This window comes from Flectobacillus major DSM 103, from assembly GCF_000427405.1.
GTDB lineage: Bacteria > Bacteroidota > Bacteroidia > Cytophagales > Spirosomataceae > Flectobacillus > Flectobacillus major.
In genome coordinates, this window is record NZ_KE386491.1 from 5,115,047 (window position 1) to 5,345,732 (window position 230,686).

Annotated in this window: 168 protein-coding genes, 2 tRNA genes and 3 pseudogenes (1 of these 173 only partly in view); 80 read left to right on the plus strand and 93 right to left on the minus strand. The window is 37.2% G+C overall.

Translation table 11 applies throughout. The annotated features are described in order from the left end of the window. The 3 genes and pseudogenes from FLEMA_RS75030 to FLEMA_RS0160405 form a co-directional block, all read right to left on the minus strand. A pseudogene (locus FLEMA_RS75030) lies at positions 1 to 508 on the minus strand (nucleotide sugar dehydrogenase); the annotation flags it as partial. A gap of 211 nt (positions 509 to 719) precedes the next feature. Next, positions 720 to 2,387 carry an alkaline phosphatase PafA gene (gene pafA, locus FLEMA_RS0160400; RefSeq protein WP_026997474.1) on the minus strand — a complete coding sequence of 556 codons (1,668 nt, stop codon included), beginning with the start codon at positions 2,385 to 2,387 and terminating at the stop codon, positions 720 to 722. A 78-nt stretch (positions 2,388 to 2,465) separates the two neighbouring features. Beyond that, a complete protein-coding gene (locus FLEMA_RS0160405; RefSeq protein WP_026997475.1) occupies positions 2,466 to 2,909 on the minus strand; it encodes a type I restriction enzyme HsdR N-terminal domain-containing protein in 444 nt (147 codons plus the stop codon). Between the two features lie 145 nt (positions 2,910 to 3,054). Here FLEMA_RS0160405 and FLEMA_RS75035 point away from each other — a divergent pair, with 145 nt between their 5' ends. Next, positions 3,055 to 3,828: an AMP nucleosidase gene (locus FLEMA_RS75035; protein ID WP_044173937.1), complete on the plus strand. Its 774-nt coding sequence runs from the start codon at positions 3,055 to 3,057 to the stop codon at positions 3,826 to 3,828. Positions 3,829 to 3,897: 69 nt separating this feature from the next. Here FLEMA_RS75035 and FLEMA_RS0160430 read toward each other — a convergent pair whose 3' ends face one another. After that, positions 3,898 to 5,241: a tetratricopeptide repeat protein gene (locus FLEMA_RS0160430; RefSeq protein ID WP_026997477.1), complete on the minus strand. Its 1,344-nt coding sequence runs from the start codon at positions 5,239 to 5,241 to the stop codon at positions 3,898 to 3,900. A gap of 167 nt (positions 5,242 to 5,408) precedes the next feature. Between FLEMA_RS0160430 and FLEMA_RS75040 the strand changes: the two genes are divergently transcribed. Further along, entirely contained in the window at positions 5,409 to 6,089 is a 681-nt protein-coding gene (locus FLEMA_RS75040; RefSeq protein ID WP_081681399.1) for an OmpA family protein, read from the plus strand. A 41-nt stretch (positions 6,090 to 6,130) separates the two neighbouring features. Here FLEMA_RS75040 and FLEMA_RS0160460 read toward each other — a convergent pair whose 3' ends face one another. From FLEMA_RS0160460 to argS, 3 genes are all read right to left on the minus strand, one after another. After that, on the minus strand, positions 6,131 to 7,030 hold the full coding sequence (locus tag FLEMA_RS0160460; RefSeq protein WP_026998023.1) for a 1,4-dihydroxy-2-naphthoate polyprenyltransferase: 900 nt from the start codon (positions 7,028 to 7,030) through the stop codon (positions 6,131 to 6,133). 146 nt (positions 7,031 to 7,176) lie between these two features. Then, positions 7,177 to 7,758, minus strand: coding sequence for a glutathione peroxidase (locus FLEMA_RS0160465; protein WP_229359530.1), 582 nt, complete (start codon positions 7,756 to 7,758; stop codon positions 7,177 to 7,179). A 71-nt stretch (positions 7,759 to 7,829) separates the two neighbouring features. Further along, positions 7,830 to 9,608 (minus strand): arginine--tRNA ligase, encoded by a 1,779-nt coding sequence (gene argS / locus FLEMA_RS0160470; RefSeq protein ID WP_026997478.1) that lies wholly within the window; start codon positions 9,606 to 9,608, stop codon positions 7,830 to 7,832. A gap of 242 nt (positions 9,609 to 9,850) precedes the next feature. On the opposite strand from argS, the gene FLEMA_RS75045 reads away from it, so the two are divergent. The 4 genes from FLEMA_RS75045 (at position 9,851) to FLEMA_RS75060 (ending at position 16,208) form a co-directional block, all read left to right on the plus strand. After that, positions 9,851 to 11,473, plus strand: coding sequence for a hypothetical protein (locus tag FLEMA_RS75045; protein ID WP_144080170.1), 1,623 nt, complete (start codon positions 9,851 to 9,853; stop codon positions 11,471 to 11,473). Positions 11,474 to 11,570: 97 nt separating this feature from the next. Continuing rightward, on the plus strand, positions 11,571 to 12,134 hold the full coding sequence (locus FLEMA_RS75050) for an L-threonylcarbamoyladenylate synthase (protein ID WP_044173945.1): 564 nt from the start codon (positions 11,571 to 11,573) through the stop codon (positions 12,132 to 12,134). Positions 12,135 to 12,290: 156 nt separating this feature from the next. Beyond that, complete coding sequence (locus tag FLEMA_RS75055) at positions 12,291 to 13,712, plus strand: CCA tRNA nucleotidyltransferase (RefSeq protein WP_044173947.1); 1,422 nt, start codon at positions 12,291 to 12,293, stop codon at positions 13,710 to 13,712. A 534-nt stretch (positions 13,713 to 14,246) separates the two neighbouring features. After that, on the plus strand, positions 14,247 to 16,208 hold the full coding sequence (locus tag FLEMA_RS75060; protein WP_159102739.1) for a sialate O-acetylesterase: 1,962 nt from the start codon (positions 14,247 to 14,249) through the stop codon (positions 16,206 to 16,208). A gap of 42 nt (positions 16,209 to 16,250) precedes the next feature. Here the strand turns inward: FLEMA_RS75060 and FLEMA_RS0160625 are convergent, their stop codons facing one another. The 5 genes from FLEMA_RS0160625 to FLEMA_RS0160650 all read right to left on the minus strand — a co-directional run bounded on the left by FLEMA_RS0160625 (position 16,251) and on the right by FLEMA_RS0160650 (position 21,158). Then, positions 16,251 to 17,123, minus strand: coding sequence for an SDR family oxidoreductase (locus FLEMA_RS0160625; RefSeq protein ID WP_218918552.1), 873 nt, complete (start codon positions 17,121 to 17,123; stop codon positions 16,251 to 16,253). A gap of 189 nt (positions 17,124 to 17,312) precedes the next feature. Beyond that, the gene (locus FLEMA_RS0160635) at positions 17,313 to 17,912 is read right to left on the minus strand and encodes a YceI family protein (protein ID WP_026997488.1); all 600 of its coding nucleotides are present in this window, start codon (positions 17,910 to 17,912) and stop codon (positions 17,313 to 17,315) included. Between the two features lie 68 nt (positions 17,913 to 17,980). Further along, positions 17,981 to 18,436: a MarR family winged helix-turn-helix transcriptional regulator gene (locus FLEMA_RS0160640; RefSeq protein ID WP_026997489.1), complete on the minus strand. Its 456-nt coding sequence runs from the start codon at positions 18,434 to 18,436 to the stop codon at positions 17,981 to 17,983. A 109-nt stretch (positions 18,437 to 18,545) separates the two neighbouring features. Continuing rightward, positions 18,546 to 18,995 (minus strand): MarR family winged helix-turn-helix transcriptional regulator, encoded by a 450-nt coding sequence (locus FLEMA_RS0160645; protein ID WP_026997490.1) that lies wholly within the window; start codon positions 18,993 to 18,995, stop codon positions 18,546 to 18,548. Between the two features lie 174 nt (positions 18,996 to 19,169). Then, positions 19,170 to 21,158, minus strand: coding sequence for a BamA/TamA family outer membrane protein (locus FLEMA_RS0160650; RefSeq protein ID WP_052354321.1), 1,989 nt, complete (start codon positions 21,156 to 21,158; stop codon positions 19,170 to 19,172). Between the two features lie 24 nt (positions 21,159 to 21,182). On the opposite strand from FLEMA_RS0160650, the gene FLEMA_RS75065 reads away from it, so the two are divergent. The 4 genes from FLEMA_RS75065 (at position 21,183) to FLEMA_RS75080 (ending at position 26,324) form a co-directional block, all read left to right on the plus strand. Next, positions 21,183 to 21,764: a Maf family nucleotide pyrophosphatase gene (locus FLEMA_RS75065; protein WP_044175312.1), complete on the plus strand. Its 582-nt coding sequence runs from the start codon at positions 21,183 to 21,185 to the stop codon at positions 21,762 to 21,764. A gap of 174 nt (positions 21,765 to 21,938) precedes the next feature. Then, positions 21,939 to 22,913, plus strand: a complete 975-nt coding sequence (rlmF, locus tag FLEMA_RS75070; protein ID WP_044173952.1) for a 23S rRNA (adenine(1618)-N(6))-methyltransferase RlmF — start codon at positions 21,939 to 21,941, stop codon at positions 22,911 to 22,913. Between the two features lie 270 nt (positions 22,914 to 23,183). After that, positions 23,184 to 26,030, plus strand: coding sequence for an alpha-amylase family glycosyl hydrolase (locus tag FLEMA_RS75075; protein WP_044173954.1), 2,847 nt, complete (start codon positions 23,184 to 23,186; stop codon positions 26,028 to 26,030). Then, the gene (locus FLEMA_RS75080) at positions 26,031 to 26,324 is read left to right on the plus strand and encodes a hypothetical protein (RefSeq protein WP_044173956.1); all 294 of its coding nucleotides are present in this window, start codon (positions 26,031 to 26,033) and stop codon (positions 26,322 to 26,324) included. 257 nt (positions 26,325 to 26,581) lie between these two features. Here the strand turns inward: FLEMA_RS75080 and FLEMA_RS0160805 are convergent, their stop codons facing one another. The 4 genes from FLEMA_RS0160805 to FLEMA_RS0160835 all read right to left on the minus strand — a co-directional run bounded on the left by FLEMA_RS0160805 (position 26,582) and on the right by FLEMA_RS0160835 (position 33,970). After that, on the minus strand, positions 26,582 to 26,908 hold the full coding sequence (locus tag FLEMA_RS0160805) for a HesB/IscA family protein (protein WP_026998025.1): 327 nt from the start codon (positions 26,906 to 26,908) through the stop codon (positions 26,582 to 26,584). A 224-nt stretch (positions 26,909 to 27,132) separates the two neighbouring features. Beyond that, positions 27,133 to 28,071, minus strand: coding sequence for a citrulline utilization hydrolase CtlX (gene ctlX, locus FLEMA_RS0160820; protein ID WP_026997493.1), 939 nt, complete (start codon positions 28,069 to 28,071; stop codon positions 27,133 to 27,135). Between the two features lie 58 nt (positions 28,072 to 28,129). After that, on the minus strand, positions 28,130 to 29,563 hold the full coding sequence (locus FLEMA_RS0160825; RefSeq protein ID WP_026997494.1) for an arginine deiminase family protein: 1,434 nt from the start codon (positions 29,561 to 29,563) through the stop codon (positions 28,130 to 28,132). Between the two features lie 843 nt (positions 29,564 to 30,406). Continuing rightward, entirely contained in the window at positions 30,407 to 33,970 is a 3,564-nt protein-coding gene (locus FLEMA_RS0160835; protein ID WP_159102740.1) for a DUF11 domain-containing protein, read from the minus strand. Positions 33,971 to 34,977: 1,007 nt separating this feature from the next. On the opposite strand from FLEMA_RS0160835, the gene sufC reads away from it, so the two are divergent. From sufC to FLEMA_RS75110, 7 genes are all read left to right on the plus strand, one after another. Next, positions 34,978 to 35,742 carry a Fe-S cluster assembly ATPase SufC gene (sufC, locus tag FLEMA_RS75085; protein WP_044173962.1) on the plus strand — a complete coding sequence of 255 codons (765 nt, stop codon included), beginning with the start codon at positions 34,978 to 34,980 and terminating at the stop codon, positions 35,740 to 35,742. Positions 35,743 to 35,782: 40 nt separating this feature from the next. After that, positions 35,783 to 37,102, plus strand: a complete 1,320-nt coding sequence (sufD, locus tag FLEMA_RS75090) for a Fe-S cluster assembly protein SufD (RefSeq protein WP_044173965.1) — start codon at positions 35,783 to 35,785, stop codon at positions 37,100 to 37,102. Positions 37,103 to 37,204: 102 nt separating this feature from the next. Continuing rightward, positions 37,205 to 37,648, plus strand: a complete 444-nt coding sequence (locus FLEMA_RS75095) for a GNAT family N-acetyltransferase (protein WP_044173966.1) — start codon at positions 37,205 to 37,207, stop codon at positions 37,646 to 37,648. Beyond that, the gene (locus FLEMA_RS75100) at positions 37,645 to 38,877 is read left to right on the plus strand and encodes a cysteine desulfurase (RefSeq protein ID WP_044173968.1); all 1,233 of its coding nucleotides are present in this window, start codon (positions 37,645 to 37,647) and stop codon (positions 38,875 to 38,877) included. The genes FLEMA_RS75095 and FLEMA_RS75100 overlap by 4 nt, the downstream gene beginning before the upstream one ends. A gap of 143 nt (positions 38,878 to 39,020) precedes the next feature. Then, positions 39,021 to 39,437 carry a SufE family protein gene (locus tag FLEMA_RS75105; protein WP_044173970.1) on the plus strand — a complete coding sequence of 139 codons (417 nt, stop codon included), beginning with the start codon at positions 39,021 to 39,023 and terminating at the stop codon, positions 39,435 to 39,437. Between the two features lie 61 nt (positions 39,438 to 39,498). Beyond that, a complete protein-coding gene (locus tag FLEMA_RS0160995) occupies positions 39,499 to 39,810 on the plus strand; it encodes an SUF system Fe-S cluster assembly protein (RefSeq protein WP_026997501.1) in 312 nt (103 codons plus the stop codon). A gap of 75 nt (positions 39,811 to 39,885) precedes the next feature. After that, positions 39,886 to 40,299: a BrxA/BrxB family bacilliredoxin gene (locus FLEMA_RS75110; protein ID WP_044173973.1), complete on the plus strand. Its 414-nt coding sequence runs from the start codon at positions 39,886 to 39,888 to the stop codon at positions 40,297 to 40,299. Between the two features lie 79 nt (positions 40,300 to 40,378). Here FLEMA_RS75110 and FLEMA_RS0161010 read toward each other — a convergent pair whose 3' ends face one another. Further along, positions 40,379 to 41,782 (minus strand): tetratricopeptide repeat protein, encoded by a 1,404-nt coding sequence (locus FLEMA_RS0161010; protein WP_026997503.1) that lies wholly within the window; start codon positions 41,780 to 41,782, stop codon positions 40,379 to 40,381. 560 nt (positions 41,783 to 42,342) lie between these two features. Beyond that, positions 42,343 to 43,173, minus strand: a complete 831-nt coding sequence (kduI, locus tag FLEMA_RS0161030; protein ID WP_026997504.1) for a 5-dehydro-4-deoxy-D-glucuronate isomerase — start codon at positions 43,171 to 43,173, stop codon at positions 42,343 to 42,345. A gap of 433 nt (positions 43,174 to 43,606) precedes the next feature. On the opposite strand from kduI, the gene FLEMA_RS75115 reads away from it, so the two are divergent. Further along, positions 43,607 to 44,632: a LacI family DNA-binding transcriptional regulator gene (locus FLEMA_RS75115; RefSeq protein ID WP_044173975.1), complete on the plus strand. Its 1,026-nt coding sequence runs from the start codon at positions 43,607 to 43,609 to the stop codon at positions 44,630 to 44,632. A gap of 285 nt (positions 44,633 to 44,917) precedes the next feature. On the opposite strand, the gene metG is transcribed toward FLEMA_RS75115, so the two are convergent. Beyond that, positions 44,918 to 46,951, minus strand: coding sequence for a methionine--tRNA ligase (gene metG, locus FLEMA_RS0161070; protein ID WP_026997505.1), 2,034 nt, complete (start codon positions 46,949 to 46,951; stop codon positions 44,918 to 44,920). A 218-nt stretch (positions 46,952 to 47,169) separates the two neighbouring features. Further along, the gene (locus FLEMA_RS0161080; RefSeq protein WP_026998026.1) at positions 47,170 to 48,810 is read right to left on the minus strand and encodes an ABC-F family ATP-binding cassette domain-containing protein; all 1,641 of its coding nucleotides are present in this window, start codon (positions 48,808 to 48,810) and stop codon (positions 47,170 to 47,172) included. Between the two features lie 221 nt (positions 48,811 to 49,031). On the opposite strand from FLEMA_RS0161080, the gene FLEMA_RS75120 reads away from it, so the two are divergent. From FLEMA_RS75120 to FLEMA_RS75125, 3 genes are all read left to right on the plus strand, one after another. After that, positions 49,032 to 49,490 carry a DUF3291 domain-containing protein gene (locus FLEMA_RS75120; protein WP_044173977.1) on the plus strand — a complete coding sequence of 153 codons (459 nt, stop codon included), beginning with the start codon at positions 49,032 to 49,034 and terminating at the stop codon, positions 49,488 to 49,490. 88 nt (positions 49,491 to 49,578) lie between these two features. Next, positions 49,579 to 49,773: a 30S ribosomal protein S21 gene (rpsU, locus tag FLEMA_RS0161110; protein WP_026997506.1), complete on the plus strand. Its 195-nt coding sequence runs from the start codon at positions 49,579 to 49,581 to the stop codon at positions 49,771 to 49,773. A gap of 92 nt (positions 49,774 to 49,865) precedes the next feature. Then, positions 49,866 to 50,753 (plus strand): tyrosine-type recombinase/integrase, encoded by an 888-nt coding sequence (locus tag FLEMA_RS75125; protein ID WP_044173980.1) that lies wholly within the window; start codon positions 49,866 to 49,868, stop codon positions 50,751 to 50,753. Between the two features lie 301 nt (positions 50,754 to 51,054). On the opposite strand, the gene FLEMA_RS0161140 is transcribed toward FLEMA_RS75125, so the two are convergent. Both FLEMA_RS0161140 and FLEMA_RS0161155 read right to left on the minus strand, forming a co-directional pair. Continuing rightward, positions 51,055 to 52,575, minus strand: a complete 1,521-nt coding sequence (locus FLEMA_RS0161140) for a P-loop NTPase family protein (protein ID WP_026998027.1) — start codon at positions 52,573 to 52,575, stop codon at positions 51,055 to 51,057. 337 nt (positions 52,576 to 52,912) lie between these two features. Continuing rightward, positions 52,913 to 54,031: a vWA domain-containing protein gene (locus tag FLEMA_RS0161155; protein WP_026997509.1), complete on the minus strand. Its 1,119-nt coding sequence runs from the start codon at positions 54,029 to 54,031 to the stop codon at positions 52,913 to 52,915. A gap of 605 nt (positions 54,032 to 54,636) precedes the next feature. Here FLEMA_RS0161155 and thrA point away from each other — a divergent pair. Continuing rightward, positions 54,637 to 57,093 (plus strand): bifunctional aspartate kinase/homoserine dehydrogenase I, encoded by a 2,457-nt coding sequence (gene thrA / locus FLEMA_RS75130; RefSeq protein ID WP_044173982.1) that lies wholly within the window; start codon positions 54,637 to 54,639, stop codon positions 57,091 to 57,093. A 49-nt stretch (positions 57,094 to 57,142) separates the two neighbouring features. Then, positions 57,143 to 58,078, plus strand: coding sequence for a homoserine kinase (locus FLEMA_RS75135; protein ID WP_044173983.1), 936 nt, complete (start codon positions 57,143 to 57,145; stop codon positions 58,076 to 58,078). 259 nt (positions 58,079 to 58,337) lie between these two features. Here the strand turns inward: FLEMA_RS75135 and FLEMA_RS0161265 are convergent, their stop codons facing one another. After that, a complete protein-coding gene (locus FLEMA_RS0161265; RefSeq protein ID WP_026997516.1) occupies positions 58,338 to 58,706 on the minus strand; it encodes a VanZ family protein in 369 nt (122 codons plus the stop codon). Positions 58,707 to 58,861: 155 nt separating this feature from the next. Here FLEMA_RS0161265 and FLEMA_RS75140 point away from each other — a divergent pair, with 155 nt between their 5' ends. Next, positions 58,862 to 60,475 (plus strand): beta-N-acetylhexosaminidase, encoded by a 1,614-nt coding sequence (locus FLEMA_RS75140; RefSeq protein ID WP_044173985.1) that lies wholly within the window; start codon positions 58,862 to 58,864, stop codon positions 60,473 to 60,475. Between the two features lie 69 nt (positions 60,476 to 60,544). Here FLEMA_RS75140 and FLEMA_RS75145 read toward each other — a convergent pair whose 3' ends face one another. The 6 genes from FLEMA_RS75145 to FLEMA_RS0161385 all read right to left on the minus strand — a co-directional run bounded on the left by FLEMA_RS75145 (position 60,545) and on the right by FLEMA_RS0161385 (position 66,342). Beyond that, positions 60,545 to 62,239 carry a GAF domain-containing hybrid sensor histidine kinase/response regulator gene (locus FLEMA_RS75145; protein ID WP_052354323.1) on the minus strand — a complete coding sequence of 565 codons (1,695 nt, stop codon included), beginning with the start codon at positions 62,237 to 62,239 and terminating at the stop codon, positions 60,545 to 60,547. A gap of 231 nt (positions 62,240 to 62,470) precedes the next feature. Further along, positions 62,471 to 62,845, minus strand: coding sequence for a hypothetical protein (locus FLEMA_RS75150; RefSeq protein WP_044173986.1), 375 nt, complete (start codon positions 62,843 to 62,845; stop codon positions 62,471 to 62,473). A 317-nt stretch (positions 62,846 to 63,162) separates the two neighbouring features. After that, positions 63,163 to 63,825 (minus strand): MgtC/SapB family protein, encoded by a 663-nt coding sequence (locus FLEMA_RS0161350; protein WP_044173988.1) that lies wholly within the window; start codon positions 63,823 to 63,825, stop codon positions 63,163 to 63,165. 149 nt (positions 63,826 to 63,974) lie between these two features. Continuing rightward, a complete protein-coding gene (locus FLEMA_RS0161365) occupies positions 63,975 to 64,373 on the minus strand; it encodes an ExbD/TolR family protein (protein ID WP_026998028.1) in 399 nt (132 codons plus the stop codon). A 41-nt stretch (positions 64,374 to 64,414) separates the two neighbouring features. Further along, positions 64,415 to 65,125, minus strand: a complete 711-nt coding sequence (locus tag FLEMA_RS0161370; RefSeq protein ID WP_026998029.1) for a MotA/TolQ/ExbB proton channel family protein — start codon at positions 65,123 to 65,125, stop codon at positions 64,415 to 64,417. 284 nt (positions 65,126 to 65,409) lie between these two features. Next, positions 65,410 to 66,342: a Ppx/GppA phosphatase family protein gene (locus tag FLEMA_RS0161385; protein ID WP_026997521.1), complete on the minus strand. Its 933-nt coding sequence runs from the start codon at positions 66,340 to 66,342 to the stop codon at positions 65,410 to 65,412. Positions 66,343 to 66,451: 109 nt separating this feature from the next. On the opposite strand from FLEMA_RS0161385, the gene FLEMA_RS75155 reads away from it, so the two are divergent. From FLEMA_RS75155 to FLEMA_RS75165, 3 genes are all read left to right on the plus strand, one after another. Next, the gene (locus FLEMA_RS75155; RefSeq protein WP_052354325.1) at positions 66,452 to 67,456 is read left to right on the plus strand and encodes an NAD-dependent epimerase/dehydratase family protein; all 1,005 of its coding nucleotides are present in this window, start codon (positions 66,452 to 66,454) and stop codon (positions 67,454 to 67,456) included. 12 nt (positions 67,457 to 67,468) lie between these two features. Then, positions 67,469 to 67,918 carry a DUF1572 family protein gene (locus FLEMA_RS75160; protein ID WP_044173990.1) on the plus strand — a complete coding sequence of 150 codons (450 nt, stop codon included), beginning with the start codon at positions 67,469 to 67,471 and terminating at the stop codon, positions 67,916 to 67,918. Positions 67,919 to 68,220: 302 nt separating this feature from the next. Further along, complete coding sequence (locus FLEMA_RS75165) at positions 68,221 to 71,169, plus strand: protein O-mannosyl-transferase family (protein ID WP_044173993.1); 2,949 nt, start codon at positions 68,221 to 68,223, stop codon at positions 71,167 to 71,169. A gap of 1,350 nt (positions 71,170 to 72,519) precedes the next feature. Here the strand turns inward: FLEMA_RS75165 and pth are convergent. Continuing rightward, positions 72,520 to 73,080 carry an aminoacyl-tRNA hydrolase gene (pth, locus tag FLEMA_RS0161530; protein WP_026997525.1) on the minus strand — a complete coding sequence of 187 codons (561 nt, stop codon included), beginning with the start codon at positions 73,078 to 73,080 and terminating at the stop codon, positions 72,520 to 72,522. Between the two features lie 378 nt (positions 73,081 to 73,458). Between pth and FLEMA_RS77240 the strand changes: the two genes are divergently transcribed. The 5 genes from FLEMA_RS77240 to FLEMA_RS75190 all read left to right on the plus strand — a co-directional run bounded on the left by FLEMA_RS77240 (position 73,459) and on the right by FLEMA_RS75190 (position 83,882). Continuing rightward, positions 73,459 to 77,700: an OmpA family protein gene (locus tag FLEMA_RS77240; protein WP_081681402.1), complete on the plus strand. Its 4,242-nt coding sequence runs from the start codon at positions 73,459 to 73,461 to the stop codon at positions 77,698 to 77,700. A gap of 213 nt (positions 77,701 to 77,913) precedes the next feature. After that, a complete protein-coding gene (locus FLEMA_RS75175; RefSeq protein ID WP_044173995.1) occupies positions 77,914 to 78,675 on the plus strand; it encodes an NIPSNAP family protein in 762 nt (253 codons plus the stop codon). Positions 78,676 to 79,012: 337 nt separating this feature from the next. Next, the gene (locus tag FLEMA_RS75180; RefSeq protein ID WP_044173996.1) at positions 79,013 to 81,655 is read left to right on the plus strand and encodes a TonB-dependent receptor; all 2,643 of its coding nucleotides are present in this window, start codon (positions 79,013 to 79,015) and stop codon (positions 81,653 to 81,655) included. Positions 81,656 to 81,708: 53 nt separating this feature from the next. After that, positions 81,709 to 82,992 carry an APC family permease gene (locus tag FLEMA_RS75185; RefSeq protein WP_044173999.1) on the plus strand — a complete coding sequence of 428 codons (1,284 nt, stop codon included), beginning with the start codon at positions 81,709 to 81,711 and terminating at the stop codon, positions 82,990 to 82,992. A 137-nt stretch (positions 82,993 to 83,129) separates the two neighbouring features. Beyond that, complete coding sequence (locus FLEMA_RS75190; RefSeq protein WP_044174002.1) at positions 83,130 to 83,882, plus strand: SDR family NAD(P)-dependent oxidoreductase; 753 nt, start codon at positions 83,130 to 83,132, stop codon at positions 83,880 to 83,882. A gap of 582 nt (positions 83,883 to 84,464) precedes the next feature. Here FLEMA_RS75190 and rlmB read toward each other — a convergent pair. Beyond that, a complete protein-coding gene (gene rlmB / locus FLEMA_RS0161805; protein ID WP_026997534.1) occupies positions 84,465 to 85,262 on the minus strand; it encodes a 23S rRNA (guanosine(2251)-2'-O)-methyltransferase RlmB in 798 nt (265 codons plus the stop codon). Between the two features lie 102 nt (positions 85,263 to 85,364). Then, on the minus strand, positions 85,365 to 86,615 hold the full coding sequence (locus FLEMA_RS0161810; protein ID WP_026997535.1) for a GWxTD domain-containing protein: 1,251 nt from the start codon (positions 86,613 to 86,615) through the stop codon (positions 85,365 to 85,367). A 262-nt stretch (positions 86,616 to 86,877) separates the two neighbouring features. On the opposite strand from FLEMA_RS0161810, the gene FLEMA_RS75195 reads away from it, so the two are divergent. Both FLEMA_RS75195 and FLEMA_RS75200 read left to right on the plus strand, forming a co-directional pair. After that, entirely contained in the window at positions 86,878 to 87,648 is a 771-nt protein-coding gene (locus FLEMA_RS75195) for a class I SAM-dependent methyltransferase (protein WP_044175322.1), read from the plus strand. Between the two features lie 23 nt (positions 87,649 to 87,671). Then, positions 87,672 to 88,319: an O-methyltransferase gene (locus FLEMA_RS75200; protein WP_044174005.1), complete on the plus strand. Its 648-nt coding sequence runs from the start codon at positions 87,672 to 87,674 to the stop codon at positions 88,317 to 88,319. 81 nt (positions 88,320 to 88,400) lie between these two features. Here FLEMA_RS75200 and FLEMA_RS0161860 read toward each other — a convergent pair whose 3' ends face one another. Further along, positions 88,401 to 90,755, minus strand: coding sequence for a LysM peptidoglycan-binding domain-containing protein (locus FLEMA_RS0161860; protein WP_026997540.1), 2,355 nt, complete (start codon positions 90,753 to 90,755; stop codon positions 88,401 to 88,403). Positions 90,756 to 91,014: 259 nt separating this feature from the next. On the opposite strand from FLEMA_RS0161860, the gene FLEMA_RS75205 reads away from it, so the two are divergent. Beyond that, positions 91,015 to 91,593: a DUF3109 family protein gene (locus tag FLEMA_RS75205; RefSeq protein WP_044174007.1), complete on the plus strand. Its 579-nt coding sequence runs from the start codon at positions 91,015 to 91,017 to the stop codon at positions 91,591 to 91,593. A 64-nt stretch (positions 91,594 to 91,657) separates the two neighbouring features. After that, positions 91,658 to 91,981, plus strand: coding sequence for an MGMT family protein (locus FLEMA_RS75210; RefSeq protein ID WP_044174008.1), 324 nt, complete (start codon positions 91,658 to 91,660; stop codon positions 91,979 to 91,981). Between the two features lie 94 nt (positions 91,982 to 92,075). Here the strand turns inward: FLEMA_RS75210 and FLEMA_RS0161895 are convergent, their stop codons facing one another. The 3 genes from FLEMA_RS0161895 to hemW all read right to left on the minus strand — a co-directional run bounded on the left by FLEMA_RS0161895 (position 92,076) and on the right by hemW (position 95,372). After that, positions 92,076 to 92,666, minus strand: a complete 591-nt coding sequence (locus FLEMA_RS0161895; RefSeq protein WP_159102742.1) for a lipocalin family protein — start codon at positions 92,664 to 92,666, stop codon at positions 92,076 to 92,078. A gap of 474 nt (positions 92,667 to 93,140) precedes the next feature. Further along, complete coding sequence (gene mtgA / locus FLEMA_RS0161915; protein ID WP_229359534.1) at positions 93,141 to 93,947, minus strand: monofunctional biosynthetic peptidoglycan transglycosylase; 807 nt, start codon at positions 93,945 to 93,947, stop codon at positions 93,141 to 93,143. 300 nt (positions 93,948 to 94,247) lie between these two features. After that, on the minus strand, positions 94,248 to 95,372 hold the full coding sequence (gene hemW / locus FLEMA_RS75215; RefSeq protein WP_044174012.1) for a radical SAM family heme chaperone HemW: 1,125 nt from the start codon (positions 95,370 to 95,372) through the stop codon (positions 94,248 to 94,250). Positions 95,373 to 95,628: 256 nt separating this feature from the next. Here hemW and rfbC point away from each other — a divergent pair, with 256 nt between their 5' ends. Further along, positions 95,629 to 96,159, plus strand: coding sequence for a dTDP-4-dehydrorhamnose 3,5-epimerase (gene rfbC, locus FLEMA_RS75220; RefSeq protein WP_044174013.1), 531 nt, complete (start codon positions 95,629 to 95,631; stop codon positions 96,157 to 96,159). Between the two features lie 57 nt (positions 96,160 to 96,216). Here rfbC and FLEMA_RS75225 read toward each other — a convergent pair. Both FLEMA_RS75225 and FLEMA_RS75230 read right to left on the minus strand, forming a co-directional pair. Beyond that, positions 96,217 to 97,266, minus strand: a pseudogene (locus tag FLEMA_RS75225) (4Fe-4S binding protein); the annotation flags it as partial. Positions 97,267 to 97,295: 29 nt separating this feature from the next. Next, on the minus strand, positions 97,296 to 98,639 hold the full coding sequence (locus FLEMA_RS75230) for an NAD(P)/FAD-dependent oxidoreductase (RefSeq protein WP_044174015.1): 1,344 nt from the start codon (positions 98,637 to 98,639) through the stop codon (positions 97,296 to 97,298). 576 nt (positions 98,640 to 99,215) lie between these two features. Here FLEMA_RS75230 and pyrR point away from each other — a divergent pair. Further along, positions 99,216 to 99,752, plus strand: a complete 537-nt coding sequence (pyrR, locus tag FLEMA_RS75235; protein WP_044174016.1) for a bifunctional pyr operon transcriptional regulator/uracil phosphoribosyltransferase PyrR — start codon at positions 99,216 to 99,218, stop codon at positions 99,750 to 99,752. Positions 99,753 to 99,832: 80 nt separating this feature from the next. After that, a complete protein-coding gene (locus tag FLEMA_RS75240) occupies positions 99,833 to 100,756 on the plus strand; it encodes an aspartate carbamoyltransferase catalytic subunit (protein ID WP_044174018.1) in 924 nt (307 codons plus the stop codon). A 140-nt stretch (positions 100,757 to 100,896) separates the two neighbouring features. Here FLEMA_RS75240 and FLEMA_RS0162065 read toward each other — a convergent pair whose 3' ends face one another. Further along, a complete protein-coding gene (locus tag FLEMA_RS0162065) occupies positions 100,897 to 102,060 on the minus strand; it encodes a glucosaminidase domain-containing protein (RefSeq protein ID WP_026997548.1) in 1,164 nt (387 codons plus the stop codon). A gap of 222 nt (positions 102,061 to 102,282) precedes the next feature. Then, a complete protein-coding gene (locus tag FLEMA_RS0162075) occupies positions 102,283 to 103,389 on the minus strand; it encodes a glycosyltransferase family 4 protein (RefSeq protein WP_026998030.1) in 1,107 nt (368 codons plus the stop codon). Between the two features lie 262 nt (positions 103,390 to 103,651). On the opposite strand from FLEMA_RS0162075, the gene FLEMA_RS75245 reads away from it, so the two are divergent. The 4 genes from FLEMA_RS75245 to pyrF all read left to right on the plus strand — a co-directional run bounded on the left by FLEMA_RS75245 (position 103,652) and on the right by pyrF (position 107,845). After that, positions 103,652 to 104,884, plus strand: coding sequence for a M16 family metallopeptidase (locus FLEMA_RS75245; protein ID WP_044174020.1), 1,233 nt, complete (start codon positions 103,652 to 103,654; stop codon positions 104,882 to 104,884). 107 nt (positions 104,885 to 104,991) lie between these two features. Further along, complete coding sequence (locus tag FLEMA_RS75250) at positions 104,992 to 105,927, plus strand: type II restriction endonuclease (protein ID WP_044174024.1); 936 nt, start codon at positions 104,992 to 104,994, stop codon at positions 105,925 to 105,927. Then, positions 105,924 to 106,847, plus strand: coding sequence for a DNA adenine methylase (locus FLEMA_RS75255; RefSeq protein WP_044174026.1), 924 nt, complete (start codon positions 105,924 to 105,926; stop codon positions 106,845 to 106,847). Before FLEMA_RS75250 ends, FLEMA_RS75255 begins: the two co-directional genes overlap by 4 nt. Positions 106,848 to 107,020: 173 nt before the next feature. Then, positions 107,021 to 107,845: an orotidine-5'-phosphate decarboxylase gene (gene pyrF / locus FLEMA_RS75260; protein ID WP_044174028.1), complete on the plus strand. Its 825-nt coding sequence runs from the start codon at positions 107,021 to 107,023 to the stop codon at positions 107,843 to 107,845. Between the two features lie 121 nt (positions 107,846 to 107,966). On the opposite strand, the gene FLEMA_RS0162195 is transcribed toward pyrF, so the two are convergent. Then, on the minus strand, positions 107,967 to 109,049 hold the full coding sequence (locus FLEMA_RS0162195; RefSeq protein WP_026998031.1) for a Gfo/Idh/MocA family protein: 1,083 nt from the start codon (positions 109,047 to 109,049) through the stop codon (positions 107,967 to 107,969). A gap of 816 nt (positions 109,050 to 109,865) precedes the next feature. Here FLEMA_RS0162195 and FLEMA_RS75265 point away from each other — a divergent pair. Together FLEMA_RS75265 and FLEMA_RS75270 are read left to right on the plus strand one after the other, a co-directional pair. Continuing rightward, the gene (locus FLEMA_RS75265; protein WP_144080207.1) at positions 109,866 to 112,778 is read left to right on the plus strand and encodes a SusC/RagA family TonB-linked outer membrane protein; all 2,913 of its coding nucleotides are present in this window, start codon (positions 109,866 to 109,868) and stop codon (positions 112,776 to 112,778) included. Positions 112,779 to 112,791: 13 nt separating this feature from the next. Continuing rightward, positions 112,792 to 114,477 (plus strand): RagB/SusD family nutrient uptake outer membrane protein, encoded by a 1,686-nt coding sequence (locus FLEMA_RS75270; protein ID WP_044174030.1) that lies wholly within the window; start codon positions 112,792 to 112,794, stop codon positions 114,475 to 114,477. A 161-nt stretch (positions 114,478 to 114,638) separates the two neighbouring features. Here the strand turns inward: FLEMA_RS75270 and FLEMA_RS76395 are convergent, their stop codons facing one another. Beyond that, positions 114,639 to 118,250 carry a T9SS type A sorting domain-containing protein gene (locus FLEMA_RS76395; protein WP_052354333.1) on the minus strand — a complete coding sequence of 1,204 codons (3,612 nt, stop codon included), beginning with the start codon at positions 118,248 to 118,250 and terminating at the stop codon, positions 114,639 to 114,641. Between the two features lie 271 nt (positions 118,251 to 118,521). On the opposite strand from FLEMA_RS76395, the gene FLEMA_RS75280 reads away from it, so the two are divergent. The 3 genes from FLEMA_RS75280 (at position 118,522) to FLEMA_RS76400 (ending at position 123,652) form a co-directional block, all read left to right on the plus strand. Further along, positions 118,522 to 118,866, plus strand: coding sequence for a HopJ type III effector protein (locus tag FLEMA_RS75280; protein WP_044174032.1), 345 nt, complete (start codon positions 118,522 to 118,524; stop codon positions 118,864 to 118,866). Between the two features lie 133 nt (positions 118,867 to 118,999). Then, complete coding sequence (locus tag FLEMA_RS75285; protein ID WP_044174034.1) at positions 119,000 to 120,055, plus strand: hypothetical protein; 1,056 nt, start codon at positions 119,000 to 119,002, stop codon at positions 120,053 to 120,055. A 498-nt stretch (positions 120,056 to 120,553) separates the two neighbouring features. Next, a complete protein-coding gene (locus FLEMA_RS76400) occupies positions 120,554 to 123,652 on the plus strand; it encodes a response regulator (RefSeq protein ID WP_159102743.1) in 3,099 nt (1,032 codons plus the stop codon). Between the two features lie 124 nt (positions 123,653 to 123,776). Here the strand turns inward: FLEMA_RS76400 and FLEMA_RS0162485 are convergent, their stop codons facing one another. Continuing rightward, positions 123,777 to 125,972 (minus strand): penicillin acylase family protein, encoded by a 2,196-nt coding sequence (locus tag FLEMA_RS0162485; RefSeq protein ID WP_044174035.1) that lies wholly within the window; start codon positions 125,970 to 125,972, stop codon positions 123,777 to 123,779. A 540-nt stretch (positions 125,973 to 126,512) separates the two neighbouring features. Between FLEMA_RS0162485 and FLEMA_RS75295 the strand changes: the two genes are divergently transcribed. The 8 genes from FLEMA_RS75295 to FLEMA_RS75330 all read left to right on the plus strand — a co-directional run bounded on the left by FLEMA_RS75295 (position 126,513) and on the right by FLEMA_RS75330 (position 137,219). Then, positions 126,513 to 127,808 (plus strand): alpha/beta hydrolase family protein, encoded by a 1,296-nt coding sequence (locus FLEMA_RS75295; protein WP_044175336.1) that lies wholly within the window; start codon positions 126,513 to 126,515, stop codon positions 127,806 to 127,808. A gap of 155 nt (positions 127,809 to 127,963) precedes the next feature. Then, positions 127,964 to 129,103 carry a DUF4249 domain-containing protein gene (locus tag FLEMA_RS75300; protein ID WP_081681405.1) on the plus strand — a complete coding sequence of 380 codons (1,140 nt, stop codon included), beginning with the start codon at positions 127,964 to 127,966 and terminating at the stop codon, positions 129,101 to 129,103. Positions 129,104 to 129,140: 37 nt separating this feature from the next. Beyond that, entirely contained in the window at positions 129,141 to 131,543 is a 2,403-nt protein-coding gene (locus FLEMA_RS75305) for a TonB-dependent receptor (protein ID WP_044174040.1), read from the plus strand. A 247-nt stretch (positions 131,544 to 131,790) separates the two neighbouring features. Then, on the plus strand, positions 131,791 to 132,843 hold the full coding sequence (rhaT, locus tag FLEMA_RS75310; protein ID WP_044174041.1) for an L-rhamnose/proton symporter RhaT: 1,053 nt from the start codon (positions 131,791 to 131,793) through the stop codon (positions 132,841 to 132,843). Next, positions 132,840 to 133,871 (plus strand): GntR family transcriptional regulator, encoded by a 1,032-nt coding sequence (locus FLEMA_RS75315; RefSeq protein ID WP_044174044.1) that lies wholly within the window; start codon positions 132,840 to 132,842, stop codon positions 133,869 to 133,871. The genes rhaT and FLEMA_RS75315 overlap by 4 nt, the downstream gene beginning before the upstream one ends. A gap of 158 nt (positions 133,872 to 134,029) precedes the next feature. Further along, complete coding sequence (locus FLEMA_RS75320) at positions 134,030 to 134,884, plus strand: LysR family transcriptional regulator (RefSeq protein ID WP_044174046.1); 855 nt, start codon at positions 134,030 to 134,032, stop codon at positions 134,882 to 134,884. Positions 134,885 to 135,070: 186 nt separating this feature from the next. Next, entirely contained in the window at positions 135,071 to 135,922 is an 852-nt protein-coding gene (locus tag FLEMA_RS75325; RefSeq protein WP_044174048.1) for a shikimate dehydrogenase family protein, read from the plus strand. Positions 135,923 to 135,965: 43 nt separating this feature from the next. Beyond that, positions 135,966 to 137,219: an MFS transporter gene (locus tag FLEMA_RS75330; RefSeq protein ID WP_044174050.1), complete on the plus strand. Its 1,254-nt coding sequence runs from the start codon at positions 135,966 to 135,968 to the stop codon at positions 137,217 to 137,219. A 447-nt stretch (positions 137,220 to 137,666) separates the two neighbouring features. Here FLEMA_RS75330 and FLEMA_RS0162795 read toward each other — a convergent pair whose 3' ends face one another. Both FLEMA_RS0162795 and FLEMA_RS0162800 read right to left on the minus strand, forming a co-directional pair. Next, positions 137,667 to 139,550 (minus strand): sensor histidine kinase, encoded by a 1,884-nt coding sequence (locus FLEMA_RS0162795; protein ID WP_044174052.1) that lies wholly within the window; start codon positions 139,548 to 139,550, stop codon positions 137,667 to 137,669. Positions 139,551 to 139,602: 52 nt separating this feature from the next. After that, positions 139,603 to 140,304: a LytR/AlgR family response regulator transcription factor gene (locus FLEMA_RS0162800; RefSeq protein ID WP_026997569.1), complete on the minus strand. Its 702-nt coding sequence runs from the start codon at positions 140,302 to 140,304 to the stop codon at positions 139,603 to 139,605. Positions 140,305 to 141,177: 873 nt separating this feature from the next. Here FLEMA_RS0162800 and FLEMA_RS75335 point away from each other — a divergent pair. Next, complete coding sequence (locus FLEMA_RS75335; protein ID WP_044174054.1) at positions 141,178 to 141,885, plus strand: LytR/AlgR family response regulator transcription factor; 708 nt, start codon at positions 141,178 to 141,180, stop codon at positions 141,883 to 141,885. 170 nt (positions 141,886 to 142,055) lie between these two features. Here the strand turns inward: FLEMA_RS75335 and FLEMA_RS75340 are convergent, their stop codons facing one another. Further along, positions 142,056 to 142,769 carry a LytR/AlgR family response regulator transcription factor gene (locus tag FLEMA_RS75340; RefSeq protein WP_044174057.1) on the minus strand — a complete coding sequence of 238 codons (714 nt, stop codon included), beginning with the start codon at positions 142,767 to 142,769 and terminating at the stop codon, positions 142,056 to 142,058. 2,467 nt (positions 142,770 to 145,236) lie between these two features. Between FLEMA_RS75340 and FLEMA_RS75345 the strand changes: the two genes are divergently transcribed. The 14 genes from FLEMA_RS75345 to FLEMA_RS75410 all read left to right on the plus strand — a co-directional run bounded on the left by FLEMA_RS75345 (position 145,237) and on the right by FLEMA_RS75410 (position 172,880). After that, positions 145,237 to 151,527 carry a DUF8202 domain-containing protein gene (locus FLEMA_RS75345; protein ID WP_144080172.1) on the plus strand — a complete coding sequence of 2,097 codons (6,291 nt, stop codon included), beginning with the start codon at positions 145,237 to 145,239 and terminating at the stop codon, positions 151,525 to 151,527. Between the two features lie 1,942 nt (positions 151,528 to 153,469). Further along, a complete protein-coding gene (locus FLEMA_RS76405; RefSeq protein ID WP_144080173.1) occupies positions 153,470 to 154,216 on the plus strand; it encodes a phage tail-like protein in 747 nt (248 codons plus the stop codon). Positions 154,217 to 154,649: 433 nt separating this feature from the next. Continuing rightward, positions 154,650 to 155,333, plus strand: coding sequence for a phage tail-like protein (locus tag FLEMA_RS76410; RefSeq protein WP_144080174.1), 684 nt, complete (start codon positions 154,650 to 154,652; stop codon positions 155,331 to 155,333). A 153-nt stretch (positions 155,334 to 155,486) separates the two neighbouring features. Continuing rightward, positions 155,487 to 156,902, plus strand: a complete 1,416-nt coding sequence (locus tag FLEMA_RS75365) for a hypothetical protein (RefSeq protein ID WP_044174062.1) — start codon at positions 155,487 to 155,489, stop codon at positions 156,900 to 156,902. Between the two features lie 28 nt (positions 156,903 to 156,930). Next, the gene (locus FLEMA_RS75370; RefSeq protein ID WP_044174064.1) at positions 156,931 to 158,178 is read left to right on the plus strand and encodes a hypothetical protein; all 1,248 of its coding nucleotides are present in this window, start codon (positions 156,931 to 156,933) and stop codon (positions 158,176 to 158,178) included. Positions 158,179 to 158,295: 117 nt separating this feature from the next. Next, positions 158,296 to 159,132 carry a hypothetical protein gene (locus FLEMA_RS75375; protein WP_044174066.1) on the plus strand — a complete coding sequence of 279 codons (837 nt, stop codon included), beginning with the start codon at positions 158,296 to 158,298 and terminating at the stop codon, positions 159,130 to 159,132. Between the two features lie 164 nt (positions 159,133 to 159,296). After that, the gene (locus tag FLEMA_RS76415; protein ID WP_052354343.1) at positions 159,297 to 161,345 is read left to right on the plus strand and encodes a thrombospondin type 3 repeat-containing protein; all 2,049 of its coding nucleotides are present in this window, start codon (positions 159,297 to 159,299) and stop codon (positions 161,343 to 161,345) included. Continuing rightward, a complete protein-coding gene (locus tag FLEMA_RS77245; RefSeq protein WP_052354345.1) occupies positions 161,276 to 165,655 on the plus strand; it encodes a thrombospondin type 3 repeat-containing protein in 4,380 nt (1,459 codons plus the stop codon). The genes FLEMA_RS76415 and FLEMA_RS77245 overlap by 70 nt, the downstream gene beginning before the upstream one ends. A 58-nt stretch (positions 165,656 to 165,713) precedes the next feature. Then, positions 165,714 to 166,541, plus strand: a complete 828-nt coding sequence (locus tag FLEMA_RS75385; RefSeq protein ID WP_081681406.1) for a T9SS type A sorting domain-containing protein — start codon at positions 165,714 to 165,716, stop codon at positions 166,539 to 166,541. Between the two features lie 30 nt (positions 166,542 to 166,571). Beyond that, positions 166,572 to 167,600 carry a hypothetical protein gene (locus tag FLEMA_RS75390; protein WP_144080176.1) on the plus strand — a complete coding sequence of 343 codons (1,029 nt, stop codon included), beginning with the start codon at positions 166,572 to 166,574 and terminating at the stop codon, positions 167,598 to 167,600. A gap of 31 nt (positions 167,601 to 167,631) precedes the next feature. Further along, the gene (locus tag FLEMA_RS75395; protein WP_081681407.1) at positions 167,632 to 170,604 is read left to right on the plus strand and encodes a beta strand repeat-containing protein; all 2,973 of its coding nucleotides are present in this window, start codon (positions 167,632 to 167,634) and stop codon (positions 170,602 to 170,604) included. A 90-nt stretch (positions 170,605 to 170,694) separates the two neighbouring features. Then, positions 170,695 to 171,378: a hypothetical protein gene (locus tag FLEMA_RS75400; RefSeq protein WP_044174074.1), complete on the plus strand. Its 684-nt coding sequence runs from the start codon at positions 170,695 to 170,697 to the stop codon at positions 171,376 to 171,378. Between the two features lie 4 nt (positions 171,379 to 171,382). After that, complete coding sequence (locus FLEMA_RS75405) at positions 171,383 to 171,898, plus strand: thioredoxin family protein (RefSeq protein ID WP_044174076.1); 516 nt, start codon at positions 171,383 to 171,385, stop codon at positions 171,896 to 171,898. 16 nt (positions 171,899 to 171,914) lie between these two features. Continuing rightward, positions 171,915 to 172,880 carry a DUF6089 family protein gene (locus FLEMA_RS75410; RefSeq protein WP_044174078.1) on the plus strand — a complete coding sequence of 322 codons (966 nt, stop codon included), beginning with the start codon at positions 171,915 to 171,917 and terminating at the stop codon, positions 172,878 to 172,880. A 385-nt stretch (positions 172,881 to 173,265) separates the two neighbouring features. On the opposite strand, the gene FLEMA_RS0163535 is transcribed toward FLEMA_RS75410, so the two are convergent. Then, positions 173,266 to 174,438, minus strand: coding sequence for a metallophosphoesterase (locus FLEMA_RS0163535; RefSeq protein ID WP_026998032.1), 1,173 nt, complete (start codon positions 174,436 to 174,438; stop codon positions 173,266 to 173,268). 404 nt (positions 174,439 to 174,842) lie between these two features. Between FLEMA_RS0163535 and FLEMA_RS75415 the strand changes: the two genes are divergently transcribed. Together FLEMA_RS75415 and FLEMA_RS75420 are read left to right on the plus strand one after the other, a co-directional pair. Continuing rightward, positions 174,843 to 175,457 (plus strand): sensor histidine kinase, encoded by a 615-nt coding sequence (locus FLEMA_RS75415; protein ID WP_218918553.1) that lies wholly within the window; start codon positions 174,843 to 174,845, stop codon positions 175,455 to 175,457. Next, positions 175,454 to 176,149, plus strand: a complete 696-nt coding sequence (locus tag FLEMA_RS75420) for a LytR/AlgR family response regulator transcription factor (protein WP_044174083.1) — start codon at positions 175,454 to 175,456, stop codon at positions 176,147 to 176,149. Before FLEMA_RS75415 ends, FLEMA_RS75420 begins: the two co-directional genes overlap by 4 nt. 88 nt (positions 176,150 to 176,237) lie before the next feature. Here the strand turns inward: FLEMA_RS75420 and FLEMA_RS0163595 are convergent, their stop codons facing one another. From FLEMA_RS0163595 to FLEMA_RS0163715, 13 genes are all read right to left on the minus strand, one after another. After that, positions 176,238 to 178,196 (minus strand): alpha-L-fucosidase, encoded by a 1,959-nt coding sequence (locus tag FLEMA_RS0163595; protein ID WP_218918580.1) that lies wholly within the window; start codon positions 178,194 to 178,196, stop codon positions 176,238 to 176,240. A gap of 449 nt (positions 178,197 to 178,645) precedes the next feature. Then, positions 178,646 to 179,404, minus strand: coding sequence for a GLPGLI family protein (locus FLEMA_RS0163610; RefSeq protein ID WP_026997598.1), 759 nt, complete (start codon positions 179,402 to 179,404; stop codon positions 178,646 to 178,648). Between the two features lie 12 nt (positions 179,405 to 179,416). Further along, positions 179,417 to 182,023: a peptidase associated/transthyretin-like domain-containing protein gene (locus FLEMA_RS0163615; RefSeq protein ID WP_044174087.1), complete on the minus strand. Its 2,607-nt coding sequence runs from the start codon at positions 182,021 to 182,023 to the stop codon at positions 179,417 to 179,419. Continuing rightward, on the minus strand, positions 182,007 to 182,876 hold the full coding sequence (locus tag FLEMA_RS75425) for an HTTM domain-containing protein (RefSeq protein WP_044174090.1): 870 nt from the start codon (positions 182,874 to 182,876) through the stop codon (positions 182,007 to 182,009). The genes FLEMA_RS0163615 and FLEMA_RS75425 overlap by 17 nt, the downstream gene beginning before the upstream one ends. After that, positions 182,863 to 183,462 (minus strand): hypothetical protein, encoded by a 600-nt coding sequence (locus tag FLEMA_RS0163640; RefSeq protein ID WP_144080177.1) that lies wholly within the window; start codon positions 183,460 to 183,462, stop codon positions 182,863 to 182,865. Before FLEMA_RS0163640 ends, FLEMA_RS75425 begins: the two co-directional genes overlap by 14 nt. A 54-nt stretch (positions 183,463 to 183,516) precedes the next feature. After that, positions 183,517 to 183,780 (minus strand): hypothetical protein, encoded by a 264-nt coding sequence (locus FLEMA_RS0163650; RefSeq protein ID WP_026997602.1) that lies wholly within the window; start codon positions 183,778 to 183,780, stop codon positions 183,517 to 183,519. A 43-nt stretch (positions 183,781 to 183,823) separates the two neighbouring features. Further along, positions 183,824 to 184,087 (minus strand): hypothetical protein, encoded by a 264-nt coding sequence (locus FLEMA_RS0163655; protein ID WP_026997603.1) that lies wholly within the window; start codon positions 184,085 to 184,087, stop codon positions 183,824 to 183,826. 280 nt (positions 184,088 to 184,367) lie between these two features. Beyond that, positions 184,368 to 184,997, minus strand: a complete 630-nt coding sequence (locus FLEMA_RS76425; protein WP_052354347.1) for a response regulator transcription factor — start codon at positions 184,995 to 184,997, stop codon at positions 184,368 to 184,370. A 280-nt stretch (positions 184,998 to 185,277) separates the two neighbouring features. Next, positions 185,278 to 185,427, minus strand: a complete 150-nt coding sequence (locus tag FLEMA_RS77015; RefSeq protein ID WP_159102745.1) for a hypothetical protein — start codon at positions 185,425 to 185,427, stop codon at positions 185,278 to 185,280. Between the two features lie 186 nt (positions 185,428 to 185,613). Then, complete coding sequence (locus FLEMA_RS0163695) at positions 185,614 to 186,189, minus strand: NAD(P)H-dependent oxidoreductase (RefSeq protein ID WP_026997605.1); 576 nt, start codon at positions 186,187 to 186,189, stop codon at positions 185,614 to 185,616. Positions 186,190 to 186,266: 77 nt separating this feature from the next. Next, complete coding sequence (locus tag FLEMA_RS0163700) at positions 186,267 to 187,091, minus strand: helix-turn-helix domain-containing protein (RefSeq protein WP_026997606.1); 825 nt, start codon at positions 187,089 to 187,091, stop codon at positions 186,267 to 186,269. A 72-nt stretch (positions 187,092 to 187,163) separates the two neighbouring features. Then, a complete protein-coding gene (locus FLEMA_RS0163705; RefSeq protein WP_218918554.1) occupies positions 187,164 to 187,943 on the minus strand; it encodes a type 1 glutamine amidotransferase domain-containing protein in 780 nt (259 codons plus the stop codon). 95 nt (positions 187,944 to 188,038) lie between these two features. Continuing rightward, entirely contained in the window at positions 188,039 to 188,602 is a 564-nt protein-coding gene (locus FLEMA_RS0163715; protein ID WP_026997608.1) for a Crp/Fnr family transcriptional regulator, read from the minus strand. Positions 188,603 to 188,904: 302 nt separating this feature from the next. Between FLEMA_RS0163715 and FLEMA_RS75435 the strand changes: the two genes are divergently transcribed. Then, entirely contained in the window at positions 188,905 to 189,165 is a 261-nt protein-coding gene (locus tag FLEMA_RS75435; protein ID WP_044174095.1) for a hypothetical protein, read from the plus strand. A gap of 518 nt (positions 189,166 to 189,683) precedes the next feature. Here FLEMA_RS75435 and FLEMA_RS0163755 read toward each other — a convergent pair. Both FLEMA_RS0163755 and FLEMA_RS0163760 read right to left on the minus strand, forming a co-directional pair. Then, positions 189,684 to 189,758: transfer RNA gene (locus FLEMA_RS0163755), tRNA-Glu, on the minus strand. An 81-nt stretch (positions 189,759 to 189,839) separates the two neighbouring features. Next, positions 189,840 to 189,911: transfer RNA gene (locus FLEMA_RS0163760), tRNA-Glu, on the minus strand. Between the two features lie 278 nt (positions 189,912 to 190,189). On the opposite strand from FLEMA_RS0163760, the gene FLEMA_RS75440 reads away from it, so the two are divergent. Continuing rightward, positions 190,190 to 191,773, plus strand: coding sequence for a putative maltokinase (locus FLEMA_RS75440; RefSeq protein WP_044174097.1), 1,584 nt, complete (start codon positions 190,190 to 190,192; stop codon positions 191,771 to 191,773). 248 nt (positions 191,774 to 192,021) lie between these two features. Here the strand turns inward: FLEMA_RS75440 and kbl are convergent, their stop codons facing one another. Together kbl and FLEMA_RS0163825 are read right to left on the minus strand one after the other, a co-directional pair. Further along, positions 192,022 to 193,209, minus strand: a complete 1,188-nt coding sequence (gene kbl, locus FLEMA_RS0163820) for a glycine C-acetyltransferase (protein WP_026998033.1) — start codon at positions 193,207 to 193,209, stop codon at positions 192,022 to 192,024. Between the two features lie 13 nt (positions 193,210 to 193,222). Continuing rightward, positions 193,223 to 194,188: an NAD-dependent epimerase/dehydratase family protein gene (locus FLEMA_RS0163825; RefSeq protein ID WP_026997611.1), complete on the minus strand. Its 966-nt coding sequence runs from the start codon at positions 194,186 to 194,188 to the stop codon at positions 193,223 to 193,225. Positions 194,189 to 194,391: 203 nt separating this feature from the next. On the opposite strand from FLEMA_RS0163825, the gene FLEMA_RS75450 reads away from it, so the two are divergent. From FLEMA_RS75450 to glgB, 3 genes are all read left to right on the plus strand, one after another. Then, positions 194,392 to 194,853, plus strand: coding sequence for an Lrp/AsnC family transcriptional regulator (locus FLEMA_RS75450; protein WP_044174101.1), 462 nt, complete (start codon positions 194,392 to 194,394; stop codon positions 194,851 to 194,853). A gap of 97 nt (positions 194,854 to 194,950) precedes the next feature. Then, positions 194,951 to 195,559, plus strand: coding sequence for a trimeric intracellular cation channel family protein (locus tag FLEMA_RS75455; protein WP_044174103.1), 609 nt, complete (start codon positions 194,951 to 194,953; stop codon positions 195,557 to 195,559). Positions 195,560 to 195,756: 197 nt separating this feature from the next. Then, complete coding sequence (gene glgB / locus FLEMA_RS75460; protein ID WP_044174105.1) at positions 195,757 to 197,802, plus strand: 1,4-alpha-glucan branching protein GlgB; 2,046 nt, start codon at positions 195,757 to 195,759, stop codon at positions 197,800 to 197,802. Between the two features lie 625 nt (positions 197,803 to 198,427). Here the strand turns inward: glgB and FLEMA_RS0163960 are convergent. From FLEMA_RS0163960 to FLEMA_RS75465, 3 genes are all read right to left on the minus strand, one after another. Further along, positions 198,428 to 200,053: an amidohydrolase gene (locus tag FLEMA_RS0163960; protein WP_026998034.1), complete on the minus strand. Its 1,626-nt coding sequence runs from the start codon at positions 200,051 to 200,053 to the stop codon at positions 198,428 to 198,430. 924 nt (positions 200,054 to 200,977) lie between these two features. Continuing rightward, on the minus strand, positions 200,978 to 201,733 hold the full coding sequence (locus FLEMA_RS0163985; RefSeq protein WP_026997615.1) for an SDR family NAD(P)-dependent oxidoreductase: 756 nt from the start codon (positions 201,731 to 201,733) through the stop codon (positions 200,978 to 200,980). Positions 201,734 to 201,753: 20 nt separating this feature from the next. Further along, complete coding sequence (locus FLEMA_RS75465) at positions 201,754 to 202,428, minus strand: acetoacetate decarboxylase family protein (protein ID WP_052354349.1); 675 nt, start codon at positions 202,426 to 202,428, stop codon at positions 201,754 to 201,756. Positions 202,429 to 202,841: 413 nt separating this feature from the next. On the opposite strand from FLEMA_RS75465, the gene FLEMA_RS75475 reads away from it, so the two are divergent. Then, positions 202,842 to 203,072, plus strand: coding sequence for a hypothetical protein (locus tag FLEMA_RS75475; RefSeq protein ID WP_144080178.1), 231 nt, complete (start codon positions 202,842 to 202,844; stop codon positions 203,070 to 203,072). Between the two features lie 93 nt (positions 203,073 to 203,165). On the opposite strand, the gene FLEMA_RS0164030 is transcribed toward FLEMA_RS75475, so the two are convergent. The 16 genes and pseudogenes from FLEMA_RS0164030 to FLEMA_RS0164190 all read right to left on the minus strand — a co-directional run bounded on the left by FLEMA_RS0164030 (position 203,166) and on the right by FLEMA_RS0164190 (position 221,202). Continuing rightward, entirely contained in the window at positions 203,166 to 204,566 is a 1,401-nt protein-coding gene (locus tag FLEMA_RS0164030; RefSeq protein WP_026998035.1) for an MBL fold metallo-hydrolase, read from the minus strand. A 32-nt stretch (positions 204,567 to 204,598) separates the two neighbouring features. Next, positions 204,599 to 205,228 (minus strand): DUF1275 family protein, encoded by a 630-nt coding sequence (locus FLEMA_RS0164040; protein ID WP_044174111.1) that lies wholly within the window; start codon positions 205,226 to 205,228, stop codon positions 204,599 to 204,601. A 545-nt stretch (positions 205,229 to 205,773) separates the two neighbouring features. Continuing rightward, complete coding sequence (locus tag FLEMA_RS0164070) at positions 205,774 to 207,750, minus strand: alpha-1,4-glucan--maltose-1-phosphate maltosyltransferase (RefSeq protein WP_026997619.1); 1,977 nt, start codon at positions 207,748 to 207,750, stop codon at positions 205,774 to 205,776. Between the two features lie 222 nt (positions 207,751 to 207,972). Then, positions 207,973 to 208,230 (minus strand): DUF7660 family protein, encoded by a 258-nt coding sequence (locus FLEMA_RS0164075; protein ID WP_026998036.1) that lies wholly within the window; start codon positions 208,228 to 208,230, stop codon positions 207,973 to 207,975. Between the two features lie 164 nt (positions 208,231 to 208,394). Beyond that, the gene (locus tag FLEMA_RS77180) at positions 208,395 to 209,018 is read right to left on the minus strand and encodes a hypothetical protein (protein WP_044174112.1); all 624 of its coding nucleotides are present in this window, start codon (positions 209,016 to 209,018) and stop codon (positions 208,395 to 208,397) included. A 272-nt stretch (positions 209,019 to 209,290) separates the two neighbouring features. Next, positions 209,291 to 209,737, minus strand: coding sequence for an SMI1/KNR4 family protein (locus tag FLEMA_RS76430; RefSeq protein ID WP_052354351.1), 447 nt, complete (start codon positions 209,735 to 209,737; stop codon positions 209,291 to 209,293). 1 nt (position 209,738) lies between these two features. Beyond that, positions 209,739 to 210,437, minus strand: coding sequence for an HNH/ENDO VII family nuclease (locus FLEMA_RS76435; protein ID WP_052354353.1), 699 nt, complete (start codon positions 210,435 to 210,437; stop codon positions 209,739 to 209,741). Between the two features lie 44 nt (positions 210,438 to 210,481). Next, complete coding sequence (locus tag FLEMA_RS0164140; RefSeq protein ID WP_026997621.1) at positions 210,482 to 211,111, minus strand: hypothetical protein; 630 nt, start codon at positions 211,109 to 211,111, stop codon at positions 210,482 to 210,484. 11 nt (positions 211,112 to 211,122) lie between these two features. Then, positions 211,123 to 211,611, minus strand: coding sequence for a hypothetical protein (locus FLEMA_RS75495; RefSeq protein ID WP_044174113.1), 489 nt, complete (start codon positions 211,609 to 211,611; stop codon positions 211,123 to 211,125). 107 nt (positions 211,612 to 211,718) lie between these two features. Beyond that, a complete protein-coding gene (locus tag FLEMA_RS75500; protein WP_044174115.1) occupies positions 211,719 to 211,919 on the minus strand; it encodes a hypothetical protein in 201 nt (66 codons plus the stop codon). A gap of 112 nt (positions 211,920 to 212,031) precedes the next feature. Next, positions 212,032 to 212,277, minus strand: coding sequence for a hypothetical protein (locus FLEMA_RS0164170; protein ID WP_026997622.1), 246 nt, complete (start codon positions 212,275 to 212,277; stop codon positions 212,032 to 212,034). Positions 212,278 to 212,285: 8 nt separating this feature from the next. After that, the gene (locus FLEMA_RS77250) at positions 212,286 to 212,870 is read right to left on the minus strand and encodes a type II toxin-antitoxin system death-on-curing family toxin (RefSeq protein ID WP_229359563.1); all 585 of its coding nucleotides are present in this window, start codon (positions 212,868 to 212,870) and stop codon (positions 212,286 to 212,288) included. A gap of 279 nt (positions 212,871 to 213,149) precedes the next feature. Beyond that, positions 213,150 to 213,293, minus strand: a pseudogene (locus FLEMA_RS77305) (RHS repeat-associated core domain-containing protein); the annotation flags it as partial. An 11-nt stretch (positions 213,294 to 213,304) separates the two neighbouring features. Then, positions 213,305 to 213,490 carry a hypothetical protein gene (locus FLEMA_RS76850; protein WP_026997623.1) on the minus strand — a complete coding sequence of 62 codons (186 nt, stop codon included), beginning with the start codon at positions 213,488 to 213,490 and terminating at the stop codon, positions 213,305 to 213,307. A 138-nt stretch (positions 213,491 to 213,628) separates the two neighbouring features. Further along, the gene (locus FLEMA_RS0164185; RefSeq protein WP_026997624.1) at positions 213,629 to 214,195 is read right to left on the minus strand and encodes a hypothetical protein; all 567 of its coding nucleotides are present in this window, start codon (positions 214,193 to 214,195) and stop codon (positions 213,629 to 213,631) included. 5 nt (positions 214,196 to 214,200) lie between these two features. After that, a complete protein-coding gene (locus FLEMA_RS0164190) occupies positions 214,201 to 221,202 on the minus strand; it encodes a DUF6443 domain-containing protein (protein ID WP_026997625.1) in 7,002 nt (2,333 codons plus the stop codon). A gap of 852 nt (positions 221,203 to 222,054) precedes the next feature. Between FLEMA_RS0164190 and FLEMA_RS76440 the strand changes: the two genes are divergently transcribed. Then, positions 222,055 to 222,858, plus strand: a complete 804-nt coding sequence (locus tag FLEMA_RS76440) for a septal ring lytic transglycosylase RlpA family protein (protein WP_052354355.1) — start codon at positions 222,055 to 222,057, stop codon at positions 222,856 to 222,858. Between the two features lie 30 nt (positions 222,859 to 222,888). Here the strand turns inward: FLEMA_RS76440 and FLEMA_RS0164235 are convergent, their stop codons facing one another. The 10 genes from FLEMA_RS0164235 to FLEMA_RS0164340 form a co-directional block, all read right to left on the minus strand. Further along, positions 222,889 to 223,674, minus strand: coding sequence for a sterol desaturase family protein (locus FLEMA_RS0164235; protein WP_081681409.1), 786 nt, complete (start codon positions 223,672 to 223,674; stop codon positions 222,889 to 222,891). A gap of 35 nt (positions 223,675 to 223,709) precedes the next feature. Continuing rightward, positions 223,710 to 224,651 carry an NAD(P)-dependent oxidoreductase gene (locus FLEMA_RS0164245; RefSeq protein WP_026998038.1) on the minus strand — a complete coding sequence of 314 codons (942 nt, stop codon included), beginning with the start codon at positions 224,649 to 224,651 and terminating at the stop codon, positions 223,710 to 223,712. A gap of 146 nt (positions 224,652 to 224,797) precedes the next feature. Next, positions 224,798 to 225,004 (minus strand): hypothetical protein, encoded by a 207-nt coding sequence (locus FLEMA_RS0164260; protein ID WP_026997627.1) that lies wholly within the window; start codon positions 225,002 to 225,004, stop codon positions 224,798 to 224,800. Between the two features lie 56 nt (positions 225,005 to 225,060). Beyond that, the gene (locus tag FLEMA_RS0164265) at positions 225,061 to 225,942 is read right to left on the minus strand and encodes a TIM barrel protein (protein ID WP_044174120.1); all 882 of its coding nucleotides are present in this window, start codon (positions 225,940 to 225,942) and stop codon (positions 225,061 to 225,063) included. 195 nt (positions 225,943 to 226,137) lie between these two features. Next, positions 226,138 to 227,166 carry a 4-hydroxythreonine-4-phosphate dehydrogenase PdxA gene (gene pdxA, locus FLEMA_RS75515; protein WP_044174122.1) on the minus strand — a complete coding sequence of 343 codons (1,029 nt, stop codon included), beginning with the start codon at positions 227,164 to 227,166 and terminating at the stop codon, positions 226,138 to 226,140. Between the two features lie 150 nt (positions 227,167 to 227,316). Then, positions 227,317 to 227,673 carry a LytR/AlgR family response regulator transcription factor gene (locus FLEMA_RS0164310; protein WP_052354357.1) on the minus strand — a complete coding sequence of 119 codons (357 nt, stop codon included), beginning with the start codon at positions 227,671 to 227,673 and terminating at the stop codon, positions 227,317 to 227,319. A 120-nt stretch (positions 227,674 to 227,793) separates the two neighbouring features. Further along, complete coding sequence (locus tag FLEMA_RS0164320) at positions 227,794 to 228,435, minus strand: response regulator (protein WP_026997630.1); 642 nt, start codon at positions 228,433 to 228,435, stop codon at positions 227,794 to 227,796. A gap of 6 nt (positions 228,436 to 228,441) precedes the next feature. After that, positions 228,442 to 229,575 (minus strand): sensor histidine kinase, encoded by a 1,134-nt coding sequence (locus FLEMA_RS75520; RefSeq protein ID WP_044174123.1) that lies wholly within the window; start codon positions 229,573 to 229,575, stop codon positions 228,442 to 228,444. A gap of 7 nt (positions 229,576 to 229,582) precedes the next feature. Next, positions 229,583 to 230,227 carry a hypothetical protein gene (locus FLEMA_RS0164335; RefSeq protein ID WP_026997632.1) on the minus strand — a complete coding sequence of 215 codons (645 nt, stop codon included), beginning with the start codon at positions 230,225 to 230,227 and terminating at the stop codon, positions 229,583 to 229,585. Between the two features lie 12 nt (positions 230,228 to 230,239). Then, positions 230,240 to 230,686, minus strand: the 3' portion of a protein-coding gene (locus FLEMA_RS0164340) for a hypothetical protein (RefSeq protein ID WP_044174125.1). It continues 369 nt past the right edge of the window; 447 of the gene's 816 nt are visible here — the last part of the coding sequence; the start codon falls outside the window, past its right edge; its stop codon occupies positions 230,240 to 230,242.

A 230,686-nucleotide genomic window follows, 5' to 3' on the forward strand; every position in this document is an offset into this window, starting at 1 on the left:
AATCACCACACGGTCGGGCTTCATAAAGTCCTCTACGGCTACACCCTCACGCAAAAACTCGGGGGTTCGATACCACATCAAACAACTCCACTGAAGCATTTTTGGCAATAGCAGCATGTACTTTTTCGGCTGTACCCACAGGTACGGTACTCTTGTCGATAACCACCACGTATTGGTCCAAAATAGGCCCCAAGTCATTAGCAACCTTCAATATATATTTTAAGTCTGCTGAGCCATCTTCACCTGGAGGTGTTGGCAATGCCAAGAAAATCACCTTGGCATCTTGGATTCCCTCAGCTAAATTGGTCGTAAATTTTAATCTTCCTTCGGCGGTATTTCGGTTAAATAATACATCAAGACCTGGCTCATAAATTGGAATGATACCATTCTTCATCTTTTCGACCTTCTTTTCGTCGATGTCAACACAGGTGACTTGATTTCCTGTCTCGGCAAAACATGTCCCTGTTACAAGGCCCACATAGCCAGTTCCGATTACAGCAATTTTCATAAATACAGACGATATGTTCTATTAAACGTTGAGAAAATATAATAGTTGAGCTTAAAAGTATTAATAAAAAGAATGTATTTCTACTTTTATCTAACTAAAAATATATCAAACTAGATATTCTTCAAAAATAAGCTTTTTTATTAAGAAAAGTAAAAAGAGACCTAAAATGATTAGGTCTCTTTTATTGAACGGGCTAGGAGGCTAATAATCTTTATTTTACCACGTCTGTTATGACATTCCCTACTGTTCCGTTAGGTTCTAAAATACTCAATAAATCGGCTACTGTAGGGGCAATATCCGAAATATTGGTTCGCTGTGATGTTTCGCCATGTTTTACTTTCCAGCCGTAAAAAAGTAATGGAATGTGAGTATCATAACGATATACCGAACCATGAGTAGTACCTGTTTTTCTACCTGTAAACCAACCTGGGTTTAGGAAATAAAGAATATCTCCGCTACGTCGTGGATTGTAGCCGTTTCTGATATAACCCAACTGGTAAGTTGGTACGGTAGCATTAGCGATATTTTGTAAATCTATCACATCGGCAATGTCATCTCTTTTCAAAAGAGCTTCTCTAACTACTTGATAAACCTGCGACTGTGAAATATTACGAGCTTTTAGGGTTGTGTGGTTGAGATACAGCTGGTTATTTTCGTCGGCACGAATAAAATCACCTTCTCCAAAGGCTGCTTTAAGGGCTTCTTTGACATTGTTGGTAATATTTACGCCTTCAACAGTACCAGCAGGGAGTTTCTTTGAACGCCAGTAGCCTGGTACATCAGCTACACCGTGGTCGGCACTCAAAAACACCAATACATTTTCTTTTCCTAAATAGCCATCCAGAAAAGTCAATAAACTAGCAATATCTTTGTCTAAACGCAAATAAGTATCTTCTGCTTCGATAGAGTTAGGACCAAAAGCATGGCCTACATAATCGGTAGACGAAAAGCTAACAGTTAAGAAATCTGTTAGATTGCCTTTACCTAGTTGCTCATTTTGAATAGCCGACACGGCAAAATCCTTGGTTAGCGAGTTGCCATAAGGCGTTGAGCGAATTACCTCTAACAAATTAACACCTGCCTGTGCAGCTAATTCATGAGGAAATACAGGTTTTGATTCGCCACTCAATTTGCCTTCAAACGGTTGGTCATCGGCAGTACTTTCTGTATATTGGTCGATAGGCAAAAGGGTATTCCAGCCTTGAGCAATATATTTTTGGGCATTTTTCTGACCATTAAAATCTTTTACCCATTGTGGCAAATCATTCATGTAAAACGAAGAGGTGATCCAATGTCCATCTTTTGAATCAAACCAGTAAGCAGCGTTGGCTGTATGACCAGCAGGCAAAATAGCACCACGGTCTTTGAGGGCAATACCAATGGTTTTGGATTGATGATTATTGGCGATTTTTAATTGGTCGGTAATAGTAGATACCAAGAGGTTTTTAGGTGACATCAAGCCAGCCGAAGTACCCGAACCTACCGTTTTTACGGTTGAATCTTCAACACAATAAACAGTTCTGCCTGTTTTGGCATCAAACCATTCATTGCCAACAATACCGTCAACAGCAGGTACAGAACCCGTAAAGATAGCCGCATGACCTGCCGCAGTTACGGTTGGTACATAATCATAATGGTTGTTTCTACAATTGAAGCCTTCACCCATTAGTCGTTTAAAGCCACCTGCCGAGTATTTGTTGGCATAACGGTATAGGTAATCGTACCGCATTTGGTCAACAACAATACCTATTACTAGCTTGGGTTTGGCAGGAGTTATTTTGGAGGCTGATGCTACAGTTTTTTTGGTAGTAGTTTGTGCTTGCAAATCTGTTAGAACTGGGCAAAGGCCAAGTAACAGAACTAATATTTTTTTATGCATAATAAAGGTAGTTTTTTCACAAAGATAAGTAAACCCCAAGTTAAGTAGTTGAGGGTCTATGATTATCCTTTTGTGAAATTAGGGTAAAATAGGAATGTTTTCTAAAAAATGAATACTCTGGGTTTCCCAGTTAGTTTGGCAACAAAACTGTGTCATACCATTGGTGATGGTCAAGTATGGGCTTCTCAGAACCTGATTATATTGAGCTATTTGTTCAAAAACGCCCTGATTGAGTGCTACAAATGGAGCTTTACATTCTACAATCATAAATAGGCTACCGTTGCGGTCAAATACCTGAATGTCGGTTCGCTTTTGGAGCTGGTTGTATTGTAAACCACTTTCCAACTTGATTAAACTTTTGGGGTATTGGTGCTGTTTAATCAGGTAATGTACAAAATGCTGACGCACCCATTCTTCGGGAGTTAGAATCAGATACTTTTTGCGAAGCTCGTCGAAAATGTATAATTTTCCATCATTTTTTTTTAATTTGTAGTCAAATGTAGGAAGATTGAGTAACTCCATAACAAATCAATTCAGTAATTAAGAAGGCAAATATACGGCTAATAGACCGAAAAATAGCCCAGAAAGTATGAATTTAGACGATTCTGTATCAACCTCATCTTAATTTTTCAAATCAAATTCTAACTAAACAACCACTTCATCAGGTATGAAAACAAAAGAGGAAATAGTAAACAATTGGTTGCCAAGATATACTGGCACAGCTATCGAAGATTTTGGACAATATATTTTATTGACCAACTTCAGAAATTATGTAGATATGTTTGCTGATCAGTTTGGTGTTGCTATCAACGGTATCGACCGTCCAATGCAAACTGCTACAGCTAATAATATTACCATTATTAATTTTGGGATGGGTTCGCCAATGGCCGCTACTGTAATGGACATTCTGACAGCCATAGAACCTAAAGCTGTTTTATTTTTAGGAAAATGTGGCGGCTTAAAAAAGAATCTTGCTCTTGGTGATTTGATTTTGCCTATTGCTGCCGTAAGGGGAGAGGGTACTTCCGACGAATACATGCCTAAAGAAGTGCCAGCCTTGCCTTCTTTCCGATTGCAAAGGTCTGTTTCTTCTATGATTAAAAAACACGAACTTGATTATTGGACAGGGTTGATATACACTACCAATCGCCGTGTTTGGGAGCACGACGAGCAGTTTAAGCAGTACTTGACAGATATTCGTGCAATGGGAATAGACATGGAAACGGCTACTATTTTTACAGTAGGTTTTGCCAACAAAATTCCACACGGAGCTTTATTATTGGTATCAGACAACCCAATGACTCCCGATGGTGTAAAAACAGAGGAAAGTGATAAAAAAGTAACGGTCAATTTTGTAGAAAAACACCTGCAAATTGGTATTGATTCTCTTGAAGAATTGGCAATGTCTGGCGAATCAGTGAAACACCTTCGTTTTGAATAGCCCTTTATATTCACAAAAAAAGCCTGTTTAAGTGATTAAACAGGCTTTTTTGTGAATATCACTATTAGATTAATTACAAAAGTCTCTAATAACGGCATAAGCTGCTGTGTATCCTAGTTCACCTGCTTTACTCAAGTCGTTGCAACCTTCCATATCGCCCAAGGCATGACGAATAATACCTCGTACATAGAATGCTTCGGCATATTTAGGGTTCAATTTGAGGGCATTGGTACAATCTTGAATAGCCGAACGCTGGTCGCCCAATTGCGATTTTACCATACCTCTGGTAAAATACGCTTCTGCAAAAGTAGGGTTTAATGCAATAGCTTTGTTATAATCTTCAATAGCCGACTTCGTATCACCGATTTTTGCTTTAGAAAGCCCACGGTTAAAATATACTTCCGAACGCTCAGACGACATTTCTGCCATTTTCAATCTTTCAGACACACCACTACGCAAATCGTCTAGGATTTGCTTAGTAATAGGGCCAGCAAAAATCACTTTTTTAGATTCGATATTGCCAATAGAAACAGCTTTGTTGAAATCATCAATAGCTTCTTTTGTTTTACCTAATTTATTTTTAGCAAAACCACGGCCATAGTAAGCAGGAGCATTTTCGGGGTCTTGGCCCAAAGCTCTGTCAAAATCAATTTGAGCTCCAGCATAGTCTTCCATCTGGCTTTTACAGAAACCACGATAATATAGCGATTCTGCATCTTCAGGGCTAATTTCAAGAGCTTTTCCGTAGTCAGCGATAGCACCTTTATAATCGGTCATTTTCATTTTGCTGTAAGCACGGCCAGAATATGAAGACGGTCGTTTGGGGCTAAGTTCAATTGCTTTTGAAAAATCTTCTAAACTCCCTTTGTAATCTTCTAATTTTTGCTTAACTACACCTCTGGCAGAATACCCTAGGGCATTGTCGGGGGTCAAATCCAAAGATTTGTTGTAATCAGAAAGTGCACCTTTATAATTTTCTAATTTAGACTTACTATAACCACGACTAAAATAAGCATTGGCATCTACAGGGTTGAGGTCGATACCACGGTTATAATCTTGTAATGCACCTTTGTGGTCATCTTGGCGAGCTTTGCTTGTACCACGCCCCACATACGCATCGGCATAACGAGGGTTGATTTCAATAGCTTTGTCAAAATCGTTGATTGCACCTCGGTTATCTTTGAGGTTTGATTTTGTTACACCTCTACTATAGAAAGCCACAGCGTTGTCGGGCTGAAGCTGAAGAGCTTGTGTGAAATAATTTTGTGCTGCTGGATAATTGCCTTGACGACTTTGCATGACTCCCAAATCCATCAACTCCTGAAAAGTCTGGGTAGGTAGTGTTTGTTGTGAATATCCGTTGAAACTAATCAGCAAAATGGATAATAAAGAAGAATAAAAACTCTTTTTCATAGGGTCAAAATTGAAAAAATAAGTTTTAGTGATTAGTTAGTTATCTGAAAAATGAAGTAATGGGATAGACTAACCTTACGAATTGTTTTATAACTTTGTGAATATCAAAGATTCAGCCAAATTACTGAAAAATTAGCTTACAGCCAAAAATTAAAAGATAAACTGTCATGAAATTTGACTACCGATACAACATAAAAAAGATTGCATTAGGACTTTTCCTTGGTTTGGGTTTATTTATGGAGGGATGCCAAATTTTCAATAGAAACACTATTGTAGAGGATACCCGATGGAACAGAACCAATAGTAGTTACTCTTCTGGACAAACGTACTCGCCACCCCAAGCACGGGTGCTGTCGGCTGAAGAACGAATGAACCAATACTTTGACGCTCAGACGGCTGAGCTTAAAAAGCAAATTAAAATTAGCCCTGTCAATAAAGTAAACCCCAAGCTAATCCATATACGCTTTGACACCGATTCTTATTTTATTGGCAATAGCGAAGTACCATCTGAATTTGCAAAAATGAATATCGGAAATTTAGGAAGAGTTTTGCAAATGTACCCTTATACTTCGGTGATTATTGAAAGCTATACCGACGACAACGGAACAGATGATTATAACGATAGATTATCCTTGAGAAGGGTTTCGCAAGTGGCCAATTACTTGGTATTAATGGGTGTTGCACCCCAAAGACTCAAAGCCGCATGGTATGGAAAACGCAATTCAATTGCTACAAATGCCACTCCTGAAGGCCAAAGAATGAACAGAAGAATGGAAATTTTTGTGATGCCGCACAAAAGTTTATATGATAAAATTAGTAGCGATATGCGATTGGCAACAAACAACTAGCTAATAGTTCTATCGGCAAGAACTACTAGCTAGCCGTAAGGCTATAAAATTTGGCTTAGTCCAAAAGTAATTACAAAAAGAAGGGTTGTTAAAGCCATTCTTTTTAAAAAAGGGTCAATTTGTGCAGGCGTTTGGCCCTCTGCGACACCTCTACCTATTTTGATAAGCAATGGTAAGGTAATCAAGAATATCCAGTGAATCCAATGGCTACCTTCGGGCATAATGCTGGTATAAACCACAGCACATAAAAAACCTGTTATTAACAAAATCCAGTGGTATATTACGGCTTTGTCTTTTCCCAAACGCACAGGAATAGAGTTTTTTCCCGTTTTTGTATCCGATTCAATATCTCTGATATTATTGATATTGAGAACCCCCACCGCAAAAAGCCCACAAGAGGTAGCTGGTAAAAAGTTGTACCAATCAAACTGATGAGTGTGCAAAAAGTACGTACCCATTACACCAACCCAGCCAAAAAATATAAGTACCGATATATCGCCAAGACCCATATAGCCGTAAGGTTTTTTTCCAACGGTATAAGTAATAGACGCAATAATGGCCAAAATCCCTAAGCCAAAAAAGCTAAGAATAGTTTTGAAACTTGTATTGCTCAAGCCTTCTACAATGAGCCAAGAACCTGCAATAAATGACAACACCGACATCAAAATAATAGCATTACGCATTTGTTCACGGGTAATAGCTCCTGTTTGTACGGCACGAGTAGCCACTTTGCGGTCGGCATTGTCTACGCCACTTACGGTATCGCCATAATCATTGGCAAAGTTAGATAGTACTTGTAAGAAAGTGGTGGTGAGTACAGCGAGCCAAAAAATCTTCCAAGAGAAAGCATCGTGCCCAGCCGCCAAAAAGCTTCCCATTAGAATACTGGCTAATGCCAAAGGTAAGGTTCGTGGACGAGCAGCAGATATCCAATTTTTCATTTGTTAGGATCCGTTAATGTATTTACAAAAAATATCTTTAAAATAGCTTCATGGGTTATTCACTCAACTGCTTAAATACAAATGGTGAATAAAAACATTCTCAAAAATACGAATGCTTTTATTCACCATTGGCTAAAATCACAAAATTACTTATTGATAGCCGCTAAAAATTCTTCACTATCAGGTTTTACCTTCGAGGCAAAGAAATTAACAAGCTCTCCTTTTTCATTAATCAAGTATTTGCAGAAGTTCCAAGATGGTTCTTTGTCGTTCCATCCGTTTAGTTCTTTGGTAGTAAGCCATTTGTAAAGGTCACATTTGCCATCACCTTTCACAACTACCTTCGAGAACATAGGAAAGCTAACTCCGTAGTTTTTTTGGCAAAAAGAAGAAATTTCACTGTCAGAACCAGGCTCTTGTCCACCAAATTCGTTAGACGGAAAGCCCAATACTACGACTTTGTCTTTATGGCTTTTATAAAACGCTTCCCAGTCTGCATATTGAGGCGTAAAGCCACATTTGGATGCAGTATTCAAGATAACCACTTTCTTACCTTTGTAGATAGAAAGGTCTACGACTTTTCCCTCCAATGATTTTACTTTAAAATCATACAACGATTTACTAGCAACTACCTCTATTCCAGCGGGTTTGCTTTCGATGTCGTTTTGAGTAAAAGGAATGGCCAATGCACTCAATAAACTTCCGATTTTCATTAGTTTCAGAATCATAATTGTGATGATAGTTAAAATGATTATTAACAAGGGCTTTTTCATGTGAATGCACTAATTAGAAAAGGTTGTTACATTCTATTAGGAACATTTATACCTAATAACGCCATTCCTTTCTTAATTGTTTCGCCAACACATTTTGATAACTGTACTCTGAACTGCATCGCCTCTGGGCTTTCGGCATTAAATATGCTCAAATCTGCAAAAAGTCGGTTGTATGATTTAGCTAAATCGTACACATATTGGGCAATCAAGGCTGGCGAATATTCGCGTCCTGCATCTGCTACTTTTTGTGGATATTCGCTTAGTATAAAGATAATTTCACGTTCAACTTCGTGTAGTTGGGCATATTGGCTTGGCGTTGCAATATCAATACCTAAATCTACTGCTTTTTTCAAGATAGAACAAATACGAGCGTGAGTATATTGTACAAATGGCCCTGTATTGCCTTGGAAGTCAATAGATTCGGCAGGGTTAAACAGCATTCTTTTCTTGGGGTCTACTTTTAGTAAGAAATATTTCAAAGCACCCATTGCCAAGGTTTGGTAAAGTTCTTCTGCTTCTTCTTTTGAGAAACCATCAATTTTGCCTAATTCATCGGTACGTTCACGGGCAGTATCTTTCATTTCTTGCATTAGGTCGTCGGCATCTACCACTGTTCCCTCGCGTGACTTCATTTTACCCGATGGCAGGTCGACCATACCATAGCTCAAATGATAACAACCTTCTGCATACGGACGGCCTAATTTCTTCAAAATTTTGAATAATACTTCAAAGTGATAGTCCTGCTCGTTGCCTACTACATACAGTGATTTTGACATACCAAAATCTTTGTATTTCAAATCGGCTGTTCCCATATCTTGGGTAATATATACCGATGTACCATCTTTACGCAAAACTAGTTTTTGGTCAAGTCCTTCGTCGGTGAGGTCAATCCATACTGAACCGTCTTCTTTTTTGAAGAAAACACCTGCTGCCAAACCTTCTTCTACGGTTTCTTTACCCAACAAATAAGTGGCCGATTCTTTGTACATTTTATCGAAACTAACCCCCATTGTTTTGTACGTTTGGGCAAAACCTTCAAATACCCAATCGTTCATTTTTTGCCAAAGTGCCACCACTTCTTCGTCTCCTTGTTCCCATTTCAATAGCATATTTTGGGCTTCGAGCAACAATGGAGCTTGTTTTTTGGCATCATCTTCCGACAGCCCCTGTGCTTTTAGGGCATCTATTTCTACTTTGTAGTGTTTGTCGAACTCTACATAGTATTTTCCTACCAAATGGTCACCTTTCAGGTTGGCCGATTGGGGCGTTTCGTTATGGCCAAATTTTTGATAAGCCAACATCGACTTACAAATATGAATACCACGGTCGTTGACAAGGTTTGCTTTGATTACATTGTAGCCATTGGCTGCCAAAATTTGTGCTACCGAAAAGCCTAAAAAGTTATTGCGCAGGTGCCCTAAGTGCAAAGGCTTATTGGTATTTGGCGAAGAATACTCCACCATAACGGTTTCGTCCTTGGGGGTAAGTTGGCCAAAGCTAGTATCTGCGGCAATGGTATGAAATACCGATGTCCATGCCGAATCTGCAATTGAGATATTCAAAAAACCTTGTACAACATTGAATGCACTTACAATAGAAGTATTAGCAATAAGGTAATTGCCAATAGCATTCCCGATTTCGGCAGGCGATTTGCGAAGGGCTTTTACATAAGGAAATACTACGAATGTATAAAACCCTTCAAAATCCTTACGAGTAGGCTGAAGGGCAATATGGGCTTCGGTTACCTCAAATTCATTTTTGAGGGCTGTTTGGATACTGTCTTGTAATATTTTTTCGATGTTCATTGCGAGGAAATGTTTCCAGTAATAAAGCTGATAGGGCTACAGTTGGTTTTATGACAAAATCGACCAGTATTTTATTGAAAAATGCCTGTTGAATTGTGTATTTCAGACGAGCCCACCAATTAAGTTTGCAAAATTAGCCAAAATCCCCGCTTTAACCATACCACAAGATGAAAACCTCGTAGGTTTTTCTTTTGACTAAACATTGATTTGTGTAACTTGTTGTAGTAATAAACGCTCTAACTATGAATCGGTTTTTTTCTGCTAACACAAGATTATATGCTCGTTTTCAGCGGGTTGTTATTGTCCTATTACATAATATGCCTTTACGGCTCAGGAAGGTATATAATCGGCTATCACTATGGGTGTTTTGCCTTTTATTGATTTCTTTTTCGGGAATGGCACAGCTTCAGCAAATTGCTCAATTAGAATATATTAAAGACCCCAAACAAAGCCAAGAAATGGATTTGTTACCCTTGCAAGATGCAGGGGCATTGCTGACTTTTGAAAAAAATGAGGTTTTTGGCAAAAGTATTACTTGGGATTTTGTGAGAATAGACTCGTCGCTGAAGGAACTTTGGAAAACCAAATTTGAAATTCCCAACAACTTTGAGCCAAGTTTATCTTTTCAAAACAAAGAGTATTTGTTTTGGCTGTTTATCGAACCCGAAACAGTTAATATCCAGATAATGAGGCTCGATCTTGCCATAGGTGAGCTCGACGAGTTTAAAGGAAAACTCTTGGGTGTGGTCGATATTTCACATTTTAAGGTATTAGGTAATACCGCATTTATTGGAGGTGTTTATTTTGATAAGCCCGTAGTACTTTCTTTTTCTTTCTTCAATCAGGCTTCCAAAGTGCTGCATGGTATTTATGACAAACACCTTGAAGTAAATGCGTTGGAAATTGATGAAAAAAGAAACGAACTCAATGTTATTATCAAAGAACGCCGCAATGGGCGCTGTGGCTTGGGTATTCAGAGTTATTCGTATGAAGGCAAATTGCTAAGAAGTATTCATGTTCCAACTATCGATAACAACAGTTTGAGCTTTATTAGTGGCAAAATGCTGCCGATTTCTGAGCATGAAAGTATGCTTGTGGGGAATTATTCAACCAATTGTAGCGAATATTCAAAAGGACTCTATCTGACCCGACTCGAAGATGGCGAAGAGAAAGGGACAAGTACCATCACTTTTGCGGATTTGCAGAGCTTTTTCAGCTATATGTCGCCCAAAAGGCAGGAGCGAGTTCGTGAAAAAATTGAGAAAAAGAAAAAAGAAGGTAAAGAACCACATTTTACCTACAAATTATTGGTGCATAACCTCGAAAAAACACCTAGAGGATTTTTATTGGTAGCCGAAGTGTACTACCCTAGTGCTACAAGCTATAGTTCGTCTAATTATATGATGGTGGGTGCTAGTTTAAGAAACAAAGTAGCCAAAGACAAAGCTCTTAGCTACAGGTTTACACATGCGGTTGTTTGTGAGTTTGACCTCAAAGGAAAAATTTTGTGGGACAACGCCATGATAATGGATAACCTAGAAAGCAAAGATTTGGTAGAACAGATTCAAGTAAGCCATTTGGGCAACGAGCTAGTGATGGCTTATTTTGAAAAAGGAAAGGTCTATTCTCAACGGATTCATGAAAATAAGTTGGTGGGCGAAAAGGCAATTTTTGAAATAAAATCCGATGAAACCACCAATCGAATAGATGAAGAGGCCACCGTAGCGGCTTGGTATAAGCAGTTTTTTATAGCATGGGGAACACGCAAAGTAGAAGGGAAAAGGGCAGATACGCCTGATACCGAATTATTTTACCTTCGTAAATTAACCTATTCTAACTCCTCTGGTGTGGTTAATGGTCAGTAAAAACAGAGAACATATCTTGTTTTATCAAGAAAGTGGTATTTGACAAAAAACATATCAAATCCATTATTGTTGTATCTTTGTGAAAAAATAAAATAGTATGATTGAGTTATATAAAGAAGCTGTTGGTCATTTAAAAAAAGGCGATGCCATTTTGTATCCTTCCGATACTATTTGGGGTTTGGGTTGTGATGCTCGCAACGAAAAAGCAGTAGATAAATTATTGTCTATTAAGAAACGTCCTGAAAATAAGGCGTTTATCGTGTTGATTTCTAAAGTAGAACAATTGTCGGAGTATGTAGTTGAAATACCCGAACTAGCTTGGAATTTGGTAGAGTTTGCCGAAAAGCCGTTGACCGTTATATATCCTAAAGGCAAAAACCTGGCTCCTAATTTGATGGGGCCCGATGGTAGTATTGCTATTCGTTTGGTAAAAGATGAATTTTGCAAAGGGTTAGTTTACCGAATGGAGCGAGCCATTGTATCCACTTCTGCCAACTTTTCGGGGCAGCCTAGTCCACAAAGTTTTGCCGATATTCATCCCGACTTAATTGCTCAGGTTGATTATGTTTTAAAGAACCCCAAAGGTGAAAACCCTAATCCTCAACCTTCGCAAATTGTCAAATTAGGGCTTTATGGTGAATTTGAGTTTATCAGAAAATAAGCTAAGTATATCAACTAGAAACGATAACTACTAAATAGCTAATGGATAGGCGTTTATTTAGTAGAAAGCTTGTCTTTTTGATTACTTACAACAAATAATTAAAACTTTTGCAGAGCCAAAAGTTAATGAATAGCCATTTGTATTGGGCTAGAAAATATGAATTTTACAGAAACATTACATAGTAATCCAATATTTCAGTTGGTGGCCGATTCGGCACAGCAGCTCAACGTTCGTACTTATGTCGTAGGAGGTTTTGTACGTGACTTGATTTTAAAAAGACCCTCCAAAGATATTGATATTGTATGCGTTGGTTCAGGTATTGAATTGGCAGAATTAGTAGCCAAAAAATCGGGAAGAGACGACACCTATTTGTCTGTATTCAAAAACTTTGGAACGGCAATGATACGTATTGATGACTGGGAGGTAGAGTTTGTTGGAGCCAGGAAAGAGTCGTATCGAAGCGATTCTCGAAAGCCAATCGTAGAAGATGGAACACTCGAAGATGACCAAAATAGACGTGATTTTACTATTAATGCAATGGCTATTTCACTCAATAAGGCTGATTTTGGCGAGCTTATAGATCCATTCGATGGTATTTCTGACCTGCGTCGTAGAATTGTCAAAACTCCATTAGCACCCGATATTACTTTTTCAGACGACCCACTGCGTATGATGCGTGCTGTTCGATTTGCTACACAGCTCAATTTCGATATTCATCCCGATACTTTCGATGCCCTTATTGCTATGAAAGACCGCATCGAGATTATCTCAAAAGAGCGTATCACCGAAGAGCTCAATAAAATTATTTTGGCGAGTGTGCCTTCTTATGGCTTCAAATTACTCGATACGTGTGGTTTGTTGGATTTGATATTCCCTGAGTTTTGTAAACTAAAAGGAGTAGAAACAGAAGAAGGGAAAGGTCATAAAGATAACTTTTACCATACATTACAGGTACTTGACAATGTAGCCAAAAAAAGTGATGATTTGTGGACTCGCTGGGCGGCAATTTTACACGATATTGCCAAACCTGCAACCAAACGATTTGATAAGAAAAAAGGATGGACTTTTCATGGACACGAGGAGGCCGGAGCAAAAATGGTAAAGCCTATTTTTACCAATATGCGTTTGCCCCTGAATGAAAAAATGCGATATGTAAAACGCTTGGTTCGCTTGCATTTACGCCCAATAGCTTTGTCGAAAGAAACTATCACAGATTCGGCACTCAGACGATTACTTTTTGAGGCTGGCGAAGATTTGGAAGGTTTGATGACCCTTTGTCGTGCCGATATTACGTCTAAGAATGGGGAAAAAGTAAAGCGATATTTGCGTAATTTTGATATTGTTGAACAAAAGCTCAAAGAGGTAGAAGAAAATGATAAACTCCGTAAATTTCAGCCTGTAATTACTGGTGAAATGATTATGGAAACCTTTGGAATTAGCCCTTCAAAGGAAGTAGGACTTATCAAAGTGGCTGTCAGGGAAGCTATTTTAGAAGGACAAATCGAAAATACCATAGAATCGGGTATGCCTTTTGTACTAGAAGAAGGGCGAAAATTGGGATTAACGCCTGCTCTATAAATACGAGCTGATAGTACGAGATTTTTGCAACAAGTTATTTTTTCCTACTAGCTGGCGAATTTATTTGCCAGTTACTAAAAATGTTGATAGCCGATGCTATACCTCTGGCGAAATATAGTATCGGCTTACTTTTGGTTTAAAAGATTTGAATACGCTCATTTATTTGACTAGATAAGCTTTCAAAATTATGTCTCTATCAATTGCCTTATGGGCTAAAAGTTAAAACCGTTTTCAACAAAACAGCCTAAGTTAATATTAACAAATCACTTTGTACCTTCTATTCTTTCCTCTCAATCTCCAATTGCTGCGATACCATTTTATAAAAAGGATACCATATTTTACAGAGAACAATAGCAATAAAATATCTTATACAAGATTGGATTTATGCTAAAAAATAGTAATGTTTTGTTATTCAGTGATTTGTGCTTTATTTTGTTTTGCAAAGTTAACATCTGATATAAATTATATTTCTTAGTTCTCAATTATATTATGCAACTGATTTGGCGGTTATTTCTTGTTTTATTACTGTATTGTTTGTCCTGCAAAGCAAGCGGTCAAATACATATTTTGCACCCTTTTTCTCGATTGGTATTACAAAGGGGGTTAGACAACAAAGCTCAATTAGTTATTGCAGGATATACCAGTGGTTCAGTTACTAAAATAGAATATCAATTAGCTCCGCAAGGAGGCAAATTGATAGCTTGGAAAATATTGACAGAGTCATTGGGAGATGCCGAGTTTGCAGAAACTATAGCTGTAACTTCTGGCTGGTATGATCTGTATCTGCGAGCATGGAATAACACAACGCTTGTCGAAGAAAAACTTATTGATAGAATAGGAGTGGGGGAGGTATTTTTGATAGCAGGGCAGTCAAATGCCATGGGGGTACAAGGTTTAGGTTCAAAAGATGTCTCTGACCGTGTAAATGTGATAGACCGACTCAATAAACGCTTGGATAACGATATTACAGTAGCCCCCAACGAGCCTATGACACTCAGAAATGTAAGCCGAGGGCGAGCTACCACCAGTGTTTATCCTTCTGGCGACTCATCGTGGCTTTGGGGTGAACTGGCCGATTTGATAGTACAAAAACATAATGTTCCTGTTTTTTTTCTCAATTGTGGTTGGGCTGCGGCTACTTCCGAAAACTGGAGCCAATCGGCTAAAGGAAATCTTGCCTATAACCAGTATGTTGGTAAATATTGGCCTAATTATCAGCCTTATGCCAATGTACGAAATAGCCTGAAATATATTACGGCTCAAACAGGTATTCGAGCTATTCTTTGGCAACAAGGCGAATCAGATGCGGCTCATAATGAGGCTTCAGCTAGAAATTATCGTGATAATCTTCAATATGTTATTAATAAAACTAGGGCCGATTTTGGCTATAATTTACCTTGGGCGGTAGCTCGTTCAAGTGTTTCGGTGCGTTCGGAATGGTCAAAGTTTGTAATCATGGGGCAAGATTCGGTGATACAAGTACCTTATAATATTGTATTTAAAGGCCCCAATACCGATACCATTCAAATTCCTAGACCCGAACATGGGCATTTTGAAAATACCAAAACAGGTATTCAAGGGCTAACACTAGCTGCCAAAGCATGGATGAATGCCTTGGATAGTACTTTTTTTAAAAAAGCTCAGCCTTATCAGCCTGTTACTACATTAGTACCAAGAATACTGCCTAGTGTTGTGCCATTCGATAAAGATTTTAGGGTCTACTTTACGGGGGCAACTACCGAAAATAAAATATATAAAGTTGAACTATTAGATACCAATGGCGAATATTTGTTGGAGGTTGGGCAAGGTACAGGCAGTCCTGTTGTTGTTAAAATTCCTTCTGGGTTAGCTTTAGAAAAGTATCGCTTACGGGTAGTTTCCGATGCCCCTTTTGCGGCAAGTACGCTTTCAAATACGTTTGGGTTAGCTGCTAGCTGGACACCATTAGTTAGCTTTACGATGGAGGAAAAGGAGGATGAAATATTTTTGAAATGGACTTTTATTACAGGGTATTCAGCCAAAAATTATGTTTTACAAGTAAGTTATGATGGCAAAACATATCAAGATATATATTCACTAAATGCCGAAAGTGGTAATTTTAATTCGGGTGAATGGAAAGGAAAAAAGCCTTTTGAAGTATTTACTTTTTATCGCTTAAAAATGTTGATGCCCGATGGCTCAACGCTATATTCCTCCAATAAAGAAATTATAGACTATTCAAAAGTTTTGGCTAATGAGCCGCAGGTTGCTGAAAATAATATTTTGTATCCAAATCCAACTAGCGACGAGCTTTTTAGTAAGCCACAACAGATTATCCGACAACTGCACATTGTGGATATAAATGGTAAAGAACAACAGGGATGGGAATTGGAGAAGCAAGATAATTGCTCAAAAATAAAATTACCTAAAAACTGGGCTAATGGTATTTATTTTGCTACAATTATATACACCGATGGAACAACGGCACAAAGTAAGATTTTGTTGATAAAAAATTAAAATACCTTGTGGCGTTATAAGTAAACTCCACAAGGTGAAAAACTATTTTTTGCCACGTACAGCACGAGCAATAATATCCCATTTTTCTTCTGGAATTTCGTTTAAATCCGAAAACTCCCCCGCACCCATAAGCCATTCACCGCCATCAATCGTAATTACTTCGCCATTGATATAAGCCGAAAACTCAGACATTAAAAATGCAGCCAAATTGGCAAGTTCTTGGTGGTCGCCAACCCGCTTTAAAGGAATTCTATTAACAGGACTTAGCTTATGAGCCAGCTCTTGGCCCATTGCTTCAGCTGGAAAAAGCCGTTCCCAAGCCCCTTCTGTTGGAAATGGCCCAGGAGCAATAGCATTGAACCTAATACCATATTTTGTACCCCATTCTACTGCTAACGAACGAGTCAAAGCCAATACGCCAGCCTTGGCCGTTGCCGAAGGTACAACATAAGCCGACCCTGTCCAAGCATAAGTAGTCACAATACTCATGACTGTTCCTTTGATATTGTTGGCTATCCAATATTTACCAAAAGCCAGGCTGAAATTGTAAGTACCTTTTAGCACAATATCCACAACTACATCAAAAGCCTTGTGAGAAAGGCGTTCGGTAGGGCTAATAAAATTGCCAGCGGCGTTATTGACAAGCCCTTCTACCGAACCAAAATGCTCAATAGCCACTTTAAGTACATTTTCAACCTCATCATAATTTCTAGCATCGCATGCTACAGGAATAATTTTTCCACCTGTCAAAGCTGATAATTCTGTGGCTGTTTGTTCTAAAATAGGTAGTTTTCGAGAGGCTATTACTACATTAGCACCTAGTTCGAGGAAGTACTTCGACATCGACCTTCCCAAGCCTGTGCCGCCACCTGTAACAACGATAGTCTTGCCTTGCAAGGCTCCATCTCTTAGCATCGGTTGGTTATACATATTCTTTTATAATGGTTGTATTGGTTTGCAAGGTCAATATCGCTTAAAATAAAATATTATGCAAGCATACTAATTAAGAATGTACAAAAAATCCCCTCAATCATTATAATCTTGGAAAAGACATAATATTGAGGGGATTTTTTAAGATACTAAGCTGTGATACTGTGTTTTGGATTATTTACCAGCCACCAAAGTAACATCTAAGTTGAATACGTCGTCGATAGCTTTGTCACCGATAGAGTCAAAGAATTTTTTAGAACCGTATTTTACACCAAAATCAGTACGGTCAACTGGGATAGAAGCCGTTGCAGTTACTTTACCACCTGCTGTAGTGATTTTTGCAGGAAAAGTAATAGATTTAGTAACACCGTGCAAAGTTAAGTCACCAGTAATATTTGAACCAGCTACTTTAGTGATTTTGAAAGTAGAAGTTGGGAATTTTTCTACTTCAAAGAAGTCACCAGTTGTGATGTGGCCAATGAATTTTTTGTTATATCCTTCGTCTGTAATATCTGTACAAACAATAGATTTCATGTCGATAGTGAAATTACCACCAGCTACTTTACCGTTGTTTACAACCAAAGAACCGTTGCTGATGCTAATAAATCCTTCGTGCTGACCAGTTACTTTTTTAGCTAACCAGTGGATTTTTGATTCTTTTGTATCAACAGCCAAAGAAGCTGCTTTTTTAGATGTTCCTCCGTTACCAGCGATTGCTGAACCTACGAATGCTACTGCTACGAAAATTCCTGCGATTAATTTAATTGCTTTCATTTTTAGAAATTATTAATTTTTAAATTGATATATAAATGTGAATAAGTAAATACGTGTCGTGAATCAAATTAAACTGAACCTCTGAGCTTGTCGAGCAAAAAACTTAATTGAAGAGCTTCTTCTTCAGTAAGTTTGTGCAATGCCTTTTCCCATTGTTGTTGTTGGTTGTCTAGTTCCAAAAGTAAGTCAAGCCCTTGTTGCGTAATAATAACATCTACCTGACGGCGGTCGCTAGGGCATTCTTTACGAACTACCAGGTTTTTGATAATCAGCTTATCTACCAGCCTTGAGGCATTCGACATTTTGTCTAACATTCGCTCAATAATACCACAAACTGTAATGGGGTTGGGGTATTGTCCTCTCAAAATCCTCAATACATTATATTGCTGAAGCGTTATATCATAACGCTTTAATAAGTCATTTTGTAAAGAACATAGCCAATTGTTGGTATACATGATATTGACTACGGCTTTGGTATATGGTGACTTAAATGCTTTTTGCTGTATGTCGTGTTCGATACTCATAATTTGATGAAACAAAATTAATGTAAAAACATTAAATGTCAATACATTTATTTGTTAATTTTTGTTAACAATTATTTATTGGTCTAATAATCAATCAGTTGTGTTTTTTTTATTCTCTTATTTTTGCTAATAATAAATCAAGTTCATTAGCTTCTTGCTCGTTTAATCCTATTGTATTGGCTTCCCACGCCGAAATGAGCTGACTAATATTGTGTACCATATCAAGCCCCGATTCGGTAATCATAATATCTACGGCTCTTTTATCCTGCAAAGATTGTTGGCGAATCACCAAACCTTTGGCTACAAGTTTGTCGACCAGCCTCGATACATTCGACATATTATCTCGCATATTTTCAATAATATAATTGACTGTTGATGGCTCTGGCGATTTTTCTTGTAAGATTTTTAATACATGGTACTGTTGCTCGCTCAGATTATAGGGTTTTAGCAATTGACAACAGCCCGATACCAGCCAGTTATTGGTAAACATCAAATTGACCGCTAACTTTTGGTAAGGATTAATAAAGGCTTTTTGCCGAATATCTTGTTCAATAGACATAATACATCAAGATAAGTTAGTAGTGTATCCTGCTCGAAGTAAGTGGCTCACTGCTAAAGTGTATACAATGAAATGATGTAGCAAATATATTAATTATATGTCAGTGTAAATAATGTAGCTACACACTATATGATGAACGGTTATGGACTGATAATAATTCAAGAAAAAACAAGATTATCTGAATGGAACGATTTCGGGTGCAGAAATATCAAAGTCTTTTAATCGTAAATTATAAGTATCACTAAATGCTACATTGAGCATACCTATATCGGGTAAGTTGGGGAAATACGTAAACTTGAGCTGGAAAGTATTGAAGGTAAGATTTTCGTTTCTGAGCCTAATACCAAGCCCCACACCTGTATAAGGGGCTTTGGTAAATAAAAACTGATTGCGTGGTGTAACAAAAGCAAAATCTAATTGGAAAAAAGGAGCAAGGCGAAAACCCACAAAGTTGATACGTGAAAATAGTACGCTTTGATACCCCAACGTAAGCTTTTTACTACCCCAAAGTTTGTCACTATTGATCCCCTGAATACCATTTTCGCCATTGATATTGAGGTATTCGCCTGTATAGCGTTGAGTGCCAAAGGCGTATCGGAAGTTGACAAAATGCCTTAATTGAGCTTTTTTCATAGACATAAGCCTTGAAAAATAGTTAGATTCTATGCTAAAACCCGTAGTCCCATTTGAATACGCTCCAATATTGACAAGGGCATATAAATACCCCGATTTGGGCAAATAATGTCCTCGTGCCAGTTTGATACCCGAGTACCAACGCCTGCCATAAGCATCAGAATTTTCGGCTCCTGCCACAAAAGTGGCCAAATATCCATAAGGTACGTCTTCGGTGATACCAAAACCATAAATCAAAAAATCTCTTTTATATCTTCTGTTTGAAAAACCAATGCCAAACAAATACTCGCTTCTATCTCTGAAGAGCTGATTGGTGTCGGCCGTAACTTGGGGGCGTTGGGTATAATGAATACCTGTATAACGAATCCCTACAACTAGACGGGTACGAGCTTGGTTAGCAGCACTCAAAAAAGGGAGTTTATAAGAACGAGCCAGCCATAGGTCTATATAATTGCGGGCACTCGGAAAATAAAGTAGGGTTGTGTCATTGATTTTGAGGGTTGTGGCATCATATCCACGGGTTGTTACACGCAAATCACGGTCATGACTTACTTCAAAGCCACCTGCCATTTTCATTTCAGGAGTAAGAAATGGGCGAAAAAAACGCAAGGCATATCGACTGGTTTGCCTACGAAAGGATAACTCGGCCTGTCCTGTAATGAAGCTCCGACCAATATAAGGAATGGTATAACTAGTAGCGTATTCTAAGGCAGGCTTTTCGTTATAATTCATGAAAAAAGTATTTCGCCATGAATGCCCTAGCCCTCTGAAATTGACTTGGTTGATACTTATGTCAAATCGGTTGAGGCCTCCAAAATTGACATCAGGAATCAACGACCACACATCTTGAGTTACCACAATCAAGTCGACCAAATTAGGGTATTGGTCGTCGGGTTCAACAAAGATTCGGGCATCGTGCAAAATACTGCTATTCCGCATCAAACGCTCGTTGTCACGAAGCCTATTGGCATCAATAATATCGCCTACATTGAACATCAAGAAGGATTTTCGGATTACACCTTCTTGCGTATTGGTATGTACCGCACTAAGCAATTTTTCAAATCCCTTGGCTTTTCTATTGGTATCAATCACACTTTCGCCAAATACCCGTAAGCCTTTTACATAAATATGCCGAATTACTCGCCCCTCATATTCCTGAAAAGGGTTTTGTTCTACTTTTACGATTTCTTGTCCAGCAACATTCTGGTTATAAACATCTTTGAATAAAGCTCCGTAGATTTCGTTGAGGATTTTATTTTTTGAAAACCTATTTTTGATTTTGGTATAAATAATACTGTCTTCAACCGATTTTTTGATTTTATAATCTTCAGGAACAATCGTTGTTCCGACGCTATCTCTGGACAGGCTATCTTTTATCTGAGCGTATCCACTATATGTACCCAAAATACCCCACAGCATACACCCTAGCTGAATTACCAAAGCGGAGGTAAATACTCGGGATATTTGTGTATTCCAAGATATACCATGCTTTATTGGGTTATTTTCTCGAAATTTGTATCTTCTAATCATAACAAAAATATCAAAACAGTCAGAATGCTTACATTGAAATATCCACTTGTTTTAGCCTCGGGCTCTCCAAGAAGGCAACAATTACTGAAAGATGCGGGTTTTGAGTTTACAGTTCAGGTAAAACCTACCGACGAGGATTTTCCTGATACGATGCCCGCCCATGAAGTTCCTGCATTTTTGGCACGAAAAAAGGCAGAAGCTTTTCAGAACGAAGTCCAAAACCAAATAATACTTACGGCTGATACAATTGTTGTGGTTGATGATGAGATTCTAAATAAGCCAAAAGATGCGGAGGAAGCAAGTTTGATGCTCAGAAAATTATCAGGCCGTAGGCATCAAGTGATTACTGGCGTTTGTATTATGACCCAGCACGAAACAGAATGTTTCATTGACACTACCGATGTTTTCTTCCGTAACTTAACGCAGAATGAGATAGATTATTATATCCAAAAACATCAACCTTTCGACAAAGCTGGAAGCTATGGTGTACAAGATTTTATTGGAATGGTGGGGATTCCCCGAATGGAAGGCTCTTATTTTACGGTAATGGGGCTTCCTGTTCACAAGGTGTATGATGCTTTGAGCAAATGGATAACTAATTTATAGGTTTTTAAGGCAATAGATTGATAAACAGTAGGCTCTGGCTATTCAACTCGACATTCAGTATGATGGTGTATCTAGGTGTTATAATACCTTTCAATTACTATTTGTCTCATAGATTCTTTTATTATTATTCAATAATCTACCTAAATTCTTATTATTCATTTTTCAAAAAATACCATGAACAACACTAAAAAAAGCCCTAATAATACCTCCAAAACGAATTTACATCCTCGAAACAAACATCGAGATAGATATGATTTTCCAGCATTGATTGCAAGTTGTCCAGCATTAGCAGCATATATTCAGCCAAATCCTTACAACAACAGTGATACCATTGATTTTGCCGATCCTAATGCCGTAAAAACCTTAAATAAAGCTATATTATCGCATTTTTATGGTATCAAAAATTGGGATATTCCACCGCAATATTTATGTCCACCTATTCCTGGGCGTGCCGATTATTTGCACTACATGGCCGATTTGTTGGCCGAGAGCAACAATGGCGTTGTGCCGACAGGCAAAGCGGTACGATGCTTAGACATTGGTGTGGGAGCCAACTGTGTATACCCAATGATTGGCCATCAAGAATACGGCTGGAGCTTTGTGGGTACTGATATTGACCCTATTGCAATTAAATCGGCCAAAAATATTGTAGAATTTAATCCTACATTAAAAGATTCGGTAGACTGCCGTTTGCAAAAATCATCTGAGTTGTTTTTTGAGGGTGTTGTAAAAAACAAAGAGCTATTTGATTTAACCGTTTGTAATCCGCCGTTTCATGCCTCTATGGAAGAAGCTAATGCAGGTACAATTCGTAAACAAAGCAATTTGACAGGACAAAAAGTAACTAATTCTATCCTCAACTTTGGGGGTAAAAATGGAGAACTTTGGTGCGATGGTGGCGAGAATAAGTTTATTTGGCTCATGATTAAAGAAAGTGTGGAAATGGCCGATAGCTGTTTTTGGTTTTCAACATTGGTCTCTAAAAAGGAAAATCTTGTTAGTATTTATAAATCATTGCAAAAAGTAGGAGCAACCGATGTGAAAACCATCGAAATGTCGCAAGGCCAAAAGGTAAGTCGTGTAGTTGCATGGACATTCCTGACCCCTGAGCAGCAAATTCAATGGGCTAAAAAGCGTTGGCAAAAATAAAGATGTGCTATAATTGCCCACTTTAGAATAGGGCTGGCAGTTGAATGTTAAATATATTATACGTTTGATTTTTAATGGCCAGAGTCTTGTTTTTTTGATTATACAAAGGCTCAAATACATACCTCAGAAGGATTAATAAAGACCATTTATTAATCCTTTTTGTTTTTTAGAGATAGCTATCCCCGATTAGCTTCTTTCTGTACACTGCCACTATTTTCTTGTATTTTATCCCTATATTCGTAGCTCCATTAACCAGTATATAAACATTTTATGAAAAAATTATCTTTTGTGCTTACCCTTATTTGGGCAAGTTACCTATCTGTGTACGGGCAGGCCGTCACTACTGAGCCATTGTTGCCCAATGGCGATAAAGAAATTACCCTTATTTTTGACCTAAAGCTAGCCAAAGATGCTCGTGCAAAAGGATTATTAGGCAAAACATCCGATGTTTACCTTTGGTCGGGAGCTGGTACTACCGCCACAGGCGATGCCTTTGAATATCAGCCTACAGGACAAACAGATTTTTCAAAACCTTTTGAAAAAGGAAAAATGACCGCATTGGGCAATGATGTTTGGAGTATTAAAATGATTCCTAGAAATTATTTTGCTGTACCAACGGGCAAATCACTAAAACGTTTGGGTGTTTTATTGAAAAGTGGTAGCGGCTCGGCTCAAACCGAAGATTTTATCGTAACCCTTTACGATGCCGTATTGAGTGTAGCATTTTTGACCCCAGTCCAAGAATCTACGGTGCTTCAACAAGGGCAAGATTTGCCTATTAGTATCCGAATTTCAGAAAAAGCTATTTTAACAGCCGAAACGAGGGTAGGAGACACCCTCGTGCCGTCCGACTTCCTAAAACTCCCTAAAGATAGTATCGATACATTTACTACCACTATTCCGTTTACTAGCCTAGAACAGTTGGTAATGACAAACGGAAAATCATCGATGATTACCATGAAAGTTCAAGCAAAGAATAAATCTGCCTTAGCTGCCGCCCAAATTACGGTAATGGTTCCTCCTAAAAACATAGTAGAAAATGTACCAGCGGCTTGGAAAGATGGTATCAATTATTTGTCCGACACCCAAGTTGGACTGGTGCTGTTTGCTCCGTCAAAAGACTTTGTGTATGTGATTGGTGACTTCAACGATTGGAAACCCACTGGTGCTTCTTTGATGAAACGCTCGGTAGATGGCACACGTTATTGGATCGAAATAGATGGTCTTGAAAAAGCCAAAGAATATGCTTTTCAGTATTTGGTCAATGGTGTATTGGCGGTAGCCGACCCTTTTAGCGAGAAGATTCTCGACCCCAATAATGACAAATATATTCCTGCTAGTACTTATCCTAACCTAAAAACATTGCCCCAAACCGTAAAAACAATTGCTTCTGTGCTTCAAACAGGTCAAGAAAACCATGTTTGGAAGATTAACGATTTTAAGCGACCCGCCAAAGAAGATTTAGTGATTTATGAATTACATGTGCGTGATTTTGTAGGAGACAAAAGCTATAAGTCCGTTATGGATACATTATCGTATCTAAAAAATTTGGGAATAAATGCTATAGAACTTATGCCCGTACAGGAGTTTACCGGGAATGACTCGTGGGGGTATAATCCTATATTTTATTTTGCTCCAGATAAAGCTTATGGGAGCAAAAACGATTTGAAGGCTTTTATCGACAAATGTCATGAAATGGGTATTGCTGTACTGATGGATATGGTATTTAATCAGGCCGACTATGAGTTTCCGTATGTGAAAATGTATTGGGATGGTTCAAAGCCTTCGGTAGATTCCCCTTTTTTTAATCAGCAAGCCAATCATCCGTTTAGTGTATTTTTTGATTTTAACCACGAGAGCCAAGCTACCAGAAATTATGTAAACCGTGCCAATGAATTTTGGCTAAAAGAATACAAAATAGATGGTTATCGATTTGATTTGGCCAAAGGGTTTACTCAAAAAAGCTCATCAAACGACAGTCAGTTTCGTCTTTACGACCAAAGTAGGGTAGATATTTGGAAGCAATACTATGACAATATCCGAAAAAAAGACCCCTCGGCGTATGTTATTTTAGAGTTATTTTCAGAAGATTTTGAGGAACGAACTTTTATTGATTATGGAATGATGGTTTGGGGAAATCATAATTATGATTTTAGGAATATGGCAAAAGGCGAAAATGCCGATTTGTCCAGATTGTCCTATAAGGCTCGTGGTATGTCGAGTGCAGGGGTGGTAAGCTATATGGAAAGCCACGACGAAGAGCGAGTTGTATTTGATGCTCTACAAAATGGCAAATCGGTAAGTGGTTATTCAACCAAAGAACTCAGTACTGTATTAGAAAGAGTCAAGGCCAATACAGCAATATTTATGGCTGTTCCTGGCCCCAAAATGATTTGGCAGTTTGGCGAAATCGGATATGACATTAGTATCGACCAAAATGGTAGAACTGGACAAAAACCCCTGAAATGGGATTACCTCCAAGATACCCGCCGCCGCAATTTGTACAAAACTTTTGCTGCTATTGCCAAGCTAAAAACAAGTCAGTCGGTATTTAAAACCTCCGATTTTGATACAGATTTAACAGGTTTACAAAAAAAAGTACTATTACGCTCGGCCGAGAATACAGTACTCGTTATTGGAAATTTTGATATTTCGAGTAAGGCCATTACTAAGGTTTTTCCCAAAGTGGGCAAGTGGTATGATTATTTTACGGGCGATAGTTTTGAAGTAACAGATACCTCATTGCCTTTATTTCTACAAGCAGGCGAATTTCATATTTTTTCAATAATACCATTGCCTAAGCCCGAAGTTGGTTTAGTACCTTGGAAAGCCCCCGCTTCGTTGATTATTACAGCCACCGAAAACGAACCGCCAACCGAAGTAAAACTGTATCCTAATCCAGCTCAAAATATTTTGACGATCGAAATACCAACATTGGGGAAATCGGCCGTCAATTTTACGCTTTATGATTTTTATGGACGAGCCTTGATCAATACGCTTATCAAAGACAAAAAAACGGATTTTGACATACAGTCATTGAAAGATGGTTTTTATCTGGTGTATCTACAAGAGCAAGACCGCAAAACGATATTAAAATTCACTAAAGTGAACAAATAGATGAATTCAAAGCTTGTATATCAACTTTTGTTGGTGATTTCGGTCATGTATTTTTTGGCTGTTTTGGCTTCTGTATTTCCCATAATGATGTCGCCAATGCTATTTGATGCGGGCGAAAATGCTGCCGTTTGGCTTATCTTTATTTCGTTGCTGTTTTTTCCGGTGGCGTGTATTGTGGCATTAGTTTTGGCATGGTATTACTACCGAAAACAACAATTGGCTCTTTCGCTCAAAGTTATATTATTGCCTTGGCTTAGTATTGTAGGTATTATTATAGGGTTTGTTTTGGCCTAAGCACCAACTTTTAAGTAATATTAAAAGACACCTCCTATTGGTGTTTGCTGTGATTCATAAGGTAGTCAAGTGAACATTGAAGAGGCTCATCAATTGCTCAAATAATAGAAAATTAGGAGCTATTCATGCAAAAGGCGTTCGAAATTAGTTTTTCGAACGCCTTTTTCGTGTTAAATAACACATCTTTAGCCGTAAAGCATATTCAAAAATAATCACCATTCACTAAATTTAAGATGACTCATGTTATAATCGAATTTTTATACGGCAAAACTCTCTCCACATCCACAAGTACGCGAAGCGTTAGGATTTTTGAATTGAAAACCTTTTCCATTAAGGCCATCCGAAAAGTCTAGCTCTGTACCAGCAAGGTAAAGAATAGATTTTTTGTCGACCATGATTTTTACACCTTTATCTTCAAAAACCATATCGTTGGCTTGAGGAGTTGACGCAAAGTCAAGGTTATACATCAAGCCCGAACAACCGCCACCTTCTACGGCTACACGTACATTGTATTCGTTCGATAAACCTTCTTTATCACGAAGTTCCTTAATTTTATTGGCTGCTATATCAGTTACTGTTACCATGTTGCTTTGTCAATTTTGAGAAGAAAATGAAATAAAACTTTCTTGCTAGTGAACCACAAAAATACAAGAAAAGTTCATATAAATACTTATACAAAACCACAACGAAACACAAAAGTAAATGAATATGGTGTATAAGAAAGGGTGAAGTATTTTTACAAAAGGGGTATTTATTCTGTTCTATAATATTGGATTCGGAGCAGAATAAATACCTAATAAAACTTTTTCTAATTGATATATTTATTTGGTAAATGAACTTCGGCCATCATACAACGTGCCGAACCGCCTCCATTGCCTTCTATCATAGACAAGTTAAAATGGTGAATGCTACAATATTCGTTTAGGCTTTGTAGCTGTTTGGGCGTTAGCGATTGAAAAGCAGCGTCGGACATTACAAGCATTTTTTCACCCTTTTCGCTTTTGATTTCTAGCATATTACCTGCAAACTGATTCATTTGTTCAATAGATATTTCGATAATCTGTTTACCACTGCTTTCTAGCGAGTTTCGTACCATTAATCTTTCATCCAAATCAGGAATAGCATCTAGGCAAATTACAGCAAACATATCGCCAATACACATCAGTACATTGGTATGATACACCTGCTTGCCCGAAGCATCAACAGCCGTAAACTTAACGATTTCGTAATTCATTTGTACTGAAAACTCCTGCAAAACAGCCTCGTGTGTACGTGGCGAAAGGCAGGCATAGGCAATTTTGTGTTTTCTGTCCAATACCATCGAGCCAGTGCCTTCCAAAAATTGATTTTTATCTTCAAAACCCGACAAATCAATACGGCGATTAATATAGAACGACTGCCCCAACAGCTCAATAATATCTTCACGGCGTTCTTGTCGACGGTTGTGAGCTTGCATAGGGTAGGTGATTACTGTACCATTGTTATGAAACGAAATCCAGTTGTTCGGAAAAATCGAATCGGGAGTGTAGGGTTCTGTGGTATCTTCAACCACAATAACATTTACGCCAAACTTTTGTAATTGATCTACCATTTCATCAAACTCCGCAAGGGCTTGTTGTTGAGCCTGCTGCTGGGTTTGTTGTCCAAACAAAGCATTTTGAAATGCGTTTGATTCGGCTGTTTGTTCATTAAACCCAAAACGAACAGGGCGAATCATTAAGATATTGGAGGTTGTTTGTGAACGCATAATCTAAAGAAAGTTAGCAATGAAGTTATGATATTTTTTAAACAGGAAAATAGGTTTTCTAAAAATCCTCTCTCAAAATTGGCATCGACATACAGTGCGAGCCTCCCCGAGCCCTCGATAATTCGGCCGAAGGCAATAATATAAAGGTATTTTGGAGCATAACAGGCGAGCTTTTTCCACTTTCAAAATCTTGTAGTAAATCGGCTACTTTGATGGCTTCAAATCCAATTTGTTTGAAAGCGTCCAATGTTTTGTCATTGCGGTCATAACCTATTACTACCCCTTCTTTTAGTGCCAATAAATTACAAGAATCAGTCCATTGTTCTCGGTCGCCATAAGGAAACTCGTTGTTGCCCGAATATACAAACTGTACTTCGAGTGGCATACAACCCAGGTCATTGACAGAAATTTCTGTTAGCAAGTCTTCAAGATATTCAATGGTTCTAGGTTCTTTAGACTCTCGTCTAAACTGAATAATTTTTAACTCTTCAGATGCTTTAGGCTTGATAAGGCCAGCCTTAATAAATACTTCATCTTCTTGTTTGGCTCTTTTGCCCAACGAACCCAACAATACCCAAATGTTTCGTTTTACCTGCGTAAAAACGGTATCGATGTGCATGTAGTCTCGCTTTTTAGGAATTTTGACAAGCGTAACTTTGTCGACAAGCTTTTTCTCGAAAAGGATTTTAATTACTTGTTTGGCTGCAAACACTGTAGTTCGTTCCGAAATACCTATCAATAAGTGGTTGGGGGCTACCATCATTACATCGCCACCTTCAAGTGTTGCTTGCGAGTTAGATTGTTGCTCGTCGGGCATCAAAAAATGATGCTCATTATCTGGAATTTCAATGATTTTGTTTTTAAGTTCACTAAATATTTCGTGGTGAAAAAATACATACTGCATCAACAAGGCTTCTCTAGTACGAGCTAGTTTAGCTGGTTTGTTCAATAAAAGGTGGTCGTTGATAGTAATACCAATATCTCGGGTAAAAATAAAATTCGGAATAGGAGCAAAGAGCATTTGTTTGTCGGGTGTCATTCCCGAAATAAGTGTTTTGGCCAATTCAGACGATGGATATGCCAATAGCTCAGACTGTACCGTAAAAGAACAATGCTCGACAGCACACACGGCTGCCACGAGTCGGGTACGATTAATGGTATTTTCGAGTACTTCGGCCAAAAGGCGTTGTACTTCTATCACTTTATCGGATTTGAAATAGTCAGGACTTTCGGGTTTGAAAAAATCTCTGCTTTCATCTTGGTCTATTTCGGCCAATCTACCTTTGATTTTATCAGGGTCAAGGAAGTATAACAACGTTTTCAGATAATAATCATATTCATGCTTACGCATCGTATCAAGGTGTATAATATCTTCAAAAAGCCAATCTTGAGCTTTTGATGGGACTACTTTCCCCAAACCACTGTCGGGGCTATGAATTAGTAACCTTTTGAGTGTACCTACTTCCGAAGAGACTTTGATTGTATTTTCCATGATTGATGATTGTCTTTGAAGCTTATTGAGATATTTTCCTAAAAAATAGTAAAAAAGTGATTTTTCGCAATAAACAATTTTTTTAGAACAATGTCAAGTTGAAACAAGAAAGTACCATGGCAATATACCCTCTATAGTAGTTTCAGAGGGGATTTAGATACGTAACTTTTTGGAGAAAATAAGAAGAACTAATAATCTCTTTACAAAATAACCCAAAAGCTATTTTAGCTACTTAAAAGGGAAAGTTTGCTATTTTGTAAGAAAAATATCGTAGAAGGTGCAATATTACACAGTAGATAAAATATTTATAAATTATGATGAATAATTTATTTAATCGTAGAAAAAATGAAAAATAAGGTCATTTTGAGGTAAAAAAAAATAAGCAAAAGCAAACTAAAAAATAATTCTTTTCGTAAGTTTATTATCTATATATAGGCACGGGAAGAAAGTTTCTCAAATAGATAGTTTCAATGGTAACTTGTCATATGCTCATGACGCATTCGTATCAATGCAATAATTAGGCGGTTTAAATGCAAAAAATATAGAATGTTTTTTTTATTCCTTACTACTTTTTGAGACTTTCTTTCCTTTTCCTTTCTTACAGATCCTCCCCAACTTCATTGCTGTTCATTCGTATTTTTACTCATATTTCTTTTTTCAAAGTGCTTCGGTTCTAGCTATCGCTGATTGGCTATGCCATAGGATATTTTGCAGGAAAGAACGAGCAAAATATAGTATATATCCTATCTCTTTAAGATTTTATACCAGCTTCTGTATTATTATGCAAAAAAAAACAGGAGCCCATTTGAGCCCCTGTTTTCATTGCTTCTTCGCAAATGTATATTATCTCACTTTTGTTACTGTGATTGGTACACAAATGTTTGGCAAACAGCTTGAACAAGCTGAAGGAGGAGTAATTGTCACACCTGTCAATGAACAACCATTTGCATCTGTTATCGTTACTGTTTTATTACCGCCTGTGATTAAGAACGGACCGTAAGGGCCAGAAGCTGTACCGTAAGCAACGTTAGTAGCTGTAGCACCACCCGACACAGAGTAAGTAGTAGAGCCGCCCGAAGGATTCAATGTGAATGTAAATGTGTCATCGGCAGGGTTGCTTGGAGTACCATTATCGTTACAGATTGATACAATACCTGTCGCTGTAAGCATTGGAGTAGCTTTTACAGTTACATTAAATACGTCTGTTACACTACAACCAGCACCTGAGGTTTTCACAACACTATAGCTTCTGCTCAAAGTAGGAGATACGCTAAGTGAAGCTGTTGTTTCGCCAGTTTCCCACAAATAAGAAGTACCGCCTGTTGCAGTTAATACTACTGAAGAACCCGCACAAACTTCGGCTGTAGATGTAGCACCTGCTGGTGTTGCATTTACTGTTACTGATACTGTTGCAGTACTTGTACAACCATTGGTACCTGTTACGGTTACTGTATAAACACCTTGGTTAGCCGAGGTAGCTGTTGCAGTGATAGAAGGACTTGCCTCAGTTGACGTGAAGCTACTAGGACCACTCCATGCGTAAGTTTCGCCTGCTGTAGTACCCGATAAAGCTAATGCTAATGGCGTACCCGAACAAACTGCATACGTAGGGCCTGCCGTGATTGTTACACTTGGAGCAGGGTTTACAGTTACTGAAGTAGTACCTGTACTTACACAACCTTTAGCATCTGTTACCGATACTGTGTAGTTGCCACTCATTGCTGTTGTAGCTGAAGTAGATACCGTTGGATTAGCAGATGTTGAGTTAAAACCATTTGGCCCTGTCCATGCAAAAGAAACACCCGCAGGGTTACTTGTTACATTGAGTGTTAATGGAGAACCAGAACAGTTCAATGGGCCAGTTGTATTAGTAATAGTCAAAGCTGGATTAGGGTTAACAATTACGTTGACAGTAGCTGTTGCACTACAATTGTTGCCACTCAAACCTGTTACTGTATAAACACCAGGGTGTGTAACTAGTGAAGCAAGAGATGTTACTGTAGGGTTAGCTACTGTAGAAGTAAAGCCACCTGGACCAGACCACGAATAAGTACTAGCTCCTGATGCGGTAAATGTAATAGGGCTATTTTCACAAACTTCAACCGATGTTGGTGTAATAGCTACCAATGGAGCAGCGTAGATACCAACACTTGTCGTGGCTGTTGCAATACATCCATTTACATCTGTTAATGTTACAGTATATGTACCTACAATAGCGTTGGTTGCTGATGCTGATACTCTAGGACTTTGTAAAGTTGATGCAAAGCTATTTGGACCACTCCAAGAGTAAGATGCTCCTGCAGGAGTACTAGCTACTGTAAGGTCTACAGTGCTACCAAGACATACTTGCAATGGAGCTGTAGCTGTTAATACAGGAAGTACGTTAACATTTACGTTGACTGTAGCAGTTGCAGTACAACCCAAAGATGAAGTACCTGTAATGGTATAAACACCGTTGTGAGTAGCGGCGTTAGCCAATGCCGATACAGTTGGGTTTTGTACTGTAGAGGTAAATCCACCAGGGCCCGACCATGCAAATGTAGCGGTGTTCGAGGCTGTTACTGCCAAAGCAAGTGGCGTGTCTTTACAAACATTAACTGTAGGGGTTGCAATGGTCAATACAGGAACTGGAATGATTTCAACAATTACGGGACAACATGTACCTGTCGGACAGCTACCTACTGTACCTTGAGTTGTATATGAGCCTGCCTCAGTAACTGTCAATGTAGCATTTGTTGCACCAGGAATAGCAGTTCCATTTTTGTACCACTGAATACTTGTAAAGCCAGCTGCTGCTGTTAATGTAAGTGATTCTCCTTGACATAATTTTACAGGAACACTCACACAAGTGGTAGCAGTAATCGTACTACTCAAGTTTGTTCCATTACCTGCCGTAATGGCCGCAGTATTATAAAGTACACCGTCCTGAATAGCTTTTGCTGTAATTTTTAAATCAAGACTGTTGGTTGTACCACCGATAGCACTACCAATATTCCAAATACCAGTAGTTTCGTCATAGGAAGTACCTGTAGGAACTACTTTGCTTACAAACGTGAAGCCTGCTGGCAATAAATCTGTAATTTTCAAGCCTGTTACATTTGGCGTACCAGCAAGACGAGCTGCTGTAATTGTGAAAACAACATTTTCGTTCAGTTGTACAGTACTTTTATCTGAAGTTTTTGATACCGAAACATTGTATTGGTCAGTATCACAACCGTTAGGATAACCGTCGCCATCTGTATCTAATAAGTCGTTCCCTCCATCACATTTATCTAAACAGTCAGCTACGCCGTCATTATCAGTATCAGTTTTTGAATAAGCGTAATAAACTCTTAAAGAACCCAACACAGATACTAAACCACTCGTTGAGATAATTCTGATTTTGTTGAATGGTTTGGTTGTTTTAAAGCCTAATTCATACGCTCCAGAACCACCCAATAAACCTAATTTAATAAGGCTGCTATTGGCTGCAATACTTTCTTGTTTGGTTGTACCATTATAAGTCTCAATGGTAATTGCATTCAATAAATCTAAGTTTAACAAAGCGTTTCCATCAGCAACAACAAAACCGGCCTCAGTACCAGCAGTTTTTGTTGCTGATGAAGCTACCTCTATGTAGCTATTACAAGTGCCTAATGCTATGGCTAATGTAGTTGCGATTGTTGCATAATCAGTAGTACTAGCGTTTACAACATTATTTTCATTAGCAACACCCGATATACAGACAGCTAAACCTGTGTTATATTTACCTTCAGACACACTATACGTTGTGCCTCCAGTGCCACCGCTTACCCATTTGTCAGCACAGTCAACATTAGTAGTTGCAGCAGGGCCTTCAAAAGCATAATAAACTTTTACGCTGCTTAGTGCACCAAGGATACCCCCTGAATAATAAAGTTGAACTTCGTCAAAATCTTTGGTTGTTGTAAAACTAACAATTTGCTTACCGATTGTACCACCCAAAACAGAGGCACTCAATAATGGCCCACCACTTGTTGTGGAAGTTTCTTGCAAAACCCCGTTTCTGTAAGTACGAATTTGGAAATTAGCCAAAGCTGAAGCAGAAAGAAAACCACTACCTGCTCCAATCACAAAACCTGCCACATTTCCTGCTGGGTAATATTGGTTAGGGTCTTTCACCGAAATACCACTACCACCACCTAAAACTGAAATGCCAAGGGTTAAATTAGAAAAGTCTGATAAGTTGCCATTGACTGTATTGGCTCCATCGGCAGCAGAACACGCTAGACAAAGTCCTGTGTTTGTACCATTAATAAATACGCCACTCCCAACAATTGGATCCATCGCAATCTGATTGTTCTCCAGTGTTTGGTTTTGTGAAAAGGCATGGGTAATACTATACATACTTAGACATAGTATTGTAACTACTTGGATAAGTTTTTTCATGAGCATGAATTGATTTTTATAATACCTACTTACAGCCCAATAGAAGATCTTTCAAAGTTGTCAACTAACTTCGGGAATGATGTTTCTACTTAGGTTTTTTTTATAGTAAATGATAACTGTAAATCAAATGCTCGTATACAAACAAAACAATAATTATGCCATGCAGTATAGCATAGAGAGATAAAAAGAGTTTTTTTGAATGAGTGTGGATTTTTGAGGATAAGATTAGGTAAAAAAATGATAAGGATGAAAATGTGTCTACAACAAACTTTTCATCATAAATCATGCCAAATTTGTTGCTTTTAAGTAAAAATAGAAAAGATGTTTGTTTTTTTACTTAAAAGTAACATAAGGCTCTTTTTAGGGGCTAGAAGCCGTTTTTTTGAGGCAATACCCTTTGGCTTATGCCAAAAATAGAAGCCATACAAGATGATTGATAGTTTTATGAAACCTTACGTACGTATACAAGTCTGTATCTTTCAAACGGAGTGTCTACACGTATCATATTATGTAATGTTTAAGTATTGAATATTTATTCTATAGAGTAAAAATGCTATTACGAGTCAAACAATCTAAACCTTTGCCAAGCGATAAATTAAAGCTTGACGTATAAATTTCCATTAAAATTTTATAAATAATACAAACTTTTTTCAATTGTTTAGAGTTGTTCTAAATAAAGTATAGTATTTGAAAAATCCAATAAGTAATTTTGTGCCATAATTTATAGGATGTGACTATCTTGTTGATTTTAAATTAACTAAAAGTCATTTCTTGTATACATATCGCAATTGAAGTATTAGGAATAGGTTGATTGAATAGTACGCCTCAATAAAGTTTACTATTGTTCAAGTCCTTTTATCCTTTGAATAGAGAAACACAATCCCAAACAAGGGTAGGTTTTGGCTGTTTACCTACTTCCCAATTTTTAGGTTGCGTATGATACCTCGTTACAAATCGTAAGGAGTTTGATAATTCTTAAATTAAGGTCAAATATCACTACCAAGACAATGTTAAAGATAAATAATTTGCAAGCCAAGATTGGTGAAAAAGAGATTCTAAAAGGAATTAATTTAGAAGTAAAAGCAGGTGAAGTACATGCTATTATGGGACCAAACGGTTCGGGTAAGAGTACGTTAGCCTCCGTTTTGGCAGGACGCGAAGATTATGAAGTAACAGGTGGTTCTGTTGAATTCTTCGGTAAAGATTTGTTGGAGCTAGCTCCAGAAGAGCGTGCCGCTGAAGGAATTTTCTTGGCTTTCCAATATCCAGTAGAAATACCGGGGGTATCTACTACCAATTTCTTGAAAACTGCGGTAAACGAAATTAGAAAATACCGTGGCGAAGAGCCAATGGATGCTGTACAGTTTTTGAAAATGTTCAAACAAAAGATGACTTATGTAAATATCGACCAGTCGCTTTTGAATCGTGCTTTGAATGAAGGCTTCTCGGGTGGCGAGAAAAAAAGAAACGAAATCTTTCAAATGGCAGTTTTAGAACCTAAACTAGCGATTTTGGATGAAACCGATTCTGGACTAGACATTGATGCCCTTCGTATTGTAGCTGAAGGTGTAAATAAGTTGAAATCGCCAGACAACGCTACTATTGTTGTAACTCACTACCAACGTTTGTTAGATTATATAGTACCTGATTTTGTTCACGTATTATATAAAGGACGTATCGTAAAATCAGGAACTAAAGAATTGGCTCTTGAATTGGAAGAAAGAGGTTATGATTGGATTAAAGCTGAAGCTGATGCTGAAATCGACGCTTAATTTACGATACCTCATAACAATCATCTAACAATCGAACAAAATGAATATCGATAATAACGATTTGAAGGCTCAGTTAATTGCCAATTTTAAGGCTGCTGAAGGAAAAATGAATGGTGAAGCCAAAAGTCCTATTCATTTGGTACGCCAGCAAGCTTTACAAACCTTCAATCAATTGGGTTTTCCAACTATTAAACATGAAGAGTGGAAATATTCAAATGTCAAAAATCTGATTAAACAGTCATTTGAATTTAACGCTGTTTCAACCTTAAATGCTCAGGATTTGGCCCAAATGGCGATTCCAAATCTTGATGGTAATATTTTGTATTTTATTAACGGAGTTTATAATCCAAGTTTATCAACTATCGTTAGCCCTGCGTCTGATTTAATCATCTTACCTTTTGCCGATGCTGTAAAGCAGTACCCAGATTTGGTAGAAAAATATTTTAACCAATATTCAGACATTGCAGATAATGCTTTTACGGCCTTAAATACAGCTTTTGCTCACAACGGTGTATTTGTATATGTGCCTGAGAAAAAGGTAGTTGAAAAACCTGTTATTTTGCGTTTTATTGCCGATGCTCGTAGCCTGAATGTAGCTTCTCAGCCTCGCAATTTGGTGGTGGTAGGTAAGCGTGCTGAAGTAAAAATTGCGGAAGCATATCGTTCATTGGGCGAAAATGTAGCATTTACCAATACTGTTACCGAAATTGCTGTAGCCGAAGAGGCCAATGTACATTATTATAAAGTACAAAACGAAACAGATAATTCATACCATATTGGTACTACGGCGGTGTATCAAGAAAGCCGCTCGGTATTTACTGCAAATACCGTAACTGCCAATGGCGGTTTTGTTCGTAACAATCTGAATATCAAAATAGACGGGGAGTTTGCTGAGGCTAATATGTTTGGGTTGTATATTCCAAATGCCAAACAGCATATCGACAACCATACGGCCGTTGACCATGCCAAGCCAAATTCTAATTCAAACGAATTATACAAAGGGATTTTGAAGGATAAATCTACGGGGGTATTCAACGGTAAAATCTATGTAAGAGAGGATGCTCAAAAAACAAATGCGTTTCAGTCTTGTAAAAACGTATTGATGTCAAATGAAGCATCGATGAATACAAAGCCACAGTTAGAAATTTGGGCTGATGATGTAAAATGTTCACACGGAACAACCACTGGTCAACTGAACGACGATGCTTTGTTTTATATGCAAGCTCGTGGTATTTCAAAAGACTCGGCAAGAGCCTTATTGATGTTGGCATTTGCCCAAGAAGTAATTGATAAAATGGAAATTCCAGCTATTAAAGAGTATTTGGAAGGACTTATTGTTGAGAAAATTTATCAATCTTAATTCATACCAGTGTGTCGAGTAGGAGTGTAGTGTTCAAATTGTATACTTGTTATAGCTATTGTACCAATTACTACTCGACACATTCTATTTTACCAATACAACATGCAAGTTAAATTGGTTGAAAATGAGCAGGATTTACAACGATGCTTTGAAGTATTGAAGGCCCTGCGTCCACATTTGGACTTAGCACAGTTCATCACACTGTATACTCAAATGCAACAAGAAAGTTATCAAATTGCATTTGTTGAAGAAGACGATAATACGGTTTTATCGGCCATAGGCTTTCGTTTTATGACGATGCTTTATACGGGTAAAATTATTTATATAGACGACTTATCGACGCTTCCAGCCTCAAGAGGCCAAGGGCGTGCAAGTCTGTTACTTGATTATGTGATAGATTTAGCCGAGAACAATGGCTGTAATGCTGTTCATCTCGACTCGGGTCATCACCGCCACGACGCACATCGTTTGTATTTGCAAAAACGCTTTAAAATTGCAAGTCATCATTTTAGCTTAGACATACCGAGAAAGGAGCCACAACTATGACACTCACCGACATTCTAGATATTCAGAAAATTAGAGCTGATTTCCCTATTCTTGATCAAGAAATCAATGGGAAAAAATTGGTGTATTTTGATAACGCAGCTACTACGCAAAAGCCTACTGCTGTAATTAATGCTATTTCTCACTATTACAATTTCGATAACGCCAATATCCACCGCGGAATCCATACTTTGGCCGAACGTGCCACTCGCGATTTTGAAGCATCGCGTGAGGCAATTCGCCAGTTTTTAGGAGCATCTTCTACCGAAGAAATTATCTTTACTTCTGGTACTACGCAGGGTATCAATTTGGTGGCAAGTACCTTTGGTCGCAAGTTTATCAATCAAGGTGACGAAATTATTATTTCGGGTCTCGAACACCATTCCAATATTGTACCTTGGCAAATGCTTTGCGAAGAAAAAGGTATTATTTTGAAGGTTATTGCTGTTAATGACCTTGGCGAGCTGGATATGGAAGCATACACAAGCCTTTTGACCGAAAAAGTTAAATTGGTGGCTGTAAACCATGTTTCTAATTCTTTGGGAACTATCAACCCTGTGAAAGAGATTATAGAATTAGCTCATAGTGTAGGAGCTAAGGTGCTGGTCGACGGGGCACAAGCTACATCGCATATCAATATCGACGTACAAGATTTGGATGTTGACTTTTATGCGTTTTCGGCTCATAAATTGTATGGCCCAACGGGTATAGGGGTATTGTATGGCAAAAAAGAAATTCTCAATGCTATGCCTCCTTATATGGGCGGTGGCGAAATGATTAAAGAAGTAACTTTTGCCAAAACTACGTATAACGAGTTGCCTTACAAATTTGAAGCGGGGACACCTAATATTGCCGATGTTGTAGCCCTCAAAACTGCTTTAGAATACTTAAATACCATTGGCCGTGAAAATATTGCAGCTTATGAAGATATGCTTTTGCAATATGCTACCGAACAGTTGTCGGCAATTGATGGACTCAGAATTATTGGTCAGGCCAAAAACAAAGTTTCTGTTGTTAGTTTTGTTATTGATGGTATTCATCACCAAGATATTGGGGTATTGCTCGACAACCAAGGCATTGCCGTGCGTACGGGTCACCACTGTACACAACCACTGATGCAACGTTTTAATCTTTTGGGGACATCAAGAGCTTCTTTTGCTATTTATAATACTACCGAAGAGATTGATAGATTGGTAGCAGGTTTGATAAAGGTGAAAAAAATGTTGTCATAACAAAAGATTCTAAAGGTATTTGTTGGGTATTTTATAGATGCTTTTGCAATTATATTTAGATTAAAAATATAAAATCATTCACAAAATTGGTCTATTATGTGTCATGAATGGCCTAGGACAATATAGTGAACAAAAATAATTAAATGACTATCAACGAAATACAGGAAGAAATAATAGAAGAGTTTGCTTTGTTCGACGACTGGGCAGATAAGTACGAATATATTATTGATTTAGGTAAAAAACTAAGAGGCTTGCCCGAAGACCAAAAAACCGAAGACAATATTATCAAGGGATGCCAAAGTCGTGTATGGTTAAATGCCAGAAAAGAAGGAGATAAACTGATATTCGATGCCGACTCCGAAGCTATTATTGTAAAAGGATTGGTCAATATGTTGATTCGGGTATTGTCGGGGCATACACCCAAAGAAATCGCTGAAGCCGATTTGTTTTTTATTGATAGAATTGGCATGAGCCAACACTTGGCTCAAACTCGTTCAAATGGTTTGGCTTCGATGGTTAAGCAAATGAAAAATTATGCAATAGCCTATCAGCTCAAATAGTTGATATTTCTCATATTCAATAGGTCGCTTGCTAACGACTCAAAACCCATAGCAAACAATCATGACTGAAGCAGATTTAAAAGAAGAAGTAATAAAAGCCCTTAAAAGAGTATATGACCCCGAAATTCCTGTGGATGTATACGAATTGGGCTTGATTTATGATATCAAGGTATTTCCTATCAACAATGTTTACGTTTTAATGACGCTGACTTCGCCGTCTTGCCCTTCGGCAGAACAGATTCCTGGCGAGGTAGAACAAAAAATTCGTGAAATTGAGGGTGTTACCGATGTTAGTGTAGAATTGACCTTCGACCCACCATATTCGCAAGATATGATGTCGGAAGTAGCTAAATTGGAACTTGGTTTTATGTAATCATGTTCATTAGAAAGTACAAAAGGTGTAAACCAGTGTTATCATCAATATTAATTCAATAATTACAAAAATATTATGTATCCAGAACATTTAGTAGCTCCAATGAGAGCGGATATTGTGGAAGGCGGTTTCAAGGAGTTGAAATCTGCTGCCGAAGTGGAATCAGTAATGACTGAAAAAGGAACAACGTTGGTATTCATCAATTCAGTTTGTGGTTGTTCTGCTCGTACTGCTCGTCCAGGGGTAAAAGAAGCCGTTTGGAACTCAGCTAAAAAACCAGAACATTTAGTAACTGTATTTGCGGGTGTAGACCAAGAGGCTACTCAAAAGGCTCGTGAATACACCCTTCCTTATCCTCCATCGTCACCTTCTATTGCATTGTTCAAAGACGGAGAATTAGTACACTTTGTAGAGCGTCATCATATCGAGGGCCGTTCGGCCGATATGATTGCTTCGCACTTAGAAATGGTATTTGAAGAATATTGCTAAGAGTAGCAAGTGCTATCCATAAAAAAGGTTGAATCTGTACAGATTCAACCTTTTTTATGGACTCAAATGTCAAAAACTCTTATTTCTTTTTATACTGCTCAATAATTCTATAGATAGCTTTTTGAGTTTCTAAATTTTTGAAATATTCAAACATGATTTCATGTCCATCAAAGTTTAGAATTAAGCCTGTTTCTAAATAATTAAAGGCTTCACGGTATTTGCCAGCTTTTATCAAATAAATTGAAGCACGATAATAGAGTTCAGACTCTTCAGGAAGCTGGTCAATTGCCGAAAGCATTAGTTCAGCAGCAGTATCAAACTCGCCTTGTTCATGGCTCAATACCGACCATTTTACCCAAGCTTCTGTATTTTGGGGGTCTAGTTCGGCGGCCTTTTGATAAGCCTCTAGGGCTGTTACCAAATTACCTAGATTAGCTTCGGCATCGGCCAATGCTAGCCAATAATAAGTATTGTGTTTGTTGAGTGTAATAGCTTTATTGAGGAAATGGATGGCCTCAAACCAACGTTTCTTTTCACATAAACAAATCCCAACGCCAAAATAGCCATCATCCCAAAGTTGGTCTAGTTTGATAGCATCTTGGTAATAGTGAATAGCCTCATCAAAGCGTTCTTGACGCTCGATACTCGCCCCAAGGCAGCAATATACCTCTGGGCTTTGGTCTTCATGTTCGAGGCAATAGCGGTAACATTCTTCAGCTTTGGCCCAATTGCTTAGGTTCATGTAGGCATTGCCCAAATTGAAATAAGCCGACGAAAAATCGTCCTGAATCGCTACAGCAAATTCATAGGCTTCGGCAGCTTTATCAAAACGCCCCAATTTAGAATAAGCAATACCAATATTATACCAAGCATTTTGTGAGAAAGGATCATTATCGATGAATTTTTCATAATAGGGCAAACTCTCCTCTAATTTCCCGATTTCATCAAGGCTATTGGCAAGTTCGTACAAGGCATTTTCGTTATTCATATTTTCCTCGATAGCCTGCTTAAAAGCAGCAACAGCATTGTGATGCTTGCTCCAGCTTTGGTAGGCAAGTCCAATATGATAATATACCTCGTCTTTTTCCTCAACCATTTCCAGAATCTCAGTAAGTAATTCGATGGCGGCCTGATAATCGCCCTTGAGGTTATAGATAGTACTACGCAGATAAATAATATCGTTGTCGGATGGGTTGAAAAGTTCTGCCCGAGCCAGTACTTCTAATGCTTCATCGTATTGACTCAGATTAGAGTATAATTCAGCCTTGCAGAGCATCAATTCAACCGAATAAGGGTATTGTTCAAGAGCAATATCGCAAGCCTGAGCGGCTTCTTCGATTTTGCCCTCATCCATATAGTGTTCTACGATTTGTTCGTATGTATCTAGGTCGAAAAAAGAGCTCTCTGAACGTTTCAGCATTGATTCAAAACGCTTAACAGAATGGAGAACATCTTCATGACGGTCTTCAAAGTCTTGTTCCATGATAATTAAAATTGGATAAGATGCACGTGATAAGAGGTGATATAACGTTTTCTATAGCTTGTCGTCTATATATTTTGCTGTGAGTAGCAAATTGGAGAACGTAATTCCTCAAATACCATAAACCAAAACGACTTATTGCTAAGATAGAAAAAAACTTTCAAATAAACAAACCCAATTATGTTGCTCAAACCAAATAGATTTTTTGAATAAAAATAGAATTATTTTAAGAACCCGTTTGGGGGTCTTATCCATTCCTTGGTTTGTTTTTAAGCGAAAAGTATAGGGTTAAGGATATTTGTTTTGGTGAGTGCTTATAAATCAATGGAATAGATTAAAGTTGTTCTATTCCCTTATCAGAACATTCCGACTGTCAATTAAGTTTGGATTTGGGTAAAGTTGTGTTAAAATAAGGGAGATAGTGGTGGGTGGAGTAGGCAAAATAAAACATTTTTGCTTTTAGAACAAAAGCCATTGACTCAAAGCATTTGTTGAATAACTTATGTAAGTCTTACAAAATTACTTTGTGCCAATGGCCATGGTGTTTTATTTACAAAAGCAGACTATCTTAAATCGGCAATAGCCGAGAAATCCATATCAGTAAAATCTAGGTTTTCACCTGCCATTCCCCAAATAAACGAATAGTTGGTAGTACCACAACCTGAATGAATCGACCACGGCGGCGACACAATTGCTTGGTGATTGGCTACCAAGAGGTGGCGTGTTTGCTGAGGTTGTCCCATATAGTGAAATACACGGTGTGCTTCGGGTACATCAAAGTACAAATAAGCCTCCATACGGCGGTCGTGTACGTGCGAAGGCATGGTATTCCAAACACTTCCTTTGTTCAAAACAGTTAGCCCCATCACTACCTGACAGCTCTGAATACCATCGCGATGGATGTATTTATAAATTGTACGCTCGTTAGAGGTTTCTAGGCTACCCAGTGCTACTGGTGAAGCTTCTTCTTTAGGCATTTTACGCACAGGATAGGCATGATGTGCTGGTGCCGATAAGATAAAAAACTGTGCCGGGTTTGTTGCTTCAATACTTTTGAAAACCACTTTCTGCGAGCCTTTTCCGATATATAGGCAGTCCAATTTCGACAAATCGTGCGTTGTGCCATCGACTTCTATTTGACCATCGCCTCCAACATTAATAATACCAGCTTCTCTTCTTTCAAAAAAATAATCAGCCTTCAAATTGTCGTAAGTTGGCAATGTAAGTGCTTCCTCTACAGGCATAGCTCCCCCAATAATTACCCTGTCATAATGCGTATAAACCAAATGGATGGTATTCGCTACAAAATTTTGTTCTACTAAAAAATTGTTTCTTAATTCTTGAGTATCGAAGCCCTTTGCTTCATTGGGGCTTACTGCGTGAAGAATTTGCATAAGTTGTGTCGTTTAAAAACTAATATAATTATCAATAAAAGAATCAAGAATGATGATTCTACTACTATTGGTATTCAACCCATTTATGACGGTGTTCCTCTGACAAAGCCTTTCATCAAAAAAATCCAATTCATGGTATTCTTATTTTGCTAAAATATCTTTTAGCTAAAAAGAATAATATCTTGAAATAAGTAGTAAATGTTCTTGAATCTAGTTTCTTTTATATTGAAAAGAAAAAGAAATAACGTTTTTTAGGTGATATTTTTATGCAACCGTTACCGCAAGCGTTTTCATAAACAAAGCCTACCAATATGATATTCTTAGAAAAGTGAATATTTAGAGTTGTGCGGTTTAGCCAAATCGTAGCTGGTTGATATTAAATGCTTAGCGATAAAGAGGGTTATTATTGTAAAAGTTATATTTTGAAATTTATATGAAAAGTACACAAGTAACCATAAAAGATATTGCCAAGGCCCTCAATATTTCGATTTCAACGGTGTCGAGGGCATTGAGAGGCTTGCCCGAAATCCACCCAGATACCCGTAAGGCTGTGCTGAAGCTTGCCGAAGAGTTGGATTATCAGCCTAATCAGTTGGCCAAAAATCTAGCAAAAAGTCGTACTAAGACAATCGGGGTAATTGTACCTAACCTTAGTTATTATTTCTTTTCGGCGGCACTCAATAGTATCGAAGAGGCCGCTATGCAGGCAGGTTATAGTGTGTTGGTGTGCCAGTCGCACGAGTCGTATCTGAGAGAGGTTACCAACATCCAAAACCTTTTACGGGGGCAGGTAGAGGGGCTGATTATATCGCTGGCTCGTGATACCAACGAGTACGAGCATATCAATCGCCTTGTACGAAAAAATATACCACTGGTATTGTTCGACCGTTATTCTGATGGATTGTCGGTTTCAAAAGTTATCGTCAATAATCGGGAGTCGGCATTTGTAGCCACAGAACATTTGATTAATAATGGTTGTAAAAATATTGGCTTTTTGGCGGGGCCTCCTAATATGCTTTTGAGCAAAGAGCGGATGTTGGGGTATCAAGATGCCCTGAAGCAACACAACTTGCCTTTCTTGCTACAAAATATAGCTCATTCCGATTTTACTCAAGATAATACTGTTGTACAAACCCTTGAGTTGTTAAATCGTAGTAAAATAGATGGTATTGTGGCGGTAAGCGACCGTATTGCTTACTCGGCTATGTATGCTCTAAAACAAAAGGGCATTCAAGTACCTGAAGATATTGCTATTGTAAGCTTTAATAATGAGCCAATTTGCACGCTTTTATCGCCAACACTTTCGAGTATTAGCCAACCTATTCAAGACATGGGCAATGAGGCTGTAAGAATATTAATTAATCAGATTGAAGCGGAGGAGGATGTGATTATTCCTGTAGAAACCAAAATATTACCAACTCAATTAATTATCAGAGAATCTTCGGGGTTTTTTAGCTAGTGATAAAGGGCTTTAGCATAAGTAAAACATAAGTTAGTCCAAATTTTAGGTAATATAAAAGAACCCTCTTATTTGTGTTGGTTGGAATTTGTGAGGTAAACCATCGTACCCTATTGGGAAAAGTACACCAATAGTAGGTATTTATTGACTTAATCAAAAAAGGCGAGAAGACTCATCTTTAGACATAATGCTTTGCATCTTTATTGCCAAAATACAGGTTTAATCACTTATTCATTCAATTGTTTAGTAGCTCAATAACTGCTTATTGAGCTACTAAAGGCTTTCTTAGTTTACTGTGCCTCCGTTCCAAACTTCTTTTGATGGTTGGACAAATGCCAGTGAGCCATCTTTATCTTCTGCCATGAGAATCATTCCTTCTGAAATCATTCCCATCATTGGACGGGGAGCTAGGTTTGCCAAAAACGTAACTTGCTTACCTATTACTTCTTCAGCAGAAAAATGTTCGGCAATACCGCTCAAAATGGTACGTTGTTGCAAGCCATCGTTTACGGTAAGTTTCAATAATTTTTTTGATTTGGCTACTTTTTCGGCGGCCTCAATAGTGCCAATTCGTAAGTCCATTTTCGCAAAATCGTCGTACTGGATAGTGTCTTTAATGGCCGAAACCTCTTTTCCTGCTAATTCATTCATTTTCTTGGCATCTTGTAATTTTTGGATTTGAGTTTGCACGGTTGCATCTTCGATTTTCTCGAAAAGCAAACCTAGTGCTTGAATTTCGTTACCTTCTGGCAACAAGTTGGCACGACCAGCTTCGCCCCAAGCTAGTTTATCTAAATTCAATCCTATTCTTAATTTTTCGGCAGTAAATGGCAAGAAAGGTTCACAAACGATCGAAAGTGAAGCTGCAATTTGTAAGCCAATATTCAAGATAGTGCCTGTTCGTTCTACATCGGTTTTGATCACTTTCCAAGGCTCGGTATCGGCCAAGTATTTATTACCCAAACGAGCTACATCCATTACATAAGTTAGGGCTTCTCTGAATTTATAGTTTTCGATAGCCTCACCAATTTTGGCTGGTAGTTCGGCCAAAGTAGCCAGTGTTTGGCGGTCAAAATCAGTTAATTCACCTTGTTTTGGTACTTTTGAGTCGAAGTTCTTTTGTGTTAGAACGACAGCACGGTTGACAAAATTACCAAAGATCCCTACCAACTCCGAGTTGTTGCGGGTTTGGAAATCGCCCCAAGTAAAGTCTGAATCCTTGGTTTCAGGAGCAGAAGCTGCCAAAGCATAACGCAAGACATCTTGTTTGCCCTCAAATTCTCGTAGATATTCATGCAGCCATACTGCCCAGTTTCTTGAAGTTGAAATTTTGTCGCCTTCCAAATTCATAAATTCGTTGGCAGGAACATTATCGGCAACAATAAAGCGGCCATCGGCCATACACATAGCAGGAAAAATCAAGCAGTGAAATACGATATTGTCTTTACCAATAAAGTTGACCAAACGAGCTTCTGGGTCTTGCCAGTATTTTTGCCATTGGTCGGTCAATTCCTTGGTCATAGAAATATAGCCAATAGGAGCGTCAAACCATACATACAACACTTTGCCGTCGGTATCTGGCAAAGGTACTTTTACACCCCAATCCAAATCGCGTGTCATGGCACGAGGGCGTAGGCCGTCGTTGAGCCATGATTTTACCTGCCCCAATACATTGGTTTTCCATTCAGGGTGGCTAGCTATGTATTCCTCCAATTGTGGCTGCATTTTATCTAAAGGCAAGTACCAGTTTTTGGTAGGTTTCATCACAGGTTTTTCACCACTCAAAGCCGAACGAGGGTTAATCAATTCGGTTGGAGAAAGGGTTGTTCCACATTTTTCGCATTGGTCGCCATAAGCATTTTCATTGCCACATTTTGGGCAAGTCCCTACGATATAGCGGTCGGCTAGGAAAGTTTGAGCTTTTTCGTCAAAATACTGTTCGGTAGTTTCTTCTACAAACTGGCCTTTATCGTACAAATTTTTGAAAATTTCCTGCGAAGTTTCGTGGTGAATTTTATTGGATGTACGAGAATAGATGTCGAATGAAATCCCAAATTCTTCAAACGAATCCTTGATAATTTTATAGTATTTGTCTACTACCTGTTGTGGTGTAATACCTTCTTTTTTGGCCTTGATAGTAATAGGAACACCGTGTTCATCTGTACCCGACACAAATTTGACATCTTGCCCTGTTGCACGCAAATACCTTACATAAATATCGGCAGGCAAATAGCACCCAGCAATATGCCCAATATGAATAGGCCCGTTGGCGTAAATCAACGCAGCCGTTACAGTAGTTCTTTTGAATTGTTTTGTCATCTGTATGGAAAGAATACCACCCTCATTTGCTACCGAAAGTCGATATTCCAATAAATTACCGTTGAAATTGGTCGCAAAATTAAGAAAATTTTAGGGTTAAATAGTATGGCTAAGGGATTTACTCGTAGAAAAGGCTTGTTATGAAACACAAAAGTGAATGCTCTGAAAGTATTATCTAGCCAGAACATTCACTTTGTAGGATATATAATCAATTATCTCTATTTGGCACTTCTTTCAATATCCTTTAGATTCTCCATCTTTTTGTTTCTCAAGAATCCATTAATATCTTCAAAGTGTTCTTTGACACGTTTGTTGCCAAATTCAAAAACCTTGGTTGCCAAGCCATCAAGGAAATCACGGTCGTGAGAAATCAAAATTACAGTACCTTCAAAAGCTTTTAGGGCATCTTTCAAAATATCTTTTGTCTTGAGGTCAAGGTGGTTGGTTGGTTCATCCAGAATCAACAAATTGACTGGTTCTAGCAACAATTTAATCATTGCCAAGCGAGTTCTTTCACCTCCCGAAAGCACTTTTACTTTTTTGTTGATAGCATCGCCACTAAACATAAACGCCCCTAATATATCTTTGATTTTGGTGCGAATTTCGCCTACTGCAATATTATCGATGGTTTGAAACACCGACAAATCGCCATCGAGTAACGAAGCTTGATTTTGGGCAAAATAACCAATCATACAGTTATGCCCCATTTTTAGGTCACCCTCAAAGTCTATTTCATTCATAATAGCTTTGACGAGGGTAGATTTACCTTCTCCATTTTTTCCGACAAAGGCAATTTTTTCGCCTCTTTCAATCGTCAACGCAACATCTTTGAAAACCAGATGGTCGCCATAACTTTTGCTTACCCCTTCAACAATAACAGGATAATTGCCAGAGCGTGGAGCAGGAGGGAACTTGAGATTTAAAGCAGAAGTATCAACTTCGTCAACCTCCACAATTTCCAATTTTTCCAACATCTTTACCCTCGACTGTACCTGCAATGTCTTTGAATAAGTACCCTTGAAGCGTTCAATAAACTCTTGGGTTTCGGCAATCATCTTTTGTTGCTCGTTGAATTGCTTTTGTTGCTGTTCCATTCGCTCTTTACGCAACTGCAAGTACTGCGAATAGTTTACTTTATAGTCGTAAATACGCCCCATTGTTACTTCAATGGTACGGTTGGTAATATTATCGACAAAAGCCCTATCGTGTGAAATGACAATAACGGCTTTGGCATTATTAATCAAAAAGTCTTCAAGCCACTGAATCGACTCAATATCCATGTGGTTGGTGGGCTCATCCAGAAGAATTAAGTCGGGGTTTTGAAGAAGAATTTTGGCCAACTCGATACGCATACGCCAGCCACCACTAAATTCGCTAGTTGGGCGAGTAAAATCCGAACGTACAAAGCCTAAACCCAAGAGTGTTTTTTCTATTTCGGCATCGTAGTTGATTTCTTCTATAGAGTAATATTTTTCGCTTACCTCCGAAACCCGCTCAATAATAGCCATATATTCGTCCGATTCGTAATCGGTACGGGTTTCTAATTGGAGGTTTAGCTCATCGATTTCGGCTTTCATATTTAGTACCGACGAAAACGCTTTGGCTGTTTCTTCAAACACCGTAGCGTTATCTTCAGTAAGCAAATGTTGAGGCAAATAAGCAATTACTGCACCATTGGGCTTTGATATTTTGCCTTTGGTAGGTTTGTCTACCCCTGCTATGATTTTGAGCATAGTCGATTTACCAGCTCCATTTTTGCCCATTAGGGCTATTTTATCTTTGTCGTTAACATTGAAGGTAACGTCACTAAAAAGAGCTCGTCCACCGAACTCTACCGCTATATTATCTATCGAAATCATCTGAAATAGTTATGAACTACAAAGATACGACCCAAAACCACTTTGGCACAAGCTCGCCGATAAGTTTAGTAGCAATTAGATGGGATGTCTTTTGTGCCAGCCCAAAAATTTATATATTTGAGTAAGATGTATACGAACAGATTAGGGATTCTATCAGATTGCAGATTCCTTGGTTCATACTATATTTGAATACGCCCTTCCATTTATCTTTGATATACACAATGAAATATCATTTAGCACAAATCAATATTGCCAAATTGGTTGCTCCAATCGACAGCCCTATTATTGCCGATTTTGTAGCTGACCTCGACAGAATCAATAGCTTGGCCGAGCAAAGTACAGGTTTTATTTGGCGGCTCAAAGACGAAAATAATAATGCTACAGCCATTAATCCTTTTGATGACCCACTTATTATTGTGAATATGTCGGTTTGGGAAAATATAGACTTACTCAAGCAATACGTGTATCGTTCGGCACATACCGAAGTATTTCTGAAACGAGCCAAGTGGTTTGAAAAAGCCCAAGAAGCTAATGTTGCATTGTGGTGGATACCTGTAGGCACAGTACCTACAGCCCAAGAAGGCAAAGACCGCCTGTTGCATCTAAGAACTTTTGGCGATACTACGTATTCGTTTACTTTTAAGAACCTTTTTCCAGCTCCATCTATCGACTTATTATAACGTTTTCAGCAAAAACCTTGACATTGAAAAAGTAAAGCCCTATCTTTGCACCTCAATTCAAAGTTAAGACAATAAACAAACAAATAATATGCTGATTATCAACGTAAAAGAAAACGAGTCAATCGACAAAGCTCTTAAAAGATTCAAAAAGAAATTTGAAAAAACTGGTGTAGTTAAAGAACTTCGTAAGCGTATGGCATTTGAAAAACCATCTGTAGAGCGTCGTACAGAAGTTATTCGTGCTACATACAAACAAAAAATGTACGGTAATTTGGAGTCTTAGTCTCGATTGATTTCATTCATTATGTTATCATTTAATCGTGAATTAAGCCGATAACCGTTCAGCATTCATAAAAAATTGACTATCTTAGAATCATGAATTCAGAGATAGTCAATTTTTTTTTGCAGTATATTCAGCACGAAAAACGCTGTAGCGACCACACCGTAACAGCTTATAGAAAGGATATGGCTCAGTTTGTCGAGTATTTGACCAAGACCTACGACTTTCATCATCCTCAATTAGCAGACCACCAAATGATTCGCTCGTGGGTGGTTTCGCTCTCAGAGGCCAAGCTCGATAGCCGGAGTATTAATCGAAAAATAGCAACGCTTCGCAGTTTTTTTAAGTTTTTACAACAAAAAAAAATTATCGACCAAGACCCCATGCGAAAGGTATTGGCTATGAAAACTACCAAAAATATTCCCACCTTTGTACGGGAGGCAGAGCTAGATAATTTACTCGACGATGTAGAATTTCCAGAAAGTTTTGAGGGAGTGCGTGATAAGCTTATTTTGGAGCTGTTGTATGGTACAGGTATGCGTTTGTCGGAATTGATTGACCTTGAGGTTCGGAATATAGATTTTTATGGACAAACCGTAAAAGTGTTAGGAAAAAGGAACAAAGAAAGGATTATTCCTATTAATCAATCGCTGGCTCATCAGATAGAACTATATATTCAATGCCGTAATCAGGAAGGCTTAGAACATCAATATTTGATTGTTAGTGAAAAAGGAAATCAGGCATATCCAGTTATGATTCAGCGGATTGTAAAAAAATACCTTAGCTTAGTAACGTCTCTTACTAAAAAATCTCCTCACGTTTTGAGGCATTCTTACGCTACTCATTTGCTAAATAATGGGGCCGATTTAACAGCTATTAAAGACCTAATGGGGCATACATCGCTGTCGGCAACGCAGGTATATACCCATAATTCTATGGAAAAAATCAGAAAGATTTACGAACAAGCCCATCCAAAAGCCTAACAAATCCTGCATAGATAGAGGCTATTAAAGATGAGTTATTCTGTTGAGATTCATAAGGTAATCAAGAGAACATTGAAGAGGCTTATCAATTGCTCAAATAATAGAAAATTAGGGGTTATTCATGCAAAAGGCGTTTGGAAAACTAATTCCGAACGCCTTTTGCATGTCAGCATGACATATCTTTAGCTGCGAAGCATTACATCCCTGTGAAAAGTATCTTCAAAAATAATCACTCATTCTCTAAATTTCTTCCTATTTGAGGGTGGATTCTATACAAGCTGCATAGACAGCCATTTAGTAACTATTCTTCGTCAAACTTGAATTTATCTAAATCAAATAGCGAGTCGGTCAAGTCTTTGAATTGTAAGCCTTGGTCGAGGGTTTTCTTTGAAATCATCGAAAACTCCGATAAGCCATGCAATACAAATTCCATCATAAAAAGTTTTTCTCGTCCTTCAAATGTTGGGTATATCTTTTCGATTAAGTCGTCGAGGCCATCGATAGCACGCAAGCGAGAAGAATAATCGGTATCAGAGCTATCGTTGAAAATATCAATAATATTGCCATCCATAAACCAATCAATTACGGGCTTGAATGGGTTTTTTCCAGCTTTATCTTTCGCAACTTTTTTGATTTTTTCGGGGTCAGGAAAATAGTTTAAAAACTGAGTACGAATAGCCTTTCCGATAAGGTTTTGAGCCACAATAACAGGCCCTTCAATTTCGCCTTCGTACACCAATTCGACTTTGCCACATACCGCAGGAATTACTCCTACCAAATCAGCAACACGGATATAGGTTTTTTCTTCACCATTCAGTAAAGCACGTCTTTCGGCAGCCGAAATCAAATTTTCATAAGCCGAAATAGTCATACGAGCCGATACTCCCGATTTGGCATCTACATATTCCGATTGGCGAGCCTCAAAAGCAATTTGTTCAATCAAGTCCTCAATTAAGGCATTGGTAGTTACCAAATCGTGTTGTTCAGGCTTGATATTGGCCTCCTGCAAAGTAATACGCTTACCGATTGCCAATGTTTTGGGGTAGTGCGTTACAATTTGCGAGTCGATACGGTCTTTGAGCGGAGTTACAATAGACCCCCGATTGGTGTAATCTTCAGGATTGGCTGTAAAAACAAATTGAATATCTAAAGGCAAGCGTAGCTTAAACCCACGAATTTGAATATCACCTTCCTGCAAGATATTGAATAGCGACACCTGAATTCTGGCCTGTAAATCAGGAAGCTCGTTGATTACAAAAATACCTCTGTGCGAACGAGGAATTAAGCCAAAATGCACAACTCGTTCATCAGAATAGGGGAGTTTGAGGGTAGCTGCCTTGATAGGGTCGGCATCGCCAATCAAATCGGCAACAGATACATCGGGCGTTGCTAGCTTTTCGGTATAACGCTCGGAACGATGCCACCAAACAATAGGCGTTTGGTCGCCTTGTTCGGCAATGGTGTCTTTTGCAAAACGAGAAAGTGGCTCAAGGGGGTCGTCGTTAAGTTCAGAACCCCGAACAACAGGAACGTATTCGTCGAGCAAAGTAACCATCAAGCGGGCAATTCTGGTTTTGGCTTGTCCACGTAAACCCAATAAATTGATATGATGCTGTGACAAAATAGCTCGCTCAATATCGGGAATGACGGTGTCTTCATAGCCCCAAATTCCCTCAAAAACATTTTCTTTATTTTTGATTTTAGTAATCAAATTGTCTCTAAGTTCTTGTTTGATAGACTTAGCTTGGTATCCAGCCGCTTTTAATGCACCAAGAGTTGTAATAGACAGAATTTCTTCTGTAGAAAGATTTTTGTATGACATTTATTTTTTGCTTAAAATATGTAACAAACTTTTTGAGGCCTATTACCAGATGAAGGTACATGGTAAGTAATAGCAAACGCTGATGAAACAATACAACGTTGTTATATACAAACATTAATAATCATTTCCTAAGCACAATTACTTACGCATCTCCCTGAAATATGACCTTTGACAATATGATTTCAGCCGTTCACATACATTTTAGAATACACAAAAAAAACTATACTGTATATTTGACCTATTCATTAACTGTATTAACCTCGATAGCTTAAAATTCTTATCTGTTTAGCCTCCTCAAACCTGCAAATTATATCCCTTCTATTACAGAAGGGATTTTTTATCTTACATCTTTTTTCCGATTACGCTGATAGTCTTCAAAAATAAAATCACCAAGCCCTTTTAGCGAAGAATAGTAAGCTCGGCCGTTATTAATTTTAGTAAACTCCTGCACAAACTCTTTGAGGTACTCGTCACGGGCAATCATAAAAGTGGTAACAGGTATTTTGAGCCTTCGGCACTGAGCCGCCAGAGTGAGAGTTTTGTTGAGGATTTTTTTGTCGAGGCCAAAGCTATTTTTATAATATCGAATACCCTCTTTGAGGCAAGTAGGTTTACCGTCGGTAATCATAAAAATTTGTTTATTTTTATTTTTACGTCTTCTTAACAAATCCATAGCCAATTCTAGCCCTGCCACAGTATTGGTATGAAATGGCCCCACCTCCAAATAAGGCAAATCCTTGACCTGAATCTGCCAAGCGTCGTTGCCAAAAACAATTACATCGAGGGTATCTTTGGGGTATTTGGTCATAATCAATTCCGACAAAGCCATAGCTACTTTTTTGGCAGGAGTAATACGGTCTTCGCCATATAGAATCATCGAATGCGAAATATCAATCATTAAAACCGTAGAGGTTTGAGCTTTATATTCCTTATCCATAATTTCCAAATCATTTTCGGTTAGCATAAAATTCTCAAAACCATTATTGATTTGGGCATTTCTGATAGATTCGGTCATGGCAATTTGTTCAAGTGAATCGCCAAACTGAAATTCACGGCGGTCGGTATTCATTTCGTCGCCAGTACCTTGGTAGGGTGTTCGGTGGTTGCCCGAATTACCAGTTTTTTTGAGTTTGCCAAAAATTTCCTCCAACGACTGTTTCCGAATACTCTGCTCGCCCTTGGCAGTAAGAATTTCGGCTTGTTGGCCATCTTCATTTTTTTCTTCTCGAATATAGCCTTTGGCCTTGAGGTCGTCTATAAAATCGGCAATACCATACGAATCATCCGTAAGGTTGTATTGCTGGTCTAATTGAGTAAGCCACGACAACGCCTCCGACACATTGCCTGCTGTCATCGTTACCAATTGATTAAAAATATCTAATAATTGGTCGAACTTGGCTTTTTGTCCCTGGTCATTTTCTTGAGGGATAAATTCAGAAAAGCGGTATCCTAGCATAGTGAATAAGGGGTTATGTGCAATACCTGAGCTATAAGTAATTGAGTCAATCAGGAAGTGTGTGTATTAGTCATTAACCAATGCCTACCAAGGTACAAGGCTATAGTAAGGTATTGAGGTTTTATATAAGTAGCCTTTGGATACTTTGCTAATACTTTGTGCCTAAATCCATTATATTTTATTTTACTCATGTACTTACAGCATTATGCAGGCTTTTTGTTTTTAAATCCTAAAAAAGGCAATATATTGTTGAAGAACCAAGCCTTTTGAGCGTTAATTCAATAATAGACTAACAAAAATAATAGGCTTCGGGTTTCCAGAATTTCACTCCATAAATATCCAATAACCATAATATTTTGTTTTGCATAGCCACTTTGTCATTTATTTATACCGTTATTTGAATTTTTGACAGGAAAAATGTTCTATTTAGGTCAAAATTTAACAAAAGATTATTGTATCAAAAGGGATAACAATCCATGAAGTATTACCAGCCTTTGGCTATATTTGTGATTCCAACTAAACAATCAAACTGCTGTTGTAAAGCAGACAGGAGCATTTAAAGAGGACATCTATATCTCAAAAATGGCTTCTACAATATCTAAGATATGAAAGTATTAAAATTCGGAGGAACGTCTTGTGGAACGGTTGAAAGTATTCAATCGGTTCTAGGCATCATCAAGGGCAACCTTGAAAAAGGAGAAAAATCAGCCGTAGTATTCTCGGCAATGGGCGGCGTTACCAACCAGCTTATTGAAACAGGAAAACGTGCCTCGGTAGGCGATACCAGTTATTTCGACTTGGTAAAAGCTATTGAAGACCGTCATTTTGGTGTAGTTCGTGCACTTATCGACGTAAAAGCACAGTCCAAGGTATTTGCTAATATCCGAACGATTATCAACGAGTTAGAAGACCTTCTCAAAGGGGTTTCGCTAATTCGTGAGATTTCTCCTCGTACCGCCGACCTTATTGTAAGTTTTGGCGAACGCTTATCTACTACTTTGATTTATGAAATTCTTCATGCTCAGGGTGTCGACTGCCAGTTTTTAGATGCTCGTAAGGTGATTCGTACCAACGATACCTTTGGTATGGCAGAAGTAGATTTTGCGGTTACGAATCAGCAAATCCAAACGCATTTTTCTAAGTCCAAATCATTGCAATTGATTACGGGCTTTATTGGCTCGACCGATAAAGGCGAAACTACAACCCTTGGCCGTGGTGGTTCTGATTATACAGGGTCTATTTTTGGAGCAGCGTTGAATGCCACCGAAATAGAAATCTGGACAGACGTAGACGGCATGATGACCGCCGACCCAAGAAAGGTGAAAAATGCCTTTACTATTCCGACAATCACTTATTCGGAGGCAATGGAACTTACGCACTTTGGGGCTAAAGTCATTTACCCGCCATCGTTGCAGCCTGCTTTTGCCAAAAATATCCCTATTCGGGTACTCAATACCTTTAACCCTAGCTTTGTCGGGACAGTTGTAAGTCGCGAAGCCGAACCTAGCGAATACATTATTACTGGTATTAGTTCGATAGACAACCTTGCCTTGGTCAATCTTCAAGGGTCGGGTATGATCGGTGTTGCGGGGGTGTCGGGTAAGTTATTTACAATTTTGGCCAAAAACAAAATATCGGTTGTACTGATTTCGCAAGCTTCTTCAGAACACTCTATTTGCTTTGCCATCGACCCTCAGTTTTCAGACCAAGTTCGTCAGATTTTAGAAACAGAATTTGCCAACGAAATAGCCATAGGCGATATTGAAGGAATCGAAATTCAGGAAAATCTTTCCGTAATTGCTGTTGTTGGCGAAGGAATGCGTCGCCATACAGGGGTGAGCGGTAAGCTATTCTCGGTTTTGGGTAAAAATGGTATCAATATCGTGGCTACAGCACAAGGGTCGTCCGAACTGAACATTTCGGTTGTTATCGAGAAAAAGGATATTTCAAAAGCACTCAATGTGATTCATGATACTTTCTTCTTCTCGCAGGTCAAAACCTTAAATTTATTTTTGGTAGGTACTGGACTAATAGGAAAAACTCTCTTAAATCAACTTACAGGGCAAGCCAATTATTTGTCCAAATATAAAGCCCTGAAAGTCAATCTTGTGGGTGTAATGAATTCTCGTAAGATGTTGATTAATGCCGAAGGGATTTCAATGGACTCTTGGCAAGAAGCTGTTGAAAGTACAGGCAAATCAGCCGAGTTGTGGGCATTTGTAGAAGAAGCCAAACGACTCAACTTACCTAATTCGGTATTTGCTGATTGTACCGCCGACAAAAATATTCATAATTATTATTTAGGGCTTTTTGAGGCCAATATTTCGGTGGTAACTCCCAACAAAGTAGCCAATTCGGGTAGGTACGAAGACTACGCTTTGTTGCACAGAACAGCCCTGAAAAAAGGTGTTAAGTTTTTGTACGAAACCAATGTAGGGGCAGGATTACCTGTGATCAATACGCTGCAAGGGTTGATTTCGTCGGGCGACCGTTTTGAAAAAATCGAAGGTGTACTTTCAGGAACGTTGTCGTATATTTTCAACAACTTCAAAAAAGGTGTCAAATTTGCCGATATTGTTCGTGAAGCTAAAGCCAAAGGCTATACTGAGCCCGACCCACGTGAAGATTTGAGCGGGATGGATGTGGCTAGAAAAATTTTGATATTAGGACGAGAAATTGGTCTTAAAATCGAACCAGAAGATGTTACAATACAAAAACTTCTTCCCGAAAACTGTGAAAAAGCACCTACTGTCGACGACTTTTTCCACGAACTAGAGGTATCGAACGAATATTTCGAGAAAATGGTAGACGAAGCCGAAGCCAAAGGCGAGGTACTTCGCTTTATTGCTACTTTAGAAAACAACGCCATTACGATTGGTGTACGGAGTATCGGTAAAACGCATCCATTTTATATGATGGACGGAGCCGACAACGTAATTTCGTTTACCACCAAACGCTACCACGATCGCCCCTTGGTAATCAAAGGGCCAGGAGCTGGGGCCGAAGTAACAGCCTCGGGGGTATTTGCCGATATTGTAGCTATCGGAGCGTATTTGGCATAAATAAACCAGTGGTAATATTTCCACATAATTGCTGTTGACTTAACATACAATGACAGATTCGATAAAAGTATTTGCCCCTGCAACAGTTGCTAATGTTGCCTGTGGTTTTGATATATTTGGTTTTGCAGTTGATAACCCTGGCGATGAGCTTATCCTTAAAAAGTCGACTAATAGGGGGGTCAAAATCAATAAAATAGAGGGCGACGACGGGCGTTTGCCTTTGGATGCAAGCAAAAATACTGCAGGTATTGCAATTCTAAAGTTTTTGGAAGCCATAGGCGAGGAGGGACAAGGCTTTGAAATGGACTTGAAAAAACTCATGCCATTGGGGTCGGGACTTGGCTCGTCGGCGGCTTCGTCGGTAGCAGGTGTTTTTGCTGCTAACGAACTTATGGGGCGACCTTTGGCTCAGAAAGACCTATTGCCTTTTGCTATGGAGGGCGAATTTATTGCTTGTGGGTCGGCTCATGCCGATAACGTTGGGCCTAGCCTTATGGGCGGGTTTGTTGTAATTAGGAGCTACGACCCTCTGGACATTATTCAGCTCAAAACTCCCAAAGAGTTATACGCTACAATTGTGCATCCGCATATCGAGGTGAATACCAAAGATGCCCGCAATATTTTGAAAAGAGAGATTTCTTTGAAAAATACTATCACTCAGATGGGAAACGTGGCTGGTTTGGTGGCAGGCTTGATGCTACCCGACTATGATCTAATTTCTCGTTCGTTAGTAGATGTAATCATAGAGCCAATTCGTTCAATCTTAATTCCTCAGTTTGACGATGTTAAAAATGCAGCTTTAGAAAACGGTGCTTTAGGATGCTCTATATCTGGTTCAGGGCCTTCGATGTTTGCTTTGTCGAAAGATTTATTTACCGCCAATCGTGTGGGTAAAGCCATGCAAGATGGTTTTGCCAAAGTGGGTATTGGTTCTGAATGTTATGTGTCAGGTATCAATCAAGCAGGGCCTGTGGTATTAGGATAATGCTTTGCGGCCAAAGATGTGTCATACTAACATTTAACATGCAAAAGGCGTTCGAAATTAGTTTTTCGAACGCCTTTTGCATGAATAGCCCCTAATTTTCTATCATTTGAGCGATTGTTAAGCTCATTTGACAACCTCCCTTATGAATCCCAACAAACACAAATAGGAGAGCTCTTTTAATATTCCTTAAAATTCGAGATGACTCATGTTTTTTGTAGTTCAATAGTTATTATCGGCACTATATTGCATATTTAGGGGCTTATTCTTTTTCTACTAGTTTTGCTTTATGAATAGCTAAAAATACAATAATACCCAGTATTACGCCAATTGTATCGGCTACAGCATCGTACCAATCGAACGAACGATGAAAAGATTCAGGTAATATACTTTGCCAAAACTCGATACCTATACCAAACAGAATACCTGCTATAAAGGTGAAAAAGGTATTTCTGAATGAGTAAATCGTTAAAAATGACCATACTCCAAATGCAATAAAATGTTCAGCTTTGTCACTGAAACCTAAGTTTTGAGGTAATTCATGACTGGGTATAGAGCATAAAACCAATATCATGATACCACATATTATAGAAAGCGACTTGTTTTTTAGAAGAGTATCTAAGGTTTTCATTTTGAAAAAAATTTAATTATTAAGGTAAATGGTATATTTAATCGGCAATATAATACGTATATTGAAAAATATTTTAAATATTTCGGTTAAAAAAAGATACACATTGGCATTTTTTCACATACCTTTGAAGCAACAATTTACCAAACCGATTTCTAATGAAAAAAATACTTTCCTTAATTTGCTTTTGGGTAGGTTCTCATTTTATTACTGCTCAAAACACGTATAACATTATTCCATTGCCACAAAAGCTAGAGCAAAAAACAGGTGCTTTTTCCATTAGCCCCAAAACCAACGTAGTAACAAGTACCAACGATGATGATTTTACGCATGTGGCTCAGTTGTTAATCGACCAGCTCAATTTGGTATCAGGTACTACCCGCAAACTTGTTGTAGGAAATAAAAGTGTTGCTAATAATAGCATCCAGTTTTTCAAAAATGAGCAAATAGCAGAAGAAGGATATGTCTTGAATGTAAGTAGCAAAAACATTAGTATTTCGGCCAAAACAGGCAAGGGTGCGTTTTATGGCTTACAAAGTTTGCTACAATTGATGCCAAATCAAATTTTTGGCCAAGAAAAAGTTAGCAATATTAATTGGACAGTACCCAACTGTACAATCGAAGATGCTCCACGTTATTCTTACCGTGGGCTGCATCTGGATGTAGGCCGCCATTTTTTCCCTGTGTCATTTATCAAAAAATATATCGACCTTATTGCCCTTCACAAATTAAATACTTTTCACTGGCATTTAACAGAAGACCAAGGCTGGAGAATTGAAATTAAGAAATATCCGAAACTTACGCAGATTTCGTCGAAACGCAAAGAAACCGTAGTTGGACGTGCCTATTCAAAGAAATTTGACGGACAAGAGTACGGTGGTTTCTATACTCAAGACGAAGTAAAAGAAGTTGTAGCGTATGCCAAATCAAAGTTTGTAACAGTTATTCCTGAAATAGAAATGCCAGGCCACTCGCAAGCAGTGTTGGCAGCGTATCCAGAATTTGGCTGTAATCCAGACAAAATTTACCAAGTAGCTACCGATTGGGGTGTTTACGAAGACGTATTTTGTCCACGAGAAGAAACATTTACTTTCCTAGAAAATGTTTTGACAGAAGTAATGGACTTGTTCCCTAGCCAGTATATCCATATTGGGGGTGACGAATGCCCGAAAAAACAATGGAAAGAAAGCCGTTTTTGCCAAGATATTATTCAACGCAATGGCCTAAAAGATGAGCATGGTTTGCAAAGTTATTTTATTGGCCGTATTGATAAATTTATTACCTCGAAAGGACGTAAAATGATTGGTTGGGACGAAATTTTGGAAGGTGGCTTGTCGCCCAATGCAACAGTAATGTCGTGGAGAGGTACAGAAGGAGGAATTGCAGCGGCTAAAGAAAACCACGATGCAATTATGACCCCAGGAAGTCATGTGTATTTAGACCACTATCAGGCCGACCCCAAAACAGAACCTTTGGCTATTGGAGGGTTTACTACTTTGGAGAGAATATATTCTTATGAACCAACGCCTACAGACTTGACACCAGAGCAACAAAAGCACATTATTGGTGTTCAGGCTAATGTTTGGACAGAATACATGAAAACTAGCGATTACGTAGAATATATGGTTTTTCCAAGAGCATCGGCGTTGGCTGAAGTAGCATGGACACCCAAAGAAAGTAAAAATTATGACCATTTTGCTAAACGAATGAAAGCTCATGCTGGTCGTTTAGAAAAGCTACATGTTAATTTTTACAAGGGCTTTTTAAAATAGATACCCAATTTTCCTATAAATATACAGAGGTCAGCAGTTAGCACTGTCTGACCTCTTCTTTTTGTAAAATTATTCTTCAGAAGCAAAAGATAGATGCTTGGCCAAAAGAATATAAATTTCTTGTGGCGTGTGAGGTTTAAGTAGGTAGTCGTTCATTCCTGCCTGAATTGCCATCTCGATGGTTTCAGAATTGTTATCAGCCGAGCTAGCAATAATTGGCACATTCGGTAAAATTTTGCGTATTTCGCCAGCCAATTCAAAGCCATTCATATCGGGCATTTGTAAATCTACAATAATTAAATCATAGTTAACCCCCGATTTGACCGATTCCAGTGCTTCGAGAGGCGACAGAAATGTTTTGACCGAAATACCTTTTTTTACCAAGTTTCTGGATACAATCTTGAGGTTAATCTCATTGTCGTCTACAGCCAATACATCAAATCCATTGAAATTAAAATCAGTTAGTTTTTCTTTTCTTACAATATTCTGCTCAATTCGTTTCGATTTTATTTCAAAATAAAAATTTGAGCCTTCGCCCATCTTGCTACTCACATGAATCTGGCTACCAAATAAGTTTAAAAGGTTTTTGATGATAGCAAGACCAAGTCCTGTACCTCCAAATTGACGGGTGGTCATAGTAGAGGCCTGTGAAAACTCTTCAAATATTTTATCGATTGATTCTTGTGGAATACCTATTCCTGTATCTATTATTTCAAACAACAAGTTGTCAAAATCTTCACCATGTTCTTTTACACTAATTTGGATAGTTACAGAACCATTTTTGGTGAATTTTACAGCATTAGATACCAAATTATTAATAATTTGTACTAAACGAGTAGGATCGCCCAACAAATATTGAGGCACATTGTCGGCAATATTTACAACGATTTTGTTGCCTCGTTCTTTGGCTCGGTGAATATTGATACTGACAATATTAGTTACCAAATCACGGATATGAAACGAAATTTGTTCTAACTGTACCTTTTTAGCTTCGAGTTTGCTATAATCTAAAATATCATTGATAATTGTAAGAAGAGTTTCGCCTGTAAATTTGAGAACATTAAGCGGTACTTCTTGATCTGGCCGAGGCGATTCTTCCAACAGAAAATTGATATTCCCTAAAATAGCATGCAGCGGAGTTCTGATTTCATGGCTCATCATCGACAAAAACGCTGATTTGGCTTTTATGGCTATTTCAAGTCTTTGTTTGGCTTCAAGTAATTCTTTATTTTTCAACTCCAAATCTTCTCGAATACTCTGTAGCTCAAGTGTTCTTTTACGCAAATCAAATTGACTCATAATTTGATTTGCCAAAGCTTTCAAAGCTACCACTTGGTCGTCTCGGAGCTGTTTAGGCTGGTTATCTATTACGCACAGCGTTCCTAAGGCTTGGCCATTGTCGGTAACAAGTGGTACACCAGCATAAAAAATTACAAAAGGCTCGCCAATAGTAAGTGGATTATCGAAAAAGCGTTCATCTTCTCGGGCATCCGAAATAATAAGTGGAACTTGATGATCGAGGATAGCATGAGCACAAAACGAAGTTTCCCGAGGGGATTCATTTACTTCTAAGCCAACTTTGGCTTTAAACCACTGTCTATCTCTATCTATGAGGGTAATTGTCGAAATGGGGGTATTACAAATCTCAGAAGCAATTTTTACAATATCATCAAAATCCTTCTCTGGTAATGTATCAAGAATCTGGTATTCTTGTAAGACTGCCAATCGCTCTAACTCATTTTCTGGTTTAGCTGCCAATATCATAATTGTATATACAAGAGTTGAATGTTGTGTATAATTTTTAAAGAATAACTGTTCTTTATTATAAGAAAACAGATAAAAAGAACAATATACTTAGGTATATTGCTTGGATGCTTCAATTTGAATAGCATGCAAAAAGGAATAGTATAAGAATCTATAATAGGTAATGATATTTGATAAAATTAAAGTAGGACGATATACCTATTATTTTGCAAAAGATTATTTATCAATAATTTATGATTCTACAAAGTCAGACAAACGGTTAATTTCGTGCTGAATAATCGTTGAAAATGAGTTGATTTCAAGAGAAATAGCCTCATATCTGTTGGCAATGTCATTCCAGGAAAGCCCTGAACGAATATCTTTTTCAAAATTTCGTATTTTGTCATGAATCTCCGATAAGCCTACCATCATGAATGTAGGTTTATTTTTATGAACAAGCCGTAGCACTGCGTCTAAATTTTGTTCTTCAATGAGTGGTATAATAGTATTCCACTCAGGAATACTATTATTTAAGAAATGCTCAAACATCATTTGTGCCATTTCTGTATCGTCGCCATACATTTCTGTAAGGTATGTGCAATTTAGTTTTGAATTAAACTCGAACATACGAATATTGTTGTCAAAATAAGGATTTATACCAAAAATAGGTTAAATATCTACTATATAACCTTGAGCTTGCCGATCGTAATGCACACTAAAAGATAGTAAATATTATAATATGAGCATCCAAAAATGCCTATTATTGTTTGAAATGATTCAGAAGTAAAAGAGTTGTATGAGGAAAACAGCCGATAAAGTAACTACTATTATATTTCCACTCAAGTTTTCAACGTATAAGAGCCTGAAAAAGTTTACGAAGATGGTCTCTGTCGGTCATATATTTGACATGGGCTATGGCAAACAATTATTCTAAGCCCCAAAGATTAATACTCAAGCTCGATAATTCTTTCGTCCGAAAGTAGCCGTTTGGCGAGTCGCTCGTGTTTGGAAGTTTGCCCACGTACCGACCAATAACAAATAAAAATTCCTTCTCGAAATACCTGTTTCCCTTTTTTTGCCTGCATGTGATTTTGTCTAAAAAACTCTTCTAGTTTTGGAAAACCCTCATGAGTTCTTCGCATCACAATTCTATAATTACGAGTTTCACCGTATTTATGAATCCATTTTTCGAGCGTAATAAAAAACTGTAAAATACCAAACACAAAAATTGCACCAAGAAACGACAACAAAATATGCCCGTCGCCAATGGCCATTCCCAATGCTGCTGTAACCCAAATAATAGCAGCCGTAGTGAGTCCTTTTACCCTGTCGTCTACCTTAAAGATAATCCCTGCTCCTAAAAAACCGACACCAGTAACAATATTGGCCGAAATTCTGTCTGGCGAAACACCTTGACCTACTTTTTCAGATAGAATAGTAAATATAGTTGAGCCCACACATATCAATGTAAATGTTCGTAATCCTGCCGATTTGCTATGATATTCTCGTTCGCCCCCAATAATAGCACCTACAATAATCGAAGCTATCAATTTAATCAAATCCTCATTTCGGGTTATATGATTCCACAAAATCTCTATATCGCTCATTATTTGAAAGATTGTTTTAAGGATACGCAAATAGCCGTCACTTTTGGGCGACGGCTATTTACATAATACATTTTATGGTTAAACAATTCCAAAAAGTTATTAAGTTCAACACCCTGCAATAGCAATTTTGTGTTTCTACTTAATACATGTTATTGTTTGTCTGTTGCCATTACTAAAGCTAAATTTAAGCGGGCTACAATATCATATATTTTGGCCAAATCCTGAACGGTTCTGTCTTTTGAGATTCTCAAAATCACCGTTTCTGAATTTTTGCTTTTTGCTTGCTCGGCTAAATAGCTTTCTAGCACATCAAAGCTTACAGGCACGTCATCTACAAAATATTGATTATTCTCATCTACAGTCAATCTGATATTTTCCTTGGTGGCTGTTTGCTGAGCCGTGCTAGACTCAGGCAAAAGCAGTTTGATGGCATCGGGGCTAGCCAATGTCGAAATCATCAGGAAAAACATCATTAAGAAGAAAAGAATATCAGCCAAAGCACCCGTTTCAACTTCTGATTGTTCTCTTGTTCGTTTTCTAATATTCATAGCATTTGCTACGAGAATTGCCTTTAAGGGCAATACCTCAATTATTTGGTTGCAGGTTTATGAAGAATATCCAAGAAATCGATGGCTGTAACTTCCATTTTGTTTACAGTACGGTCAATCATGGTTGTCAAAATGGTATAAAAGAAATATGCTATAATACCCACCATCAAACCAGTAGCCGAGGTTACCATTTTTTCGTAGATACCACTCGCAATAGTACTAATATCGATTTTGTTGGCCATTGCAATATTATGAAAAGTACGAATCATACCCGAAACCGTACCCAAGAAACCAAACATTGGGGCAATTTTGGCAATGGCCGAAAGAATACCAAGGTTTTTTTCCATATTATAAATTTCGACTCTTGCGGTATTTTCGATAGCATTTTCGATGTCTCGCATTGGCGATCCAATTCTTGTAAGTCCTTTTTCCAACAAACGAGCTATTGGGAATGGCGAAGTTTTACAGTAATTAACAGCTCCTTGTATATTGCCAGAATACAGCATTTCTTTGATAGAGAACAAGAAGGTATTATCTAGCTTAGAAGTTTTACTGATATACAAGTAACGCTCAACAAATAGGAAAAGAGCAATGAAAAACAACACAAAAATTGGAATCATTACCCAGCCCCCTTTTTCGAGAAGTCCTAATAAATTTAAGTCCTCACCAGCTTTGGTAACAGTAGTAATAGTCGTTGCAGTTGTGTCGGAATCAATGACAGTCTGTAGTAAGATACTTAGAAGAGTCGTCATAGTTTTTACAGGTAAAACGGTGTCCATTTCGTTGCTATGAACGAATGCTCACCGTAAAAACACATATTTGAAGAAAAATTAAAGTTAATAATAGTTGAATAATAGTCACTGAAAGGCTAAACGAAATAAAGTAGAATATATGTTTACTTTCAAAACTAATTTTTTAACAAGTTTAACGAAAAAAATTAAGTATATGATATGTTTTGCTCAAAAATTAGCGAATTGCGGTACTGTAGGGTAATGGCCAAAATTTATTTAAAATACAAAATAATACCGCAATTGATTTAGGCTTGCGACAATAGTCTTGATAAAATCCCTTCTTTGAGTGCATAGGTCGACACCTTTATTTGTTGAATATCATATCTTTTCAAAACAAAGTCAATCAAGCACACGCCTACCACAATCATATCTACCCGTAGTTCTATCATACCCGGAATTGCCATTCGCTCGTTGTGGCCATTCGACACCAATGCCAAAAAAGAATCATAAAAATCGGTAATAGGTAGTTCAAAACTCACTTGTGTACGAGGAGGCCACTCGCCAAAATGTTTCATCGAATACATATCCACCAAGGTTTCAAACGAGCCAGCCGAACCAATAATACATTCGGGAGCATACTGATGTACGGCATTGGTAAGGGGCAAGAGTTGTTCTTCGAGGTAGTCACGAAGTAAGCCTACCGAGCGAGGTGAAATAGGGTCGGAGTTCATAAACTTGTCCATGAGCCTTTGGCCACCGATCTCAAAACTTTGTTTCCAATAAATTCGGTCTTGGTCGCATATAATAAATTCAACACTTCCTCCACCAATATCCATAATCATCGAAGGTGTTTTGCCAATATGAGTACCTAGTTTTACCCCCTCATAAATAAGGCCAGCTTCTTCCTCGCCCGAAATCACCTGTATGTTGATACCCGTAGCATCCAAGATTGCTTGGCAAAAGGCTTCGCCATTCTTAGCATTTCGAACGGCACTGGTGGCCGTGGCTAGCACCTGACTGGTCAAAATGCCCTCTTTTTCCCATATTTCCTTAAAATGATTCAGTCCTGCAATAGCCCTTTCTATGCCTTCTGGCGTAATAATACCCTGCGAAATACCTCCCTTGCCTATTTTGGCAGCATAGCTATCTTCATGAATCAACTCAAAGTGTGTTCCTGCTTGTTCTACAATCAATAGCTGAAAGGTATTTGTTCCTAAATCAATAATAGCTTTTTTCATTCTTGTCTAAATTTTTACAAAGAAAGATAAGTTTACTGGCACAAACGAACTTTCGTGGAAAAACTTGGTGTTCTTTGCGATAGAAGAAGTCTTGCTTTATCTTTACATTATGGTATTAATAACAGGTATTACGGGTTTGGTGGGTAGCTTTGTAGCCAAGTATTTTTTGGGCAAAGGCTATCAAGTGGCAGGCTTAAAACGCCCCAATAGTGATTTGTCGTTACTAGAAGAGCAGGCTCAAGCCATTCATTGGTTTGATGGCGACATCTTAGATGTACTCGCCCTTCAAAAAATTTTGGCTGACAACGGTATTGATAGGGTTGTTCATGCAGCGGCACTGGTTTCGTTTGCTCCCAAAGATATTGATATGATGAATAAAGTCAATATAGAAGGGACAGCCAACGTTGTTAATGCTTGTCTTGAGGCTTCTGTCAAAAAATTGTGCTTTGTGAGTTCGATTGCTGCTTTGGGGCGTAAAATTTCTCATGATTATGACAAAAGCCAAGTAATTGTGATAGATGAAAAAAGTACATGGGAAGAAGACCCTCTCAACTCGAACTATGCCAAAAGTAAATACTTAGCCGAAATGGAGGTATGGCGTGGGTTGTCGGAAGGGCTAGATATTGTTATTGTAAACCCATCGTTGATTTTGGGCGAAGCCGATTGGCACAAAAGCAGTACACAATTATTCAAATATGCCTTTGACGAGCATCGCTATTATCCCAACGGTACGCTCAATTATGTAGATGCTGTCGATTTGGCCAAGTGTATTTATGAGCTTACTCTTTCGGATATTTCGGGCGAGCGTTTTGTTATCAATGCTGGACCAATTTCGTACAAAACTTTCTTTGAGAAAACTGCTACTGTATTTCGTAAAAAAGCACCCTCCAAACTACTTTCGCCATGGCTGGCAGGTGTTTTATGGCGTTTAGAGGCCATAAGAAGCTTTTTTACAGGCAAGGCCCCTTTACTTACCAAAGAAACGGCTCTTTCGTCGAGTCATCATTTTGAATATAGCAACAAAAAGATCAAGAAGGCTATTGCCATTGAATTTCAGCCTTTCGATACCAGTATTGAACGTATTTGTAAGAATCTTGCCCAAAAAGCACAATAACCCTGCTCAATAATGACTTTAGCCTTAACGCTTTTCCAACTTTTTGAAAGAGATTTGACTCGATTAAAAGCTGAATTGAACCTTTATAGTTTGGAGGAAAATATCTGGAAAATGGATAAAAATATTGCTAATTCTGCTGGAAACCTTACATTACACCTTATTGGCAATCTCAATACTTATATTGGTGCTGAGCTTGGGCAGTCGGGGTATATCAGAAATAGACCTTTGGAGTTTTCCGACAAAAATGTACCTCGACAGATATTGATACAAAAAATTGATGATACCTTGTCTATGCTAAAAAAGGCGCTATCAACCTTGAATTCGACCGATTTTGAGCAACAATATCCTATTTTAGTTTTTGAAGAAAAAACCAGTACCGAATACCTTTTAGTACATCTTTGTACGCATTTGAGTTATCATTTAGGACAAATCAACTATCATAGAAGGTTATTGGATGCGTAAACCTTTCGACTAAACAGCTTATTACAAGCATTTTATAGCGGCTGTTTAATCGTATTTTTCTTTCATGAGTATTTCCTTATTTGTTGGATAATTTGTTCACCAGCTTCATAGAACAAATATTGCTTGTCCAAATGTTAAAAAGCCTTAACAAAAGTTAAAATTCTTGTAGACTTTCCTCTTTCACTCTACTTTCGTTTCAGTTATGCCTTTAGGCTATTTTGTAGGTGCCCAAAATAGCTGTTTTTCTTACATATAAGGTATTCGTTTCTTTTTAAGTGTCTGTTTATTAATATTTTACTGTCATGATAAAGCTCAACAATCTAATTGGCTGGGGTATGTTTTCTATTGCCCTTTTGGTCTATTACCTTACTACCGAACCCACGGCATCACTCTGGGATTGCGGTGAATTTATTGCTTGTGCCTATAAGCTTCAAGTGCCTCACCCACCTGGTGCTCCTTTATACCTGATGCTCGGTCGTTTGTTTGCTTTGCTGGCAGGTAGCAATACCGAAAAAGTAGCCTTCTTTGTAAATCTCCTGTCTGTTATAGCCAGTGCCCTTACTATTATGTTGCTATACTGGACAATTGTGATGATTGGCCGAAAAACTATAGGTAAACCCTTTGCACAGCTCAACAAATCTGAATGGATATTGCTTTATGTAGCAGGAATTGTGGGTTCTTTAGCATTTGCCTTTTCCGATACTTTTTGGTTTTCGGCTGTAGAAGCCGAGGTGTATGCCATGTCATCTTTTTTAATCGCCCTGATGGTATGGATGGCCTTTAAATGGGAACTTATTGAAGACGAAGCTCAAGCCAACCGCTGGATTGTTTTGGTAGCCTACATAATAGGTTTGTCGATTGGTGTGCATTTGCTCAACTTGGTGGCTATTCCAGCACTGGCTTTGGTATATTATTTCAAAAAATACCCTAACGCCAATTATCGCGGTAGTATTTTATCAATTGTGGTTGGGCTGATTGTACTGGGCATAATCAATGTGGGGGTTATTGCAGGTTTGCCTACTTTGGCTTTTCAAAGCGAGCTTTTTTGGGTTAATATAGTAGGCTTGCCCTATATGTCGGGTGTGGTGGTGTTTTTGTTCATATTGATTGGGATATTGTATGCAACGCTTCGGTACTCTATCCAAAAACAATTGGTAATGGTGAATGTGGCTACACTTTGTTTTGTTTTTGTTTTGATAGGATACCAATCATATAATTTGGCTTTAGTGCGTTCTTCATTCAATCCGCCTATCAATGAAAATAACCCCGGCAATATTCTGAATTATCTAAAATATTTAAAACGAGAACAGTACGAGCAGCGAGCTTTGTTGTACGGCCCAACGTACGCTTCCGAGCTTGAAAGTATCGACAAAGGTGAACCCATGTATCAGTTGAAAGATGGGAAATACAAAGTATATGATTATAAACAAAAGCTTAATTATGCCAAAGGCGATGAAATGCTTTTTCCTAGAATTTATACCAGCAACCCCGACCATGCTGCTGTTTTTGAACAATTGCTCGAAAAACCCAAAGGAGCAAAGCCTACCATGAGCGATAACCTCCAGTATTTCTTCATAAATCAGTTGTCGCAAGGATATATGCGGTATTTTTTATGGAATTTTGTGAGCCGAGAAAGTGATTATCAGGATGCAGGAACTATCAAATGGCGACACAAAGCGTCATTGCCATATCGTATTGCTCAAAACAAAGCTCATAACAACTATTGGATGTTGCCTTTGCTATTAGGGGTATTAGGTTTTTGGCTTTTGTACCATAAAAATGCCAAAGACTTGGCCGTAACCTCGTTGTTATTTCTCTTTACTGGCTTGGCCTTGGTGGTATTTCTCAACGCTTCGCCTATCGAACCCCGCGAGCGAGACTATATTTATGTAGGTTCGTTCTATTTCTTTACTATCTGGATAGGGGTAGGGGCCTTACAACTGTATACGATTTTACAAAAAATCCTGAAAAAAACAACTCCAACATTAATAGGTACGGCAAGCTTATCGATGTTTGTTCCGATAATATTGCTCCAACAAAATTATGACGACCACGACCGAAGTAATCGTTTTTATCAAGTAGATTTTGCTAAGAATGTACTGAACTCATGTGAGAAAAATGCTATTTTATTTACTGGAGGCGATAATGATACATTTGGTTTATGGTATGCCCAAGAGGTAGAAGGATTTAGGACAGACGTAAGAGTATGTAATGTGTCGTTGCTGAGTGCCGACTGGTATATTGAGCAAATGCGTCGAAAAATCTACCAATCAGAAGGCATCGATATTTCGTTGAAAGCAGAACAGCTACAGGAAGGTCAAAACGGACAAATTTTATTTTATGAAAACCCTAGTGTGAAAAATGGTATTAACCTGCAAGAATACCTAAAGTTGGTACAAGAAGATAACCCGGCTATCAAAGTGCCCTTGCAAGATGGAAGTAGTATCAATACCCTGCCTAGTGAGATTCTGTATTTGCCAATAGAACCAGAAAAAGTAAGAGCAAATATCAAAATAGCTACTCAATTTGAGCCACTTATCAGCAATCAAATAGAATGGAATATCGGTAAAGAAGGAATTTATAAAGCCGAATTGATACAGCTAGATATTATCGCACAAAATGCTAAAAATGCTTGGAAACGCCCTATTTACTTTGCTTCGGGGCTGCAAGGACGCAACTTTTTGAATATGAAAGAATTCATGCAGATGGAAGGGCTAGCCTACCGACTTATGCCTTTTAAAGTACAAGGAGCTACCGAAGGCTTTGCTAATTCGGAAATGATGTATGATACCCTTATGCGAAAATCGACGTGGCGAGAACTCAATAATCCTAAAGTATATTATCAAACAGATTTTTATGCTTTTCCAGTTTACCAAACTCGTTTGAATTTTTTGAGGCTTTCTGAGCAGTTGGTGTATGAAAAAAACTTTAAGAGAGCCAATGAAGTGCTAGATTTTGCCCTAGGTACTATTCCCGACACTTGTATTCCTTTTGATCACCTTGTGGCCAATTTTATTCCACTGTATTTGGGTATGGGTCAAGATAAAAAAGCCCTGCATCTTGCCGAACAATTAGTGAATCGAGAAAAGCATGATTTTGATTATTTTGTTGAGCAACACGATAGTCGTAATATCCAAATGAGCTTATATATTTTACAAATTATCGTGGAGTCGTACAAAAGATACAATAAGCCAGAATGGAAAAAATATGAGCAAGTTTTGCACCGAAATTTGCAAATATTGAATATATAAAAAAAAGCAAATCCCCAGAATCAAAATAAGGACAGGAGAATCTCCCGCCCTTATCTGTTTAACCTCTAAACCTATTTAACTATGAAAATTGATACAAATATAGGCACATACCTTTATATTCACTATGAATTGTACAAGTTTTTTTTCATTATCTTTTTTTGAGAAAAACAGGTTTTAGTGATGAGATTTGAAAAAATGATGTATATACATATTTTTTGGGTGAGCAATGCAAAAAAGAATCAAAGCTATAAAGTTGGAAAATTTGCGAAATTTTATTTGGTAATAACCAAAAAAGGACCAAGCCATTAGCCAAGTCCTTTAAAATCTTACCTCTAAACCTATTTAACTATGAAAAATAACTGCACCTTTTTTTTTAAATCAAAAACACTATTATTTTCTCGCATCGATTCTCATTGCACAACCATAAAATAACCAGTGTTATAAAAAGTGGCGTCTTCATTGAAAACGCCCTTTCCCGTCTTACCTCTAAACCTATTTAACTATGAAAAAACGAGTGGCAAAGCTTGCCTAATATTTTGTTGAATGAGCTTAGTGATAAAAAAAGTGGCATCTCCATTGAAGACGCCCTTTCTCGTCTTACCTCTAAACCTATTTAACTATGAAAAAATGGGTGGCAAAACTGCCAAATATCTTGGTTAATGTATTTAGAAATAATAAAAAGTGGCATCTTCATTGAAGACGCCCTTTCTCGTCTTACCTCTAAACCTATTTAACTATGAAAAAAATATATAAATGAACCCTAGGGTTTATTATGTCTTGCTATAAGTACTACAAAAATTGCTCCAAAATATATTTATAAAGCTTCTTTTTTTTGTATTTTTTTAAAAAGTAGCGCCTTCATTAAAGACGCTCTTTTTGTCTTACCTCTAAACCTATTTAACTATGAAAATAAATATCTTTTATCAATATAAGTATTCTATCTATCCCCTCAAAACATACAGTATTAATACTTATATAAAAAACAAGAATGAATGTGTTAAAGTTCTAAAAAATGACTAATATTTTCTATGGTATTTTTTTGACGCTTATACCCAAAATAGGTCACTTTTGGTAGAATATCTATAATTTGTGTTCGTTGATTTGTACAAATTATTTCCCTCTTGTTTGATGATGCAAAGTTCTGCAAAGTTTTTGTAATCTCCAAATATAATATTTGGATTTTTTAATAATTGTACTTGCTAACTATTTCAAAATCAGTAAGTAGGTATTAATATACTATAAATGTATGTACCTACATCAAAATAATATTCTGCATACTGATACAAATACTTTGATAAAATTCTGATTTGCTTTTTTTGATAAAAAGTAAAAATTCTTTAATAAATACAATTATTGATTGTATTTATTCATGGTCATGTTTACCCCTTGTGTACAGAAGCAAGTTACCATCTCGCAGGCACGTTCCAAATGCTCGGGAAGTTGGTCTATTTCGCTCCCTGTAAAATTACCTAAAACGTACTCAGCTTGTCGGCCTTTGGCAAAGTCGTCGCCAACCCCAAAACGCAAACGATTAAACTGTTGTGAACCCAAAACCTCCTCAATATTTCGGAGGCCATTGTGGCCACCATGCGACCCCTTGGTTTTGAGACGTAGCTTGGCATAAGGCAAAGCAATGTCGTCGGTAACAACCAAAATATTCTCTTGTTCTACTTTAAGCTCTTTCATCCAATAATTTACTGCTTTTCCACTCAAATTCATATAAGTAGTAGGCTTGATAAGGTGTATTTGTTTGCCTTTGTATTTGATTTCGGTATGGTAGGCTAGGCGTTCCATACTAAACTTAACCTCAAAACTTGCGGCCAGTTTGTCGACCACCATAAATCCAATATTATGTCTTGTTAATAAATACTCTGGCCCAATATTTCCTAGCCCTACAATTAAATATTTCATTTTGTTTTTTATTATGATTACACAAATTTGGTCATTCTATGCGTTCTCAAACATATCGACGATTTAGTGAAAGCATCCAATGTATTTTTTCTAAGTAGAAAAACTGCTTTATCATTTAACCAATAAATACTGATAAGAAGTTTGGTTAAATGTGTTATTTTAGAGTTTACCCAAAAAAATTTATGAGAATATAATAAAATACTATGGAATTTGTAAACTAACAAAGAAATAATTTCACTCATAGGGGATATTATGATTGATAGTCGATTCATAAGTATTTCATTATCAGATGTTCTTTCATTACTTCTTTTTGCTTCGTAGAAAACAACTAGAACGAATTGGCAAAATTAATTAATTTTGTATAGTAACTAATCGCTCATGAGAAACGTAACAGATAATAATAGATTTATATTCTTTGCCCTACTATTTATATTTATATCAGTAGTGAGCTTTGCTCAGGACAAAAAAGCTTTACCACCTCCTGTTAATACCGCTAAGTTTTCGGAGCTTGCACCCTCTATTAGTGCCGATGGAAAAACCTTGATTTTTGAATCAGACCGTCAGGGTGATTGGAAATTATTTGAGTCAAAAAAAACAGGTAAGCTTTGGTCTGTACCTGTGCCTATTGCTCGTATTAGTTCTACTTTCTACGAAAACGCTCCGATTGGTGCTCCTTGTATTAGTTATGATGGCAATTATTTATTTTTTTCGGCTACTAGCAAAGACGCTACAGGTCGTGAAGATATTTATATGAGTACTCGCGATGCCACTGGTGGCTGGTCGGCCCCACAACGTTTGAATACGGCTATCAATACCAACGATTATGAGGGCTATCCTTCGCTTTCGCCCGATGGAAAAAAACTATTTTTTGCTCGTGCCAAATATAATACTCTCGACAAAAAAGATAATCAGCTTTGTTATAAACTAATGGTGTCGGAAAAAGATGCTAGTGGTAATTGGCAAACGGCTACCGAGTTACCAAGCCCACTGAATTTGTCGTGTGAAAAATCGCCTAGAATTATGCCCGATGGTAAAACTTTGGTTTTTGCTTCTGTCAGAAAAGAGGGTTTGGGCAACTTTGATTTGTATCGCTCAGAATTACAGGAAAATGGCCGATGGTCGGAGGTAAAGGCGTTGAGTTTTATCAATACTTCCGATGCCGATTTGTTTGCTGCCGTTGCGGCTTGTGGCGATTTGATGTATTTTGTTAAAGATAACGATATTTATACCGTAGAAGCTCCTTTTATTAGCTCTCAAACAATCCAAGGGGTACTTACCGACTCGCTAAGCAACCAAGCTGTTGCTACCAAAATTGCAATATACGATATTACATCGAATAGCAGGTTGCTGACATCTGTAACCTCCAATAGTGCCGACGGGCATTATCTAACGGTTTTGTCACCTCAAAAAAAATATTTGTTTGAAATACAAGATAAAAAATATGCCCTCAAAAGGGTGGTAGTTGACCTTAGCAACAAGACCGACTGTGAGTCTGTTACACAAAATATCAAATTGTCGCCGATTGTGGCAACAGCACCGACCCCTGAAGTAAGTGAAAATCAGCCAAAAGCACGAGAAGGTTCGCTAAAAGTTAGTTTTCAGGCAGTTGATGACCATACGAGTTTTGTGTTGCCTGCCACAATAACCCTTACCGAAAAGAAATCGTCTCAATCGGTATCGCTTATCAATAATGCCATTACTAGCCAATTTCATGCTTCTATAGCAGCAGGAGTCGACTACGAGCTGACAGTGTCGATGAAAGGCTACAAAGACCAAAAACAGTTGGTAAGGTTTGAAAATACCAAAGACGTAAATCCTGTTACTATCGTGAGGCTCGAATCGCTAGCTCCTAATTATACCATCAAAGCGATTGATGCAAAAACTAATACCGCTCTCAAAACTTGGAAAGCTGTTTTGACCGAGCAGTTTACCAATCAAACTGCAACTATAGAATCAGACCCTCAAACAGGTGTTAGCAAAACCACATTGGTGTCGGGCAAAAAATACAAGCTTGTGATTCAATCGGATTTATTTGAGGAAACGGAACAAGTTTTTACCAAATCCGACGACATGAAGGAGGTTAGTTTGAAGCTTATTCCAAGAAGGGTTTCAACCATCAATTTCAAAGCCTTCGATAACGATTCTCAAGCACCAATTTATGCGTCTTTCAAAGTAAAGACTAAAAAAGCAGGAAAAACCTTTGAGGGTAGCACCAATGCCACTAACGAGTTTTTTACCGTAAATTTAACAGGAAACGATAACCTAAAAATAGAAGTTAATGCCGATGGATACTTGCCTGTAGACAAGGAAATGGAAATTTCGGATTTGGTTTTGGGCGACCGCCGTATTTCTATCATCAATTTGATGTCAGACAAATATCCACTTACCATACGTATTTTAGATGCCGACACCAAGCAACTGATTAAAGAAGCTACCGTAAAAATTGCCGATTTGAGAACAGGCGAAATGAAACCTACACTAAAGGGCAATAATGGCGAATTTAAAGCCAATATGAAGCGTACGGGTTCGTTCGAGGTTTTTGTAAAAGCTGAAAACTATATCGGAATTTCGCAGAAAATCGAGGATATGCCCGAAGGCGGAACACTCAGTTTTATGATGAGCCGTCGCAAAACGATTCCTGTGGTATTTTCGGTAATAGATGGCCATACCAATAAGCCTGTAGTAGCAAATCTAACCATTAAGCTAGAAAAAGCCCTTATGACTGAGCATATTAAAGAACGCTCGGAAGCCGAAGTGAAAGTAACAGAAAAAGAAGTGTTTACAGTAGAAACGTCAGCCTTAACCTACAAGCAAAAGCAAAGTACATTCAATATGGCCGATTTTGTGGAAGGTAAAAAATACAATTATATTATCCGTCTCGAAAAAGCTTATTCTTTGATTACGGTAAAAGCCATAGACAAAAATACCCAAGAAAAAATAGAGGTAGACAGTTATGCTATTTATGATTTATCTGACAGAGCGTCTCGCCCAGAGGTGGTTAGAGGAACAGACGGTAATGCCACTGCTAGCTTATTGCCCGAAAACAAATATCGCATAGAATTGACCGCCCAAGGGTATGAGCGTTTTTCGCTAGAGTTTAGCAATCTGGGTATTAGTGATTTGGTTTGTAGAATGGTACGTCAAGCCAAAGATTTAACCGTAAGTTTTTCGGCCAAAGACTCTACCACACAAAAACCCCTAGAAGCAATATTCAAGATTTATAAAATCAATATGTCACCTCTAGCACAAGGTATGACGGTTTCGGGCAAAATGGAATATAAAATGACTCTGCCTGCCCTAGACAGCTACGAAGTGGAGGTTTTTGTAAAAGGATATAATCCTAAAAAGGAAAGAATTACTTTTACAGACCCTGAAAAACAAAAAGTTTTTACCCTCTGGATGTCTCGTGACTATTCGTTGTTAAGTGTCAAAGTGATAAATGCCGAAACCAAAGGGGTGCTTAAAGATGCTGTGATTTCGTTGGTAGATGCCCAAACCAACAAGCCTGTGTCGGCTATAGTAACATTACCCAATGGCGAAGTGAGTGCTAATCTAAAACCTGGTAGTGTATATAAACTAAAAGTAAGTATGCCTAATTATGAGGTATTTGAGTCTGATATTCAGGCCACAATTGAAGACCTCAAGAAAGACATAGAACTAAAACCATTTCAGCAATACAAATTACAATTATATGCTATTGATGCTGTAAAGAAGCACAAAGTTCCTGCACAAGTGAAGGTGCTACTGCCTAGCGGTGATATTGTGGCACAAGGTACAACCGATAGTAGAAATGAGTTTTTGAATGTTACTTTGCTCGAAAAAATAAATTATACTATTGAAGTAAAAGCCGATGGATACAAGCTTTATGATGGCAGATTTATACCAGATGCAAGCATGAAAGGCGAAAAAGCTAAAATGGCTATTTGGTTAGAAAAAGAAGCGTTATTATCGTTTAGGGTACTTGATGCACAGACCAAAGCGGTCATACCAAGTGTCAAAGCAAAACTGGTAGATTTGAAGTCAAACCAAGAATTGATCCTATCGTCTCAAGGCGATGATTTTATGGCTGATTTAAGCCCTGTAACAAGTTACCAATTGGATATACAAGCAATAGGGTATGTTTCGTATTCGGCCAGAGTAGAGCCAGCATCGGCCAATAAAAAACGAGAAATATTATTGAACAAGTCCAACGAAGCTGTGGTAGCACAAGCACCAGTATTGACAGCTACACCAGTAGCTACTCCACAAGAACCTGCTACTATCGAAAAAATTGAAACAGGTAAATCGTTTGTTCTCAATCATGTATATTTTGAACAAAGTAGCTTTATTTTAAGGAAAGACTCTTATCCTGAGCTTGATAAAGTGGTGGCAATATTAAAGGAAAACCCACTTACCAAAATCGAAATAGCAGGACATACCGATAACGTAGGCGACCCTCGTTTGAATAAGGCACTTTCTGAAAATAGAGCGAAGGTTATTTTAAATTATTTTGTTAGCAAGGGCATCAACGAAGCCCGCCTGTCGTACAAAGGATATGGTGGTACAAACCCTGTTGCTCCTAACGACAATGAAGACAATAAAAAGAAAAATAGAAGAGTGGAAATTGTTGGGGTTCAGTAGAGAAGTAAGAGACGTTTCAACACTTTATTGCTGGTACAAGCCTTAAAAAAGTAAGATAGTTTCTGATAAGGGTTTCAATAAATAGAAAAATAGCTCGCAAAGTACTTTGTGAGCTATTTTTTTTGTACAAAAATGGTTAATTTGTAATGTCAGGCATTTTAAGAAACACTGTAATTCATTCTTTATTAGTCAACTTTATCAATAACTATCGTTATGCAAAAAGCTAAAACATTCTGGAGTATACTTCTGTTTTGTCTCATTGCCTTATTTCAGGCCAATGCAGATACACCCCAAGACCGAGTTTACGAAATGCGAATTTATTATGCCTCAGAAGGCAAATTTGAAGATTTGATGGCTCGGTTCCGCAATCATACACTCAAGTATTTTGCCAAACACAACATGAAAGTAGAAGGCTTTTGGTTGCCCCTCGAAAACAAAGAGAATAAAATGATATATGTGTTGTCGTACCCTTCTCGTGAAGCCAGAGAAGCTTCTTGGAAAAGCTTTATGGCCGATACAGGCTGGCAAAAAGTAATGAAAGAAAGTGCCGTTAATGGCGAAATTGTGGCTAAAATAGAAAATTTGTTTTTGAAAATGACCGATTTTTCACCCTACAATATGAAATCGGTAGGAAATAGAATATTTGAATTAAGGGTTTATAAGGCTACCCCCAACAATTTACAGGCTCTGCTTGATAGATTCCGTGATAATACCGTCAAGCTACTCGAAAAACATGGTATGACCAATATTATTTATTGGACACCTATCGACAAAGCACAAGGAGCCGATGATATGCTATATTATATACTAGCTCATAAAGATAAAGAAACTAGCCTTGATGGCTTCAAAGCCTTTGGTGTTGACCCTGAGTGGCTCAGTGCCAAAAAGGCCACCGAGGCAAAGGCTGGCGGTTCTTTGACTGTAAGTATTACCTCCGAATACTGGGTTCCTGCCGATTTTTCTCCTATCAAATAAACAAGAAAAGCGGCTATTGTAGGTTTAGTAATAAATTCAATAACTCTGAATGTTTATGAGTTATTATGGTTAGCTATTCAGCTAAAATTCTCCTTATACAAGATCTCCATCAGTAATAGATAACACTTTTCCTAACCCTAATACCACGTGTATTAGGGGGGGAGATAAATATACTAAAACTATAGATTTTGTATATTATATCGTATTAAAATGATTTTATATTAGAATCTTAGTTAATTTTGTAGTTATAAGAATAGTTTAATACATAGCATTACCTATCCTAGTATAGAAAAATACATCGTTCAGTTCTGATAGGTAATGTTTAAATCTTAATAAAATGAAGAATATTTTACTGATTGTAAGTCTTTTTTTGAGTATAGATTCACTAGCTCAAAAAATTCAGGGAAAAGTGATTGATGCCCAAAAGCAAGCATTGGTGGGTGTGAGTATTATTCAAAAAGGCACTAACAACGGAGTTGTGTCAAACAGCAATGGCGAGTTTGAACTACCATTAAAAGCCAATACCAACAACGAAATACAGGTATCATTGGTAGGATATATCACAAGAACAGTAAAATCGAGTGGTCAAGGCTCTCTTTCGATTGTCTTGCAGGAAGACACCAAGCAATTGAATGAAGTTGTGGTGGTGGGTTCTAGAAGTTCGCAAAATAGAACCGTAGTCAATTCGGCTGTACCTGTTGATATTATTGCCCTCAAAGATATTCAGACCACCAATCCATTGCTGAATGTCAATGATATTTTGAACTATTTAGTGCCATCGTTCAATGCCAATAGGCAATCGGCTTCAGATGGAACAGAGCATATCGACCCAGCTTCATTGCGTGGCCTTGGCCCCGACCAGGTGTTGGTTTTGATCAATGGTAAAAGAAGACATACTACGTCGCTGGTAAACTACCAAAACACCGTAGGGAATGGTTCGGTAGGAACAGACCTCAATGCTATTCCTGTAAGTGCTATCGACCGCATAGAGGTACTCCGTGATGGTGCATCGGCACAATATGGCTCGGATGCTATAGCTGGTGTAATCAATATAGTACTAAAGAAAAACGCAGGCTTTGCGGCCAATGCAACAGGTGGAGTTACCTCGCGAGGAGATGGCCAAACAGCAGACCTAAATTTGTATTATGGAACTACTTTTGCTAAAGAAAAAGGGCATGTGAGTATTGCTACACAATTTAATAACCGCGAAAAAACTTCTCGCTCACAAAATCATGATTTGATAATTTTTGACCAATCTAGTTTGGGAAATTTCTTTGCGTATGATTTTACCGAAAACCCAGCCGCATCTCGAAAATTTGATGATGATGAATTAAAAAAGAGAGGTTTAACTCGCGACGACTTTAATTTTCAGGTAGGCGATGCCAAAATTAGCAATATTCAAGCTTTTGTGAATTCGGGATATAAAGTATCTGAAAAAACAGAACTTTATGCTTTTGGTGGATTGGGTTTTAGAAAAGGCACAGGCTTTGGCTTTAGACGTTTGCCAAGCGAAGAAACCGTTGTGTTGAGTTTATTTCCAAATGGTTTCCAGCCACATCTTAATTCTGATATTTTCGATGGGTCGTTGGCTGTTGGGGCTAAATTCAAACTAGGAGAGACCAGTATTTTAGACCTTAGCAATACTTTCGGGACTAACTCATTTGGCTACGAAGTAAGTAATACTAACAATGCTTCGTTGGGCGATAAAAGTCCTACTTCTTTCAATGCGGGTTCACACCGATTTTCACAAAATACCATAAATATTGATTATTCATCGTATTTGAAAGAGGTACTAAGTGGCTTAAACTTTGCCGCAGGAGCAGAATATAGAAATGAAAACTACCAAATTAAAGCAGGAGAGGAGGCATCGTATATCAACGGTGGAGCTCAGTCTTTCCCAGGTTTTAGTCCTTTGAATGCCCTCAATAAGAGCCGCCATAATTGGGCGTTATATACCGACCTAGAGGCCAATCTTACTACTAAGTTTTTGGTGAGTGGAGCATTACGATTTGAAGATTACTCAGATTTTGGGAATACCCTCAATGGCAAGGTTGCAGCACGTTATAGCTTTTCAGACGTATTTTCTATTCGTGGGGCATATAGTACTGGTTTCCGAGCTCCATCTTTGCATCAGCAGTATTTCAACAACATCGCCACTGACGTTGTAGATGGCGTTCTATTAAACTCTGGTATTTTTACCAACGACAGCCCTATCGCCAAAGCAATAGGTATACCAAAGCTAAAGCAAGAAACATCAAAAAATGCTACAGTAGGTTTTACCATTTCGCCTAGCAAAGCTTTTGCTATTACAGTAGATGCTTATCAAATACAAGTAGATGATAGAATTGTACTGACTGGCAATTTTGGGAATGATGCCTTTGGCGACCCAATTCCTGAGTTAAGAGCTATTTTTGCAACGGCAGGAGCTTCAACGGGTCGTTTTTTTACGAATGCTATCAATACCCGTACACGAGGTATCGACTTGGTAATATCGCATAAAACATCGCTTGGTAATGGGAGTTTACAAACTTCTTTCTCGGGTAATTACAACAAAAACGAGGTGACAAAAGTAAATCCGTTGTCTGATAAGCTAGCTGGACAAGAAGATATTTATTATGGGCCACAAGAAAGAAGTTTGATAGAAACCAATTCACCCAACATAAAAAGTACATTGCAGTTTGTATATAGTGTAAACAAAATAAGTTTTATGTATCGTAATACTTATTTTGGCAAAGTAACTCGTAATGGTTTTCCATTTGGAGGCGAGCAGGTACACGCTGCAAAAGTGGTGGTCGATATAACAGCTTCGTACAAAATTACGAAGGCGTTGAGTGCAACCCTCGGTGCAAACAATGTATTTGATGTATTTCCTGACAAGCAAATTTATGAAAACTCCTATTTTGGGGTTTTCAAATACGCTCCTGTACAAATGGGTACAACAGGACGATATATGTTTGCAAGACTCAGTTATAACTTATAATATTGTAAAAGAGGCGACACTCAAGTCGCCTCTTTTTTTTAAGATATTCATTCATGTCAAAGATTCATAAGATAGGTTGGAAAACAGCAATTACTTTGGTAGTATCTAATATGGTAGGTACAGGTGTTTTTACAAGCCTTGGGTTTCAGCTCAACGATGTACAAAATGTATGGAGTATTGTCTTGTTGTGGGTTTTGGGAGGTGTTTTGGCCTTAATTGGGGCATTTACTTTTGCCGAATTGGGTACACATTATCAAAAATCGGGAGGCGATTATATATTTATTAGTGAAGGGTTTCACCCATATTTAGGATATTTATCGGCTTGGACATCCATGATAGTTGGTTTTTCGGCTCCTGTAGCTATTGCTGCTATTGCCATGGAAGCCTATTTGTCGCCTTTTGCTATTCCGCATTTGAGGGCATATACTGTTCTTATTATTGTTGCAATCTCCTTTTTTCACTCTTTTAGCTTAAAGCAAAGCGGTACATTTCAGGTAGCTACAACCATTATAAAAATTGCTTTTATATTGCTATTATTAGGTTTGGGAATATGGTTTGCTCCTTTTCCTGACAATGCCGTTAATACTACAGCACCGATGATCGACGAAGTTTTTAAATCGGGTTTTGCCGTTTCGTTGTTGTACGTCACCTATGCCTACACAGGATGGAATGCCGCCGCCTATATTGTAGACGAAATAGATAACCCTAAAAAGGATTTACCCAAAGCCCTAATTATTGGTACTATTTCGGTAATCGTTATTTATGTATTGTTACAATTAGTTTTTCTAAAATTTGCTAGTTTTAAACAACTACAAGGCCAAACCGAAGTAGCACTAATTGCTACAGGCAATATTCTTGGGCGTATTGGCAACCGCTGGATAAGTGCAGGTATAGCCTTTCAGTTGATTGCTACTATGAGTTCGTATATTTGGATTGGCCCACGCATTATTCATTCAATGGCACAGCATTATACACTCTGGAAATCGCTGCGTCCTACCAATCGGCATGGTATTCCTACACGAGCTATCTGGCTTCAGTGTTCTATTATTTTGATATTAATGTTGTCGGGTACTTTGCAACAAATCTTGCTTTATACTTCATTTTTATTGCAACTGATGGGTACGTTGGCTGTAGCGAGTATACTGGGAGCACCAAGGAAAGAAACCAGTTTCAAAAGCCCTTTCCGACCTTATTTACAATATGCCTACATTATTTTTAGTGTATTGGTGTTGCTATTTATTATATGGGACAAACCATTTGAAAGTTTGGTTGGACTAATTATTTTAATCATAGGTTCACTTACTTACTGGATTTCTAAACAGATGGATAAGAAATAAGGAAAACCCTAAGAAGATATTTGAGCTTGAAGCTACCATACATAGTAGCTTCAGACTAACTTTGTACTATTCAAAGGTATATTTCAAACAAACGAAAGGAAAAGCCTCGCTTTTTCGCAAACATATTATAGAGCGTTATGTCAAAATTAGCCATTATTACAGGAGCCAGTTCGGGTATCGGTAAAGCAACAGCCGAAGCCTTTGCCAAGTTAGGAATAGATTTGATTCTTTGCGGAAGACGTATCGAACGTTTGGAAGCTCTGAAAGAAACTTTAGAAAAAAGTGTAAATGTACATATCTTAACTTTTGATGTACGTAATAGAGAGGCCGTAGAAACAGCCTTGAATAGCTTGCCCGAAGCACTCAAGCAAGTAGATATTTTGGTTAATAATGCTGGAAATGCACATGGCTTAGGCACGATTCAAGATGGCGAGGTAGCCGACTGGGATGCAATGATTGACGGTAATGTAAAGGGTTTATTGTATGTGTCGAAGGTAGTGATGCCTTGGATGATTGCCCGTCAGGCAGGGCATATTATCAATATTAGCTCGATTGCTGGTAAGCAGACTTACCCCAATGGTAATGTATATTGTGCTTCAAAAGCGGCTGTAGAGGCTATTTCCGAAGGAATGCGTTTAGATTTGAATCCACACGGAATCAAAGTAACAAATGTAGCCCCAGGAGCGGTAGAAACCGAGTTTTCTTTGGTTCGTTTCAAAGGCGACAATGAGCGTTCTGATTCGGTGTATAAGGGTTTTCAGCCTTTGGTAGCTGAAGATATCGCCGATATTATAGCCTTTGCTGTAACTCGCCCTGCTCATGTAGTTATGGCCGATATTTTGGTATATCCAACGGCTCAGGCTTCACCTTCGGTAATTAATAGAAAATAAGAGATTGGTGATTGAGAGCGTTAGTGAATCAGTGAGATAGTGTCGATTTTTGAAAAAAGATTCAAATTAATAAAATCAAGTTTCTAAATTATCATTTACTCACTCATCATTAAGCACAAAAAAGCCCAATACCAAGGGCATCGAGCTTTTCGTATTCCGAACTTATTTATGGTAACTAATTATTTCTGCTTTTAACTGTATTAGTTTATTAGATAACGTTTTGTTAGGGAAAATGTTATACAGTAAAGTGCTGAGAATTAACATCTCAAATGTGTTTTATCGGCCTGATGAGTTTTAAATGGGAAGATATAAACCTATTTTAGGGTTGTAACTCACTTACGCGGCATCTTAGTAAACTGGTTTGATGAACTCAGAGTATGTTTTCATCAATTATTAGTCAAAAGTATAAATTCTTCCTTGAATTGAATTAATCTAAGTATCATTAATGAGTGAACGGCAACAAATTGGTTGTCAATGTATATTGTTAGTAACCTAATGATATACATATACTAATTCTACCAAACATAAAAAGCCCCAAGACAAATATGTATGTCTTGGGGCTTTTTGTATTTGAGGATTGGCTTAAATGCTCAATCGTTGGCGAACAGCTTCATATAAAATTACGCCATTGGCTACTGATACGTTTAGCGAACCAACACGGCCTGTCATTGGGATACTTGCCAAGTCATCGGCAATCTTTAAAAGCTCGTCCGAGATACCGTCTTCTTCAGAACCCATAATAATGGCTGTTGGAATAGAGAAGTCTAAATCAAAGATATTTTTCGATACTTTTTCGGTACATCCTACTACCTGAATACCTGATTCTTGTAGATATTTGACAGTTTGGTATAAGTTTTCTTCTCTACAAACTGGCAAAAAGTTCAATGCTCCCGAAGACGTTTTCATGGCATCGGCATTGATTTGAGCTGCTCCTTTGGTAGGGATCACAATGGCATTTACCCCTGTACATTCGGCTGTACGAGCAATTGCCCCAAAGTTGCGAACGTCGGTAATACGATCGAGGATTAGCAACAGGGGTATTTCACCTTTTTCGTAAATACCTGCAACTACGTTGTCGAGTTTGGCATAATTGATAGCCGAAACAAACGCAATTACCCCTTGGTGATTTTTACGAGTAATTCTATCAAGTTTTTCTGTAGGTACTTTTTGTACGGGAATACCTCTTAAACGGGCAAATTCGAGTACTTCCAAAGAGCCTAATTCTCTTTGTACCAGAATTTTATCTATTTCTTTTCCTGAACGAAGTGTTTCTAAAACCGATTGAATCCCAAACACAATGTCTTTGTTGTCGGGCTTGGGTTGTTGATTAAAATATTTAAAAGGCTTTTTAGGCCCATTGAACTTGTTTTCTTCTGACATGATATTAAAATTTTTACAAAGTTCGGAAAGTTTTTGGCAGGAAACAAAAAAGTGCCAGATTCGTATTGCTCTGACACTTCTTTGTTTATCTATTTTGGGCACTTATTTTACCACAATATCACCATTTCGCCATTGTTCTACTGTTGGAAACCAAATGGATTGGTATTCGGCGTAGCGTTGTAGCTCGTAGTGGTCTTCCACAAATTGATTGGCTCTTTTGTTAAAAGTAAAATTTACTTCCGAATATTGGCTATTACGGGTATATGTCCACACCTCTTTATCTTTGGTTCGTGTAATTCGAGTAGGGTCGCCCATGATAATCCAAACCATTCCTTTATCGGTTTTCCAGCCTTCTTTATAGCTTGTAAACATTCGGTTGGCTTGCTCAACACGTTGAAAAAATGCTTTTATGGTTCTTTTGGCATTATTTTGGTTGCCCTGCATGATATTGAGCCAATAGTTGTCTAAGGCTTTTTTAGCTTCTCTTGAGCCATACAAATCGGCTGTTTCGGAGCTTGTACTCATATAAATGAGTGGTCGAACTAGCTTTTCGGGACGAGTAAACTTGGGAAAACGCTTATCTACCACCATAGTACCTATACCAAAAGATTCGGTTGTATCGCGGGTAAAATAATAAAGAGCTTCGGTATTAAGATGCACCAATGTATTGGACTTAATCGAAAATGCAGAATCGACGTATAGGCTTTTCTGTGGCACACGTTGCGAAGTAGCCATTGGAGAAAGAGCTGGATCAAACTCGTATTTATATCTGAAAGCCTTAAAATTTTGGTTTTTGTTGTCGAGGCTTCTTAGGATCACTGTATCTGTAACAGAAAAAAAGCTTTTGAGAATCGGTAATTTACCTGTTTTGTCAAAAAACATAAAATAGTCACTTACCTTGCCCGACTGAAAGCGAACGAAGCAATCATTAGTGACTTTGTTGTTGGTGCGGTTGTCACGAATATCGGTCATTACTACGGCCGTTAGTAAATCTTTGGGTTTGGGGATATCAAACCAAACCGTAAACCAACCTGAGTCGTTGAGGAAGTTTTCGGTAGTAAGAGCTACCGTGCTGCTTGCAATAGGCTGTTTGTTGTTGTAGTCACTAAGCAAATTGTAGCTAATTACCAATTCCTTTAGGGCATCGCTTTGTGAGGTAGTGCGGTCGAGGTGCAAATTAACATATACACGAACCGTATTGCCATTATCCAAAAACTTACTTTTGGTAGCAATACGTTGTAGAGGCACACGATTTTCGAGGTTTTGCCCACTATTTTTTTTGGCTGTTGGCGAAGTCGGAGCACAAGCCCATAAAAGATAGAGAGAAGATAATAGGTAAATAAGTTTTTTCATATTGCTAAAATAATTGAGATCATCTCAAAAGTATCTTTATTACGTAAACAAAACGTTTGAAACGGCTTTTTTAATACAGAAAATCTAATTATTACTTGAATCTTCTAATAATTAGCAGATAAATAACGAACCAATTTAATCAGTATTTTTCTGATGTCAAGCAAAAGCGGTAATTTTGAAAAAAAAATACCATTACCCCAATTTAAAATCAGGTTGCCAGTGGGCAAACATTGGCAAGAATGATTTTATATATCAAAAAACAATGTATAAAACTACCGAAATCGCTTCTTCCGAGATTATTTCCGACAACCCTGTACACCAGCGATTGTTGTTCCCTTATATTGAGGCCGCTAAAATTGTTTCAGGTGATTTGCTTGAAATAGGTTGTGGCACTGGTAGAGGAGTAGCCGTGTTGGCTCCTTCTGTAAAAAACTATACGGGTGTTGACAAAAACGAGCCATTGATGACCAAGCTAACTGGCGAATACCCCGACTTTAAGTTTATCGATATGTTTTTGCCACCTCTCAAAGGTATTGCCGATAATTCTTTTGATTATATTGTTACTTTTCAAGTAATAGAGCATATCGAAGATGATGTAGCTTTTATCAAAGAGGCTTATAGGGTATTGAAACCTGGTGGTAAATTGATTCTCACTACCGTAAACCGCAAATACTCGCTGTCGAGAAACCCTTGGCACGTTAGAGAATATTTGGCAAAGGAGCTAAAAGATTTGATTTTACGCTATTTCCCTACTATCCAAACCAAGGGTATTCACGGCAATGCCAAGGTGATGGCTTACTATGAAGAAAATAAGCGTTCGGTACAAAAAATCACCAAATTTGATGTTTTCAATCTTCAATATCGTTTGCCAAGATGGATGTTGCAGATTCCTTATGATATTGCCAATCGCTTGAGCCGTAATTTGATTCAAAAATCAGATGGTAAATTGGTTTCAGATATTACTTGGCAAGATTATTTTATCAATGACGATGCCGAAGAATGTTTTGACTTCTTTTATATTGCTACAAAATAGTAGGCTCAATTATTTAATACAAAATGGACTTTCTCCCACAAAATATCAGCGATTATGCAGAGGCACATACTACTGCCGAGCATGATTTGCTGAAAAAACTTAATAGAGATACTCATCTGAAAATCCTGCAACCTCGAATGCTTTCGGGGCATTTGCAGGGGCGTTTTTTGGCAGAAATTAGCCATCTGATGCGTCCTCGCCGAATTTTAGAAATTGGAACTTATACGGGGTATTCGGCTTTGTGCCTAGCTGAAGGGCTGGTCGATGACGGTAAACTAATCACTATCGATATCAACGAAGAGCTTGAAACGTTTACTCGAAGCTTTTTTGAAGCTTCGGCTTTTGCCCATAAAATCGAATATATTATTGGCGATGCTGCCGAGATTATTCCTACCCTAAACGAGGTATTTGATTTAGTATTTATAGATGCCGACAAAATGAATTATACCAAATATTATAACTTGGTATTTGATTTAGTTAGAAAAGGGGGGTATATCTTGTCGGACAATGTGCTGTGGAGTGGTAAAGTGGCCAATATTCAAGAAGGTAAAAAAATCGACAAGGATACACGAAATCTACTGGATTTCAATAAGATGTGTCACGACGACCCACGTACCGAGAATATTCTGTTACCAATTCGAGACGGTATAATGATAAGTCGGAAAATATAGTTGTATCATATCTAATAAAAAGGGTTTCAATTGTATATCTGTTATGGATAGAAATTGAAACCCTTTTGTTGTTATGAGGTACTATCGAATAATCAACTTTTGACCAACTGAAATATTGGGTGATTTTAAACCATTGATTAACAATAATTGATTCACCGAAATACGATATATCTGTGATATTCTAAAGGCAGTTTCTCCAGCTTTGACAATATGAAAACTCTGTTCCTGTTGTACTGATGGTGGAGTAAGAGTTTCGTTTTTGGGAGGTGTGCTATCGGTTATACCAAAATTTGGCCGAATATTACCACCATAAATAGTAATTTCTTGACCAATTTCTACCGTATTTACTGTTAAGTTATTCCATTCCTTGAGGTTATCGACACTAACGTCATAAAATTTTGCAACTCTAAACAATGTTTCACCTTTTTGTACGGTATGAATAATTCTATAGTGTGGTTTAGCCTCCGAAGCCTTAAAGGTAGAAGGAGGTGCTGGCATTGGCTGAACAGGGTCGGGTTGTACTGCAGGAGGCACAGGTTTTTCAGTATTATCCTTTTGGATAACAGTTGTGCTATTTTTATCTTTACTTGGATTATAAGGTTCTACAGTAGGATAAACGTTGCTTGGGTCTTTAGGTTGTTCTTTTATTTGATCCGCTCCTAATGCCCCCGAACTAGTGCTTCTAAATACCTTAATATCTTGTCCAACCCTTAATACGTCTGAGGCACTGAGGTTGTTAAGTTGGTAAATTTCATCAACTTTCATGTTGTATTGTCGAGCTATACTGAAATAGGTTTGTTTGCTTTCTACTCTATGCACATAAATATTTTTGGTATTTATATCTGCATAAGGTTTCTCAGGTTGTTTTGGCTCAACATAAGGTTTCTCGGGTTGTTTTGGTTCAACGTAAGGTTTCTCAGGTTGTTTTGGCTCAACATAAGGTTTCTCGGGTTGTTTTGGCTCAACGTAAGGTTTCTCGGGTTGTTTTGGTTCAACATAAGGTTTCTCGGGCTGTTTTGGCTCAACATAAGGTTTCTCGGGTTGTTTTGGCTCAACATAAGGTTTCTCGGGCTGTTTTGGCTCAATTGGTCGAGGCTCAGGAATCGGATTAGTAATACTGCTATCAAATTGTGGGTCGGTATTTTGAGGGCGAGTATCAATGAGCCACAATACACGGCCTTTACCTAGTTTTTGTACGGTTGGGATTCTGTTTTTGTCCATCAAATCTTGCAAATGGATACCATACATTTGAGAAATTTGCCACAACGATTCATTGCCACGAACAGTATGGAATGCCACTTGAGCTTTGTGGTCTTTCTTTTTCAGATAATAAACCTGATTAGGAATGATACGGTCGTTTTCCTCTAAATCGTTGAATTTCAAAAAGCGTTTTAGACTAATATCGGCTCTTGATGCAATTCTTTCGGGGGTATCACCTTCTATTGCCAATATACCTTTACGCCCGTTTATTTCATAGAAAATAGCCTCGTTGGGGTTGGTATTAGCAGGAGATTTGCGTACTAAAACTGGAAAAGCATCATCTAACGGTATATCAGCAGTAAGAGGCCCCGAAGGGGTATAAGTAGGCGAACTCGAAAGCGTTGTTAGGGTTTGGTATTTACTACGGTCAACTACCAGATAAATCACATAATCTTTGTCATCGGGAATTGATTTTGAATTGAGCCAAGTGTTATTACTTTCAATTTCGCTTACAGTTATGCCCAGTTGGTTGGCTATTTCAGACAAACTTTTTCCACGAGTTTTTGAGTATTCAAACAAAACAGGGTTGTTATACGGAGGGTTTTGTTTGGCTCTGCTGTATTCGGTTTCTAAGACAATCTTGTAGGCCAAGAATCGTAGTACATACCAATCGGTATCGCCTGTAACAGTAATGGTCTGTTTGTTGGCCCAGTCCATGGCGTTCGATTTTCTAAAATTGGTATAACCCAAACGATAGGATAACAAACTGGCCATCCAGTTGCCCAAAAGGTCATTATGTTTTTTGAAATAGCTACAAGCAGCTTTGGTAGAAGCACTCAGGTGCTTTCGTTCGTCCATCACACCGTCTATACGCAGGTAGAAGCCTTTGGCCGTTTCTTTCTTAAATTGCCAAAAACCAATGGCATCGGAGGTTGATCGAGCGTCGGCGTTAAGGAAACTTTCCTGAACGCATAAATATTTGAATTCGTCGGGTACTTTTTCTTCTTCAAGAATACGCTCAATAGTGGGCAAATGCGTTAGCATTTTGCCTAGAATTTTATCAAGATAATTTCTATTAATTGTAAGATTGTTTACCTCGGTTTGGATTTTCGTACGGGCGTCGCTGTTAATTTTTATATTAACAGAACCAAAAAAAATATTTTGGGGTACCTCCTGAGCCAATAATTGACTGGAAAATACAACTAAAGCAAGTAATAGCGAGAGTCCCTTATTCATGAACGTATTAAAATAAAAGTAAGAAATGGGAGTATTGATGCACATCAAATTTATATTCCTAGTTTGGCGGTTGGGATTTATAAGGTATTGTCAAATATCTAACTCAATTAAGATGCCAAATTGTTAAAGAATGTAAAAATTCACTTAATTTCGTTTTCTTTTTCATCATTTACCACATTTTATTCTCGAAAAAAAGAGGATAAAATAAATTTGGTAGAGTAGCTTTTTGTAAAAATTTAACGAATATAGTAATAGGATTATGATTTTAATTGAGAATACGGTCATTAGTGACGATATAGCCGAAAAATTTTTTGTTTGTGACTTGCTCAAATGCCGTGGAGCTTGTTGTGTAGAAGGCGATTTGGGTGCTCCTCTCGAAGACGATGAATTGCCTTTGATGGAAGAGGTTTTTGAGCAGGTAAAGCCTTATCTGTCGCCAGAAGGACTAGCTGTTATTGAAAAAGAGGGTAAATACGTAAAAGACTGGGAAGGCGATTATTCTACCCCTGTTATTGAGGGCCGTGAATGTGCTTTTGCAATTTATGATGACAGAGGTATTTTGAAATGTGGTATTGAGCAGGCATATTTCGACGGCAAAATCTCTTTTCGCAAACCAATTTCGTGTCATTTATATCCTATTCGTATTACCAAGTACGATGAATATGATGCCCTTAATTATGACCGTTGGCATATTTGCTCTGATGCCTGCTCGCATGGCGAACAGCTTGGCGTAGAGTTGTATAAGTTTTTGAAAGAACCTCTTATCCGAAAATATGGTGAAGCTTGGTATCAAGAACTACTTCAAGAAGTAAGTGAACGCCAAGACGAAAAGGAATAAATATTGATAAAAAATACCGAGATGAAGGCTAAGCTTAGCACAACTCGTTCAATTACTGTATAATATGCCAGAAAATGCTTTCGACGATATTTACCAGGTGGTAAAGCTTGTTCCTTTGGGTAGAGTGACTACTTATGGGGCTATAGCGGCCTATTTGGGGCGAAAAGGAGGAGCAAGATTTGTAGGCTGGGCTATGAATGCCTGTCACGGCGATGCCTCTATTCCAGCACATAGAGTAGTAAATAGAAACGGGGTACTCACAGGAAAAGCTTTTTTTGGCGGTAACCGAATGCAGGAATTACTAGAACAAGAAGGTATTGTCGTAAAAAATGATACCATTGTAGATTTTAAAAAACACCTTTGGAAACCACTCACAGAGCTTCTATAGATACCCAAAAATAAAAAGCCTCAAATGCGTTTTACATTTGAGGCTTTTTTATAAAACAACTTTTTGAGTTTTTATAAAATTCCCTACGTGATGTTTACCCTCTGGGGCTCATTTGGTAGGTTATACTAACAAGTTGCGTGTTTTCATCGACAATACCAGCAAAAAAACCAGCAAATACCGCAGCCGTCGGAATATCAATATCGTCTATTTTTTGAATATCCCATTTTACTTTTCTGGCATTGATACTCATGTGAAGTACCAAGGTTTTTTTATCAGTTTTGATAATATCCCAAAATACCTCTTTTTTGTCCTCCAATACCATCTTTAGTTTGGTATTATGGTCTACAAGCTTCCATTTCCCATGATGTTTGTCGCCACCTTCGTCGGTGTATGTTACAGTACCATCGGGCGATAGCTTAAAGGACTCTTTGGAGTAATCTCGCAAATTGGCAGTTTCTCCTCTTTGGTACAGAACATCTTTTCTAGCGTCTGCTTGGTAATTAACGGCGTTAATTGTCCATGTTTTAGCCAATTGAGTACTCATTTCATCATCTTCGAGCAGCTCGCTGATGATAGATTGGCTATCTTGAGAAGAAAGGTCGTGTTGTTTCTGCTTAACTTTACAAGCAGTAAATAGCATTCCAAAACTTAAAATGATAATGCTAATTGATAGAAACTTTCTCATATACATGATTGGGTTTTAGTGATATAAAAAACCTCTTTCGGCTTTTTATCAGACTACTGTACACAAACTGTTTTCAAGTGGTAGTCATTCTTTGAAAATCTCACTTTTTGTTATAGAAACAAAAGGAGACAGTCATCCCATATTTCCCTTCTGCAAGGTCAATAGAATGAAGGCAGTAATAACCTTTATAAATGGTTAGGTTTTGGATTATTCTGTGAAAATATATATCCCGAAATGATACTGGGAATTGATGAGTTACTAAGTAAGGGACTGTCTGACAGTTGTTTAAAAGTGACGAGTAAAATTGTGATTCAAAGAACGTTTTTGGATATTTTCACAAGTATGTATGCAAAGGTAATACTTTTTTTATGTGAATTCCAAACCGTTTAATAATAAAGCGATTGGGCTAGATGGGCTAATAAGGAAGAAAAAAGGGTTCTAAAACCTGATAAAATGGTAATAGAACCCTGCTTTTTAGAGATTGCTAAGGTATGCTTTTCCGCCTAATCCTCGCATTTGTCGAACAATAAAATTGGTGCGACGTTGTACGTAAGGCGATGGGTTTTTTATTGAAAAACGGTTGGGGCTAGGCAGCACGGCTGCTATTCGGGCAGCCTCGGCACGGCTCAACGAATTGGCTGAATGCCCATAATATCGCAGTGACGCTGCTTCTACACCAAAGGTCATTTTGCCTGTTTCGGCAATATTGAGGTACACTTCCAAGATACGTTCTTTGCCCCAAATAAGCTCTATCATAAAGGTAAAATAAGCTTCTAATACTTTACGAATATAGCTTCGGCCTTGCCATAAAAACACGTTTTTGGCTACTTGTTGCGAAATAGTACTTGCTCCTTTGATTTTTTTCCCTTTAAAATTATGTTTAAACGCCCCCCACATAGCATCAAAATCAAAGCCGTGATGTTGTGGAAATAGCTGGTCTTCTGAAGCTACAACAGCCAAAGCTACTTCTTTTGAAATATTCTCGTAAGGCTCCCAATCTGAATGAATTTCTGAATCTTTGCCAGCTGCAATAGCTTCAAATTTTCGGTCAATCATAGTTGGGGTAATCCAAACAGGTACAAACTTGAAAAATAGTACCAACCCCAAAGAAACCATAAAAAAGTAAATAATAGCTTTGATAAAGAGCCTTTGCAAAAACTGCACAAACGAGTACTCTTCACGCAATGCTTTGTACCGCTGCCACCACGAAAGAGAAGGCTCATTGCTAAAAGGAGTATTATTTGGTTCGGCCATTATATTTTTAAATGTATTTTTTCCCATAAACAAAGCAGAATAGTGATTGTTAGGTTAATTAGATTTTTGTACTTTTCTTATATATAAGTGGTAATGTGTGCAATAATGCTTTGGGGTGGCATAACCATTGTTGGCAAGGGCTATTTGCCTGACAATCAACCACCAAATCGGGTGAACGAATGTCTTGTTTCTTGGTATTATTGGAGTAAGGCGTTTATAATAACTACAAAATTACGCAAAATTATGCGTATGATATACTACTATTCGAGGATGTGTGTCTAAAAATAATGCAAAATATTGATATGCAATCAGATGGTTCTTATAAAATTAATCTAAAAACAAATCTGATGCGATCCTGTCGGCAAACAACTTACCTTTTTCGGTTAATTTGATAACCTGATTTTGAATAGCAATATGCTCGATGGCTTGTAATTGAACTAGGCTTTTGGCTTGTTTTTGAAGAAAACTTTCGCCTAAAATAGCATCAAGATACGACACCTGACAGCCCCAAATGGTACGTAATCCTGTGAGTAAATATTCGTTTACTTGGTCGGCTATGCTTAGTACTTCGACAGTCGCAGGAATATTATTTTGCTGAATATGCTGAATATACTTGGCATTGTTGGCAATATTATATTGACGAGAATACCCATTAAAACTATGTGCCGAAGGCCCAATTCCTAGATATTCTTCTTGTTTCCAGTAGCTTGTATTGTGTTTTGAGTACTGCTGATGGCGGGCAAAATTAGAAATTTCGTACTGTTCAAAACCATGCTGTTGTAGGCCTTGAGTAAGAATTGTAAACTGCTCGGCTGCATATTCGTCGTCGATATGTTTGATTTTGCCTTGTTTGGCCCATTTTCCAAAAACAGTTTGTGGCTCGATAGTAAGGCAATAAGCCGATATATGGTTCAGGTTGAGCGATATAGCCTTTTGAATATCACTGTATAAAATTTGGTGGTCATTGGAGGGAATCGCATAAATTAAATCAATGGTAATATTTTGGATACCAGCATCTTGGGCGATTTTTACGCAGTTTTCGGCCTCGTGGGCATTATGAGCCCGATTCATTTTTTGAAGATGTCCCTCATTAAAAGACTGAATACCTACACTCAGGCGATTGATTCCTAATTTTTGGAGAGCTGCCACTTTTTCCCAACTCAAATCATCAGGATTGGCCTCCATTGTAATTTCGGCGTCACTTTTAATAGAAAATGTTTGGTGAAGGGTATCCATAATCTGTGCCAAATCGTTTTCGGCTAATAATGAAGGCGTGCCGCCACCAAAATAAACAGTGTCGATAATAGGGTTTTGTAAGTATAATTTCTGTAATCGGATTTCCTGACAAATGGCCTCAACCATTGGCTGTTTGAGCAATAAAGATGTACTAAAATGAAAATCACAATAGTAGCAAGCTTGTTTACAAAAAGGAATATGGATATATATGTGCATATTAAAGACTCGTTCTGCAAAGAATCGGATAAAAATTAGCGAAGTTAGGCTTGGGAAAATAAGGGTTTATCATACAAAATTACGGACTTCTACGGGCAAAGTGCTATAGAGTAAGAATATTCTTGTGTAGTAGCGTAAAATTATTTTTTTGATATTAGCCCAATAATATTTTAGTATTCTTATTGAATAAGGTAACTTTGGGAAAGTTTTCTCAAAAAAATAGTATTACCGACGTATATAAATATAAAACTATACAATGCAATTCAAAACCACTGCATTGGAAGGCTTAATAGAATGCTTTCCAACCATTTTTGAAGATGAAAGAGGTTTCTTTTTTGAATCTTACAATCAGAAAAGCTTTGAGGCTAATGGAATTAAAGGCAATTTTGTTCAAGACAATCACTCTTGGTCAAAGGCTGGTGTTGTTCGAGGCTTACACTTTCAGTACGACCCATTTGCTCAGGGTAAATTAGTTCGTTGTATTACAGGAAAAGCCATGGATGTTGTTGTCGATATTCGTCGCAATTCGCCTACATTTGGACAACATGTAAAAGTATTGCTCGACTCGAAAGTAGGCAATATGTTATTTGTTCCAGCAGGATTTGCCCATGGTTTTGTAGCTTTAGAAGAAACGGTTTTTGTGTATAAATGTACCGAGTTTTGGCACAAAGCTTCTGAGTCGGGTATTATCTATAACGACCCAGATTTAGGTATTGATTGGGGTATCGAAAATCCTATTGTTTCATCAAAAGATTTGTTATTGCCTACTTTCAAAGAATTGAAATAGGGCTTTCCCAAAAATTTTGAGGCATAAAAAAGAGGTTAACGTCTGTGTAACCTTTTTTTATGCCTCAATTTCTACAGTTCCATTTTCGAGTTTTAAGACACCTCTCGGACAAACTTCAGCACAGATACCACAGCCTACACACGACGCACGCACAATGTCTTGTCCTTTTTGGGCATAAGCTCGTACATCTATTCCCATTTCGCAGTAGGTCGAGCAGTTGCCACATGAAATACATTGCCCTTGGTTTACACTTATTCGATACCGTGATTTAAAACGCTGAATAATACCCATATAGGCTGCTAATGGGCAGCCAAAGCGACACCAAATTCTATTGCCCATAAGTGGATAAAAGCCTGTGCCTACTACACCCGCAAAAATACTTCCTATCAAAAAACCATAAATATAACGCACATAATTGGTGTCGATAATACCAAATAACCACGCACTTTTACTCCAATATGTGTACAGAACGCCTATGGTCATGATAATAGAAAACACCAAAACGCTATAAATACTATACCGTTCTATTTTCCAGGCTTTGAGGGATTTGTCAGAAAGATGACGGAACGAATCGCCTGCTGTTTCGGCAAGACCACCACAGCCACAAACCCACGAGCAGTACCATCGCTTGCCAAAGAAGTAGGTCATTAGGGGTACACCTACCAAAAATAGAAAACAACCCCAGCCCAACATAAATAGTCCTATATTACCAGCTTTTAGTTTTTCTTCGATACGATAATCGAAAAAGAAGGTGTAATCTAAAGGGAATATATTTTTTAAGTCTTGATAAGGATAATTGAGCTTGGCCATGAGTTCGGGTAAAAGAAAGGCAAATATTACCTGAAAAAACATAACTGAGATACTCCTGAGTACCTGATAGGTATTGTGCCAATATTTTAAAATCATTCTGACACCCATAACCACAATGGCTACAGTATAGAGTAAGCCATACAAAAACCATTGGTCGGCAGGTTGCTGTCTGAGTTTTATGCTTATAGGGTTTGCCAAGGCAATAATAGGCTGTAAGTACTGAGGAAACCAATACAAAGCAATATAAAAAACGATGAGGAGGCTTCCGAGCAATATGCCTAAGATACCTCTGTGGGTAAATGAATAGGCTATTTTTTGTGTAACAGTCATATAGAAAGCATTTTGCTAAGCCATTGTCTGAACGTTCTTGGTACAGCAATAGCCTGATGAGGAAACCGAATATTATATTGAGCTATCAGGGCTTGATAATAACTTGGTGAAAATTCTGTATCAAAATTGGCTTTTTCCCAATTACAAAGTACAAAAGATAAGCTTTTTTGTGTTTGAATCCAGTTTTCACAAACGGCTTGCCGTAGGCGAAGGCCAATAGCATGAATGCCTAATACCTGATAATCATGCGAATACTGAATTCTGATACATTGGTTTTTATGGGGATTTTTCCAATAAAATTGTGCTATCCCTTCATCCTGAAAAGGAGCAACTCGACCATAAACCTGATACTCTAGGCCAAAAAATTTGGCAGAATTATAAAACACTGGAGGTTGGTAGGGCTGTGGTTGTTGACAAATCGTATAGGCTAACGTTTTGCCCATGAGGCGACCTGTGTACCAAATAGCCTCAGTAGCTTTTCGGCCAGAGGGTACATTGCGAAGCTCGGCACAATCGCCAATCGCAAAAATATCTGCCTCACTGGTTTCTAAAAAGTTGTTTACCAAAACACCCTTGTTGGTTTCGAGTAAGCCTTTTGCTAGGGTAATATTGGGTGTAACCCCTATGGCTAGCCCAACAAACTGACAGTCTATAGATTGGTTTTGGTGGGTAGTTATACCAATTACTTGCTTTTTTTCATTCAAAATAAGCTCTTTCAAGGTATTGCCCGTAATAACCTGAACCCCTTTCTGGCGGAGATATTCCGTTACAAAAGAGGCTTCTTCTGGTGGAAGAGTATTGCCCCAAAAATAGGGTTCACGAATAAGCATGGTAACCTGTATTTGTCGAGCCATAAACATTTCGGCCATTTCAACACCTATTAAACCACCACCAATAATAACTGCCGATTGAACACGCTGGGTTAGGGTATCTATTGCCTCCAAATCCTGAATAGAGTACAACCCCTGTACACCTATGGCATCTTCTGGAATTTTGGGTAGGGTTTTGTACTGCGAGCCAGTTGCCAAAATCAGTTGGTCGTAATGTAGGCTTTGAGTACGCTGATTGATAGTTACAAGCAACTTTTTTTGCTGTGGTAAAATTTGATTTACACAGCCTTGTAGCAGGTTTATATTATTTTTTGACCAAAAATCAGGTTCGTAAGGTTGCGTTTGAGCCAACGACATCTTGCCCATAAATACATACATCAATGCCGTACGAGCATAGAAATAGGGCGATTCGTCCGAAATAATAGTAATCTCGTAATTACTCATTTTGCGAATATGCCGAGCCGCCGTAACGCCAGCAATCCCATTCCCGATAATAATAACTTTTTTCATAAGTAACTATTTATGAATAATTTAAGTGGAAGTGCTAAGGTTTTGAGGTAATCGTATTAATTATTAAGTCGAAAAAGTTGACTTTATTTTGTACAACTCCTTAATAAGACGCTAGTGTATTTTACAAACAAAACCAAACATAATGTTATCTTAAAAATCCTGATTTTGAGGAGTATTTCAGAAACTTTAAATTGGTGTTATGAATCTAACCCGAAATAAGTTGCAACAGTTATTAAATCTCAAAATTAAGGTTAATGCTGTTTTGGAGAACACCAACTAAAAGCAACCCTTATTAGTTTTAATTATTTAGATAAAAGCCTAAAATCATAAAAAAGCTAATCATATCCTGTAATTTTGTGGAAAGTTAAATTCATTCGGCATTATTTACAATTCATCATTAGTTCTGTACGAAAGTATAAATGCTATTTGGGTTTTTGGGGTATGATTAAAAGGCTAGATTTATCATCAAGAAAAGAGCAATAAATCTTATCAAGCCAAAATCAAAAATCAGACATCTGAAATTTTTCAATCCTTCGCACACTACTGATTCATAATTAACTATTATCTTTGCAGTCGATGCAACGTAAACTTATTCTTTCAAGCCCCCTCTTAGAGATAACAATCAGTCGTCTCTGTCAAGAATTGATAGAGAACCATCAGGATTTTACTGATACAGTTATCATTGGTTTGCAACCACGAGGCATATATTTTGCCCAACGAATTCATAAAGAGTTATTAAAAATTACGGGTAAAAATATTCCTATTGGCCAGCTAGATGCCACATTTTATCGTGATGACTTTCGCCGTCGTGAGCCTTTAAAACCCAATGCCACCAAAGTACCATTTTTGATAGAAAATAAAAATGTTATTTTGATTGATGATGTTTTGGCTACAGGACGTATGGTTCGTGCTGCCCTAGACGCTATGACGGCTTTTGGCCGCCCTAATAAGGTAGAATTGTGTGTTATGATAGATAGGATTTATAACCGTGATTTACCCGTAAAGCCAGATTACGTAGGCAAAAAGGTAAATACCATAGACACCGAGAAGGTATTGGTAGAATGGCAAGAACAAGGCCATGATGCTGACAGAATTTGGTTGATTACAAAATAATATGAAGGCACGATTCTTGTGAGTCGTGTATTTTTTTGAGCTATTTTTATCGATTCGAGCGAATCGAGCCATATAATCCCATGCAAAAATTAAGCACAAGACATCTTTTGGGCATTAAAGACCTTACGCCCGACGACATTGAACTTATCATGGCTACGGCCACAGAGTTTAAGGAAGTGATTAACCGTCCTATCAAAAAAGTACCTTCGTTGCGTGATGTAACGATTGCCAATGTGTTTTTTGAAAACTCAACACGAACACGCCTTTCGTTTGAATTAGCCGAAAAACGCCTTTCGGCCGACACCCTGAGCTTCTCGGCTGCTGGTAGTTCGGTAAAAAAAGGTGAAACACTCCTTGATACTGTCAATAATATTTTGGCAATGAAAGTAGACATGATAGTGATGCGTCATGCTAGCCCAGGGGCGCCACACTTTTTGTCGAAGCATATCAACGCTAATATTGTGAATGCTGGCGATGGTACACACGAGCATCCAACTCAGGCATTGCTTGATTCTTTTTCAATGCGAGAAAAACTGGGAGATTTGTCAGGTAAAAAAATTGCTATTATTGGCGATATTTTGCACTCAAGAGTGGCATTATCCAATATTTTTGCCCTGAAAAAACAAGGAGCAGAAGTAATGTTGTGTGGGCCTTCTACTTTGATTCCAAGACATATTACCGACTTGGGGGTTTTGGTGTCGCACGATGTAAAACAAGCTTTGGCTTGGTGCGATGTTGCCAATGTATTGAGAATCCAATTGGAGCGTCAGCAAATCAAATATTTCCCTTCGCTTCGTGAGTATTCTTTGTATTATGGAATCAATAAAAGAATGCTGGATGAACTTGACAAAGAAATCGTATTGATGCACCCCGGCCCAATCAACCGTGGCGTTGAGCTTTCGTCGGATGCCGCCGATTCGCATCATTCCATTATATTAGATCAAGTAGAAAATGGTGTAGCCGTAAGAATGGCCGTTTTATATTTGTTAGCAGCTCAAAACTAATTGATATTATATCGTTGGAGTAACCTGAACTCCAACGATATAATAAGCCTACTAGCTTACAAGTACAGAGTCTTGAAACTAAATAGTATAATAACTAACGGCTTGTTAAGTAATTGTATATCAGTATATTTTTCTTGGTGTTAGTCAAAATCAATAAGATTATATTTTGAAACTATCTTCATGGTTTTTTCTGCATAGTATCTCCCTCCTAAGTGCGTATAGCCCCTTTCGCCGAGCATATAAGCAAAATTATAAGCAGCCGTTGACTTTGATACACCACTATTAATTTGGCGTTGATAAAACCTCGCAACGCTAGAGTAATCTCTTTTCCACAGCCCTGTTTTATGTAAAAAAACCTCTTCTACAAGAAATCTGATACAGTCAGAACGAGACCTAAACGAGCGATACCAGTTATCTTTTCTGATACTTTCGTCGTAAATATGCTGACCTAATTCGGTAGTTTTAATGATTCTTACCTGCCCATTGTGTTCGTCGGGTTGTCCCTTTAGCTGGTAGGCATTGGCTGTACTTTTCCATTGTTTTAGACCAAAAAAATTGTTGGCATATACAGCAGTACGGCTGTAGCCATAGCCACTTTCGAGGGCGGCCATTGCCATGATAATACTAGCAGGAACATTGTATTTGCGGGCAATACTTACTACTTCGGGCTGAATTTCTCTTAGAAAATTATTGGCATCTTCAATCGACGGATAGCCTATTGCTGTTGAATATACATTTTGATTGAGTCCATTGACAGGGTCTTCGCTGGGAGTGGCAGGAAAAGTTAGGTACGATGCCCGACTTGTAGCCACCAAAGCCGCTGTAATAGGTGAAGTGGTTGATGGATTGGGAGTATAAATTTTATCTTGAGCTGGTTGAATATTTGAATAGGCATTAGGCTCGTAGCGGTGAGCATACACATGCAGGGTTTTATTAATGGTAATTTCACCTGTAAGTACACTAAGAGAATCATTGCTCGAAGATAAACCTACAAATTTAAGTTTTTTGGTACTTGGATACGCAAACTTAAATTTTAGCTGAGCTTTGTTGTTAGAAACCCACGCAGAGCCAAGGCTAGAGCCATTCACAAAGACTCGAATCCTTTTGATATTATTTTGGGTTGAAAAAGAAAATACAACCTCTTGCCCCGTATTGGCATTACGAGGATAATTGACGTATAACCCCATAGAAGTATCTTTTGTGGTAAAAGATAAAAGTGAGGATAATATTATGGTGGTTAGGAACAGGGCGAAGCCTGAACAGTCGATAGCATAAGCTACCGATTGTATTTTTCTTTTAAGCATAAATAATTAGGAGTATGATAGGTAAATAATAACAAGTGTGACGGGAATATTACTGACGGGAATATTCAAAAAAAAAGCAACAAAAATCGTGCCTTTTTGTAAAAATAAAATAGGATAAAAATAATATTTTATTATAAAAAACGAATTTTATAAATAGGTTATTCCTAAAAAAGCTTGTTTTGAGCATACAAGACCATTTTAAGTATAATTATGGGTTATGACCTAATTTGATAAGTTTTGGTAATAATAATTTAGTTTTTTAGCAATAGAGGCTGAAGAGAACTGTTGGATATGTGACTGTCCTGCTGTAACTAACTGCTTAGCCAATGTGGGGTTGGTCAAAATCTGAGTAATTTTTTCGGCAAAACCCATGAAATCCTGAGGGTTAACGTATATTCCGTTGGGGCCACCAGCCTCTTCCAAACATGAACCCGTTGCTGCAATTACAGGAATACCACTATGTAATGACTCTACAATAGGAATACCAAAACCTTCAAAAAAAGAAGGATACACCGTTAGCGAAGCCCCTTGATACAAGCTTGGCAAATCGGCAAAAGGTACTTTATTGAAAATATGTACTCCTTTTAGTTTATGAGTAGCTATATAATGGGTAAGGGTATCTTGGTATTTACTTTTTCCCCCCACAAGAACCAACTCATAATCTGGCGATTGCATAGCTTGAAAAGCCTTTAACAGCGTAAGTTGATTTTTGCGTTCGGTCATAGTGGCTACACACAAAATATATTTTTTACGAAGCTGATATCTTTGTAAAACGGTATCAATATAACTAGAAGGTAAAAGCCGAGAAAAAGCCTCATCACAATCTTGATACACAACAACAATTTTATGCTCGTTTATGCCCAGCAAGTCTATAATATCCTTTTTGGTTTGTTCGCTAATCGCCACAACCAAATTGGCTTGTAAGCAAGCTTGTTTAAATTTTTTTTGATAAATCCAGCGGTCAATAGCAGGGTATAGCTCGGGGTATCGTAAAAAAATAAGGTCATGGATAGTTACCACCGATTTTACCGAAGTTTTGTGAATACCCCACGGGAGTTCGTTGCTGAGGCCATGATAAATTTGTACTTGGTCATGTATCAATTGCTGATTGATAAAATAACTTCGCCACAAAGATTTTGAAAAAGTTTTTTGAGGAAGTTTTACCGCCAAATGCTGAGGTTGCCACGAGCCATTGCCTTTTTTGGGAGTGTAGGCCAAATAGTCGTTTTCGGGAGCATGCTCAAGTAAGGCATTGATAATGAATCTACTATAATTGCCGAGTCCTGTATGATTATGAAAAGCTCTTTTGGCATCGAATCCTATACGCATAGATTGGTGGAGTTGAGTGTGTTTAAACAAAGCCTGCAAAAATACCCAAGTTGCCGAAACTTTCCCAAACACCGAATGTATTTGATAGAAAAAACGTTTCTTAAAAATATCAAAGTAACAGAGATTTTGGGCTTTTCAAACACCAAATTTAAGTATCGCTTCAAAATTGCGTAACTTTGTAGTTTAATAAATATAGTAGTTTAAAAAACGAGAATGAATGGCTTGCATTGGTAGCTACCAAGCAAGGTATGAAGGAATAAGAATGGAAGGAATTCAAGAATATAGTTTGCCCAATGGAATCCGTGTAGTACACCGTCAGGTAACACATACGGCAATATCGCATATTGGTATTATGCTAGATATGGGAAGTCGTGACGAAAAACCTCATCAACAAGGTTTGGCTCATTTTTGGGAACACATGGCTTTTAAGGGTACTCCAAAGCGTACTTCTTTGCAGATTATCAATCGTTTAGAAATTGTTGGAGGCGAGCTAAATGCCTATACCACCAAGGAAAAAATATGTTTTCATGCCTCGGTGCTAACACCACATTACGAGCGTGCATTAGAATTATTGGCCGATATTACCTTTAATTCTATTTTTCCTGAAAAACAGGTTGAACGAGAACGTGGCGTTATTTTGGAAGAAATGGCAATGTATTACGATTCGCCCGAAGATGCTATTCAAGATGATTTTGACGAAATCGTATTTGCCAATCATCAGTTGGGGTGTAATATATTGGGTACACAAGAAAGCGTAAAAGGCTTTACTCGTCAGGATTTGCTCGATTTTATAGCTGAAAATATGGATACTCATCGTATTGTATTTTCATCGGTGGGCAATATGCCTTTCAAAAAAGTAATAGCTTTGGTAGAAAAATTCATGAAAGATATTCCTGCCAAAAGTTCATCGCTGATTCGTACACCTCCTGCATGGTATCAGCCCAAAAGTGAGGTTGTCAAACGCAGTATTACCCAAGCCCAAGTAGCCATTGGCCGTACTGCTTATCAGCTAGCCGACCCCAATAGGTTACCATTTTTTATGCTTATCAACTTATTGGGAGGGCCTGGTATGAACTCCCGCCTCAATTTGGCGGTACGTGAAAAAAACGGATTGGTGTATTCTATTGATGCAGGCTACACGCCGTTTATTGACACAGGCTATTGGGGTATCTATTTTGCTACCGAACCCAAGCATTTGAACAAAACTAATGCTTTGATTTTGAAAGAATTGAAGATTTTGAGAGAAACACCTTTGACCAAAACCCAATTGCATAATACCAAAGAACAACTCATGGGGCAAATGGCGATGTCGGAAGAAGGCAATATGAGTTTTATGTTAATGATGGCCAAAAGTCTTTTGGATATCAACCGTATCGACTCCCTAGACGAGCTTTTTGCTCAGATAAAAACAGTTACTGCAACCCAGTTACAAGAATTGGCAAATGAGCTTTGCCGTGAGGAAGATTTGAGTTATTTAACATTTTTGCCAGAATAAGATAGTTGATGATGGACACTGCAAAAAGCAACCGTACTAATATCAATATCAGACAAAAAGCCAATGTATCATCAAACTGACCGAGATTAAAATTGTAACTTTGCAATATGGATTTAAAAGTAAAAAATAAATATAAAACAGAGTTTAAAAAGGCGTTAGACACCTTTACTGAAAAACTCGAAAAATATGTTTCAACTGAAAACGGAGATTGGTCTGTGAAAGGGTTTATTGACGTTTACAAAAATATTTATACTATCTCATCTGACACTAAAATTGTTTCTAAAATACTTGAAATCCATATTTTCCCACAAATCTTACAGTTTGCAGAAGAAAACGGTTACAATATTGCTTTAACTGAACATCAAAATTATTATCCTGATCTTACTTTTATTCACAAGGAAAATGAAGATGTAAAATTTGCTGTTGACTTGAAAACAACCTATCGCAAGAAAAATGGGATTTCGAGTTTTACACTTGGTAGCCACGGTAGTTATTTTAAAGAAAGAGATAAAAAGAAAAACATTCAGTTTCCTTACAATCAATATTTAGCACATTTTTGTTTGGGGGTAATTTACACACGAACAGATTTGATAAACGATGTTTCAGAAACTGAAATTTACCAAGTTCAAGAACTTCAAGCGGGCGGCGATTCGCAAGAATACGAAACGCCTAATAAAAAAGTAGGCGACAGAGAAGTTACAACTGTTGATAATTTAAAATCAATCACTTCGGTAATTAAAGATTTTGATTTTTTTGTTGCTGAAAAATGGAAAATTGCCAGCGACAAACAAGGTTTTGGAAATACGGCTAATATTGGCTCAACTTTAAGCATAGACGATTTAAGAAATGAAAATGGAATATTTAGCCAATTAGGCGAAGATTGGTTTGACGAATATTGGATAAATTACGGTTCTGCGACAATGATAAAAGATGGCAAGCCAACAAAAATTACAACACTAAAAGACTTTTTAGAATTTAAAGGTAGAACAGACTTGTTAGATAAAATTGTATCGCGTATAACTAATAAAAAAGATACAAAATGAAAGTAATAGTTCCCCCTATAAAAAGCCAAGGTATAAAAACCAAGCTCGTTCCTTGGATTATGGAACTTGCCCCAAAAGTTCAAGGTAAATGGATAGAGCCTTTTCTTGGAACAGGTGTAGTAGCGTTTAATTCTGGGTATAAAAACGCCATTTTAAATGATACAAATCCACATATAATTAACTTCTATAAAGGTATTCAGCACAAAAAAATTACGGCACCTTTGATGAAGCATTATCTTGAAAATGAAGGAGCGATTTTAAGTAAAGCCGAAAATAATGGCTATGAATATTATTTAGAAGTTCGTTCTCGTTTTAATAGTGGAGAATTTTCGCCTTATGACTTTATTTTCCTTTCAAGAGCAGGATTTAATGGAATGATGCGTTTTAATAATAAAGGACATTGGAATATTCCATTCTGTAAAAAACCAGACCGTTTCGCTCAAGCCTATATTACAAAAATCACAAATCAAGTAGCAACGGTTTCTCAAATTATCCAAGCAGAGCCCAATTGGACTTTTTACAATAAATCATTTGCCGACATCATTCCAATGGCAACCGAAAACGATATTATTTATTGCGATCCACCATATTACGGAAGACACGTTGACTACTTTAATGGTTGGACAGAAAAAGACGAAGAACTTTTATTTAATCTGTTGAGCGAAACCAAAGCAAAATTCCTACTTTCAACTTGGCATCATAACGATTGGAGACAAAATGAAATGATTGAAAAGTTTTGGAATAAATTCAATGTAGTCACAAAAGACCATTTTTATCATAATGGAGGTAGCATTGAAAATCGACGCACAGTTGTAGAAGCATTAGTTTGTAACTTCAGTATAGACCATTTTGACCAACACAATCACGGACTAAAAGAAAAAATACAAATTGAGCAATTAGAAATTGATTGGAAAAAGTGAAATAAGCACTGGGTATAATATTGTATTGGTAATAGTGAATATGACACCTATCAACTCAATATTTGTAATTCTATCGGAAGTTTGTATAAATATTAGGCTTACGATTTAATCCCTCTTTATGTTTGACATATAAACAATTAACTTACAGTAAGTTAACCGATAATAGTATATTAATGACAAAGCAAGAACTTTTCGGACAGATTCTGTCCAAAAAATCCTATTTATGTGTAGGGTTAGATACAGACCTTCAAAAATTGCCTAAGCATTTATTGAATGAGGAAGACCCTATTTTTGAATTTAACAAACAGATTATTGATGCTACGCACCAATACGCTGTAGCTTACAAGCCTAATATCGCTTTTTATGAGGCTTTTGGGGCAAAAGGATGGGAAAGCCTTCAAAAAACGTTGGCCTATATTCCGAAAGAATGTTTTACTATTGCCGATGCCAAAAGAGGTGATATTGGTAATACATCGGGCTTATATGCACGAGCTTTTTTTGATAAATCTTCGTCTGGCTTAGACTTCGACTCGGTAACGGTAGCTCCATACATGGGCGAAGACTCAGTAACGCCATTTTTGCAGTTTGATAATAAGTGGGTTATTTTATTGGCTTTGACATCCAATGGCGGTAGCAAAGATTTCCAAACCTTGAATGTGGGCGATAAGGCTCTTTTTGAGGAGGTTTTGACTAAATCTCAAGCATGGGGAAGCGACGAGCAGTTGATGTATGTTGTTGGGGCAACAAAAGCCGATATGCTTACACGTGTACGTGAGCTTGTGCCGAATCATTTTTTATTAGTGCCTGGCGTTGGTGCTCAGGGTGGAAGCTTGGAAGAAGTTTCAAAATATGGTATGAATTCATCTTGCGGTTTGTTGGTCAATTCTTCACGAGCTATTATATATGCTTCAAGTGGTGAAGATTTTGCCGAAGTCGCTGCTCAGGAAGCTCAAAAAGTACAAGCTGAAATGGCAAAGTATTTGGAAATATATCTTTGATAGATTTAGTGAGTTGTGAATGAAAGATGGCGCTTTAGAAATTCAAGGTAATCAAATCAAGTTTCTAATGGTTTACTTCCTCAATCCCTAATTCACAACTCACGAATTAATCGTATGCTATCTAAAAAATAATCGTTCGTTTTTCTTTGGCTGAGCGTTTGGCTGCGTCTAGTATTTCTACAACCAGTTTATTGATTTTGAGAGAAGAAAGGTCATTTTCTGAATTTTTTTTCCCTTGTACTACCGATGCCAAATAAACAAAGGCATCGTTGATGGGAGCATATAAAGGATTGATTTTTACTTCTACACTATTCCTATCGCCTGCTTGCACTTTCAAATTCAAGGTTTTATCGCCAAAAATAAAACCATTTTGTCCATAAATTTCAATATCTTTTCTATCGAATGGCCAATTCCACGAAGCCTGAATAATAGCCTGAGCTTTTGGATAAGTCAGAATAATACTAGCTTCATCGTCTACGTTGGGATAAATATGAGGCTTGATTTGTTGGGTTACGGCTGTGACAGAGAGCGGTCGTTCGCCATTTTGTAACCACGACATCAAATTGGCACCATAGCAACCAAAATCAATAATTGCACCACCGCCGTTCATGATTGGGTCGGTAAGCCAATGCAGGAATGCCTCCGAGCAGCCAATTTCTTTAGGGCCACGATGCCCATCATGAATCACCACTTTCCGAATATCGCCAATCATTTTTTGCTCATAAATCATTTTATATGCTGCCTGATTGCTAGCATACCAAGTAGTTTCGTAGTTGGTAAGTAAATGAATTTTGTGTTTTAGGGCCAATTCTTCCATTCTATTGGCATGTTCAGGGCTTACGGCCAAAGGTTTTTCTACCATAACATGTATACCTTTAGGAGCACAGGTTTCTACAACTTGCAAATGTTCAAAAATACTATTGAATGCACAAACCGCCTCGGGATGTGTCTGGGCAATAAGGGCCTCTAAGGTAGGAAACCAAAGCTTTTCGGAAAGATTATGCTGTTTTAATAACTTCATAGCCAAGGCTTTGTCAGGTTCGGCAAAACCAACGATTTCGACAGGTGAGCTTTCCTTAAAATATTGGAAAACCTGATTGACGTGGTCGTGAGTCATACCTGCAATACCGATTTTGGTTCGTTTGGTCTGTGAAAAAGATGCTTGTGCCAGAAGTAATGTTAGTAATAATACGATTGTTTTCATAGCTGGATATTCAGGTTAAAATAGAGACAAAAAAATACCACTAAAAGTAATTTTTTTAACCAGAAACTGTTGCTGTTCTACCCTGAAAATATAAAGGAAAATGTTTTGAAAAAATAGGTAAAAAATTGAGTAGATCCTGAACTGCACCGACTTTCTGAAATAATTTACTTTATGATGGAAAAATTATAAAATAAATTAAAATATTTTTATAAAAACCATTTGTATAACAATATCTCTTCTTTCAAACTATATACAGCCATCAGCATCAATATGAAAGTTTCTAAAAATACCTACTCTATGGGTGAATTATCACTCAATAATATTGGATTGTTTCCCTGCTTTTTTTCTGCTAGTGATAAGCGATAATATTGCACTTTTCAAATAGCTTATTATCAATAACAAGAAAGGATTAATACGTATGATTGGATTGGTTGGGTATTGCAAAAGTTGTTCATAAATAGCTTTCTCAATATGCCTTTTTGATGCGTATATTAACAATAAATCATTTCTTGTTAATAATTTCTTTACTTTCCATGCTGTTCGATTGGATAACTTGCACATTCAAATTTAGTACAATTTTCTATATAAGTACCGCTATTGCTTTCTTTCATAAATTTTTAAAAATATAAATAAAGAAAGAATTGATAAAACAATGGCGTACCGTTTTTAAATAAACAAACCCCAAAGAATATGAACAAGCTTTCCATTTTAAAACCCCAACGCCAACTCACGTTAGGCGTATTACTGGGCTTTTCTATTGGCTTTTTTCCGAGCCCTTCCTTGGCAGCTTCCATTGCCAAAGAGCATTCTTTACTCATGGAAAAAAAGAGCAATAGCGAAGTTACCTTGAAAGGGCAAGTAGTTGATGCCGTTACCAAAGAGCCTTTGGTAGGCTGTAGTGTATCCATAAAAGGTACAAAGCGTGGTGTAAATACAGATGTAAAAGGAAATTTTAGCATAACACTCGACGATAAAGCTACGATTGTTGTGAGTTTTGTTGGATACGAAAAGCAAGAAATAGCAGTAAACGGTAGAACGTCGTTGACGGTAGCCCTAAAATCGTCGGCATCCGACCTTGAGCAAGTAGTTGTAATTGGTTATGGTAGCTCTACCAAAAAAGATGTAACAGGTTCGGTAAAGTCTATTAAAAGTACAGAATTTAACCAAGGTATCATCAATTCTCCCGAACAATTGTTGCAAGGTAAGGTATCGGGTGTAAATGTAACGTCGGCAAGTGGCGAACCCGGAGGCGTACAAAATATTAGTGTCCGTGGGCCAGGTGGGGTTCGTACAGGAAGTACACCGCTATTTGTGGTAGATGGGTTGGCTTTGGACAACTCTAGTACAGGTGGTGCTACCAATCCACTCAACTTTTTGAACCCACAAGATATTGAATCTATCGACGTACTGAAAGACGCTTCGGCTACAGCTATTTATGGTTCGAGAGGTGCCAATGGGGTTATTTTGATCACCACCAAAAAAGGAAAAGCTGGATTCTCCACTTTCAATTATTCGGCTAGTTATGGGGTTTCGTCGATGTCCAGAGCTTTGCCTGTATTTAGTGCCGACGAGTACCGCAAGCAAGTACCCGCAGTAGGGGGGGTATTGGAAGATTTGAATGCCTCGACCGACTGGCAGAAAGAAATAACTAGAACTGCTATTACCCAAAACCACAATATTTCGTTGGGAGGAGGGGCCGATAAATTAACTTATTATGGTTCGTTTGGTATCCAGAATCAGGAAGGTATTATTAAAAACAACCAACTAAATCGCTATTCGGGACGTATCAATGTATCACAGAAGTTTTTGGACGACCACCTAACGGTAGACGTAAACTTGAGTGCTTCTCAAACTTATAACGAACGCCCACCGATTGGCTCGGTGTTGGGAAGTGCTATTTCTACCAACCCAACTTATCCTGCTTATGATACAAAAGGTAATATATTTTTGTATCAGTCAGGTACAAACCCGTTGTTGTCGTTGAAACTAGAAAAAGATATTACAACAATCAACCGTATCATTGGTAATATTTCGCCATCACTCAAAATCATAGATGGCTTGGTATATAAGCTTAACTTTGGCATAGACAATTCCAATTCGGCACGTGACCTCCAATCGTTGGCAAATGCCGTTCCTCAGCAAGATGGACGCTTAGAAACTATTAATAGTACTATCAATAACAAGTTGATTGAAAACTATTTGACTTATACAAAAGCCATAAAAGACCATAGTTTCTCGGCATTGGTAGGTCATTCTTACCAAAAAATCACTTTACAAGGGCGTTCGTATAGTATTAATAAATTCCCTATTTCAGATATCGAGCCTATCTATAACCCAGGCTTGGGTCAAGATTTAACATTGGCCAACAACCGCCCAACAGGTTATGCTGTAATTAATGAATTACAATCGTTTTTCTCAAGGGTTAATTATCAGTACAAAGACAAATATTTGTTGACGGCCACAGTAAGAGCCGATGGTTCTTCAAAATTTGGAGCTAATAACAAATATGGTGTTTTCCCGTCGTTTTCAGCAGGATGGAGAGTTTCGGAAGAAGAATTTTTGAAAGGAACAGCCATTAATAACTTGAAAATCAGAGCAGGTTGGGGAAGAACAGGAAACCAAGAAATCCCTTCTAAAATCACGCAGGCAAGGTTTACTTCGCAAGTTTCGGCAACAACAAGCTATCCACTCAACGAAACTTCGGTGTATCCAGCGGGTACTTCATATACTCGTTTAGCCAATCCAAATATCCAATGGGAACAATCTACCCAAACCGATTTAGGAATTGACTTTGCTTTCTTGAATGGTGCATTGACAGGTACAATCGATGCCTTTAGTAAGGTTTCGGGCGATATTTTGTTGGAGGTTATCCCTGCCGACCCTGTACAGCCAGCGGGTACATTCTGGACCAACGTGAAAGATATGACAATTACCAACAAAGGTTTGGAATTGGAATTGAACTATCGCCATACCAACAAAGGCGGGTTGACGTATGAAGTAGGTGGAAATATTACATTTATTGATAACGTAGTAAACAAATCACCCTATTCGGTGATTCCTTCTGGCTCGGCTTCTGGCTCTGGCTTAACTTCGGCTACTATCAATGGCTATATAAACGGACAACCAATAGGCACATTTTTCTTGAAAGAATTTATTGGATTTGATGAAAAGGGTATCAGCAAATTCCGTGATGTTGATGGTGACGGTATTGTAACCGACAACGACCGTATTGCTGCAGGAAGTGCATTGCCAACCAAACAGTTTAACTTCTTTGGGCGTGTATCTTACAAGGGTTTTGATTTGTCGGCCAACTTCAATGGAGTATCTGGCAACAAAGTCTATGATAATACCGCCAATGCCAACTTCTATAAATTAAGACTTTCAAAAGGAATCAATACTACGCCCGAAGCCATTGCTTCTGCTCAGGAATCTACTAATAACTCAGCTCCAGTATCAACAAGATACTTAAAAGATGGTGCTTTTTTGCGTTTAAACAACCTTTCATTAGGCTATAGTTTTGATACCAAATCGCTAGGAATCAACAAATGGGTTTCGGGATTGAGACTTTCTGTAACTGGCCAAAACCTATTCGTTATTACAAAATACGATGGCTATGACCCAGAAGTAAATACCGACAGAACAATCAACGGTATTACTTCTTACGGAATTGACTACCTGAGTTATCCAAAAGCTAGGTCAGTTATGTTTGGCCTAAATGTTTCATTCTAATACGACATCAATCATGAAAAAGAAAATATATGTACTAATGGCCCTTATGGCCGCCTTATCTATTCAGAGTTGTACCAATCTTGAAGAACAGGTATTGGACGAAACTTTGACATCAAGTTTGTCAGAAAGCGAAATTGCCAATGGTATTATAGCTCCAGTGTATGCTCAATTACCTAATATTTTTACGCATACCAACTATTTTGCTATTCAGGAAATCTCTACCGACGAAGCTATTTTGCCTTATCGTGGCGGTACCGACTGGGGCGACAACGGTATTTATTTGGCATTGCACCAGCATACCCATACCAGTACCGACCCCAACCTTCGTAGTACATGGAACTTGATTTTGCAAGGGATGTCTCGTGCTATTACCGCTATCAACACATTGCCAACGTCGAAAAGCGAATCGGCTAAAGTGTATTTGGCCGAAGCACGTGGTATGAGAGCTTATTATTCGATGCTTACTTTTGATTTATTTGGGTTGGTTTTTGTAAAAAATGATATTGGCGAAAACTCAAAAGTGATTCGTGGCGAAGAAGCATTGGAATATATCAAAAGCGAATTGTTGGCCGTAGAACCTAACTTGTCAACTACCGTTGGGCCTGGTCGTTTAACCAAAGGGGCGGTTTGGGGCTTATTGGCTAGACTATATTTGAATGCAGGAGTTTACCGTGACCGTTATGCAGCCAATGTAACCTTCAAAAATGAAGATTTAGACAAAGTAATTGAATATTGCGATAAGATTATTGCTTCTAACCAATATCAGCTATCAAGAGACTATTTCTCTATTTTCAATTCAGACAACCATACCAACAAAGAATTGATTTTTGCTGTTGACCAACGTGCAGAATTGAATGGACATAACCGTTTGGCTTATTTCTCACTTTCGGGCGACCAGTTCCCATTACCAGCTTATCCAGGTGCCAATGGTACAGATGGCCCAGCCATTACACCCGACTATTACCGTACTTGGGCAAATGCCTATGCTCCGCAAGACCCTTCGGTTGACCCTAGATTTTACAAACAAAATCTTTCTATTTATTCTAACCCAGCCGATTCATGTGTAGCTGCCGATAATTTCAATATCAATAGAGGTATTCTGAGAGGGCAGCAATATGGCTTGATTCGTAAAAATGGGGTGTTCTTGAAATGTGCCGATGGCAAAATGAAAGTTGGTAAATTGTTTCATGATACACGAAACAGACCAACAATGCCTGTTGATTTTACCGAACAAGTGGATTTTACTGTAGCTGGAAGTAATTATAATACGGGTTATCGTGTAGAGAAATATGAGTTTAGTAAAAAATCGGTAAGTGGTCGTAACTTTGGTGAAGCTGATATTGTGATTTTACGTTTGGCCGATATTTATTTGATGCGTGCCGAAGCTAAATTAAGAAGAAGCAACGATGCAACGGCTGCCCTAGCCGATGTAAATACGGTAAGATCTGCCAGAACGGTGTCGACTCCTCCTCCAGCATTGACAAGCATGTCGCTTGATATTTTGTATAGAGAACGAGGATTTGAATTTTATTGGGAAATGCTAAGACGCAGCGATATGATTCGTTTTGGTAAATATGAAGGTCAATGGACTGAAAAAACGAATACCGATAAAACCAAACGCATATTCCCTATTCCGCAAACCGCAATTGACGGTGCTTCTAACCTTCCAGGATACTTGGTACAAAACCAAGGGTATTAAGAATGTATTTAGCACTATAAATACCGATTCTGTTATGGAATAACGTGTAAGCCCCATCAAGGAGAATCCTCTTTGATGGGGCTTGTGTTTTGGTAAAATACTTGAAGTTTGATTCGACAAGGTGTTTTTTGCTGAATGTAAAAAACAGCCTACCGCTCTTCTTATTTTACGATAGACACTTTATGGATTTCATGTTTACCGTCTTTTAAACTAATATTGAGCCAATACAAACCTGAAGGAATAGCTTTGAGGTCGATACTATTGCTAGAAAGGTTTTTAGTTTCAAAAACTGTCGAACCATTGGCACTTTGTAGCTTAGCCTGTGCAATAGTACTAATATCGTCAGTCATGATGTATAATACCTCCGAAACAGGGTTTGGATATACCACAGCACGGGTTTGGAGTTCTGGATTTCTGCTTTCAGTCAACTTGTCGAACCCTGAAGCAAGTTTATAATTAGCCCCTGATAAAATACTTTGTGTGGTTTTGGCTGTTTGTGAGCCTACTTCGCTCGGAATAACAAAAATCGGAGTTTCAGTTACGGCTATCTGAAACTGTCCATTGCTATTACTTACACTTACACTATCCATTTTTTCGCTACCTGCTTTTGGTGTAAAAATCTTAATGTCATGGATATTGCCCAAATTAAGAGTATAGCTACCCGTGCGACCGATTTCGTCGGGAATCGTCAAAATATATGCCGATTTACCATTTAGCTCGTAGCGGTCAACCAGTGGGTCGAGTGAAAGCGTTTGTTTGTAGACATAGTCTCCAATAAGATTTTTGGTTTGGTACAAATAATCAGCTATTGGACGACGGCTTTTATCTTGATTGATTAATCCTGATGACGAAAACTGTACAGGATTTAAGGGATTGTCATCGTATAGCATAAAGAAAAAGCTTTTTTCTACTCCCAAACGATTGTACATCAATGCCGAACGGAGGCCCCAATCGGCTTGGGTAATGGTAGCTGGTTTGTCGCCAATAGCAATGGCTTTGAGAGGACTACCTTGGTTAATATCAAAGCCTAACTCGGTAATCCAAACAGGCATATCATAAGCTTCTTCGTGAGCTACTTTGACAAAAGCTTTGGCTACATTGCCTGCAATAGATACCTCTGGTGCAGCAGCACGTGAAGATGAACCACTTTGGCTGGAATTGGCATTGTCAGAATACAAATGATAATTAATGACATCCCAACAAAGATTGACCGTACCATCGGGTTTGTAACCTCTAAATTCTTTACACCAATCAATCATTCCACGGATGTAGTCGGGCGATGCCGATGCTAGGCCAGCCATAACAACTTTGATATTAGGGTCTGCATTTTTAGCTCCAATACCTGGCCCCATCGTATTTTTGTGACCATCATAAAAAGCCGATAAATTGGCGGCATATTCACGAGCCGTTTGATACGCTTTTCGGCCTTTCCACCATTTATCACGTTCATTGCCACATTCAATATATTGGATTGTACCAAGCCCTACTTTAAGGGTATTGACATTGTCGTTTGTCCAACGAGGCTGAGTAAAGACACTCAACAGGGTAGTATCTACATTGGGGTTACTACCATAGCGAGCAACATACTGGAAAGCTACCTGAGCTTGTTCTCGATACGAATTAGGGTCGGAAAAAGATTTCCCGTATTTTACAGGAACAATATTATTGTCTTGGTCTTCGGCAGGATAAGTATTGTACATCCAGTTAGGAGCACCCTGCAAACATGGCAGCACAACAATACCCGCCTGTTGGCAACGTTCGTAAATAATATCATAATTCCAGCCACCATTAAAACAAGGATTATAGGTATAAACGTCTTCGTAGTGTTCTAGTTTTTCCCAGTCCATATATTGACGGAATCCAGAAAATGCACTAAACGTTGCCATTTTACTTTCATCAATAAGCGAGGCATCGGTACTTTTCAGAAAATCCCATTCAAAGGCATTGATACCAAAGCCATCTTTCATTTTGATATTTTTGAGCGGAGGCGTTGTAGTTACTCCTGTACCAGCGGTATAAGTACCATATAGCTCCATTTCGGTAGGATACGCCCCATTGCAATTGATAACTAAATACCTAAAATTGGCACTAGGAGGGTTGGCCAAAGTAAATACTCCTTGGTTGTTGGGGTCGGGGCCTACCCAGCTCATATAAGTCGCTCCTGTAAAAGTAGCAATCAGCACCCTTTCCCATTGGTCTGTAATACCATAGAGTTTGAAAGGAGTATTTTCCATAGTACCAGTGCCGTCATAAAATTTAATACTTTGGATATGAATACTTTCGCCTACTTGAAGCGGATAGTAGGCATCAAAATTATCGAGTATTTTACCCCAGCCTGTAAATACATTTACATCGGTTACGCCATCGAATAGAGCATCCAAACCATTACTTGTATTGTTGAGTTGATACCATCTACTGGCTACAATCGGGATTTTTGTACCAATAATAGTTGGGTTATTGGGGTTGGTTGGTGGAGGCGTTACCGCACCATTAATGATAGTTCCATAAACTTGTACTTTTAGCGGAATATTATTCCCGAATTTTCTAATAATAACGGCATCGGCAACTGTAGGGTTGGATAGCACTAAGTCGACAAAGGTGTTGTAACTCAAGCCCTCAAAATTACCTAGAAAAGTTAGTTGTGTACCATTGAGGGCATAAATAGAGGCAGGCTTGTCGGTAAACGTACCCGAACCATCGTAAAACGACAGTTTGGAAAGAATACTTCGGTGCTCAAGGGTCAGTTTAATATCTACCCATTTGTCGTTGCCCCCCCAAACACTCTGAACAACACTATTGATGTCGTCGGTTATCCAAGGGGCATAGTCTTGCCCTGTATTTTCACTTGGTGTGATACCTATCACTTTGAGTTTTTCCATTGGAGGTACCAGCTTAGGGGTACCAGCTATTGCCTCTCCATAAATTTGTACTTTTTGAGGAATATTATTCCCAAATTTTCGGATAATAATGGCTTCGGCAATCGTAGGATTGGCAACTGGTATATCAACAAAATTCATGTATGTCAAGCCTTCAAATTTTCCTAAATAGGTCATCGTGGTATCGTTGAGGGCATAAATAGAAACAGGGTCATCGACAAAAGTACCAGTATAGTCATAGAGCGAGAGCTTGGAAATTAAGCTTTTATGTTCTAAGGTTAGTTTTATGTCTACCCATTTGTTATTGCCTGTCCACGCATTTTCAACAAGCGAATCCAAGTTGTCGGTCAACCAAGGCGAGTAATCCTGACCTGTATATTCGCTGGGATTGATACCCATAATTTTGAGCCGATTGCTTGGAGGTAATACCTTGGTAGCTCCAGGGATAGGGTCGCCAAAAACCTGTACTTTTTGAGGAATATTATTGCCAAATTTTCTAACAACAATGGCATCGGCAGTGATGGTATTGGGCAATACCAAATCCACAAAAGTTAAATAGGCCAGTCCCTCAAATTTGCCAAGGTAGGTCATCGAGGTGTCGTTCAATGCGTAAATGTAGGCAGGGGCATCGGCAAAGCTACCCTCTTTATCATAAAAAGAGAGCTTAGAAACAGCACTTTTGTACTCAAATCGAAGAGTAACGTCTACCCATTTGTTGTTGTTTATCCAAGCATTGGCAACAAGTTGAGAGAGGTCGTCGGTGTACCAAGGCGAATAATCTTGGCCAGTATCTTCGCTAGGTGTAATGTGAATAATTTTGACACGGTTGGTTGTTTGTGATAGGCTGTTTTGTACCCAGCAGAGGAGTACCAAACAAAGGAGCACATAGTTTTTCATAGTTAAAAAGATGTGATAGATGGTGGAAAAGAAAAAGCAATAAATAAATTTTAAAGTAATAGCGAGAAATGTAATCAAAGGTATAAATAATCATTTATCATTAAAATTCTTCTGAGAAAAATAATTTTATGGTAGTTTAATGGTAATATAGAACATTCTTTTTTGAGTTTTTTTAGGATAAAAACCTTGAGATAGTACGAAAAATTACACTGTATAAGCCTAAAGCATAACAAAACATGACGTAATTTTGTACTTCATCAAAATCATCATTATGTCTATCGTTTTGCTTTTAGAAAAAATCCAGAATACTCCCGACAGTATTGAGTTTAGTGAGGTTATTGCAACTATCGACCAACACTATGACTTTACGCCAACAGCTTTTCGTAATGGCGATACCATAAATCAGGCAGGGCAAAATTCGGGTTCTTGCAAGTTGTTTTCGTTTGCCCAAATACAAAACCTAACCCAAAGTCAAACTTTGGCATGTTTTGGTGCGTTTTATAGAAAAGATGTACTCGAAAACCCCATAGGAACAGACCACCAAAACATCAGAAATTTTATCAAATTTGGCTGGGATGGTATCCAATTTGAAGGAAACGCACTTACGCAAAAATAAGATTCGGAGGAGGTGTGTCGTAGGTATAAGCCTCCTCTTAGTACTTGTTTAGCATTTGCTGATTTGTACTTCTGCTACTCATAATTCATATACGCTTACTTTAATACCCATTTATCAACTAGAAGAGTTATCAATGCTTGCAGAGTTACATTCGCCCGAACATCTTCCCAATAAAGAACTCGATACCTACCTTGCCGATGGCTGGTTTAGGATGGGGCAAAGTATTTTTACAACCAATTTTCTGAAGTTCAATAGTGTTTTTTATAGTGCTATTTGGCTTCGTATTGATTTATTTAATCTTGTGTACCCCAAAACCAAACAAAAGCTTGCCAAACTCAATGCAAAATTTAGGGTAGAAATTCAGCCCGCATCGCTGACTATGAAGCAGGAAGCCCTTTTTGCTAAATACCGACAACATATTACTTTCGATACCTCTTCATCTTTGCAGCAGCTGTTATATGGCGATACCCAACGAGAAATTTTTGATGCCTACGAAGTGAATGTGTATGATAATCAGAAGCTGATTGCCACAGGTTTTTTTGATTTGGGAGAAGACAGTGCCGCAGGTATTTCGTGTTTTTATGACCCCGAATATAAAAAACATAGCTTAGGCAAATATTTGATGTACCTAAAAATGGATTTTTGTCAAAGCAAAGGGATGAACTACTTTTACCCGGGGTACTTTGTGCCAGGTTACCCCTTATTTGATTACAAAGCTGACTTAGCTCCGCAATCGCTCGAATATTTAGATGTTTTTTCAGAGCTTTGGAAGCCTTTTAGTACTTTTTTGCCCGAAAATACGCCTATCAAATTAATGCAAAATAAACTATTGGCTTTACAAGATTTGCTTGAAGAAGAGGGCGTTCCTGTTGAATTTATGCACTATGAGTATTTTGATGCCAATTTGGTAGCTAGTCTTAATGGCTTATCGTTGTTAGATGCCCCATTGTTTTTGTTTTGCCTTGAAAAAGAAGCCAATTTTATTAATCCCATCATTACTTTCGATATTCAGAAACAGGCATATCGGTTAGTATTATGCACCAGTGTTTTTCAGATGGATTATAAAGGTACAGAAAAAGGGTATTTTGGTGAACACCTTTTGCAGCCATCAAAGTATTTATTTACAACCGAATCGGTTGATATTATGGCACATATTATTGCTCATTCGCTCAAAAAAACAGTGCAATAAGGCAGCAGGTTGATACAATAAACTGATGTGACGGGTTTTATTGCAAAGAGAATCTATTTACTCAGAAATAATCTTATCTATACACTTACTTCATTTGTTTCATTTTTTTACTAACTTATCCTATCAAACAGAGATAAAATAGATTTTTTTACAAAATAAATATACACAATAGCCGTATATAGTGTATAATAGCCGATAATTTGATATTAAATATATAAACACACTCGTTTTTATAAAATCCCTCTAAGTAGAATCGAAGGGTAAAATGTGTGAGTAACTTATGCCTAAGCATTTTGAATGTTCTATCTGAATTAATATTTATATCAGGCAAAGTGTATGAATCTATTGAAAAAAACTCTGTGTGAATCGAACATTTCGAGTGAGTTGCCTTACTATGACATTTTTGCGTTATTATTCTTTTACCACACTATGAAACTACCTGCTCGTATCTATACAACATGGGTTGGATGGATACTTCTTTGCCTAGCTATACCCAATATGGCTTGGTCTCAAACAATAACCGATGGTGCAATTGACCTTCGACAATATGACTTTTCAGCAAAAGAACCTATATCATTAGCAAACAATTGGGCATTTTATTGGAAAGAGTTATTGACTCCCCAACAAGTACAAAGCGGAAAATTCGCTCCCAATTACTATGTTCCGTTTTCTAAGATATGGAATGAACAGCCCCAACTAGCACTACCCATAAAGGCGTTTGGGTATGCCACTTACAGTAATACCATATATATCAATCGTCGTATAAACCCTGTTGTTGCCTTTACCATTCCTGCAGCGTATTCGAGCTATAGCTGTTGGATTAATGGCGAATTAATCGCCCAAAATGGTATTGTAGCCAAAGACCGTCAACACTACAAACCACATTGGCTTCCTATTCTGAAAATATATGATATAAAATCTGACACTTTACGAATAGTTGTACAGGTAGCCAACTTTGACCATTCTAAAGGTGGTTTTTCGCAAGTAATTAAGATAGGTAATCCTCGGGATTTATATGAAACCAGAGAACGAGAATTGGCTTCAGATATGCTACTGACAGGTATTTTATTGATGGGGGCATTCTTGTTTTTTGGCTTGTACTTTATGGGGCAACACGAGCGGGAGGTACTCTATTTTGGTATTTTCTGCCTATTGTTTGTCTATCGAATTGTTGGGGTCGATAACCTATATTATCTACATCATCTGTTTCCTAATATCGACTGGCATATAACCATACACCTAGAGTATGGAGCAATGTATTGTGCTATTTTTGTATTTTGTATTTTTTTAAGAAGACTCTATCCAGAAGAAACGGGCGACCTTTTCCTTAAATTTATTGCGGGTAGTAGTTTAGCTTTTACGATATTGCTAATCGTAGCACCTATTTATATATATACTTATAGTGCCCGCTATTTTTATTATATCGTTTTGATTTTTGTGGTCTATAACCTCATTACTGTGATTAGGGCATTTTTGCTCAAGCGACAAGGCTCGTTTTATGCTTTACTGAGTTTTATCTTTTTGGGTATTGCTGTAATATTCAGTATATTAGGTTATTATCGTTTTATAGACTATAATCCTATTTATTTCTTTTTTGGCTATTTGAGCTTTATTTTCTTTCAAAACCTTATTTTATCCTATCGTTTTTCTTATTCGTTGCGTCATGCCAAAGAACAAGCCGAACAGGGTGGGCGAGCTAAATCTGAATTTTTGGCTAATATGAGCCATGAAATCCGTACTCCTTTGAATGGAATTATTGGTTTTACAGATTTACTGATGAAAACCAAACTCGACGAAACTCAGCATAAATATATGTCAACGGTGTTTCAGTCGGCCAATTCTTTGCTTGATATTATCAATGATATATTAGACTTTTCAAAGATTGAGGCAGGCAAACTGGAGTTGGTTATCGAGAAAACAGACCTCTTAGAGCTAGGTCAGCAGATTATCAATATTATAACTTTTCAGGCCGATGAGAAAAAGTTGGAAGTACTCTTAAATATTCCACCAGACATTCATCGCTTTATTTGGACAGACCCTGTGCGTTTGAGACAAATCCTTGTAAATCTTTTAGGAAACGCTGTTAAGTTTACTGAAAAAGGCGAAATAGAACTCAAAGTGGAGGTATTGCCAGCTACCAGCGAAGGCTATACCAATTTTAGGTTTTTGGTACGAGATACAGGCGTTGGGATCGATACTACTAATCAAACCAAAATATTTAATGCCTTTGCACAAGAAGACGCATCAACTACACGAAAATTTGGTGGTACAGGACTTGGGCTTACTATTTCTAATAAACTACTGAGCTTGATGGGGTCTAGCCTCAAGCTAGAAAGTACCAAAGGAATAGGCAGTACTTTTTACTTCGATGTGTCTTTGCGTTCTGAGCAGGGAGAACCAATGCAGTGGGACAATATCGACAAGATTAAGAAAGCCTTAATTGTAGATGATAATGCTAATAACCGCCAAATTTTGCAGGAAATGCTGGCCCTCAAAAATATTGCTTCTCAACAGGCCGAAAATGGTATCGTTGCTTTGGAGTATCTGGAGGAGGGTCGACAATATGATGTAATTCTGATGGATTACCACATGCCCTACATGGATGGCCTAGAAACGATTAAACATATTCGTAAAAAAATAGATTATTCGGTTGATAAACAACCTATTATGTTGTTGTATAGCTCTTCCGATGATCAACACATTAGTACATCCTGTGCCGAATTGGGAGTACACCATCGTTTGTTGAAACCTATCAATATTCAGCAGTTGTACAACTCATTGTCGAGGCTTACCGAAACTCATATATTTACGAATGGGCTCGACAAAGAATATGTGCCAAAGGTATTGTCGTCTTCCGAAAAGCTAACAATTATGATTGTAGAAGACAATCCAGTGAATATGCTTTTGGCCAAAACAATTTTTAGAGGGCTTTTTAGTAATGCTACTATTTTAGAAGCCGAAAATGGGCTTCAGGCCATCGAAACCTATAAAACTAATAATATTGATATTATTTTTATGGATGTGCAGATGCCCGTTATGGGGGGCTACGAGGCTACCAAGGGTATTCGTGCTTTGGAGTCGGACACGCATATACCGATTATTGCTCTTACAGCGGGAACAGTTAAGGGTGAACGAGAGAAGTGCTTGGAAGCAGGGATGGACGATTATATAACCAAACCTGTAGTGCGAGCAACCTTAGAAAAAACGATTGTGAAATGGATAAATGTGCAATGGGAATCATCTGTCCAGCAAACCAATACCACTATACCCGAAGAAATGGATTACCATTTTGATAAAGCCGAGTTGTCTAAACGCTTAGATAACGATGCCAATTTCATGGCTCAGTTGCTACTGATAGCCAAAGAACATTTGGGTACATTTGATATTGAATTACAAAAACTGATTGATGAACAAAATTTGAAGGAAATAAAAGCCTTGGCTCATAAGTTAAAAGGTACGGCACTATCGAGTAGCTTTCCTTATTTGGCAAGCCTAGCCGACCGCCTCGAACATATTGAAGAGTACAACGAAACCCTAATAGTAGAAATACAAGCAAATATGAAAGCTGAAATAGCAATATTAAAGACGTTGATTTAGAAAGCTGAGGTGCATTTCTTGTATGTTGTGGCTGAGTCTTATTGTTCTATTAGCAGGCCGATTTGCCTGCTAATAGAAAAGTAGTAGAAAATGGTAAATAGATTCAGTCGCTTATAATTCTGCCTTATTTTTGTCCAGGGAAATAAGTTTTTTCGGCATGTTTTACAATATCATCTTTATAAAATAGTACATCTTTAAACTGTCCCTTGGTGTACATTTCGGCTTGGTCGTTAAAATGTTTTGATAACATATCGCCGCTTTGCCCACCAGCAAGTAATGATTTTGCCTTAATTTTTGTACCAAACTCTACAGCACAAATAAAGCTATTGCCATTGACACCGTAGCGTTTTTTAGTACCCGCAAAATAACGCCCTGTATAAGAAGGCAACATTCCCCATGCCGACGAAGCAAATGGTACAGGAATACTTGGTTTGGTATCGTCATATTGTTGGTCAATATCGCTCGAAATTCTCTGAAAGCGATTGATTTCGCCCCATGCTACTTGCCAAGTACCAAATTTGGTTTTTAACTCGGTAATAGTTTCCTTGAAAGGCCCTAACAAATCGTTGGGCGAAGCTGTGGCTGCAAATTGCGTTGTTTTTCCGACTTGGTCAGCTTTTTCCTCATCGGCAACTTGTACTTTTTGAATAGCAGGTAATAATCTTTGTCCCCATTCTATCGCCAAAGAAGTAGGCACAGACGTAGTACTACAACGATAATCCCAAGCTTTGAGTTGGGCTATTGGCTCGGCCAGTTCAATATAGCGAGGGTCGGCGGTAGGAACACTCTGCTCAAAGGCTTTCACCAAAGCAGGTACAAGTACCCTAAAGGCCGCCAAATAAGTATCGTACCCTGCAGCTATAACTTTATCGAGGGTATAATCCTGATAGCTATTTAGTACTCTTACGGCATTGATACCACGAAAATTTTCGCCATCAGGAGCCATATATTTAGGGAAGTCTTTGCGTTTAGGGCTATTGATACCTGCAACCGTATAAGGTGTAGCATTACAGTTTTGTAACCAGCCATTGCTTGGGTTATATACATGCACCGATTCGTCTACCTTATGAAGTCCTTTCCATTCTGTAGCCGAAGTAGTACCATCAACGGGCTTCGACCAGTCAAATTTGGTATCTCTTATTGGTAAGAAATTGCCATGCCAATAAGCAATATTACCTTCGGCATCGGCATAAACGGTATTGTTGGAAGTATTGGCCAATAAGCCCATTACTTTTTTATATTCTGCAAAACTTTTGGTTTTGGTACGTTGCCAGCTTTGAATAAGCCCTACCATTGAGCGGTTATTGGCTTTCATACTAAGCCATTGTCCATTGCGTTTGGCCATAATTGGGCCATGATGCGTAAACAAGGCATCAAAGCTTTTTTGTTCGATAGTTCCTCCTTTCAAAACGCCGAGGTTAATTTTACGCTCAATCACAGGCTTTTGGGTATTGTCGTAGGTGTAATACCATTTTTGGTTTTTCTTATCAAGTTTTTCGATATAAGTATCCGAAATATCGGTATAGCTAGAGGTGTGCATCCAGCCACAATGTTCGTTAAAACCCTGATACACAAAAAACTGTCCCCATGTAACAGCCCCATAAGCATTGAGCCCTTCTTGGCTCACCACATGAACTTCTGGGCGAAAATAAAAAGTTACGTGTGGATTGATATACAAAATAGCCTTACCCGAAGCCGTAATTTTAGGCGAAAAAGCAAAACCATTAGAACCAGTCAAAATCTCCTCTTCTACTTTTTTGGGCGAAATAGCTCCGACAACATCTTTGCCATCGTACAAATTTTTTAAATCATGCGTAGTCAAATCGGCGGTATTGATAGCCCCAATACTGCCGTCTGTCCATAACAAAGAATACCAAGGCTGAAAGCGAGTTAATAAAGCGGGCTTTACCTGAGGGTTTTTATAGATATAATAATTGATGGCATCGGCGTGGGCGTTCAATAGTTTTTTGAGCCAGATAGGTGCTTTTTTATAGTCGGCAATAGCCTCGGCCGAGTCGATAAGCATTCGTATCAGTAAGTCATTGTAAAGTTCGCTTTCACCTTTTATTTCCGACAAACGACCAAGTTTTTCAATATAATTGAGTTCTACTCTTTTAAAATCGTCTTCGCATTGAGCGTATAATAGTCCAAAAACGGCATCGGCATCGGTTTTACCATAAATATGAGGAATACCCCAATGGTCTCTAATAATTTGAACTTGTTTAGCTTGTTTTTCCCAACGAGCAATTTCTGTTTTCGAGAAACTTTGGGCAAAAAACTGGAAGGGTAATAGCAGCAAAAGTAAAGCAATTTTTTTCATATTAAGGTTGATGATTTAGTATTTTCCCAAGAAAGCCTTCTTTCTTAATAATGGTATTTTAGTAAAAATAGCCATTTTTATTGCTTGTCAAAAATAATAATAAACTTTAGTAGACCTCCCAAGAAATATACTATGGCAACAAACCAAAAATCCATAAGGGTATTAGAAGAATCAGAAGGGGTGGGGGTGGTCAAAAATACACTGATTTATGAGGCAATAATGTTGTTGGCTGACTCATGTTTAGAATACAGGAAATGGATAAAACAAAGGCTCTTTTTTATCTGAAAAACCAAAACTTAAAGTAGATTTAATTTTGCAATAATAAAATTATCTGGCAGATGATAGAAGAGAAGTTTTTTGAGATAATGTATTGATTATGTGTGTATTGTATGTCGTATGAGTAAGTTTATTTAGAGAAAAAACATTGTAGCGTCTTGTACAATAAAAGGTAATATAATGCTGTTGGTCGAAGGGATTTTGAAACGCTTTTTCTTTTGTTTAAATTCCATTTCAAAAACAATCAAACAAACCGTCTATTCAATGAAACCTCATTTCTCCAAATCCTTTTTCATTAGCCTGTTGATACTATGCTCTAGCGTTTCACTTCTGGCTCAAGAAACATTTGTTTATGGCGATGCCTTACCCGATGCTCCAGAGTTATCGCCCCGAGGTACTTATATGGTTGGCGTTCGTTCGCTTCAATGGGTTCACAAAAATCAAGTAGATATTTTAAAAAGAAAAGATGGCATAGACCCTCTGTACGACCGCCCGCTGTCGGTAGAAGTTTGGTACCCAGCCAATCATTCGGCCAATAGCAAAGGCTTGGTTACATACAGCGATGTGTTGGGTACAACCAACGACCCCAAACGCCCCTTGATTCCTTTTAGTTTTTTGGGTAGAGCCGAGCGAGATGCCAGTCCCAATCTCAAAGATGGAGCATTTCCGCTGGTGATAGTGTCGCATGGCTATTTAGGGTCGAGTCATTTGATGACCTACTTAACCGAAAATTTGGCTTCGAAGGGTTATGTTGTTGTGGCAATAGACCACACCGAGTCTACACATAAAGATGGTGCAGCCTTTCAGAGTACCTTATTGAATCGCTCAAAAGATATATTGTTTGTCTTGAACCAAATGGCTGAAGAAAGTAATAATAAAAATAGTTTTTTGAAAGGGTTAGTCAATGCCAATCAAACGGCATTAATAGGCTACTCGATGGGAGGCTATGGTGTATTGAATGTTGCAGGTGCAGGCTATAGTCAAGCCCTTGTGAGTACCTTTGTAGGAATGACCAATGGTAGCAAGGCTATCGAGATTCGGAGTGCTAACAGTGAAGTATATACGAGCTCAATTGATTCACGAATTAAAGCAGTAGTTGCATTTGCTCCTTGGGGTATGCAAAGAGGCGTTTGGGATGCTGAAGGCTTAAAGGGCTTAAAAGTTCCTACCCTTTTTGTGGCAGGCGACCAAGACGATATTTCAGGATATGATACAGGGATAAAAGCTATTTATACAGGAGCTATCAATGCCGAACGCTTTTTGTTGACTTACAAAAATGCTCGACACAATGTTGCTCCCAATCCTCCGCCAGTGGCTTCGTTGCAGAGTGGAGTACCTCCTCAGGAATATATGCACTATTCGGAGCCAGCTTGGGACGAGAAAAAAATCAATAATATCAATCAACATTTTGTAACAGCCTTTTTGGGTACATACCTCAAGCAGTTAGATTACAAAAAATACCTAACAGTAGAACCCAATTCAAATACCAAAACTTGGACAGGATTTAAACCACGAACAGGCACAGGGCTTGAATTGTTGAGTAACTCGCCACAGAAGTAAACATAGTAAAAATCAAAGTTGCTATTAAACTTTGTAACGTTTGACAGCAACTTTGATTTTTCTAATAAATAATTTAACTATACCTGCTCCTTCCAAGATATTTGTTTATTTTTACAATAGTTTGTTTTATCTCAGCCGTATTTAACTGTACCCTCATGTCCTTCAGAAAATATTTGAAAATCATGCTATTGCTAGCATGTTGTACTTCGTTGCAATCCTGTGTTGACCCCTATGAAATAGATTTTGAAAAAGATGGAAAAAGGTTAGTGGTAGAAGGCTTTTTTACCGACAATGCACAAGAGCCCGACACCATTAAAATTTACTATTCTTCCTATTCACAGGAGTTTGCCAAAACTTTGGCAATAGAGGGCATAAAAGCCTTTATTCAGGTGGAAGAAACCAAAGAACAAATAGCCCTATTATCGCCAAGTGTAGGAAGATTTGTTCCTCCCAAATCGTTTGTAGCACTTCCTAATCAGCATTACCGTTTGTTATTTAGTTTGCCCAATGGCGACCAATACCAGTCTACTGCCGAACAACTCACCACAACACCGCCAATCGCCAAAGTACATAGCCAGTTTAATCTGAAAAGCAAAATGTCGGACGATGGCCAAAGCTATCTTTCGGCACATGAGTTATATGTTGACTATCAGGATATTCCGAATAAAACCAATTTTTATCTTTGGCGATATACGCATTACGAAAGGCTTCAGCACTGCAAAACCTGTAATAACTCTATATTAGACTACGGTTCACAACAATGTGTTGTGGCTAGCGGAAACCTTAGAGGTAGGCCCTATTTTGATTATGGCTGTGAAGGGCTTTGTTATGCTATTTTTCATAATCCCAATATAATAGTACAATCGGACCGAGCTTCGGACGGGCGTTTGGTTCAAAACAAATTAGTAGCCCAGATTCCCTATTATTATGATTATGGCTGCCTGGTCAATATCGAACAAATTAGCGTATCGTTAGAAGTATATAAGTTTTATAAATTAGTAGAATTATTATCGAGTTCATCTGGTGGGCTAGCAGATACGCCACCATCGGCTATTGTTGGCAATATTCAGAATATCACCAACCCCGATGAAAAAGTAGTTGGTTTTTTTGGGGTAGCCAATATCCAAAAACAACAGTTTTGGCTCGATAGAACCGATGCTACAGGAAAATATGCCTACATATTGGGGCATTTAATAGTAGAAGAACCGTCAAACCCACCAACGAGGCCACCATTTGCTGCTTGTGTTCCAAGCGACACCCGAACGCCCATTCAGCCCAAAGGTTGGAAAAACTAATCTATTGTAGTACCCATTTCCTCCAGACATTTTACTTATGAAAAATTATATACTATTACTGATACTTTTGTGTGGAGGCAGTTTTGCTGTTTTGGCACAACAAAATAAAGTTAAGCAATACACTACTTTTGAGGGTGTTGTCCGTGATTCTAGCGATAGCAAACCCTTGGAATCGGCAACTATTAGGATAGAACAGCAAGGGGTATTTACGGATAAAACAGGAAAATTTTCGGTGTTGATTCCTTACGGAGAATATAGTGTCATCATCAGTATGCTAGGTTATCGTAGTTTTAGAAGGAGAATAGCTTTCAAACAACCCACTTTGAGGCTAGAGGTTAGCTTGGTGAATGTTGCCAAAGAACTAGACGAAGTAATGGTAACTACACAGGGTGTTGATAAAAATATAGAGCGGCCACTGTTGGGGGTAACGCCTTTGAGTATCAAGACCATTAAAAAAATCCCCGCAATTATGGGTGAAACAGATATTCTGAGAGGTATTCAGATGTTGCCGGGGGTTACTTCTGTCGGTGAAGCTGCCAATGGTGTTAATATTAGAGGAGGTACTACCGACCAGACTTTGATGTTACTAGACGATACCCCTATATTTAACCCGACACACCTTTTTGGGCTATTTTCGGTATTTACCCCCGATGCTATTGCAGGTTTAGAGCTTTATAAAGGGGGAATTCCTGCTCGTTTTGGTGGTAGAACGGCATCTGTATTGGATGTTTCGATGCTTAATCCTAGCTTGACCCAAACCAAAGTTACGGGGGGGATTAGTCTGGTTTCAAACAGAGCAACGATAGAAACACCACTTATCAAAAACAAGTTGGGGTTATTGGTGTCGGCACGAGGCTCGTTCAATGATTTTTTATTCAAATTAGGTTCGGCTCGTTTAGAAAATATCAAAGCTAATTTTTATGATGTAGCTACCAAGCTGTTCTATAAAATGAACGATAAACATACCTTTACGTTGTCGGGGTATTTGAGTAAAGATTTTTTTCAAACAGATTTATTGGGAACAATCGGAAATATCAATGCTACAGCTACTCAATATGACTATCGCTCGGTAAATGCTTCGCTGAAATGGTTTTATTTGGTCAATAGCCAATTTAATATCCAATCTACCGCTATTTTTACGAGTTATCAGCCCAAAACACTCTTGCCTGAGCTAAATACCGATAATAAAGTGGCGATTGAGTCCGAAATTTTGTATCGTCAACTCAAAACCAATTTTAATTATATACCCAATCAACAACATCGCTTAGAGTTTGGGGTGTCATCTATTTGGTATGATATTAGTCCAGGAACACTCAATCCCAACAAATCTACAAGTGTAAATTACAGTGCTATTCCACGAGAAAAGAGTATCGAAGCAGGTATTTTTGCCGAAGACGAAATTACAGTAAACAGCAAACTTACTTTATCTGTTGGTTTACGATATGCTCAATATTGGTCTATGGGCCCTACTACTTTGCGACAATACCAATCAGATGTACCAAAATCTGACTTTACAGTAATTGATTCTACTATATACCGAGCAGGGCAAGTAGCTCAGACTTACGGAGGTTTAGAACCTCGAATAGCCCTAAAGTATTCGCTGAATAATAGTTCTTCATTGAAATTTGGCTATAATTTTATTCGCCAATATTTGCAGGTAGTATCTAATACTACTACACCATTACCAACCTCACGATGGGCAACCAGCAATGCCTATATCAAGCCACAAAGCAGTCAATTGTGGTCGGTAGGATATTTCAAAAATCTGAAAGATAATATTTATGAGTTTTCGTTGGAAGGTTATTATCGCCAAAACGAAAATGTATTAGACTATAAGCCAGGGTCCGATTTTTTGTTACAACCATATTTAGAAACACAAATTTTGCAAGGTAAAGCCCAAGCATACGGATTAGAAGTAATGTTGAGTAAGAAAAAAGGGGAACTCACAGGCTGGATTAACTATACTTTTTCACGAAGCCTCAATCAGATAAAAGTAAGCGACCGCTACGAAGAACAAATCAATGGGGGCAAGTGGTATCCTAGTAATTTTGACCGTCCTCATAGCTTCAACTCAAGCCTTATTATTGGTCAGGGGGCACACCACGAATTTGGTTTTACTTTTGTGTATAATACAGGCCGACCGTTTACTGTACCCTCAGGCATTGTTCGTTTTGATGGCGTAAATTATCCTTTTTACCAAGACCGAAACAACGAACGCATCAAAGATTATCACCGACTAGATTTTTCATGGACAATCCGTAATCCAAGTATGAAAAAACGCCGTTGGGAGGGTAGCTGGACATTTACGGTATATAATCTATATGCCCGCAAAAATGCCTATTCGGTATATCTCCGTACCGAAAATGGTATCAAAGCCTACCAATTAACTATTTTCGGCTCGCCGATTCCTTCACTGACTTATAACTTCAAGTTTATATAAAGATAAGTGACGCTTTTAAAAACAGCAAGCCTATAGTATGAAGTTTATAATTGTATAATATATTTATAGTGATGTTTTTAATAACTTTTGGATATTAAAAAACAGCAATATTCAAAGATTGATTAGGATAGTTGTATGGGGTAATGATATTTATCTTTGTGATACATTTTATTTATTTTTCAATAAATAGACTTTGTATAGTTATATAATTTGTTTTTATCCTTTATAAAATACTAACTAACCTTCTATGGAATCAATTTTTGGTCTTATTTTTCACTCAATTGGAGGCTTTGCTTCTGGTAGTTTTTATATTCCTTACAATCGTGTAAAATCGTGGGCTTGGGAAAGTGCTTGGATAATTGGCGGTGTTTTTTCTTGGTTGTTAGTACCCTATTTAGCGGCCTATTTGACTATCCCCGACTTTATGGGCATAATTCAGCAAACCGACCATACCATTTTGTTTTGGACATATATCATGGGGTTATTGTGGGGTATCGGTGGGCTTACTTTTGGGCTAGCCATGCGTTATTTGGGAATGTCGTTGGGGATGTCGATTGCCCTAAGTTTATGCTCCACTTTTGGAGCATTGTTACCCGCTGTTTACCGTGATTTATTTACTACCGATACTGTTGGTACGTTTACCTATATGATTACGCATACGGGTGGGCAAGTGGTACTGCTAGGAGTATTGGTTTGTCTGGCGGGTATTGTAGTTTGTGGCAAAGCAGGCATGATGAAAGAGGCAGAACTGACCGATGCCCAAAAGAAAGAAACTATTAAGGAATTTAATCTGACCAAAGGGCTAATTGTGGCAGTTATTTCGGGTTCTATGAGCGCATGTTTTAATTTTGGAATTGAAGCAGGCAAATCAATGGCCGATGTAGCCGTAGCCAATGGGTGTAATCCTTTGTTTCAGAATAATGTCATTTTTATAGTGGTACTTTGGGGAGGTTTTACTACCAATTTTATTTGGTGTATGTACCTCAATACCAAAAATAAATCTTTCGGTGATTATCTCAACAAGCAGTCGCCTTTACGCAAAAACTATACCTTTGCGGCGGTTGCAGGCACAACATGGTTTTTACAGTTTTTCTTTTATGGAATGGGCGAAAGCAAACTCGGCAATGGTGCAAGTTCGTGGATTTTGCACATGGCTACGATTATCCTAACCTCTAACTGTTGGGGAATTTTCTTTGGTGAATGGAAAGGCGTTTCCAAACCCACCTTTCGTACTATTTTGTTGGGCATTGGGATTATCCTTTTATCTGTAATTATTGTAGGCATAGGTAATTCATTATGAAAAAAGAACTTTTTTTAGAATATCTTATTATCGACGAGTTTTCGGCTACACCCAAATACCAACAGCTTGTCAACTCGGTATTGAGCGGTATTCGCCAAGGTATACTTACTACTGGCGATTTACTGCCTTCTATCAATGAACTCAGTATCGAGTTCGATATTTCACGAATTACCGTAGAAAAGGGTTATAACGAGCTTCGGAAATTAGGTGTTCTAAAATCGTCGCCAGGTAAAGGGTATTTTGTAGCAAGTACATTCTTGTCGCAAGAGCTCAAGATATTCTTGTTGTTCAACAAACTCAGTACGCACAAAAAAATTATTTATGATGCTTTTGTAAAAACCTTGGGCGACAAAGCCGCTATAGATTTTTATATCTATAACAACGACTACGTACTTTTTAGTAAACTACTGAGCCAACAAAAAAGTAATTATACCCATTATGTAGTAATTCCACATTTTATTGATGAGGAGGAAAAAGCCTACAAATTACTCGACCAATTGCCCAAAGACAAGCTTATTATTATTGATAAAAAAATCAAGGATATACAAGGGAGCTATGGAGCAGTATATGAAAATTTTGAAAAAGACATTGTCAATGCTCTTACCGAGGCATTAGACGCTTTGAGTAAATACCATACTATCAAACTGATATTTCCTGAAAATAGCTATTTTCCACAAGAGATAATCAAAGGATTTATTACTTTTTGTAGCAATTACGCTTTTAATCACCATATTGTTCATCATCTTAGCGACGAACCTGTCAATGAGGGAGAAGTATTTATTAACCTAATGGAAGACGATTTGGTGAAGTTATTAGAAAAAATCATCGCCCTTAATCTAACCGTTGGCGAACACGTAGGTATTATTTCTTATAATGAAACTCCATTGAAAAAATTTATTATGAAAGGGCTTACAACAATTTCGACCGACTTTGAAGCGATGGGCATTACCGCTGCCCAATTGGTACTCAATTCGTCGAAAGAGCATATCGAAAACCCTTTTTATTTATCATTAAGAGGTTCTTTATAAGTTGATTAAGTATTTTTGTGCTAAATAGTACACTAATAGATTTCCTAGAAATAGGTAATCAACCAAAATTGATTTGATAATTACTTGATAATTAGTGGTTTAGCTTTAAGTATTGTACTCGTGCTTACTTTGTGATGCCCCAATGATTTAATATCCAAATGGAGTTACGACAACTAAAATATTTTATAGAAGTAGCGAAAGAGCTTCATTTTGGAAAAGCTGCTGAAAAACTTTGTATTTCTCAGCCTGCACTTACCAAACAAATTAATTTGATAGAAGCCGAATTAGGAATAGAACTTTTTGATAAAGCCAAACGTCTTAATCACAAGAAAGTAGCATTGACAGAAGCAGGAAGATTTTTGTTGAGAGATGCCACTCGCTTTAGTGAGCAGTTTGACAGAATGCTAGAAAATACCAAAAAAGTAGGCCAAAAAAACAAACAATTGCTATTGGGTATTTATCGACTAATGACCAAAAGCCATGTAGCTCAAATTACAAAACTGCTACTTGATAAAAATCCCAATACCGCTATCAAACTCATTGAATACCAAACCTCTGTAGAAGTGCAAGAAGGTCTTATTAAAGAAGAGATAGATTTAGGAATAACTCACTTACCATTACTTTATAAGGGTTTAAGCTATGATTATTATGAAGAAAGTTATTTGAAAGTGATTCTCCCTATCAATCACCCTTTGGCTAATTATAAAAAAATCAAAATAGAACAGCTTCGCAATGAAAAATGGATAGAAGTAAATAAAGCAATCCATATTGTGTACGATGAAATCGAACGCCGCTGCCGAGCCATAGGGTTTTCTCGTGAAGCCAATATTATTCAGGAAGTAACGAGTATTGAGTTATTAATAAGTTTGGTAGGAATAGGAATAGGTATTGGCGTAATACCCTCTTATGTTATAATCAACGATGTTGGGGTTGTAGCCAAAGACCTAGAGTTTAGTGATGATATTGCCAATGCCAAACTCATTCTGAGTCAAATTGTGGCATTCAAAAAATAAAAAATGGTTAATGACGAAATGGGCAAGGTTTTACTTTGCCTTATTCTTTAGCCTTATAAGTCACTACCGATTGTCTTTATATGGATAGAATATAATTTTGTCAAAAATAAATATTGTATTTTTGGTCTGGTTTAGCCCCAAAGAGCATCAGTATATCTTCATTTAATTGTACAACTTTATTAAAGAATGCCGATTCCAACAACACCGTTTATAGATGGGAAAACGCTTGTTTTTGCCACTCCAGGATACCCTGTATCACAGATACGATTGCCGATTCTTATGAATCACGTTTTTCCTTTTCTAGGACTTAATGCCATTTGGATTCCAATCGAAGTGCAGCCTCAAAATTTGCAGAGTATTTTTACAACCTTCCGTAATTTTGAGAATTTCAAAGGAATGACTATTGCTATTCCATACAAAAATCCTTTGGTTAATGATGTGGATGAAGCTACCGAGCGAGCTAGGCGTTCGGGGTGTGTCAATCTGATTCGTTTTGATGAGCAGGGGAGGTCGTTTGGCGATACCGTAGATGGTTTGGGTTTTGTAACAGGGTTGTTGGCCAAAGGTATTACAGTACAGCATAAATCGGTCTTTTTGGTAGGTACAGGTGGGGCAGGTTGTGCCTTAGCAGTGGCCTTGTGCGATGCAGGTATTCAGAAATTATATTTAAAAGATATTTTTATAGAAAAAGCCCAAAATTTAGCTCAAAAATTAAGTAGTTTTTATCCTGATATTATTTTTGAAACTACAACAGAGCCTCCAGCCAACATAGATTTGGCCATCAATGCTAGTAATAGCGGTTTACAAATTAGCGACCCCTTGCCTTTTGACCCTTGTTATTTTGAAAAAAGTACTGTAGTAGCTGATATTATCATGAAGCCCAAAGAAACAAAACTTCTAGAAAGAGCCGCTACAAATGGGTATATCATTCATCATGGACACCATACTTTAGACTATCAGATTTCGTTATACCTCGATTTTTTTGGAATAGAACACGATCCCGAAGCGGTACTACAATTGGTTCAGTCGATACCTTAATAGCGTTAAAATCAGCAATATTATTTGATACCCATTATTTAGAATGACCCAGACTAAGAAAACAACGAAAACCCGCTGGACAGTTTGTGCTTTAATTTTTTCAGCTACCACTATCAACCTCCTCGACCGACAAGTATTAGGGATTCTTGCAAGTGATTTACAAAAGAAAATAGGCTGGACAGAACTCGAATATGGCTATATTGTAAGTGCCTTTCAGTTTTCGTATGCTATCGGAATGGCTCTTGTAGGTAGATTATTGGACAAAGTAGGAACTCGATTGGGTTATACGCTTTCTATAGCATTGTGGAGTCTAGCCTCGATGGCACATGCCTTTGTAGGGAGTGCATGGGGTTTTGGAATAGCCCGAATTTTTTTAGGAATATCAGAAGCAGGTAACTTTCCTGCAGCTATCAAAGCTACAGCCGAGTGGTTTCCTGCCAAAGAGCGGTCGATTGTTGCAGGTATTATCAATGCCGGGTCCAATATGGGCGTAATAGTAGCTGCATTAGCAGTTCCTTTTTTGGCGATTCATTGGGGGGGGCAAACAGCATTTTTGGCTACAGGTATATTAGGTATGGCTGTAAGTGCGTGGGTCTGGTTATTTTATAGAGTACCACAGCAACATTCAAAGGTTTCGAAGGAAGAACTCGCCTATATAGAGCAAGACAGTGTGATTCAAGATGAGCCGATTAAGTGGACAAAACTCTTGTCCTATAGGCAATTATGGGCATTTACCATCATGAAGTTTTTGATAGACCCCGTTTGGTATTTCTATTTGTATTGGTTACCCAAATTTTTGGATAAAGCCTTCGGAATACCTTTGGGCAAGTTGAGTTTACCGTTAATGACCGTTTATTTGCTCTCCGATGTTGGGAGTATAGCAGGAGGGTGGTTTCCAACATGGCTTATCAAACGAGGATATAGTTTACACAAAGCTAGGCGAACAGCCTTTTTGGTATGTGCAATGGCCGTATTGCCAATGTTTTTTGGTACATATTATACCAATTTATGGATTGCTGTAATATTAGTTGGCATTGCATTAGCAGCTCAGCAAGCATGGTCGTCCAATGCCTATACCTTGGTATCTGATTTATTTCCGAGCAATGCCGTGGCTTCAGTGGTGGGTTTTGGAAGTATGGCAGGGGCATTGGGAGGAGTATTGTTTTCGATGATAATAGGTTGGGTTTTGAATCAAACAGGGAGTTATGCACCATTATTTGCTTATGCAGCAAGTGCTTATTTTATAGCCTTTGGAGTATTGAGCTGGCTTGTTCCTAAAATTGAGCCTATTCGATAAAAACTACTTAGGGTAAAGAAGAAGATTTGTTATAAATAGAGCTAACCTTAGAGTCAAGTGACATTTGTGCACCGAATGAACTTGACTCTTTTGATTAGTTCTGTGAAGCACTTATACATACCATGTATGGCCTATTTACTGTATAAGTGACTTAGTCTTAAACACTTTGCTCATGAAGTAAACTTTGGACTCCGCCATAGTTCCAAAATTTATCCTATACAGTGTTATACTTGTTATTGTTTCAAATTTACAATGCTTAAATGTAATTATTTTAGAAAAGTAACAAACTCAATAATTAATATGACAAAATGCCCAAATAAGATAATGAACTTATTTGGGCATTTTGTCATATTATAAAATTGAGCCTACTTTTGAAGATTAATTGTTATACAAAACGTACAAAATTTTGATGTTTGCTTCCTGTATCTTAGACGTAGGTTACTAAAATTAACCCCAAAATATAATGGAAACATTTGTTCCTATTCCTTGTTGGGAGACTACTTTTAGCTTTGCTTTGTTAAGGTCGATCAATTTATGAACAAGTTCCAATCCTATTTTTGTACTTCGGGCGTTGGTATGATGTACTGAAGAGCCTATGCCATTGCCAGTATCTTGAATATGGATATTTAAAAAATCTGTATGAGTGGTATATATATAAATAGCCCCTTTTTTAGGAGTAAATTTGATAGCATTATGTAAAATGTTGCGAATAATAATTTTAAGATGATATTCATCAAATACGACAATCGTATCATTGATATTGTAATTCACCCTGATGTCTACCTCTGCCAGTTGGATGAATGCTTCTAATTCTTCCAAAACCTCCTCAATGACATCGAATACATTAATTTCTATTCTTTTTGGAAAAATTTTTTCTTGTTGCGAAATAGACCATTGTAATAGATTATCGACTGTAAATAGTAAGTTTTTTAGATATTTTTCTTGATTTAGTTGAAAGCCAGGCCTGTTAATTTGTGGTGATAGGCTCAAAATAGAAATAATAGGCCCTCGTAAATCATGCCCAATGATAGAGAATATTCGGTCTTTGTTTTCTATGAGTAAAGCAAGTTTTTTAGTTTGTTTTCTTAGCTTTGAACCCAGATTAATAAAAATTACTAACATTACAAATAAGCCAATTAGTAATATAGAAATCAGAATGATTTTTTTCTGAGCTACTAGAAGTTGTTGTTGTTGTTGTACTTTTTCCAGAGACTGTATTTTGACCTTTTGTTTCATCGAGTAGATCTGCAAACTATTATAATCATCTATAAGTTTTTGCTCAAGAGTTTTTAATTCTAATTTTTTTAATTTTTCTTTTTGTCTTGCACTAAGACTATCCATTTTTTTATAGATATAAAGCGCCTCTTTATATTTCCCTTCATGTTCTAGTACTTTGAATTGGGTTTCAAGAACAAGCATATTATCTTCTATAGTATTTTTACAAATTACAGCACGTTTATTAAGCATTTTTCGAGCTTTTGAGTAGTCTTTATTATAGACATGAATCACGGAGCGGTAGAAATAATAGGCGGCCTTTTCAGGAGATTTTTGTCGATAAAAATAACTAGGATGAATCATTGCCATTATTCTGGGGGCTTCCCGTTCATTATGGTATTTAATACAGGTATTAAGCACCATGATTAAAGAGCGATGGTAGACTTCCGTCGAAAGTTTATGCTGTTGATAAAGTCGCTGTGCCTCCTTTAAGTATTTATATGTGTTATCGGCATCATGTTTGTACAAACTGAGCTCTGCAAGAAAGAAGTTGTCTATTTGTTGAATAGTAATAGGTTTGTTGTTTTTATTATAATATTCGTTCGATGCAACAATATACTTTCTTAAATAATGAGCCCACAAAGAATCTTCTCCGAGCTTCAAATACAAATTAGATAATACAATGAAATTATTAGAAACGGGTTTTATGCTTTTGGGGATACCTGATGATTTTATGTTATGAAATATCTGATTTACAGCTTCATATTGCCTATCCATATCTAGGTAAATAGTAGCCTGCTGGTACATGATTTGCCCATATATGAAATAATCTTTTAGAATTAGAGCCTCTTTTGCTGCCTTTTTTATCAATTTATCTGCTTCTGGCAAATCATTTTTTATAAGCTTATAATAAAAGCAAAGATAGTAGTAGTAGTATGGCAAGTAAGACCTGATACGCTGTTGTTTTGCTATTAAATATCCTTTTTGGGCATAGTAAAACACGCTATCGTATTGACGATTTACCTTTGCATTTTCAGCTTTATTTTTATAGTATGATAATGTATAACCCTTTTGTTTTGTATCAATAGCACATATATTAAAAGTTATTCCGACCATAAAATAGGCAATAAAAGTAAAGCATAATAGCCTAGAAAGAACCATAGTTATTTTATTTCATGAAAGGGTTCATGGTTAGGATAAAGTCAATTTTACTACGATATGCCACACCAATAGGGAATGGTTTATTTAAAATCCAGATACATTTACTATCAAAAGATTTTATATGAAGCGTATTAAAAATATATGATTTATGTAACCTGAGAAGCTTTGTTCCTTGAAGCTTCTGTTCTATTTCAGATATATTATCGTTGGCAAGGGTAAAGGTCCCATCTGCTGACCATATCTTACTATAAATACCATCAGCTTCGATATAGAGAATATCGGCTATTTTAAAGTTTTGGATTTTGCGGCCAACCTTCAGCCAGAGAAGCTCTTTTGATATTTCAGGCTTTAGACTAAGATAGAGGCGATTCAATGCCCGTATGAGCCTATTGAAAGATACAGGCTTTTGGATATAATCAATAATGTTATGATGATCAAAGCAATCCATTGCAAAATTGGAATGAGATGAAACCACAATAGTTGGGAGTGAGGTTGTCCATATTTTCAGAAAATCTAGCCCATTGATTTCTGGCATCATCATGTCTAAAAATAGCACATCTGCTTGATTAGCGGATAAATATATTAGTGCCTCTTGTGGCGTTTTGAAATAGTGAATATGCTTAATATATAATATATTCTCCAAATGTTTGATCAGTACATCAGCCTCTTCAGGGCTGTCATCAAGTATTATTGCGGTAATGAATGGCATATATTTTTAAGATTTTTGTATTGTCTGTTAAATCATAAACGAGTAGGAATAATTAAAATAATCGAATATGATAGCTAGTCGATTTTCAATTATTATACTTTTCAGTAGTAATACCATAATGAAACTAGGTATTATGCTTAGGTGGGAAACGATCAATATTTTTAATTTTTATAGTATGACAACTAGGGCGGAACAAATATGCTATTTCAGATGGTGGCTCTGATACGGAATTGTTGTACATAGGGGGTTGGAATCTTATTTATATACTTACGAGAAAGTAAATGTTCTGGATTGAAGAGTTTAGGGTTTTATACAATAATATTGTTGATTGAGGTTACAGCATATCTGATGATTTTTTAGTATATGTATTACTATCCATAAAAGGGGTATCTATTGCGTCATATATTGAAAGATTTGTAGTACTAAGCAAGAAATTTATTTGCCCGAATTTTTATAGTAGAGCTACAATTTTTATCGACTCGTATACCTGTTCATTTATATTACCTGCAAGTTTTCTTCTACTAAAGTAGTCTTGTTAAAGAGCCATTAATAGTTAAGATTGATAATCTTGAATACATCTTTAGCAACATTATCGAACAAATATACAGATTACTTTTTACAATATAAGGAAGGTTTATACCACCAAAGGTATAAATAGACAGACAAAATTTGTATAACTGAAATAATTTCGTTAGCACTATTTTATTGTTCATGGTATTAAAAAGTAGGTTTCATTATAGAAACTAGTCATTTCATATAGTTACGTTTTTTCAGAGTATAGTAAAGGCTTACTTTTGTTATTAGAGTTAAATATGGAGTTGTAATAGTTTGTTATAAATTAATTAGCCACATCGCTCTCTAACATATTCTGATATGATTTCAGTACCCAACAAATGTATATTAGTCGACCCTAGCGGAGATTTCCCCCTTTCTTTAATCAATCTGGTTAAAGAAAGTACTTTTTTGGATGTCGTTATCATTAAAGATATATCGCTTTTTCAGAAGGTATTGATGAAAGAGTATATAAGTCTTGTATTAATTAATATGCCCTTGATTAGCCAAAATGACCTAGATTTAATAAAGACAATTCCTTCAAAAACGCATATTATTATATTGAGTTCGTATAGCGAATATGCAGCTGAAATGTATGATTTTGATAATGTTATCGATTTTATATTGAAGCCATTTAATACTACACGATTATTAAAAGCAATAAGTAAAGTTATGCGTTTGCACTTAATGAATCACCCTTTGTACAACAAGGATTTTATATTTCTGAGAACAGGTCGTAGTATTAAGCGTTTTAATTTTCAAGATATAGATTTTATCGTGGCATTGGGTAGTTCTACCAAAATATATCATGGCAAACACTTTGATATTGTCAATGATTCAATATCTGTTTTGGAAGAAGTTTTTCCCTCATCAATATTTAGACGTGTTCATAAATCGTATATAATTAATATTAAAAAAGTAACCAGTTTTGATACCAGAACATTTTCAATTGAAAATGTAGTCATTCCTATTGGTAACGTGTATAGAAAAAAGCTAGGGTTATTTTCAAAATTGATTCACCTAACATAATATTTATGAAATACAAATTTTAAATAGTAATGCACCTATTAAAAGATTTATGCGATGTTCCTATTACATTGCTTTTTTGCTATTCCATTACTAATACCTATTATGATTAAGTAAAAACCACTTAGATTCTAAGTGGTTTTTTTATAGTATCTCAACAACAAGGTTAGATACTACACATCAACATAGTTATTTCTTAGGTGAGGAAAAAACAGTAATGATTTTTTATAAAAAGAACCTATAGGAATGAGTTTGGTATCTATATGAAAATACTTGGTATCAAACCCCGTAATTTTATTAATATTTATGATATATGACTTATGAACCCTTCTAAAAGTATCTTGTGGTAGCATGTCTGACAGAACAGTAATAGATTCATTTGCTACATCTGTTTTTTTCCCACGTTGGATTTTGGCATAGTTACCAAATGCCATGATAAAATCTATATCGTTAAAATCAAATCGAATAATCTGCCTTCCCACTTTGATAAATGCAAATTGATTATTAACAATAGCATTGGGCGACATTTGCACTTTCATGGCTCTATTTATCGCTTTTATAACACGGTCTTCTGAGATAGGTTTTAATAGGAAGTCAACCACATTATCTAATTCATACGTTTGAGCTGCATATTCCCTGAAAGAACTGACTACTATTACAGGGATATGCGGCGGAAGGTTATGAATAAACACCAACCCAGCTTGGTCTGTAAGCTGAAGGCTCAAAAAAATGATATCAAAGGTTTCTCTGTTGAGATAGAGCTGTGCAATCTCATAATTTTGAACAATTACAACATCCAAGAATGTATTTTTTTCAATATGTTGTAGTAAATCTAAAGATGACTCGTCATTTGGCTCAATGATTAGGCATTTGTTACAGAGATTCATATTATGTCAGTATTTAATGTTTTATGATTATGAGGTACTAGTGTGTACTATTTTTTTAGACACTAAGTTAAGATTGAAGTAACGGATTGGTTTGTATTTCTTCATTACGAAAAGGGTACAAATTATCCTGATATATAAACTATAAGATATATATTATTTGATTAGTGATTAGGAAAGCGATACGAAGAGACGGTTGTTGGTTTGTGGAGTTTTATGATGTTAACAGACAATATTATTACAAAGTAGGTCGTACTGAATGAAAGTAGGATATAAATGGCGTTTTCTTTTCATACATTGTTATCAATTAGAGTTGCTATAATAAGTTAAGATAGATTTTATGAAATATTCTTAGAACTATGGATTCTATTTTAAATATCATAAAAAAAAGTTAATGAAAGATATATAATTATATAAGTGACAATAATACAATTTAAGTGCCACTTTATTGTAGAATATAAATATTTGACCAAATAATATTAAAACTATCTAATCTTGTCTCTAAAAATAATTACTTGATAATAAAGCAGATTGACATCTTCAGAGCTTTTGCTATTGATAGATATATCAATAAGTCGACCAACTGAAAAAATGTGATTTTAAAAAACTATGATGAGCGTATGAAAAGGTTAAGGGCTGTTGTATCTAAATATTTATTGCTCTTGTTTACGTATATTTAATATAGTTTGAAATTTGTTTTTGGTATAGATTTAATAGATATTTTGTTTTATTTTTAGTGAGTTTTGTATGATATTATTATTGCATGCGAGTAATTGCAAGGGATACTATTTGCTAATAGAAAGGAGAATAAAAGGGGGAGTAATCCATTGAATTTTTTCATAGAATCGTTTTTATTGGCCAGCATACAGAATAAAGTATGCTACGGAAAACCACTATAGTAATGGATATTTTGACAGAAATAGCAAAATAATGATGAGTTTATAAGATGCTTGAGGGCTAGTTTTTTTACTAATATTCAGAATAAAATATATTTACGTATATATAATATAGTTAGTAAATATATGTTTTGTTTTGTTAAAATGATATTTTGTTAGGTATAATACTGCATTTGACATTTCTTATAGTTTCTATGACTAATGAAATTTAGTTTTTTTTGAAAAAATATAAATAGTAGTAGACTCATTTTTTTGCTAAATATTTAGTTAATTAACTGATAATTAGTCGTTTATTGTTTTAAATTTTATTGATGTACGAAGGGAGTTATTAGCTTACTTTTATATTCGATGTAGTATATTATTTTGTATGTTATTTTAATGGTTTTGAGTGATAAAAAATGCTTTTTGTATGAAACATACCTATTGTATATAATTGATAGCAATAACATGAAGGTATGGTATAATTCTTGATAATCATGACATTAAAAATACGTTTGATGGCTAAATAAGTCCTTTTGTATGTTAAAAATGATAGTTTGTGGGCATTGTGTTGTTATTTATCTTTTTCCATCTTTTTGGCTTAATTTTTGTTTCTAAATTGTTTGTTAAAATCCATTTTAGATATGATGGATGGACTAATTTTAAGGTACATTATAAATATGTCGTATTAGTAGTGTATGTATAAAACAGCTATTAGGCAAAAATTATAATTACTGTGACAACTCATTAAAATATCCGTATACTTATTAGTACTTATCACATACAAATTAATATTGAAAATCACTTTTATGGTTAAACTCCTAAGTTCTTTAACGGGACTAGTTTGGCGTTACCTCTCTGTTTGCTAACGTTTTAATAAGTAAAACAATGTAGGTTGTTGGAAAAGTTTTGGTAACTTACTCAAAGAAACTTAACGTTATCTTGACTTACTATGACTTTCTCTGGACAGATACATCTTCAAAAAGGAAACGAGGTAGTTTCCTATCTAGAAATTGAGATATTCAAAGTACTTCATTATTGATGAGTACATCGCAAGTTATCAATCATTATGTTTTTAAACTATATTATTGAATCCTGAGAGCTTTTAAAGGAAATTAAAATTAGTTTAGATAGCTTGTCCCTCAATACTGATGGATAGATTGAATGTTGTAGCTAACGGCTCAAAAGAACAAAAAAGAGTATACTTTTAGAAAGTAACTATTGCTAAAATCAAACCCAATCTCATTAGGTTTGAATTCTTATTGTAAAATTGAATGTGCTTTTATTTTCTGTCATTTTAGTAAAACAAAAGTTTAAAAGGCTTTATGAATAATGATATAGGTTTTTTATAATGAATATTTTTGTAGTTCAGGATGTAATAAAGAGAGGTATTATCATGAGTGTTAATCAATGTTTTCTACATACTAAAAACATTCACTGCATTGCATATATCGCTGATTTTTCAAGAACTGTAATAAGTTTGACTAATTAGAAATTTTTCTCGTGATGATAATGAATTCTGGATTCAAGAGAATTGATTTTTCTATTGAATCTCTACATAGTAAATCTAGTTTAATAAGTTAAAATCTTTTGTGATGAAAACAAATCTATCTAAATGCACATTGAGGTTTAAGCTTAATGTATTATTGTTTATATTAGCTTTAATATACAATAATTCAAGCTTTTCTCAGTCTCCTGGTGGTGTATCTACCAATATTGTAGCTTGGTATCGAGGCGATTTGGGTCTATCTTCCACTGGTTGGACAGATCGAACCTCAAATGGCTATGATTTAACAAGAGGTACAACTCTTACCAATAATAATTTTATGAACTTTAACCCTGTAGCGACTTTTAGTAGTACTACAACTCATACCTATAGTAGTGTTAATACCGCAAAGGGAAGCTGGCCTGTAGGGACTACAGCTAATACATATTATTATGTTGCTTTCATGGGAACTACAGCTGGAAATGATCATGTTGCGGGGATAGGGTCAAGTGGAGCCAATACTGGGCAACACTCAGGAATGGCTACCACTACAGGTAATTTTGGTTCAGGAGGGAGTACGTCTCTTACTGGTACAAATAATGCAGTTTATGCTACTCAAACTTGGCTTACCAACCCAAAAAGTTTGGTACGATATGGCTTCAATGGAGGTACAGGCAATAATTATATGTCAGTAAATGGAAATATAGAGACCACCTCTTCTATTACTGTTACTCCAACTATTGCCAATACAGCACCATTCAGAGTAGGTTCTTCTGGAGTTTCTGGTACAGGTAACTGGACCGGAGATATTGCTGAGGTTATTGTATTCTCTGGCAAACATACACAAGCAGATTATGATAAGGTAGAGTCTTATTTGGCTTTAAAATACGGGCTTACTAAAAACGGTAACTACATAAGTAGTACAGGGGCATCTGTATGGACAGTTGCTGGTCACTCTGGTTATACAAACAATATAGCAGGGATTGGTAACGATGATGCACTTAATCAAAAGCAATCGACGAGTTCAAATAATGGTACACAGCTTATTATTGGTACTACTGGTATCTCAAATACTAATGCTCTTAATGGAACATCACTTAATAATGGACAATATTTAGTATGGGGAGACAATGGGCAGCCTAAAACATTTTCAACACCATTCACAGGAATCGCCAACATTAATTATAGGGTATCTTCGGTTTGGAATGTACAAAACACAGGTAATGTTGGTATAGTAAGAGTGCTTTGGAGAGCTGGAATGTCAAATTTAAAGCTCATTCAAAGTACTGATGCTACTATTGATGCCTCAGATATAATCACAGACATGAGTGCAAATACCACTACTATAAATGGTAATACTTATAATTACGCAGATGTAACATTGGCAAATGGGCAATTTTTTACATTTGCAGGTTATGTGTGTGCACCAGGAGGAGTATTGAATAGTCTAAGAGTATGGCTTAAAGGGGATGACGGTTTTACTCCATCAGTTTGGTATGATCATTCAGGAAATAATAACCATTATATTCAGCCAGCTTTAGATCAGCAACCCCTTATTACAAATGGTGTTAAGTATAACTTTAACCCTACTGTAGATTTTAATAATAATACAAGGAATATGTACATTCCTAATGGGCCATTTTCAGCTGATGCAATGCCGGGTACTATATTTATACCTACACTAAGACAAGTTGGCTCTGGTCAACAACATATATTATCTTTTGGAGGGAGTGTTTATAATTCTGGAACTAATGAATTTCCGGCTTTAGGAATTGAAAATACAGCTGGAAATATCTATATAAGAAATGCTGGTACAGGTACACCATCAAGTGCATCAGCGGGTTTTGCTCTTGGCCAGAATGAGTTTCGTTTATTGGATTGGAGCTGGATTTTAGGAACTCAAAATGTAAAAATAGGTAGAGATGGTGAGGATTTTCAAACTGCAACAACCTCTGCAACTTATGGGAACGGTTTTAAATTGGCTAGTGGGTCAATAATTGGTAAAGAATTAGCCGATTATTATTATGGTGATATTCCAGAGATAATAATGTATGAAAAACAATTAACCGCTCAGGAATATTCTAGGGTTAGATCATATTTAGCTATAAAATATGGTGTTACGTTGCTTCAACCACAAAACTATGTTAATTCTAGTAATGATATTATTTGGAATAGTTCTATCAATACAACATTTAACAATAATATTTTTGGTATAGGTCATGATTTAACGTCTTGTTTGAATCAGAAAATTTCTACAAGTTTAACAGCATTAAACAATCCATCATTAAATGCACAATTAATTGTTTCTACTACCAATAATTTTACGTCATCCAATATTGATGCAAGCCGAACAGCATTGACTAACGGACAGTATCTAATGTTTGGCGATAATGGGAATAATTCTAATGTGCTTACTGATGTTGATCCATCAATTTGCCCAGCACTATCAAGTGGTGTTAAAAGAATTGCCAAATCTTGGAGAACACAAAATACAAATGGAGTTTCCAATGTTTGGATGGAGTTAAATCTAAATGCTTATGAGATTAATTCAAATATTTTCTTATTAATAGGAGATGCTATTGATGGAAGTGGCAATATTACAGGTAATTTAACAAGAGTATATGCTTCTTCATTTTCATCAGGCAAAGCTATATTTAATGCTTCATTATCAGGCATAAAATATTTTACAGTATTAGGTGAGCAAGCCCCATATACTTGTACTCTTTGTGAATCAGGAAAAACTGTAGCCAAACAAGGAGAGCCATGGAATACTTCAGCCAAAAGATCTGCTAATAACACAGGTACTTATAATGCTGGCACACCAGTAGGCTCAGGTCAAATTACTGCTGTAAGCTCTATCGTATACAATGGCACTGCTGTCGAAAGTAACCCAACGTCATATCCAAGGAATGATGGTCGCTTTGTTAAAATTAGCAGAAGAGATAATGCAACAGGCACTGGTAATACTGCTGTTTATACGACACAATTTAGTGCAGCCTCGAAGGTAAGCTTCCTCGTTCGTGGGATGGAGTTGAGAAGTAACCAAGCTGTTATTGTTTCTGTAAAAGGATTTTGTGGAACAGGTATTGTTTTACCAAAAATTACTTATGAAAGACCTGACAAGTATGCTAGATATAGAACTTTTAGTATCTCGGGCAATACAATGACTGGATTTAAACGTGGAGTATGGTATTCTAGAAATTCTGGTGCAATCGTTACTTTCGAGAAACCCGTAGAAAAAGTGGAAGTAACTTATCAAGTTAATAGATTTGATACTAGAGTACGTACGAAATACATCAGAATTGGTGATATGACATTAACTTGTTCTAATCCAGTAACACCAAATCCAGACAATGTTCATGTTGTTCAAGATTATGCAGATAATAATATTACTCAATGCGAAGATCCAACATTAACATTTAAAATTTCAAATACCAATTGTACTGATAGGGTTGTAAATATTACCGAAAATACCTTGCCTGCAGGGCTAGAGTATATTCCAGACACCTATAATGGCCCGGGTACTCCTACTATTACCGCTACTACTTTTAGTTTAAGTAATATTACTGTTCCTCCTGGAGACAACACTGTAACATTCTCTATCGGTGTACAACCTATTGCTACTGGAACTTTTGAGGTTCAAGCCAAGTATAATGCAACGGTTGCAAGTGGAGGTTCTGGAAACACTATCTTGAGTGACGATGAAAGCGGGCAAGTTGGCTTACAAACTACAAAATTAAATGTTGGACCCGCTACTATTGTACCACTACCAGACTTTACGGTAACACAAGATGCAATAGGTTGTGGAAATATAAACTATACTGTAACCTTTAACAATACTACAGGAAGTGCGGTAACTAATGTAATATTTGATTCGCAGTTAGATGGTACTCAGTCATTGAATGCAGGAACAGTATCGAATACTTTTGGAGGTGTAACAGACCCAGACCCTTATACTGACGTTGACAACTTACAAATAGTAGGGATGACTATACCTACTGGTATAAGTACATTTACTTTCCAAACTACAAATAGTACCAATTTGATAGACCCCGAAAATATATTCACCATAATGAGAGATCCTGCAGTTGATGCATGTGCTTTGAAAAATGAAAAACAAGCGATTTCTCCAGCTAAAACATGTACATCATGTATCGGAGGGAAACAGGTTTTGAAAAATAGTGAGGCAATGTACAACCAAGGAACAACCACACTTAATACTGTTATCAATAAAGCTTTAATTGGAAGCAGCCCAGAAAGTGGAGCATTAAGTGCTGATATTACCTTTAATTATTCAAATGGAGCATTAGAGTATATTCCTAACTCAAATCCAAGGAAATATGGAAAATGGGCAAGATTAAGTAGATATGATAATTCCTCGACAGGAAAAGTTACTTATACAGTTAATTTAAAGGATGCTTCAGGTGCGGTGTCAGCCACTCCAAGTTTCTTAATTGCAGGTATTAATAAGCAATCGGAAACAGCCGATGTAGTTAAAGTTCGTGGATACTGTGGGGCAACTGAAGTTTTGCCTAAAATGAAATATATGTATAACAAAACAGCAAATATAAATACAACTCGTAGAAGATACACAATTGACTCAGCAATGGCTACCGCTACAGGAATAAAATCGAACTATGATTTGTACGCGGAAGCAACCTTGGCTGTAGAGTTTGAAGCTAAAGTAGAGAAAATTGTTATAGAATGGTCTAATACTAAAACACGAGTAAGAAAGCGTGTGCAACGTCTATATATTGGTGATATGACATTTGTATGTGATAACCCACTTGAGCCTAATGCGGATTTAGTGAATATAAATGCAATGTATGTAGAGGACAGCCTTCCAACTTGTGAAGAAGCAACAATGAAGCTAAAAATTATTAATCAAAATTGTACCAACAAGGTGGTTAATATAATAAATGCACTTCCAACAGGGATTGAATATGTCGCTGATAGTTATGTAGGGCTCGGTACAGAAACACCAGCTACTTTGAGTGGGCAAAATTTTGTACTTAATAATTTAAGTGTACCAAGTGGTATATCCTACTTATACATGAAAGTAAAGCCTACTTTAACAAGTACAAGTGGAATATACTCAACTCAATACAACTATACGATTGTAGGTGGTACCAATACACCGAATCCTTATAGTAGTGATAATGAAAGTAGTCTGGATGGTTTACAAGCTACCTCACTTACTTACACAGCTGTGGCTACGCCTTCAAAACCAACAATTACTTTAGCTGTGGATACATGTTATAGTAGTAATACTAATAGTGTACTAACTTATACTATTTCTGTTAAAAACACATCTACTTCTACTATTACAGTAGCTGAAATACTACAAAATTTAGAAGCTAGTCAAACTTATGTTTCTGGAAGTTTTGTAGCTGCAGGGTTTAGTACAAATGGTACATTTACTAATGATACCAGTTATGTTGCATTCGATAATTATCAGTTAGCTGCTAATGGTACTGGAACATTAACCTACTCCGTAAATACGAATGATTCCTACAATTATGATGAAACGGACACTTCTGTTTCGACTACAGGGGATTTTATGAGAACATCGGTTCAAGCCACAATAGATTTGAATGGTGAGTGTGCTTCGAGTAGTACTATTTTATCAAATGAATTAATTGTCAATACATGTGTAGGCAGTCCAAATGCGGTAGTCAATATTAAAGTATTACTTCAAGGAGCACTGAATGGTACTACAGGTACCATGACCAAGGCATTGAATACACAGAATTTGATACCCCTATCAGATCCTTACGACTTAGGAGCTACAACCACATCAACAGTTCTGACTACAAACGAGATAACAGATTGGGTTCGTGTAGAACTAAGAACAGGAACAAGTGGAGCTACTATTCAGGAAAGTATAGCTGCATTGGTTTCGACAGATGGAACTTTACATAACCCAGATGGCAGTACTCCGTTAAAGTTTCAGGCTACTACTGGGAATTTCTATGTTGCTATTCGTCACAGAAATCACCTAGGTGTGATGACTACTTCACAACAAATGATTTCAAGTACTCCTATTACGATAGATTTTACCTCATCCACGACTTCTACATTTGGTAGCAATGCACAGGCCACCATTGGAAGTATAAAGGCTCTTTGGGCGGGTAATGCTACGGGATTGACTGTAGGAGGCACTGATAATGTTCGTTACAGTACAGGAGACATCAATGCTGTTACAGGTTACTTGACTACTCAAACAGGTAGTGCAGGAGGGGTAAAAATAGGTGTATATACTAAAGAAGATACAAACCTAGATGGAGTAGTACGCTATTCTGGAGCAACAAGAGATATTCTTCCAATTATTAACACTATTCTAGCTCATCCTGGAAATGCTTTACAACAATTAGGATTTATCGTTAGTCAAGCTTTCTAAGTATACTAAACATAGTTGTTATTTGGAAGTATTACCCAAACACAATTTGGGAATCTTTTAATTGTTAATGACAATTCATAATAATGAATGTTATACGTTATTTGATGAGAATCCACCCCCAAAAGGTGGGTTCTCATTTTTTGGATGTTATTTTTTGAAGTAGATATAATGAAGTTATAACTTAGTTAAACAAAAAAGTTAAAAGTCTTAATGATGTTTTAATCATTTCCTGCCTTACGTTTGAAGAGCTGCCTTTAGGACAAGGCTGTAGATGTTTTGGGAAAATAGTCCCTTTATATACTACTTCAAAGTATTGTTGACAATATGCTAAAGTAAAATTTGATAGTTATCTTGAAGAAAAGAAACCACAACAGCTTTAGTAACCCCAAAAGAGAATATATCCCTAGTTTCAATAGTGTTATTGTTCAAGTTCATTATGCTGTGTTCATACTACTTTTAACTAAATTATTCGTTAAGGTTGTATTGGGTATTGTTAAACTAAAGCCTACCAAAATCTATATCCCCTTTTTAAATGCTATTGTATCTTGGTACTACTATGCTGGTCAGCGAGAAGTGGTGAACTTATGGGTGTTTTTACGTATATTTAATATAGTTTGAAATTTGTTTTTGATATAGGTTTAATAGATATTTTGTTTTCTTTTTAGTGTGTTTTGTATGATATTATTATTGCATGCGAGTAATTGCAAGGGATACTATTTGCTAATAGAAAGGAGAACAACAAGGGGAGTAATCAATTAAATTTTTCATAGAATCGTTTTTATTGGCCAGCATACAAAATAAAGTATGCTACAGAAAACCACTATAGTAATGGATATTTTGACAGAAATAACAAAACAATGATGACTTTATAAGAAGCTTGAGGGCTAGTTTTTTTACTAATATTCAGAATAAAACACATTTGCGTATATATAATATAGTTAGCAAATGTATGTTTTGTTTTGTTAAAATGATATTTTGTTAGGTATAATACTGCATTTGACATTTCTTATAGTTTCTATGACTAATGAAATTTAGTTTATTTTTGAAAAAATATAAATAGCAGTAGACTCATTTTTTTTTTGCTAGATATTTGATTAATTAACTGATAATTAGGTGTTTATTGTTTTTAATTTTGTTGATGTACGAAGGTGGTTATTAGCTTACTTTTATATTTGATGTAGTATATTATTTTGTATGTTATTTTAATGATTTTGAGTGATAAAAAATACTTTTTGTATGAAAAATACCTATTGTATATAATTGATAGCAATAACATGAAGGTATGGTATAATTCTTGATAATCATGACATTAAAAATACGTTTGATGGCTAAATAAGGCCTTTTGTATGTTAAAAATGATAGTTTGTGGGTATTGTATTGTCATTTATCTTTTTCCATCTTTTTGGCTTAATTTTTGTTTCTAAATAGTTTGTTAAAATACATTTACAAGATGATTAACGGAGTCAAACTCATAATAAATATGCCTACTGTTTCAGCAAAGAACAAGCTTAATAGAAAAAAGTGTACAATAACTAAATTTAGATGATTCAGAAATAAAAGAAACAATCATTTGATTATAATGAAAGTGTTAGTAGTATGAATAGTGTAGGATAAATATTGTATCAAAAGTTACAATGATTGTGACAATTTATGAAATCTCTCGTATCATTGTTAGTGCTCATCAGAGCAAATTAGCATTAAAATATGATTTATATGACTAGGACATCATTTGCTTAAGTAGCTTCTTGTCTTCCCAAAGTCAATTAATACTGCAAATAACATTTGATTAATATAGGTTTATCTATACCAATATTTACTTTTTCTATACAATATATTATCGTTAAGCAACTGTTTTGTAATCCTCTAACTAACAGAAGATTATGATATTAAGCTAATGAATTAATAATTCATACAATAAATTTAATTCCTTATCACAATGAAGATGAATAATTTACTCAGAATGATAGCTGTAGCTATTGCTATGTCATTGACATTCAGTGTAATGGCTCAAGTTAAAGTAGGTAATAATCCTACTACGATAACTCCTTCTGCAATTCTTGATGTTGAGTCTACTAACAAAGGTGTGATTTTTCCAAGAGTTGCTCTTACAAGTACTACAGATCAAACAACTATTTCGTCTCCTGCCACAGGTTTATTAGTTTACTGTACAGGTACTGCTGGCCTAACAGCGGGTTATTACTACTGGAATGGTAGTAATTGGGCTAATCTAGTAGCAGGTACGGGTGGATCGGGTGGCTCAGGCGGTTCAGGTGTGGCTCAGTACTTTAATTTTAGAATAGTAACAGGTGTGTATACTCCAGCCGCACCTCAAACGGTCTCTGGTGGCGATCATGTTCTTTTGTTAAGATATGATGGTACTTCTACTGGTTCAGCTAGTGGTATTTCATCGTCAGCTCCTTTCCTAAATCCAAATGCGACATTAATTTTGCCAGATCCAACTACATGTCCGGGTAGAGTTTTACGTTTAGTGAATGATAGTCATCGTATGCCTACTGGGGGACAGTCTGTGTATACAAATTATCCAATGTATACTTATGACTCATCAACCCAATATACATCGGCTCCTCCTGCATTATCATATACAATACAAGCAGGTTTGAATGGTTCACAATGGGTAATTATGAGTGACGGATTCAGATGGATTAGTATAAATGTTGTAATTGTATAAAATAATTGATATTCTACCTACACCTAGCACTTACAAAGTTGCCTATGTAGTATCTGAGAGTATTGTCAAAGAAATGAGTATTTTCTCTGTTCGACATTATTTAAAATTACAAACAAATGAGTTTTTTAGTTTTAACAAATTGCTTTAAAGGCTAATAGGTTTTAATGAAAAACTAGAGCAAATTTCTCTTCATAAAACTGTAAAATAACTAAGTAGAGTATGTTGTAAAATAAGTATTTCGATAACACTCTGTAATTACATGTATTGGTAGTTCATTTTCAAGAGTAGTTTTTGAAGCTTTAAACATCATACACATAAATAAATAAATACCATGAAATTTAAAAAAGTTTCTCTTTTTGCTGCGATTGTAATCGCTGCGTCTGTTAAGTTTTCATTAATAGCTCAAGTAAAAGTAGGGGATAACCCAACCACTATGAATTCATCGGCGATATTAGAAGTCGAGTCTACTACTAAGGGCTTTTTGCCCCCTAGAGTGGCATTAACGTCGACTTCCAGTGCCTCGCCTCTTGCATCTCATGTACAAGGAATGGTCGTATTTAATACTGCAACTGCCAATGATGTCGTGCCTGCACTATATGTTAATGATGGTACAAAGTGGATGAAAGCTGTAGCTGCTTCAACTACTTCTAATACAAACTCCAATATAGTTACATTAGATGTTGGCCAAACGGCTGTATATTATAGTGGACCTATCGCTGCAAGTTCTTGGGCTAACTCTGCTCTTCTTTCTGCTGTAGCTCCTACAAATCTTCCTATTTCCTTCGAAGGACTACGAATGGATGTTGCTAAAAGTGATGCTACATACTGGAAACCAAGATTATATAATACTAGCACAACTACGGCAATTACCTTTTCATATAGCTCAATAGCAAATGTAACTTACAAGGTTTCTGGCACCAAAACTACACTGGCTGCTGGCACTGCTAACTTTGAGGAAATTGATGGAGATGCTCTCGTTTATTGGTCAAACAATGCCAATCAAGAAACCGAAACAATGGATTTGATAGTAAATGATAAGTGGTATAGAGGTGTTTGGTTAGGCTACCAAATAGACAACAATCACTATATCAGAATGACCCTTACACGTATACAATAGTTGCTTCAAAGTTCATGCCTAGAGGTTATAAATAAAGTATTTATACTCGGATGTACTATATGTTTAACTCAAAAATATCAATAGAATGAGATATTTAATAGAGTTGAATGGGCATGAAACAATCTAAAATATAATAAGTTAATTGATACTTATATGAAAAAGGCAAAATATATAAGTAGGATACTCATTGGTATAAGTATCCTATTAGCATCCAAAGATGTTTTTTCTCAATCAGCATCCTCTGGTAATACCAATATTGGCTCATCAGGAGAGATGGCTGTTATAAATGGCCAACACAACTTTCTTGTTGGAGGAGGAACACAGCCAGGAGTAATCAGTACTCAGCGCACGCCGCCTCGTGGATATTTTAGTTTTGTTGGAACATCAACTCATACAGGTGCTTCAAATACTGCCTTTGTTAATGGTTATGTAAAGTCGTATATGACTACTGCATTTACATTTCCAATCGGAAGTGGTACTAAATTACGAACAGCTAGTGTCAGTACATCGTCTAGTTCTGCTCCTACCGATGCCGCTTATTATGGTGTAAACCCTACAACAGATAGCTATACAGCTACATCTGTAGCTTCAGGAGTGACGGGAGTAAGTACCAAAGAATACTGGGATATAAATGGTACGACACCTGCTCAGATAACTTTGACTTGGGATGGTGGTTCAGGTGTACAAGTACCGGCTAATGTAAAAATTGTGGGCTGGAATGGTAGCCAATGGACAAATATTCCAGCTACGGTCGCAGGAGGTGCAACAACTTCTGCAGGGGCGATAACCACATCTAGCACTATAGCACCAAATACCTATGCGGTTTATACACTAGCAGGTCTTGATGCTGTTCTGTCATTTACTGGAACAGGGCCTGGTGTAAGTTCAGGCAACCCTGTAGTTACAGCTAATACTAATGAACCCAAAACAGGTAATGCCGCTACAGAGCTAGTACCTACTGGAGGTACTGCACCTTATGTATATAGTAATGGTTCGTCAGATGCAGGATGTGTTGCTCCTGTAGGAGCTTCACCACTGCCACCAAGCAGTAATTTTACTGTTCAGAGCAATGGAACTTATTCTTATACAGCACCTAGTACAGCAGGTACTTATTATTACTGTATTAAGGTTTGTGATAGTAGTACACCGACACCAGTATGTAAAGTAGCAGTGTATACCCTTAATACAACTGCTAGCCCAGGTGCAGGAACAATCGACTGTAATAAAACTTTGGTAATGCCAGCACCAGTGGCGGGTACTCCAAGTCAAGTAGTGCTTGCTGTAACAATGAATATTACCACTGTTGGAACTTTGCCAGTAAGCGTAAGTGGTTCGGGTATGACACTCGTTAGCGGCTTCTCGAATGTTACAGCAACAACAACAGGAACGCAAGTGTTTTATATTCCAATGAAGTATGATGGTACAGCATTAGGAACACTCACATTTACAGTAGGAACAGGTACTTGTACCGCTGATTTGAATTCAGCAACTGCAAAGAAGAAAGCTTTGGTTGATGTATGGACATTAGATAATTGTACCTACAAAGTGGCGGCACCTGCTTTAAAATAAACTTCCTACTCAAATAAATATTATTAATATGAAACAATATCTGTACATAAAAAGCTGGATATTGGTTTGTGGTATTTCTTTGTTGGGGTTTGTCAATAAGACCATTGCCCAGACAGTAGATTTAACTACTCACCAGCCTAGCGTAGCACCGCCAAGCGGGGCTACATTTGAGTGGCATAACGCATTGCCTGTTTCACCAAGTAATCTAGTGTCAAATCCTGCTACTGCGGCTGCAGGTTTATACTATGGTGTTTATAACTTTGGAACATGTTACAGTGAGGCTGCTCCTTTGCGCATTGCGTCGAATGACTGTAGTGTAGGAGCAACAGGGGTTGATTTACGTACGTTGGTCGATTCTACAGATAAACCATCAGGTACAATAGTTACCTACCATACAGGATTACCAGCTTCAACGTCAAATAGAATAACTGGTACAGCTGTAACTTCTGCTAATGCCAATACCTATTATACTGCCTATTATGATGTAAGTAATCAGTGTTTTAGTAGTGAAAGCGTCCTCGTTATTTTGAATGCTCTTTGTAGCGGACAAATAACCGCCAAAGTATTGCTTCAAGGAGCACTGAATGGTACTACAGGTACGATGACCAAGGCATTGAATACACAGAATTTGATACCCTTATCAGATCCTTACGGCTTAGGGGCAACAACCACATCAACAGTTTTGACTACAAATGAGATAACCGATTGGGTTCGTGTAGAACTGAGAACAGGAACAAGTGGAGCTACTATTCAGGAAAGTATAGCTGCACTGGTTTCGATAGATGGAACTTTACATAACCCAGATGGCAGTACTCCGTTAAAATTTCAGGCTACTACTGGGAATTTCTATGTTGCTATTCGTCACAGAAACCACCTAGGTGTAATGACGGCATCTACCGTTGCATTGTCCAGCATTATTCCTGTGGTTGATTTTACCTCATCCACGATTTCTACATTTGGTAGCAATGCACAGGCCACCATTGGAAGTATAAAAGCTCTTTGGGCAGGTAATGCTACGGGATTGACTGTAGGAGGCACAGATAATGTTCGCTACAGTACAGGAGACGTCAATGCCATAACAGGTTACTTGACAACTCAAACAGGTAGTGCAGGCGGGGTAAAAACAGGTGTATATACTAAAGAAGATACAAATCTAGATGGAATAGTACGCTATTCTGGTGGAACAAGAGATATTCTTCCAATTACTACAACTATTTTGAGTCATCCAGGAAATCAATCTCAAACTTTTGGCTTTGTTGTAACACAATCGTTCTAAAAGCTAATCAGGGTAGTGCAAATTGAATATTTGTGGCTATCCTACATTTAATAACGTTTAATCTTAAAATATTAGAACATGAAACCATCCAGCCTTTTTGCAAAATTCGTGATGTGCATGTTATTAATTGTTGGTTTTGCCCAGATAGCTACTGCTCAATCAGGTGATCTCTCAATTATTAATGACAACGGTACTTATAAGGTTAATTTTACCCCAACTTCTTCGGGTAGTTTTACGCTAGGAGCGTCGTCTTTAGTCGCTATGAAAGCTCCTTTAGGAACGATGACACTCCCAAATGTAGTTACAGATGTTACGGGTGGTCCTTGGACATTAACAAGTCCCAAAAACTCAGATGCTTCTTTCGACTATTGGGGATATACAACCAGTGGTAACACACCACTTACTTTTACTAGTGGTGTTCCTATTACATTATTTACATTTCCAGCACCAACACCATGTTTAGGTACTGTGACTATTGTAGATCCAAATAACCTACCTGCCTCTGGTACAGGAATTGTCAATGGCTATGACTATGGGACGACGATTAACTCCCCTTTGAGCGGAAATATAGCAAGTGTTTCAGGAGCTGGAGCTACTTGTAATGAACTAACTTTTGCTACAGATAACCCAATGAAGTCTGGTGCCGCTGGCTCAACAGTAAGTGGCAATGTGGGTACAGAAGTTGGACCTTCAGGAGGAGTTACTCCATATAACTACAGTGTAGCTACAACTGGATGTAGTGCACCAAGTGGAAATCCTAGTGCTTTACCACTTCCTTCAAGTAGCAACCTAGTAGTTGATTCAAGTACAGGAGCATATACTTTGACTGCTCCAAGCAATACAGGTACTTATTATTTCTGTATTAAGGTTTGCGACAATACTGGAACTACATGTAAAATAGCAACATATACATTGACTGTTGGTTGTGCTGCCAATGCAGGTAGTTTGAATTAAACTCATGAAAGGCCATTTTCATTTGTTTAAAGTAAAGAAAAATGAAGCTCATTTTTCTTATCACTTTAGTCCAAAGTAGGAAATTATTAAAAATTTGACAGATGAGAAAAGAAAATACAGTTTTCACTCAGGTGTTATTTTTAATATTGTCTATCATAAGTTTAATGTCAAATACCTCATTCTCCAATAATTATGGAGGTATGGTAATGAAGACTAAACGAGTAGATAATATTGTAGCACCCTATTTTAAAAAGCCTAACCTGAAATTTATTTCATCGTTGGCTTGTACTCCTGCTGTTTCAGGGAGTGTAATATCTGCTTCAGCAACAGGTAACAACTTGGCATATACAACGGTATATGTACTTACTGATGCGGCAGGAAGTATCATAAACTCAAATTCTGCAGGAAATTTTACAGCTCCTGTAGTGAGTACAGTAACTACATATCAAATTTATGCTGTAAACTACGATCCTAATGGAAGTAGTATCCCTAGTTTTACACCTGGGACACTTATTGGAAATATAGGAGGGAGTTGTACTTCAACTTCTTTACCAAAATGTTTTGAAGTTAGTCCTTCGGGTTGTACTACAACAAGCAATGTTGCTTTGGGAAGTCCTTTGACTGCCACCATATCGGGTAATAATACTAGTGCGGGTTATATCACCCAATATGTATTAACTGATAATAGCGATGTTATACTGCAAGGCCCATCAAATACAGCTAGTTTTACTCCTAGTTCATTAGGTTCTTATAAAATTTATGCAGTTAATTATAACGGAACGGTAAATAACTTAGCTGTTGGGAAAAATGTTGTTAGTGACTTGAGTGGCGCGTGTTTTGCCATATCAGCACCTAAGTGCTTTGTTGTACTAGTAGACAGCGATGGCGATGGCATAGCCGATGCTAATGATTTAGATGATGACAACGATGGTATTTTGGATAGTGTAGAGGATGCTGCACAATGTACAAGTGTAAGTGGTGTAGTAACAGCCAGTACCGACTGTGATGGCGATGGTATCCCTAATCGTTTAGATTTGGATAGTGATGGCGATGGTATCAAAGATGTAATCGAAGCAGGAGGTACAGACCCAGACAACGATGGTAGAATAGGCACAGGCGTACCAAGTGTAGATTCCAACGGAGTACCAACGTTAGCCAATGGCGGATTAACCCCACCAAATACAGATGGTACAGGAGGTAGTGACCCATACGATTTAGACAGCGATGGTGATGGCATACCAGATTCAGTAGAAGGTACAGTAGATACCGATGGTGATGGTAAACCAAACTATGTAGACCTAGACAGCGATGGCGATGGCTTACCAGATTCGGTAGAAGGCACAGCCGATACCGATGGAGATGGTATACCAAACTATTTGGATTTGGATAGTGATGGCGATGGCGTACCAGATGCTACCGACCAATGTCCATTAGTAGTTGGAGTAGCCCCAAGTGGTTGTCCATTAGACAGTGATGGCGATGGCGTAGCCGATGCTATCGACTTAGATGATGACAACGATGGTATTTTGGATAGTGTAGAGAATGCTGCACAATGTACAAGTGTAAGTGGTGTAGTAACAGCCAGTACCGACTGTGATGGCGATGGTATCCCTAATCGTTTAGATTTGGATAGTGATGGCGATGGTATCAAAGATGTAATCGAAGCAGGAGGTACAGACCCAGACAACGATGGTAGAATAGGCACAGGCGTACCAAGTGTAGATTCCAACGGAGTACCAACGTTAGCCAATGGCGGATTAACCCCACCAAATACAGATGGTACAGGAGGTAGTGACCCATATGATTTAGACAGCGATGGCGATGGCATACCAGATTCAGTAGAAGGTACAGTAGATACCGATGGTGATGGTAAACCAAACTATGTAGACCTAGACAGCGATGGCGATGGCTTACCAGATTCAGTAGAAGGCACAGCCGATACCGATGGAGATGGTATACCAAACTATTTGGATTTGGATAGTGATGGCGATGGCGTACCAGATGCTACCGACCAATGTCCATTAGTAGTTGGAGTAGCCCCAAGTGGTTGTCCATTAGACAGTGATGGCGATGGCGTAGCCGATGCTATCGACTTGGATGATGACAACGATGGTATTTTGGATAGTGTAGAGAATGCTGCACAATGTACAAGTGTAAGTGGTGTAGTAACAGCCATACCGACTGTGATGGCGATGGTATCCCTAATCGTTTAGATTTGGATAGTGACGGCGATGGTATCAAAGATGTAATCGAAGCAGGAGGTACAGACCCAGACAACGATGGTAGAATAGGCACAGGCGTACCAAGTGTAGATTCTAACGGAGTACCAACGTTAGCCAATGGCGGATTAACCCCACCAAATACAGATGGAACAGGAGGTAGTGACCCATATGATTTAGACAGCGATGGTGATGGCATACCAGATTCAGTAGAAGGTACAGTAGATACCGATGGTGATGGTAAACCAAACTATGTAGACCTAGACAGCGATGGCGATGGCTTACCAGATTCAGTAGAAGGCACAGCCGATACCGATGGAGATGGTATACCAAACTATTTGGATTTGGATAGTGATGGCGATGGCGTACCAGATGCTACCGACCAATGTCCATTAGTAGTTGGAGTAGCTCCAAGTGGTTGTCCATTAGACAGTGATGGCGATGGCGTAGCCGATGCTATCGACTTAGATGATGACAACGATGGTATTTTGGATAGTGTAGAGAATGCTGCACAATGTACAAGTGTAAGTGGTGTAGTAACAGCCAGTACCGACTGTGATGGCGATGGTATCCCTAATCGTTTAGATTTGGATAGTGACGGCGATGGTATCAAAGATGTAATCGAAGCAGGAGGTACAGACCCAGACAACGATGGTAGAATAGGCACAGGCGTACCAAGTGTAGATTCCAACGGAGTACCAACGTTAGCCAATGGCGGATTAACTCCACCAAATACAGATGGAACAGGAGGTAGTGACCCATACGATTTAGACAGCGATGGTGATGGCATACCAGATTCAGTAGAAGGTACAGTAGATACCGATGGTGATGGTAAACCAAACTATGTAGACCTAGACAGCGATGGCGATGGCTTACCAGATTCAGTAGAAGGCACAGCCGATACCGATGGAGATGGTATACCAAACTATTTGGATTTGGATAGTGATGGCGATGGCGTACCAGATGCTACCGACCAATGTCCATTAGTAGTTGGAGTAGCTCCAAGCGGTTGTCCATTAGACAGTGATGGCGATGGCGTAGCCGATGCTATCGACTTAGATGATGACAACGATGGTATTTTGGATAGTGTAGAGAATGCTGCACAATGTACAAGTGTAAGTGGTGTAGTAACAGCCAGTACCGACTGTGATGGCGATGGTATCCCTAATCGTTTAGATTTGGATAGTGACGGCGATGGTATCAAAGATGTAATCGAAGCAGGAGGTACAGACCCAGACAACGATGGTAGAATAGGCACAGGCGTACCAAGTGTAGATTCCAACGGAGTACCAACGTTAGCCAATGGCGGATTAACCCCACCAAATACAGATGGTACAGGAGGTAGTGACCCATACGATTTAGACAGCGATGGTGATGGCATACCAGATTCAGTAGAAGGTACAGTAGATACCGATGGTGATGGTAAACCAAACTATGTAGACCTAGACAGCGATGGCGATGGCTTACCAGATTCAGTAGAAGGCACAGCCGATACCGATGGAGATGGTATACCAAACTATTTGGATTTGGATAGTGATGGCGATGGCGTACCAGATGCTACCGACCAATGTCCATTAGTAGTTGGAGTAGCCCCAAGTGGTTGTCCATTAGACAGTGATGGCGATGGCGTAGCCGATGCTATCGACTTAGATGATGACAACGATGGTATTTTGGATAGTGTAGAGAATGCTGCACAATGTACAAGTGTAAGTGGTGTAGTAACAGCCAGTACCGACTGTGATGGCGATGGTATCCCTAATCGTTTAGATTTGGATAGTGACGGCGATGGTATCAAAGATGTAATCGAAGCAGGAGGTACAGACCCAGACAACGATGGTAGAATAGGCACAGGCGTACCAAGTGTAGATTCTAACGGAGTACCAACGTTAGCCAATGGCGGATTAACCCCACCAAATACAGATGGAACAGGAGGTAGTGACCCATACGATTTAGACAGCGATGGCGATGGCATACCAGATTCAGTAGAAGGTACAGTAGATACCGATGGTGATGGTAAACCAAACTATGTAGACCTAGACAGCGATGGCGATGGCTTACCAGATTCAGTAGAAGGCACAGCCGATACCGATGGAGATGGTATACCAAACTATTTGGATTTGGATAGTGATGGCGATGGCGTACCAGATGCTACCGACCAATGTCCATTAGTAGTTGGAGTAGCCCCAAGTGGTTGTCCTGCAGTACCATGTGCTCCAGTAGCACCGGGAACAATTACTGCCAGTCAAGCTTGTTGTGTAACTGTTGGTGGTTCGTCTAGTTTTACATTGAGTGGAAATGGATCAGGCGTGGTAACATGGTATGTTGTACCTAATAGTGCGACACCAAACTCAGGAACAGGAACAACAGCAGGGCCAATTGTCTTTAGTAATGTTGGTACTTATCAGATTGTATTTAGAACAACTAATTCGTCTATTCCTGCGGGATGTAATGTGCCAGCCGTTTCGGAAGCAACATTGGATTATAAAGTAAAAGCTAATCCAGTACTGTGTACAGCACCTAGTAGCAGTAATGTATCTGTGGCACCATCAAGTGCTTCGATTGTGACAGGAGGTAGTGCATCATTTGTCTTGAATGGAGGCTTACCATATAGCAATGTACAATGGGTTGTTAATCCAGCGGTAGGAGTAAGCCAAAATTCAGGCACTGGTTCTAATACAGGTAATCTAGTATTTACCCAGCCAGGCGTTTACAGAGTATCATTTATCATGACGAATGTTGGTGACGGAACTTGTATACCAGTACAGAAAGTATCTTCAGCATTGATTTGTGTAGGTGTAGATCCTTGTTCTCCTCCATCAGCAATAAGTATTGCATCTGAGACAGGAAACGACGAGTTATCGAAAGGACAGCCTCATACATTTACAGCAACAGGAGGTATCCCTGGTACAATGACTTGGACAATTACTCCAGCAACAGGAGTATCGGCTTCGTCAGGAACAGGTAATGTAGCGTCTGTAACATTTAGTCAAGTGGGTAATTATGTGGTGACATTCTCGTCTACCAACAGTAGTTTACCACTGGGATGTACTCAACCAGTATCTGTGTCAGAGTCTAAGAATATAACGATTGTATCTACTGATAAGCCAGTGTTAGCTTTGGCAAAATCAGTTTCATCTAGCACCGTTAATACCAATGTTAATTTTACTTATACGCTTACAGTAAGCAACGTAGGTACACTTGCAACAAATGGTGTTATTACAGTGAAAGATACACTACAAGCCAACTTAGCCTTTATCAGTGGTGGTAGTGCAACGGGATGGAGCTGTAGTGCAATAGGACAAATTGTAACTTGTACAAGTTCTGCTACAATTGGAGTTGGAGCTTCGAGTCAGATTAATCTTACTGTGAACGCTATTCAGTCAGGGACATACCAAAATAAAGCAGGTGTTTATGGAGGTGGCGACCCAGTTGCAACTAATGGTGCAACAGCCGCACAGTCAAATAATACAAGCGTAGCAGTAGGTATGTCTGTAGTAAAAGTAAATGTGAAAGCTATTCTAAGAGGTGCTTATATTGATGGAGTTGGTCTTATGCAAGACTCTCTTCGCTCGCAAGGTATCATACCACTGGTACAACCTTATGGTAAAGCTCCATATTTAGACATCCCGCACCCTGGTGTTGATGAAGTAACAACAAGTGCTGTATTGGCTGTAACAGGAAACAATGCTATTGTTGACTGGGTATTAGTAGAATTGAGAGATAAAGCCAACCCTAACACAATCGTGGCTCGTCGCTCAGGACTTATTCAGCGAGATGGTGATATTGTGGATACTGATGGCGTAAGTTGTTTAAGCTTTGCAGGTTTGAATTCAGATAATTATTACATAGCAGTTCGTCATAGAAATCATTTAGGTGTTATGACATCAACGGCAGTAGGATTATCAGGAGTGTGCTCGTCGGTAGTTGATTTTACGAATCCATCGACAAGTACTTATCGTAAGCCAACATCAGACCCAGAATATACAGCATATCCTCAGGCAGTAGTTGGTTCTGTTAGAGCAATGTGGAGTGGTAATACGCTTGTAGATACTTATGTGATTTATCAAGGACCTGGTAACGATAGAATACCAATCTTTAACGTGGTATTCACAGATCCTGAAAACACAGAAAAGCTAAATAACTTCCCTGTATTTGGTTATCTACGTCAAGATATCAATTTGGATGGCATAGTGATTTACCAAGGGCCTTCAAATGATATAAACTTGTTATTCAACCAGATATTTACACATCCTGAAAATACGGAGAGGCTGAATAACTTTATCATTTTCCAACAATTGCCATAAGTTCAATTAGGTGGGGTTGACCATACATTGGTCAACCCCATATTAAACCAGCAATACAATGAGGCATTTTATTTTATTCTTATCGGGTATCTTGATTCTATCAATGCAATCAAGTTTTGGACAATTACGCTTTAAATTAAGTTTAGACGAGGACCTGAAAACTTACAAGGTCAGTGCTATTTCAGAAAAAGACTTATATAAACCAGATAGTTACCTTGGAACAGCTCAAGTAACCTTTAAAGTAAGTGCTCAGTCATCATTTAAGATAACGAACATTCAGACTAAAAGTAGCGAAGTGTTCTGGGATGTTAATAGTGTTATAAACGCACATCCATTAGCTCCACAATATATTTATTACTCTATTGGTCTACGTTCAGAAACAGACTTTTACACTTTTAAGGCAAATGAGCCAGTAGAGCTATTTTCATTTCAAAATAAAGGTGATGATAATCCAATGATTGAGCTGATTACTAATCAGGATATACTGGCAAAATCAATGAAAGTAGCCAAGGCAAATATAGGTAATCAGATTAATGTATTAGGTATAAACAATGGGATGACCAACGCCTATGTAGGTAATTATCTTTCAGAAGGAGGCAATAGTGACATTGCTAACCTTCAAATCCAACAAGTATATCCAAATCCAGCAACAGACAAAATATCGGTAGTTTGGGAGAATCGATTACAGGAGCCTGAAGCGGAGATGAATTTGTACATTATTGATAGCCAGAGTGGTAGGGTTGTTCAATCTCAGGGAGTGGATACAGGGTATGGGAAGAAATTGGCTACTGTAGCCTTGAATGATTATAAGTCAGGAGCATACTTACTAAAAATACAAGGAAAACAGTTTAGCTCAAAGGCTGCTCATTTTACGATAGTAAAGTAATAAGCGTTTAAAATATAAAAACAAGAAAATATGAGAAAAATAGCATTATCTCTTAGTGTGATGATAACTCTGCTTTTATTCAGTGTATCAGCACATAGCCAAGTTGCGAGTCCCCACTTTAGTTATAAAATAGAACTGAAGTCGGATGGCTACTATTATGCTTCAATGAAGTCAGATATAGCCTTGAGTCTTGCTGCTGAGCAGACCAACATCTCAACGATTCAGTATACCTTAGTCGCTCCGATTGGAACATTTGCTCCTGTGGCACAAACAGGAAATACCATGACTAATGTAGCACCTTTTGAAGATCTCTTGCCTTCAACCAATTCAGGTCAGTATAGCTGGATTCGTCAAAGAACAGCATTTAATGCCACTACAGAATATGGCTTTTTTTCATTGCCTGTATCTGTTATCTTAACAGACATAGCAGCTAATGTAGACATTCCTCTATTTCGTTTCAGAACACAATCTTGCCTTGGTGATGTAAGAATGTATAGAGTAACAGCCGACGCTAGTGGCCCCGCTGATACCAAAAAACTGAATTCAGGCCTTTCTATTACTATTAGTGGTATAAATGGGGGTCTTAATGAGGCATACAAAAATAACTATGGAACAGCTGCAAGTTGCCCAAGTACTGGTACACCTGATGTAACTACATCGATATCAGGGCCAACGACAGCAACTCCCAATGTAGCATATAGCTATACTGTAAGTATAAATAATGTAGGCTCTGTACCAACTACTGGTGCAATTACAGAATCAATATCAATCCCTTCAGGAATGACCTTTAATAACGGAGGTGGAAATGGATGGGTTTGTAATCCATCTGGCCCAGTAGTTGGCCCACTAACATTAACTTGTACCAATAATGCTCCCAATATAGCTGCTAGTGGTAGCTCAAGTTTTCCAGTTAGTGTAACTCCAACAACAACAGGCTCATTTAGCATCACAGGAATTGTATCTGGTGGTGGTGAAACAAATACAGGAAATAATACTGCAACAAGTAATTCAACTCTTGCAGGATGCGGTATTAGTGCTGGTACATTAACTAAAAATTAGAATGTTATTCTAGCCAAACAAATCTAGATTTATGAGAAAAAATACATATCCAAATAATTTCCTATCATTACGACCAAATGGTTTGTACAGCATGATAGGGATAGTCATGCTTATGCTTATAATTAGCATAACAAGTTATGGGCAAGCTTGTAACTATAAGACAGGTACAGTGACAATGACACTTACAGGGCAATCTACAGGGGCAAATATCTCTAGTCAGCTTGTTTTGACCAATGCGTCAGGTATTATTCAGTATGTTTCGCCTGTAAATACACTTACAATTAATAATGTAAGTGCCAATAACTACCAAGCAATTGCGGTAACGTATAACAATAGCGTTGCTCCAAATTTAGTAGTAGGGGGAGATATCAATCAAGTAAGCTATTGTAATAAAACCACCCCAATTGCATTGAACGTTTGTGATTGTAATAACACAACAGGAGTATTTACTGTAACTCAATCGGGGCAAACAAATAGTGCTGGGCAAACTAATAAGTATGTCCTAACAAATGGTACAGGTCGTATTATAGCTATTTCTAATAGCCCAAGCTTTTCAGGATATAGCAATGGTATTTATAATGTATACGGTGTGAGTTATGCAGGTAATATAAACGGTTTGGTTGTTGGCGGTTTGATCAACTCTATTAGTGGAGATTGTTTTGATATTACTGCGGCTGTCGGATACGTTGTCTGTGTGCCAGAGTTAAGTTTGTTGAAAGCAGGGCCGAGTGTGGCAGAAAAAGGTGTAAACTATAACTATACATTGACAGTAAGTAATACAGGTACAGCACCAACTTATGGAACAACTGTGGTATCAGATACCTTAGCTACTGGCTTATCTTTTGTGTCTGGTTCTGGTTCTGGTTGGTCTTGTGTGGCTTCTAATTTGGCAGATGGTAGAAAACTAGTAACGTGCTCAACAACCTCATCTATTCCTTCTGGAGGTAATAGCCCAATTAACTTGACTGTGATAAGTAGCGTTACAGGTACAATTGTGAATAAAGCTTGGGTAAGTGGTGGCGGAGACATTGTTCCTAAACGTCCATCGAATCCAGTTACAACTGTTATTAACGAACCGGCTAAGCCTAATTTAGTAATAGCAAAAGTAGGCCCTTCTTCAGGAACTGTAGGAGTTAATTTCGACTATACCCTAACGGTTAGTAATACTGGAACAACTGGAACAAGTGGAATTATTACTGTTTCAGATAACTTACCAAACAATTTGTCTTATGTAGGAGGTAGTGGAAATGGTTGGACATGTAGTGCCGCAGGACAGTTAGTGACTTGTACAAGTAGCTCAGCAATTGCAGTGAACGCTAGTAGTAATATTGTGATTACTGTGCAACCAATCTCAGCAACGCTTGCTGGTTCTCCAGCTCGTAACGTTGCTTATGTATCTGGTGGTGGCGACCCTACCGTTGATCCTAAGCCATCGAATCCTGTAGAAACCGTTATTAATCCAACACCTAAGCCTAATTTGTCTATCAATAAAACAGGGCCAATTACAGCTACAGTAGGCGTTAATTATAACTATACTCTAACAGTTAATAATACAGGTAATGCTTCAACAACTGGAACAGTTACTGTAACTGATGTTTTGGCAAGTAACTTACAATATATTGGAGCTACTGGTAGCAACTGGAGCTGTAGTGCCGTTGGCCAAACAGTAACATGTATGAGTAGTTCAAGTATTGCTGTAAATGGTTCGTCTGTTATTAATTTAACCGTGAAACCTTTAGATGCTGCAAGTGGTACAACCATCAAAAACACAGCTTCTGTAAGTGGTGGTGGTGATACAAACCCTCCAAAACCATCTAATGAGGTTACTACCGATATTAACCCTGCACCAAAACCTAATCTATTGATAACGAAGGCAGGCCCAGTAAGTGGTACATTGAATGTGAATTACGACTATACATTGGTTGTAACAAATAGCGGAACAACTTCGACAAATGGTGTTGTTACTGTAACTGATAACCTTCCTGTTGGCTTAACTTATGTGACTGGCGGTACTAATGGATGGACTTGTAATGTTGTTGGTCAAGTTGTAACATGCACCAGTTCGGCAGTATTAGCGGTGAATGCTAGTAGTTCAATAACAATAACTGTAAAACCAACTCAGGCTGGAACTTATACAAACGTTGCTAGTGTACAAGGTGGTGGCGACCCTACTCCTGAAGTATCTAATAATGTGACAACAAATGTTATTAATCCTCCAAAACCTAATTTGGTGTTGACTAAAACAGGTCCTAATATTGCATCTGTAGGTACAAACTTCGATTATACTCTTACTGTAAACAATACAGGCTTAACTGCTACAACAGGTGCTATTACCGTAACAGATAACTTGCCAAGTCAACTACAGTACGTTAGTGCTAATGCGTCAGGCTGGACTTGTAGTATTGCTGGACAGACGGTGACCTGTACAAGCTCCTCGTCGATTGCTCCTAATGGAAGTAGTGTAATTGTATTAACAGTAAAACCATTAACTGCAACTGCCGCAAATACCCCTATCCGTAACACTGGTTATGTAATAGGTGGTGGTGACCCTACTACAACTCCAAAGCCATCTAACGAAGTACCTACTACTATCAACGATGTGCCGAAAGATAATGTAAGTATTGCGAAGAGTGCTCCAAATACAGGTACTGTAGGTGTTAATTACAATTATACCTTGACCGTTACAAACGGTGGAACAGCAGCTACTGTAGGTGTTGTAACTATTACTGACAACTTACAAGTTGGACTTCAATACGTATCAGGAGGTGGTTCTGGATTTACATGTAGCACCAATGGACAGTTAGTTACTTGTACCAATAATGGTTCTACTCAGATACCTGCTGGACAAAGTATTAATATCCCAATTACGGTGAAGCCACTTTTCAATGGAGTGTTTAAAAATACAGCCAATGTAACAGCTGGAGGAATTACAAAACCTTCAAATGAAACAACAACTACTGTTAACTGTCCTACCGACATTAACCCAGGTGTGCTAGGTTTTTAAAATACTAATATCTTGGATATGACCGATGTGTCATATCCAAGATATTATTCCATGCTTTCAATTGAATACATATCAATAAAAGCAAAAATTATGAAAGAACTATTAAATAAATACTTGATATGGATTCTTTACTTGTTGCTGGCTACAGGAATAAATACTTATGGGCAGACTCAAGGATGCAATTTCAAACCGGGTAATATAACCTTAACCTTAGCTGGTCAAACCCAAGCACCAACGGTGGTTAGCTATGTTGTTCTGCTTGATGCAAATAATATTATCACTTATAAATCTACCCCCAACAATACTACCCTGTATAATGTAAGGGTAGGTGGCTATCAAGCTGCCTCTATTACGTATGATATGAACCAATCTATTATACCTAATATTGAGGTTGGAAGTGATTTTAATAATCTTGAGCATTGTTTAAAAAGTAATACTGTTGATTTGTCTGTTTGCGACTGTAATACATATAGCTCAACTATCACGGTTCCTCCTGCTAATGGAATTAACCCCCAATATGTACTTACCAATGGAAGAGGTATTATACAGGCTATTAGTACAAGTACTACATTTAACAACCTAACTAACGATGTATATAATTTATATGTCGTGTGTGGCAATGGAAGCATTAGCAATTTGACAATAGGAGGTAAAATAACCAATATTGCAGCTAGCAACTTTTGTATGCCTAATCCTTTACCGTATATAATTTGTACACCCGATTGTGTGCCATTATGTGTGCCTATCAGTGTTGTAAGAACCAGAACTAGATAATAGAATGTCCAACTTTTTGAAAGTAATCTTGTTATTGTTTGGGACTTCTTGTTTTGTAAGTGCCCAATCCACATCGATTCATTGGTTGAGTATTGACAGCCTTAATGAAAAATATAAACAGTCGCCTAAAAAAATATTGTTTGAAGTATATTCAAAAGATTGTCACTATTGCCATGATTTTGAAGAAAAAGTACTGAAAAACCAATGGTTAGCTCAATATATAAATGATACTTATTATGCCGTAAAATTAGATGCTTTTGACAAAGCTCCTATCAATTTTGCAGGACATTTGTACCAATCTAAAGATGGAATGAATCCTCTGGCAAGCTATCTCTTAAAGGGGGTAATAAAATTCCCTACGATAGTGTTTATTGATGAACAACTCAAGCTATTAAACTATTTACAAGGATATAATGACGTGGTGAAAACAGAAATGGCTATGAGATATTTTGGCGATAATGCTTATAAAACGATTGCGTGGCCAACATATCAACAAACTTTTCAAACTAAAACACATTAGTAAATATTGCCATGATATGAGAAAAATCCTTGGCTTGTGGTTGGGTCTTTTGCTAGCTTCTGTAACAGCTGAAGCACAGTACAAAGCAAAATTTGATGATTACACATCATTTGAGGCAGGTATTGGTGGAGCTTGGTATTATGGAGATCTAGCTCCAATAAAAGATTTTCTCCAATCAACCATTCATAATACCTACTGGAATGTTTCAGTAGGAGTTAATCGACAGATAAGTAGACGATTTGAAATAGGAGCAGGTTTAATGTGGGCGAGGCTAGGTGCCGATGATATACATTCTTCTAAGTTAGAGAATTATGCCCGTAATCTTCATTTCAGAAATGATGTGAATGAAGCTAGTTTGCAGTTGCGATACCTACCATTTACTAATGCTAGTAGTCAATTTAAACGAAATTTAATTCAACCTTATATAGGTGCTGGTATTGGCTATTATATTCATAATCCCAAAGCCAAAATCCCTGTAGATATGGGCGACCAATGGGTAGCTTTACAGCCTTTAGGTACAGAAGGCCAGAATACAGGTAATGAGGTCTATGCTACTCCATACGCCCTGAATGGTATTAGTATTCCTATCAGTATAGGAATACGCATGAAATATAAACGAAATATAGACATTGCCTTTGAACTTGGATATAGAGTGCTATTCACTGATTACATCGATGATGTAAGTAGTATATATCCCAATACGTTGTTATTCAGTGGTTCTGACAGGGCTCTTGTAACCCGAATGTCCAGAAGAGTAGAAGAACTTATTCATGCTCGTACTGGGCAAGACCGAACCTCTCAATTAATATATTTGCTTGAAAAAAATAATTTACCAACCAATGACCCTCTCAGTGAATTGGCAAGTTTGGGGGGAGTTGGAAGTAAAAGGGGGACTGTTGATGGTAACGATAGCTACTTGGTAGCTACTGTTAAGATAAGGTATCTAATCCCTACAACTATAAAGTGTCCTAAGTTAAAGTAAGAAAATAATGAAATATGGTATGAAAGGGAAGTTTCATTGCGAGTGAATTACCTTCGGTATTCTAATAAGAGGTTATCTTTCATAAGATACCTCTTATTTTGTAAAAAAGAAGTAAGAGCAATAAACGATGTTGTTTACATACAAAATTGAAAGTGATCACTCATTGTGTCGGTGCTTGCTCCTAATGTTATTTTAGGTTTTTCCTTGTCGGTTGTCCTTTCCCTCAATAGTTTATTGCTGCACGCCAAAGCTTAAATCATCTACTAATGCTATATTGGTGACGTTTGAAGTACCAGACTCCCAAACTATTTATAAGAATGTTAGCATATTATAACTTTTTATAAATATTTAGGCAATAAAAAGCTGTCATCGACAAGTACGAAATTTATATTTCTTCTTTTTCCCCATTGTGCAAAACCCTGTAATATTTGCACCCTTCAATGAGTAAACCTTCTGATTTAGTGTTCGGGAAATTCTTATGGTAATCTTTGGGGTGTTTTACATCAATACCTATTACTTTACCTTTGTATTGTCGGTTGACTTTAGGTTGAAGTGTATGCCCAACAACAATTGACCTTGCCTGGAACTTATTCAAACTACGCTCTACTACTTCTTGTGTCAAATTGCCTTTGAAATAACCTCTATACCAAGAAATTCCTGTATAGGTAGAAATCAACAATTGTGTTAAGTTTTTCTCTGATTTTGGATAATAAGGTTTATAATAATGCTTCCTTACAATTTCATTGATTTCATCTAAGGTTACACGATATTTTACTAAATCTGGGTGTAATCCTCCATGCGTAAAAAGTATTCCGTTAATACATTCTAGGGTATTTTTACTTGCCATCCATTTGCCAATAAATGAATTTGAATCGTATAATTCGTCTTGTCGCTTTCCTAAAATTGCTGCCACATGAAAGTATTTTTGAGATGTCGTTTCGTAATTTCCCTGCATATTTTTCAATTCGTGATTTCCCAAAATAAAATGAACAGAACCGCCTTGTATTGTAGCCTCTTGTTCTAGTTTATAAATAAACCAAAGTACTTGGGTTGTTGAAAAATCTCTATCTACAAAATCTCCCACTAACACTAAATGACCCTTTCCAAAAGTCCAATTTAGGTTTTTATCAATCACCTTATTATTGATAAGAAAATCTCGGAAAGTTTTAAAACTACTTTCAATATCTGAAATTGCTAAAATCTTGTTTTTATCATGATAGGTATTTACTGGAGTTTTTATATTCCTATTTATTGAAAATTCAAAACGGGTGGAATCAAGTGAGAAATAACAAAAAGTTGGGATTTCCTTTTCGGTTGTGTACTCTTTTTGGTCTAATGAAAATCCATTATCTTGGTTACCTCTGATATAATTCACCTTTAATACACTATCTTTTTTATAGAAAACATAAGGGCCATCTTTATCCCAATTCATCATTTTGGGGTCGTCGCCATAATGGAAGCTTGCCCCGTGATATAAACCAAATAAGATGCCTAACGTGCCGAGAACTAAAATTGCTGCAGTTATATGCTTTGCGAATCTGAAAATTCTTTGTTTCATTTTTTTAATTTTAAGTTTCTGCAAACGTAAATGTGGTTTTATCACTTTTAAAATAATTGTGACAAACACATTGTTAAGGACAATAAAAAGTCTTGTAGCGTGAATAAAGTGATTTCATCATAGATTGGTTAAATTTCAACACCGCATATCAGTTGTTGGTCAACTTTATTTTAGAAAATACACATTAGCCTTAATTTTGCGACATGATATTCAAAAAATACAATACGAATGTGGTGGTACTCGTGCTAGTTATTGTAGCACTTGTGCCGATAATTATTACAGCATTTGAAGTAATTTTCACCGACAATAAGTCTGTTGTTTTTCTAGGGAATTATCATCCCAAAGTCACTATTCTTGTTATTTTATATTACATTTTGTTGTTGGGTATTGGTATTTTTTGGTTTATGAAACAGCTAATTGCTATTGCCCAGCTAAAAAACGAAAAAGCAAAAGCAGAATTAATGCTTTTGAAAAGTCAAGTAAATCCACATTTTTTCTTTAATATACTCAATAACTTATATGGGTTAGTTACTAAGGATGCCAAAAAAGCACAAGAATTAATTCTTAAATTATCGGATATGATGCGTTATAGTATTTATGAAGGCAAAAAAGAAATGGTAACGCTGGAAGAAGAAATAGGCTATTTGAAGAATTATATTGAGCTGCATCAAATGAGGTATCACAAAAATATAGCGATTTATTTCAACGCTGATATTGATGAAAACAGTAAAGTTGTTCCTTTGTTATTTATTATTCTATTAGAAAATTCTTTTAAGCATGGAGTCGAGACTTTGAGAGAAAACGCTTTTGTGAAGGTCGATGTTGTTTCTGATAAAAACGAGATACAATTTACGGTTGAAAATAATTTTGGTATGTCTGGAAATAAAGAATATAAACCAGGAATTGGACTGGAAAACCTACGACGAAGACTGGAATTGATTTATCCCAATAGGCATCATTTATCATTTTCGGTAATTGAAAATGTTTACAAAGCACAATTAACTTTAGGCCAATTATGATTAAATATTTAATTATTGATGACGAGTTTATTACTCATGACATTATCAAAGGCTATTGTGATTTACTACCACAAATGCAGTTGATGAAGAGTTGTTATGACGCTTTGGAAGCATTTGAATATTTGAACAAAAATGAAGTAGATTTAATTTTTTTAGATTTGAATATGCCCATATTAAAAGGGTTTGAATTGCTCAAAACTTTAACTCATCCACCCAAAGTAATTGTAACAACAGCTTATAAAGAATATGCCCTTGAAGGTTATGAGCATAATATTTCGGATTATTTATTAAAACCATTTGGCTTTGAACGCTTTTTAAAAGCCATTAATAAAACGTTCAGTAGTACAATCGCTAAAGTTGTTGAGCCATCAGCAAGCAAAGAAATGTCTAATCGAATTTTTCTGCAAAGCAATAAAAAGTCCATTCAAGTTGAAACTAATACTATTCAGTACATCGAAGCTACTGGAAATTACAGCAAAATCGTAACTACAAGTGAACCAATCACCATCCGAGAAAAAATATCAACTTTATTAGAATTGTTGCCAAAAAATGTATTCTTGCAAGTGCATAAATCATTTGTAGTTGCTCCAAAACACATAAAAAGTATTGAAGGTAATAGAATATTTATTGGTGAGCATATCATTCCTATCGGGAAAACATTTAGAACAAATGTTACTCAATTATTGAAATAGCCTGTTTTGAATAATACAAAGGTCGTAGGCGAGTTTTTTCTATTAGCAGGCAAATTAATTTGCCTGCTAATAGAAAAAACTTGATTACCTATTCCGTGATAATATCAATTTCAGCATAGCCGACGGTGTCATCGTCTTTGGTGTTTCGTAAAGCTCTTAATTTGATGTATCTAGCTTTTTGAGGGGCAAAAGTTTTGATTTGCCACAAAGGATTATTTTTAATATTTGAGAATTCGCCTTCGTCAACTTGTTTCCAGTCGTTGCCATTCTCAGATACAAAGAAACTGTAATGTGTGATAATTCCTGAACCCCACCAATTTTGGTCAGGCAAGTATCTGAAACCGCTAATGTTTTGATTTTTACCCAAATCGATCACCAAATCAACGGGCATTTTAACCGTATTTTTTTGATACCATTGTGTATCTGGATTGCCATCTAATAGGTTATTCGCTGCATTATCTTCAATACCAACAATTTTCCAAGACTTTTTAGCAATATCAAATTTTTCCTCCGTCAAAGCACTTGTCTTTTTACTTTTTGGGTCATAACTAATACATTTAACGGCAACTTTTCCATCATCAGTTTTGATAGGCCCAGTATATTGATTCGATTTTAAAGTAGGCGTGCTACCATCTAATGTATAATATATTTGAGACTCGAAGTCTGCTGGAATAATTCGTACATCTCCCGAACGCTCACGAATGGCTACTGGTGGCACTAATATTTGGGGGGCATCATAAATGCCAATATTAGAAATCAGTGGGCATTCCTTAGAATCGGTTATGTTCAATCGAAGTTTTGTAGCTTTAACAGTTTTGAAACGTAGAATACGTTTATAGCCTATCGTTGTTTCTTTGGCTACTTCTTCCCATTGATTATTGACGAAGGCTTCCAAAGTAAACGATTTTACCCTTTGTCCTAATTTGATATACTCTTGTATCAAAAAACGATTAAAGGTAGTGGGTTTTGCAAAATTGAAAGTTAAGCTAGCAGACTTTACCTTATCATCGGTTGTCCAATAACTTTCAGTACTTACATCAATGGCCTTATTTGCTCCAAATTGTGGGTTGTTTCCACGCACATTAGACGCTACTACATTTGCCCCTTTAATAAGGTTTAGCGAAAATGCTTCTTTGACAGCTTTTCTAAAATCCAACACGGCTTTTTCATCATAAGGATGAATTAAACCATTGGGCATAATAGGAAAATTTAATAACAAAGTGGCATTTCTACCAATAGAATTGTAATAAATATCCATCAATTGAGGTAAAGTTTTTACTTTGCTATCTTCTTTCGGATGATAAAACCATTCGGGTCTGATAGATGTATTTACTTCGCCTGGTACCCAAGTATTCCCATTTTCTAATCCGTAACGAAGCATTTCTTCTGGTATATCACCCTTTGCATTTAATAAACTCCAGTTGGTTTCGCCAACATAACCTGCTTCCGTTCCAACCCAACGAAGGTCTGCTCGATCTCCGCCATCATTCCAAATTACAATCTTGGGTTGTAAGGAACGAACCAGTTTATACGTATTCTCCCAATCATAGTAAATATTACGGTCTATCTTGCGTGTTTCATTAGCTCCGCCATAATAACCAGAACCTCCGTTGGCACCATCAAACCAGACTTCAAAAATTTCACCATAATTTGTCAATAGTTCACGCAATTGATTTCTGAAATAAGTAATGTATTCTGGTTTTCCATAGTCTGGATGATTTCTGTCCCATGGCGAAAGATAAATTCCCAGTTTCAAACCATACTCTTTACACGCGTCGGCCATTTCACGTACAATGTCGCCCTTTCCATTTTTCCATGGAACATTCTTTACTGAATAATCCGTGTATTTTGATGGCCAAAGACAAAAGCCACTATGATGTTTTGCTGTAATAATAACACCTTTCATACCTGCCTCTTTACAAATTCTGGCCCATTGGCGACAATCTAATTTATCAGGATTAAAAATTTGAGGGTCTTCATCACCTTTTCCCCACGACATATCGGTGTAAGTATTGACCGAAAAGTGGACAAAAGCATAATATTCCATTTGCTGCCATCTCAGTTGGTTTGGGCTTGGAATCGGAAGAAGAGGGGACGGTGCTTTTACTTGGCCAAATGTAAAAAAGTTTGTATTGGCAAAAATGAAGCATGCTAAAATCAAGTTTTTATAGTTCATGTTATGATAAGAGTTAGACAACCTTATAGCGGTCTCTTTTTAAAAACAGCTTTTTGAATTAAAGTAAATAAACATAGAAAATACTTGATCAAAAGCTATTTTTTTCAAAAGAGCCAGTTTTCCAACAATTATTTTGGGCATTATGAGTTTGAGTAGTTTATAGATGGTATTTCAAACAAAAAAGATAAATGCCTGAAAACTCAATGTTCAGAGAGCATTAATACCTATCCTTCTGCTTGTCTTTTAGAGGGTGGTGAGAGCCTAAGGAACAAACTCTTAGACTCACTAGACCTGAGCAACGAAGATGATAATATATTCAATCATTTCATCATTGCCATCATTGATTTGATTAATTCCGACTTTTTTTCCAGAAATAATTTTTCTTGAATTTCTGAAGCCTTTTTGTTTTTATCAAAATCTGCTTTTATTTTGGCAATTTCCTGCTCTAAAGGATACGATTGTTCGGTTATATATTCGATTTTTTCAATTTGTGTAGTTCTGAAAAAATCCTCTGACCAGATAACCAAACCAGGCAATCCAAAATAATTGGATGGCCCACTCGAAACAGGTATTTTGTCTGTAAACCATACCGATATTAAGTAGTTTTTGTTCTTAGCTATAGCCTTAGTACAATCAAACCCAAGCATGTTTTTCTTTTCGTTAGTGATGCTCCATTCCAAATCTTTCATTCCTCCATTTGAATAAAAAGGTCTATTAAAAATACTTTCATATTTATAATATGTTTTGGGTGATGTTTTGATACAGTAAGCTAATTCATCATTTAGTTTTAATTCTACGGCTTCTTGCCCTTTGGGTTTATTGATGTTCAACCGCTCAAATTTATAGAGAGATTGGCTTGTTTTTGGGTTAATATACAGTGTATAGTGATACTTATATCCTTGTTTTAAGGCTATACTTGCTTTTACTTCATCTTGTGGACGAGAAGTATTAGCAGGAATTTGATACTGGCTCGTAGGGGTTGAAATATAGGATACCTTTATTATTTTATTTTCGGCTTGACCATAAAAAAGGTTGGACACCAGACATAAAACCACTGAAAATATAATGTTTTTTCTCATAGTAAATTTTCGTTAAAGATGTAATGATACTCCCAATATTAAGTAATTGATTCTGTAAAAATTGATATTTTGATTTAAGACGATTCCGTCTGAAAATTGATTTATTGCTGAAAAATTATCTTTGTAAATATTAAATAAATTAAATAGAGACTTGCCTTTTAAAAAAAGAGATACTGTGTCGTTCAATTTATAGGTAGCTTTAATATCCATTAACGGAATACTAAAGGAAGATGCTAACGAATTATTTACTCTTTGTGATAGTGCTATTTTTCCTTCAAATTTTTCATGATTGGCAATCAAATCTATCGTATAAATTTGAGATGAAAATTGGTTTAAAAATTCGCTATCAATATAGATCTTTTGCGTATTGGTAATGTACGAAATATCAATTTGGGTTAGAAAAAAAGATTTGGGTTCAAATCCAATTTGGAAACTATATAATTGCCCATCTAAATTAAATTGACGAGCTGTATTGTCAGAATAGGTAGGATACCGTGATGACTTTGTGCTAGAATTAACACTAAACTCTATTCTATGTAATCTTTCACCGAAATAAAAACTTTTTCTTGCTCCAATATTCAAGCCAATGTTCTTTTTTTCGTCAATTAAATAGTTTTTATAATAAAATACGTTGCGTTCTACTTTATCAAAAATGGGTTCTAAATAATTGTTTTTTATTTCGTAGTTTCCAATGATGTTAAAAGACTGCGATTTGGCCACATTAGAATAATAATACCCCAATGTGGCTTTTTTAGTATTAGTTACACGAAAATTATAATCATTATTTCCCAAGATTCTATTGTTGAAAGATACCGCCAAGGTGTCTAGGTTTTTATACAAATCGAATAATGAATTATACTGATTATAGGTAACATTGAGGCTATTACTACTATTGATTTTGTAATTAATAGAGGTATTAATTTTTGCTATTGTATTTGCCTTAAAGTCATTTAAAGCAAACCAATAGTTATCATTACCAATCACAAAATAATAATCAAGTGCTTTAGTTTTTCCACTTCCACTTAGGTATATATTCCCATTGGTTCCATTTCTTTGAATAGACTGTCTATTTTTAATGATACTACTTTGATTAAAAAAAGCGTATTTTGAGCCTAGTTCTAGCGTAAAAAGGTTAGAAAACTTGTATCGCAACCCTAATTCTGGATTTATTTGGGTCTGAGTTAAATCAAAGTTTTGAGCTATTTTTCCATTTGTAGCATTCGGTGTAAAAAAAGAAGATTCAAAACTATTATTGGACTTTTCAGTTGAATAAGACAAAGTTGCAGTAAAAATCATTTTGCTAGACAGTAAGCTACTCATATTTAGTGCATTATGGATATGTGTACTAAAAGCCGCGGTTTCATTATTCTCGATGATATTCGCAGCTACAGTGTTATAATTATTGATATTATTGATATCCTGATTTTGTTTGTGGACAGTACCAACCTCAAAGACATAATCTAGCACAGTTCTTTTATGTAGTTTGGTACTGAAGTAATATTTCAAAGAACCAAATTTTCCCAAATCAGACAGGTTATTCAGTTCTTTTTTAGCAGTAGTATTCGTAGCAAGTATCTGAGTTGTATTTTGATTAAGCTTAGTGGCTTCTAAAAAATTCAAATATCCAACAACTCCCATCTTATTATTATCTCCTTGTTTTCTAACAGTTAGGCTGGTGTTGGAGTTAAAGTTTTTTTGAAGGAGTTCATCTTCTACAAAAAAATTACTGAAATTATTTTTAAAAAAGCCAGACGATTTTTGAATAGATGATTCTGATATATCCTCAAAACTTAATTCTTTCTCTCCAATATTATTAGTATTATGAATTAAAAAAGCATTAAAAGCATCAGAAAAAAACATTCCTTTGGCTTTTAATTCATAACTGTTTTTGATACCGACAGCCCCATCAATTTTTTCCTTTAATACACCTTTAAATTCTTTTTTTGTTTTAATATTAATCACAGAAGTGGTGAAGTTATCGAAGTCGACTTTAAAATTATCTTTATAGTTATTAATCAATTGTAGTTTTTCCATCATATCAAAATTGAGGTTATCTAAGGCTATTTTATTTTGATTAATAAATACTTCTTTTTTATTAATCAAAACCTTTGTGATAGGAATACCCTGATAAGAAATCCCCCCTTCTTTAGTCACGATAAATCCTTCAGTTTTATTCAAAATGTCTCTCAAAGATGAACTTGGTGTAAGGTTTAGATTTTGGGTTTTAATATTCATGGTATCTCTTAAAACATCCGTTGTTACAATTACCTCTTTCAACTCTATAGAAGTTTCTTCTAGCATAAATTCTAGCGGTTTTTTTACTGGTAGAGATATTTTCTGAGTAATAGGACTAAATCCAAAATATGATACTTTTAGATAGACGAATAAAATTGGTTTAGGGATTTTTAACGAAAAAAAGCCTTCCTCATCAGATATATTGAAAGCAAGGGCATTTAACAAGGTAGAATCTTCAAACGCTACAATATTAGCATTAATAAGTGGCTCAGATTTAATATTTTTGACATAGCCTTTTATTATATCTTGTGCATTACAAAGGTGAGCACAGAAAAATAGGAAAAGGAATACACCAAAAAAGCAAGGTTTATATTTTAATTTCATTAGGTTGTAAGCGATAGAAACCAGCGATATTCCAAACTATTAATAGTGCTGAGAATGAATATAATCCAAGTATATAGGCAATACCAAGGTGCATTAGTACACACAAAGACAAAATCAGATACCGTGTTTTATCTATCCAAATAAAAATTGAATAGAGGGTTTCTAAAAGGACAGTACCAATACCCACAACTAAAAGAATATAAGGTGGTATTTTGAAATAATCATTGTACACAGACGATATAGAACGCCAAAGTGACATTCCATTCCACCACTCGGGGTCTAAGGCTTTGGCTATTCCTGCAAAAAAATACACGATACATAAGTGGATTTGTATGATACGAATATAATTGAAAGCATAGTCTCGTGGTGTAAAATTAAAAATACGACTATCTATTGAAAAATACCTTCCGACAGGAAACCATACACAATAAAAAAGCGACATCGTTAAAAATTGGTCATAACCATAATTCAATTCGTTGAAGGACTTAAAAATCAGTAGTTGAAGGATTAGTGCTATAGAAGTTACAAATCGTGTTAAGAAGCCTACCATCATTAGGATTAGCATCGTGACATAAATAATTTTGATGTTTCCATAGAAGAAATCAACCATACCATACAGAGATAGGTAATGATTTATCCATTCAAACGAATCTCGATACTCACTAAAAAAGTACATTAATTCACGTGGAATAAAGGTTTCATCTTTAGAGAAAAGAAGAGGAAAGTCGACCCCCAATGCCAGTATATCAACAAGGGCAATGAATGAAACAGCAATCCTAAAAAAAGTAAGAAAAAACTTCTCTTGTTCAAAATCCTGAGTTGAATAAAAAGCTTTCCATTTAGATAAGGTCATATTGGTAAATTTTTTCGATGTAAACTACGTTTTTATTTAACTTCTTTTCATTCCATATACTAATAGGAAGCACAGTAATGAGGCTAATTTTATACGAATAAGCATTGGCAATGTGTTTGGATACACGCTTCCCTAGGTGTTTAAATACCTTCTCTACGTATTTATCTCTTAAATCTATTAATTTTTGATTTGTTTTTTTATCTCTTTTCATTCTTCCTGTTTCATCAATAAAATTAGATATATGGGTAGGAAAACCATCAAAACGACTTTTACCGACTGTTGTTTGAAAATGAAAAGTATCATCTTTAAATATCACATTACAGTTTTTATCAAGTATTTCTATAGTAACAAATTTTTGAGTTGCCACACTTGTTCCAAAAAAGCCATAACCTGTATTTGTTCCCGTTAAAATACGATAAGTATTAAAAAGAGGAAGACTATAGAAAAAAGATGAAATACTACTAATGAATGGGATTGGTCGATCTATTTTTTCATTAACTGAAATATAGCCTTTAATGCACAAATGTGTGGCAAAAAAGAGAATGAATGAAAAATGTATCACTGCAAAAATTAGGCTTTTTTTCATTGTTATATTCATATTGTTTAGGCAGTTTCAAGCATTGAAACTGCCTAAAAATTACTAGTAATTAGAAAGAGCTTGATTCAATACATCTAAGTCTGAACCTGTCGCAACTTGTGTCCATTCTTTGTGATATTCGCTCCACACAACATCTTTATCCGTTTTGGTAGAATATGAATTTGAAAAAGATTTGGCTAAACCAGTATTGAAAGTATTCAATTCTGTTTGAATATCGTAAGTGCCCGTAGTTTTATCCGCATTTTTAAAAGAGAATGTCAGGAGGCTAAGAGCCAATAATGCGGAAGATAGAATGATTCTTTTCATGATAGTTAAAATGTTAGTTTTGTTATTTTTACCAATGACGTTACTAATAATTGGAAAGTGCGTGATCCAAAATTTCTAAGTCTGAACCCGCTACCACTTGTGTCCAGTCTTTATGCCATTCACTCCATACTACATCTTTATCAGACTTGCTAGTATGAGCACTCGAAAAGCTTTTTGCTAAACCAGTGTTCAACGTATTTAATTCTGTTTGAACATCATAAACTCCCGTAGTTTTATCCGCATTTTTAAATGAGAACGTCAGGAGGCTAAGTGCCAATAATGCAGAAGATAAAATGATTTTTTTCATGATATTAATAATTAAATAGTTAGACTCTCATTTTATTTAGCCTTTGGAGAGCTTTCTTAGGCTACATACATTTATATATTGGGTATGCTCCAAATATCCTTTATTTTTCTTTGGGTCAAAGGCATTATCCCGCAATTCGTAGCTACAAGAATATCTTGAGTGGTTATAAAAAAGATTGATTAAATCAACCTTTATCAAAGATATGAGAATAAGAAGAGAGAAGACAATAGGTAGCACCCTATGATTTTTTGAGTACCCATCCCCAATTTTGTCAATTTATTTATTTTTTTACGCTTTCAGTTAAAAAAACAGATAAAGCGGCTAAGTTGTGTTCAGTAGAAAGGTGTAATTTTTTACGAATATTTACTCTATGGTTTTCAACTGTTTTCTTTGAAATAAAAAGTGCCTCTGCTATCATATTTGAAGAATATCCTTTTGATAAAAGGTCTATTATTCTTTTTTCCATTTTACCTAAAGAAGGGTAATTCATGAAGGCAAGTTCTAAAACCTCGGAAGGAATAGAGTCGTATGGCTTGGAAATATTGATTATTTTGATGGCCTTCGATACAGCCTCTTCAAATCGTTCTATACTAAAGGGTTTGTACAAATAGTCTATGGCCGACACCTGTAAAGCGTCTATAATCTTTTCAGAATATCCCGATACAAAGATTACATTGATGAAGGAATGATGATGAACGGCTTGATACAATTCTATCCCTGATAATTTAGGCATATTAATATCTGTGATAAGTAAATCAACAGGGTTTTTTAGGAGGAACGAGAGTGCATCTAATGGTGTATGAAAAATCGCTTTTAATGAAAGGTGATTATTTTGTTCAAAATAGTATTTCAATAGCTCAAGGCTTGACTCTTCATCATCAACAATTACACAAGAAAGTTTGTTTTTCATTTTGTAGAAGTTGTTTAAAGGTATATTAGGTTATAGCATATTCATATGTTAAAAATAATAAAATGTAACTTTAAATACAAATTTATACGCTCATTTTTAAATTTATACGTATAATTAATATAATGGCTAAACGTAAAAAATAATAACCTAGAGGGTTTTGTCAACATTAAAAATTCTTACGTTTATCGTCTTCGATTTATGGCAAAAATCGAAATTTGAAAGAGCAGTAGAACTGAAGTTTGTAATCAGACCTACTGCTCCCTGTAACAAATTAGTAATTTTATTGCCACATCATAAACCCTTCATAGGCAAAGTATATTACCGCTACATAAAAGCTGTATTTTAGGGCTTTCTTTACTACTTTGTAGCTTTTGAAAAGTATCGGATGATAAACTGATTTGTTAAACGGCACTTTTGTTGATTGTTCCATAGTATTGATTTTAATTGTTATGAAAAGTTGTTAGTTTAATGCTTTGCAAATAGTAATAACATTGCTTCGGTAGTGACTAAACGTAGCGTTTTATCGCAGCCATCAAGGTAGAGCTTCTGATTATTCCTCCAGATCTTGTCTGTTTTATCATACTGTTGGTTGTAACAGAGGTTTTGAATACAAGACTCATTTAGCATAAAGGCTTTCGATTTGGGCAGACCATGCAGCAATCGTTTCGGCATTGGCTCTGTCAGCTTTGTCAAAGAAGAAATGTTGCTCGATTTCAAATCCACAATAAGTAAAAATACCTTTGTCGGATGTGAGCGAAAGGGCTTTGTTCATTCCAATACTTTCATATTCTGCATGTGATTTTCCATGAGTATTGATAATGGTTGTTCGTTTGCCCGTAAGCAAACCTTTTTGAACACCTTGAACGTAACGATAGGCAAAGCCATAGCTAAAGACACGGTCGATAAAGCCTTTCATAATGGCAGGCATTCCTGTCCACCAAATAGGATAAATAAACGTAATATGGTCTGCCCACAAAATGTAATCCTGTTCAAGTTTTACATCATCTGCCACTTTTCCCATGCGTTGTCCATTCATATCTTCTAATGAAAGCACAGGGCTGAAATGAAGCTGATACAAATCTCTTATTTCAATGTCGTGATTGTTGCTTTGCAAACTATCTACAACTGTCTGCATAAGGTGATGGTTCAGACTGCCATCATTAGGATGAGCATAAATAATTAAATGTTTCATGGTCTTATCTTTTAATTTTGATAAGACAAAACTACAGTAACACCTTTTGCTAAAATTGTAAGAAAACGAAATGGAACTTATTCAGCTTTGGCCATACAAATATCTTGCTGGAACTTGATGTACTTTGTTGGGCTAATATTGATATAATGCTTAAAATCGTGAATAAGTTGGCTTTGGTCATAATATCCACATTGGCTGATGATTTCAAACCAATCAATTTTACTGGTATTTGAAGCAATGTTTTGAATGAGCTGAATGGCTTTCAAAAAACGTTGATAGCGGCAGATTTCTTTGGCCGTAAATCCTAAGGTTTTTTTATGGGTGAGTTGAATATTTCTTTCGGTTTGGTTTTGCTGACTGGCAACGATTTTGATTGGATTTAGGTTTTCGTTTTTAAGATTTGTCAACTTTTCAACGATTGTATGTCGTTGTTTTAAATAAGGTTTACAAAATTCAAGCATGAACTCTACTCGACGATGCGTATCATCTATTTTATTAAGTTCTACCCATAAAGCAGTAAAACAGTTTTCATCGAGCAAATCGTCGGGGTGGAGGGGCAAATGTTCGGCAATTGATGCGTTGCCAAAGAAACGATAGAAGGCGTCGTCTTTAAAATTGGCCACTAAAATCTCGGAATTGGGTGGCAAAGAATAATCAAAAGCCTGCTTAATTGGCCCAATAACAAGGCATTTATCAACGGCTAATTCAGTATTGTATTTGGAATGAAGTATTGCTTTTACGCCAAAATTAAAAATCAGGATAGTTTGAAACGAAGGTAATAAAGTTTTTGAAATATTATCAGAAGAATTGTTTTTAGCATAATAAAAGTGAGAAAATACTTCCTCATAGTCTGTCGGAACAGCTATTCTCAAGCTGATATATTTACTTTTGTGTGCTAGCATTTTTGAATTTTAGGTAAAAATACAAAAAGAAACTACCCAAGAGTAGCTTCTTTTTGATAAAATAAACCCTATTTACTGCTTAACTGATAATAACTTTAGCACAGCTTCGCCCACTTCTTTGGCTGATTGTGGATTTTGTCCTGTTACTACTCTTTGGTCAACAGCTACGTGTGGTTGCCAAAGCCCTGATTTTTCAAACTTTGCTCCACGCTCAATAAGTGTAGTTTCCAAAGCAAAAGGAACTACGTTCTCTAATTTAACTGCGATTTCTTCTTCATTGGTAAAAGCATTGATTTTCTTACCCTCAACCAAATATTTGCCTGTCGATAATTTAATATTTACCAAACCCGCTGGCCCGTGACATACTGCACTTACAATACCATTGTTCTCATAAATTTTCTGAGCAATAATGGCAAGTTCTTTATTATCAGCCAAATCCCACATAGCACCATGGCCACCTGCATAAAAAATAGCTGCATATTCTTTCGGCTTGATTTGGCTTGGTTTACGTGTATTTTCAATTTTGGTATGGTATTTTGCATTTTCCCAAAACTTTTTGTTTACTGTATCTTCCAAATTAAACCCGTCAACAGGAGCTTTCCCACCTTTGGGGCTTACAAAATCTATTTCATATCCAGCCTTGTGCAACACCTCCCAAGGGTGTGCCACTTCCGATAAATAATAGCCTGTAGTTTCGCCTGTATTTCCTTTTTTGTCATGGCTTGTTACCACGAATAGAATTTTCTTCATTGTATTTGAGTGTTTGGTTTGTGCAAATACTTGATTGTGATATGACAAAATAGTAGCAATCACCACAATCATTATTGCGATTTTTTTCAATGCGTTTTTCATCTTTTGTATTGTTTAATATTGACAAGGCAAAGTTGATAACAAAGGCAAAAATCGTACAGGAGGTATGTCACAAATTTGATGTGATGTATGTCACATTATGAAGAAAGACGGCTTAGGGTTTCTCTGGAAACCCCAATATAAGAAGCGATTAGTGTTTTGGGAACTCGTTGAAAAAGGCTGGGGTAATTTACCAATAAATCTTCGTAACGCTCTTTGGCATTGTTGTTTAGCAAAGATAAAATTCTGCGTTGTAAGGCTATGTAGCCCAAATTTGATTTTTTTCTAAAAAAGTGTTCAATCTTGTGAAGTTCAGCACATATTTTTTCACGATTAGTAAGAGAAATACAAAGTAATTCTACTTCTTCAATACAATTAATTGCTAAAGTAGCTGTACTTTGACCAAAATAGGCTTGATAATCGGTAATCCACCAATCTTCCATCGCAAATTGCAAAATATGTTCTTTGCCATCGTGGTTGGTAAACGATGCTTTGAGTAAGCCCTTCACCACAAAATAATCGTTGATAACGCTATCACCTTCTTGAATAAGGAATTGATGTTTTTTTAGCTTTTTGGTGGTAAAATGAGAAAGAATATAGTCAAATTCTTGGTCTGTCAGCGGAGTTATTTTTTCAAAATGTTGTCTTAGCACTTTAGTCATTTTTAAAGGAAATGTTTTGAGAATTATTACCGAAAATTGACACTTAGCTACAAGTATTGTTAAAAACGTTTCTTTGTTCAATAATACTTGTAGCTAGACTTTGTAAATACATTATAAAGTTTTTTAACGATTTCTTTTGTTATTTGATTTCAAAATTGTGCTAAGATATTGTCTTACCTAGCCAGTTGATTCTATCTTCAAAAATAGTATAACAATCGATTTTAAGTATTTTTTCACGGCTCATTTGGCAAAAACAGCTAAATAAGGATTACCCTTTACCATTTTTCTTGCTACCAATTTCAATGCAATCAGCTCAGTGGCCACAACAGGCAGCCTTGAAAATTGGTAGCAATTTAATTCAAATGGTAAAACTTAATAAGCTTGAGAAATTAATGTTTTTGAAAATCTATGAAAAATGTACGTATCAAATTGAATATAGACTAGGGAACACTATAGCTGGTTGCGATGAAGTCCCAGAAGAACTCCCTTTCATCCAAGCCGACATAGAAAAGCTATCAAACACTAAAATGATCAATAATTGGATTTTAGAGAATTGTAAATAAATAAGCCCATTTAAAATTATATCACCCAAATATAAACAACCTTTTCAGCGTGACATTACTGAAAATGCTACATTAACTCTAAGAGAAAAACAACCCAATAAATAGGTTGTCTGGTTTAGAAGAAAAGACGAAGGCATTTTTTGATGTATGGGACATCGTTTTTTAAAATTATTTACTCAAATCAAGACCCATTCTATTTCGTTCTTGTAGTAGAGTTAGTAAAAATTGCAAGTTTTACGGATATTAAAAGTAATTTTTAAAGCATTCTAAAAAGGTAGGAAAGCGTCGAATATTATTCTCTATATCAAGACTATCACGATACCTTTGAGGGATATCATTATAGATTTGACGAGACCGTAATTCTCCAAAATCTATAATATGAGTATGCTTGGCAGAATCTTTCCCTTCAAAGCATTGTTATTTAAAGCTTTTGGCGAATATTGAAGACAGTATGTATTGAGGCATAAAAACAAAAAAGCGAGCTATTTAGCTCGCTTGCAGTACTTTGATAATCTGTATGGTAGTCCGTACGGGAATCGAACCCGTGTTTCATCCGTGAAAGGGACGTGTCCTAACCCCTAGACGAACGGACCAATTGGGGTATTTACTATGGACTATCAATCAATGAGAGTCTGGAAAAAAAAGCCCCGATTCTGTTTGAATCAGAGCTTTTGTAGTCCGTACGGGAATCGAACCCGTGTTTCATCCGTGAAAGGGACGTGTCCTAACCCCTAGACGAACGGACCAATTGGGGTAACGAACTTTGAAAAGTTATTTCCTTTTCGTTTTTCGTGGTGCAAAATTACTGGTTTTATTGATACACTCCAAATGTTTTTTTGAAAAAAAAATGAAATATTTTCAAACTGCCTGATAGTGAGTAGGTTTGGAAAGTATTTTTTTCTATTCTCTAGTAGAAGCCTTTTATTGGTAAGGTGTTTGATTTTTTCATTTTCAGTTTTTATTTTTTCTCCTAAATAAATTCTAAATTTAAGTTCTGAAAATACCATTTTTGAAAACAAAAACTATGAATGAAATAACATCGGCACATTTGAGTTCTCAGCAGGCATGGGAGCATATCAAAAGTGATAAGGCTTTATTTAACCAATTTGAAGCTGAAATTCTACCGCCTTATATCAATAGCTGTCGGTGGTTTGCTGGAAAAGCACGTACTCAAGAGCGTTTTTCTATCAAAACGGCCATGGAAATACCAATCAAGGATTCAATAGCTTTGTTGTGTATTGTTGAGGTGCTGTATAGCGACGGAGAAACCGAAAGCTATTTATTGCCTTTGTCGTTTATTGAGGCAACCCTGTCAAAAGAGATTATTTCAACAGGTATCATCACACTGGCTTACATCAACAATAAGCGTGGTTTTGTTATTGATGCCTTATACGATGAGCGTTTTCAGCAGGCTCTGTTTTATCAAATTGCTCATGCTGAGCCTTTACAGCAGACGGTCGGAAAGTTGGATTTTGTACGAGGGAAAGGACTTGCGGGTGAAGATATTAATGCCCCTATTGCTTCAAAAGCTCTTACTTTGGCATCGTCAAACTCGGCTATGGTTTTTGGCGAAAAATACTTTATGAAGCTGTATCGTAAATTATTCCGAGAAACCAACCCAGAGGTAGAAATGATTGAGTTTTTGACTGAGTTTTCGGATTTTGCTTTTATTCCTGCTTTTGCTGGTAGTATTACTTGGAAATCTGATGGACTTGAGGATATTACCTTGGGAATGATGCAGAGAATGGTTGATAATCAGGCTGATAGCTGGGAAATGACAGGGGGGCAGTTGGATGACTTTGTGGAGGCATTTGTTGAAAAAACATTCTCGATTAAGGAACAGGTTTTTGAACAAGTAGAGCTTTTGGCTCAGCGAACTGCCGAAATGCACTTGGCTTTGTATGCTCCCAATGCCGATAAAATGTTTGCGACTGAGGTTTTTACAGAAGATTATCGCCGATTTATTCATACTCGACTTTGCCATTTGTTAGATAAACGCTACAACCTTCTGATTGAAAAATATACTAGTATTACCGACCCCGTAACCCGAAAATTGGCTTGGGACTTTATGGAGGCCAAAGAGTTGATAGATGAATTTGCTGATCAGATTTTGACTAAAGATTTGGAATCACTTCGGATTAGAATTCATGGGGATTATCATTTGGGGCAGGTGCTAGCAACTAGCAATGATTATATCATTATTGATTTTGAAGGTGAACCTGAAAGTTCTATTACAGACCGTAAAATCAAACATTCGCCTCTGAAAGATGTAGCAGGTATGATTAGAAGCTACCATTATGCTATTTCTGCAAAAATGTTTAACGACCCTGATGCGGCCAAATTGGATACAACAAGAGTTCAATTGGCGGCCGACCGATGGTATAAGTTGATTTTGCAGACTTTTATGGAAAAATATCTTGATACTTTTGGCAAGCCGCACCCTCTTTTCAAAAATAATAATGAAATAAATTTCTTGATGTTGATTTATTTATTAGAAAAAGCGGTGTATGAGCTAGGCTACGAAATTAGTTATCGCCCTGATTGGGTCAAAATTCCTCTCAAAGGGATTGTCAATGTAATCCGAGAAATAGAAAAATTGAAAATGTAGACAAAGATACCTATGAGTATTGGAGAGGATGCAAAGGATTTGTTACTTGTTTCGATACAATAATTTGTAGCAATAGCAGGGCAACTATAACGGTTGCCCTTATAGGAGAATTGGGTATAGTAATTGGGGATACAAACAAAAAATCTGCTATTGAAGCTGTTTTAATTTCTAAAATGAGTTTGAACAGCTTCATGAGTTTTTAACATAGAAGAAACATTTAGATACGCTAATTTACTGAAACCTCATGCTTAGATAACCCCTAAGGCTTTGCCGACTTTGGTAAAGGCTGCAACGGCTTTTTCAAGATGTTCTATTTCGTGGCCTGCCGAAATCTGAACCCTAATTCTTGCTTTACCTTGAGGTACAACAGGATAAAAGAAGCCTATCACATAAATACCTTCAGCCAAAAGCTTTGACGCAAACTCCTGAGCCAATTTAGCATCGTACAACATGATAGGTACAATCGGGTGTTGGCCAGGAATAATATCAAAACCTGCCTGTGTCATCGCTTTTCTGAAAAATTGAGTATTGTTTTCTAGCTTATCGCGAAGAGCAGTAGAGGCACTGAGCAAATCTAATACTTTGATTGATGCCCCAACAATAGCAGGAGCAAGGGTATTTGAAAACAAATATGGTCTTGAACGTTGACGCAATAGGTCTACGATTTCTTTCCGAGCGGCCGTAAATCCTCCCGAAGCACCCCCCAAAGCTTTACCATACGTACCCGTAATAATATCGATACGCCCCATTACATTTTTTAGCTCGTGAGTACCACGGCCAGTTTTTCCCATAAAGCCCGAAGCATGACATTCATCAATCATAACCATGGCATCGTACTGTTCGGCTAGGTCACAGATTTTATCGAGTGAAGCAATAGTGCCGTCCATTGAAAATACGCCATCTGTAACAATCAGTTTTCGACGACTGCCTGCTGCGGCTTTTAGCTGGGTTTCTAGGTCGTCCATGTTATTGTTTTTGTAACGAAACCGTTTGGCTTTGCACAAACGAATACCGTCGATAATAGAGGCATGGTTGAGTTCGTCCGAAATAATGGCGTCTTCTTCGCCCAACAACGGCTCAAATACGCCACCATTGGCATCAAAAGCGGCAGCGTATAGGATACAATCTTCCATACCCAAAAACTCGGCCGTTTTACGTTCTAATTCTTTGTGAATATCTTGTGTACCGCAAATAAATCTTACCGACGACATTCCGAAGCCATGTGTGTCGATAGCCTCATGAGCCGCTTTGATGGCTTCAGGGTGCGACGATAGCCCAAGGTAATTGTTGGCACAGAAATTGAGTACTTCTTCGCCTGAATTAATCTGAATTTGTGCCGACTGAGGCGATACAATAATACGTTCAGATTTATAAAGTCCAGCCTCCTGAATACCAGTAAGCTCTTTTTGCAACGCTTCTTTTACACTTCCGTACATAACAAATAAATGATTATTGGGTAATTAGATGTTTTTGTTGATATTTTTCTGTAAGTTTCTGTATCATGATTTGGGTCATACCCGACAGGTCAAATTGGGGCTTCCAATACCAATCGTGTTGGGCTGCTGTATCGTCGATCGACTTAGGCCATGAATCTGCAATCATTTGTCTGAAATCAGGCTGATATTGTACCGAAAAATCAGGTAAATGGCGTTGTATTTCGGCTGTAAGCTGGGCAGGTGTAAAGCTCATACCTGCTAGATTATACGAACTCCTAACTCTGATATTTTCGACGGGAGCTTCCATGAGTTCGAGGGTAGCCCGAATGGCATCGTCCATGTATATCATTGGTAAAAGGGTATCTTCCTTGAGAAAGCAAGTGTAGGGTTTGTGTTGTACTGCATCATGAAAAATTTCGACAGCGTAGTCGGTTGTTCCACCGCCGGGCATCGATTGGTAACTAATAACGCCAGGGTAACGCAAAGAACGAATATCTAGTCCGTATCTTTTATGATAATACCCCGCCCAATTTTCGCCAGCTACTTTGCTAATACCATAAACAGTAGAAGGGTCGAGGAAGGTAGTTTGGGGGGTGTCGTATTGTGGAGCACTGTCGCCAAAGGCGGCAATAGAGCTTGGAAAAAAAACTTTGTCTAATTTTACCTCACGAGCTACCTCAAAGACATTGAAAAGAGTACGCATGTTCAAATCCCATGCACGCAGAGGGTCGAGCTCGCCTTTGGCCGATAATACGGCAGCCAAATGATAAATTTGGGTAATACCAAACCGATGAACAGTCTCGACAAGAGCCAGTACGTTGGTAGCATCCAATAGCACAAAAGGTTCTTGGATGTCTTTTGGAGCAGTAATATCTGAAGCTATTACGGCGTTGGTACCATGAACCAAACGCAACTGCTTCAATAAGGCGGTGCCAATTTGTCCATTGGCACCGATTACAAGAATTTTGTCTTTTATCATATAAGTTGATGAAGGTAATTGAAATTTTATTACTGGTAAATTTGTATTTTACAGAAATAATAATGGTGCAAAGTTAATATTACAGTTATATTTGTCAATAATTAAGGTTAAAAACAATAAATATTGCTGAATTATATTATTTTTACCAGATATTTTACTTTTTCAAGAATAGAAAGAGTATTCGGTTCAGAAAAAATTACTTTATGGAAGCGATTGACGAAATAGATAAAAAAATTTTACGCATTCTTCAGAAGGATGCCAAGGTAACAACGAAAGAAATAGCGAATCAGTTGGGGCTAACTATCTCGCCTGTTTATGAGCGAATCAGGAGGCTCGAAAGTGTTGGTTATATCAAGCAGTACGTCGCTATTGTTGACAAAGCGTTATTAGACAACCCCATTATGTGTATCTGTCAGGTATCTATGCGGTATCATAACGAGGAGTTTATCGAAAAATTTGAGCAGGCTGTACAGCAGTTAGAAGAGATTCATGAATGCTACCACATGGCTGGTCAAGTAGATTTTTTGTTGAAAATTTATATCAAAAGCCTTGATGAATACCATGATTTTGTGAAATATAAATTATCAAAGCTCGAAAATATTGGTGTTTTGAATACCACTTTTGTATTAAAAGAAATCAAACATACTTATTCATATAGCTTTTAGGGATTGAGTTAGTGAATAGGAATTTAGCGGCTGTATAACTAGTACAATATGCTGATTATTAATAGCCAACTTCATTTTATCTCTTAATATTGTTAAAATGACAATTTTATCGCTTATCAATATACTAGGGACAATCGCCTTTAGTGTTTCGGGAGTATATGCGGGTTTACAAAAAAAACTTGACTTGTTTGGTATTGTAGTTATAGCCTTTGTAACGGCTATCGGAGGAGGTACTATTCGTGATATGCTGCTGGGACATCCTGTAAAATGGATTGCCGACGAATCGGTAATTTACCTTATTCTTGTTACGAGTGTACTGGCTATTTTGGGGCGGAAATACCTTCACAAACTCAATAGCCCTTTACAGCTATTTGATGCCTTGGGTTTGGGTTGTTTTTTTGTGCTTGGTTTTGAGCAAGGCATGAGTGCTAGTTTACCTATCCTTTCATGTATCATTATTGGTACAATTACTGCTTGTTTTGGAGGGGTTATTCGTGATATATTGCTCAATGAAATTCCATTTCTTTTTAGAAAAGAAATCTATGCAACAGCTTGTATCTTAGGTGGTTTTATCCATGCGTTGTTGTTAAAAACAGGCGAGGTAACAGGATATATCAATATCATTACAATGCTTGTGATTTTTAGTATTAGAATTGTATCGTTACGGTATAATATTTCCTTACCAAAATCAAATATGAGTAATTAAAGGAATAATTGTGAAATACTTTGAAAAAATGCTATTTTAGTGGGAAAAATATTTGTAAAGATAGAAAAGAAGATATATTTATTTTTTCAAAATACCTCTTGTCAGATTGATTTGATTCTATTGGTAGAACATCTATCTTTACAAAAATACTCGAATAATTTCTTTTGCAAATCAATCCATTAACCATTTCAAATAATATGGCTAAGACCTCCAAGGCGAAAACTCAACCTGAAGAAACGAAAGCTGTTGCCAAAGCTCCTGCCCCCAAAAAGGTATCTAAAAAAGTAGTAAAAGAAGAACCTGTAACAGAAACTGTACCGACACCAGCACCCATGGTTGAACTAAAGAATGTAGAAGTATTCAGTCGCTTTTCAGACTTTGACATCTCTCTTTTCAAATCAGGAAAACACTTTAGATTATTTGAAAAATTTGGTTCTCACGTAACCGAATATCAAGGCGTAACAGGTACATATTTTGCTGTGTGGGCTCCTGCTGCTAAAAGTGTTTCGGTTATAGGTAATTTTAATTACTGGAATAAAGATTCTCATCATTTGTTTGTACGATGGGACGAATCGGGTATTTGGGAAGGATTTGTGCCGCATGTTGGCAAAGGCGAAACGTATAAATATGCTATCGAAGCTCAAGATGGGCGACGTTTAGAAAAAATAGATCCGTATGCCCATTATTTTGAAGTACCCCCTCTTACTGCATCGATTGTTTGGGATAATTGGTACGAATGGAGCGATACCGAATGGATGCAAAACCGTCGTGAGAAAAACTCACTGTCGGCACCAATGTCTGTTTATGAGGTACATATTGGCTCGTGGCGACAAAAAGGCGAAGGCGAAAAATTAACATATATAGAATTGGCCGACCAACTGGTACAGTATGTTAAGGAAATGGAGTTTACTCATATCGAGTTTATGCCTGTTATGGAACACCCTTATGAACCATCGTGGGGGTATCAGGTATTGGGGTATTTTGCTCCGTCGTCTCGATTTGGTACACCTCAAGATTTTATGTATTTGGTAGAGCAATGTCACAAAAATGATATTGGTGTCATATTAGACTGGGTACCTTCGCATTTCCCTGGTGATGCCCATGGCTTGTACGAATACGATGGTACACATCTTTTTGAGCACCCTGATATGCGTAAGGGCTATCATCCCGACTGGAAGTCCTATATCTTTAATTATGGACGCAACGAAGTAAGAAGTTTCTTGATCTCAAATGCTGTATATTGGCTTGAGCGTTTTCATGCCGACGGTCTACGTGTAGATGCGGTGGCTTCTATGCTTTATTTGGACTACTCTCGTAATGCAGGCGAATGGGAACCTAATATTTTTGGCGGAAATCATCACCTTGAAGCTATTTCATTGTTTAGGGAATTGAATGAGTTTTTATATGTGCAGTTTCCTGATATTCAGACAATTGCTGAGGAATCTACTTCGTTTACAGGAGTGTCTCGTCCTGTTTATACGGGTGGATTGGGCTTTGGTCAAAAATGGATGATGGGCTGGATGAACGATACCTTAAAGTATTTTGAAAAAGACCCAATGTATCGCAAGTATCATCAAGAGCAGTTGACTTTTTCAACGGTCTATGCTTTTACCGAAAACTTTATGTTGCCGCTTTCACATGATGAAATTGTGTACGGCAAGCACTCATTGGTAGGAAAAATGCCTGGCGACGAATGGCAGAAGTTTGCCAACTTACGTTTGTTGTTTACATATATGTTTACTCACCCAGGTACAAACCTACTCTTTATGGGTGGTGAATTCGGGCAAACAAGCGAATGGAATTTTGCCAAAGGATTGGAATGGTGGTTGTTAGAGCATGGTTATCATCGTGGAGTTCAATCGTTGGTAAAATCGCTTAACCATTTGTATAAAACCGAAGGAGCTTTGTTTGACAAACAGTTTTCTCATGAAGGTTTTGAGTGGATAGACACTTCCGACCGTGAAAACTCAATTGTGGTATATGCTCGTAAAGGTAATAAACACAAAGACCAGCTTATTATAGTACTCAATATGACACCAATACCACGTACTAATTACAGAATTGGTGTACCAATGCAAGGTGTATGGCAAGAGGTACTCAATTCGGACGATACACAATTTGGAGGAAGTGGTAAGGTTAACGATTCTGCGTTGTTTGCTGATGAAATTGCTTGGCAAGGTAAAGCATATTCTTTGTCAATTACGATTCCGCCACTTGGTGGGGTTATTCTGAAAGTAAAATAAAGAAAATTGAAGAATACATACATTCGACCTCAAAGGCTTCCTTTGAGGTCGTTTTGTTGATAAAGGAAGGGATATTATATGATGCTGAGGGGTAAGCAGCTTTATGAAAAAACGGGTATTAATAATATAGTGCTTGAGTATTCAGGAGAGTCAGATTGCTAAAAATTGAATGAATAGAAGGGGCTATAAAAAGCGAAACCCTCGAAGCCGCCACTTCAAGGGTTTTCTTGTACTTTTTTATCCTTGGTTTAGGATTACATTAAGATTACTTAGGCTTTTGTTTCTTAATAATTTCTATACGTTTCACTGCCGCCACAGCTCAAAATATTGAAATTATTAACATAAATAGTTTGTCTTTACTCACGCTTGCCGCCACAATTGTGATATATTGACATTACAAACATACTTAATAAGTATTGATATTTCCTTTTGTTAGGATAGAATTTTTCCAAGAATTACACGAAGGTAGTATTTTGATATATTAATAGTCGAATTTTGAGGCTAAGTAATATGCCAAAATAAGAAGGTATCGCTAATGTAAGTTATTTCTACGTTGGAAGGCAAAATTCAAATGGATAAAAAAATAGGTAGCCGTATGCAATAGGTTTCATACGGCTACTTGTGGTTACTTTCCTTGTTTTTCTTTGCTAGGTTCTGTACTTTTTAAAGTTGGATATTTGATTCCTAGTTGTTCCAAATATGTTTTATATTTTGTAGGGTCATAATAATATTGCTTCATCAATGGGCGATAAGTATTCATAATACTGGTATTAAGGGTTATGGCAGGCTTATCGGTTGGGGCTATCAATGGCTCATATTTAATATCTTTGGTTTGTACATTTTTATAATAATCCCAAGCACTCTCTAGTAGTTTTGGATCGTTCAATAAATCTAAAATAGTAAGTGCTTCAACTTTTGCTCCTGCTGTAATACCTTTATGGGCAATAGGAGTTGCCATCGAAATAGCATTTGCCCAGTGGTGGCCAGGTAGCCCAGGAATATTAGAAGGGTATCCTAATACAATTGTAGGTAACGACCACGAAATATCTGCAATGTCGTCCGAGCCACCGCCCATCGAGCCTACTACTTCCAAAACCGTATCTATTTCGGCACGCAAACCTTTTTGTTCTGGCGAGCTTAATTCTTTTTGAATTCCCTTTGCTAATAGTTGGTCTTCGTTCGACCAAGTCGGTAGTCCTATACGTTTAATATGCTGATAGGCAGTTTCGGCAATAGGTTTGTTAAAATGACCGGGCCAAGCACTTCCCAAAACCTCCCACGATACTTTGGTGTCGGTCATCATGGCAGCACCTTCTGCTATTTTCTTTCCTGCGTCGTACAATTCCTTGATACGTGGGTAAGTACGTTCTCTAAAATAATACCAAACCGATGCTTTTGAAGGTACAACATTGGGCTGATCGCCACCATTTACTACCACATAATGAGAGCGTTGGGTAGGTAAAAGGTGTTCTCTTTTAAAGTTCCAGCCTACATTCATAAGCTCAACGGCATCTAAGGCACTTTTTCCTCGCCAAGGGTTGGCCGCAGCATGGGCTGCTTCTCCTTCAAAATTAAATTTTACCGAAACTAATCCATTGTTTCCTGCATCGCCATATTTTACGCTAAGGTTGCTATTGACGTGTGTAAAGATACAGGCATCTACGTTTTTGAAGTGGCCGTCTCTGATATAAAATGCCTTTGTACCCACCAATTCCTCTGCAATACCAGGCCATAACACCAATGTTCCTGATAATTTTTCACGCTCCATGATTTTTTTTAATACCAAAGCCGATGTAATATTAAGAGCCTGTCCCGAATTATGCCCTTCTCCATGGCCAGGTGCACCCTCAACAATAGGGTCGTGGTAGGCCACACCAGGTTTTTGTGAAGCTTTCGGAATACAGTCAACGTCCGAACCAATTGCTATAACGGGTTTGCCCGAACCCCATTTGGCAATCCAAGCTGTAGGCACACCCGATATCCCTTTTTCAACGGTAAATCCTTCTTTTTCAAGGAGGTTGATCAAATACTGAGATGTTTCGGTTTCTTGAAAGCCTAGTTCAGCAAAACTAAAAATCATATCGTTGACTTGTGCCGAAAATTCTTTTCGTTTGTCAACTTCTTCAATAATTTCTTTTTGAATAGCCTTTAGCTTTTGCGGTGATAGCTTTTGCTGAGCAATAAGGCTAGGAGTAATGGCCAAAAGGAGCAATGCAAATAGGATTTTGCAAGGTAAGTAAAGTGTTCTCATTCGGATATTTAGGTTTGGTAGTGAAGTTGATAAAACTACGTTAAAATACAGAATTATATGCTGAAGTTATTCATTGAAGCTAAAAAAGCGTACAGAAAAGCAGAAAAATGAGTAGTTATTCTTACAAAATAATAAAGACTCGAAGCAATGCTCCGAGCCTTTACGCAATCCGCCTAAGTAGTTATCTTTTGGGTAATCCAACCCATAAGCAATTTAGAATTGCTTAAATTTCTTATAAAATCATTTCATGCAGCAATGTCATGATAATGAAGTTTTTAAATCAGTAAAAATCTTTTTGATTTTTACCTTGAATATTTTTGGTAATTGAGTAGCGGCTCAATTACCATTCCGTAGCATAGCGGTGCTACTTCAAAACGGTTAGTTTTATCCAACCCAATATCAAAAACTAGAGTGAAAAAACACAATAGTACAAAAATCAAAATAAATTAAAACATTCCTGAGATTTAATAAGTGCCAGCTAAAGAAGAGAAGTTTTGGATTTAATTGCTATTAATTAAAGCTTTTCTCGACCTAACATTTGGCGGAATGTTTTATGTCTACAAAAATATTATCAATAAGTGTGCCAAACAAATTTTTTTGACTTTTTTTTAAACTTTTTGATAAAAAAACTAACGAATTGTGAAATAAGCTCATGAAATGACAAAAAAAGCAAAATTTTGAACACTCATTCACTGTCTACAGTCATTCAATATTCGTGCCAAAAGAAGAAAATACCTCGAAAAATATTAAGATAAAAATGCTATGATTCTAAAGTGGGCTAATCAATCAACAAAAAAGAAATAAATTTCCTTTAACTAAGTAATAGGAAAGATATTTAAAGCTTTGATAAACAAATCATTGAATAGTACAATAACGTAAATGCTATCAGTAAAAGTACATTAGGTTTTGAAGAATCATTGACGATTATCTTGCTTGGCCCAATAATCTTTTATAATAGTACTGATAAGGCGATGCCAAAAAATGAAAAATACGAAGAGGTAGGCTAAAAACGTAAAATAACCGTGATGGATAAATGTGTCGGGTGTTGTTGAGGATACCCCTTATAATGGTTTGTGCCACATGTCTGGGCGATTGAATAGGGTAGGGAATATGGGCAGTGTTATTAATAGTGGAAAAAAAATGTGTTTGAGTAGCCACAGGATATACCATACCAATATAATCACCAGGGTTTTTCTCGAAATGATATGTTTCCTCAAATCTGTCTAATGCAGCCTTGGTGGCTGCATACAACGCATACCCAGGAATACCAAGGTGAGCCATCGCCGAAGAAACAATCACCATACCAAAGGGTTTGTGTTGGGGCTGTTCTTTCATTTTCTGCAAAGCATAAATGGGCGAAAATACATTCAAACTAAAAATATGGGATATTTTCTCCCAGTTGGGTTCTCCTAGTGTTTCGCAATAACCATACCCTGCATTGGCAATAAACAAATCAATATGAGTCCATTTTTGTAAAGCTAGGGCAAATGTTTGGTTGATACCTTCTTGTTTTGATAGGTCGGCTTGGAGGGTTATTAGCTGCGGATGTACCTCTGTAATAGTATGCTGGTCTACTGCCAAGATATTGACCTGCTCAAACTGGAGTAATGCCAACAGTAATTCATGACCAATACCTGAGGCTGCTCCTGTTAAAATGATGTTATTATTTGCTATTTGCATCGAAACAATAGGATGAAAAATTATAATGGAAAAAAGTTGGGTTTAACAGCAGATGGATGAAATACCATAGATAAGTCATGAATATAGATACTCAGCCATGAGCTATAAGGTGTTACATCTGGAAATAAGGTAGCGTTGGTATGCCTTGATAAGGTTTTGGCAAAAGAGGCTTTTCCTGTAGCTGTGGGCTGTGTAATCAATAAATCTTGCTCTTTCTTTTGGGCTATGGTCAGGCTCAAATAGCTAGTGCTTATTGGAATGCTCATAGAACCGTGTTGAGCTTCGCACGAGAAAACCATTTGGTTATTGCTCATTACCTTGATGTGATGCTTATGGCCAATTTTTTGCCATTCAAATTGAGCTAATTCTTTGGGAATACCCCAGTTGGCACGGCCGTTGTCGACACTCGCTTGGGTCGATACAAATATTTTACTAATAGACAGCATCTTTGACCAATTGAATGTGAACAGACCGGGGCAAAATAAAAGCTCTTGGTAAGGCCCAACGTTGGAAGAATGATAATTGACCAGCATGATTGTACCCCAATAACCAATGAAACGTTGCTGTTGGTAATCTTCAAGAAATCCATTGGATAGCACAAAATCTTTAGGGAATTTATATACCCAAACGAATGCTTCGCCTGTTAAATGCCAAGGAGCAGGTTTTTCTAATGGTAATAGGGGAATATTTTCCATAAATGAGTAAAAATTATATGATATGTCAAAAAAAGTAATATAACTGTTTGGAATAATAAATTTATATACTTATTATTGTAACTGTTCTAAAATACATGAAATTCATCTATTAATTGCGTATTTCATCAATAAACAGGAATTTTCTATATTACAAGCCCATACACACTATAAGTATTCCTAGTTACAAATGAATTATAAATTTATTTATCGTGAAAAAGATACAGGAAAGTTAATCACGAATAAAGACATTAACAACCTACACAAATACAGGGTTGCCTGTGTAAAACTAACCGCCAGAGGAATCATCCGAGATATAACAATTCCGGCTGAGTGGTGGATAGATGGTTCTATCGAAAATTGTAAAGATATAGCCTATCATACAAGGATGAGTAAAACCAAAACTTGACTATATAATGATGAAATCTCACCAAATTAAAAAAACGTTTTCTATGCCGTTTCGTCCTGAAGAAGTGTTCTATGTAACTTATTCGAAATTCTTGAGTACGGCTTTTATTATCTTGAAAGAAAATCGTGAAAAAGTACAGGTTATTGTAAGGCACGAGCACATGAAAGAGTTGAAAGAATGGGTTACGATGAATAGAATACTTACCGATGAGAGTGTACTAGACTTTATTCCATCCTAACTTTGTTGCTATTGTAAAAAATATATTTTGATAAAACAAAACCCCACAAGTTCAATACCTGTGGGGTTTTATGTTATACAAAGATAATCGCTATTAAAGTGTTGATGGACAAACAAATGCTGATTTAGGAATATCGGTCTGAGCAATAGCTCCAAAGCCACCCTGAATATCAACAATATTATCAAAACCTCTTGATTTTAAAATCGAGCAAGCAATCATCGAGCGGTACCCTCCAGCACAATGAATATAGTTGGTTTGGGTTTTGCTAAAAGCCTGCATTTGTTCGCTTAGCTCAGCCAATGGCACGTTTTCTGCACCAATTACATGCTCTGATTGATATTCGTTTGGCTTACGAACGTCTCTAATAACGGTATCGTTGAGCAATCTTGCTTTGAACTCTTCGGCTGTGATAGATTCGATTGAGTCGGTTTCTTTTTGTGCTTTTAGCCAAGTATCCATTCCTCCGTCCAAATACCCAATTACTTGGTCGTAGCCTACTCTCGACAGGCGTGTAATTACTTCTTCTTCTCGACCCACTTCGGTTACTAGCAAAATAGGTTGTTGAATATTCGTAATGAGTGTACCAACCCAAGGTGCAAAATCACCCTGAATACCAATATTGATAGCATTTGGAATAAAACTGTCTTTGAACTCCTGAGCCTTTCTAGTATCAAGAATCAAAGCTCCTGTTTCGTTGGCAGCAGCTTCAAAAGCCTCGGCCGACAAAGCTGTAAGGCCTCGTGAAATCACAGTTTCTACAGCTTCGTATCCCATTTTATTCAACATTACATTTTTGGGGAAGTAAAATGGAGGTGGAAGCAAGCCGTGTGTAACCTCTTTGATAAATTGTTCTTTTGAAATATCCTGTAAAGCATAGTTTACTTCTTTTTGATGCCCCAAAGAGTCAAAAGTTTCTTTGCTCATATTTTTGCCACAAGCCGAGCCAGCACCATGAGCTGGATACACAATAACATGATTGGGTAAAGGCATAATTTTGTTGCGAAGCGAATCATACAAAAAGCCAGCAAGGTCATTCATTGTTAAGTCCGACTTCTGGGCGAGGTCGGGGCGGCCAACATCGCCAATAAATAGAGTATCGCCAGAAAATAGGGCATATTCTTGGTTGTTTTCATCAAATAGCAAATAACAGGTAGATTCCATTGTATGCCCAGGAGTGTGCAATACTTTTATTTTAATATTACCTACTTCAAAAATCTGCCCATCGTTGGCAACAATACATTCAAATGCAGGGTTGGCATTGGGGCCATACACAATAGGAGCACCAGTATGTTTGGCCAAATCGATGTGTCCTGACACAAAATCGGCATGGAAATGCGTTTCAAAAATATACTTAATAGTAGCGTTATTTCGGGTTGCTTTGTTGAGGTAAGGTTGAATTTCTCTTAATGGGTCAATAATTACAGCCTCATTTCCTGATTGTATGTAGTAGGCTCCCTGAGCAAGGCAGCCTGTATAAATTTGCTCGATAGTCATTGTTATGTGAATTTAGAAATATTGATTTGTTCTTAGAATTTTCCTAAAATAATTGCTCCAATCAGAGCAATATAAAATGCAACTGCCACCCAAATAAGTTGCCAGTTGGTATAATAAATAGCCAAAATCCCCCCAATACAAAAGCCGATAATAATGAGTATACGAACAATAAAGTTTTGTTTGATACACCTTTGTTGAGGAAGATTTTCAAAATTAAATTTGGCAATATCTACTCCCATATCCATAACCAAGCCTGTTAATTGCGAAGGTTTTATCTTGTAATTAGTAAAATTAGAGGCAAAAGCATTGTGATTGCTCATTGCAAACATTAATAATGCTACAGGAGGATTTTGAGAAAGAACCCCATAAAGCAAAATACTGAGGTTGGTAATTGGAGAAACCAGTTTTTTCCATAAAACAGGCCGAACATGAAAGCTACTGTACCACCACGACCCCCAAACCGCCCCCAATAAATACAAAAAAATATAGCTAGCCAAAGCAATTGGAAAAACGTAGCTATTGCCCCATGACTGAATAGACGAACTAAAAAGCCCAGTAACGTTGGTGGTTACGGTATTGGCAAGCTTTATGCCTAGAATATTCATTATTCCAGAAATAACAGAGAAGGCTAACGCACTGTTGATGAGTTTGGGCAATGTCATATTTTGCTATTTAATCAATGGTTTACAAAGAGCTATTCGTTTCAAATACGAGTATTCAATATGAACATTTCATCATATTGTTTTCCAAAAAAAATGCACTTTGTTCAAGTGAGCTCTATATTGATTCACAAATATATAAACATTTTTTCATATAGTTGTTTCTTGAATATATATTTTTTGATTGATACGAGTAGAACTAATAAAAAAACATGAGTCATCCCGTATTTTGGGATTCAGGAGGTTAGGCATTTATTGGCTATTAAGTAAATACACAAAAATTATCGGGCATAATTTATTATGTTTCTCTTAGGTGTACTGTAACGGTAACCTTTACGGTTACCGTTTGACCGAAATAAGAAACGGTAACTGTAAAGGTTACCGCTACAGCTACAACGATTATTTCAAATAGTATTAAGGCTCAATTTTGAAATGCCAGAAAATATATGGTCGATTACTTAATCAAACAAGGCGGTCGAAAAACTAATTTCGACCGCCTTGTTTGATCTAAAAATTTGGGATAACTTATGTTTTACCAATACTATACTTTATATATCTTCTATTCTAAACAAGTGCATTGGCATAATATGTGGGTTTAAATCCACAAAGTTATATTCACCTTTCCAATGATACTTGGCTCCAGTTAGTAAATCATGAACAAGGTATTCCTGTTCTTGATGCTTATGAATCAAATGCAGAGGTACTCTTACTACTCCCCCCTGACTATTATAGGCATCCAGATTGACTACGCACAAAATTCTATTACCATTAGCATGAGTTTTCAAATAAGCAATCACTTGGTCGTTTTGAATATCACAAAAAGTAATATTATTAGTTCTTTGTAAAGCTGAGTTTTCGAGACGAGCCTTATTGGTTTGGCGAATCAGGTGAGTTAGTTTATTCTCAAAATGCCAATCCCAATAACGAATTTCATATTTTTCAGAATTGCGGTATTCTTCTTTCCCCGGATTAGCCTCGTTGTTCATAGACTCAAACACAGGCCCAAAAATACCATAATTTCCCGACATCGTAGCAGCCATAAAATAGCGAGTCAAGAAAGCAGGCTCTAGGCCACCCTGCAAAGTCCAAGGCAAAATATCGTGCGTATTGGGCCAGAAATTGGGACGCATATAATGTTGCTGTTCGGTTTTGGTGAGTTCTTCCAAATAACCAATTAGTTCGGCTTTAGTATTTCGCCAAGTATAATATGTGTACGACTGCGTATAGCCCAATTTAGCCAACTGAGCCATTACTTTAGGTTTTGTAAAGGCTTCGGCCAAGAAAATCATATCTGGATATACCGCTTGAACTTCGGCAATAACCCATTCCCAAAAATTGAATGACTTGGTATGAGGGTTATCGACCCGAATTATTCTAATACCCCACTCGGCCCATGTCATAATAACATGTTTGAGTTCATCCCACAATCCTTGCCAATTATCAGATTCAAAATTGATAGGATAAATATCTTGGTATTTTTTAGGAGGATTTTCGGCATATTGAATTGTACCATCGGGGCGAACTTTGAACCATTCAGGATGTTCTTTAGCCCAAGGGTGGTCGGGCGAGCACTGAATGGCCAAATCCATTGCCAGTTCAATGTCTTGTTCACGACAAGCCTGAATAAGGTGTTTTAGGTCGTCTAAAGTGCCTAATTCTGGGTGAATAGCCGTATGGCCACCCAGCTCAGAGCCAATTCCATAAGGTACACCAGGCTCGTCTTCACGACAAACGGTGGAGTTATTTTTCCCTTTTCTAAATTGATGCCCAATAGGGTGAATCGGTGGTATATATAATACATCAAACCCTAGTGATTTGATACGAGGAAGTACATTTTCTTCGACATCCTTGAAAGTACCATGCGTACCCTTTTTAGTAGCAGCCGAACGGGGAAACATCGAATACCACGACGAAAAAGCAGCTTTTTCACGGTCTACCCACAGTTTTAGGGTTTTGTACTGATTTACGTATTTTTTATCAGGATATTTCTGAATCCAATCCTGCATGATATACCCCGTAGCAAAAGCAATCGCTTCATGGTATTGTTCAGGATTTCTAAACATCTTTGCAGCCTCAATAATAGCTTTTTTATCTTCTTTAGTAGCTATTTTGGCCATATTATCCAATAGGTTGGCCCCTACAAGCAACTCAATATCAACATGTTGGTTATCGTTGATTTTCATACTGATTTCGTGTTTCCAGCTAGCCGCATGGTCTACCCAAGCTTGGATAGTATATTCATAAAACCCGTTTTCGTGTACAGTAAAAGAAGCCCCAAATCGGTCGTTATTGATAAACCTCATAGGAGCGTGTTGCCAATCACTAGAGGTTGAAAATTTATAAAGCAAACACGCCGAAAGAACGTCGTGGCCATCTAAAAATACATCTGCTTCAACCTGAATTTTGTCTCCCTGAATAGCCTTAATAGCGAACTTTCCCCCATCAAGTTCAGGAGAAACATTTTCGATAATAGTCCTTTGCTGACCATTGATGGGTTTTTCATTAAATTGTTTTTGAACAGTCATAAAATAGCTATATGTTTTATTTATAAAAATGTGCAATTGGGATAAGCGGGTAGTAAGTACAAATATATTTCTATTTACCGAATTCTGAAATTTATCTTTTATAGAAGCAAATAAGATAGCTTGAGGATTGTGTAAGAAGCTACAACATAACCAAACACTTATATGGGTAAATACAAAGTAGAGAGGGGAGATATGTCTTTGGGTAGTTAGCGGCATTCTAGTCTATTCGTACATTTTAGCAGCTATCAAAATATTTGCAAATACTTTCCAATTTATATCTTCAGGGATAGGCATATCATTATTTTGATAATACCCTTCCATATCTTCCGTCCAACTTGACATACTTTCTAAGTATTCGGGTAAAGTTTTATTAGTCCATTCTTCTGGATTATTTTTTAAATTAGAGATTAATAATTCGATAAAGTTGACAAAATCTTCCTTGCTATTAATCTCGTTTATTTTTTTATTAAAGTCTATCATATTTTTTTATTTTATAATCATACTCTTACCATCACCAAGTTTGAGTTTAATTGATATGCCACCATTTGTTGTTGTCATTTTCCACATTTGTCCACTTGGATTTACCCATTGAATAGGTGCTTCTTGTAAACCTGATAGTCTAAAAGCACCTAATCGTCTATGATCTAATGTCCAAACTTTACCACAGCATCTTTCCAAACATTCATTCTGAGTACGTTCGGATTAATACTTCCATTTGCCAATGCTTTTACATTTCTTAAAACAGCAAATTCACCTGTGGTATTTTTAATACTACTTTGCATAAAATGGATTTCATTTGGGTTGAGTACCCCCTTAGCAGCATTCCCAGTCGCACTCCCCAATGCTCTTGCCACATATTGTTTAGTAGCCTTAATTCCAACATCAATGGTGGTGGTTATAGGTTTTCCATTGATAATGACGGTATTGATAGACTCTTTTGCATAAGCTTGGAAGGAGTTTTTGAACCAGCTACTAATGGTATTACCAAGTTTGTTTAAAGCAGGAGCTGCTATTTTTCCTAATTGAGCTCCAGCAAAGGAAGTGGCAGCTCCAAAAGTAGCTTGTTGACCTACATATAATATTGCATCGGCAGGGTTATGTAAATCAGGGATATTACCAGAGGCAATATCAATGGTTGCATTTCCTGCAGATGTAACGGCCCCACCAGCTAAGGGGTTGGTTAGGCTTATTACCCCACCCGCTGCCCCTGAGGCAAAATACCCTAACCCTTGTATGGGGTCTTTAATTTTACTCCAGTTGGCTGCCAAATTAAGTCCTCCACCAACTAATCCAGCTACAATGGGAATAAGAATAGGTATTCTTCCATCAGGGTCAAAATAGGCAACAGGGTTGTTACGGCTATAAGCATATAAACTTAAATCATCATATATTTTACCTGATTGAAAGTTGGTATAGGAAAATTGGAACGTTCACACTCCAAATGAATCTATACCAATAACTGGAAAATTTAGAAAAATACGGGATAAATGTTGCAAAGCCTTTTTACGAATATCACCAGCAGGCATTCTTTGTTACAAAATTATTCAAAATCATACTTTGATTTATTTTGAAGATATTCACCAATTAAGCATTTTTCCATCCAATCTAAGAAGTTATCCCATTTTTCATTTGTTGTTCCATTATGAGACCAATACGCTACTTTATAATCTGGGATATTACTTTTTAAATCGAAACAATAATAATCATCGTTGTTATTAATAAAAGGAATTAGATGATTAGGTAACTCAAAATACGTTCTAGCATTGTTTAATTCATTGATGAGATACATCGGTTCAGATGAATTAAATGGTAAAAACTGAACCCCTCTTAATCCTATATTAAGATATTCTTTTGCAAAAGTCTTATATGCTATAGGAAAAGTAATTCCTAATTCCTTTTCTACTTTTTCTATTTCGGGTTCTGATGCTAACGGTATATCTTCATCTTGCCAACCCAAATTTTTCAATTGTTCAAAAAGTTCTTTCATTCTATTTTATTTTAATGTGACTTAAATTTTGTGTTCTGATTAGTTCTAAGGCTCTAATGTGCCAATATGTACTTCGATATATGTCAAAAGCGGCTCTATTAATTCCTGAGCCAATACTATTTGGATTAATATGAAGTATTCTACTCGATTGTTCATGCATGGTTCTTGTAACTTCAATTAAAGCTGCTTTATCACTTTGTAAAGCATGATGTAGTGCAATAGACTTTCCATCAATACCCGTAGGAGCATATCCATTTAGCATTTTGTAAATATTTTTGTCTGTGAGTTCAAATATTCTATCGCTTTGGAAAACCTCAAAATCCCCTATTTTTTGTTTAGGACTCCAATACTTTAAGTCTTGTTTATATTGCCCTATTTCAAGTTTGGGAGACTTCGTTACATCAATACTTCCGTCTGTAGCATCGTTAAACTTATCAATTGACCATTTTATGTTTGCAATATTTTCTATTTTAGGAGAATTTCCACTCCAGAAGTTTTTTCCATTAAAGCCAGCAATAGCCCCATTAATGACACCACCCATAGCTCCTCCGATGAGCAAATCTCTCCCAAAGTCGCTTATAGCGTATGAGTCATGAAAATAGGCGGCATTACCAAACCCTTGAATAGGACTACTTGCCGCACTACCAGCTAACCCACCTACAGCACCAGCTACAAAACCACCAGCCCCAGCAGCTGTCAAGGCTTGCTAAATTTATATTCTCCCAGTGGCTTCTATCTAATTGATTATTCTCCTTCTAAGACCTCTGATAGTTTTTTACTAATTACTACCTTTTCCAAAGGATTATGAGTAATTCTATAAATAACTTTATTTTCATCTATTCCAATAAAATCTCCATCTTCTAGATCTTTGAGATGGAAGTATTCTTTGCCATCTATGAGGATTGAATAAACCTCCGAAGGGTTTAATAGCTTCTTTTCTTCTTCAAGAAGAATATACATAATTCGGTGGTAATCAGATTTCCCAATAATTTTTTTCTTGAAACCAGACACATCGACCTTTCCTACATCAACATTCTGCCCTTTACACCCAATCAAGGAATAACCACTGATTGTACCGCTTGAGATATAAATTTCATAGGGAACAAAACTCAATGATTTATTATCATATACTTTTATGTTGGTGAGTTTAAAATCCTGTTCCTTCTTTTTATCATACTTTTTTAATATGTTAGGGTGAAACGTAAAAGCTACATATCCAAGAATGTCACTTGCACTGACAAGTACTCCTCTCAACAAACCATCATTTATTTGGTTTATAAAGCTTGAATATTCAGATGGGAGCTTAATTATCACATTTTGAAGTAAATCTGTTTCCCATTTTTCTATTTTAGTTCGTTTAAATAGTCCAAACATTTCTAATTATTTTAAAATTTTGTAAACCAATTATACTTTCCAAACCAACCAACATCAGGCTTAAAGCCAGCTCGCAAAAAGTTGTATCGATATGGGTCTATAAGTGAATGTTGAACTGTATTTAGTTTCCAAACATTCAACCTATTATTCACTGCCCAGTTAGGCAAGTTATAAGTTCTTTGCATCCGTTGAGTTATAAAGACATGGTGAAACTCTGTACTGATTCTTTGAGTACCTGTAGAAGTTGAGATCTTGGCTAATGTCTGTGTTCCACCTCTTACTGCTTTATATTCAGCAAATGTTTTGCCTCCTTGTAACCATACATTCCCAGTCGCACTCCCCAATGCTCTTGCTATATACTGCTTAGTAGCCTTAATTCCAACATCAATGGTAGTGGTTATAGGTTTTCCATTGATGATTATGGTATTAGTTGATTCTTTAGCGTATGCTTGGAAGGAGTTTTTGAACCAGCTACTAATGGTATTACCAAGTTTGTTCAAAGCAGGAGCTGCTATTTTTCCTAATTGAGCTCCAGCAAAGGAAGTGGCAGCTCCAAATGCAATGGTTTATTCTTGTAGAAAATAAGCTAATTAGCTTAGTATTTGTCTTAGTCGTATTCTACTTTATATCGTACTTTCCATTTTTCATCTTCTTTGTATAGCTCTATTTTCTGAAATAATTTAGTTAATTCATTTGGATGCTTGAGCCTTTCAGACACAAAAAGCTCAAGCTTAAACAAGTCAAATATTATGGAATCATCCTCTCTCAAATTCAATTGTACAGCCTGAACTGTGAATGGAATATTCAATTATTACTGATAATATCTTATTCTGTTGGAATCTAGTAGAAAAGTTTCTGTATGTTTAGAAGCCTTTGGTTTCTACAAATTTGAACAAGCTTTCATCAAGTCGCTATCCCCCTTAGAAGCATTCGGCTACATACTCTTTGAGAACTTCCTTTATAGCTATTTGTAGGGAATCATTATCACATCTAAAACTCTTGTCTGGATGTTTAGAAGAAATAATTATAACCGTATACTGTTCATGATTTCTAACTCCATCATTTTTTACAATTATAACATCTTTCTTTCTTCCAACAACAGTTATTATATTTAGTATGTCATCTGAGGTTAAGTTATCCTTATTAACAAGTTCTATCATTTCCATTTTAAAATTTATTTTAGTAATAGTTTTGAAATTTGTAATATTTCAGTGACATGTCCAGTTGCAACTTGATTTGCAACATTCATCATTTGCTGTTGGCTGACGGTTGTTAATCCATGCTGCTTAGCAAATGATTGAAAAGCTGCGACAGCAGTTCTTTTATTCCCATCATAAAACATATGGTTTTTAATAATAGACCTAAAAATTGAACTTCCTTGCTCTGCAGCAGTTTCATAATATATTGCAGAATTTATTACTGATAAAGGAGTGGTACTTAATAACCTACCTCCCCCTTCTGTAGTTTTATTTATCGCAATTATCTCATCTGCAAAAGATGTAGCATTGAATTCCCCCTTAATCGTATTCCCTACCGAGTTCCCCAATGCTCTTGCCACATACTGCTTAGTAGCCTTAATCCCTACATCAATGGTGGTGGTTATAGGTTTACCATTGATGATAATGGTATTAATAGATTCTTTGGCATACGCTTGAAAACTATTTTTAAACCAACCTCCAATAGTATTTCCTAACTTTGCTAAAGCTGGACCAATTATTTTTCCTGCCTGAGCTCCTGCAAAAGAAGTGGCTGCACCCACCGCAGCTTCTTTGCCAACATACAAAAGTGCATCCGTTGGATTATTAAAATCAGGAACATTACCTGTGGCAATATCAATGGTGGCATTTCCTGCCGATGTAATTGCTCCCCCTGCTAACGGATTGGTTAGGCTTATAACCCCACCCGCTGCCCCTGAGGCAAAATACCCTAACCCTTGTATGGGGTCTTTAATTTTACTCCAGTTGGTTGCTAAATTAAGTCCTCCACCAAGTAATCCAGCTACAATAGGAATAAGAATAGGTATTCTTCCATCAGGGTCAAAATAGGCAATAGGGTTGTTACGGCTATAAGCATATAAACTTAAATCATCATACGGGTCTTCAGGGTCAGGATTGTTCATTCTGCCAATGGTGGCATCGTATTCTCTCCAGTCTAGGCTAGTAAGAGCTGTTTCGTTCTGGTATGGTTTTCCAGCTACAAGATAGTAATCTTGTTTTCTAGGGTTGTCATAATATTGAGTTCCAGCAAGTACATTGCTCCTGTTTTAATATCGTATGCTTCTATGCCATCGTAATAACTACCTACTGCAATTATTTGGGAATCATTTGAAACGGTGATTCTACTACCTCCCGAATTATATATTGTATTTAATAAGCTCAAAAATTGATGATTCTTAAGCTCATTAAGGTCAATTATGTATTAATAAGTAGCTTTAGCAATAATTTTATCACTTGCCACCATTTCAAAGTATTGGTCATTGTTTTTCATTTTATTTTAAGGCATAGATATATGTTAAAATTAATTTGGTAAAAATTCAATTCCGTATATTATAACTTCTTGTTTATTATGATAAATGATAGTTTTAATTCTTTTGGCTTTATAACTCTCTTGGGGTAGAGTTACAGTAGCATAGGAATTAAAGGGTTCATCGAAACTACTCCAAACGCCTTCTTTATTTGTTGAAAATACTTTGTTCCCATCCAGAGTTGCATCAAAAATAACTATGACTTCATCGTTGAAATTTATTTCAAAACTGATTTCTCCAATAACTTCAATTTGATTTTTAATTATATAGTCGTCCCAAGATTCATTAAAATATAAACCGTCAAATATAATTAACCTATTGTCTTTTTTGAATATTTCAATCTTTGAACTCATACTAAAAAACACAGAAAAAACTTCGGTCAATGATTTTTTGAATAATGTCAAGTCGCCTTCTTCGTAACTAATGAAATCATCTAATAAATCATAATTTGTTTCGGAGTTTTCATTTTCTCTAATACCTCTCCATTGCTTAAATGCTTTGACTCCAGATACCAGAAATATTCTACCATTTAAAGTTCCGATATGTTTTATATTTTCCATAAAATTTAATGATTAAGATATTTATTAACTTGCCCTCCTTGAAGTTTTGAACAGTTTGGACAATGTGGGAAAAGTTTGAAAGGACCCTTAGGACTCAATTTTAAAGGTGGTTGATGGTCTGGAATATATATACCATTAGCTGTTTTTGTACCACAAGTATGACATCCATATTTTCTTCCTATCTCATTTATTTGATCCCTAATGGTTGCAAAATTTCTTGTAGCATTCCCTTCGATAGATTCTACTGCATATCTTCCTTCTATCATTGTATTTAAAGATGATTTATGAGTTCCTTCAATCCATGATGATTGCCTCCCCCCATAAACATCCCCTGTTCTATGCCCTGCAAAATCATCAGACCACGCCATTGAACCATCGGCTAATTGTTTTTCAACAGGGCCATAAATGACGTTATCGCTTTCTGCTCGAAACCATTTTCCGTTACTAAGTTTTGTCCAGCCTTCTTGAGTTAGTGCTTTTTGATTGTTAAAAGAGAAAATGCCATGTGAGCCCATTGAACGTGGACTACCACTCCAGAAGTTTTTTCCATTAAACCCAGCAATAGCCCCATTAATGACACCACCCATAGCCCCTCCGATGAGCAAATCTCTCCCAAAGTCGCTTATAGCGTATGAGTCATGAAAATAGGCGGCATTACCAAACCCTTGAATAGGACTACTTGCCGCACTACCAGCTAATCCACCTATAGCACCAGCTACAAAACCACCAGCCCCAGCAGTAGCTCCTCCAGTAGCGGCAAAAGCTGCCCCACCAGTAGCTGCCCCAAGACCCCCAGCAAGAGCTCCGATTCCAAAAGCGGCAGCTCCATCAGTCCAATTTTTAATTTTACCCTGATAAGCTTTAATACCTAAGTTGATAGCTCCACCAAGAACAGCACCAATCCCTATATGTAAGAATCTTCCATCAGGGTCGATATGACTTACAGGGTTATTGGCACAGTAGGCAAAAGGACTGATATGTTGGAATTGGTCCTCAGGGTCAGGGTTGTTCATTCTGCCAATGGTGGCATCGTATTCTCTCCAGTCTAGGCTAGTAAGAGCTGTTTCGTTCTGGTATGGTTTTCCAGCTACAAGATAGTAATCTTGTTTGCTAGGGTTGTCATAATATTGAGTTCCTGCAAGAACATTGCTCCATGGGTCGTAGCTTTGTTCTTGTGTGATTTTGGCAATACCTAGGCTATCTTGGTAACTTAGTCTAAGGTTGGCAAGGTAGTCGGTATAAGCGTATTCTAGTTTTCCATCGACAAACCTTCCTTCTGGATGTTGAATTTCGTCAATATCAAAGTTTTGTAGGGTGGGGTTATTGCCCGAGTAGGAGTAAACTATTTCACCGTTGTATATTGTGTAAGTTGCTAGATTGTTTTTGGTGATTTTACGTTGTATCCTATTTCCTGTGGAAGTATAAAAGTACTCAACTTCAGTACCATTGCCAAAGGTTACTTTCTTGATTAAATCTAAGAAATTATATTCAATATTGGTAATCCCTTTGTTGGTATCGGTTTTGAGTTTGCCATCGGGATAGTAAGTGTAATCGTTGCCAGTTATATCTCTAAAGTCGTTGGCAGGGATATTGCCAGCAATGGAGTCATCTATTTTTTGTAGACGATTGCCATTGTTGAGATAGGTATAGCTAAGGTTGTCGACAAGCCCCCAAGTAGTAGTACCTGTTTTGCTATAGCGTTGCATAGTTTGCAGGTTGCCCATTACATCGTAGCTAATATTGCCGAGGCTATAGTTTTCGTTGGCTTTGTTGCTGGCAAAGCTGGCGTTGGTTAGGCGATTGGCAAGGTCGTAGGTATAAGTAAAGCTACGAGTAGGCGATGATACCCCTGCACTTTTCCAAGTTTGTTTGGCAATACTGCCATCATAATAACGATTGGTTTCATGATAGTCGAGTTTATAACTAAAGAGTTTGTCTTGAGAGGTCAAGAGGTTGTCGGAGTCATCAAGGTTGATGCCTCTGAGTTGGTTACGAATATTGTACGAATATTCGATGAGTTGTAGGGCCGAGCCAGTGTTGTTGGGCTGTAACGAGCCCAGTTGTAGCTGGCTGTTTGGTTGAAACACAAGGTTGCCTTTGTCAAAGAGGCTTCCAGCTTTGGCTATTTGGGTGCTTGGAATAGTAACTACATGGCCTTGATTAATGATAACGTTGTCGCTGATAGTAGGTACAGCTCCTAATAGCCATGTGCTGGTTTGTGTCCATAATCCTGATTGTTTTGACCCTAAAGTAGTGGCACTGGGCTGTATAGCCTTTGTTTTTAGGCGACCAATGGCATCATAGAAGTAACTCGCCATTTTGATTCGAGCTACCTTTTCGGTACTGCCTTGTTTGAGGGTATAGAATAAGTCTTTGAGGCGGCCGTTATGGTCAAAAGCTTGCTCGGTTGTACGGATATAATCTATGGCTCCATTTTTGCGGTAAATCATTTGGTTTTTCAAAACATCGCCTACAAAATTATATTGTATATCTGCTTGATTACGGGCAAGCAGATTATGGTATGAGATGGTTTGGATTATTTGATTTTTATAGTCATAATAACTTACCGACGGAAAAAAGAAATCGCCGTAGATTTCATCTTTGATAAGGCTTCCAGTGGCCAATCCTTTGGCTTTGTTGGTATTGGCAGAATAGGCCGTAGAATTGAAAGTATTGGGCTGAAAATCATAATCGGCAATACTCCCCGAGTACTGGTTGTCGTATCGCCAGTTGTAGTCATCAAAAAAGGCGATGGTTTTGATGGTAGTATTGTTGATATAATCCCTCAGAATATTGGGGAAAGAACGGTTGGTATAAGAGCCTGCTGCTATTCTTTCTTCAAATTGGTTGGCATCGGTAAAGTTATCGAAGTATCCTTGTAGGGTATTTCGTGACGCATTGAGGGTAAATTGTCCAGAACGGATAGTGCGGCCTTGGCCATCTGTTTGGGTATAATTCCAGATATTTCGGGTGGCTTCGTCATCATCTTGGCTCAGTACAGCTTGGTCGAGGCGGTTATATACCAATCTGCTCCAACCTACGCTAGGACTGTGCTTTTCAATAGCTCGGCCGCGTCCGTCGTAATGAAACGCATACACATTTTCATCGAAGACTTCCCACGATTCGATATTAGGAATATGGGTAGCGTTTCCGAGGAGGTTATATGCCTTGGGTGTTAGAACATACCTCAGCCTGCCAGCGTTGTCGTAAATATAGGCTGTCGTAAGAACGCTATTGGCCGATACCTGTACTTCACGCTGAATGGTATTGCCAGCTTTGTCTTTGTACTCGATAACTTTTGCACCTTGCTCGTCGGTGCTTGTTAGTTTGGTGAGTAGGTAGGTACTGTAGGTATCAATGTTGATGGCATTGTCTTGATATTTGAGGTTAAAGCGTTTGATAGCATTGGCTGTTTCATAACGATTTTGTACATACCTACTACTATCACGAAATACTTTGCCTGTACCATAGCTTTTAAAAACTCTACTCAGTGGCGACGCTTCGTATTCTACTACTTCAGCATAAGGCATGGGGTCTTTATAAAAGCTTTTGGCGGTGGCTTTAACAACGCTGGTGTCCAATAAACTACCATCCGATTTGGTGCTTTCAACAGATAGCCAAGTTTTTTTAGGCCGAGCAAATATATCATAATCTATTACACCCGACACAAAGTCTTGTTGGTTGGGCGATGCCTTGTAGTCGATATGCTGTAGGGTTCTGCCCGAGCCATCAATATAAGCTACCGAAATGCTACATTGGGTATGGTCGAGGGCTAGGGCATTGGTGCTTGCTATTCTAGGTATTCTTGTGATAATTCGGTTGTACTGGCTATTGGTAGTAAGCAGCGGGTCGGTATCTTGTTGCCCCCGATAAACGTACTGAATGTGTCGAACAATATTACCGTCTTTGTCTTTTTGTAGCTTGAGTTTTCCATCCAAATAATATTCATTAGTAATCGATAACTCATTGACACCAATCTGTTTGCTAACACCATAGAGGATATTGGCATATTCGGTATTAGTGGTTTGTTGTGATGCTTGCCCCCAATTTGTGATTTGGCTGATCGGGAGGCTAGTATAGGTGCTATGATAAATGGTTTTGTTTTTGGTACCAAAGCGTGTAGATGATTGTATGGGCAAGCCCGTAGCGGTATAAGCCTCTATGGTATTTTTAAGGTCGTATTCGTTGCTACGGGCAAACGTTTGGGTAGAGGTATTGTAATTTACCTCTGTAAAAGAACTTCGAGGAACGTTTTCTAAAACATAGCTTGACCTTGGTAAGCCTGCCTTAAATGTAGCTGAGTCTTTATCATAAAAGGTTTGATAACTGGCATTGATAACCGCCCAGACAAAGTTATTGTCTACTAGGTTTTGCTTTCGTGTAATACTTTCTATGACACCATTGAGAATATGTTTGTTTTGCAAAGCCCGAATACCCTTTTCTTCTATATTATTAGAGGGTAGGGGCGAAAAAACAAAATCTGCAGCATACTTTGTCCAGTGTTCGATAATATTGCCATAGCTATCGCTAGTAGTGGTTTTTACTACCTGATTATGCTTGCCAGGATAGGCTTGTTGATAGGTATTATCGGTTTCATCTTTATAACTATAGGTTGTACTGGATACTACAGGATTGGTACCGTCTTGGCTAAAGATTTTGGAGGTTTCCGAAATGAGTCTATAATAGTAATAAAATTCGTAATAGGCTCTTTCAAAATTATAATTTTTATTAACAAACCTAAAGCTATGATAATTAAATTGGTAAGGAGGCGTTTGTAACCGCTGAACTTCGCCATAAACACTATTTTTTTCAGAAAGAAGTATGTTATTTTTGCTATAAACAGATACGCTTGCTGGTGCTCCGATAGTATTTTCGTGATAAGGATTCCATTTCCAAGGACGAAGATACCTGCTGGTATCGCAAGTAGTAATAGGATAGGGCACTTCGGGAGGATACCGAGTTTGGCAATTGTACGTAACAATTTCCTGAATATTGATTTCGGTAAGAGGTTGTAAAAAAGTAGAAACTGTATAGCCTAAGTTGTCATCTTCTGTACTATTGAGGATAGTTTCTTTGACCCGACTGTACCCAACAGCAGGACGGCCACTTTCTGAAAGGAGTTGCTGATACAAACCCGAATACCAATATTGATTAGGAGCTCCCTGATAATTTACTTTATCATCAAAATGATAAACGGGTTTTAAACATAAAAAGCCCGACGAATTGCCATTGTCTAATTGATAATCATAACGTTTGACAGTTTTTAAAAAAGAAACAGAGTCGATATAGGTTACTTTTTTGATTCTACTTCCTCCAATAATCGACGCATAATTGTTTGCTGTATGATTTTCGTATTCTAAAATCGAGCTTCCTCCTGTTGAATGCGAAATAGCTGTTAGTGTGCCATACTGCGACCATCCAACGGTGGCACTTCTGTTGGCAGCCTGTCCGTTGGCACAATTTCTGAAGGCATCTTGTCCTATCAACAAATTAGCCGACAAAACACCGTTTAAGTAGCCCCAGTGGTCTATGCCTTGTGTAAAGCGACTTGGTAACGGATAGGTATCGTCATAATACTTAAAGGTATATTGGTTGCCATCAGGTTCTTGAACACTCCTGAGTTTGAACCGTTTTTTATGGGTATGTCCCACGGTTTCATACGAATAATTGAAAGGAGGAATGTTAGAAGGGTCGACACCAGTGTTATAATCATACGTAAAATTCCAGTTGTACACCTTGCTGGGGTCGTCTTTGGCATATACTGTAATTTTATGTAAAGCCCTTGCCGAGGAGGTATTGCTAGGTGTTTTAGCAAACTCGTCTATATCCTGGCGAGCAGGGTAGGTGTTATTGAGGTACCAGTAGGGCATCCCAAACTCATTTGTTCCTTGCGACCAGCCTCCTTTGTTAAACTCGACAACGTGTGTACCATTACTAATTTTGTAAAGGGCCGAGCTAGCTACATACACTTTATTGATGTATTTGTCGATACCACTAAACGTACAGTTGAAGGTAGTGGCGGCCTGTTCGGCAATTCTAAAAAAAGAATAAAGCGTACTTTTGTATTCAAATAGCGTTTGGTGTCCAAAGGCTGTTTCTATCTTGGTAAGGTAAAAAGCACTTACAACTTCCTCATAACGACGATAAACCCCAAAATTATAGTTGGATATATTTTTGGCTTGCGTAGCTTCTAGTTCAAAACTACTTTCAAAGGCTGTTGGGCCATCAAAATAGTATTTTGTGCCATCTGGCATTGTTACTATCCAGTTAGAAAAAAAGCCTACTGTCGAATTGTCGATAGCACTCCAAGTAACACTTACATCAATATCTGTTTCGGGGAAAAAATGAGCTTTTCTATTGCTATCAAAACTGAATTTATAACTTGTACCATTGATATTGAGGAGAAAAATGTCATATTGAGGGTCATTTTCTGAGTCATTGTCGGCATATACTCCGTGTTGATATGCTCCTTTTCTGGCAGTTTGAATCAAATTATTATCTAATGTAAACTTGCCTTCATCTGGTAGCCCTCTCGTAATTCTTGTGATCTGGCCACCCGATACTAATAGCCAATTCATGCCTGTCCACGAGGCCACATCGTGTCCTTTCATGCCAGAGGCATTATAAGAAAGTGCAATAGGAACAGAAGCTCCTCCTGCTTCAGAAAGGGTATAGATAGGCAACCCTATAATAGGCGTTCCTGTGAATAGGTTGATTGGAATATCTTGAAAACGATTGATGAAATTACTTTCGGGCGGTGCCACAGGCGTTTGTCCAAGAGGTAGTCCGCCCGCTGCCAGATTGGTTGCAGGAGGATTATTGGGCAATAAAGGGGCATCGGGAAGGCTTTTGTCTTTGAGTACAGTAGGCTTGTCTAAAGGTTGTTCTTTTGGAATAGGCTCTTCAGGCAGGTTAGGTGCTGGGGGTGTTGGAGTTTGTTGGGCAAATAGACTAGTGTTTATCAGCAATAGCAACACTCCAATGTAGCGTGTAAATAGAGTATTCATGGGTAGAATATTTAATTGTTTAAATTTTTGTGATAGGAATTTATTCAGCAACTAATAGGGAAATACTTAGTGAGGAAATTCGTGTACATACACAAACAATGCTTCAATTGTTTTACCTTAAAAATCATGGTTTCGGGCTGTGTTTGAGGTGTTGTAGACCTATTTTATGAATAAAATTAAACAGCTTTATGTTCTGGATATGGCAATACGAAAATGTATAGCAATTTTATAAAAAATTGAGTAAAAAAGTAAATTTTAAATACTTGAAATAGAGCATATTTCCATAAATTATGCCAAATAATTATACTCAATAGCGATACTATTTCAGTTTAAAGCTTTTAGTAAGATAATTGTTTGATAGAAAATGGTATAGTCTCAAAACTCGGCACTTGATAGTTAGCACTCTTATCAGTGGCTGACGATTAATATAAATCAATTATCAAAAATATTTGCTTGCCAATCTGGCTGCTGATAAAAATTACGGTTAATTGCGGGTATCTGGAAAGAATTATGCTGAAAATGAATATTGGAAAAGTACCATTTGTGAAAAATAAATGGTATAATTAATATAATTGAGTTAAAGGTATTGTCAATAATCCTTTGAAATATGCACTAAATGTCTTATATTTAGTGTGTTAGATGACATCTTAAATGTTTTAGAAAAAGGTTTTTTAGGTTTTCTAATAATCTATATATAATTGGCATGAAATTTGACGATGAAGTAGTATAATTATAGTAAAAGCTACTAAATTTGCACCTGCATTCCATGGCAGCTCATAGATATATTGGGTAGATTGGTACTTATAACAACAGCACATCTAAAACTATACATTAAATCAAAGTAGTACGAATATGAGAAAAATAATTGCATCCGCTTTCTTGATACTTGTTCAAGGTAGTTTGATTGTTTCAAAGGCCCAAAATAGCGAATATAGCGGTTCTTATGAAAATACGGTGGTTGAAGAAGGAATTGCAAAGTATTATGCAAAAAATTTGACTGGAAATTTGACTTCTTATGGTGAAAAGTACGATGATTCTCAAATGACAGCGTCACATTCAAGATTCCCTTTAAATACGATTTTGAAAGTGACAAACCTAGAGAATAATAAGTTTGTAGAGGTGCGTGTTAATGATTATTGTAGATGTGAAGACGAAGGTAAAGTTATTAATCTATCAAGAGAAGCCGCTTCTCGATTAGGAATGATTGCTAGTGGACGTGCTCAGGTAAGGGTTGAAGTAGTAAGTGCAAGAGCTCCACAGCCTGTTAATGTTTATCGTGATTATGAGGTTACTACAAGAGACGAACGATTGAGTGCTTCTTTGGCAAGTGCTCCAGTTCAACAGTCAAGCTATTCAACGGCTTTTTCTGCTGAAAAAACTTATGATATAAATGGTGTCGAAAAATCACCACGTGGTTTTGGTGTTCAGGTAACAGCATTGACCAACCTGAACAAAATACAAGATATGTACGATGAGTTGATTAAAATGGGCTTGAGCCGCGATGAAATCTTTATTCAGGTTGGCCAAAAAGATATTGGTAAAGTTTATCGATTAATTTTTGGAGAGTTTTATACCAAAGAAAGTGCCAACGAAAAAATTACATGGCTTTCAGAACGTGGTTATCGAGGCCTTGTTCGTTCTCATTATAACTATTAAAAAAAGGCTGCCTTCACGAAGGCAGCCTTTTTATTTCCTATTCGCAAATTCCTTCTCAAAAGTTGGGCTTTCTGTTTTGGCAATTTTGTCCCAGAAGGTAAAATATAAGCCATAATTGTACCGATAGTATTTATGGTGGTGGCTGTGATGTGTTGCCCCAACCATGTATTTGCCCGTCCAATCTCCCACTGTATTTTTAGGATATATTTCGATGTCTAAATGATTGATTGCTGCTGTAATAGTCATAATACTCAGGTGTGCCACAATGGCATAGATGTGCATTGGTATAACTATTATAATAACGGGCATTATTAAGGCTTCTAATAGCCCCTCTAATGGATGAAACGAAAAGGCTGTCCATGCCGAAGTAATTCTGCTTTCATGATGAACATGATGTACAATTTTATAAATACGAGGCTGATGCATCCATCTATGTACCCAATAATAGTATGTTTCATGTACAAGCATTGCCAACATAATACTTACAGGCAACCAAACAAGAGGGTATTCATGAATATCGAGGTAGATTTTGGTATAGCCTTTTTGCCACAATACAGCGGCTGACGCACCGACAATAGCAAAAATCAAAGAGGTAAGTGTCGACCAAAAGGCTTCTTTTCTAAATTGTTGGGGTGGATAAGGCTTTAGGTTGATTTTTCGGTTGAGCCAAGCTTCTTTTTTCCACCCATAAAAATACAGGTGGCATATACCCGACAAAATCAAATAGCGAACCATTACGCTAAAAAACATAAAACCACAAAGACCAAGAAAAACAATAGGGTCTGTAAAGCTGAGGGAAGGTATTGTTGTTTCCATACCTTTTCAACTCTCCAAACCCTAAAAATGTTTCTTTAAGCTTGTGCTAAACTGAGTTTTATTTTTTCAAAAAGTACCTGATTGATTTTCTCATAGCTTTCGGCTGTCCAGCCTGCTACATGAGGGGTTAGAATAACATTTTTCATCTGAAACAATACCTCATAGAGTATCTCTTGTTCAGGACTTAGTTTATTCATTTTCTCGTTTTCGAGAACATCTAGGCATGCACCCTTTAATTTCCCTGTATTAAGGCCTTTTACGATACATTGTATTGACGCAATTTCGCCACGTGATGTATTTATCAAAAAAATATCTTTTTTAAACTGTTTGATATAATCATTGGTTACCAGATACCGTGTTTCGTCGGTTAGGGGTATATGGAGGCTCAGGACATCTGTTTGTTCAAAAATTTCTTCCATCGAAGCCTCTTCTACAAACTGGTTGCTAAATCCTGTTTTGTATTTGTCATAGGCCAATACCTTTACGCCAAAGCCCGATAGCCGTTGTGCTACAGACTGCCCCATGTTGCCGTATCCAATAAGGCCAATTGTTTTGCCCATTAGTTCGATACCTCGGTTGGCTTCACGTTTCCAAAACTTTTGACGCACCTCAATGTCGGCAGTATTAATTTTGTTGAAGAGGCACAAAATCATACCTATAACGTGTTCGGCAACGGCATCACGATTTCCTTCGTTGGCGGCAAAAATTTGGATATTCTTTTTTTGAGCCTCCTCAATATCGATTAAATCGAGCCCAGCACCAGCACGAGCAATAAACCGCAAATGAGAGACAGTATCTAAAATTTCTTTATCAATAGGTGTTTTACTTCTAATAATGAGTCCATCGTACTGATGGAGGTTTGCCAATAGTTCTGCACGCTTTATTTGTGGTTGGTAATCAGGAACAAGCCCGAGCGACTCCATCATATACATAATGCTCGGGTGCATTTCATCGGCAATTAACACGCTTTTGTTCATAGACTTTGCACCTAATTATGAAATTATTAGGTATTAAAAGTGAAATTATGAGGCAAATAGCCTCGTAATACATACTATTACAATAAAAAAACCTGCCAAATTTACGGCAGGTTCTTCTGTAAATAAAATATTTGGGAATTCTCTTTTCAAGTATTTTGCTCAAATAGCATAGCCACCAAAATTCCTATGCTAATAAAGAAGATAATTTCGAGCGATAACTGAAAAAAATAAAGTGCATCGAATCGAATTTCTTTGAGCCAGTGGATGTCGGCATAAATCATACATGATGTAAGCCCACCACCTACCAAGAATACCCCACGGAAGAGTCTAAATTTCCATTTGTTGCTAATCATATCTCAAAAGATTTAGGATGCTACTTCATCCTCAGTTGAGTACGAATAGCTTATTACTAAAACTTCAATTTTTTCAAATTGTTTAAGCTAATTTCGATACCTTCCATTGGAGTACGTTTGTAGGCCTCAAGCTCAACAATGAAATATTTGATACCGCCAATAGCTTTTTGGTTAAAGATTTCTTGGAAGTTAATATCACCTTCGCCAACTTCAACACTTACATTCTTTACTGGGTCGTGGTCTTTTACGTGAACGTGAGTGAAGCGTCCTTTGTAGTTTTTGAACCATTCGCCAGGTTTTTGTCCAGCCAAAACAGCCCAGTACAAGTCCATTTCAAAAATGATATGTTTTTCGGTGTTGTCCATCAAAGTTTTGTAGAGGGTTTCACCGTTGTAGCTTTTAAATTCAAAATCATGGTTGTGGTAGCCAAATTTCAAGTTCAAAGTTTTGCAGTGCTCAGCAGCTTTGTTAAAAATTTCGGCCATCAATTTACCTTGGCTACGGTCTTCGTCGGCCATATATGGTACAATTGAGTATTTTTGTCCTACTTTGGCCGCATCTTCTACCATTTGTTTCCAAGAATCAGACAATTGACCATTCACATAGTCTTTAGATGTAATCATATTATGAGCTGATGGCATTTTCAAGCCATTGTCAGCCAACACTTTAGCATATTCGCTAGCACTTAGGCCAAAGAATTTGCCATTTGAATACCCAAATCCTTCAACGTTTTTATAACCCATTTTAGCAATTTTGGCTAAAGATGCTTTTGGGTCTTTTGAAATATCTTCACGCACCGACCATAATTGTACACCAATTTGGCTTTTTTCGCCTTTGAATGATTCTGCTAAAAGTTCGTTAGAAAGAAGGGCAGTTCCTGCGGCTGTCAATAAACTCGTTTTTAGGAAATCACGACGAGATGTTTGTTCGTTTAACATTGTAGTAATAAGATTAGTTAAATGATTAATTGGATAGATAATAATTGGAAATTGGCTGTTTAACTTGTTATTAATCAGTTGTTTATTAAGTTATTTAGCTCGATTAAAGTTGTACTGTATATTTAGACTAAAAAAATACCCACTAACTTAACGCTAATGGGTACATTAAATTTGTTTCAAAAGTAAGAAAAAGTTTTACTTTTCTTGTATCTCTTTGATACTTTCTTTACGGTTTTTTACTACATCAATTGCTGTAAAAATAGCTTGGAGCATAGAAGTTTCGCTAGCAGTGTTTTTCCCAGCAATATCGTATGCCGTTCCGTGGTCGGGCGAGGTACGTACAATTGAAAGTCCTGCAGTGAAATTTACGCCATTTTCAAAGGCAATATACTTGAAAGGAATCAAGCCTTGGTCATGATACATCGCCAAAACGGCATCGAAGTGACGGTGTTGCATATTCCCAAAAAATCCATCGGAAGGGAATGGGCCAAATACCAAGTTGCCATTTTGCTTGAATTGCTCAATTACAGGGCTAATCACTTCTTTTTCTTCATTACCCAACAAGCCATCTTCGCCAGCATGAGGATTAAGCCCCAAGACTGCAATTTTAGGCTTTTGCAAGCCAAAATCTTGTGTCAAGGAGTTGAGCATTAGCTGAAGCTTTTGAGTAATACGCTCTTGTGTAACCTGCGAGCGTACACGCCCCAACGGAATATGTCCCGTAACTACACCAACACGAATATCTTCAGAAACCAAGAACATCAATGAATCTTTTGCATCGAAAGCATTGGTAAAAAACTCTGTATGTCCAGGAAATTTGAATTCTTCTGACTGAATATTGTATTTGTTGATAGGAGCTGTAACAATAGCCTCAATCAAACCATCTTTTAAATCCTGTGTAGCTTTTTGCAAACACGCCAAAGCCGCTGCACCAGCATCCTGTGTAACCTTGCCCGATTCTACTTCGGTCTGTTTGTCGTCCCAGCAGGTAATTACATTGGTTACTTTGGGGTTGAGCTGCTGAATACCATTGATACTGTGGAGTGTCCAATCTTTTAAGTCGAGTACTTTTCTGTAATAGCTCAATACCCTTTGCGAGCCATAAATTACAGGAGTACAGATTTTTAGGATACGGTTACTAGAAAGGGCTTTTAGTATAACCTCAGGGCCAACGCCATTATAATCGCCAAGTGTAATACCTATAATTGGTTTTTGATGTTCCATTTTCTTGTTGGTTCTTGTTGCAAACGTCTTTTTGCCAAGCAAAAATCGTATAGAATCATTTTGTTTGCTTTACTAAATTCTTGCAAGTTTACTCAAAAGATAGTGAAATAAAAACCAAAGCCTAAAATCAAGAAATGATAATCTGTTTTTTTAGCCTATTGTACTCATTCTACTAAAGTAGAATTTAACGGAAGCAAATTTTCTTCGAGATATTTCTATGGTATCGCCTGTGTCCATCAGAATCGTCTGGTTATAGCGACAAATAGACTTTACAAAGTAAGGATTAATAAGGTATTTACGGTGTACACGTACAAATTCCATTGGTTTGAGGTATTCTTCTAGAACCTTTAATGTTTTACATATCAAAATTTTTTTTCCCGATTTCAAATGTACTATCGAATAGTTGATGTCGCCACTAAGCATGATAATCTCTGTAAGATCAATGTTTCTTTTTGTTTTTTTATCCATAATTGGATTTTGTCTGAAGTGATTTATGGGATAAGTCATAGTTATAAAAATTTAGCTTTTGGGTAGGTTACCAAGTAGTATGAAATACCATTCAAAAGTCTAAAAATTTATATAAACTAGATTCCCCTAATTGTAGGGGAAATACGAGGGGAAGAAACATTAGGGATGAATGATTTTCTCTAGGATAGCTTTTGAAACGGCCTCTGTAGCTGAATTGACGTGTAGTTTGTCATAAATATTTTTAATATAAAAATTAACGGTAGAGTATTTAATCTGGCAAGCATCGGCTATCATTTTGTAGCTCATGCCATCTACCATACATTTCAAAACATCTTTTTCGCGAGGGGTAAGTGGGTAAAAGCGTGGCGAATGTTGAGTTTTTTTTTCTTGAATACTATTCAATACCTTTCGGGCAATACTTGGACTCATCGGAGATCCACCCTGAAATACTTCCTTGATTGAGTTAATGACTCTTTCATAATCAGAGCCTTTGAGGAGGTATCCTGATGCTCCAGCACAAATAGCCGCAAATACTTTATCGTCGTCGGCGTGGATAGTGTGCATCAAAATTTGAATATTCGGGAAAATTTGTTTAAGAATAATAACAGCCTCAATACCCGATATTTCGGGCATCTGAATATCCATCATAATTACATCGGGTTGTAATCGCTTAACCTTCGAGACAATTTCGGTAGCATCGGAAAAAGCCCCCACCACCTGCATATCGTCGGCCTCTTCGAACATGAGTTTGAGGCTATCAATTTGGGCTCTGTTGTCATCAAATAGTAGTATTCTTATCATAGTGCTTTACTGTTCATGAATAAGCGTAATAATAATGTCTGTACCACGGTCTATTTGCGAAAGAATTTCTAATTTGCCGTGCATTTCATCTACCCGTTTTTTCAAATTTTGTAATCCATTCCCAAAATAAGTTTTTTCGGTGTCAAAACCTTTTCCATCATCATTGATTCTGATAATCAAAAAATCAGCTTGTATTTCTATTTTTGTATAAACCGTTTTTGCATTGGCATGCTTGATAATATTTTGGGTAATTTCCTTAAAAATCAAGAACAAATTGCGACGCTCTTGAATTTCAAATTTTTGGATAAGTAATATATCCGAAATCTCAAAAATGCTTCTTATTTCTTTGGTATTGAGGTTTTCAGATAAATAGTTTTCTATTTTATCAAAAAAAGTTTCGGCCAAATCATTTTGTGGGTTAATGGCCATTACAATGCCTCGCATGGCTTCGGTTGACTCTTTTGAATACCCGATAATCATTTCTAAGATAGGTTTAATATCGGTATCAGGATGCTTTCGTAGCCTTCGTAAGGCTGTTGCTCCCATAGAGTGAATACTGGTAAGTACCGAGCCAATGTCGTCGTGGAGGTCGGAGGCAATACTGTCTCTGATTTCCTGAACTTTTAATTTTTGTCGCAAGCGGTAGTTGAATAACAGGTAAAGAAATATGCTGATAGCCAGTAAAGCGTACAAAAATAACAAGGGAACAAACCACCATCGAGCCCAAAGGGGAGGGGTGATTGTAAGGGGTTGAGTGACTTTGCCTAATTCGGGATGATTGGTCGACTCAAGCACAAAGGTATAATCTCCACTTGGAATATTGGTAAAGTGGGCAAAGTGCTCTTGGGTCGTAATTGCATAAGGCAAAAGTCCTTCTAAACGATACCGAAATAGGGTATTGGGCAAACTAGCATTGAAATAAATAAAAACCGTATTCTGATTATAGTTTAATAAAATAGGCTGCGGACTTGGGCTAAACTTATTGTATTTGACGGTATTGCCTTGTGTTTGGGGGGCTACAATTTGGTTGATACTGATATTTTGTGCCCATCCCTGACTTACTTTTATACAAAATAAGGCAAGGCAATAGCTTGCTAAAATACTTTTTGATCCCCAAAAGCTTTTTAGATAGTAAGGCATAAATAGCTTAGACTTTGTTTTTTTTTCGGGAAACTAAAAAGCCAAATGCAAACAAAATAGAGGCAAGGGCATTGCCAACACCAGCAATACTATCGAAGAAAAAGTATAAATCGAGCGATGTTTCTATAAAATGATTTTTGAAAGCATTTGAAATAAGGGTGAGTGTTCCAAGTGTCCAAAACCCCAAACTCATCCAAAAATAACTATTTCTATCAATCATTCTCGATTTGATATTCAAAATCTCTTTGTTGATATAAAGTGTTGCATAAATAATCATGGCAAGGTTGTACAAAATAAGCGTATAGGTATTAATCGCATTGAATCCCCGAATCATAATTTCTGTTATAATGCCCGTACTAAACAGCCCCCCTACAATCAATAATATTACAGGAGGTACTATTTTGGTAGATAGCTTGGTATAATAAAAGGTAAAAATCCAAAAACAAATAATGGTACGAATAGGGTACAAAAAATGGTTTTTGATACCATAAGTGGCTAAAAAAAAGGCAGCGAAGTCTTTTAAAAGTATTACTATCAAAAAAAGCTGAATTAGCTTATCGGTTCTGGCGAGTTGCTTGAACCGATAAATGCTAATTCCTATAGGAAGTAATATAAACGTATAGAAAATGTAATAGAACGATGTATAATCCATAATTTACATAAATCATCCTTTGGGTCTACAATTGATTCTTGGAGGGCAGTCAAAAGGGTCATTTGGTTCGATATTGGCATCGAAAAAGTCAAAATGAATGCCTGTTACTTCTGGCGAGTCCATGCGTAAACAAATAATTTGTCCGTTGGTTGAATGAGGCGAAAAAGAACTCATTCCAAAGGTAAATCTAATCTGAACAGCATCGCCGAGATACTCTGTTTTGGTCAAAATAGATTGAAAAGTTTTTCTACCAATGGTATATCCTTTTACCAACATTTCATCGGGATTCGTAATTGTACTTTCAAAGTTATCAACAAACCGAAGGAATTCTTGATGTGTAATGGGCTTTTTTATACTGCCGTTTAAAAAATGCTTTGTTTCTCCATTAATTGTTAGCAAATTATCAACCGTCAAGTCGGGGTCTATGATAGGATTATTGCTTTGGAAACTACCCGTTGT

Excerpts from the sequence above, each read along its gene's own strand:
- pafA (WP_026997474.1), bottom strand. The coding sequence starts at position 2,387 with ATGCATAAAAAAATATTAGTTCTGTTACTTGGCCTTTGCCCAGTTCTA.
- FLEMA_RS0160405 (WP_026997475.1), bottom strand. The coding sequence starts at position 2,909 with ATGGAGTTACTCAATCTTCCTACATTTGACTACAAATTAAAAAAAAAT.
- FLEMA_RS75035 (WP_044173937.1), top strand. The coding sequence starts at position 3,055 with ATGAAAACAAAAGAGGAAATAGTAAACAATTGGTTGCCAAGATATACT.
- FLEMA_RS0160430 (WP_026997477.1), bottom strand. The coding sequence starts at position 5,241 with ATGAAAAAGAGTTTTTATTCTTCTTTATTATCCATTTTGCTGATTAGT.
- FLEMA_RS75040 (WP_081681399.1), top strand. The coding sequence starts at position 5,409 with ATGAAATTTGACTACCGATACAACATAAAAAAGATTGCATTAGGACTT.
- FLEMA_RS0160460 (WP_026998023.1), bottom strand. The coding sequence starts at position 7,030 with ATGAAAAATTGGATATCTGCTGCTCGTCCACGAACCTTACCTTTGGCA.
- FLEMA_RS0160465 (WP_229359530.1), bottom strand. The coding sequence starts at position 7,758 with ATGATTCTGAAACTAATGAAAATCGGAAGTTTATTGAGTGCATTGGCC.
- argS (WP_026997478.1), bottom strand. The coding sequence starts at position 9,608 with ATGAACATCGAAAAAATATTACAAGACAGTATCCAAACAGCCCTCAAA.
- FLEMA_RS75045 (WP_144080170.1), top strand. The coding sequence starts at position 9,851 with ATGAATCGGTTTTTTTCTGCTAACACAAGATTATATGCTCGTTTTCAG.
- FLEMA_RS75050 (WP_044173945.1), top strand. The coding sequence starts at position 11,571 with ATGATTGAGTTATATAAAGAAGCTGTTGGTCATTTAAAAAAAGGCGAT.
- FLEMA_RS75055 (WP_044173947.1), top strand. The coding sequence starts at position 12,291 with ATGAATTTTACAGAAACATTACATAGTAATCCAATATTTCAGTTGGTG.
- FLEMA_RS0160625 (WP_218918552.1), bottom strand. The coding sequence starts at position 17,123 with ATGCTAAGAGATGGAGCCTTGCAAGGCAAGACTATCGTTGTTACAGGT.
- FLEMA_RS0160635 (WP_026997488.1), bottom strand. The coding sequence starts at position 17,912 with ATGAAAGCAATTAAATTAATCGCAGGAATTTTCGTAGCAGTAGCATTC.
- FLEMA_RS0160640 (WP_026997489.1), bottom strand. The coding sequence starts at position 18,436 with ATGAGTATCGAACACGACATACAGCAAAAAGCATTTAAGTCACCATAT.
- FLEMA_RS0160645 (WP_026997490.1), bottom strand. The coding sequence starts at position 18,995 with ATGTCTATTGAACAAGATATTCGGCAAAAAGCCTTTATTAATCCTTAC.
- FLEMA_RS0160650 (WP_052354321.1), bottom strand. The coding sequence starts at position 21,158 with ATGATTAGAAGATACAAATTTCGAGAAAATAACCCAATAAAGCATGGT.
- FLEMA_RS75065 (WP_044175312.1), top strand. The coding sequence starts at position 21,183 with ATGCTTACATTGAAATATCCACTTGTTTTAGCCTCGGGCTCTCCAAGA.
- rlmF (WP_044173952.1), top strand. The coding sequence starts at position 21,939 with ATGAACAACACTAAAAAAAGCCCTAATAATACCTCCAAAACGAATTTA.
- FLEMA_RS75075 (WP_044173954.1), top strand. The coding sequence starts at position 23,184 with ATGAAAAAATTATCTTTTGTGCTTACCCTTATTTGGGCAAGTTACCTA.
- FLEMA_RS75080 (WP_044173956.1), top strand. The coding sequence starts at position 26,031 with ATGAATTCAAAGCTTGTATATCAACTTTTGTTGGTGATTTCGGTCATG.
- FLEMA_RS0160805 (WP_026998025.1), bottom strand. The coding sequence starts at position 26,908 with ATGGTAACAGTAACTGATATAGCAGCCAATAAAATTAAGGAACTTCGT.
- ctlX (WP_026997493.1), bottom strand. The coding sequence starts at position 28,071 with ATGCGTTCACAAACAACCTCCAATATCTTAATGATTCGCCCTGTTCGT.
- FLEMA_RS0160825 (WP_026997494.1), bottom strand. The coding sequence starts at position 29,563 with ATGGAAAATACAATCAAAGTCTCTTCGGAAGTAGGTACACTCAAAAGG.
- FLEMA_RS0160835 (WP_159102740.1), bottom strand. The coding sequence starts at position 33,970 with ATGAAAAAACTTATCCAAGTAGTTACAATACTATGTCTAAGTATGTAT.
- sufC (WP_044173962.1), top strand. The coding sequence starts at position 34,978 with ATGTTAAAGATAAATAATTTGCAAGCCAAGATTGGTGAAAAAGAGATT.
- sufD (WP_044173965.1), top strand. The coding sequence starts at position 35,783 with ATGAATATCGATAATAACGATTTGAAGGCTCAGTTAATTGCCAATTTT.
- FLEMA_RS75095 (WP_044173966.1), top strand. The coding sequence starts at position 37,205 with ATGCAAGTTAAATTGGTTGAAAATGAGCAGGATTTACAACGATGCTTT.
- FLEMA_RS75100 (WP_044173968.1), top strand. The coding sequence starts at position 37,645 with ATGACACTCACCGACATTCTAGATATTCAGAAAATTAGAGCTGATTTC.
- FLEMA_RS75105 (WP_044173970.1), top strand. The coding sequence starts at position 39,021 with ATGACTATCAACGAAATACAGGAAGAAATAATAGAAGAGTTTGCTTTG.
- FLEMA_RS0160995 (WP_026997501.1), top strand. The coding sequence starts at position 39,499 with ATGACTGAAGCAGATTTAAAAGAAGAAGTAATAAAAGCCCTTAAAAGA.
- FLEMA_RS75110 (WP_044173973.1), top strand. The coding sequence starts at position 39,886 with ATGTATCCAGAACATTTAGTAGCTCCAATGAGAGCGGATATTGTGGAA.
- FLEMA_RS0161010 (WP_026997503.1), bottom strand. The coding sequence starts at position 41,782 with ATGGAACAAGACTTTGAAGACCGTCATGAAGATGTTCTCCATTCTGTT.
- kduI (WP_026997504.1), bottom strand. The coding sequence starts at position 43,173 with ATGCAAATTCTTCACGCAGTAAGCCCCAATGAAGCAAAGGGCTTCGAT.
- FLEMA_RS75115 (WP_044173975.1), top strand. The coding sequence starts at position 43,607 with ATGAAAAGTACACAAGTAACCATAAAAGATATTGCCAAGGCCCTCAAT.
- metG (WP_026997505.1), bottom strand. The coding sequence starts at position 46,951 with ATGACAAAACAATTCAAAAGAACTACTGTAACGGCTGCGTTGATTTAC.
- FLEMA_RS0161080 (WP_026998026.1), bottom strand. The coding sequence starts at position 48,810 with ATGATTTCGATAGATAATATAGCGGTAGAGTTCGGTGGACGAGCTCTT.
- FLEMA_RS75120 (WP_044173977.1), top strand. The coding sequence starts at position 49,032 with ATGAAATATCATTTAGCACAAATCAATATTGCCAAATTGGTTGCTCCA.
- rpsU (WP_026997506.1), top strand. The coding sequence starts at position 49,579 with ATGCTGATTATCAACGTAAAAGAAAACGAGTCAATCGACAAAGCTCTT.
- FLEMA_RS75125 (WP_044173980.1), top strand. The coding sequence starts at position 49,866 with ATGAATTCAGAGATAGTCAATTTTTTTTTGCAGTATATTCAGCACGAA.
- FLEMA_RS0161140 (WP_026998027.1), bottom strand. The coding sequence starts at position 52,575 with ATGTCATACAAAAATCTTTCTACAGAAGAAATTCTGTCTATTACAACT.
- FLEMA_RS0161155 (WP_026997509.1), bottom strand. The coding sequence starts at position 54,031 with ATGCTAGGATACCGCTTTTCTGAATTTATCCCTCAAGAAAATGACCAG.
- thrA (WP_044173982.1), top strand. The coding sequence starts at position 54,637 with ATGAAAGTATTAAAATTCGGAGGAACGTCTTGTGGAACGGTTGAAAGT.
- FLEMA_RS75135 (WP_044173983.1), top strand. The coding sequence starts at position 57,143 with ATGACAGATTCGATAAAAGTATTTGCCCCTGCAACAGTTGCTAATGTT.
- FLEMA_RS0161265 (WP_026997516.1), bottom strand. The coding sequence starts at position 58,706 with ATGAAAACCTTAGATACTCTTCTAAAAAACAAGTCGCTTTCTATAATA.
- FLEMA_RS75140 (WP_044173985.1), top strand. The coding sequence starts at position 58,862 with ATGAAAAAAATACTTTCCTTAATTTGCTTTTGGGTAGGTTCTCATTTT.
- FLEMA_RS75145 (WP_052354323.1), bottom strand. The coding sequence starts at position 62,239 with ATGATATTGGCAGCTAAACCAGAAAATGAGTTAGAGCGATTGGCAGTC.
- FLEMA_RS75150 (WP_044173986.1), bottom strand. The coding sequence starts at position 62,845 with ATGTTCGAGTTTAATTCAAAACTAAATTGCACATACCTTACAGAAATG.
- FLEMA_RS0161350 (WP_044173988.1), bottom strand. The coding sequence starts at position 63,825 with ATGAGCGATATAGAGATTTTGTGGAATCATATAACCCGAAATGAGGAT.
- FLEMA_RS0161365 (WP_026998028.1), bottom strand. The coding sequence starts at position 64,373 with ATGAATATTAGAAAACGAACAAGAGAACAATCAGAAGTTGAAACGGGT.
- FLEMA_RS0161370 (WP_026998029.1), bottom strand. The coding sequence starts at position 65,125 with ATGACGACTCTTCTAAGTATCTTACTACAGACTGTCATTGATTCCGAC.
- FLEMA_RS0161385 (WP_026997521.1), bottom strand. The coding sequence starts at position 66,342 with ATGAAAAAAGCTATTATTGATTTAGGAACAAATACCTTTCAGCTATTG.
- FLEMA_RS75155 (WP_052354325.1), top strand. The coding sequence starts at position 66,452 with ATGGTATTAATAACAGGTATTACGGGTTTGGTGGGTAGCTTTGTAGCC.
- FLEMA_RS75160 (WP_044173990.1), top strand. The coding sequence starts at position 67,469 with ATGACTTTAGCCTTAACGCTTTTCCAACTTTTTGAAAGAGATTTGACT.
- FLEMA_RS75165 (WP_044173993.1), top strand. The coding sequence starts at position 68,221 with ATGATAAAGCTCAACAATCTAATTGGCTGGGGTATGTTTTCTATTGCC.
- pth (WP_026997525.1), bottom strand. The coding sequence starts at position 73,080 with ATGAAATATTTAATTGTAGGGCTAGGAAATATTGGGCCAGAGTATTTA.
- FLEMA_RS77240 (WP_081681402.1), top strand. The coding sequence starts at position 73,459 with ATGAGAAACGTAACAGATAATAATAGATTTATATTCTTTGCCCTACTA.
- FLEMA_RS75175 (WP_044173995.1), top strand. The coding sequence starts at position 77,914 with ATGCAAAAAGCTAAAACATTCTGGAGTATACTTCTGTTTTGTCTCATT.
- FLEMA_RS75180 (WP_044173996.1), top strand. The coding sequence starts at position 79,013 with ATGAAGAATATTTTACTGATTGTAAGTCTTTTTTTGAGTATAGATTCA.
- FLEMA_RS75185 (WP_044173999.1), top strand. The coding sequence starts at position 81,709 with ATGTCAAAGATTCATAAGATAGGTTGGAAAACAGCAATTACTTTGGTA.
- FLEMA_RS75190 (WP_044174002.1), top strand. The coding sequence starts at position 83,130 with ATGTCAAAATTAGCCATTATTACAGGAGCCAGTTCGGGTATCGGTAAA.
- rlmB (WP_026997534.1), bottom strand. The coding sequence starts at position 85,262 with ATGTCAGAAGAAAACAAGTTCAATGGGCCTAAAAAGCCTTTTAAATAT.
- FLEMA_RS0161810 (WP_026997535.1), bottom strand. The coding sequence starts at position 86,615 with ATGAAAAAACTTATTTACCTATTATCTTCTCTCTATCTTTTATGGGCT.
- FLEMA_RS75195 (WP_044175322.1), top strand. The coding sequence starts at position 86,878 with ATGTATAAAACTACCGAAATCGCTTCTTCCGAGATTATTTCCGACAAC.
- FLEMA_RS75200 (WP_044174005.1), top strand. The coding sequence starts at position 87,672 with ATGGACTTTCTCCCACAAAATATCAGCGATTATGCAGAGGCACATACT.
- FLEMA_RS0161860 (WP_026997540.1), bottom strand. The coding sequence starts at position 90,755 with ATGAATAAGGGACTCTCGCTATTACTTGCTTTAGTTGTATTTTCCAGT.
- FLEMA_RS75205 (WP_044174007.1), top strand. The coding sequence starts at position 91,015 with ATGATTTTAATTGAGAATACGGTCATTAGTGACGATATAGCCGAAAAA.
- FLEMA_RS75210 (WP_044174008.1), top strand. The coding sequence starts at position 91,658 with ATGCCAGAAAATGCTTTCGACGATATTTACCAGGTGGTAAAGCTTGTT.
- FLEMA_RS0161895 (WP_159102742.1), bottom strand. The coding sequence starts at position 92,666 with ATGAGAAAGTTTCTATCAATTAGCATTATCATTTTAAGTTTTGGAATG.
- mtgA (WP_229359534.1), bottom strand. The coding sequence starts at position 93,947 with ATGGGAAAAAATACATTTAAAAATATAATGGCCGAACCAAATAATACT.
- hemW (WP_044174012.1), bottom strand. The coding sequence starts at position 95,372 with ATGCACATATATATCCATATTCCTTTTTGTAAACAAGCTTGCTACTAT.
- rfbC (WP_044174013.1), top strand. The coding sequence starts at position 95,629 with ATGCAATTCAAAACCACTGCATTGGAAGGCTTAATAGAATGCTTTCCA.
- FLEMA_RS75230 (WP_044174015.1), bottom strand. The coding sequence starts at position 98,639 with ATGAAAAAAGTTATTATTATCGGGAATGGGATTGCTGGCGTTACGGCG.
- pyrR (WP_044174016.1), top strand. The coding sequence starts at position 99,216 with ATGCAACGTAAACTTATTCTTTCAAGCCCCCTCTTAGAGATAACAATC.
- FLEMA_RS75240 (WP_044174018.1), top strand. The coding sequence starts at position 99,833 with ATGCAAAAATTAAGCACAAGACATCTTTTGGGCATTAAAGACCTTACG.
- FLEMA_RS0162065 (WP_026997548.1), bottom strand. The coding sequence starts at position 102,060 with ATGCTTAAAAGAAAAATACAATCGGTAGCTTATGCTATCGACTGTTCA.
- FLEMA_RS0162075 (WP_026998030.1), bottom strand. The coding sequence starts at position 103,389 with ATGCGTATAGGATTCGATGCCAAAAGAGCTTTTCATAATCATACAGGA.
- FLEMA_RS75245 (WP_044174020.1), top strand. The coding sequence starts at position 103,652 with ATGGAAGGAATTCAAGAATATAGTTTGCCCAATGGAATCCGTGTAGTA.
- FLEMA_RS75250 (WP_044174024.1), top strand. The coding sequence starts at position 104,992 with ATGGATTTAAAAGTAAAAAATAAATATAAAACAGAGTTTAAAAAGGCG.
- FLEMA_RS75255 (WP_044174026.1), top strand. The coding sequence starts at position 105,924 with ATGAAAGTAATAGTTCCCCCTATAAAAAGCCAAGGTATAAAAACCAAG.
- pyrF (WP_044174028.1), top strand. The coding sequence starts at position 107,021 with ATGACAAAGCAAGAACTTTTCGGACAGATTCTGTCCAAAAAATCCTAT.
- FLEMA_RS0162195 (WP_026998031.1), bottom strand. The coding sequence starts at position 109,049 with ATGAAAACAATCGTATTATTACTAACATTACTTCTGGCACAAGCATCT.
- FLEMA_RS75265 (WP_144080207.1), top strand. The coding sequence starts at position 109,866 with ATGGAAAAAAAGAGCAATAGCGAAGTTACCTTGAAAGGGCAAGTAGTT.
- FLEMA_RS75270 (WP_044174030.1), top strand. The coding sequence starts at position 112,792 with ATGAAAAAGAAAATATATGTACTAATGGCCCTTATGGCCGCCTTATCT.
- FLEMA_RS76395 (WP_052354333.1), bottom strand. The coding sequence starts at position 118,250 with ATGAAAAACTATGTGCTCCTTTGTTTGGTACTCCTCTGCTGGGTACAA.
- FLEMA_RS75280 (WP_044174032.1), top strand. The coding sequence starts at position 118,522 with ATGTCTATCGTTTTGCTTTTAGAAAAAATCCAGAATACTCCCGACAGT.
- FLEMA_RS75285 (WP_044174034.1), top strand. The coding sequence starts at position 119,000 with ATGCTTGCAGAGTTACATTCGCCCGAACATCTTCCCAATAAAGAACTC.
- FLEMA_RS76400 (WP_159102743.1), top strand. The coding sequence starts at position 120,554 with ATGGCTTGGTCTCAAACAATAACCGATGGTGCAATTGACCTTCGACAA.
- FLEMA_RS0162485 (WP_044174035.1), bottom strand. The coding sequence starts at position 125,972 with ATGAAAAAAATTGCTTTACTTTTGCTGCTATTACCCTTCCAGTTTTTT.
- FLEMA_RS75295 (WP_044175336.1), top strand. The coding sequence starts at position 126,513 with ATGAAACCTCATTTCTCCAAATCCTTTTTCATTAGCCTGTTGATACTA.
- FLEMA_RS75300 (WP_081681405.1), top strand. The coding sequence starts at position 127,964 with ATGTCCTTCAGAAAATATTTGAAAATCATGCTATTGCTAGCATGTTGT.
- FLEMA_RS75305 (WP_044174040.1), top strand. The coding sequence starts at position 129,141 with ATGAAAAATTATATACTATTACTGATACTTTTGTGTGGAGGCAGTTTT.
- rhaT (WP_044174041.1), top strand. The coding sequence starts at position 131,791 with ATGGAATCAATTTTTGGTCTTATTTTTCACTCAATTGGAGGCTTTGCT.
- FLEMA_RS75315 (WP_044174044.1), top strand. The coding sequence starts at position 132,840 with ATGAAAAAAGAACTTTTTTTAGAATATCTTATTATCGACGAGTTTTCG.
- FLEMA_RS75320 (WP_044174046.1), top strand. The coding sequence starts at position 134,030 with ATGGAGTTACGACAACTAAAATATTTTATAGAAGTAGCGAAAGAGCTT.
- FLEMA_RS75325 (WP_044174048.1), top strand. The coding sequence starts at position 135,071 with ATGCCGATTCCAACAACACCGTTTATAGATGGGAAAACGCTTGTTTTT.
- FLEMA_RS75330 (WP_044174050.1), top strand. The coding sequence starts at position 135,966 with ATGACCCAGACTAAGAAAACAACGAAAACCCGCTGGACAGTTTGTGCT.
- FLEMA_RS0162795 (WP_044174052.1), bottom strand. The coding sequence starts at position 139,550 with ATGGTCGGAATAACTTTTAATATATGTGCTATTGATACAAAACAAAAG.
- FLEMA_RS0162800 (WP_026997569.1), bottom strand. The coding sequence starts at position 140,304 with ATGCCATTCATTACCGCAATAATACTTGATGACAGCCCTGAAGAGGCT.
- FLEMA_RS75335 (WP_044174054.1), top strand. The coding sequence starts at position 141,178 with ATGATTTCAGTACCCAACAAATGTATATTAGTCGACCCTAGCGGAGAT.
- FLEMA_RS75340 (WP_044174057.1), bottom strand. The coding sequence starts at position 142,769 with ATGAATCTCTGTAACAAATGCCTAATCATTGAGCCAAATGACGAGTCA.
- FLEMA_RS75345 (WP_144080172.1), top strand. The coding sequence starts at position 145,237 with ATGAAAACAAATCTATCTAAATGCACATTGAGGTTTAAGCTTAATGTA.
- FLEMA_RS76405 (WP_144080173.1), top strand. The coding sequence starts at position 153,470 with ATGAATAATTTACTCAGAATGATAGCTGTAGCTATTGCTATGTCATTG.
- FLEMA_RS76410 (WP_144080174.1), top strand. The coding sequence starts at position 154,650 with ATGAATTCATCGGCGATATTAGAAGTCGAGTCTACTACTAAGGGCTTT.
- FLEMA_RS75365 (WP_044174062.1), top strand. The coding sequence starts at position 155,487 with ATGAAAAAGGCAAAATATATAAGTAGGATACTCATTGGTATAAGTATC.
- FLEMA_RS75370 (WP_044174064.1), top strand. The coding sequence starts at position 156,931 with ATGAAACAATATCTGTACATAAAAAGCTGGATATTGGTTTGTGGTATT.
- FLEMA_RS75375 (WP_044174066.1), top strand. The coding sequence starts at position 158,296 with ATGTTATTAATTGTTGGTTTTGCCCAGATAGCTACTGCTCAATCAGGT.
- FLEMA_RS76415 (WP_052354343.1), top strand. The coding sequence starts at position 159,297 with ATGTCAAATACCTCATTCTCCAATAATTATGGAGGTATGGTAATGAAG.
- FLEMA_RS77245 (WP_052354345.1), top strand. The coding sequence starts at position 161,276 with ATGTACAAGTGTAAGTGGTGTAGTAACAGCCATACCGACTGTGATGGC.
- FLEMA_RS75385 (WP_081681406.1), top strand. The coding sequence starts at position 165,714 with ATGAGGCATTTTATTTTATTCTTATCGGGTATCTTGATTCTATCAATG.
- FLEMA_RS75390 (WP_144080176.1), top strand. The coding sequence starts at position 166,572 with ATGAGAAAAATAGCATTATCTCTTAGTGTGATGATAACTCTGCTTTTA.
- FLEMA_RS75395 (WP_081681407.1), top strand. The coding sequence starts at position 167,632 with ATGAGAAAAAATACATATCCAAATAATTTCCTATCATTACGACCAAAT.
- FLEMA_RS75400 (WP_044174074.1), top strand. The coding sequence starts at position 170,695 with ATGAAAGAACTATTAAATAAATACTTGATATGGATTCTTTACTTGTTG.
- FLEMA_RS75405 (WP_044174076.1), top strand. The coding sequence starts at position 171,383 with ATGTCCAACTTTTTGAAAGTAATCTTGTTATTGTTTGGGACTTCTTGT.
- FLEMA_RS75410 (WP_044174078.1), top strand. The coding sequence starts at position 171,915 with ATGAGAAAAATCCTTGGCTTGTGGTTGGGTCTTTTGCTAGCTTCTGTA.
- FLEMA_RS0163535 (WP_026998032.1), bottom strand. The coding sequence starts at position 174,438 with ATGAAACAAAGAATTTTCAGATTCGCAAAGCATATAACTGCAGCAATT.
- FLEMA_RS75415 (WP_218918553.1), top strand. The coding sequence starts at position 174,843 with ATGAAACAGCTAATTGCTATTGCCCAGCTAAAAAACGAAAAAGCAAAA.
- FLEMA_RS75420 (WP_044174083.1), top strand. The coding sequence starts at position 175,454 with ATGATTAAATATTTAATTATTGATGACGAGTTTATTACTCATGACATT.
- FLEMA_RS0163595 (WP_218918580.1), bottom strand. The coding sequence starts at position 178,196 with ATGGAATATTATGCTTTTGTCCACTTTTCGGTCAATACTTACACCGAT.
- FLEMA_RS0163610 (WP_026997598.1), bottom strand. The coding sequence starts at position 179,404 with ATGAGAAAAAACATTATATTTTCAGTGGTTTTATGTCTGGTGTCCAAC.
- FLEMA_RS0163615 (WP_044174087.1), bottom strand. The coding sequence starts at position 182,023 with ATGAAATTAAAATATAAACCTTGCTTTTTTGGTGTATTCCTTTTCCTA.
- FLEMA_RS75425 (WP_044174090.1), bottom strand. The coding sequence starts at position 182,876 with ATGACCTTATCTAAATGGAAAGCTTTTTATTCAACTCAGGATTTTGAA.
- FLEMA_RS0163640 (WP_144080177.1), bottom strand. The coding sequence starts at position 183,462 with ATGAAAAAAAGCCTAATTTTTGCAGTGATACATTTTTCATTCATTCTC.
- FLEMA_RS0163650 (WP_026997602.1), bottom strand. The coding sequence starts at position 183,780 with ATGAAAAGAATCATTCTATCTTCCGCATTATTGGCTCTTAGCCTCCTG.
- FLEMA_RS0163655 (WP_026997603.1), bottom strand. The coding sequence starts at position 184,087 with ATGAAAAAAATCATTTTATCTTCTGCATTATTGGCACTTAGCCTCCTG.
- FLEMA_RS76425 (WP_052354347.1), bottom strand. The coding sequence starts at position 184,997 with ATGAAAAACAAACTTTCTTGTGTAATTGTTGATGATGAAGAGTCAAGC.
- FLEMA_RS77015 (WP_159102745.1), bottom strand. The coding sequence starts at position 185,427 with ATGGAACAATCAACAAAAGTGCCGTTTAACAAATCAGTTTATCATCCG.
- FLEMA_RS0163695 (WP_026997605.1), bottom strand. The coding sequence starts at position 186,189 with ATGAAACATTTAATTATTTATGCTCATCCTAATGATGGCAGTCTGAAC.
- FLEMA_RS0163700 (WP_026997606.1), bottom strand. The coding sequence starts at position 187,091 with ATGCTAGCACACAAAAGTAAATATATCAGCTTGAGAATAGCTGTTCCG.
- FLEMA_RS0163705 (WP_218918554.1), bottom strand. The coding sequence starts at position 187,943 with ATGAAAAACGCATTGAAAAAAATCGCAATAATGATTGTGGTGATTGCT.
- FLEMA_RS0163715 (WP_026997608.1), bottom strand. The coding sequence starts at position 188,602 with ATGACTAAAGTGCTAAGACAACATTTTGAAAAAATAACTCCGCTGACA.
- FLEMA_RS75435 (WP_044174095.1), top strand. The coding sequence starts at position 188,905 with ATGCAATCAGCTCAGTGGCCACAACAGGCAGCCTTGAAAATTGGTAGC.
- FLEMA_RS75440 (WP_044174097.1), top strand. The coding sequence starts at position 190,190 with ATGAATGAAATAACATCGGCACATTTGAGTTCTCAGCAGGCATGGGAG.
- kbl (WP_026998033.1), bottom strand. The coding sequence starts at position 193,209 with ATGTACGGAAGTGTAAAAGAAGCGTTGCAAAAAGAGCTTACTGGTATT.
- FLEMA_RS0163825 (WP_026997611.1), bottom strand. The coding sequence starts at position 194,188 with ATGATAAAAGACAAAATTCTTGTAATCGGTGCCAATGGACAAATTGGC.
- FLEMA_RS75450 (WP_044174101.1), top strand. The coding sequence starts at position 194,392 with ATGGAAGCGATTGACGAAATAGATAAAAAAATTTTACGCATTCTTCAG.
- FLEMA_RS75455 (WP_044174103.1), top strand. The coding sequence starts at position 194,951 with ATGACAATTTTATCGCTTATCAATATACTAGGGACAATCGCCTTTAGT.
- glgB (WP_044174105.1), top strand. The coding sequence starts at position 195,757 with ATGGCTAAGACCTCCAAGGCGAAAACTCAACCTGAAGAAACGAAAGCT.
- FLEMA_RS0163960 (WP_026998034.1), bottom strand. The coding sequence starts at position 200,053 with ATGAGAACACTTTACTTACCTTGCAAAATCCTATTTGCATTGCTCCTT.
- FLEMA_RS0163985 (WP_026997615.1), bottom strand. The coding sequence starts at position 201,733 with ATGCAAATAGCAAATAATAACATCATTTTAACAGGAGCAGCCTCAGGT.
- FLEMA_RS75465 (WP_052354349.1), bottom strand. The coding sequence starts at position 202,428 with ATGGAAAATATTCCCCTATTACCATTAGAAAAACCTGCTCCTTGGCAT.
- FLEMA_RS75475 (WP_144080178.1), top strand. The coding sequence starts at position 202,842 with ATGATGAAATCTCACCAAATTAAAAAAACGTTTTCTATGCCGTTTCGT.
- FLEMA_RS0164030 (WP_026998035.1), bottom strand. The coding sequence starts at position 204,566 with ATGACTATCGAGCAAATTTATACAGGCTGCCTTGCTCAGGGAGCCTAC.
- FLEMA_RS0164040 (WP_044174111.1), bottom strand. The coding sequence starts at position 205,228 with ATGACATTGCCCAAACTCATCAACAGTGCGTTAGCCTTCTCTGTTATT.
- FLEMA_RS0164070 (WP_026997619.1), bottom strand. The coding sequence starts at position 207,750 with ATGACTGTTCAAAAACAATTTAATGAAAAACCCATCAATGGTCAGCAA.
- FLEMA_RS0164075 (WP_026998036.1), bottom strand. The coding sequence starts at position 208,230 with ATGATAGACTTTAATAAAAAAATAAACGAGATTAATAGCAAGGAAGAT.
- FLEMA_RS76430 (WP_052354351.1), bottom strand. The coding sequence starts at position 209,737 with ATGAAAGAACTTTTTGAACAATTGAAAAATTTGGGTTGGCAAGATGAA.
- FLEMA_RS0164140 (WP_026997621.1), bottom strand. The coding sequence starts at position 211,111 with ATGTTTGGACTATTTAAACGAACTAAAATAGAAAAATGGGAAACAGAT.
- FLEMA_RS0164170 (WP_026997622.1), bottom strand. The coding sequence starts at position 212,277 with ATGGAAATGATAGAACTTGTTAATAAGGATAACTTAACCTCAGATGAC.
- FLEMA_RS0164185 (WP_026997624.1), bottom strand. The coding sequence starts at position 214,195 with ATGGAAAATATAAAACATATCGGAACTTTAAATGGTAGAATATTTCTG.
- FLEMA_RS0164190 (WP_026997625.1), bottom strand. The coding sequence starts at position 221,202 with ATGAATACTCTATTTACACGCTACATTGGAGTGTTGCTATTGCTGATA.
- FLEMA_RS76440 (WP_052354355.1), top strand. The coding sequence starts at position 222,055 with ATGAGAAAAATAATTGCATCCGCTTTCTTGATACTTGTTCAAGGTAGT.
- FLEMA_RS0164235 (WP_081681409.1), bottom strand. The coding sequence starts at position 223,674 with ATGGAAACAACAATACCTTCCCTCAGCTTTACAGACCCTATTGTTTTT.
- FLEMA_RS0164245 (WP_026998038.1), bottom strand. The coding sequence starts at position 224,651 with ATGAACAAAAGCGTGTTAATTGCCGATGAAATGCACCCGAGCATTATG.
- FLEMA_RS0164260 (WP_026997627.1), bottom strand. The coding sequence starts at position 225,004 with ATGATTAGCAACAAATGGAAATTTAGACTCTTCCGTGGGGTATTCTTG.
- FLEMA_RS0164265 (WP_044174120.1), bottom strand. The coding sequence starts at position 225,942 with ATGTTAAACGAACAAACATCTCGTCGTGATTTCCTAAAAACGAGTTTA.
- pdxA (WP_044174122.1), bottom strand. The coding sequence starts at position 227,166 with ATGGAACATCAAAAACCAATTATAGGTATTACACTTGGCGATTATAAT.
- FLEMA_RS0164310 (WP_052354357.1), bottom strand. The coding sequence starts at position 227,673 with ATGACTTATCCCATAAATCACTTCAGACAAAATCCAATTATGGATAAA.
- FLEMA_RS0164320 (WP_026997630.1), bottom strand. The coding sequence starts at position 228,435 with ATGATAAGAATACTACTATTTGATGACAACAGAGCCCAAATTGATAGC.
- FLEMA_RS75520 (WP_044174123.1), bottom strand. The coding sequence starts at position 229,575 with ATGCCTTACTATCTAAAAAGCTTTTGGGGATCAAAAAGTATTTTAGCA.
- FLEMA_RS0164335 (WP_026997632.1), bottom strand. The coding sequence starts at position 230,227 with ATGGATTATACATCGTTCTATTACATTTTCTATACGTTTATATTACTT.